The organism is Rhizobium sp. LjRoot254, from assembly GCF_964254105.1.
Lineage (GTDB): Bacteria > Pseudomonadota > Alphaproteobacteria > Rhizobiales > Rhizobiaceae > Rhizobium_E.
In genome coordinates this window covers 2,309,116-2,537,862 of sequence record NZ_CAXUSM020000001.1, presented here as the reverse complement: position 1 = coordinate 2,537,862, position 228,747 = coordinate 2,309,116, and the positions used below count along the sequence as shown (strand labels likewise).

Sequence of the window (228,747 nt, the reverse complement as noted above, 5' to 3'; positions counted from 1 at the left end):
CAATTCCATCGCCTCGATCTTCGCGTGGACGCGTGGCCTCGCGCATCGCGCCAAGCTGGACGACAATGCGGAACTCGCCAAGTTCTGCGACACGCTGGAGAAGATCTGCGTCTCGACCGTCGAAAGCGGCTTCATGACCAAGGACCTCGCGCTGCTGATCGGCCCCGACCAGCCCTGGCTCTCGACCACCGGATTCCTTGACAAGATCGATGAGAACCTCAAGAAGGCGATGACTGCCTGAGGGCCGTCCAAGCATCATGAAATTTCAAACCCGGCTTCGAAAGAGGCCGGGTCTTCTTTTAGGTCACCCCAACAGTGACAGCAGGTTCCGCGGCGCCGCATTGGCGATCGAAAGCGCACTGTTGGCAAGGCTCTGCTGGACATCGACGGCGCGTAGCCGCGAGGCTGCCGAATTCATATCGGCGTCCACAAGACGGCCAACACCCTTGTCCAACGTCTGCTGCAATTCGGCGACGAAACCCTGCTGCATCTCAATGCGTGAAACCAGCGAACCCAAATCGGCGGATGCATCGGTCATTGCGATCAGCATCCGGTCGGTGACCGAGAGCATCTCGCTGACCTGGGCTCGCGTAGTGCTCGCATCAAGCTTGATCTCGGTGTGGAGCGTCTGGTTGCGGCCATTGATCAGCACCCAATTGGTGGTGGCTCCAACATCGGTGGCATAGGCCGCATTGGTCAGGATGCCGGCATTGGAATCCTCGTCGATGAGATGATTGGTGCCGTTTCCGTTCCACATCGAATAGACCATTGTCTGGACCGAGACATTGCCCTGCGAGTCGCGTCCGAACGACCCGACGATCTGGCGGCCGGCGTCATCCGCGGCGGTTCTGCGAACCAGCCAGTTCTCGCCGTTGAAGGAGGCACCTTCGGCGATCGTCCTGAGCTCGCTCTTCAGTTCGGTGATTTCGCTGTCGAGTTTGGGGAAATTGGTGCCCGCTTCATGCGCGGTGACCAGCTTCCTCTTGATCTCCTCGACCACGTCGATCGCCATGGTCATGCCGGTATAGGCGGTATCGACGGCAGCAGCCCCGATGCCCAATCCGTCCTCGGCGGCGGCAAGCGCGCGGTTGTCCGAGCGCATCATCGTGGCGATGGACCAGTAGGCGCTGTTGTCGGCGGCGGTCTGCACACGAAGACCCGTGGCGATTTCCTGCTGCCTGTCGGTGCGCGCACTGGTGATCGAACGCAATTGGTCGACGGTGAACGTCGCACCGGCGTTGGTGAGAATACTGGTCACGGCTACTTCCGAACTAAATACGTGGACTTTACAACTTGCCTGACTGATACCGGAACCGATCCGTCGAGCATCATGCAACGACGGCGGAGAACACCCGGTATGGTTAATGTAGAATGCAGGTCTATGCTTAACGCGGGGTAAAACGGCACTGGAAGAGACAAAAAATTTCTTCGGTTGCCATGCTTTTTTGAATTTGGATGACAGTTTCGGAAAGGGCGTGCGTGGACGATACCGGGCGACTCGAAATCCTCATCATCGGCGGCTACGGCACATTCGGCAGCAGGCTGGTGGAGTTGCTGGTCGATGAAGCCAGACTGCATGTGATCGTCGCCGGACGATCACTCGGAAAGGCCCAGGCACTGTGCGATGAACTGGCTGCGGCTGCTACACTCATGCCCTACGCCCTCGATCGCGACGGCGACATGGGAAAGGCTCTTGCCGAACTGAGACCCGATATCCTCGTCGATGCGACGGGGCCGTTCCAGGCCTATGGCAGTGATCCCTATCGGTTGGTCCGGCAGTGTATCGCACATGGCGTGAACTACCTCGATTTCTCGGATGGCAGCGCCTTTGCCCGTGATATCCGCGTATTCGACGCGGAGGCGAGGGCGGCCCGGGTTTTCGTGCTCTCAGCCGCAAGTTCTTCGCCGGCGCTGAGCGCGGCGGTCGTCCGCGAACTCGCGCGTGGTATGGCCTCGGTCGAGCATGTCGAGAGTGGCATAGCGCCATCGCCATTCGCGGGCATCGGGCTTAACGTCATCCGCGCGATCGCAAGCTATGCCGGCAAGCCGGTAAGACGGATGCTGGGCGGGCAGCTCGAAAGCGGGTACGGCCTCACGGAATCACGGCGCATGACGATCTGCCCGCCTTGCCATCTACCGCTTGGCTCCCGCCGGTTCGTGCTGGTTGACGTGCCCGATCTGGAACTGCTTCCAGAAGTCATTCCGGGCCTGAAATCGGCGTGGTTCGGTGCGGGCACCGCGCCGCAAATCTATCTCGGGCTTCTCATGGCAATGGCCTGGCTCACGCGGCTGAAATTGCTGCCCGGCCTTTCCGCGTTCGCCGGCCTGTTTCATTCCGTGGCCAATCGCCTGACATGGGGCGAGCGTCGCGGCGGGATGTTCGTGAAGGTCTCGGGCCGCGATACGGAGGGCGGGGCCGTCATCCGCTCATGGCATCTCATCGCGGAAGGCGACACGGGGCCTTCGGTGCCAGCCATGGCAATCGATGCGATCATTCGCAAATGCCTGACCGGTCACCGCCCGGAGACCGGCGCGCGGGCTGCCACCGAGGCGTTGTCGCTTGCCGATTTCGAGCGCGGTTTTGCCATCAAGAACATCATCACCGGTATCCGTGAACACTCGGAAAAGAGCGATCCTCTATACAGGCGCATTCTGGGCACGGCCTGGGATCAGCTCCCCGGGCAAATCCAGGATCTTCATACCGTCGAGACCAGCCGGACTTTCTCTGGCGCCGCGCAGGTCAATCGCGGGCGCAGTCTCATCTCCCGCATCGTCGGCGCCCTCTATCGTTTCCCCGGGGAAGGGTCGGAAGTCCCGGTTCATGTCCTTCTCGAACGGCGTGAAGATGGCGAACTCTGGCAACGAAACTTCGCCGGCCGTGTCTTCCGCAGTTGGCAACGCGAAGGTCGCGGGCGTAGCGAATACCTGATCGACGAACGTTTCGGCCCGGTCTCCGTGGGACTGGCGCTTGTCACCAAGGAGGGACGGCTGGAATATATCGTCCGCCGATGGCGTTTCCTTGGGCTTCCCATGCCCATGTTCATGGCGCCGGGCGGCCGGACATTCGAGTTTGTGCAAGACGGCCGCTTTCGTTTCCACGTCGAGATCAGTCACCCCTGGTTCGGGCTGATCGTCCGCTATCACGGCTGGCTGGAACACGCCTGACAAAACCCTGTGGGTTGCCGCATTTCTTCATACGCGTGTCCCGAATCCTTGCTAGAAAGACCGTTGCGGCGACGAGGAATGGAATGACGGCAGGCATCGACATGGGCACGGGCGCGAGCGGCGAAAGCTCGGAGCTCGATCTGGAGGAATTGCTGGCGACGCGCCTTCTGGTGCAGGGCAATTCCGGCTCGGGAAAATCGCATCTGCTGCGCCGCCTGCTCGAACAATCCGCCGGCTGGGTGCAGCAGGTGATCGTGGATCCCGAGGGCGATTTCGTCACGCTGGCCGACCGCTACGGCCATGTGGTGATCGAGGGCGAACGCAGCGAGGCCGAGCTTCTCGGCATTGCCGCGCGGGTGCGCCAGCACCGGGTCTCCTGCGTGCTCTCGCTCGAAGGCCTCGATGTCGAGGACCAGATGCGGGCTGCCGGGATCTTCCTCAACGGCCTCTTTGATGCCGAGCGCGATTACTGGTATCCGGTCCTCGTCGTGGTCGACGAAGCGCAGATGTTCGCCCCCGCTGTCGCCGGCGAGGTGACGGACGAGGTGCGCAAGCTGTCGCTCGGGGCCATGACCAACCTGATGTGCCGTGGCCGTAAACGCGGTCTTGCCGGTGTGATCGCCACCCAGCGGCTGGCGAAGCTCGCCAAGAACGTCGCGGCCGAAGCCTCGAACTTCCTGATGGGCCGCACCTTTCTCGATATCGACATGGCGCGCGCCGCAGACCTTCTCGGCCTCGACCGTCGCCAGGCGGAAATGTTCCGCGACCTGCCGCGCGGCGCCTTCGTGGCGCTCGGCCCGGCGCTGACGAAGCGGCCCGTCAAGGTGCAGATCGGCAAGGTGGAAACCTCTGCGCGCTCGTCGAGCCCCAAGCTGATGCCGCTGCCCGAGGCGATGGAGGACGCGGCCGACTTCATCCTGACGCCCGACCCCGCCGAATTCGCCCGCCCGATCGCCCGCTACATCCAGCCCGCGCCACGGCCGGCCACCGACATCCTCGCTGAACTCTCGAAGCCGCGTTCGGAAGAGCCTGTCGCCACCGAATCCCGTCCGAAGCGCGCCGAACTGACGCCCGAGGAACGCGAGGCGCAGGTCTCCTCCGCGCTTGCCGATGTCATGGAAGGCGCCAATGCCTTCCGCACGGATGCGGAACTCTACCAGGATTTCCTCGTCCGCTGCCGCATCCGCCGCCTCGTCGGCACGCAACTGTCGCTTGCCGATTTCCGTGGGCGGCTTGCCGTCATCCGCTCCGGCGCCGACGCGGAAACCATGGCGTCGGACGCCTGGGCCAAGACCCTTACCCTGAGTCATGCCGTAACGGATGACCTCAAGGCCGTCTTCCTGATGCTCGCCAACGCCGCGCTCAACGGCCAGCCATGCCCCCCGGACGCAGCGATCGCCCGCAGCTATGGCACCCACTCGGTCCGCCGCGCCCGCCGCCTTCTCGGTTATTTCGAGGAACAAGGGCTGGTCGTCGTCCATCAGGACCGGCTCGGCGGCCGGATTGTGGCGTTTCCGGATTTGGGGGTGGAGACGCTGCCGGGAAATCCGGATGCGCCGGAGCAAGAGGCCCGCGACGCGGCGGAATAAGAACGCTTCGTTTTGTCACGTGAAATTGGTATCGTTCTTGTTCACGCGATGGCCCCATGGACCACCGCGTGACGGGGGGACAGATGAACGGAATCAACCATCTCGTTCTGGCGGGCCACGATCTCGGTGCGATGCGCCGAACCTACGAAGCCATGGGCTTCAAGATTTCGCCGCGGGGACAGCATCCCTTCGGCACCGGCAATACGATCATCCAGTTGCACGGCAACTATCTAGAGCTTCTCGCCGTCACTGTTCCAGAGGCGATTGTCGAACATAGACCGGGTGTGTTTTCGTTCTCCGCCTTCAATCGGGATTACCTAAGCCGCCATGAGGGTTTTTCGATGGTTGTCCTAGACTCCAGGAATGCTGGGGCCGATCGGAAAAACTGGGTCGCGCGGGGCTTGCCGCAATATGAAGCCTTCGAGTTCTCGCGCCCAGCCAAGCTTGCAAGCGGGGAAGACGTCACAATCGGATTTTCGCTTGCTTTTACTTCGAACCCTGCTGCGCCATGGCTGGGTCTTTTTGCTTGCCAGCACTACAATGCCTCATTCTACCAGCAGCCGGAGAACCAGAAGCACAGCAACGGCGCGCAGACCGTCAGCGAGGTCTGGGTCTCGGGCGAGGGCGCATTGGGGTTGAAAGATTATTTCGAGATTGTCACCGGCGCCCACGGCACCCATCCAGGCGACGGCCGCGTCGTGTTCTCAACGGCAACGGGCGACATCGTCCTATCGTCCGCCGAGGCCTTCCGCGCCGCGTTCGGCCACCCCCCGTTCAACATGCAAGATGGCCCGCATCTCGCGGGCTATACCATCGCGATCCGCGACTTCGGTGCGCTCAGGGACATCGCTGGCATGCGGATTGGCGAAAGGCTGGTCGTTGAGCCATCGAGCACCTTCGGCACATGTCTGGCTTTCACCGAGCAAAGGTGATGAGACGACCCGGTGGCCTGATCACTCGACCTCGATGTCGAGTTCCGTCCGCAATTTCTTCGTCAGCGACTTAGCGATAATCTTGTAGGACCGCAGCATATAGGTCTTGAGATCGCCCTCCGGCAGATCGGCGTTTTGCCCGACGGACACCCATTGCCGCTTGGCGAAATAGGGCGCCTGGATGATGCCGTCCATCGCAGTGAGAATTTCAAACGACTCCTCCGGCACCTTGAAGACGATATTGGCATCGTCATTCCCCGGGCTATGCAACAGCGTGAAGACCTTGCCTCCGACTTTCGCGACGCGCGATCCCCATTGATCGACGAAAGTGACGCCGGCTTGCTTGCCCGCGAATTTGTCGAACTGGTCTTGCTTGAAGAGCGACATCGGGACCTCCTGCGACTCGGGATCGAGTGCGGACTGTCCCTGAAATCGCGGGCGTCATCAACAGGCAGGCGTGCTTGATGCTGATCTCTTTCGAGTCCTTGTCGAGGGCACGGGGTTCGTGCCACAGACCGGGGGGCGCAAAGTCCAAGATTTCAAGCGGCTGCAGTTGACTTTCCCGAGACGAACCCATAGAAGCCGCTCAACTCCGGGCAGCGATGTCCGGTGTTGCGTTTCTGCTGGCATGTGTCACGCAGAAGCAGAGCATGTCCCGTGGCGTTTCGGTTCTCGCGAACCTGAGACACCTGTCAGAAAGGCCGAAAGGCTTTTTCAGAGGAGGGCGTGTTTCCTTATAACAAGGCGAAAGGCTTCGGCCACGCCACAAAAAGAAAGGAAATGCGATGAGCAAGCGCGCATCGTCTAAGTACAAAATCGACCGCCGCATGGGCGAGAACATCTGGGGCCGTCCGAAGTCGCCGGTCAACCGCCGCGAATACGGCCCGGGCCAGCACGGCCAGCGCCGCAAGGGCAAGCTTTCCGACTTCGGCGTGCAGCTGCGCGCCAAGCAGAAGCTCAAGGGCTACTACGGCGACATCTCCGAGAAGCAGTTCCGCTCCACCTTCGACGAAGCTGAACGCCGCAAGGGTGACACGCCCGAGAACCTGATCGGCCTGCTCGAGTCGCGTCTCGATGCTGTCGTCTACCGTTCCAAGTTCGTGGCGACGATTTTCGCGGCCCGCCAGTTCGTCAACCATGGCCATGTCACGGTCAACGGCGTCCGGGTCAACATTCCGTCTTATCGCTGCAAGGCTGGCGACCTGATTGAGGTCAAGGAGAAATCCAAGCAGCTTGCGATCGTCCTCGAAGCCGCCTCGCTCGCCGAGCGCGACGTTCCGGATTATATCGAAGTCGACCACCACAAGATGAAGGCCACCTTCAACCGCATGCCTGGTCTTGCCGACGTTCCCTACCCGGTCGTCATGGAACCAAACCTGGTCATCGAATTCTATTCGCGCTGATTTCTGTCAGCCGAAACAAGATTGGAAAAGCCGCCTCGCAAGGGCGGCTTTTTTGTGGGGCGATTGAAAAGTAACGCCAGGTGTTATATATATGCCCTCTAGGTTATGGAGAGGCATTTGCGGGTCTTCAAGAACGCGTGGTTCGAAAAGTTTGCCCGCAAGGAGAGACTTGCCGATTCGGTGCTTTGCGAAGCGGTATCACGCGCCGAAAGGGGCTTGATTGATGCCGATCTTGGTGGAAGCGTCATCAAGCAGCGCGTGGCACGGGCTGGCGCTGGAAAATCCGGCGGATACAGGACGATCGTCTTCTTCCGCTCCGGCGAGCGCGCAGTGTTCGCATTTGGATTTGCCAAGAGTGATAGGGCGAATCTGAATGCCGAGGAGCAGGCGGTGTTTCGAAAGGCCGCAAAACTCGTGCTTCAATTCTCGAATGAACAAATGGATACCGAAGTGCAAACAGGGCGTCTGATGGAGGTAAATTGCGATGGCCAAGACATACAAAAGTGACGCGATGGCCGCCATGCACGAGATGATGGAAGGATTCCATCAGAGTGGTGCGATCGATAAGCAGACGATGCGGGAGTTCGACGAAGCCTGCCTTACGACCATTGAGGCGCTGGGGCCTGAGGAAATTCGGGCAATTCGAGAGCGAGAACATTTGTCTCAGCCAGTATTCGCTCGCTATTTGAACGTCAGCAAGGGCTTGGTCTCGGATTGGGAACGGGGCGTGAAGAAGCCGGGCGGGCCAGCGTTGAGGCTTTTGACGGTGGTGGATAAGAAGGGCATTCAGGCGATCGCCTGAGGCCCTTGCATGAATATCCGCAACACCGATACATCCTGGGGCCTCGTCTCGATCCTGTTCCACTGGATCATGGCCGTGCTCTTTCTTGGCCAGTTCTGGCTTGGCTGGTACATGCAGGGCGTCAAGAACCTGCTCGACCAGTATTATCTCTATCAATGGCACAAGTCGTTCGGGTTTCTGATCTTCGGTCTCGCCGTGCTACGTGCCCTCTGGGCCATCACCTCGCGCCGGCCGCGACTGCCCGACGAGATGCCTGCCGGTGAAAAGACGCTCGCGCGCGGCACTCACGCAGTGCTCTATCTCCTCCTCGTCATCCTGCCGCTCACTGGCTGGTCTATCGTCTCGACCTCGCCGCTGCCGATCGCCACGCGCTTCTTCGGCCTGTTCGTCATTCCCTCGCTGCCGCTTGGCATCTCCATGCACAGCGAGCAGGTCTGGTCGAGCCTGCACGGTTTCCTCGCCTATGCCGCGATCTTTCTCGTCGGCGTGCATGTGCTTGCCGCATTGCGGCACCATTTCAAGACGAAGGATGATATTCTGATCCGGATGATCTGGCCTCGCCGTCGCTGACGGCGGCCGGAAATGGAGGCTCCCATGCTGCGTCTCGTTATCCTCTTGTGCCTGCTTGCCGCCACACCGTTTTCACTCCACGCCGAGTCGCTCGGCGCACTCGAGGGGCGCTACAAGGTGGCGCCATCCTCCGTAATCCATTTCTCCGTCGCCCAGATGGGCGGCCAGGCGATCGAGGGCCGGTTCAAGAGTTTCTCCGGCCAGTTCGTTCTCGGCGGCGAGGATGCGAGCCGTTCGAGCGTCCAGTTCAGCCTGTCACCGGGCAGTGTCGAGGCCGTCGATCCACGCGTCGAGGAATTCATCAAATCCGAGGCCGTCTTCGATGTGGCGACCTATCCGAAGGTGTCGTTTCGCTCGACGGCCGTGAAACGCACTGGCGACGACACCGCCGTCATCACCGGTCGACTGACAGCCAAGGGCCTCACCCGTGATACGAAGTTCAGCATCCGCTACGAGGGCAAATCCGGCGGCGGGCTGAAATTCCATGTGACCGGCAAGATGTCGCGCGCGCTGTTCAACATGGATGTCGGCACGCCGGTCTACTCCAACATGGTGGTGCTCGATATGGAACTGATCGGCAAGCGGGATTAGGCACTCTAAGCTTGACCCCGGCGACCATTGCGCTATTGCCTCAGGCACGACCAACCCAGCGGCGACTTCCATGCTGACCACCAACCCGGATTTCGAGCCTGAGGACGAGAACCTCGCCTTCTCGGGCGATGCGACCATGCAGGCGCTCTTCCGGCATGCGCCGCAATCGACCGGCTTCAACAAGCTGCGCAAGAAGCTGATCCGCCAGGCGCGGCAGGCCTTCGAGGATTTCGGCATGCTCAACGGCCAGCGCCGCTGGCTGGTCTGCCTCTCGGGTGGCAAGGACTCCTATGGCTTGCTGGCGTTGCTGCTTGAACTCAAATGGCGCGGCCTGCTGCCGGTTGAGTTGGTTGCCTGCAATCTCGACCAGGGCCAGCCGAATTTCCCCAAGCATATCCTGCCGGATTATCTCAAGGCACTCGGCGTCACCCATCGCATCGAATATCGCGACACCTATTCGATCGTGAAGGAGAAGGTGCCGGAGGGTGCCACCTATTGCGCGCTCTGTTCACGGCTGCGGCGCGGCAATCTCTACCGGATCGCGCGCGAAGAGGGCTGCGATGCCGTCGTGCTCGGCCATCACCGCGAGGATATCCTTGAGACCTTCTTGATGAATTTCTTCCACGGCGGGCGGCTGGCAGCCATGCCACCGAAGCTCCTGAACGATGAAGGCGACCTGATGCTGCTCAGGCCGCTGGGCTATTGCGCCGAGGAGGATCTGGCGCGCTTCTCCACCGCCATGCAGTTCCCGATCATCCCCTGCGACCTCTGCGGTTCGCAGGACGGCCTCCAGCGCAATGCGATGAAGGCGATGCTGGCCGATATCGAGGCGCGCATGCCCGGCCGCAAGGATGCCATGCTGCGCGCGCTCGGCCACACCAACCCCTCGCATCTGCTCGACCCCAAACTGTTCGATTTCGCGGGGCTGATGGCCCGGCCCTCCGAAGGAAAAGCCGAATGATCAAATTTGACGTGGAAGCACTCGCGGCACTCATGAGAGAGGCGGCGGCGGCCGAGATCATGCCGCGTTTCCGCAAGCTCGGCGAGGCGGACATTCGGATCAAGACCGAGGCTTCGGATCTCGTGACGGAGGGCGATGAGGCTGCCGAGCGATTCATCAAGGCGCGATTCGAGGCGATTCTTCCCGGCGCACTCTTCGTGGGCGAGGAATCGGTCGCCAAGGATCCCGATTTACTCCCCATGCTCGCCAATGCCGACCTGGCGCTGACCGTCGATCCCATCGATGGCACCTTCAATTTCGCCTCGGGCCTGCCGCTGTTCGCGGTCATGGCGGCGGTTGTCTCGAAGGGCGAGACCATTGCCGGCCTGATCTACGATCCGATGGGCGATGATTTCGTGCTGGCCGAGAAGGGCTCGGGCGCCTGGCAGGTGACGCCGGATGGCAACCGCAAGCGCCTGAAGGTCATCGAGCCCGCACCGCTCGACCAGATGTTCGGCATGGCCTCGACCGGCTATCTCTATGGCGGCGACCGCGCCACGGTGCTCGGCAACATGGCCAAGGTCCGGTTCCTGATGAACTATCGTTGCGCCGGCCACGAATACCGTACCTTCGCGGCAGGCCATGTGCATTTCCTGATGTACAACAAGCTGATGCCCTGGGACCATTTGCCGGGTACGCTGATCTCGCAGGAAGCAGGCGCCTATGCCGCCCGTATCGATGGCTCGGCCTATGCGCCGCGCCATACGGCGGGCGGGCTGATCCTCGCGCCCAACAAAGATATGTGGGACGAACTGCGCCGCGAGGTCTTTACTGTGTAGCTTCGGGTTTCCGATATTGAGCGCTGACGCCGAAGAGCTTGCCCTTTTCGGCGATCAGCACGCAGCCGATGCCGATCAGTGCGGGCAGGAAATACCCCGCCGCTGTCGGCACCACGGTGCCATCATATTGCGAGCCGATGAACGCGCCGATCAGAGCGCCCCCGACCGTCTGCATGAAGCCGAACACCGAGGAGGCTGTGCCCGCCACCTCGCCGAGCGGTTCCATCGCCAGCGCCTGCGTGTTGGACCCGACCATGCCGAAGGAGAACATGGTCAGTGCGAAGACCAGCATGAAGAGGGGAAAGGGCAGGGCGTCGTTGATCGCCAAGAGCAGCCAGATTCCACTCATCGCGATGAACCAGATCAGCGCCGCGTGCGTCACCCGCCGTATGCCGAAGCGGCCGACGATCCTCGAATTGAGGAACGACGAGATGGCCATGAAGCCCGCGACGCCCGCAAAGGCAATCGGGAACCAGGCGCCCAGTCCATAGATGTCGACATAGATCTGCTGCGCGGTGCCGATGAAGCCGAACAGTCCGCCCATCACGAAGATCGACGATATGCCGTAAAACAGTGCGCTGCGGTTGGAAAACACCAGGCCGAAGCCCTCGGCGATCACCTTCGGATGCAGCGGCCGCCGGCGCTCGACGGGCAGCGATTCCGCAAGCCTGAAATAGGCCCAGACCGCGACAAGCGTCGCGAGCCCCGCCATGAACAGGAAGATCATCTGCCAGTGGCCGGAGAAAAGCAGCAACTGGCCGATGCTCGGGGCCATGACCGGAACCGCCATGAAAACCATGAAGACCAGGCTCATGACCTCGGCCATAGCGCGGCCTTCGAACCGGTCGCGCACGGCCGATGTGCCGATGACACGCGTCGAGGCAGCACCCATGCCCTGGATGAAGCGGAGCGCAAGCAGGGTGAAGAAGCTCGGGGCAATGGCAGCGAGTGCGGCGGCGATGACATAGATCGCCATGCCGGCCATCAGCGGCATGCGCCGGCCGAACCGGTCGGAAATCGGGCCGAACGCCAGTTGTGCAAGCCCGAAGCCGACAAGATAAGACGTCAGCACATATTGCCGCTCGTTTTCGTGGGCGACATTCAGCGCGTGGCCCATGGCCGGCAGCGCCGGGAGCATCACGTCGATGGCAAGCGCGTTGAGCGCCATCAATGCGGCAATCAGCGCGATGAATTCAGCGCGTGGAATCGGACGGGCGGGGCCGGACATAGGAAAACTCGATCAATTGGATGGAGGCGCAGGCGCCTGTTGGGAGCGGGCATCTCGCGGCAAAGGTTGTATGCAAAATGATTGGACACATGTCCAGTCAAGATTAATGAAACGATGATGCCGGAGCTTGACCGGTCGGCGACGCACTGTTCCTGAACATGCGCCCGCGTTCGGTCCAGAGCACCGCAAGCGTCGCGAACAAACCGCCGAAGCCGAAAGCAAAGGCAAGCGGTACAACTGTGCCGTCATAGGCTTGGCCCACCACGCCTGCGAGCACCGTCGCGATGGTCGTCGTCACCACGCCGAACAGCGAGGAGGCAGTGCCTGCGATATGGCCGAGCGGCTCGAGCGCAATGGCGCTGATATTGCCCTGCAGCACCCCGAAGGCCATCATGCAGATCGAAAGCAGGCCGAAGGTCACCCAGAAGGGCGGGTTGCCGCCCAGCGCCAGCAGGAAGAGAAAGAGCCCCGAAACGGTGAAGATCGCCAGCGCCCCATGCGCGACCGGCCGCATGCCCATCAGCCGAACCAGCCGCGCACTGAACAGCGCCGCGAGTGCCACGCCGATGGAGGATCCACCAAAAGCATAAGGAAACAGCGTGCCGAGCCCGTAGAGTTCGCCATAGACCTGCTGGACGGAGACGATGTAGGAGAACAGCCCGATCAGTGTCAGCATGCTGGCCAGCGCATAGCCCGCTGTCACGCGATTGGTGCAGATTTCGACGAGTGCGTCGATCAGGCTGCCGAATGCCAGCGAGCGGCGATCCCCGACATCGAGCGTTTCGCGCAATCGCGTGCTCATCCAGATCAGGATCACCACGGCCGCGATGGCATTGAATGCGAAGATGCCCTTCCAAGTCGCGACGAATTCGATCTGCTGGCCGATCGTCGGCGCGATGATCGGGATGATCATGAATGTGGTGAACACGAAGGTCAGCACCCGGCCCATGGCAGGCCCGGCGAAGCAATCGCGGATGACGGCGAGCGTCACGACCTGCAACGCCGCCGAGCCGACGCCCTGAACCATCCGCATGCCGAGCAGCCAATTGAAGTCCGTGACGAACATCGCCGAGACAGAGCCGGTGATATAGAGGCATAGACCGGCGGCGATCAGCGGCTTGCGCCCGAACCTGTCGCTGAGCGGGCCGTAGAAAAGCTGGCTGACGGCAAAGGTCAGGACGAAGATCAGGATCACCAGCTGGCGGCTGTTCTCGTCGCCCACGCCAAAGGCGCGGCCGATCGCGGGCAGTGCCGGCAGGATGATGTCGATCGACATGGCGGCCACGGCGGCCAGGCTCCCGCACATCGCGACGAACTCGGTCATGCCGAGATTGGCCTTGCGCTTGAGGTTCGCCGCATTGTCGGCAAGGTTCACGTCGTGCATCGGAAAGATCCGCAAGGGCGAGGAAATATTGAAATCAATGCAAAAAATTCGGGCCGGTAAACCGGCCCGGGAGAGATCAGAAAACCTGAAACCTGATAATCAGGCAGCCTGGCCCTTGAGCGCGATGCCCTTTTCGGACAGCGCCTGCTGCAGTTCGCCGGACTGGAACATCTCGGTGACGATATCGCAGCCGCCGATGAACTCGCCCTTCACATAGAACTGCGGAACGGTCGGCCAGTTGGAATAGTCCTTGATCCCTTGGCGGAGATCGGCGTCGGCCAGCACGTTGTGGGTTTTGTAGTCCACGCCGATATAGTCGAGAATCTGCACGACCTTGCCGGAGAACCCACATTGCGGGAAATCCGGGGTGCCCTTCATGAACAGCACCACGTCGTTGGTCTTCACTTCATTGTCGATGAATTGTTCGATCGCGCTCATTTTTGTTTCCTTGGGACAAGCGGGTTCAAGGCCCGGATGGCTGCTTCGCAACAAGTATAGTGAAGGCGAGGCACGAATTCCAGAACCGAAAGCGAAATAATCTTGGGCTTCAGCGCCGGGTCTTGGATCGTGCCGCAACGGTGCGGCGCTTGCTCACCTGCTTCTTGGCCGCGCCTGTCGCCTTGGCGACGCGGCCGCTGGCACCCGATGTGGGGCCGGCCTTCCTCGTCGATCGGCTGCGGCTCGAGGTGGTGGTGGAAGGCTTGGCTGTCGTGCGGGTCTTACGCTTGGTGCGCTTCGTGGCGGTGGATTTTCCGGTCGTCCTCTTGAGTATCTCACTCATCGCGCTTTTGACGATGCCCGAGATGAAAGTATCCATCACGCCTGCCATGCCGCTTCCCGTCCGGTCTCGTGGAACCCGGGCGATGGCTTCGCCCTTCGTCGATCACAATAAGACGTGCGTGCCGGTCGTCCACTACAAAATGAAGTCGCCCGCCGCCAGGGTCACGGTGGAGTCCAGCTTTATCGCAAAGTCGGCCTTGCGATCGCCATTCGTGTCGCCGTAAACGAAGGTATCGCTGACGACGATCTTGAAGCGCAGTTCGCCGGCATTGCTGGAAAATGCGTCGTCGCCGATGAAGTCGAACTTCTGATCACCGCCCGCTCGCGAGTCTGCGTCGATGGTCTTGAGCACAATCCTGTCGTTCTGGGCTTGCGTGAAGTCGAAGATCGTATCCTGCCCGGCCGGCTTTGCGCTGCTGTCTCTGGTCGAGACATAGATGAACTGGTCGGCATCCAGTCCGCCGGTGAGCAGGTCGGCACCCCGGCCGCCAGTCAGCTTGTCGAGGCCCGCTTCGCCCCAGAATATATTGGCTTCCTTGCCGCCCATGAGACGGTCGTTGCCGTCGCCGGCAAGTATCTCTCCGTCCAGGCTGCCCTTGCGGCCGTCATACGAGTCGTCGCCACCGAGCGTTCTGATATTGCCGACGATCCGCCCGGTGTTGGTGATCAGATCGCGGCCCGTATGCCCTGAGTCGAAAAAGCCATAGGCATCGCCTTCGGACTGCAGCAATCCGCTATTCTTGAATACAATGGTTTCGGTCGTATTGGCGCCATCCCGAAAAACCCCGAGGAATCCGGCTATGATCGTGCCCGTGTTGATCACTGTGGAATGCGTGTCGGTGGCCGTGCTGGCCAGGGCGATGCCATAGGCCGCGGCTTCGACGTAGCCATGGTTGATCACCGTTGCGTCTGCGCCGTAGCAAGCGATGCCGCCGGCCGAGCCCCCGAGGGCGATAATACGACCGGACTGGCCGACGGTGGCCGAGTTGCCGAAATCAAATATGTCACCCAAGGTTATGCCAAACGCGGAGGCCACGAGGGTGCCATCGATGATCGCCGCATGCTCGGAGCCCGTTCCAGTAATGACATGTCCCGACGTCGAGACGAGCGCCACGTTCTTGCCGACGGTAACGGAGTCGGTGGTTCCCAGATTGACCACCGGGCCGGCACCAACAGTCGAGGGAGGTGTGAGCATGACCATCGCAACCACTCCATTGTTCAGGGCAGGGGTTGCGGAGTATGATCGCTCAGTCGCCGGATTCCAATCCGTGGAAAGCAAGAAATTCGCGGCTTGCGCGCAAGATCGAATGCAGCGCCCTGGGCGTCAGGGTGCCGCCGCATTCCACCCGGAGACGCTCAATCCGGCGCTGACGTCTGCAGCGCCAGAGCATGCAGCACGCCGCCCATGTTGCCCTTGAGCGCCTGATAGACCATCTGGTGCTGCTGCACGCGGCTCTTGCCGCGGAATTGTTCGGCTACGACTTCCGCAGCGTAATGATCGCCATCGCCGGCGAGATCGCGGATCGTCACCTTGGCGCCGGGAATGCCTTCCTTGATCATGTCTTCGATGTCGCCCGGATTCATCGGCATCCGCAGTCTCCTTACTCGGTCGGCGGAAGTTCGCCGCTCATGAAGTCAGGGAACCACGATTCATGGGCCTTTTGCAATTGTTCAATTGCGGTCGGGCGGGCATTGCCGAGCTTGACGGTCACGCCGCCGGTCGTGCCGATCAGCGGCGCGAAGATGCCGCGCGTCTCCGCGATCTCCTGCACCTCGTCGAGATCGTCGCGCCGGACTGTGAGGACATAGCGGCCCTGGTCCTCGCCGTAGAAGACGGGGATAGGGTCGGCACCCTCGACCTGATTGATATCGGCGCCGATGCCGGATGCCATGGCCATCTCGGCGATCGCCAGTGCCAGCCCGCCCGAGGAGCAATCATGCACAGCCGTTGCCAGGCCATCGCGGATCAATTCGCGGACCAGATCGCCGACGCGCTTCTCGTGCTGCAGATCGACATAGGGCGGCGGGCCGTCGGTACGTCCGTGGATGTCGCGCATATAGACGGACTGAGCGAGATGCGTACCCCATGAAGCCGGCGCGCCGATCAGCAGGATTGGCTGCTCTTCCTCGGCAAAGCGGGCACGGCCCATGCGCAGCCAGTTGTCGATCAGGCCGACGCCACCGATGGTTGGGGTCGGCAGGATGCCCTTGCCGTGGGTCTCGTTGTAGAGCGACACATTGCCCGAGACGATCGGAAATTCGAGCACAGTGCAGGCCTCGCCGATGCCCTTGATGGCATGCACGAGCTGGCTCATGATCTCGGGCTTCTCGGGGTTGCCGAAATTGAGATTATCGGTGGCGGCCAGCGGCAGGGCGCCGGTGGCGGTCAGGTTGCGCCAGCATTCGGCGACCGCCTGCTTGCCACCCTCGAACGGATCGGCCTCGACATAGCGTGGCGTCACGTCCGAGGAGAAGGCCAGCGCCTTGTGTTCATGGCCTTCGACCCGCACGACGCCAGCGTCTCCACCCGGAAGCTGCAGCGAATTGCCCTGGATCAGCGTGTCGTATTGCTCGTAGACCCAGCGGCGCGAGGAATTGTTGGCCGAGCCGACCAGCGTGATCAGCGCATCGGCGACATCGGCCTGCGGCACGTCGTTGGCAGCCAGCGGCGCCGGCTTGACCAGCGGCGTCCAGGGACGATCATATTCCGGTGCCTGATCGCCGAGATCCTTGATCGGAAGGTTGGCGACTTCCGTCCCTTGGTGGATGACGCGGAAGCGGAGATCGTCGGTCGTCTTGCCAACGATGGCGAAGTCCAGCCCCCATTTGACGAAGATCGCCTTGGCGACCTCTTCCTTGGAAGGTTCGAGCACCATGAGCATGCGCTCCTGGCTCTCCGACAGCATCATCTCATAGGCCGTCATCTGGTCTTCGCGCACCGGCACCGTGTCGAGATCGAGCTCGATGCCGAGATCGCCCTTGGCGCCCATTTCGACAGCCGAGCAGGTGAGGCCGGCCGCCCCCATGTCCTGGATCGCGATCACCGCGCCGGTCTTCATCAGTTCGAGGCAGGCTTCCAGCAGGCACTTTTCGGTGAAGGGGTCGCCGACCTGCACGGTCGGGCGCTTCTCCTCGATCGACTCATCAAATTCAGCCGAGGCCATGGTCGCACCGCCGACGCCGTCGCGGCCGGTCTTGGCGCCGAGATAGACGACAGGCAGGCCGACGCCCTTGGCTTCGGAGAGGAAGATCGCATCGGACTTGGCAAGGCCCGCCGCGAAGGCGTTGACCAGGATATTGCCGTTATAGCGCGCGTCGAACTCGACCTCGCCACCAACCGTCGGCACGCCGAAGGAATTGCCGTAGCCGCCGACACCGGCGACGACGCCCGCGACCAGATGCCGGGTCTTTGGATGGTCAGGCGCGCCGAAACGCAGCGCGTTCATCGCCGCCACCGGCCGCGCGCCCATGGTGAAGACATCGCGCAGGATGCCGCCAACGCCGGTCGCCGCGCCCTGGTAGGGCTCGATATAGGAGGGATGGTTGTGGCTCTCCATCTTGAAGACCACGCAGTCGCCGTCATCGATATCGACGACGCCAGCATTTTCGCCCGGTCCCTGGATGACCCGCGGTCCTTTGGTCGGCAGTGTCTTCAGCCATTTCTTCGAGGATTTGTACGAACAATGCTCGTTCCACATCGCCGAGAATATGCCGAGTTCGGTGAAAGTCGGCTCACGGCCGATCAGCGAGAGGATGCGCTCATATTCATCCGGCTTCAGGCCGTGGCTGGCAATGAGGTCTGGCGTAATCGGGCGGTCGTTGGAAACGGTCATCGGGCTCTCAAGGGGAGGGGTTGAGGACTTCGCGCCCCCTATAACCCAAGCTGTTCGCAAGCGCGACAGGAAAATGGTTGAATCAACAGCGTTGGGAGGGCTTGGGCGTCGCGGATACACCGCACACCGCTCAGCTCACACCGATATAGGCCGACGGTCCATCATCCAGCAGGCGGCGGAGAGTGGACATACCCTCTTCGATCGCCGGGCGATTGGTGCCCTCGCTGAAGCTGATGCGGACCCGGTGATAGACCCGGTCCGAGCGCCCGGCCTTGAACTCGTCCTCGTCGTCGATGAGGACGCCTTCGTTAAAGGCTGCTTGCTTGAACGTGCCCGACAGCCAGGGTTCCGGCAGTTTGAGCCAGATAAAGGGCATATTCGGATGGGAGCGGAAGTCGTGGCCCGCGAAGATACGCCGGGCAATCGCCTCTCGCGCCTGGATTTCCGCGATGACCTTGCCGCGAATTTCATGGGCCACGCCCGAAAGCACAAGCCGCGACGCAAGTTCTGCCAGGACGAAGGGCAGGCCGCCGGTGACCAGCTTCTGCGTGACGCGAACCCGCTGCGCGAAGTGGACCGGGCAGGCGACCCAGGCGCCGCGCACGCCGGCCGCGACGGACTTCGACAGGCCATTGGCGAGGAACGTGCGATCCGGTGCGATCTGCGCCAGGAGCGGAATATCGTCGTCGATCATGCCGCCATAGATATAATCCTCGATCAGCCAGACATTGTACCTGCGGGCAATGTCGGCGATCTCCCGCCTGCGGCTCTCGGGCAGCACCGCAAGCGTCGGGTTCTGCCCGGATGAGATGATGAACGCCGCCTTGGGATGCTCGCGCACGCAAACGCGTTCGAAATCCTCGGGCAGTATGCCGTTCTCGTCGGAATCCACCAGCGCGATCTGGCGGCCGGTCAGCATGGCGCTGCGCGCGACCTGCGAATAGGTCAGATGTTCGCTGACAATCCTGTCGCCGGGACCCGAAACGGCGGCAATGATGGCGGTGATCGCGGCGTGCACACCCAGTTGCGGGATGATAGATGAGGCCTCTGGTGCCCAATCGCCTTTGGCGAGCCATCGGCGGCCCGCTTCTTGCCAGTCCGGCGAGAGGACGCGGGTATAGCTGGCGATCTCGCGGGGATTGTTTGTGGCGATTTCCATCATCAACTGCCCGATCGCTGCGGACTGGCCGACATCGGCCGCGGCGGTGGTGTCGAAGCGCAGCTTGCCGGGCGGCGGCGACATGGAGCGCGTGCCGCCGAAATTGGCCGTGATCGGATCCTTCAAATTCTGGTTGGAGGCGAGGCCAGGCTGAACATAGGTGCCGCGACCTACCTCTCCGTTGACCAGCCCGCGTTCGCGCAGTAGCGCGTAGGCGCGGGTGATTGTCCCGATTGTCACCCCGAGGTCATAGGCAAGGTCACGCTGGGGCGGCAGCTTGGTGTCCGCCACCAGCTTGCCGACCTTGATATCGGCTTCCGCACTATCCGCTATGCGCACATAGAGCGGACCTTTGCGGTTTTCGATCTCAGGAATCCAACTTGTCACCATGACAATTCTCTACATTGTATTCTTTTTTAGGTCAAGGCATAAGAAATTCAGGTACAATATTCCTCCCAAGGATACCGCAATGACGACAATAGAGACAATTGCTACAGGATTTGCAGGCCGGCATCCGCCGGTCTCAACGGGGTTCACATTGCTGAGCGCGCTCTGGGCGGGCTTTCTCAGGCACAGGGAGCTCCGGCATACCCGCATCGATCTGATCGAACTGACCGACGATCAATTGCGCGACATCGGCATCACGCGTGAGGCCGCCGACCGCGAAGCCGCGCGTTCTGCGATCGCATACTACATGCACAATGGGCGTTGAACTCGTTGTCGGCTAGCAGTCCTTGCCGCCCCGTGCCCAGCGGTTGACGTCCTTGCTGACGCGGGCATGGATGGCGGTATCGGACATCAGAGGCCCGAAGGCGTCGAGTTTTGCAGGATGCCCTTGCGCCTGGATGACAAGAAGCGGCCGCGATTCCGGTGAATGCTTCTTGACGATCAATATGCGCGGCGTGCCGGTGAAGGAGTTCAGCTCCGGTGCCAGCCGGTAGGCGGTGAAAGCCGGATCCTTGGACTTGAACCAGCAACGATTGGCGCCGAGCGCCACGCGTTCCATGACCGGCAGCGCGCCCACATTCAGCGCCGAAACCGGTTCCTTGGCCGTCGAACAGGCAGCGAGCAGCGCAAGCATGGATAGGGCGGCGAAAAGGGCGAACTGGCGCATGGAGCTACTCCGGCAACGGGCTGTTTCGCTCCTCTTAGCGTCCAAAGCTTAAGCAGCCATGACTTCGAGCGCCGAGGCGAAAATGCCGCGGCCATCGGTGCCGCCATGCGCCGCTTCGATCAGGTTTTCCGGGTGCGGCATCATGCCGAGCACATTGCCCTCGGCGTTGATCACGCCGGCAATGTCCTTGATCGAGCCGTTCGGATTGGTGCCGGCGGCATAGCGGAACACGACCTGGCCTTCACCTTCGAGCTTCGCAAGCGTCTCCTCGTCGGCAAAGTAATTGCCGTCGTGATGGGCGACCGGGGAGCGAATTATCTGGCCCTTGTCATAGGCGCGGGTAAAGGCCGTTTCGTTGTTGACGACTTCGAGCTTCACTTCGCGGCAGACGAATTTCAGGGAGGAATTCCGCATCAGCGCACCCGGCAACATGCCAGCCTCGACGAGGATCTGGAAACCGTTGCAGACGCCGAGAACCTTGACGCCCTTGTCCGCCTTGTCGCGGATCGCCTGCATCACCGGCATACGGGCTGCGATGGCGCCGCAGCGCAGATAATCGCCGTAGGAAAAACCGCCGGGAATGAGGATCAGGTCGACATCCGGAATCTCGGTCTCGGTCTGCCAGATCGTCACCGGCGCATGGCCGGAAATCTTGGTGAGCGCCGCGATCATGTCGCGGTCGCGATTGAGGCCCGGAAGCTGGACGACGGCTGATTTCATTGGTTTGTCTCCGTGACGGCGGACAGATAGTCCGGAGGAACTTCGTGGGTGAGCCATACGCCATTGTCTGCGGCGAAGAAAGCATAACCTGCGGCCTGCATGGCGCGGGAATCGACTTTCAACAGGACATGCGGCCCCTTGCGGCGGATCGCGACGGTGCGGGCGGTTTCGATATCCGGCGATAAATGCACATGGGTTCGGTTCATAGGCTTCAATCCCGAGGTGCCGATTGCCTGCCACGCCTTGCCGGACGTGCCATGGTAGAGGATATCAGGCGGGGACCGCGGCTTGAGCCCGAGATCGACTTCAACGGAATGCCCCTGCGCGGCACGAATCCGGTCGCCCGCAAGAGTGAAACGCTTCTTGGGATTCTCGGCGATCACGCGCTGGATATCCGCATCAACTATGCCGAATTTTTCACAGAGCTTGCCGCTCAGTTCGGAATAATCCGTCCAGCCCTCGGCATCGAGCGCAAGGCCGAGTTCCTGCGGCGCGTGGCGCAGCACGTAGCTCAGGAACTTGGAGATTTCGGTGTCGCTGGCGGGCATGGTCAGTTATGCGGATCGAACGGCGATTGCGGCATTTCCTGGAAGTCTCGGAGTTCCAGACGCTTCTCGATCTGGTCGAGACGATCTTCGATCCTGTGAACCAGTTCATACAAATTGTTGAGATCGCTCTGATGCGTGGTCACCATTCGCCGCAGCGAATGGCACTCCGATCGCAAATCTCTGATCGCCAAGTCCGATTTGTCATTACGCTGATGAAGCCGCCGAAGTACCTCATGAAGGAGTTCCTGACTTACCTCAGTCATTCGGCAGCATCCATGCGCTTGAAGCGATCACCAAACAGTTTTCGTTTCAAAGCCTCGGTCTTCGCTTGGCCCTCCGCAAGCTCGCGATTTGTTTCCCGCATGAACGCAACAGTCTCTTCGAGAGAGAGGGCCAGACCTGCAACCTCCGACTCAAGCTTAAGAAGCTCTTCGTATATCTCTTGCGTAACCTTGGCCACGTGAGCCTCCAACCTCTACCCGAGGTTGATAGTATAATTCTCGATCACCGTGTTGGCGAGGAGTTTCTCGCACATCGCCTTGAGGTCGCTCTCGGCCTTCGCCCTGTCGTCGTGCTCGATGGCGAGATCGAAGACCTTGCCCTGGCGGACGTGATCGACGCCCGAAAAACCGAGCGAGCCGAGCGCGCCCTCGATTGCCTTGCCCTGCGGATCCAGAACGCCGTTCTTCAGCGTCACGACGACACGTGCCTTGATCATTTTCCCCTCAAACTCAAATCTTGATTACTTTACAAGGACCGGGCCGCTGGCGCGGATCGGTTCGTTCTCATTGATGATGCCGAGACGGCGCGCGACTTCCTGATAGGCGTCGAGCAACCCGCCGAGATCCTTGCGGAAACGGTCCTTGTCGAGCCGTTCCTTGGTCTCGATGTCCCACAGGCGGCAGGAATCCGGCGAGATCTCGTCGGCCAGGATGATGCGCATCATGTCGCCCTCATAGAGCCGGCCGCATTCGATCTTGAAATCGACCAGCTGGATGCCGACGCCGAGAAAGAGACCGGTGAGGAAATCGTTGATGCGGATGGCGAGCGCCATCACGTCGTCAAGTTCCTGCGGGCTTGCCCAGCCGAAAGCCGTGATATGCTCTTCGGACACCATCGGGTCTTCGAGCGCATCGGACTTGAAATAGAATTCGATGATCGAACGCGGCAGGACCAGGCCTTCCTCGATGCCGAGGCGGGTCGAAAGTTCGCCGGCGGCGACATTGCGCACCACCACTTCGAGCGGGATCATCTCGACTTCGCGGATCAACTGCTCGCGCATGTTGAGGCGGCGGATAAAATGCGTCGGAATGCCGATGCGGTTCAGATGCGTGAAGACGAATTCGGAGATCCGGTTGTTGATGACGCCCTTGCCATCGATGATTTCATGCTTCTTCTTGTTGAATGCGGTCGTGTCATCTTTGAAGAACTGCACCAGCGTGCCCGGCTCTGGACCTTCGTAAAGGATTTTTCCTTTACCCTCGTAAATCCGGCGGCGGCGGTTGTTCATCTTCTTCTCTTTTTTGTTGGCGGCCAGACTCAGGCGAGAGCGACCGCGGGACTTGTTTTACGCGTCCATAAACGAAAAGCATGCATTTCACAATCATGCTTCAGGCCGATCTCCTGATTTCAGCCTTGTTCGACGAGGTCGTCTGAATCTCGTATTGCACTTTGCGCCCCTTTCGATTTATGTGCGACCACTCTATATTCAAGGCTCAGAGATCAGGGAGATGAACATGGTCACCATGCAGGATCGCGAAAAGGCGTTCGAGAACAAATACGCCCACGACCAGGAAACCAAGTTCCGGGTGATTGCCCGCCGCAACAGGCTTCTCGGCCTGTGGGCCGCCGGACTGCTCGGCAAGGCGGATGCTGATGCGGCTGCCTATGCGGTGGAAGTTGTCGCCTCCGATTTCGAGGAAGCCGGCGATGAGGACGTGGTCCGCAAGGTAGCCGGCGATCTCAAGGCCGGTGGCTTGTCGCAGTCCGAGGACGACATTCGCGCCAAGCTTCTCGAGCTTTTGCCCGTCGCCGTCGCACAGATCGAAGCCAGCTGATACCGGCTCGATACCCGCAAGACATTGAAGCCGTCCTTCGGGGCGGCTTTTTTATGTCGAGATATCAGGCCTTCAGGCGCGACAGGAACTGCGCGAAGACCATGGTGCCTTCGGGCCACGGACCGTGCCCCGACTCGGGATTGATGTGACCGGATTCGCCGGCATCCACCAACAGCGATCCCCAGGCATTGGCGATATCGCCGGCATGTTCATACGATCCATGCGGATCGTTGCGGCTCGCAACGAGCAGCGACGGAAAGGTGAGCGGCTCGCGCGGATAGGCGCCGAATTTCCTCAGTTCGTGAGACTTGGCGCCGGGCCGCGCCATATCTGGCGGCGAAACGAGGAAAGCGCCCGCGACCTTGTCGCCGCAGAGCGGCAGCGCCTGGATCGCGGCCGCGATGCCGAGCGAATGCGCGACCAGCACGACGGGCCTCTCGGCCGCCTGGATGGTCTCGGCAATCGTTCCCACCCAGTCGTCCCGCACAGGGTTCTCCCAGTCGGATTGCGAGACGCGCCGCGCCGACGAGAGCTTCGCCTGCCAGCGGCTTTGCCAGTGGTCGTCGCCCGAATTGCGGTGGCCGGGAATGAAGAGGATATCGGCTTCTGAGGCTTTCATGCGCCGACAGATGTGTTCGAACCCCACCAAAGTCAAGACTTTCGCTTCGCAACCGCAGCATCATCATTGCTTGCGCCCGACGGGAACGACGCTAAGGTTCATTTAAGAACAATGGCATGAACGGGAGGAACATCATGCTGGGAACCATGCAGGAATGGCCGCTGCTCTGTCACAAGATCATCGATCACGCCGGCACCTGTCACGGCGATCGCGAAGTTGTCTCCCGTTCGGTGGAGGGACCGATTCACCGCACCAACTATCGCGAGGTGCGTAAGCGTTCGCTTCAGTTCGCCAAGCGGCTGACGATGGAAGGCGTCCGTTCGGGCGAGCGGATTGCCACCATGGCCTGGAATACCTGGCGTCACCTGGAGGCCTGGTATGGCATAACAGGCATCGGCGCCGTCTATCACACGCTCAATCCCCGGCTTTTTCCCCAGCAGATCATCTGGATCATGAACGATGCCGAAGACCGCATGCTGTTCGTCGATCTAACCTTCCTGCCGCTGATCGAAAAGATCGCGGCCGAGGTTCCCTCTCTCCGCAAAATCGTCGTGCTGACGGACGCGGCGCACATGCCGGCGACCACGCTCGCCGATGTGATTTGTTACGAGGAATGGCTGGCCGAGGCCGATGACGACTTCGACTGGAAAAGCTTCGACGAACGGACCGCCGCTGGCATGTGCTACACATCCGGCACGACGGGCGACCCCAAGGGCGTGGTCTACTCGCACCGTTCGAATGTCATCCACGCGATGACGTCGGTATTTCCCGATGTGATCGGCATGTCGTCGGGCGATTCGATGATGCCGGTCGTGCCCTTCTTCCACGCCAATGCCTGGGGCACGGTGTTTGCGGCACCCATGTCCGGTGCCCGTTTTGTCTTGCCCGGTCCTGGAATGGATGGCAAATCGATCTATGAGTTGCTGACCAAGGAGAAGGTCACGGTGACGGCGGCGGTGCCGACCATCTGGCTCATGCTGCTGCAATATCTCGAAAAAGAGAGCGGCAAGCTCCCCGATCTTGACCGCGTCTTCATCGGCGGATCGGCCTGTCCGCGTTCGGTAATTGACGCCTTCCAGACGAAATACGACGTCAAGGTGCGCCACGGCTGGGGCATGACCGAGCTCTCGCCGATCGGATCGGTCTGCGTGCTCAACGCCGATCACGACGAACTGACGCCTGCCGAGCGTCTCGACGTGCAGTGCAAGCAGGGCCAGCCCTTCTTCACGGTGGAGATGAAGATCACCGACGATGACGACAAGGAGCGACCCAAGGATGGCAAAACCTTCGGCAGGCTGAAGGTGAGGGGGCCGGCAGTGGTCGATCATTATTTCAAGCGCCGCAGCCCCGAACAGTTCGGCGAGGACCACTGGTTCGATACCGGCGATGTCGCCCATATCGATGAGCATGGCTATATGCAGATCACCGACCGGTCGAAGGACGTGATCAAATCAGGCGGCGAATGGATTTCCTCGATCGAGCTCGAAAACCTCGCGGTCGGCCACCCCCAGGTGGCGGAGGCCGCGGTCATCGGCGTGCCGCATCCGAAATGGGACGAGCGACCGCTGCTGATCGTCATCCGCAAGCCCGACCAGATGCCGTCACGCGAAGATATCCTCGGCTTCATGCAGGGCAAGGTCGCGAAGTGGTGGATGCCCGACGATGTCGTCTTCGTCGATTCGATCCCGCACACCGCGACCGGCAAGATTCTCAAGACCGAGCTGCGCGAGCAGATGAAGGATTACCGACTGCCGGACGCCTAGCGGTCCCATTCCACCGCCATGCCGACGGACGCAGGCGATCACATCCTTTTGAGATCGTTCAAGATATCGACGACATCTGCGACAATCCGTGCTAATTTAGCTTTGCGTGGTCGCGCGGTTGACCGCGCTCATGCAGGCCAACTTCCGTCGATGGAGGAATTGCCATGACTGCGCTTCACATTGTTTCCGATGCGGAAGGCGAAGTACCCCGCCCGAATATCCGAAAGATCGGCATGCTCGAAGTTTTCGATGCGCTCCACCGGGGCTGGATCGATTTCCGCGAGAAGCCTTCGCACTACGTGTTCCTCTGCCTTCTCTATCCCGTCGCTGGCTTAGTCCTCATGGCCTGGAGTGCCGGCGCCAACCTGCTGCCGCTGATGTTCCCGCTGGCATCCGGTTTCGCATTGGTGGGCCCCATCGCCGCGCTCGGTCTCTATGAAATCAGCCGCAAGCGCGAACTTGGCCTGGACCCGTCATGGCGCGAGGCGCTTGAAGTGCGCAAGTCGCCCGCCTTGTTTTCGATCGCCGCTGTCGCGGCCGTTATGTTCGCGATCTTCGTCGGCTGGCTCGTCATTGCACAGCTGATTTACGAGGCCTATTTCGGCGTCGATTACAATCTGACGACATCTGAATTCTTCCAGAATGTGCTGGGCACATCGTCCGGCTGGGCGATGATGTTCTGGGGCGATCTCATCGGTCTGGTTTTCGCGATCGTGGTGCTTGCCATATCAGTGGTGACCTTCCCGCTGCTTCTCGAGCGTGATGTCGGTGCGGTTTCGGCGATCTGGACCTCGATCAGGGCGACCGCCGCCAATCCTTTACCAGTCTTTCTCTGGGGGTTGATCGTGGCGGTGCTGTTGTTCATTGGCAGCATTCCGATCTTCGCCGGCCTTGCCGTCGTGCTTCCGGTTCTCGGCCATGCGACGTGGCACCTTTACCGCAAGCTTGTCGAGCCGCCCGCGCTGGACAACCGCGTCAACCCCTGACGCGCCTGACAAGGGGAGCGCAGCCCGCGCTCCCCTATTTGTTTCTTCTCAGCCGAACACGCGCTTGAAGATCGTGTCGACATGCTTGGTGTGATAGCCGAGGTCGAATTTTTCGCGGAGATCGGCCTCGGAGAGCGCTGCGACCACCTCCGCATCGGCGAGAAGTTCTTCCAGGAAATCCTTGCCCTGTTCCCAGACTTTCATCGCGTTGCGCTGCACCAGCCGATAGGCATCCTCGCGGGAGACGCCGGCTTGCGTAAGGGCAAGCAGCACGCGCTGAGAATGAACAAGCCCGCGGAACTTGTTCATATTCTTCATCATGTTATCAGGATAGACAAGCAGCTTGTCGATGACGCCGGTCAGCCGCGCCAGCGCGAAATCCAGCGTGATCGTCGCATCCGGCCCGATCATCCGCTCGACGGAGGAGTGCGAAATGTCACGCTCATGCCAGAGCGCTACATTCTCCATCGCCGGCATGGCGAACGAGCGCACCATGCGGGCAAGGCCGGTGAGGTTTTCGGTGAGCACCGGATTGCGCTTGTGCGGCATGGCCGACGAGCCCTTCTGGCCGGGTGAGAAATATTCCTCGGCTTCCAGCACTTCCGTGCGCTGCAGATGGCGGATCTCGGTAGCGAGTCGCTCGACCGACGAAGCGACAACACCGAGGGTCGCGAAGAACATTGCATGGCGATCGCGCGGAATGACCTGGGTCGAAACCGGCTCCGGCTTGAGGCCGAGCGCCTTGGCGACATATTCCTCGACGCGCGGATCGATATTGGCGAAGGTGCCGACGGCGCCGGAAATCGCGCAGGTGGCGATCTCCTCGCGCGCCGCAACCAGTCGCGCCCTGCAACGCTCGAACTCGGCATAGGCGAGCGCCAGCTTGACGCCGAATGTGGTCGGCTCGGCATGAATGCCATGGCTGCGGCCGATCGTGACCGTATCCTTGTGCTCGAAGGCGCGGCGCTTGAGGGCTTCCAAGAGCTTGTCGACATCGGCGAGCAGGATGTCGCTGGCGCGGACGAGCTGCACGGAAAAGCAGGTGTCGAGCACATCCGACGACGTCATGCCCTGGTGCACGAAGCGGCTGTCCGGTCCGATGAATTCGGCGAGATGGGTGAGGAACGCGATCACGTCATGCTTGGTGACAGCCTCGATCTCGTCGATGCGCGCCACGTCGAAGACCGCCGCATTGCCCTTTTCCCAGATGTTCTTCGCGGCCTCCTTCGGGATCACGCCGATCTCGGCCAGCGCCGTGCAGGCATGCGCCTCGATCTCGAACCAGATGCGGAAGCGGGTTTCCGGCGACCAGATGGCGACCATGTCGGGGCGGGAATAGCGGGGGATCATCGGCGGAAGTCCTTGAATGGAGGCGAGGTTGCCGCCCCTTTAACAAATGGTGGCGCCAAGCTCAATGCGACTTGTGATCTTGGCTACGCGCAAACCATAGGCCGAAGCCCAGGAAACAGAGCAGCGAGAAGGGCCAGTAGTAATAGATGCTGTCGACGGAATACTGATAGATCGCGCCGGCGGAGGTGAAGGCGAACTGGAAAAACCAGATGATATTGGGGAAGCTCGCATGCCAATGGGAGTAGAACACGCGGTATTGCAGGGCGAAAATCCCGGCCGTCGCCGTGTGGGTGGCGAGTAGGATAATCAGCGTCCCGCCGATGAACCGCGCCATCCAGCCTTTGCAGCCAAACAGAAATCTCGCAAGCATCAGGCCGGGCGCGAAGCCCAGCGACCCGCCGTAGAAATAGAGCGCGACTACGGCGAGCGGCGAGGCGGTCAACAGACCATTATGAGTCCAGATCGAAGCCACCGCCGAGATCGCCATCAGCACACCCCAGGCGGCGGAACCAAACAGCACGACGTTGGCATCCGGCACCGCATCGTGGAGTCGCGTGCCGAGCCTGCGGAAAAAGCCTTGCTGGACCTGTCGTTGACCCGCCTCGATATCCGTCATCCCTAAGGCCCGTAGGGATTGACGGGCACGGCGATCCACCGGCGATCATTGCCCTCGAAGCCGGAACTGCCGACCAGGATCATTGCTATCATCGTCTCCTCCCGGATTTCGGAGGAGATTACCGCGCCGATGCTGTATTCGTTGGCGCAGGAGCGGCTCGCCGGCACTGCCGTATCTTCATGCAATTCCTTGTCTACGGCCGCGCCCTGATACTCCGTCAGCTTCAGGGTGAAGCCTGTATATTCGCCCGTCATGTTGAGGCAGGATTCCGTCGGCGGGAACTTGTGCTCCGTCAGCACCAGCGTGTTGGTGTAGCTGTGGGGCGGCGCCGAGACATAGGAATGGAAGCGGACCTTGTGGCCGTCGCTGTCAAGTTCCGAAGGCGGATTATAGACGACGATGACGCCGGGATTTTCCGCGACCTTGTATTTTTCGATCAGCGCCGCGGCCTTGGTGCGCGACATGCTGCGAATCCTGGGCAGCGGCAGTTCCTCATCGACCCGCGTCCGGATCGGCGTTCCCGGTAGGAAGACGTCCTTCTCGATATCGATGAAATAGACCGTGGAATAGGGAAGGCCCGAGCCGTCGAAAAAGCCGTATTCCTCGAAGGCGAAGACCCTGCCGTCGGGCGAATAGCCGAGAACGTTGAGCGAGGCAGTGTCGCCGGCGATGGCGGGTGTTGAAAAACCTATGACAAATGAAAGTAGAAGTCCGCGAAACACCCCCCTCTGCCCTGCCGGGCATCTCCCCCTCAAGGGGGGAGATTGGATGGAGTGCGCTCCTCGCCTTCGAAACTGCCGTTGTATGTGGGGCCGTAGATAGGAGATGATGCCGCTTATGCGTCCTTCTCTTCGGAGTGCGGTGGCGACCGCAAGCCGATCTCCCCCCTTGAGGGGGAGATGCCCGGCAGGGCAGAGGGGGGTTAACCACGCAATGAGGCGCTTCATGCCTTAGCTTTCTCCGCCTCCTGCCGCAGCCGAGCGATGTTTGCGCGATAGTCCGCGAGTCCCGCGCCCTTGTAAATGGCCGAGCCCGCGACGAACACATTGGCGCCGGCGCCTGAGGGAATGCCGATCGTCTCGGCCATGATGCCGCCATCGACTTCGAGCTCGATCGGCCGGTCGCCGATCATCTTGTGGACGCGCCGTATCTTCTCCGTTGTCGCATCGATATATTTCTGGCCACCAAAGCCCGGGTTCACCGTCATGACGAGAATGAGATCGATCTGGTCGAGCAGATATTCGACGGCACTTTCCGGTGTTGCCGGATTGATCGCCACGCCCGCCTTCTTGCCGAGCGCCCGGATGGCCTGCAGCGACCGGTTGAGGTGTGGTCCGGCTTCGGCGTGCACGGTGATGATATCTGCACCGGCCTTGGCGAAGGCTTCGAGATAGGGATCGGCCGGCGTGATCATCAGGTGGCAGTCGAACACCGCCTTGGTCAGCGGCCGGAGCGATTTCACCACATCGGGACCGAAGGTGATGTTGGGCACGAAATGCCCGTCCATGACGTCGAGATGCACCCAGTCGGCGCCCGCTTCGATGACGTCGGTCACTTCCTGGCCGAGCTTCGAAAAGTTCGAGGCGAGGATTGAGGGCGCGATGCGCACGGGTCTGGACATGGTTTCGGACTCCCTTGGATGGAGGCCGCATATCATCCGTTGATGGCAACGGCAATTGCGTCGCGCGCCGAATGGTTCAGGCCATCAGGCTTTCCACCGCTTTGACCGGCGCTTCATTGGCGGCCGGCCCGAAAACGCGTTCGAAATTCTGCCTGATCAGGATATCGACATCGCTCATCATCACCAGCAGGCCGAGATCGATGAGGCTGGTCACGCCATAGCCCGATATGCCGCAGGGCACGATGCCCGAGAAATGCTCGAGCTCCGGATCGACGTTGAGCGAAAAACCATGAAAGCTGACCCAGCGGCGTAGACGAATGCCGATCGCCGCGATCTTGTCCTCAGCGGTCAAGCCGCCGGGCAGGGGTGGCCGCTCCGGCCGCTGGACCCAGACGCCGACGCGATCCTCGCGCCGCTCGCCCTTCACATTCATGTCGGCGAGCGTGCCGATCACGACATCTTCGAGTGCCGAGACGAAGGCGCGCACATCCTGCCGCCGCCGCTTGAGGTCGAGCAGCACATAGACGACCCGCTGGCCCGGCCCGTGATAGGTATACTCGCCGCCTCGGCCCGTCTGATGCACGGGAAATTTTTGCGGTGCGAGTAGGTCCTCGGGGTCGGCGCTCGTGCCGGCCGTATAGAGCGGCGGATGCTCGACGAGCCAGACGAGCTCGTCCGACTTGCCATCGGCGATCAGCGCCGCCTCGCGTTCCATCTCAGTGACCGCGTCCTCATAGCCAACTGGCTCTTCGGAAATACGCCAGCGCACCGGCGGCGAGCCGGGCGCGGGCAGCATGGATGTGGTGATATCGGAGCGGTGCATGGCTTGGCCTTCGAATGACGATCCTGCCTATGTGGCGTCATTTGCCGCCAAGCGCAAGATTTTCGAAGTGGTCGGGCGGTGGCGATGCGGTCGCAGATGTGGGGCAGAAATAGGCATGTTCCCAATGTAACAGCCCTGGCGACCATGCTGTGCTAACCCATACCTCACACAAGCAAAGGGATTTGCGCCATGACCAAGTATTTGGCTCTCATCATCGCCGGCGGCTGCGCCGCCATCTCGTTCTCTATGTCGTTTCCGCTTCCGCTGTAGTCGCGACCCCTCAGGGAATGGCAAAAACGGTGATCTCATTAGTGACGCCGCGCAGCGCGACATTGCGCGAGAGGGGGCTCAGGCCGCGATCGGTGAGCAGGCTCGACGCCTGCGGATCATCCAGGACCGAACTCGTGGCGAATATTTCCTGCGAGGTCGCGAGATGCTGGACGCGCGAGGCGATGTTGACCGTCTGGCCGAAATAGTCCTGCCGCTCGTTAAGGCTGACCGCGATGCACGGCCCTTCATGAATGCCGATCTTGAGCAGCAGGTCTTCCTTGTCATTTCCCGCATTGAGCCTGCCCATGGCGTCGCGCATATGGATGGCCGCCGAGAGCGCCTTGTCGGGCGTGGGGAACGTCGCCATCACCGCATCGCCAATCGTCTTGACCACGGCGCCGGCTTCCGCCGCCACAATATCCTGCAGTATGCTGAAATGCGTTTTCACGAGATCGAAGGCAGCAAGGTCGCCGACGCGGTCATAGAGTTCGGTGGAACCGCGCAGGTCCGTGAACAGGAAAGTCAGGCTTGTGATCTTGAGCCGTTGATCGACCCCGATCGTATCAGTCCGATAGATGTCACGAAAGGTCTGGTGCGTGAGCAGCCGGTTCGCGGTCAGGAAGGGGCGTCGCTTACCCAGCATATCGTGAAGCGCATCATTCGCCAGGCAGACCGAGGGCAGGGTGCGGACATCGGCATGATTTTCCACTTGAATGCGCACCGGGCCAGGCTGCAGCTTGATCACTTCGCTATGGGCCTGGGCCCTGTCGTAAACGATTGACAAGGTCCTGCGATCCTTGGTCGCCTCGCCCGAGACATCGAGGAATTGGACCGCATGTGTCACCGGTTCGAAGACGATGACATAACCGGCCGGTAACTGAAGCGAAATGACGCCTTTCTCACTGGGCGGTAGTTCCAGAGCGTCCACAACGAACTCAGAGACTTTTTCGTAGTAGTCGTCCTCGGGTAGATCGACGCCGGAGCCCCAATATTGCTGCCGGAAATATTCCTCCGGCGACAGCTGGTGAGGATCGTGTCCCTCGATATGGCGGATGCGCGGGCTCACTGTGAAGGTCACGTCCACCATCTCGTCGAGTGTCGGTTCATAACCGGCGGCACATAGCGTGCATGTATAGGTCGAGCTCTGCACCGTTTTCAGTGAGGCATTGGCATCGAGCACGCCGCCGCAGCCCGGACACAGGATATTCCACGACATGTCGAAAATTCCGAGCCGCGACGCATGCAGGAAACATGCGATCGTCGGCTCTTCGTCGAAGCCATTGCTGGCGGCAAAAGCCAGTGCATTGACGCGATTGAGCTTGCGATCGGGTGCCTCCCGCACCAGCCGCTCAAGTCCGTCAACAATGTGCGGTTGCGCGGATTGGCGCAACACTTCAAACAATGACTGCGTCTCGCTCATGGTGAGAGCTTATACTTAATTTGCGGCAGTATAAGCGATTTTTTTGAATTGTCGGTGGACGGTGCCCCATCCGCGCTGATAGCCGCCCAAATCGTTGCCACCGCTTTTGGTGTGATGATCAACACGATCAAGGTGGCACTGTGAGGACAGTGATTTCAGAGCCAGGTCTACCTCATGCGGGGTAAACGTGCCGGTGCCTTCGCGGCCCTGACGATTTTAGAAAGGGTGGTGTCCGCTACTTCTTTCTGCCGATCACATCATCCGTGTTGGCAAGCAGTTTCCTCACCGCAAGCCTGGCGGCATTCGGTTGCTTCAGGCGGATCTTCTGCTCGATCGCTTCATGCATCTTCTGGGCATGTCGCAAGCTGTTCACCTCACGCGTCACGTGGACGAAGAGATTGTTGAGGGCGGATTCGATCATCGCGCCCAGCGGCACGAGAAGGTCGTTTCCGGATGCCTTGAGGATTGCCATGTGGAACCGGGTGTCGGCGCGCGTGCGTTCGGAAAGCGTGGAGGCTTCGCCCATCTCCTTCAGCGCCTTGCTGATCTCGTCCATCTGATCGTCATTGCGCCGGATGGCAGCGAAGGCTGCGGCCTCGGGTTCGATAATGTATCTGAACTCTTGCACCGTGGCGAGAAATGCCTGCCGGTCCGGCGCACTGGAATACCAGCTCAGCACATCGCGATCGAGCAGGTTCCAGCGTTCCTTCGGCTCGACCCAGCTGCCGACCTTGGGGCGTGACGCGAGCAGGCCCTTGGCCATCAGCATCTTGATCGCCTCGCGCACCGCCGACCGGCTGACGCCGAATATTTCCGACCACTTCGCCTCGTTGGGCAGGATGCTGCCCGGCGGATACTCACCCTGCACGATGAGCAAGCCGATCTCCTGGGCGATTGACGTATGGACGCTCGAGCCGGCGATACGGCTGCCTTCCAGGCCGCGTGGAATGCTTGCGTTTTCGACCCTGCCGGTTTTCCTGGTTGTCGTGTCGGCTCCGTTGTCTGGCATATCAGTTCCGAAATCACACCTTATCCATCGGTTTCGCGACCTGCGCGAATCCGGTCAAAAGCTACCGCCAAGACAATGAAGCTGCCCACGAATGCTCCCTGCCAGAATGTACTTATCCCAAGCAGTGTCAAGCTATTGCGGATGATCTCGATGAGTGCCGCGCCCACCACCGAACCGAACACGGTGCCGGCGCCGCCCATCAGATTTGCGCCGCCGATGACTGCTGCCGCGATGACGCTGAGCTCCATCGACTGGCCGAGATTTGTCGTCACGCCGCCAAGCCATCCTGCCTCCAGGACGCCCGCGATGCCCGCCAGTAGTGCGGAGAACATATAGACTGTGATCTTCAGCCGCCGCACGGCGATACCGGTCAGCACCGCTGCCTTCTCGTTGCTGCCGATGGCAAAGACGTGGCAGCCCCAACGCGTCCATTTCAAAATGAGGCCGGTGGTGACGGCGAGAAGAAAGAGCGCGATCACCGGATTGGCGATGCCGAAGGTGGAGCCGCCGCCGAGCCAGAACAGCCGCGCTTCATCGGGGCCGAACTGGTAGATCATCTTGTTTTGTGACAGCACCATCGCGGCACTTCGCGCGACGGAAAGCATGCCCAGCGTGACGACAAAGGGCGGTATTCTGAGATAGGCGATCAGCATGCCGTTGATGGCGCCGACGAAGAGCGCGACGATAAGTGCCGCGCCGGCACTTGCCCAGAGCGGATAACCCGCATTCATGCAGATCGCCAGCACCATCGCCGACAGGCAGAGGATCGAGCCGACGGAAAGGTCTATGCCGCCGGATATGATGACAACCGTCATGCCGAGTGCGACGATCGCCACGAAGGCGAAATTGCGCGTCACGTTGAACAGGTTCTGCGGTGTCGCGAATGTGTCGGTTATCACGCTGAGCGCCAGGCAGGCCAGAAGCGAAGCGACGAACACCCAGAATTCCGGCTTCGAAAAGATCAGCGACAGCCGCGTGTGGGTCTGCCGGTCGATCGCCTTGTCGATTTCCATGGTCATATCGGTGTCACCCTTCCATCATGCCAGTTCGATCGCGCCGGTTATCAGGCCGGTGATCTCCTGGGGTGACGAATCCGCCGCACGCTTGTCGGCAACCTTGGTACCGCGACGGAGCACAACGATACGGTCGGCCACGGCAAACACGTCGGGCATGCGGTGGCTGATCAGGATGACCGCGACGCCCTGCCGCTTCAATTCGCGGATCAGGTTGAGCACTTCCTCGACCTGGCGGACGGAAATGGCGGCGGTGGGCTCGTCCATCAGCACGATATCGGCCGACGAGAGGCGCGTTCTGGCAATCGCCACCGCCTGTCGCTGGCCGCCGGACATCTGCCGTACGAGATCCCTCGGCCGGGTTTCCGACTTGAGTTCCTTGAAAAGCTTTCCCGCGGCCTCGTTCATGCCGCGATAGTCGAGGATCTTGAACGGGCCGATATTGCGCGTCAGTTCGCGGCCGAGGAAGACGTTGACCGCCGCCGTCAGGTTGTCGCAGAGCGCCAGATCCTGATAGACGATTTCGATGCCGTTCTCGCGCGCCTCGACGGGTTTGTGAAACGACACCTCGCGGTCCTTGATGAAAATCTGGCCATGCGACGGCCGGAAGTTCCCCGCGATAATCTTGACCAGCGTCGATTTCCCCGCGCCGTTGTCCCCCATCAGCCCGATCACTTCACCTTGCTCCACCGTCATCGAGACGTTGTTGAGCGCGTGAATTGCCCCGAAATGCTTGGAGACCTGCTCAAGTCTCAGTACCGCCATACACTCCTCCTCTGCCTGGCTCGGGGATTAGGCCGGAATCCGGCGTCCGCGTCAATAGCTGGACAAAGCATATAAAATGATTTATCAGACAAATAGGCATTATAAGCCAGAATAGATATAGCAGTGCATGGGGAGGTGGAATGCATATTCTGGTGACGGGAGCAGCCGGCAAGGTAGGGCAGGCATTCATTGCCGCGACCTTGGCTGACCCGGCGCATGCCGATACCAGGCTGCGCGCTCTCTGCCACAATCGCCTTTTGCCGGAGACCGACAGGCTCTCGGTCGTGCGCGGTTCCATCGCCGAGCGCGAGGTTTGCCGGGCGGCGCTTGACGGGATCACCCATGTGGTTCACCTCGCGACCTGCAAGGAGGTGCCCGAGACGGTGATGGATGTCACGGTCAAGGGGCTGTTCTGGCTGCTGGAGGAATTCAGGCTCAGCCCGCACGCGAAGCGTTTCCTGCTGGTTGGCGGTGATGCGGCCGTCGGCCATTTCTTCCACAAGCATCCGGCGCCGATCACCGAGGATGCGCCCTACATGGCCTATCCCGGCTGTTACGCGCTGTCGAAAGTGCTCGAAGAGGTGATGGTCCAGCAGTTCGGAATCCAATACGATATGGACTGGACCTGCGTCCGGGCGCCCTGGATCATGGAGAAGGATGATTTCAAGGCCAGCCTCTCCTTTGGAGACGATCTGTTCGGCGGGCCGGACTGGAAGACGACGGTGAGCGAGGCGGAAGCCGACGAGTGCCGCAGGGCCGGCGCCGTCCCACTGCTCCGCGATGCATCGGGCCGGCCCATCGACAGGAATTTTGTCCATGTCGATGACCTGGTCGCGGCGATCTCGCTGGCGCTCGTGGCGCCCGCGGCGCGCCAGCGCCTCTACAACATCTGCATGGACGAGCCGGTCAATTACGCGCGTGTGGCGGATTATCTCGCCGGAACCCGTGGCCTGCCGTCGAAGGACATCAAGAGCAATTACGTCAGCAACTGGATGGACAACAGCCGTGCCAAATCCGAACTCGGATGGCGTCCGCGCTATGACCTCGCAAAGCTGATCGAAGCTTCCTGGCAATACCAGCGTTCCCCGAATGATGAGAGGAGGGTCTGGTATCCAGGTTGAGTACCGAAGCGGGGGAGATCCGCGCCGGTATCTAGTGCCGATAAGTCACGTTAATCAGAATTTTGGGAGGAATTCATGCGACGACTGTTGACGACTTCTCTTGCCATGGCGGCTCTCGCCTGGCTTTCCGCGACCGCCTACGGCGCGGACAAGACCCTCGCTATCGTGGTCAAGGGCCTCGATAATCCTTTCTTCGAACAGATCAATCTCGGATGCCAGAAATGGAATGCCGAGAATGCCAGTTCCGGCTACAAGTGCCTTTATACGGGCCCCGCATCGAGCGCCGATGAAGCCGGCGAGATACAGATCGTCGAGGACCTTCTGAACCGCCCCGATATCGTGGCGATTGCGATCTCACCCTCCAATGCGCCGCTGATGGCGAACCTGCTGAAGAAGGTCCAACCGAAGATACCGGTTATGACCATCGACGCCGACCTCTCCGCAGCTGATGCGGCACTGCGCAAGACCTATCTCGGCACCGACAACTACCTGATGGGCGTGAAGTTCGCCGAGCACCTCAAGAAGCTGAAGCCGGAAGGCGGCACGGTGTGCCTGCAGCTCGGCAACGTGGCGGCCGACAACATAAACCAGCGCGCCGCCGGCACGCGTGATACGCTGTCGGGCAAAAAAGGCATCGAGCGGCTTGCCGGCGAAGGCGGCTGGACCGAGATCGACGGTTGCCCGGTCTTCACCAATGACCAGATCGACCTCGCCAACCAGCAGATGGCGGATACGTTCACCGCCAACCCTGATCTGACGGCCTTCATGCTGATCGGCGGCTGGGCGCAGTTTGCCCCGCAGGCCTATGCCGGAGTTACGGACCAGGTGATGGACAAGCTCAAGTCCAAGACGCTCGCCATCGTCGCTGGCGACACGCTGCCGCCGCAGATGGATGCTTTGAAGGCCGGACGCAGCCATGTCCAGGTCGGCCAGCGGCCGTTCGAAATGGGCTATCGCGCACCGACGGTCATGATCGAACTGATCGAGGGCAAGGCCGTAGAGCCGATCATCTATACCGGCCTCGACGAATGCACGCAGGAAACTGCCGAGACCTGCATCGCCAAGTAGGCCTTGCGCCGGGTCCCGGCACTGACTTCCGGGACCCGTTTTCATCGCCGCCAACGTCTCACCGGCCCTTCTGGACTGCCGGAGGGAGGCGCTTTGTCAAAAATTCGAGCATGACGCTCGACAGAGGAGGAAATCATGAAACTGAGATATGCAATCGCAGCCCTGCTCGTGGCGACCACTTTCACCGTGCCGGGCGCCCAGGCGCAGGAAAAGAAGCAGTTGGCCTTCGTCGTCAACGGCGCATCCGACTTCTGGAAGCTCGCCGAAGCCGGCGTCCGAAAGGCGCAGGAGGAACTGCCGAACTACGAACTGAGCTTGAAATATCCCGAGCAGGCGGCCGCCGCCGTGCAGCAGCGGCTGATGGACGACCTCGTGGCCGCAGGCGTCTCGGCCATCATGGTCAGCGCGGTCGATCCCAAGTCCTCGACCGACGCCCTCAACCGCGTCGGCGGACAGGTGCCGCTCTTCACCACGGACAGCGATGCGCCCGATACCAACCGCATCGCCTATATCGGCTCGTCCAACACCGATGCCGGCAAGCAGGCGGGCGAGATCGCACTCAAGGCATTGCCCGATGGCGGCAAGTGCATCGGCTTCGTCGGTCTGCCGGGCGCGGACAATGCCCGCGAGCGCATCGACGGCATGAAGTCGGTGATCGCGGGCTCCAAGGTCGAGCTGATCGACGTGCGCGGCGACGACATCGACATGACGCGGGCCAAGCGCAATGTCGAGGACGCCCTGGCTGCCAACCCCGACATCAATTGCATGGTCGGCTTCTATTCCTACAATCCGCCCCGCATCTACGAAGTGCTCAAGGAGGCCGGCAAGCTCGGCCAGATCACCGTCATCGCTTTCGATGAGGACCCGATCACGCTCGGCGGCGTGCGCGAGGGCACGATCGCCGGCACCGTCGTGCAACAGCCTTACGAATGGGGCTACCAGGGCATGAAGCTGATGGCCAAGTATCTCGAGGGCGACAAGTCCGTCGTTCCCGCCAACAAGCTGATCATCGTGCCGACAGCGATCATCGACAAGGCAAATGTCGATGCATTCGAGGCCGAACTGAAGTCGCGCATTGGCGGCTGACACCTCGGAGGATACGGGCCGGCAGCATCCTCATGCCTCCCGCCGGCCTGTATTTCCTGTATAGCTAGCTTTTCGCCACCAGACATTGATGCAATGCCCGACCCGTTCATTCAGATCTCGAATGTCAGCAAGCAATATCCCGGCGTCCTGGCGCTCGATGGCGTGAGCCTGTCGGTTGCACCGGGCGAGGTGCTCGGCATCGTCGGTGAGAACGGTGCGGGCAAATCCACGCTGATGAAGATTCTTGGTGGCGTGGTGGAGCCGACATCGGGCAGCATCACCGTGGATGGCATCGAGTCCAACCGCCTGACGGTTGCCGGTTCCATGGCCGCCGGCATTGCATTCGTGCATCAGGAACTCAATCTTTTCGAGAACCTGACGGCCGCCGCCAATATCTTCATCGGCCGCGAGCCGCTCAAGGGCGGAGCCTTGCGCCTGATCGACGACAAGCGCATGACCGAACTTGCGGCCCCGCTTCTCAAGCAGCTGGGCGCCGAATTCAGCCCGGATACGCTTGTCGGATCGCTTTCGCTTGCCGAGATGCAATTGGTCGAGATTGCCAAGTCGCTGTCGCGCAAATCGCGGCTGATCATCATGGATGAGCCGACGTCCAGCCTGACGGCAACCGAGACCGAACGCCTGATCGCCGTCATCGGCGCGCTGAAGGCCGGCGGCGTCAGCATCGTATTCATTTCGCACCGGCTGATGGAGGTCGAGCGATGCGCCGACCGGGTCGTGGTGCTCCGTGACGGCAAGCAGGTCGCGGCGCTCGATCGATCGCAAATCAACGCGGATACGATGATCCGGCAGATGATCGGGCGCGACCTCAAGACGCTTTATCGTACGCCCAAGGCGCCGCCGGGCACGCCCGTACTGGAGTTGGACAAGATCAGGACATCGCACTGGCCTGATCGCGCAGTCGACCTGACCGTAAGGCATGGCGAGATCGTTGGCCTCGCCGGCCTGGTCGGATCGGGGCGCACCGAGCTTGCCTGCACCATCTTCGGCCTCGATCCGCCGAGGGGCGGCGCGATCCGCATCGATGGCAGATCGACGCGCATCGACACGCCACGCGATGCGATCGAGCGCGGCATCCACCTGATCCCCGAGGATCGCAAGCGGTCGGGTCTGGTGCTCGATTTCTCCATCCGTGACAATGTCACGCTCGCCAGTCTGTCTGGATATGCACGCGGCGGACTCGTCGATGTTGGAGCCGAAAACAGCATTGCCGAGACGCAACGATCGAAGCTCGATATCAGGGCCAGGGATGTCGCGCTCGGCGTCGGGTCGCTTTCGGGCGGCAACCAGCAGAAGGTGGTGCTGGCGAAATGGCTGTCCATGGCGCCCAGGCTGCTGATCTTCGACGAGCCGACCCGCGGCATCGATATCGGCGCCAAGAACGAGATCTACCAGCTCATGCGCGACCTTGCGGACCAGGGCGTCGGCATCCTGATGATCTCGAGCGACATGGAAGAAATCATCGGCGTCAGCGATCGTGTCGCGGTGATGCATGAGGGGGCGATTGCCGGTTTCCTCGAGCGGGCGGATTTGAGCGAGCCAGCGATCATGTCGCTGGCCGTGGGGAGACACTGATATGGCATTCAACGGAAAGCCGGAGCCTCAGGCATGATCAACCGCAAGGACCTGTGGCTTCTGATCCTTATCCTGGTCGTGGGCACGATCGTGGCATTGATCAATCCGAGATTTCTCTCGCCTATCAACCTCTCCAACACCGCCAACCTGATCGGACTGTTCGGCATTTTCGCGATCGCCCAGGCCTTCGTCATCATATCGGGCGGCATCGAGCTCTCCGTCGGCTCGATCATAGCGCTGCTCGGCGTGATATTCGTCGATCTCGTGGCTCTCGGTACGTTGCACTGGAGCCTGGCCTTCATTGCCGTCATCGTGCTGGGTTGCCTGATCGGTCTCGTGCACGGCTTTCTCGTCGCCAAGGTCGGGCTCCAGCCCTTTGTCGTGACACTATGCGGCCTGCTGATCTATCGTGGTGCGGCGCGTTACTATACCGATGACGCGACGGCGGGGTTTCCCTTCGGCGCGAGCTTTCCGATGCTCGAATGGCTCGCCACGGGCAGGTTCTACGGCATACCGCACAGCCTGATCGCGTTCCTGATCATTACCGTGATCATGGGAATCGTGCTCCATCGCTCCGTCTTCGGCCGCTACCTGCTGGCCGTTGGCAAGAACGAGGAGGCCGCACGCTATAGCGGCATCGCCACGTCGAAGATCACCATCGCGGCCTATGTCATCTGCTGCGGGCTGACCGCGCTCGCGGCCATCTTCATCGCCATGTACACGCGCTCTATCTCGCCGTCGTCACATGGGAATTTCTACGAACTCTACGCCATCGCAGCGGCGGTACTTGGCGGTTGTTCTTTAAGGGGCGGGGAGGGATCGATTGTCGGCGTGGTGCTCGGAACCGTGCTGCTGCAGGTGCTGCAAAATCTCGTCAACCTGCTCGGAATTCCGAGTTCGCTCAACTTCGCCGTCATGGGCTCGGTCATTCTGCTCGGTGTTCTGGCCGACCAGCAGTTTTCACGACGCAAGCCGATGGGCCGCCGGTAAGCAAGTCAATAGCGCAGGTGAGCCGGGGCTTGCGATCGGCGCCGGTGATCAACGGTCTCGGCGTCACACTCGGAAAGATGCGTCACATCACCGCTCCTATCTGCCAAGGCACGAATTCGACGCCGCCGAACCCCAGCGCCTCGGATTTCGTCGCTTCCCCTGACGCGACACGGACAAAAGCGTCGAAGATTTCCTGGCCTTTTTGTGCGAGCGAAACGCCTTGGAGAATGTCGCCTGTGTTGACGTCCATGTCTTCCTTCAGGCGCTCGTACATCTCGGAGTTCGTGGCGACCTTGATGCAGGGAACGGGCTTGTATCCCGAAACCGAGCCTCGGCCGGTGGTAAACACGATCAGGTTCGCTCCGGAGGCGACTTGCCCGGTGACGGAGCAGGGGTCGTAGCCGGGGCTGTCCATGAACACGAACCCCTTCTTGTCGATGGCCTCGCCGTACAGATAGACTTCTTCCAAGGGAGCGGAACCGCCCTTCGCGACCGCTCCCAGGCTTTTTTCCAGGATGGTCGTCAGGCCGCCCTTCTTGTTGCCTGGGCTGGGATTGTTGTTCATCTCCCCGCCGTTGCGAGCGGCATAGTCCTCCCACCATCGAATGCGATCCAGCAGTTTCTCGGCAACCGCCGGGCTGACCGCCCTGCGGGTCAGGAGATGCTCGGCACCATAGATTTCGGACGTCTCGGACAGAATGGTCGTTCCGCCGTGCGAGACCAGAATGTCAGACGCGACGCCGAGCGCCGGGTTGGCGGTGATGCCGGAATAGCCGTCCGAACCGCCGCACTGCATGCCGATGACGAGTTCCGACACGGGAGCGGGCTCGCGTATATAGGCGTCCGCAATTTCGGCCATCTCGCGCAACGCATCGACGCCACGCTCGACAGTGATGCGGGTGCCACCGTTCTCCTGAATTGTGAGATGTCTGAAATTGTTGTCCGGGCGCATGCGACCTTTGCCGACGAGACCCGGGATTTGCATGACCTCGCAACCGAGCCCGACGAGAAGTATGCCGCCGAAATTCGGATGCCGGGCATATCCCCGCAATGTCCTGGACAAGGTCTGGTATCCCTCGTCCGAACCGCTCATCCCACACCCGCTCCCGTGCGAGATCGGAACAATCCCATCGACGTTCCTGAGGGCTTTGAACCAGTCGGTCTTTTCGGCTTCTTCCGCGATGAAGCGGGCGACCGATCCCGAACAGTTGACCGACGTCAGGACCCCTAGATAGTTCCGCGTGCCAACACGACCGTCGGCCCGCCTGTAGCCCATAAAGGTTCTCAGGTCTTTATTTCGCTCGACATTCGCAACAATCGAAGACCCTGCTTCGGCCGGCGAGTGTGTCGCCATCCCAAGATTCTGGACGTGCACGTGAGCGCCCGCCGGGATGTCAGCCGTCGCCTGGCCGATGATCTGACCGTAACGCAGCACGAGTTCGCCTTGGGCGATCGCTCTGAGCGCGATCTTGTGCGCCCGCGGTATGTGCTCCAACAGTGTCACGCCAGCCACGCTCGCGCCCGCGGGGAGATCGGCAAGCGCTATCGCGACGTCGTCGGTCTCGGCGAGCACAATATGGTTCAGCGACATTATTTTACTCCAGCGAGCGCCCGGTCGAGATGCGTGTAGCCGCCGTCCACGAAGAGCCACTGTCCGGTCAGGTGCAGCGCGCCGCCGATCCCGGCCGCGCCGCCCGTCACGATGACGACTTTGTCTTCAAGTCCGAGATTCATGGTATTTCCGTCGTTGTGCGAAGCGGCTGGCCCGCCGTGGCAGGCCAGCCTGGATTCGATCAGTCGTAGAGCACGGCTGCGATTTCAGGGTTGTCCATGGTGGTTTTGTCGTACCAGTAGAAGCCCGTGTCGATCGTCTTGGGGAGCGTCTCGCCCTTGAGGGCCATGACAGCCGCCTTGACGGTCTCGTAGCCGATGCCGACCGGGTTCTGCGTAATGGCCCCGGCCATGATGCCATCCTTGATGGCCTGCTTCTGCTGCGTGCCGGAGTCGTAACCGATAACGATCACGCCCTTGGTGCCTGTTTCCTTGATGGCGTTGACGACGCCGATCGCGGAACCTTCATTCGCGCCGAAGAAGCCCTTGAGGTCCGAGTTCGCCGCAAGGATCGTCTTGGCGATTTCGGTCGACATGAGCTGGTCGCCGCCACCGTACTGGATGTCGACGATCTCGACATTGGGATGCTTCTCCTTCATGCGGTTCACGAAGCCGTCACGACGGTCGATGCCCGTCCGGGACGTCTGGTCGTGGACCACGAGCGCCACCTTGCCCTGATCGCCGATCAACTCGGCCATCTTGTCGGCCGCCAGCGCCGCGGCGGCGACGTTGTCGGTCGTCGCGGTGGTCATGGGAATGTCGCTGTCGACTCCCGAGTCGAACGCGATGACGGGAATTTTGGCATCGTGCGCCTGCTTGAGAAGCGGGATGGCGGCCTGTGTGTCGAGCGCGGCAAAGCCGATCGCCTGCGGGCCCTTGGCGAGGGCGGCCGAGAGCATGTCGATCTGCTTGTCGACCTGCGTCTCGTTGTCCGGACCCTCGAAAGTGACCTCGACGTTGAACTCGGCCGCAGCCTTGTCCGCGCCGGCCTTCACCGCCTGCCAGAACTGATGCTGGAAGCCCTTCGAGATCAGCGGGATGTAGATCTTGTCCTGGGCGTGCGCTACTCCTCCGGCGCTCAGGATGGCGACAGCGCTCATTGCTGCCAGCAGGTTTCTTCTCGTAATCATTCCTCACTCCTCCTATGTTCGGCGACATGCCGAGTTACGATTCAGATTTCCTTGGGGGCATCGGCCGCTCCCATGCGGCTCCGCCCGGTCAGGTGCGTTGGCGGCGGACCATGTCGGCGTAGACCGCCAGGATGATGATCAGCCCCGTCACGATCGTCTGCCATTCCTGTGCCACCGACAGGATGCGAAGACCGTTCAACAGAACCGACATGATGAAAGCGCCGATGATTGTGCCGAGGATCGAGCCGCGGCCTCCCGCGAGCGAGGTGCCTCCAATGACCACGGCTGCGATGGCATCCAGCTCATAGCCAAGGCCGAGCGCGGGTTGCGCGGAGTTGAGCCGCGAAGCGATGATAAGACCTGCGATCCCGCATATGCCGCCCGACAGGCTGTAGACGCAAATTTTCCAGAAGTCGGTGTCCACGCCGGAGAGACGCGCGGCTTCCTCGTTTGAGCCCAATGCGAACGTGTAGCGTCCAAGGGCTGTGCGGTTGAGAACAAACGCGACGAACACAGCCAGGACAAAGAGAACGAGCACGCCATTCGGGATGGGAAGGAACGGGAAGACCGTGCCGATCAACGAACCTGTCGAAATTTGCGAGAAGCCGGGAGTGCCATTGAAGTAGATGGGCTTCGTTCCGGAGATGACGAGAGACGCGCCCTTCAGGATAAGCATCATGCCGAGGGTGGCGATGAAGGGCGGGACCTTCATTCTGGCGATGAGCGTGCCCGAGATGAACCCACAGAGAGCGCCCATGCCGATCGCCGCCACGATGCCGAACGGCAGCGGCATCCCCAGATAGGTCAGGACCACGCCGGCGATCACCGCCGTGAAGGTCATCAGCGTTCCTACCGAAAGGTCGATGCCGCCTGTTATGATGACCATGGTGACCGCAACCGCCAGAACCCCGTTCACGGACGTGGCCTGGAGGATGCCGATGATGTTGGACGTCTGCAGGAACTTGCCGGATGCCAGGCTGAAGAAGATCAGCATTGCGATCAGGCTGGCGAACGCGAGAAGCTTCTGATGAACACCGGACGACGTCCGCTTCTTCACCTCGGTCTGTATGGTCATCGTCATGCGGCTTCTCCCCCGATCTCCACCCGGCGCTGGGTGGCCAGATGCATGATTTCTTCTTGTGTCGTTTGCTTTCCCCCGGGGAGGATGCCTGTCAGGCGGCCCTCGCACATCACCGCGATGCGGTGAGACAATCTGAGCACTTCGGGGAGTTCCGACGAGATGACGATGATCGCCTTGCCTTCCTGGGCGAGGGACTGCATCAGCCGGTAGATTTCGGACTTCGCGCCGACATCGATGCCCCGGGTGGGTTCGTCGAAAATCAGGATGTCGCAGTTGCGCAGCAGCCATTTTGCCAGCACGACCTTCTGCTGGTTTCCGCCGGACAGCAGCCGGACCTCCTGGCGTTCCGATGGGGTGCGGATGCTCAACTGCTTGATGTAGTCACGGGCGATCTGTGCAAGCTTGCCGTCGTCGATGACGCCGATCCCGTTTGCGAAGCGCGCGAGATTGGGCAGACCGACATTCGCGGCCAGATCGAGGCCGAGTGCCAGGCCCAGATGCTTGCGGTCCTCCGAAAGATATCCGATCCCCGCGGAAACCGCGTCCTTGGGACTTTTGATGGCGGCCGTTTTCCCGTGGACGATGATGTCGCCGGCTTCTCTGCGATCCGCACCGAAGATCAGTCGCGCGACCTCGGTTCTGCCGGCGCCCATCAAACCGGCGAATCCCAGGATTTCGCCTGCCTTGAGGCTGAAACTGACGTCTTGAACAGCCCTGCCTCGACGAAGCCCGCGCACCTCCAGTGCTGTCGGCGCGCCGGAGAGGTCTGGGATGGCGGCTTCGGTATTGTCGAGCTCGCGGCCGACCATCATGGAGATGATCTTCGAAATCGGCGTCTCGGATGCCTTGACGGTGCCGACATACGCGCCGTCCCGCATGATCGTGACACGGTCGGAAATCTTTTTGATCTCGTCCATCTTGTGACTGATGTAGACGATGCCGACGCCTTCGGATTTCAAGCGCTCGATGATCGTGAAAAGCTCGCTCACCTCAGTGTCGTTGAGGGCGGCCGTCGGCTCATCCATGACAAGGACGCGGGATTTGTGCGACAGGCTCTTGGCGATCTCGACCATCTGTTGCTGCGCCACGGACAGGGTGCGCACTTCCGCGCGCGGGTCGATGGCGACGTTCATGGCCGAGAATATCTCTCGCGCCGCCTGGTTGAGGGCGTCTTCATCCAGTCGCCAGAAACGCTTGCGAGGTTCGCGGCCAATGAAGATATTCTGGGCGACGGTGAGATCGTTCATCAGGGCGAGCTCCTGATGGATCATGCCGATTCCGAGGGCTTGCGCCGCGTGCGGACTGGGGATCGTCACTTCGTTGCCCGCGACCCGGATCGTGCCGCCATCCGGTTGCCAGATACCGGACAGGGTCTTCATCAACGTCGATTTTCCGGCCCCGTTCTCTCCCATCAGCGCGTGAACCTCGCCTGCCTGCAGATCAAAGCTCACGCTTTTGAGCGCATGCACGCCGGGAAAGTGCTTGTCGATCGACTCGAGCCTTATGAGTTCAACCATGACCTAATTTCCATGCGGGCAAAGCGACGAGGACCTTGATCAAGCTCGACCGATCCGCCGCCAGCGCAGGCAGCTTTTCCGGCAGTTCCTCGAGCGCGAGGACGGTGGAGACAAGTTTGCCGCCATCGATATCGCCCGAGGAGAGAGCGTCCATCACATGCAGGAAGTCGGGCGTCTGGGCGTTCCGGCTCCCGACAAGCTTCATTTCACGCTTGTGGAATTCGGCGTCGGAGAACGTCAAGTCACCCTTGACGACCGAGACGAAAACGTAGGTCCCGCCGTGCGCCACATGGCCGAACCCGGCCTCCATCGCCTTGGGGCTTCCGGTCGCGTCGAAAACAACGTCGAAGCCGTCCGCCAGTTCGCCTTCCAGCAGAGGCCGATCCGGCATGTGCAGGCGGGAGAAGCCGAATGCCTTCGCGGCTTCGAGCCGCTCCGCGCTCATATCCATCAGATGGACTTCGGCACCCGCCAACCGGGCGAACAGCGCTGTCCCCAGACCTATCGGACCTGCTCCGGTGACGAGCACCCGGTCGCCCGAGGTCGCTTCGGAGCGCCGTACGGCGTGCGCGCCGATTGCGAGAAACTCGACCAGAGCGGCATCCCGCACCGACAATGCGGATGCGTCATAGAGATTGCCGGCGGGGACGGCGATCCTCTCGCACATCCCCCCGTCACGGTGGACGCCGAGAACACCGATCGCCATGCAGCAGTTCGGCTTGCCGCGCAGACACGCTCGGCATTTTCCGCATGCGATATAGGGGTTGATCACGACCAGCTGGCCCTTGATCCATCCATCGGCGTCCACCGCCACGTATCCCGACAGTTCGTGTCCGATGACGCGGGGGTATTCGAGATAGGGATGCTTGCCCTCGAAAATGTGGTAGTCGGTGCCGCAGATGCCTGCGGCCGCGAGGTCGACGAGCACCCATCCCGGAGGGGCGGTGACAGGCAGATCGCGCTCGATCAGGCTGAACCGGCCCGGCTCCACGCATACTCCGCTCAACATCCGACGTGTCAAGGTCGACTGACTGTTCATCTGGCCTCCCAAAATTCAGTTTTTTATTATTATGAACATATGACGATGGCAAATGTTTTTAATCGTTTAAGAACAAAACATGTCGGATCGGTCACACTGCCGGGTTCAGCGCTGAAGGAGACGGGGTTGCGCCAAGTCCACCTCCAACGCCTTTCCCCAATCGACAAATGCGCGAAGCCGCCGCTCCAGCTTCAGTTCGTGGTTCTGGGCGATATCGGACAGCTTGTGGGCGAGGAACGGGTTGGAAAACCGATCCAGCGTCGTCGAGACGTAGGGAACGGCGTCACTATCACAGCCCGCTAGGAAGACCGGAAGTACCTCCTCGCGATATAGGTCCTCGAGATCGCCCCGGATCACCGGATCGGACAACATGTCCTTCACGAATTCCTGATGTCGACCGCTACGGAGCCATTGGGCCACGAGATAGGTATGCCCCAGATTGAGGATATAGAGCTTGCGCCGTTCCGTGGGACCGAGGTCTTCGACAATCTGAACACATGTATGGGAGCAGGGTACTCGCAGGCCGGGTACGTTCTCGATCGCCCACAAGGCGTAAGGTTCGGCGACCGCTCCGGCAGGCTCGATCGGTTCCGACACGATCCGGTCAACGAGAGAGTTGACGAACAGGACCTGAGTAGAGACCCAGTCCGCGAACTCGCTTGAATAGCGCCGCGCCGCCCGAAGCACATGTTCCCGAAGCACGCTGCCGTTCTCCGCTATGAGTTCGGTGGGCATGACTTGTAGACCGCCTCGGCGAGCGGCGAACCGTGCGTGCAGCAGCAGGGCCAGCTTGGCTGGAAACGACATGTTCTGATCGTAGCTCAGCGCCTGATCCGCCGGAGACGCAAGATAGCCTTGGTCGCCGGTGTTCGACAGGACGACCTCGACCTCTTCCACGAAAATCCGCTTGATCTCCTCCCAATCCTTTTCGGTGCTCAGGGCCCGCTTGACCGAGGTCACACGGCTTTCCTGCCGGACGGCAACCCCATCCACCAATCCTTCGATCCTCACGGTGTAGCCCTGCGGATCGGCCAACGCCGCCAATCGGCGGGCGCGTTCCGCGTTGCCGCTCGATTGCACGACGGTGATCGGCCCCATCGCGGAACCTGAAGCCAGGGCCTCTGAAATGAACAGGTCCGCGTGGGCTTGCAGAAAGCGGCTCGTGCCGAACTGGAGGATCGGAGTGATTGACATATTTCGCGTCTCATGATGAATGGTATTTTATGATAAAATACACTTCGGGTGATCGCAAGGGATATCGGCCTTGAAAATTGTGTGCAACGGGGAGGTGATGGCAAACACTTTCGACTCGGCCATCTACCGTCGCCGACGGCTCGCGCCAGACCATAGACAGGATTTCAATGGCTAGGACAGACGAACGTTTCCGCGAGGCATTCAACGCCACGCTCGAGCTCTGCCAGGCGATGGTTCCCGGCGACCAATTGCCCTCCGAGAATGACTTGGCAACTCGGCTTGACGTCAGCCGGACGGTCGTGCGCGCGATTTTGGAAAAGCTCCAGGGCGAGAAGATCATTGCCTGGGTGGGCCGGGAAAAGCGCCTGCTGAAAACACCTGAGGATACAGACAGGCTTGAGGTCCAGGAAGGGATGCTCGATGAGCAGCAGCTGGAGCGTCAATTCCTGGACTGGATCTTGCGCTTCGACGTACCACCGGGGACCGCCCTGAACGTCTCCGAACTCGCGCGTCGGTTTCCCGTCACTCCCCATATGCTTCACGAATTCCTAGCATCGCTCAGCAGGTTCGGGCTTGTGCGGCGTCGACCGAAAGGCGGATGGGAATTGATGGGATTCACGCGCGAATTCGCGATCGAGCTATCCGAATTCCGGATGGTCCTCGAGCTGAATGCAGTATCCCATTTCGTTCAGCTTCCTCCCGAGGACCCGATCTGGGAACACCTTGACGAAATCGAGCGAAAGCACGCGCGGCTTGCCGCCGAAATCGACGAACGCTTTCATGACTTTTCATTGCTCGACGAGGAATTCCACACTTTGATCGGCGGTGCTGTCCGCAACCGTTTCGCCGCCGAGTTCCAGAAGCTTATTTCACTGATCTTCCACTATCACTTCCAGTGGGACAAAACCGACGAGCGCCAGAGAAACGAAGCCGCCATCGACGAACATCTGCGGCTGATCTCGGCGCTGAGAGCGCGGGACGGCGCGGCAGCCGTAGCGGCGGCGGCGGAGCACCTCAAGACCTCGAAGCAGACTTTACTCTCCTCGCTTCGTGTACACTCTCTCGCCTGATGCGCTTCTTTGAAAGACGGTCGGTGAGAAGTCTTGCCAGTGGGGCTTTATGCTGGTCCTGACGGGCCGATGGATCTCCAAAATCGCGCTCCGATGAAGGGCAATCTGCCGCGCGTTTGTTTCCGAGCGCTACAATCAATGGCAGTGAGAAGAGCTAATCTCTCGATAATTATGATCCGACATCCGAATTGGGCGGGATAATGCTATTGACGCCAGAGAACGTCAGTGATTGGATAAGTGGATACAAAAATACTTTCGGTGATGCATGCGGGCTGGATTCTCCACAGAAACGGTAGTTGCCACGACAGCTGAAGAAGAGGCGTACCGCCATATTCAACGGGCTCTTCGTGTCGGCAGGTACAAGCCGGGCGAACGGCTCATTCCGGAAGATATTGCTGCGGAGATCGGCATGAGCCGCATGCCCGTGCGTGAGGCCTTTCGCCGCTTGGCGTCGGACGGCCTTGTCATCTTGCGTCCCAATCGCGGCTGCATCGTCGCAGGCCTCACCCTGGACGAGCTTTACGAGATTTTCGAGATGCGTTCAGTACTTGAAGGCCTCGCCGTCAGGCTGGCGATCCCTCGTATCGGTGAAGACGAAATCGACGAGCTGGAGCGCCTGCTCGTTCGCATGGAACGTGCCGGCCAGAGTGGCAGCAGTGACTGGGTGGTCCGTCATCAGGAATTTCATCGCTTCATCTGCGAGCTCAGTCAAAGACCCAAGCTCATTCACCAGATTTCGGCGCTGCATGTGGTGATCGAGCCCTACATGCGCATCTGGTTCGACGATGTCGATAAGCCGCTCTCGGCACGTGAGGAGCATGAAGCGGTGATCGCGGCATTGCGCTCCGGCGACGCGCGCCATGCGGAGCAGACCATGCAGGATCATATTCTCGGCACAGCACCGATGCTGGCCGAGTTCGTTGCTCCGAGCAAGCGATAAACGCCGGCCGGACGGGAATGGCTCCAAACCGGCGGCAGGCCGGGCGCGGCCGCGGGAACAGCTAGATCAGCCTACCAAAAGGGAAAGCACATGAAAGTTCATCGACTAGCCGCAGTAGCGGCTCTATTCAGCATGCTGGGTTTCGGCCAAACGACACTTGCACAGGATGCGCCTAAGAGCATCACAATCGCCACCGAGGGTGCCTATGCGCCCTGGAACTTCATCACGGCCGACGGCAAACTCGATGGTCTCGAAGTCGACCTCGCCAATGATCTTTGCGCCAGGATGAAGATCCAGTGCACGATCGTCGCCCAGGATTGGGAAGGGCTAATCCCGTCGCTGCAGGTCGGCAAGTTCGACGTGATCATGGCGAGCATGTTCATCACGCCGACACGCCTTGAGACCATCGATTTCACGCAACCCTACGCCGTCGATCCGTCTGGATTTGCGGTCGCAAAAGATAGCGATCTCGGAAAGCTCGGCATTACGGCCGAGAAGTTCAAACTCGAAGACGAGGCAGGCTCCGCAGCCGCGATCGAGAAATTGAAGCCGCTCCTCAAAGGCAAGATCGTCGGCGTCCAGGCCGCCACTGCAAACCTTGAATTCCTCAAGAAGTACTTCGCCGATACCGTCGAAATCCGCGAATACAAGACCACCGAACAGCACGATCTCGATCTCGCAGCCGGCCGGGTCGATGCGCTCTTCGCGCAGCAGACGGCGCTGACTGCGACGCTCGCGAAGCCGGACTTCTCCGGATTCACGCTTGCCGGTCCGGGCTTCGTCGGCGGCGTCTTTGGTCTGGGAACCGGCGCCGGTATGCGCAAGGAAGATGCCAAGCTCAAGGTGATGCTGAACGCCGCGATCGATGGAGCGATCGCTGATGGCACCATCAAGCGCATTTCGGAAAAGTGGGTGAAAACAGATGTGACCCCGGTCAAGTAAGCGCAGGCGGACCCGTCCGGCGGGATCGGCATTGGCCGTTTCCGCCGGACGGCGCGCTGCTAGGCTGCGGTTCAGATGATGGATATTTTGCATATTCTAGCGTTCGGAAATGGCGGATGGGGCGCTGTGCTGCTGGCCGCGTCGGGTGTCACGCTTTCGCTGTCAGTGCTTGGCTTCCTTCTCGGCGCCGTGTTCGGCGCGCTGGCCGCAAGCGGCAGACTTTCCTCGCGTCGTGTCCCCGCATGGATCGCCCATGGCTATGGCACGGCGTTTCGGGGCGTGCCCGATCTCCTGACGATCTATCTTCTCTACTACGGCGGCAGCATTGCACTGACCCAACTCGGAAAATTCTTTGGAGCGACCGGTTTCATAGGGCTGCCGGCATTTTCAACCGGCGTTCTGGCGATAGGCATCATTTCCGGTGCCTATCAGGCCGAAGTCTATCGCGGCGCATACCACGCCGTCGACCCCGGACAGTTCGACGCGAGCAAGGCGCTCGGTTTCTCAGGCTGGCAATCCCTGCGGCTCGTCATCGTACCGCAATTGATGCGTCACGCTCTGCCCGGGCTCGGTAATGTGTGGCAGCTGGTGCTCAAGGATTCCGCGCTGATCTCTGTGATCGGTCTTGTCGAACTGATGCGCCAGGCCCAGATCGGCGCGGGTTCGACGCGGGAGCCCTTCATCTTCTACATTGCGGCAGGGGTACTCTATTTCGTCATCGCCGCCGTTACCGCACAGGTCTTCCGCTACAGTGAGATGCGCGCTTGGCGGGGCATGGCTCGCACATGATCGACTTCGCCTTCTTTCTCGAGATAATTCCCACCTTGCTGGCCGGCTTGCCGCTGACATTGCAGCTCGCAGCTCTGTCGATCACGATCGGCTTCATCCTCGCCCTGCTGCTTGCCCTTGCCCAACAGGGCAATCATCGCATTGCGGTCTGGTCCATTCGCTTCTTCGTCTCGATCTTTCGGGGCACGCCGCTGCTGGTGCAGATTTTCCTGATCTACTATGGCCTCGGTCAGTTTCGACCGTCGCTGCAGGCGATGGGGCTCTGGTGGCTGTTCCGAGAGCCTTATTGGTGCGCCATCATCGCGCTCAGTCTCAACACGGCCGCCTATGGCAGTGAAATTCTGCGCGGTGCGATACAGGGCGTCCCACGCGGCCTGATCGAAGCCGCAACTGCCTTTGGCATGTCGAGGTTCCTCACACTGCGCCGCATCATCCTGCCCCTGGCCTTGCGGCAGGCGATCCCGAGCTACAGCAATGAGATCATCCTCATGATCAAGGGCACATCGCTTGCCTCGATCATCACGCTGATGGAGGTCACCGGCATTGCCCAGGGGCTCATTTCGCAAACCTATCGTGCCGTCGAGGTCTTCATCGCCGCCGGCGCTATCTATCTCACCCTGAATTTCATGATCATTTCGGCGCTGAACGCGCTGGAAACGTGGCTCACCCCCTACCGGGTGCGTGCCTAAGGCACGCCTTGCCGCAAATGACGAGGAGAACGAATAACATGCGCAATTTCGAGAAGCCGACGCGCTCCGTCGCCGTGTCGCGACATGCGATGGCGGCAACGTCACACCCTTCCGCAACCCTTACGGCGTTGCAGATCATGGCAGCGGGCGGCAACGCCATGGATGCGGCAATCGCCGCCTGCGCCGTACAATGCGTCGTCGAACCGGGCTCGACAGGCATCGGCGGTGATTGTTTCGCCCTCTATGCTCCAAAAGGATCGGATCAGGTCCTCGCCTATAATGGTTCGGGCCGAACACCTGCCGCCCTCACAGCCAACTGGTTCGAGGAACGCGGATTGACGGACGTGCCCCGCCAGTCGCCCTCTGCGGTGACTATTCCCGGGGCGATCGACGCCTGGACACGCCTCCATGCTGACCATGGTCAGCTTCCTTTTGCCGATGTGCTGGCGCCGGCGATCCGCTTTGCCGAGGAGGGGTATGCGATCACGCCACGCGTTCATCGCGACTGGTCCCTGGAGGAAAAGATGCTCGCGGCGGATGCGACGGCAGCGAGGATCTTCCTGCCGAACGGGAGAGCACCGAAGATCGGGGAGGTTCACCGGCAGCCGGAACTGGCGGAAACGCTGAAACGCATCGCCACCGATGGACGCAGCGCCTTCTACGAAGGGCCGGTCGCCGAGGACATGGTGTCATATCTGCGCGCGCTCGGCGGACTTCACACGATGGAAGATTTCGCCGACGCGCATGGCGAATACGTGACCCCGGTCACGACAGAGTTCCGTGGCTACACGATCCACGAATGCCCGCCGAATGGCCAGGGCATCATCGCGCTGCTGATCCTCAACATCCTCAGCCGCTTCGACCCCAAGGGCGACCCGCAATCGCCCGACAGGCTGCATATCGAGATCGAGGCGACCCGGCTTGCCTATGCCGCGCGCGATGCGTGGATCGCCGATCCCGACAAGGCGAATGTGCCGGTCGATGAACTGCTGTCCGACGCATTCGCTGACAGGCTTGCATCGATGATCGATCTCAGCCGCGCCCTGACCAACCTGCCTGCTTTCGAGATGCCGCTTCACCGCGATACCGTCTACATTTCGGTGGTCGACCGCGACCGCAACGCCGTGAGCTTCATCAACTCGATTTTCGACAGCTTCGGCACAGGGCTCGTTGCCCCTCGATCCGGCGTCATCCTTCACAATCGCGGCCAGAGCTTCTCGCTCGAGCCGGGCCATCCCAACCGGGTCGGACCGTCAAAGCGGCCGCTTCACACCATCATTCCCGGCATGATGACGAAAAACGGCAGGGTGGAAATGCCGTTCGGCGTCATGGGAGGATACTACCAGGCGCTCGGCCATGCCCACCTGATCTCCAAGGTCGTCGATTACGGGATGGACTTGCAGGAAGCGATCGATCTTCCCCGCTTCATACCGACATCCGATGGAACCAGGGTTGAGGCGGAGCATACGCTCGCAGGCTCGACCCGAGCCGAACTTGAGCGGCGGGGCTTCGTTCTGGCACCAGCGGAGGATCCGATAGGCGGCGCTCAGGCGATCCGCATCGATTGGGAGAACGGAACTCTGATCGGCGCTTCGGAACCGAGGAAAGACGGCGTCGCGTTGGGGCTTTAGGTCACGGAGGCTCAGTCGAAGAAGCCCGCATCCTCTTCGCTGAGATACCTCCTGGCCGCTTCGGCGTCGATATCGAGGCCCAGCCCGGGCGCTTCCAGTAGGTCCACCATGCTGTCCTTGACGATCTGCGGCGGCAAGCCGATTACCAGATCCTCCCACCAGGGGTCGGAGGCGCTCGGATATTCGAACGCGATGTAATTTGCAGGCAAGGTGGCGCAGACATTGATCAACGCGCCGAGGCCTAGCAGGCCGTTGGCGGTTCCGTGCGGTGCCATCAGGATCGAGTGCATGTAGGCGTGCTCGGCAACCCATTTGAGTTCGGCAATGCCGCCAATATCGGCTGGATCGGGGCCGATGACGCGGACCGCCTGCGTCTCGATCAGTTCCTTGAAATTGTGCCGCAGATAGATCTGCTCGCCAGTGTGGATCGGCGTCGAGGTGGAGGTGGTCAGTTCCCGATAGGCCTGCGGATTGACCCATGGCACATAGTCGCCCGTCAGCATGTCCTCGAGCCACATCAAATTGTACTTCTCTACCGCGCGAGCGAACTTAATCGCATCGGGCAGCATCCAGCCCGGGCCGCAGTCGAGCGCCAGGCTGACTTTGTCGCCCAGCACTTCCCTCATCGCGATCACGCAGTCGAGCATGTGATTGAAACCGCGCTCGCTGATCACGCCCTGATCCATGGCGCCGTGATAGCCGGCCTTCTTCTGCGTCACGCCGTAGTGGAAGCCCTCAATGGTGTCCTTCATGTTGGAGTGGAACGAGATTCCTTGCTTGACCATGAAGAAGTTCTGCGGCTGCTCCATCATCCATTTGACGTCAGCGGCGTAATCCTCCGGCCGGTCGCCCGTGCGTTTCCGGCGGATCGAGCCATTGTAGACGCGCACCTTGTCGCGCACCTTGCCGCCGAGCAGTTTATAAACGGGTACGCCCGCGGCCTTGCCGGCAATATCCCACAGTGCATGCTCGATAGCGCTTACCGCCGCGCCGTACGGCTTGAACGAGCCCCGTTGGCGGATCTTCAGCATCACTCTCTCGACGTCGGTCGGGTCCTCGCCGATCAGCGCCTCGCGGAAATGCAGCACCCAGGGCTTGAGGTAGGACTTGGTGAACTCGACTTCGCCCAAGCCATAGAGGCCCTCGTCCGTAACGATGCGGACGATCGGGTGTTGGCCGATAACGGCACAGCGGAGGTCGGTGATCTTCATCTTTTTCTTCTCAGCTCCAGGTGCGATCCCAGGAATATTCATCGTCCCAGTGATCCGTAGGCCGCCAGATACCGGTGACACCCGGCTGCAGATGCTGCGAGATGACCTCGTCGACGACGTCGTCAATCCCCAGGCCCGGCTTGTCCGGAACAGTGATAAAGCCGTCCTTCACGAGTGGCTTGGGGAGGCCGGTGACGATATCGTCCCACCAGTCGACATCGGCAGAGTGGTATTCGAGCGCCATGAAGTTCTCGGTCGCGGTCGCAACATGTGCCGCGGCCATTGCGGCGATTGGACTTTCTGCCATGTGGATGGCCATGGCGACACCATGGTCCTGCGCCATGTCGCCGATCTTTTTGGTCTCGAGAATGCCCCCACTGGTGAGCAGATCCGGGTGGATAACGGAGACGCCGCGGCTCTTGAGCAGAGGCTCGAAGCCCTCCTTGAGATATATGTCCTCGCCGGTGCAGATCGGCACAGTGGTGGCGTCCTGAAGTTGTCTGTACTGCTCGGTGTACTGCCATGGGATCACATCCTCGAGCCAGGCTGGGACGTATTTTTCAATTCGCCTGGCAAGGCGAATACCGTTCTGCACCGAGATGTGGCCGATGTGGTCGATGGCGAGCGGAATATCCATGCCGATGACCTCACGAACCTCGGCAATGTATTGCTCGAGGAAGTCGAGGCCCTTGTCGGAAAAGTGGAGGCCGGTAAACGGGTGAGGGACGTTATGCAAATCGTACGCAGCGTTGCGGTTGCGCCGCTCTTCATTGGTCTTCATCGGGCCACGGCCGGGTTGCTCGCGGTACCCTTCAAGTGACCCGGCAGGAGACACGACCGCGCCGGGCACATCCGCGATCTGCATCAGCCCCAGATCCATCTTGAGGAAGGTGAAGCCGCGCTCCATGCGCTCCTTGAGACGCTTGCCGGTCTCGGTGCCGCTCGGCACGGTGGCGTCGGTGTCGCAGTAAACGCGCACCTTCTCCCGAAACCGGCCGCCGAGCATCTGGTAGACGGGGACGCCATAGGCCTTGCCGGCAAGATCCCATAACGCGATTTCGACGGCCGATACGCCGCCGCCTTGCCGGCCATGCCCGCCGAACTGCTTGATCCGGCGAAACAGGCGGTCGATGTTGCACGGGTTCTCGCCCAGCAACCGGCTCTTCAGCATCAGAGCGTAGGTGGCGCTGGCGCCGTCGCGCACCTCGCCAAGCCCGACGATGCCCTGGTTGGTGTAAATCTTAAGCAGCACTGATGTGAACGGCGCGCCGACGATTTCGGCGACCCGCATGTCGATGATGCGAAGGTCGGACGGCTTGGAATGCGTGTTCACCCGATTGAGCGCCTCGTCGGCTCCACCTGCGTTTGGCATGATTGATTTATCCTCGTCTTGGTCGGCGAGGCTTGTCGCCACGCACGCTGGGGCGGCATAGAGCGTTGCTAGTCCAGCTCTATCTCGTGGTCCTGAAGGTAGTCGCGGTTCATCTCAACACCGAGGCCAGGCTTCGACGTGAGCTTGAGGCTGCCGTTCGAAACATCGAGCGGAGTATCGATGAGGTGATCGTATTTGCCCAGGTTCCACTCCGACGTTTCGAGTTTGTAGAAGTTAGGAACGGTCATCATCACCTGCGCTCCCGCAACCACGTTGATCGGCCCTGCGGCGTCATGCGGCGAGACGGGGATGTAGTAGGCTTCGCATAGGGCGGAAATCTTCTTGAGTTCGGTAATGCCGCCGGTCCAGGTGACATCGGGCATGATGTAGTCGGCGAGCCTCTGCTCGAGCACCGGCACGAAATCCCACTTCGTGTGGCCGCGCTCGCCCCACGAAATAGCGGCACTGACCTTCTCGCGGACCTGCTTGAGAGCGCTGAGGCTCTCGGGCGGGCAGGGCTCCTCGAACCAGTCGATCTGACCGGCTTCCTCGAGGCTGCGGCAGAGGCGGATGGCGGTGGGAACGTCGAAGCGGCCATGCGCATCGATGAGGATATCGACATCGGAGCCCGCCGTTTCGCGGATCAGAGCCGTGAGTTCGGCGGCTTCTCGCTCATCCTTGCGGGTCATGCTGCCATCGAGGTAGCCGTCCCGCTGTTCGCGGGACTGTCCATCGGCGGTGCGGCCCTGCTGGGGGAAAGGATCGAACTTGAGCGCCGTGTGGCCGGATTCGACGATGTCCCGAATTTCGCGGACCACAGCCTCCTTGCTGGTAAATTTGGCCTGGTTGGGATGCGTGTAGAGCGCGATTTCATCGCGTACCGGTCCGCCCAACAACTCGTAAGTCGGCCTGCCGAGGACTTTACCTCGGATGTCCCAGAGGGCTATGTCGATGGCGCTCACGCATTCGACCGCGGCGCCGCGACTGCCCATATAGGTGAAGCTGCGGAATACCTTGTGCCACAGATACTCGATGCGCGCCGGGTCCTCGCCTGTCACAGCGGCGCCGATCTGCCGCAGGATCGTGCAGAGGGCGCGGTTGGCGAGCCTTGTCGTGGTGGTGATCTCTCCCCAGCCGCTCACCCCCTCGTCGGTCGTCACTTCGACGAACAGGAATTCTCCCCAATAAGAAGCATCGGACTTGACCAGCCACGGCCGAACGCTCGTGATTTTCATCTCAACTGCCTTTATCTGACGCGGTCGGGATAACGATGTTCCAGACCAGATATCTATCCTGCCCGAGCGGCGCTACGCGCGCGCATGTGTTCGAGGACATGCCGGCCGGAGCCCTCGACATGGCGTGCGATAAGTTCGGCTGCCTCGTCCGCATTTCCCGCTTTTACATGTGCGATGAGTTCACGGTGCTCGCGAAGGATCGCGGCACGCCGGGCAAGCGTGAAATTGAAACGCCGGCTCACGGCGCGCAGCACTTCGCGATGCTTCCACCAAAGCTCGGCGGCATGGTGGTTGTAGTGTCGCTGGTACATCACGGTGTGAAAGGCAGTGTCCAGTTCGCTGTGCCTGTGCGTGTCGGCGAAGTTGTTCTCTTCGATCAAGCCTTGGATACGTTCGAGTTCAGCAATGTCTTCGACGGTGGCCATATTCACGAACCATCGTGTCAGGGCCGGCTCGATCAAGACTCCAATCTCGTAGATGTCCCGAACAAAATCCTGGTCTATGGGCCGGACGCGTGCTCCGCGGTTGGCAACAAAGGTGACAAAGCCTTCTCCGCGCAGCAGTTGCAGTGCCTCGCGCACGGGGTTGGTCGAGGTGCCGTGGCGCCGGGCGAGATCGGTGACGACAAGCCGTTCGTTGGCGGCGAGCCTCCCTTCGATGATGTCTTCCCTGATCAGCTGATAAAGCGAGGCACCCTCGCTGGAGGCCCCGATGGCGTCGATCCCTGCGGGTGGCTGTGCTTTAAAATCGCTTTCTTCGGCCAAGGCGGTCCCCAAATCAATACAGATATTGCTCGGATATCACGCAGAGTTTCCATAAACAATGTACGATCTGTCATGTTGACAGGCAATCCTTGATCTGAAAAAGTATGAAGTGCTCGAAGGGATACATTGGCCGGAAACGTCCGCGGCCCGCGAGCAAGGACCGCTCGCCTCGAAGCAGAGCGGCATGGGAGAAACCTGGAGGATACCCTATGACGAGGATTTCACTCGGCAGTGCCGTCCTGCGCGGCGCTGTCTCCACTGCTTTGATGATGTCTTTGATGTCCGCGTCAGCGTTGGGTGCGCCGCCGGTCGACTTGAGCAAGTGGTCGCCGGAATATGTGCGCTCCATTGCCGGCACTCAGGATTTCGACACGGCCGGCGATTGCGGCAAGGTCACCTCGCTCGACTACAAGGGGCGGCTGACTTTCTGGTATCAGGGTGTGTTTGAGGGCGATCCCGATCTCCTGCGTCAGTATTACAAGGAGTTCTTCGAGGCGTTCCGCAAGACCTATCCAAACATCCAGCTTGAGGAACAGGCGCTCACCTATAACGACCTTCTGGACAAGTTCCGGACCGCTCTCCTGGGCAATGCGGCGCCCATGGCGGTCCGCCTGCAAATCCTTGGTGGCACCGAGTTTGCCGCAAAGGGCTATCTGGAGCCGCTCAAGCCCGAGGATGTAGGGTATTCGACCGAGGACTTCTGGCCCGGCGCAATGAAGGCCGTGACCTGGGAGGGCGTGACCTACGGCATCCCAACCAACAACGAGACGATGGCGTTCATCTGGAACGCGGACATCTTCAAGCGTGCGGGCCTCGATCCGGACAAGGCTCCGGCAACCTGGGACGACGTCGTCAAGTATTCCAAGCAGATCCACGACAAGCTCGGCATCGCCGGTTACGGCCTCGTGGCTCGCAAGAATGCCGGCAATACGCCGTACCGCTTCATGCCGCAGCTATGGGCCTATGGCGGCGGCGTCTTCGACGAAGCCACCGCGAGCCCGACCTATAAGCAGGTCAAGCTCAACAGCCCGGAAAGCAAGGCGGCGCTGCAAGCCTCGTACGATATGTATGTCCGCGACAAGTCGGTTCCGGTTTCGGCACTTACCAACCAGCAGGCAGATAACCAGCCCCTCTTCCTCGCTGGCCAGCTCGGCATGATGGTCTCGCATCCGTCCGACTACAATGTCATGCTCGACCTGCAGAAGAAGGCGACAGGTACCGACAAGGACAAGGCGCAGACCGTCATCGACAACATGCGCTACGGTCTGATTCCGACCGGGCCTGACGGCAAGCGTGCCGTCGTGTTTGGCGGCTCGAACATTCATATCCTGAAGCCCGAATATGTCGAGGGCGGCAAGGTGGACGAGCCGGCTGCAAAGGCTATCATCTGCATGTGGACGAGCCCGGAATGGTCGCTGAAGATGGCGTATGCCGGCTCGAACCCGGGCAACCTCAACGGCTTCAAGACCAAATGGATGAAGGAACGTCTCGACAACATCAAGTTCCTTGATGTCACGACCTCGATGCTGCCATACGGCATCCCGTTCCCGGCGCTGCCGGAGACCCCCGAGATCATGAATATCATCATCCCGGACATGCTGCAGAATGCCCTGACCGGAGCCATGACCGTCGACCAGGCAGCCGACGACGCGGCCAAGAAGGTGGAAGGCCTGATCGACGGCGGACTCTAGTCCAAGCCTGATCACGATCTGACCGGCTGCGCCGAGGCGCAGCCGGTTTGTTCCGAAGAATAGGGGCACGCCATAGTGACGATCCTGATCGGCAAGGCCGAGGCTCACGGAAGACTGCAACCCGGTAGGTCCGGCATACTGCGAAAGATTTGGGAGCATCGCGCCGACTACGCGTACGTGCTCCCTGCGATCGCCGTGATGCTCGTCGTGATAGCCTATCCGATCTATTACACGATCGAGCTGTCGTTCTTCAATACACCGCCGGCTCTGCAGCTCCGGGACAAGGTTTTCATCGGCCTCAACAACTACACCGCCATCCTCACAAGTCCGGTGTTCTGGAAGGTCACGTCGAACACGCTTATCTGGACACTGGGATCCACTCTCATCTCATTTGTCCTCGGGTTTGCCAGCGCGTTGGCGCTCCATCGCGACTTTGTCGGACGTGGCCTCCTGCGCGCCATCCTGATCATTCCCTGGGTCATCAGCGCGGTTGCTGCGTCCTATATCTGGAAGTGGATCTACCATTCGGACTTTGGCATCATCGGCGCGGTGCTGGTAGGCCTCGGATTGGCCGACCGGCCGCCGAATTTCATCGACAGCGTCAGCACCGTGCTGCCCTCGCTGATCGTCGTCAATATCTGGCGGGAGTTTCCGTTTGCCATGATCATGATGATGGCCGGCCTGCAGACCGTCCCCGACCAGTTGCTGCGCGCCGCAAAAGTCGATGGAGCCAATGCATGGCAACGGTTCTGGCACGTTACCTTCCCGCACGTGAGAAACGTCTCGACGGTGACGATCCTTCTGTTGGCAGTGGCCAACTTCAATTCCTTTATCATCCCCTGGATCATGACCGCCGGCGGGCCGTCGAACGCATCGCATATCTGGATCACTCACATTTATGAGCTCGCCTTCGGTCGCCAGCGCTGGGGGGTGGCATCGGCCTATTCGGTGCTGCTGTTCATGATCGTGATGTCGCTCGGCTACTTCTACGTCCGTGCGCTAAGCGGCAACGAGCGAAAGGATGGGAGCGCATGAGCACGATTGCCGAGAGCGCTCCTCGAAGCCAGACCCGTCGTCGGCGCATCGACGGATGGCGGTGGAGCGGACGTATCTTCCTCGTGTTCATACTGCTTTACACCGCGTTGCCGATGATCTGGATGCTGATCACCTCGATCAAATCCGGCTTCGCGGCCATGCAATTCCCTCCGCAATGGTGGCCTGACCAACCCACCCTTGCCAGCTACGAGAAGCTGCTCGATCCGCAAAACAGCGTCGGCCAGGATTTCCTCCGCTTCTTCTGGAACAGCCTTTTCGTCTCCACTGCCACGACCATTCTTTCGGTGATCGTGGCAGTTCCCGCGGCCTACGCGTTTTCGCGCTTCACCTTCCCGGGCCGGAACTTTCTGTTCTTCGCCGTCTTGCTCCGCAACATGTTCCCGGCGGTGATCTTTCTCGTGCCGCTCTTCATCCTGATGCGTGCGGTCGGGCTGGTGAACACACATGGGTCGCTCATTCTCACCTACCTCACATTCGGCCTGCCGCTGGCAATCTGGCTCCTCAAGGGCTTCTACGACAACATCCCGGTGCAGCTCGAGCAGGCCGCGCGCATCGACGGAGCGACGCGGTTCCAGGCCTTCATCCTGATCGTGATGCCGCTCTCGGTGCCGGGAATCATCGCCACGGCGATCTATTCCTTCATCGGCGCGTGGAACGAGTACATCTACGCCTACACCTTCCTCACCAAGAACGACCAGTTGACGCTGCCGGTCGGCATCCAGCGTTTCTTCTCGGAAAATACGACGGACTTCCCGGGGTTGATGGCGGCCAGCTTCATGATGAGCGTGCCCGTCGTGGTCCTGTTCCTCGTCCTGCAACGATATTTCGTACGCGCCCTTACAGAAGGCGCAGTCAAGCACTAGGGAGTTGCCCGTGGCCCACGTGGTCCTTAAAGATCTCGTCAAGACCTATGGCAGCTTCAAAGCTGTCAACAATGTTTCGCTGACGGTCAATGACGGCGAATTCGTCGCACTCGTCGGCCCTTCAGGCTGCGGCAAGACAACCACGCTCAATCTCGTAGCGGGGCTGATCCCCATCACATCGGGTGACATCGTCATCGGGGACAGGGTGGTCAACGACCTCGACCCCAAGGACCGGGACATCGCAATGGTGTTCCAGAACTACGCGCTCTATCCGCAAAAATCGGTCTATAAAAATCTGGCGTTCCCGCTGCAGATGCGCAAACTGCCAAAGGACGAGATCGACAAGAAGGTCAGGGACGCAGCGCGAGTGCTCGACATGACGCAGCTGCTCGAACGCAAGCCGCGCGAACTTTCGGGCGGGCAACAACAGCGCGTGGCCCTGGGTCGCGCCCTCGTTCGAGATCCGGCGGTATTCCTGATGGACGAACCGCTCTCCAATCTCGATGCAAAGCTGCGCGTGCAGATGCGGTCGGAGATCAAGCGCTTCCACCAGGACCTCAAGGCGACGATCATCTATGTGACGCATGACCAGCTCGAAGCCGTAACCATGGCCGATAGGATGGCGGTGATGAATGGCGGCTACCTGCAGCAATACGATTCACCGGCGCAGGTCTTTGCCCATCCGGTGAACATGTTCGTCGCCAGCTTCGTTGGCAGCCCGGCGATGAGCCTTGTTCCTCTTGAGGTATCAACGGCAAGCGGCACCACCGTGTTGACCAGCGCGGAGGGCTGGCGCCTCGAGCTCTCGCCACACAACGCCCGGAAGGTCGCAAATGCAACCACCCGGAAAGTCGTGCTTGGCGCACGTCACTCGACGATCAAGCTGCACAAGAGTGCGGTGCCAGGAAGCATCCCCGCCAAGGCCTACACGGTGGAGCCGACCGGAGACGTCACCTTCGTACAGGCGTTCCTGTCTGGTGCCATCGTCAACGTCAGCGTGCCGCCGACCATTGCTGTCGCGCCCGACGAGCAGATTTGGCTCGAGTTCGACCAGGAGCGGATGCATCTGTTCGACGGCGAAACAGAAATGGCCCTCAAGGCCAACTGAGACAGAGCGGATGCGTGTGGAACGAGGGCGTGGATGACGACGAAGCTTAAAATCACCGCTATCAAGCCCTATCCGGTATGGGTGGGAACGCGCAACCAGATGCTCGTCAAGGTCGAGACCGACAGCGGCATCTTCGGCTGGGGCGAGAGCGGCTTGAGCGGTCGCGAGAAGGCCGTGGCCGGCGCGATCGAGCACTATCGCGAATTTCTCATCGGCCGCGACCCGATGCAGATTGGCCGGATCTGGCAAGAAGTCTATCGCAGCCAATACTTCGAAGGCGGGCGCGTGCTCCAGGCGGCGATATCAGCCATCGACATTGCCCTTCACGACATCAAGGGCAAGGCGCTGGGAGTGCCGGTCTTCGAACTGCTGGGCGGCAAGCAGCGCGACCGCATTCCCACCTTCGCCTCGACCGGTGACGAGGCCGAGGGCGAAGTTGCCATCGAACGAGCCCGCGAACTACGCGCACAGGGGTGGCAGGCGATCCGCTTCTTCCCCATCGGGCAAAACAGCAAGGACATCTTTGAGCCGCGCGAATCGATCGGCGCTACCGCAACGATGCTGAACAAGGCGCGCGAGGCGCTGGGCGACGACGTCGTCCTCGGCATCGACTATCATCATCGGTTGTCGGTGGCAGAGGCGGCGAGCTTCTGCAACAGGCTCGGCCGTGGCGTGCTTGATTTCCTCGAGGAGCCGATACGGGACGAGACACCGGAGGCCTACGAATCCCTCCGCACGATGACCGACATCCCGTTCGCCATCGGCGAGGAATTTGCCAGCAAGTGGCAATTCCTGCCCTACATCGAGCGCGGCATCCATCAGTTCAACCGGCTCGATGTCTGCAATGTCGGCGGGCTCACTGAAGCGATGAAGGTCGCTGGCTGGAGCGAGGCGCATTATGTGGACCTGATGCCGCACAATCCTCTCGGCCCAGTCTGCACGGCCGCGACCATCCATCTCGCCGCCGCCGTGCCGAATTTCGCCTGGCTCGAGACAAGGGCACCCGAAACAAGGCTGGGCTTCGACAATTCCGACTTCTTCCCCGTGCAACCCCGGCTCGACGGCCCCGACTATCCGGTCAGCGATCTGCCGGGGCTCGGCGTCGAGGTCAACGAGGAGGCGGTCAAGGCGGAGAGCTTTCGTTTCTGGGAAGCGCCTCACCTGAAGCGCCGCGACGGTTCTGTTACCAACTGGTAGTTTCATCCATCGGAGTCTAAAATGACGCATACTCCTAACATCATTCGACCGCCCAAAGACCTGATCGACGCACTGAAGGAAATCGGCGCCGCGACGGTTGCCGGCACGCTTGGCCATATGGGCTTCCGCAATCCGCACATGGTCGGTCCCGTGCCGCAGAACCGCGGGAAGTCGATCGTCGGGCCGGCGCTGACGCTCCAGTTCATGCCGCAGCGGCCGGACCTCTTCACCGAAGGAGAATATGCCGATCCGGAGACGCAGTTGCACCGGCATGTGCTCTATCACGCGCAGGAGGGCGATGTGGTCGTGGTCGACGCGCGCGGCGACATGAGTTCGGGCGTCTTCGGCGATATGATGTCGACTTATTTCAAAGGCAGGGGCGGCGCTGGCATCGTAATCGATGGATGCATGCGCGATCGGCCCAATGTCGAGAAGCTGGACCTTCCCCTATGGCTACGCGGCTGGACGCCCAACTACCATGTCCAGACCAGCATCTATCCCAATGCCGTCAACGTTCCGATTGCCTGCGGCGGTGTCACGGTAATCCCCGGCGATATCATCATCGCCGACGACGACGGGGTGGTGGTGCTTCCAGTCGTAATGGCCGAGAAGGTAATCAAGGAGTCGCAAAAGCATCACGATTGGGAGGAGTTCTCCCGAATGAAGCTCATGGAGGGCGGGTCGTTGCAGCGCTACTATCCACTGCATGACGATGCCCAGGGAGAGTACGAAGAGTGGCGCAAAGCAAACCGCTAGGAGAACCGGAGTTAGCCTTCGATTACCTTAGGCTGGCGGCGAACCGTCTGGAGATCGCCAGTGATCGCCTTTGCAAAACGCCTCGGATCAACTGCCCAACCCCTGTGGCCTGGGAATGTCGGCAGGGCTCAACGCAATTCAAATTCTCCGGTCAACCTCCGCGTCTGCGCGCTTGATTGACGTGAAGAAAACATCCAAATGAAGTGCGTACCTCATGTTGGGTGCGTTTCATCCGTCTCACTGTTGGGAGGCGCGTCGAATCGCGCCCCCATTCAGGCATCGAGAAAGGCCATGTCGCGTGCGACGCGGCCAACTGCTGCGCCTATCGGTATCGTATCTGATTCCAGCGGTGGCCCAGCAGTGACAGAATGATGATCAGGCCATAGAAGAACTGGACGTAAAAGCCGGAAAGACCCACGCCGACCACTCCCGTTTGGATGAACGAGACGGTGACCGCGCCGATCGCGCTACCGATGACGGTCCCTATGCCGCCCCAGGGTGCGGTGCCGCCGACAAAGACCGACGCCAGGCCGGGCAAAAGATAACTGTCTCCCGAGGTCGGCCACCAAGTGTAATTGATGAACACTGCAAACACGCCGGCAAGGGCAGCGCCGAACCCGACGAAAGCGAATGTCTGGAGCCGCACCTTCTTGACGTCGATTCCCATCTGCTGGGCTGCATCGGGATTGTCTCCGACGACATGAGTGCGCAAGCCGAACCGATGCCGGTTATACAGCAGCGAGCAGACCACGACGAAGATCACTACCCAGAAGAGGCTGGCAGGAATTCCAAAATACTGCGCCGCAAAGATCTTGAAAGCGAGACTGTTCTGAAGCCCGGTCACGGCAATCGACTTTCCCTCATTGACGATTTGAATCAGGCCTCGAAGCATGAAGTTCATGCCGAGAGTGGCGATGAGCGATGACAGATTGGCATAAACGACGAGCCAGCCCACGCAAAGACCAAGGAAAAGTCCCGTCACGATGGCCGAAAGCATGCCAAGAAACGGGTCGTAACCCGCCTGGACCACCAGGGCGAAAACCCAACCGGACATGCCGATCGTTGCTGGAAAAGAGAGATCGATCTCCCCGACGGTGACGACGAACACCAATGGCACGACAACAAACATCACCACCGGCAGACCGATCAGGACAGCGCGGTAAATGTTCCAGCTCGAGAAAACCATCGGATTTCCCGCCACGAAGGTCAACAACATCACGACCAGAACCAAAAAAGAGCCGATCGCAGGGCGGTGGGAACCCAGGAAGCGGCGCAGCTTCGACCGATCCGCGTGACTGCCTTCGGCAAATCGACGCACGGCGTTGGCGTCGAGCACCCTGATCTGCGGCTCATCCACCTGGTTGGCGATATCGCTACTCATGCCGCCGTTCCCTTTCTCTCGATTTTCTGACCACTTTCCTTCGGGTGGGCCAGTTCTTCCATGAACTTGATCAATGCGTCCGCCGACCCAAGTTCGGCCTTGGCGATCTGTGTCGCAACGCGGCCGCGGTCGAGCACGACGAAGCGGTCGGAGATGTCATAGACGTGATGGATGTTGTGACCGATGAACAAGATTGAACGACCGGCCGCGCGCACCTGTTCGACGAAATGAAAGACCTTGGCGGTCTCGGTCAAGGAGAGGGCGGTGGTCGGTTCGTCGAGAATGATCAATTCGCTCTGGTTGTAGATCGCACGCGCGATCGCCACGCCCTGGCGTTCGCCACCCGACAGTTGACCAACAATAGCATTCGGCCCGAAAACCTTGGAAGTGAAGCCGATTTCGCGCATCAGGCGCGAGGCTTCTTCCTGCTGCTTCCTGACGCGAAGAAAACCCAGCGGGCCGGTGATCTCCCGCCCCATGAATATGTTCCAGGTGATCGTCTGCTGGACCGCCAGAGCACGATCCTGAAAAACGGTCTCGATGCCCGCTGCGCGCGACATCGCCGCGTTCCAACTCCCCATTCGCTCGCCGCGCACCAGAATGTCACCGCTTGATGGGCGCACTGCGCCCGCGAGAATCTTGATCAGGGTCGACTTTCCCGCGCCATTGTCGCCGACCAGCCCGACAACCTCTCCCTTGTCGACATGCAGGTCGACGCCGCCCAGGGCATAGACCTGCCCGTAGGATTTCTTGATGTCTTTCAATTCGATAATGCGATCGTTCATGACGTCCCCCCGATTGGCAAGAGCCCGGCAGACGATGCTGCCGGGCTGATCTGAAGCGTCAGCGCAGGCCGTCCTTGGCAAGATCGGCAACGGCTTGATAATTGTCGGGCGTCACGAACCCCGCGCCGGTATCGACATTGACCGCGCCAAGGCCGTAGACGACCTGCTGGCAAAGGCTCAACACCGGCATATAGCCTTGCAGAAAAGGTTGCTGGTCCGATGTCAGGTGAACCCAGCCGCCCTTGAATGCGTCGATGATTTGCGGGCTGGTATCAAAACCGATGTTGATGATATCGCCTGGCTTCTTGCCCGCAGCTTCCATGTATGTCTGTGCGTTGCCCAAGGGCTGGCCGCCGGGATAGGCGATCAGCTTGACGTCCGGGTTTGCGGTGATCGCAGCGGTAATAACAGGAATACCCGAGTTCGGGTCGGTTCCAAGTTCCTGCGGCGCCTGAAGTTTTACAACCTTCAGACCATGTACCTCGAATGCCTGGATCGTGCCGAGTTCGCGTTGCGCCCGCTCCTCCTGCGACCAGTCGCTCAGGACGATGGCAACGTCACCTTCCTTGAGTCCAAAACGGCGCACGGCCTCCTCGCCGAGTGCGCGGCCCTGTGCATTCTGCTGGGCGCCGACATAGCCGCCGCCGAACTTTGCGACCGCTTCGTCGACCGGCACGTTCTGATACATCATCTTTATGCCGGCTTTGCTGGCGTCCTCGGCCAAGGGCAAGATCGCTGCATTGCCCGGATGACCCATCATGGCAATCCCCTGCGGGGCGGCGGCTACGGCCTCGCGAAGCTGCTGCACCATCTTCTCCGAACTCCAGCCGGAGAACACATAATCGACCTGCGCACCGGTATCCTTGGCAGCCTGGACCGCGCCGTTGTAAACGATTGAAGCGAAGGAATCGCCTTCCGCGCCACCAGCGAAGAAGCGAATCTTCACGCCGCTGCACCAATTATCCCGAAGTGCCTCGGCACTTGCCGTCGAGTGTGCGGCCATAATCCCGGAGGCCGCCAAGGCGACAACCGTCATCCATTTTCCAAGCGCAATAGACCTCATTTCTCTTCCTCCCGTTGTGTGCTTTGCACGGTCTTGAACCGAGACCTCCCGTCTCGGCCAATTTTGAATGTGTCAGGGGACCTCGCTGTCCCTCGCTGTCTGTCCGTTGCTCACCAAGCGATCGGCCTCATGAGCGGCTCACCAGCGACGGCGTCCCGTAAGCGCTTACGGTCGCGGCCAGGAAAATTCGGAAATTCTCACAAATTCTTCCCTGAGCCGCTGAAAAGTCCGAAAATAGCGTCCGTAAGCGCTTACGATGCTAGTCTTGCGAGGCAATCCATGTCAAGTGCACACAGGGAACAGGAGAGAATTCACATGCGAGGTATCGCCCATCTGGCCAAAGTGCTGGGTATTTCCACGGGGACGGTCTCGCGCGCGTTAAACGGTAGGCCCGATGTAAGTCCCGAGACGAGAAGTCGAGTCCTCGAGGCCGCTCGCCATATGGGATATGCGCCCAACCAGGCGGCTCGTACGCTGGCGCAAGGCGAGACGCGGTCGGTCGGTTTCATGATCGACCTCCACCAGGAGACGGCCGCCAGCAGCGACTATTTCTTCATGGGTGTCTTCGACGGCGTACAAAGCGTCATCGCCCCACACGGGCTTGACCTCCTGGTTCTCCCATGCCCTTCGGATCAGGATCGTTTTGCCTACCTCGAACGCTTCGTCACGCGAGGCGTCGTCGACGCGATGATTCTTGCGGCCGTGCAATATGTCGATCCCCGCATCGATCTGCTGCATGAAGCAGGTATTCCCTTCGCGACCCTGGGGCGCAGTTCTTCAAGCATGCAGCATGCCTGGATCGATCTCGACTTCGAAGGAGCGGTGGAGACTGCACTGGAACGATTGATCTCGCGGGGACACCGGCGGATCGCAGTGACCATTCCATATGGCGAGGTAAACTTCGGCTATGTTTTCCTCGCGGCTTATAAGGATGTGATGGCGCGGCACGGTGTGGCCTTCGATCCAGAACTCGTCTTCGTCACACGCCGAAACGAGGCTGCGGGTTACAAGGCAATGGAGCAGATGCTCGATCTTGACGAGCCGCCGACCGCAGTCCTGCTGATTTATGAAGTGACCGCGATCGGCATCTATCGCAAGCTGCGTGACAGCGGGCTCGAGCCAGGCCGCGATATTGCGGTCGTGGGCTTCAGGGACGAGCCGACGACAAGGTTTCTTATGCCGACCCTCACCTGTTTCAAGTTATCCCTGACCGAACTCGGCGTTGCCGTTGGACGCGCGCTCATGGCACAGATACCGCGCTTTCAGGATGAGTTTCCGGGGGGTCTCGTGCAGGCAAGGCACCCGCTTATGCTGCAAGCCGGAGAGAGTGATTCCTGTTCTCCGCCGCCCGATCGCCGCACGAGGAGTTCCGACAAACGCTTCGGATGACCTGACCGCTCATCTGGGCGCGCGAGCCCGTGCCGGTATTTCGTTCACTTCCTTGGTATTCCAGGTGTGAGCCGGCTATCGTCATCAGCGGTTGATCGGAGGAGCGTGGCGCGCGCTGATCCCAGATGAAGGCGGCACGCCTTCTCGATTGCCTTCTTGTCACGGCACAACAGCGCATCGATGTATGCCAGATGCTCTCTGACCGCGACTTCGTTTCTTTGCCGCTCGTCATGCTTCTTCCATTGATAATGGTAGTGAAACACCAGCGTGATAATGTCGTAAAAGCTGTCAATGAACCGATTTGGCGAAGCCGATGTTATCAGCCGGTGAAATCGGCTGTCCAATTCCGAAAAGTCCTGGTAGCGCAGATCTATGTCTTCCAGAAGCTGAACATGTGCGTCCCTGATCGACGATAGCTCGTGCCATGCGTTGGATGTCGTCGGCAGTTCGGCGAAAGACTTCGCCGCACGCAATTCGTAAAGTTCGCGGATTTCGAACAGCTCCAGCGCAAAGCTGGTCGTGAAACCGTTGAACACCCAGCCGGCGTTTCGCCTTTTCTCGATCAATCCAAATCTTTGAAACCGGTTCAAAAACTCCCGGATGATCGTCGTGGCGATGCCAAATTTTCGCGCCAGTTCAAGTTCGTTTATCAAAGTTCCGGGACGCGGGTCGTCTTTCGATATCCATAGCATGAAGCTTTTTTCGACCTGTGCTGAGATGGAAACCGTCTCCGCGTCCGGATACCGGTCCTTGCGGCCTGCGGAAGCGCGAAGTTTGATCCGCGGCAGGCTGGGCGAGATCAGGCCCTTGTCCTTGAAGGCAGCCAGGACTTTTCGCACCGTCGTCCGGCTGATTTCCAATCGCAGAGCAAGCTCGTTCTCGGTCGGCAGCTCCCTGCCGACATCGATCCCGGCAAGCAGATCGAGAGCATCATTGAAGGCGCGTTTAAATATAGTGTCCGGCTTCATCTGTCTGGAATCCATGAGGTATTTTAATACATAAAAAACAACTTGTCGGAAAAAAGCAAGCGTGTTTCTTATACATATAAAACCGGGGAGGGGATGTTGTTGTCAATGCATGATCGTCATGACGGTCCGGAACGCACGATAGATGGAGCCCGGGGTCAACATCTGGGTGAAGGCCTAAGCGGTGTAAAGCTCGGTCTCTCACTGCTCAGCTTTGGCCCGGTGCTGATACTGTTCTTGCTTGTGACCTTGATCAGCCTGGTCACACCGAACTTTCTCAAGCCGGCTAATCTCGGAAATATCCTTGCGCAGACTGCGGTCATCGCGATCGTGGCGATGGGGCAGCAACTGGTTATCCTGACGCGCGGCATCGATCTTTCCGTAGGGTCAAACCTGGCGCTTTCGACCGTCATCGGCGGACTGATTTTCCATCAAGTGGATTCGGGTCCACTTGTCATGCTTGCAATGCTGGCGACAGGGGCGCTGGTGGGCGCGGTCAACGGCTTCGTGTTCGTCTACGGCCGCCTTCCACATCCCTTCATCATCACGCTGGCGACGCTGAGCATATGTCGCGGCCTGGCGCTCGAATTCGCACCCGGCCACACCACAATGCGGGGCATGCCGGATGTCATCGCTTCGCTCGGCAACAGTTGGAGCTTCGGATTGCCGAACTCCTTCTTCATCGTCGCTGCTGTCGCGTTGGTCCTGCTTGTGCTGGCCAAGTTCATGGTTGCGGGGCGCTGGATCTATGCGGTCGGCGGTTCTCCGGACGCCGCCAAGAGCACGGGCATTCCCGTCAAGGGGGTTCTGCTTGCCACCTATACCGTCTCGGGTCTTTGCGCAGGCGTCGGGGCCATCGTGCTGTCGGGCCGAACCGATGCCGCGTCGCCGCTCTACGGCAACCTGCTCGAGCTTGATACGATTGCGGCCGTCATCATCGGGGGTGCGAGCTTTCTCGGTGGCCGGGGCCATCTCGGTCATGCACTGATCGGAGCAATCCTGATCGGCGTAATACGCAACGCGCTGAACCTGCTCGGAGTCGATGTTTTCTGGCAGATGATCGCAATCGGCCTGGTTATCGTCGTGGCGGTGGAGGCCGATGTTCTGCGCAACTATCTCGAGGCACGTGTTCGCGTCCTGCAGGCGGGGAGGGCGCAATGAGCAATTCAGTGGTGCCCGCGCTCTCGGTTCGCAACGCCCAGAAACGCTTCGGCGCCGTTCATGCGCTCAAGGGGGTGAGCCTCGATGCCTATCGCGGGGAGGTACTCGCACTTCTGGGCGACAACGGGGCAGGGAAATCGACGCTGATCAAATGCATCAGCGGCTTACACGCGCTCGATGAGGGCGACATACTGCTCGATGGTGTGCGTGCTCCGCTCCATTCACCAGCCGCCGCGCGCCGGGCGGGGATCGAAACCGTCTATCAGGATCTGGCGCTGTTCGACAATCTGACGCCCGCGCAGAACTTTTATTGCGGCCGGGAACTGGATTTTCCGGCCTGGCTGCCGAAGCCGCTCAGGTTTCTCAACAGCCGCGCCATGAATCGCGAGGCTGCGACGGTGATCGACCGGTTGAAGGTGAAGTTGCCGAAGTTCGATGCGCCTGTCGCACTGATGTCGGGCGGGCAGCGCCAGGCGATCGCCGTCGCCAGGGCGACGGTCTTTGCCCGCAATCTCGTCATCCTCGACGAACCGACGGCCGCACTCGGTCTGCGAGAGTCCCGCAAGGTGCTCGATCTGATCCAGCAACTTCGTGCGGAAGGCAACGCGGTCATTCTGATCACCCATAACATGGAGCACGTGGTTGAGCTTGCCAATCGCGCCGTGGTGCTGCGGCAGGGCCGGAAGGTCGGCGAACTGGCGCCGAGCGAGGCCAACAAGCACGAACTCGTCTCAATGATTGTCGGGGCGGAGAGTTAAGGGAGTCGCCGCCTGGAGGGGCGGTGGATGGGGTATCGCCTCCGAACGAGGCGATCAAACTGGGAGAAGGAAAATGAAACTCAAGACAATGCTGGGCGCCGTCGCGTTCCTAGCGGTGACTGCAGCGCCAGGCTTGGCGCAAGACAAAGTCAAACTCGGCTTCATCACGAAGTTTCCGGTGCCGTTCTTCGCCACGATGGAGAACGCGGCCAAGGCCTATGCCGAGGCGAATCCCGGTGTCGAGATCACTTACGGGCAGGGCACGTCGGCCACCGACATCGAGGGCCAGATCGCGCTCATCGAATCCATGGTGACGAACGGTGTCCAGGGCATCGCGCTGACGCCGGTCGATCCAACCGTTGCCCCTGCGCTCGACAAAGCGGTGGCAGCCGGTGTCAAGATCGTGCTGATGGACAACAATATTCCTGACTGGAACAACAAGACCGCGCTTGCCACGACCGACAACTACAATGCCGGAAAGCTGGCGGGCGAGTATCTCAAGACTGTTCTCAAGGACGGCGACACCCTCGGCATCCTCGAAGGCGTGCCTGGCGTGCCGGCGCTCGACGATCGCGTCAATGGCATGCTCGAGGGCCTCAAGGGCGTCAATGTAACGATTGTCGGCAAGGGCGGCACCAATTGCACCGAGGAACTTGGGATCAGCGTCGCGGAAGATCTCCTGACCAAGAATCCTGACCTCAAGGCGATCTATGCTGCCTGCGGTCCGCCTGCAGCAGGCGCGGCACGCGCGATCAAGAATGCCGGCATTTCTCCCGACAAGATCGTGCTGGTTGGCTTCGATTTTTGCTGCGGCGAAGAAGAGGCGCTGAAGGATGGCATCGAAGACGCGACTGTGGCGCAGTTCCCGACGAAGATGGCCGAGCTCGGAGTTGATGCATTGGTCAAATCGATACGGGGCGAGAAGGTAGAGTCGCTGATCGACTCCGGCGCCGCCCTGGTAACCAAGGACAATATGGACAAGTTCAAGTAGTCCAAATGGGGAGCCGGAGACCCGGCTCCCCGCTCCACCACATGCCTCAAGTTTCGCCAGCGGACGGACCAAGCCCGCGCCTCCGTTGGTCAAGTGAGATCCGGTACTACCAATGTCTCAAATCCTCAAAACAGTGGAAGCGGAGCCCGCGACATGCGCGCACTTGTGATCGACGATATCCGCCAATCCCGTTTGCGGGAGGTATCCGAACCCGAGTTGAGAACTGGCGAAGTGCTGATCGCGGTGAAGCATGTCGGCCTCTGCGGCTCGGATCTGGCGACGTTTACCGGCATGAATCCGCTGGTCGAATTGCCGCGAATTCCCGGTCATGAAATCGGGGGCGAAATTGTCTCCGCAGGACCCGGCGTGCCCGACGCTTTCTATCCGGGACGCCGCGTCACCGTGCTGCCCTATACATCATGCGGGCAGTGCTCGTCGTGCAGGAAAGGCCGCGTAAACGCCTGCAGGTACAACAAGACACTGGGAGTCCAGCAGGATGGCGGGCTCGCTGAGTTGATTGCGTTGCCGGCAGCGAAACTGATCTTGAACGACACCCTGCCGCCGCATCATCTTCCGCTTGTCGAGCCACTTTCGGTTGGTTTCCATGCCGTCAGGCGTGGCCGCGTCAACGCAGAAGATCACGTTGCCGTCATTGGCTGCGGCATGATCGGGATGGGCGTCATTTTGGCGGCCGCAGCGATCGGCGCCACGGTAACCGCGATCGACATCAGCGGCCAAAAGCTGGAAGTCGCACGCCGCTTCGGCGCATCTCATACCATCCATTCCGGCCGAGAGGACGTCGCCGCCCGCCTGGGCGAACTCACCAAGGGCGACGGCGCAGACGTCGTGCTTGAGGCCGTCGGCTCACCGGCAACCTTCGTCCAGGCTGTAGAACTGGCATGCTTCGCCGGCCGGGTTGTCTACATCGGCTACAGCAAGGCGCCGGTCTCGTACGACACCACGTATTTCAATCTCAAGGAACTCGACATCTTCGGTTCCCGCAATTCGACACTGGAAGATTTCCAGAACGTCATCGAATGCCTCGAGGGGCTCGGGGATCGGGCCGACGGACTTATCTCGAGGATATTTGCGTTCGAAGACGCGGCGCAAGCGTTGCCTTATTGGTCGGAGACGCGCTCCGAAACCCTCAAGATACTAATCGAAAGACGGAGTTAGCTCGTGCTTCACAAGTCGCCGAAGCAGCTCGATGCTTCGTTTTCACCCCAACTTGTCCGACCAACGCCGCGCATTCTTCAGTTCGGTGGCGGCAATTTTATGCGTGCCTTCTTCGATATGAAGGTGGATTTGATGAACGAAGCCATCGGCGGCGATTGGGGCATCCTGATCGTACGTGCGATAGCTGATGGCCTCGAAGAAACGCTCAACGATCAAAACGGGCTCTACACTGTCATAGAGCGCGGTCTGGACGACACTGGCAGCGAAATTTCAAAACCGCGCATTATAAGTTCTGTCAGAGCCGAATTCTTCGCGCAACGCGATTGGGATGTAATACGCGGCCTGGCACGAGATCCCCGCATTTGTGTTGTCACGTCGAATACGACGGATGCAGAAATTGCATTGAACGCGTGGGATATATACGATGATCGCCCACCGAAATCATTCCCGGCAAAGCTGACACGGCTGCTTCATGAACGATGGAAGTATCTCGGCCATACCAGGAATTCTGGTTGGCAGATCATACCTTGCGAATTGATCGAGGACAACGGTACGGTCCTCGGGCACCTCGTCGAACGGCAAGCCCGGGTCTGGGGGCTCGAGCGGGGCTTCCTGGATTGGCTGAAATCCAGGAATACGTTCTACAACACGTTTGCGGACCGCATCGTCCCCGGCTTCCCGCACGGCGAAGAGAGAGAGCTGGCAGACGAGCTCGGCTACATCGACAGGTTCATGGTCGTCGCGGAGACCTTTCACTTTCTGGCCATCGAGAAGCGCAAGGACCAACCCGGCCTGATTATTCCGCTTGCGAAACACGATCCTCACACGGTGATAACAGATGATATCTCGAACTACCGAGCGGCCAAGGTCTCGATACTCAATGGCGCACATACGGCGCTATGCCCATTTGCCTTGCAATCGAGAGTAGAGGAGAGGCGCGACCGAACCTCCCATGATCAGTCCCGGTGCCTGTCGAGCCAGAATCGAAGCTCCTGATCTTCCTTTTCGAGCGATGAGGCATTCAGGAGCTTGCGCAGGATTGCGACGGCCACCGCGCGGGCACGAAGGTTGAAGAGGCCTTCGTCGCCATCGGCTCCATACGGGCGATAGACCTCGAGCTTGGCATAAAGCTGCTGCAGCCGGTTCTGCACGCTTCTGAGCGATAGGCCGCGCCGACGTGCGATGACGTTGTCGGTCAGTCCGAGCGAAATATCCAGCAGGATTTCGTACTCGCTTTCGGTCAGCCCGCCGGCGCGGTTTTGGCTTCGCTGCTGCAGCCCGCGCACCTCGCGGTCGATAACGCATTGGCTTTCGATGAAGATCGATCTCAGCGCCAGCCGCAGCCTGTCGTCGGATGCGGACTTGAGCACATAGCCATATGCGGCACCCTCCGGAACGATCCGTGAAACACCCCTGACATAGGCTTCGTCGGCATAGTTGGACCAAAACAGGATGCGCGTGTCGGGCCGCTCCTTCCAGATCGTGCGCGCCGCTTCGATGCCGTTGCGCACGCTCATTTGGAGGTCCATGATGATATGCGCCGCCTTGTACTCGCGGGCAAGCCTCTCTCCGGTGGTGCCGCTTTCGGCCTCGATAACCTGGTCGCATTCAGGCAATGCCGCGCGCACGGCCTCGTTGAGATAGGAGCGATGGAGCGGATCGTCCTCGACAATGAGTACCTGCACTTTACTCACCCACGCTTTCAATGGGCAGGCTCACTTCAATGAATGTCCCCGGGCCATCCTTGTTCTTTGCGGCTTCGAAGCGGGCCGAAATCAGCCGGGCACGTGTCCGCATATTATCTATGCCGCTGCCTGTGCGCTTTTGCGTCGAGGCCATCCCGATACCATTGTCGCGGATAGTGATCTTCAAATGCGTCTGCGAGGCGATGATTTCGACGGCCATCTCCGTAGCGCTGGCGTGGCGTATCGCGTTGTTGACGGCTTCCTGGGTAATCCGGAAAAGTGCCGTCGCGACGTTTTTTGGGAGGCTATCGACGAGGCCTTCGGTTCGGTCGTCTATCACCCATTTGATCGCCGAGCCGCTGTCGCGTATCGAGCGTTCGAGATGGTTCTCAACCGCTTGTGCGAACCCGAACAACTGAAGGACAGCGGGCCGCGCCTCCTCGATGATTTGCCTGAGATCGTGCATGCAATGCTGCAGGCTGCGGAAAAGTGGCTCGATCATGTCGCTTGAAACATCGGAGCTATGCGTTAGTCGCTCCAACCGTCGAGAAAGCCTCGTGAGGTCGGCGAGCGTCTGGTCGTGCAAATCCATTCCGATGCGCTGGCGCTCGACTTCGAGTGCCTCCGTGAGCTTGAGTGCGCCCAGACGCAGACCTTCTTCCCGTGCCCGGGCTTCGGTTTCCACGATCGCGGAGCGTTTTGCCTGTTCGGCCGCGCGTAGAGCGAAGAAGTATGGCGCCAGCAGGTCCGCAATTGATCTGGCCCTGTCGAGATCGTCTTCGCCGTAGACATTAATCTGGTGGCTCGAACAGGTCAGCGCCCCGATCACATCGCCCTGTGCCTTGAGCGCAACATGCAGACGGCTGCGGAGATCGCCCTCGAAGATCGGGGCCGAATAGGCTCCTTCGTAGTGGAAACGGATGTCGTTGCAGGCGTCGCCGGTGATCATCGTATCGACTTCGCCATAGAGAAGCGAGCGGATGGGACTGCTGGAGATTGGCGCGGGTGGATTGCGCCCCCAGCCGGTCTCGAATGGGCTTTCATGGGCGGTATGGTATTTGCCATCCAGCATGATAATGCAGACATCCATGTGATCATGGGGAATGATCTGGCTAACTTCGGCCGCGACCGCGCGGATGACGGAATGGAAATCGAGCTGGCCGGCAAGGAGCCTGGAGATCGTGAGATACTGGCCGAGCAAAGGGGTAGGGCCGTGGTCCAGCATGCTTGAACTCCTCCCTGGGTGACGCTCTCCTGCCATCCATCCCATGTGAATAATGCCGCACCGCAGACCATCCCGTCTTGCGGAAGTCCGCATATTTGGTGCGGGAACCCGCAAGGCGGATGCCTTCACTCGCCTATACATCCAAATCGATCTAGGACATCATGTTTTTACTGGGGACAAGCGCCCCGGTGCAACAATATTTTCGGTCTCGTGGAGGCGAGAGCGAAATCCGACCAGTTGAAGGTCGACCACCAGGGAGAGAGACATGAAGATCAGGATGATACTCCTGGCGTCAGCAGCAGTGCTGGCTGCCTCTATGCCGATGTCCGCGACCGCTGACACTTCGAGCAAGAAAATTGCACTTTCCAACAACTATGCGGGCAATTCCTGGCGTCAGGCGATGTTGACGAGCTGGGACAAGGTCACGAAGGAAGCCGTCAAGGCCGGTGTTGTTGCGGCGGCCGATCCGTTTACCACCGCTGAGAACCAGGCCACCGAACAGGCGGCCCAGATCCAGAACATGATCCTCGAGGGCTATGATGCCATCGTGATCAATGCAGCTTCGCCGACCGCGCTCAACGGCGCCGTCAAGGAAGCCTGCGATGCCGGCATCGTCGTAGTGTCCTTCGACGGCATCGTCACCGAGCCTTGCGCCTATCGCATCGCCGTCGACTTCAAGGCGATGGGTCTCAGCGAAGTCGAATATCTCGCCAAGAAGATGCCCAACGGTGGCAATCTTCTCGAGATCCGCGGCCTCGCCGGGGTGTTCGTCGATGATGAGATCTCCAAGGGCATCCATGAAGGCGTGACGAAATATCCGCAGTTCAAGATCGCCGGCTCGGTTCATGGCGACTGGGCGCAGGACGTTGCCCAGAAGAATGTCGCCGGCATCCTCCCAAGCCTGCCCGAAATCGCCGCTGTCGTGACGCAGGGCGGTGACGGCTACGGCGCCGCTCAGGCATTTGCGGCAGCCAAGCGCCCCACACCGCTCATCATCATGGGCAACCGCGAGGACGAACTGCAGTGGTGGAAGCAGCAGAAGGATGCGAATGGTTATGAGACCATGTCTGTCTCGATCGCGCCGGGTGTTTCGACGCTCGCCTTCTGGGTCGCCCAGCAGGTGCTCGATGGACAGAAAGTACCGCAGGATCTCGTCGTGCCGTTCCTGCGCATCGACCAGGAGAACCTCGAGCAGAACCTCGCCAACACCCAGAAGGGCGGCGTGGCGAATGTCGAGTACTCGCTCGACGATGCAAAGAAGGTGATCGCCGACACGGCCAAGTAGGGACGTGCATCGCCGCTCTCGGCGCGATAGAAAGACAATGCCGGCGCGGGTTCCGCCGCGCCGGCCCCCTTCGTTTTCATTTCAATATCGAGCGTAATCCGGGTTCATGACTGATGCTGCCGAGCATATGGCCGTCGTGGCCGCCGAAGGGGTCAAGGTCCATTTCGGCGCGGTCAAGGCGCTCGATGGCGTTGATCTCGCGATCGCGCCGGGCGAATGCGTCGGGCTCGTCGGCCACAACGGCGCCGGCAAATCCACCATCGTCAATGTCATCAATGGCGGGCTGTCACCGCATGAAGGTGCTGTGCGCTATGCCGGCCGGGATGCAGGGGCAGGCATATCGGTCGCGAGGGCCAATGGCGTTCGATGCGTCTTCCAGGAACTTTCGCTCTGCCCCAACCTGACCGTCGTCGAAAACACCCGCGTCATGCATCCCGAACTCAAGGGCTTCGGCTGGCGCGGCAGGGCGCTGACGATCATCCGCGCCAAGCTCGACGAGATTTTCCGGGGTCATCATATCGATTGCACCGCGGCCGTCGGCGACCTCTCGATCGCCGAACGCCAGATGGTGGAGATCTCGATCACCTTCGCGACTGTCCATGATGCGCCGCGCCTCGTCATTCTCGATGAACCGACCTCCTCGCTCGACGCCGGTCTTGCCAAGCAGTTGATGGATTATGTCCGCAAGTTTGTGGCCAGCGGCGGCTCTGTGCTCCTCATCTCGCACATCCTGGGCGAAGTCCTCTCCACCACCAACCGCATCGTCGTCATGAAGGACGGCAAGGTCGTTGCGAGCCGCCCTGCGTCCGGCTTCGATATTCCGAGCCTCGTCCAGGCGATGGGCAATGTTGTCAAGGAACAGGCGCGCCAGGCCGGCGCGGTCCAGACCAGTGGCAAGCCGCTCGTCGATCTTCCAGCGATCCGTGGCCGCGGCCTGCCGTTCCGCGCCTACAAGGGCGAGGTGATCGGGCTTGCCGGTCTCGCCGGCCATGGCCAGACTGACATGCTGCTGTCGCTCTATCGTACGCTCAGCAGCGACTGGTTCCCGGGCCGCGGCCGCGACGTTGCCTTCGTCGCCGGCGATCGCAGCCTCAACGGCACCTTTCCGCTCTGGAGCATCCTGCGTAATCTCTCGATTTCGGCGCTCGGCAGTTCGTCGTCCAATGGCTTCGTCACGGAGGATCGCGAGACGGTGCTCGGCGAAGATTGGAAACGAAAAATCGAGATCCGCACGCCCGACATGACCAACGGCATCCTGTCGCTATCGGGTGGCAATCAGCAGAAGGTTCTCTTCGCCCGCGCGCTCGCCACCCGCGCTGCGATGGTGCTGATGGACGACCCGATGCGCGGCGTCGATGTCGGCACCAAGCAGGAGGTCTATGCGATGCTGCGCAGCGAGGCTGCGGCCGGCCGCACCTTCATCTGGTACTCGACGGAAATGGACGAGATCCGCCTCTGTGACCGTGTCTATGTCTTCCGCAACGGCGCCATCGCGGCCGAACTCGCGGGCGACGACATCACCGAGGACAAGGTGCTGGAAGCCTCCTTCGAGGGAGAGGCGGCATGATGGGCCTTTCCGCCTCGACCATCCGCCAGATCGTGCCGGCGCTATCGCTCGCCGTGCTGCTCGCGGCAGTCTTCTATATCCAGCCGCGGGCGATGAGCTATGTCGGGCTCAATCTGCTGTTCAATCTCGCAGTGCCGATCGCGCTCGCCACCGTGGCGCAGATGATGATCATGGCGGTCAACGACCTCGATCTCTCGATGGGTACCTTCGTCAGCTTTGCGGCTTGCGTGACCGCGACCTTCCTGCAGTCCGATCCGTTTCTCGGCATCCTGATCCTCGCCGGCGCGATCGCGGTTTACGCAGTGCTCGGCGTCGTGATCCACATCAGGGAATTGCCGTCGATCGTCGTCACGCTTGGCATGAGCTTCGTCTGGGGCGGGCTGGCGGTGCTCGTCCTGCCCGCACCGGGCGGCACGGCGCCGGAGTGGGCGCGTTGGCTCATGACGTCCAAGCCACCCTTCGTTCCGATGGCGATCGTCGCCTCGGTCATCATCGCCGGCATCGCCCATTTCGTCGTCATGCGGTCGACCTTTGGCGTCCTTGTCCGCGGCGTCGGAGGCAACGCACGTTCGGTCGAACGCTCCGGCTGGTCGGTGCTTGCGATCCGTGCCGGCGCCTATGCCGCCGCCGGCTTCCTCGCCGTCCTCTCAGGCATCCTGCTCGTCGGCCTGACGACCTCGGCCGACGCCAATATCGCGCTGCGCTACACGCTGCTTTCGATTGCCGGCGTCATCCTCGGCGGCGGCGAGTTCGTCGGCGGTCGCGTGTCGCCCATCGGTGCCGTGATTGGCGCGCTGACGCTGGCGCTGGCCGGCTCGTTCCTGTCCTTCCTGCGCATCTCGCCCGACTGGCAGATCGGCGCACAGGGTGCGATCCTTATTATCGTGCTGGGGCTGCGCCTTCTGCTCAACCGCTCGGAAAAGCGGGAGAAGCGCGCATGAGTTTCGTCGCCCGCAAGCCATGGATCTGGTCCTATGCGGCGACACTGATCGTCTGGATCATCACGATCCTGTTCACGGGCGGCACCAGCGCCGGTGGCCTCAGCCAGGCGGCCTTCACCTTCGCTGCTTTTTCGGTGCTGGTCGGCATCGGCCAGATGTTCGTCATCACACTCGGCCCCGGCAATGTCGATCTCTCGGTGCCTGCGACGATGACGCTCGCCGGCACGCTGTCGCTCAAATACATGGATGGCGGCGAGGGTCTGGTTCTCGCCGGCCTCGGCATTGCGATCCTTGTCGGCCTGGCCATCGGCGCGTTGAACTACGCCCTGATCAAATTGCTGCGCATCCCGCCGATCATCGCCACGCTGTCGATGAGCTTCATCGTGCAATCGACGGCGATCTGGTCGAACCGCGGCCTGCGCATCAAGCCGCCGGAAAGCATTGCCACCTTCACGACATCTGATCTGTTCGGCGTGCCCAATATCGCTATCCTCTCGATCGTTCTCGCCGCGGCCGCCTGGTTTCTCCTGGAGAAGAGCATCTATGGCCGCTGGATCTCGGCCATCGGCCAGTCCCAATTCGCCGCCCGCATGGCCGGCATCCCGGTCGATGGTACGCGCTTCGTCACCTACGTGCTCTGCGCCGTGCTCGCCGCCATCTGCGGCTTCCTGTTCGCGAGCTTCTCCGGTGGCGCCGCGCTCAACATGGGTGCCGAGTATCTGCTGACCTCGATCGCCGTTGTCGTCATCGGCGGTTCGGCGGTGGCCGGCGGCAATTCCAATGTGCCAGGCATCTGGGGCGCATCGCTTTTCATGTTCCTGGTCGTGTCGATGCTCAACACCTATGGCTTTGGCGCAGGTGTTCGACTCATCCTGACCGGGCTGATCATCATCGCTGTCATCCTGGTAGCGAGCGGCAAGTTCCGGACGGGACGCTGAGCGCGCCAGGAATGAAAGGATTGAAAATGAGCAATTCGTCGATCTATGAAATACATGATCCGCGCTTCCGTCATCTCGTCGTGGGAAGTGCGGCGCTCGATGAACTCTATTCGGATTGCCGATGGGCGGAAGGGCCGGTTTGGTTCGCCGATCTCAATTGCCTGATCTTCAGTGATATCCCCAACGAGCGCATGCTACGCTATTCGCAGGATGGCGACGTCTCGGTATTCCGGCCGCGATCGGACTTTACCAACGGCAATACGCGTGACAACCAGGGACGGCTCATCTCCTGCCAGCACGGCGCGCGTCGCCTGGTCCGTACCGAGATCGACGGCACGATAACGGTGCTCGCCGACAGTTACCAGGGCAAGCGGCTCAACTCCCCAAATGACGTCGTAGTGAAGTCGGACGATACGATCTGGTTTACCGATCCGAGCTACGGCATCATGTCGAACTACGAGGGCTACAAGGCCGAACCTGAGCAGGCGACACGCAATGTCTATCGCCTCGATGCTGCGAGCGGAATACTCACCGTTGTCGCCAGCGATTTCGGGCAGCCCAACGGCCTTGCTTTCTCGCCTGACGAATCCAAGCTCTACATCGCCGACTCCGCTCACAGCCACGACTCGAACTGGCCCGCCCATATCCGATCCTTCGATGTCCGGGCCGATGGCACGCTCGTCGGTGGCGACGAACTTTGCGTGATCGACAAGGGCCTGCCGGACGGTTTCCGCATTGATATAGCCGGCAATATCTGGTCGAGCGCCGGCGATGGCGTTCACTGCTTCTCCTCGGAGGGTGAACTGCTCGGCAAGATCCTGGTGCCGCAGACAGTCTCCAACGTCACTTTCGGTGGACCGCGCCGCAACCGCCTGTTCATCACCGCAACAAAGTCGCTTTACGCCGTTTACACGGCGACGTCCGGGGTGCGGTTTTGTTAGAGCCTCCGGTCCCCATGGAACCATTTCGATCCCGGCAGTCTTGGAAACCGCGTCGGATAAGGTCTTGGCTGGGACAACAAGGACCTCTTGGTCATCGCCCCTTCCCACATCGCGAGTAGTATTCGCGGTTGGAAAATCATCAAGATGTCAAAGCTACTTTCCCTGCTCGCCAGGAAAGTATCGTCACTTCAGCGTTGAAGCTTGAAGAGAGTTGGTGCGGTCGAGAAGACTCGAACTTCCACGGGTTGCCCCACAGCGACCTCAACGCTGCGCGTCTACCAATTCCGCCACGACCGCATCGTGGTAGTACCGAACGTGTCCGGCGGCGCAGCATGTAGCAAAAGGATTCTGGGCACACAAGGGCGCAAACGAATATTTTTCCCAACTCAGTGGATAGAGGTCGGAAAGTGAGTGAATGGCGGGGAAAATAGGCGAATCCCAGGCGCCGGAATCAAAAAGCCCGGCATGAGCCGGGCCGGAAAACCTGAATGGAACGAGCGCTTTACGTCGCGTTCCGGAATCAGTTTACGAAATGGCGGCCAATGCCGTCGCGCCGAACAGTGTCGCGCCCACCGATGCGGTGATCAGCGATACGAGCGCAAAAGCAATCAACTCCGTCATGACCTCAGTCCTGGTAGATACACACTTGTATATGAGACGCCCGATGCGCCCCGGTTATTCGATGGTCCGACTATAATCCGAGTGGCTGATCCCAAGCTGAACCTGGTGTTCAGAAAGCGTTCACATCGACAGGGTCCACAATAGAAGCAGAATCTTAATATTTTAGCGAAGTCAGAGGGTTAATTCTTAATGACGAAGTCTTAGGGTCGCCTCCTGATCCGCTTTGTCGATCCGATGAGCTCCGGGACTTTCCATGACGCTTTCAATGCCCGCCCTGATCCTCCTGATTGCCAATCTCGGCCTGATCTGGCTGCTGATGGCTGCACCGATCGGGGTGAGGACGATCCGCATGCGCAGGGTCCTGCATGACCGCCCGGATCGCATCTGGCAGGCTGTGCATCCACTGGGTCGCGATGCGCTCTGGTATCCGCAAGTCATATCAAGCGAACCCGATCCGGCGACCGGTAGAGTGGTGCAGCGCTTCGCCCATTCGGATCGTCGCGGCAACCCGATCAGCCGTACGCTGGAAGTGGCCGAAGTCAGCGGGCCGTGGAGCCACGCGTATGATGCCCGGGTGGTGGAGGATTCCGCACTCGACGCATCCTTCTGGCGGAACTATTCCGAGCGGCGCATCGTCGGCGAAGCACCCGGCGGCACCGAACTGGTGATCGAGCAGACCGACCGCTATCGCGGCCTTGCCTTCTACGTCTTCCGTTTCTTCGCGCTACGCCGCGAGGTCAATGCACTCGAAGGGTGGCTCGCGACCGGCAAGGTCGAGCAGACGGGCCTGTTTGAAAACCCCGGCACGCAGATCCTGATGGCCGTGATTTCGACGCTGGTGCTCTGGCCATTCTTCGGCCTGTCGGCCGACGGACTGGTATTCTCCTCGATGCTCACGGGGGTGATCGCGCTGCATGAACTCGGCCATCTAGCCGCCTATCGCAGCTTCGGCCACCAGACGGTGCGGATGATCTTCATTCCGTTGCTTGGCGGCCTTGCGATCGGCAGCCGACCCTATAATTCCCGCTTTGAGGTCGCCGCCTGCGCGCTGATGGGGGCGGGACTTTCGGCATTCCTGGTACCGGTTCTGGCGGCGGCGCATTCCATGGCACTCGTCCAGTTCGCACATCAGCCGATCGCCGGCTATATCCTGATTTTCTTGCTCATCCTGTCGGCTTTCAATCTGCTCAACCTGTTGCCGATGTCGCGGTTCGATGGCGGGCAGGTGCTGCGGCAGGTGTTTCCGACGCAGGATGGCCTTCTCGGCGGCACCTTCCTAGTGACGGCCGCCATCCTGTGGGCCGGCTGGCGCATCGGCATACCGTCGCAGGCCCTGTTCGGCGGGCTGGCCGTGATGGCGCTGCTCAGCCTTTCCAACCGCGTATCGGTCAAGATGCGCGAGGAACTGGATGACATGACGGGTGGTGAGCGGCTGTTCGCGGGCTTCGGCTATTACGCCGCGCTGGCGATCCATGCCTATGGGCTTATCTTCGCCTGCGACCTGCTGTTCCTGCGCTGATCAGGCGAATTCGAGATTGAAGTAGCCGGCGACCGGCACGTGGTCGGACGGCTTTTCCCACGACCGCACGTGCTTCTCGATGCCGGTGGAGACAAGCTTGTCCGCCGCCTCGGGCGACAGCATCAGGTGATCGATGCGGATGCCGAAATTCTTCTGCCAGGCGCCTGCCTGGTAGTCCCAGAACGTATAGGCCGGCGCGTCGTCGGTACTGGCGCGCACCGCATCGGTGAGGCCGAGATTCTCGATCCGGCGGAAGGCGTTGCGGGTCGTCGGCAGGAACAGCGCGTCCGTCTCCCAGACCTTGGGATCCCAGCAGTCATGCGGCTCGGGAATGACATTGTAGTCGCCGGCGAGAACCAGCGGTTCTTCCAGAGCGAGCCGTTCGCGGGCGAAGGCTTCGAGCCGCGCCATCCATTTGAGCTTGTAGGGATATTTGACAGGATCGCCCGCCGGATTGCCGTTCGGCAGGTAGATCGTGCAGACGCGGATCACGCCTTTTTCCGTGGAGAACACAGCCTCCATGAAGCGTGCGTGCTCGTCCAGCTCATCGTCGCCGCCGATGTTGGGCAGGCCGCGATTGACCTCATCAGGCTTCTTCTTCGACAGGATCGCGACGCCGTTGAAGCCCTTTTGGCCATGCGTCTCGACATGGTAGCCGGCGGCCTCCACGTCGGCGCGGGGAAATGCCTCGTCCTGGCATTTGATTTCCTGCAGGCAGACGATATCCGGATCGGATTCCTTCAGCCATGCGACAAGATTTTCGATGCGGGCCCTGACCCCGTTGATGTTCCAGGTGACGATCTTCATCGGGGTCAGCAGTCCTGATTGTTAGATGGCAAAACTCGTGCCGCAGCCGCAGCTTGCGACGGCGTTCGGATTCTTGATCTGAAAGGATTGGCCCATCAGGTTATCGACAAAGTCGATTTCCGAGCCTTCCATGTAGACCAGCGACATGGAGTCGATCAGCACCCGTGCCTTGTCTTTTTCAAGGACAAGATCGTCGTCCAGACCTTCGCCGACAAGGTCGAACTTGTAGGAGAAGCCCGAACAGCCACCACCCTCCACAGAAACGCGAAGCGCGATTTTCGCAGCGTCCTTCGACAGGATGGTGGCGATTCGCCGTGCCGCGGCGTCGGTAAGCGTGATATTTTCCGTCATATTTTCCTCTCCAGGCGGGTTCAAGGTCCGTCGAGCGGTGGTTTGCGCCGGTCTGGCGTGCGAATCTGATGATCTCACGCTTTCATTGACGCAATCCTATAGGTATGAAGGCGCGCGTTTGCCGTCAATGGGTGGGAATATCAAGGATATGACAATCGACAGCCAGGCACTGGGTTTCGGCGTGGGAGAGCGGGCGAATTATGCCGCCGATCCATGGGCGACGCGCGGCCGGCTCTATCTCGAGCCCTCAAGCCCGACACGTTCCGATTTCCAGCGCGACCGCGACCGCATCGTCCACACGACGGCCTTCCGGCGCCTCAAGCACAAGACGCAGGTCTTTATCGCAGCCGACGGCGATCATTACCGCACGCGCCTCACGCACACCGTCGAGGTCGCCCAGATCGCCCGCGCGCTGGCCCGGGCGCTGAAGCTCGACGAAGATCTGGCGGAAGGCGTGGCGCTGGTCCACGATTTCGGCCACACGCCCTTCGGCCATACCGGCGAGGATGCGCTTCATGCCGTGCTCGAACCCTATGGCGGTTTCGACCATAACGCCCAGTCGCTCCGCATCGTCACCAAGCTCGAACGCCGCTATGCAGAGTTCGACGGGCTCAATCTCACCTGGGAAAGCCTCGAAGGCCTCGTCAAGCACAACGGCCCGCTGCTCGACGCCGAGGGCGAGGGGACACGCGGAGAGGTTCCGCTGCCGATCCTCGAATATAATGACCGGCACGATCTGGAACTCTCCAGCCATGCGAGCCTGGAGGCGCAGGTCGCGGCGATCGCCGACGACATCGCCTATAACACCCATGACATCGACGACGGCCTGCGCTCGGGCTACCTGACATTCGAAATGCTGGAGGATGTGCCTTTCCTCGCCGGCCTGATGCGCGAAGTCCACGGCAAGTATCCGGGATTGGAGACGAGCCGATTCACCCATGAGATGATGCGGCGGCAGATCACCCGCATGGTCGAGGACGTGATCGGCGTGTCACAGGGACATTTGAGAGATGTCCGTCCGGAGAGTGCCGCCGAGGTGCGCGCCGCCGGCCTGACTTTTGCGCATTTCTCCGATGAAATGGCCGTCACCGACCGGCAGATCAAGCAATTGCTGTTCACTCGCATCTACCGCAATCCGGATATCATGCGCATCCGGGCAGGCGCGGCGCAGATCGTGACGGATCTCTATCAGGCCTTCATGGCCGATCCGCTCGAAATGCGCAGCCACTACTGGTACGATCATATCCAGCGCATGCCGGAAGCCGCCAAGGCACGTCATGTCGGAGACTATATTGCCGGCATGACCGATACGTTCGCCATATCGGCTCACAACCGGCTGTTTGACCAGACTCCGGATTTGCGCTAGGCAGCCGCGAAATCAGTCATCATTGACGAGAATGGCGCCGGCGCAGTAGCCGGCAAAAGGACTTCGACATGAATTTGTTTGCGGACTTCGAGACCCGGATCAAGGCCATCCTTTCGGACAAGGTCATTCCCGAGGACAAGCGCGATATCGCCGATCTCGGCCGTGTCGTGGTCGAGCCGCCGCGTGATGCGTCCCACGGCGATCTCGCAACCAATGCCGCGATGGTGCTCTCCAAGGCGATGGGCATGAACCCGCGTGCGCTCGCCGAACAGATCATTCCCCATCTCGAGGCTGATGCCGATGTGGAGGCGGTTTCGGTTGCGGGGCCGGGATTCATCAACATCAAGCTGGCAAGCGCCTACTGGCAACAGCTGCTCGGGTCCGTGATCCGCAATGCGGAGGATTTCGGCAAGTCCTCGACGGGCGCCGGACGCAGAGCCAATGTCGAATATGTCTCGGCCAATCCGACAGGCCCCATGCATGTCGGACATTGCCGGGGTGCGGTGGTCGGTGATGCGCTCGCCAACCTGATGCAGTTCGCGGGCTTCGACGTCACCAAGGAATATTACGTCAACGATGCCGGCTCGCAGATCGACGTGCTGGCGCGCTCCGCGTTCCTGCGTTATCGCGAGGCACTTGGCGAAAAGATCGGCGAGATCCCGGAAGGGCTCTATCCCGGCGACTATCTCGTGCCAGTCGGCGAGGCGCTGAAAGCCGAATTCGGTTCCAAGCTGCGCGGCATGACCGAGGCCGAATGGATGCCCATCATCAAGGATCGCACGATCGACGCGATGATGGCGATGATCCGCGACGATCTTGCGGCGCTCAACATCCATCATGACGTGTTCTTCTCCGAGCGGACGCTGCATGCCGGCAATGGCGGGCCGATTCTCCAGGCGATCAACGACCTGACCTACAAGGGACACGTCTATCGCGGCACGCTGCCGCCGCCCAAGGGCCAGCTTCCCGAGGACTGGGAGGACCGTGAGCAGACGCTGTTCCGCTCCACCGAGGTCGGCGACGATATCGACCGGCCGCTGGTGAAGTCCGACGGCACGTACACCTATTTCGCCGCCGACGTCGCTTACTTCAAGGACAAGTACGATCGCGGCTTCACCGATATGATCTATGTGCTTGGCGCCGATCACGGTGGTTACGTCAAGCGCCTGGAGGCCGTCGCCAAGGCGGTTTCCGAGGGCAGGGCGAAGCTGACAGTATTGCTATGCCAGCTTGTAAAACTCTACAAGAACGGCGAGCCGTTCAAGATGTCCAAGCGGTCGGGCAACTTCGTGACGCTGCGTGACGTGGTCGATGAAGTCGGCTCCGACGCGGTGCGTTTCATGATGATCTACCGGAAGAATTCGGAGCCTCTGGATTTCGACTTCGCCAAGGTGACGGATACTTCGAAGGACAATCCGGTATTCTATGTGCAGTACGCCCACGCACGCTGCCGGACGGTGTTCAGACGCGCGCTGGAAGCATTTCCGGACCTCGATTTGCGTGATGAAGTACTCGCAGCGAAGGCCCAAGAACTGATCAATGATCCTACCGAGTTGCAACTTGTCGCAAAACTGGCAGAATTCCCGAGATTGATCGAGTCGGCGGCGGCTTCCATGGAGCCGCACAGGGTCGCGTATTATCTCTACGATCTGGCAAATGCATTGCATTCGCACTATGACAAGGGCAATAAAAACGCCGACTTACGTTTTGTTAAGGATAATGACCGAGAACTGACTATAGCCAGGCTTGGGCTGGTGCGCGCAGTCGCTGCGGTGTTGAAATCCGGTTTGTCAATAACCGGAACGTCTGCTCCGGAAGAAATGCGATAGGCGTCACCTTTTCCCCACAATGCTCTGGTAACTCCGGCCTCCGGGCGTACTTATGAGTGGTGGGTAATGGCAGACAATAAGCTGTTGTTAAGGCGGGACACGGGCGAAGACTTCTTGAACGAAGACGATCCGTTGGCGGAGCTCGCGCGCATTGTCGGTTTCGATCCGGTGCCAGAAATAAAGCCGCACGCCATAGTACAACGCCGCGAGCCGGAGTTCGATCTCGAAGACGAACTGCTCAAGGAATTCGAGCAATACGAAGCACCCGAGCCGGTCGCGGTCCACGCGCCGGTCGAGGAGCCGGTGTTTGCCGCCGCGCTGCCGGCGGAGCCAATGTTCGCTGCCCCGCCTGCCGCCGAGCCCGAATTTGAACCGGAGCCCGAACTCGAATACGTGCCGGATGTCGAGCCGGACCTGGTTCCCGATCTGGCGCCGTTCGTGCTGCACGAAGTTGAAAAGCCGGCGGAACTCGCCGTCGATCAGGAGGCTGTGCGCCCGGAATCTCACCCCGTCTTCGATCTCGAAGATGAGATTCTGCGCGAGTTCGCAGCCTTCGATGCACGCCATGTTTCCTCGGTTGAGGCATCAGTTGCGCCCATTACCGCCGAAGTCATCCGCCAGGAACCGTCATTCGAAGAACCGGTCGCCGTCGAGCCCGAACCCGTAGCGGCCGCAGCCGATCCGTTCCTGCTCTACGACGTGCCGGAAGTGGCGATCGAGCCGTCTCATGACGATCGCGACGTCCAGAACGAGCAGGCATATGCCGCCGCTCCAGAGCAAGCCGAAGACTTCGAGGCGCAAAACGTAGTCGAGGGTGAGACCTCGGCCGTGTCGTATGTTGCGGCATCCGAAGACGTCGAACCCGAAGACGATGCATTTGCACCGGTTTACGAAGAGCCGGAAGCCCAAGCCGATTTCGCCGTCGATGACGCCAGCTACTGGGCCGATGTCGAACAGGAATCCAGCACCCGCCATGAAGCTGTGACCGCCGATATCGTGCTCGACAGCGACGACATGAGCGATGCCGCATCCGGCCAACATTTCTCTGATACGGAATTCGATACTGTTCCGATGCAGCAGTCTGCCGAGATTGAAGACATTACGCCATCCTCTTTCCATGGCGGATATGACGACGATGCGCCGCCGGTCTCTGCCGTGGAGCCGGCCGTCGCGCATTCGGCGCCGCCGGCCGCGGACGAGAGCCAGACATACCGTTCCCCGGACGCCTCGCAATCCCCGGAACACGATTACGGCCTCGATGCCCTGTTGGCCGAGGTGGAGAGATATCCGGTCGGTGACACCACCGGTCGCTGGGGCGTCCAGGCGAAGGCCGCAACGCCCGATGACCTGATCCAGCCGCCGGTCTCCGATGTTGAGAATGTCCTCGATGGACTTTCCCAGGCCGACGAGCCCAAATTCGATGTTGTCGAGCAGGCGCCGCTCGCCTATGCGCCGCACCAGGCAGCGCCTGAAGAGACGGCCGCCGAAGAGATTGCCTTCGACGAAAACAGCTTCGAACTCGACTTCGGCGACATCGAACTCGATCTTGCGGAACTGCATGACGCGGAACTGCATGACGATGTGACGGCCAGCCCCGAAGCGCTTTCCGAGGTCGCCGACGCCGACGTCGATCCCGCGGATATCGCCAGCGCCGATATCGGACGCGCGCAGGCTTACGCGACGCGCGTATCCGAACCGTCGCCGCAGGAGGATTACTCCTCGCTTCCATTCGATCCCTCACAGATTGTTCTGGAAGAGGATGCGGTCGAGGCACTTGCGGAAATGGACGTGCCGGAAATTCCCGTCGTCCATGACGAGGAAAAGCCAGCCCAGCATGCCGAATACGATCTCGATATCGATGCGGACATGGCCAATCTTTTTGGCGCCGCCGTGAGCCAGGCGCCGAACCAGCCGGTGCGGCAGGCAAGCCAGGGCGATACACAGTTCGCTTCGGCGCAGGCGCCGGCAGCGCAAACGTCAGCGATGGAACTCGACGAGTTCGAGCGCGCTTTGGAAGAAGATTTCCGCCGGTCGTTCACCGAGAACCGCAATATCGGCGCGCCGGACCGCGTCGCTCTGACGCCCACATACCGGCGCCGGACGAGGGCTGTTCGTGGACGCCGGACCTGGGCCTTGCTCGCGGGCTCGGCTATCGCCATCGTATTGTTCGGCGGCGCGGGCGTGTGGGCCTTCATGTCGGGCGAGACCAAGATGCTGGCATCGTCCGAGCCGAAAATCATTCTGGCCGACAAGGATCCTGTGAAGGTCGTGCCTGATGACAAGGGCGGCAGGCAGGTGCCGAACCAGAACAAGGCCGTCTATGACCGCGTGTCGGGTGAGACGACGGAGGTTGCCAAGCAGGAGAGCCTCCTTTCCTCCACCGAGGAACCGGTCGATGTCGTCCAGCGCACGCTGATGCCCGAAAATCTGCCGATGGACGACGATGCCATGGCGGCGACGGCGACGAACGATACGGTCGACCCCCGGTTGCTGCCTGAGGAAGAGCGCGAACGGGTTACCACGACCTCACGGGTGACCAGCGGCGTCTCGCCCCGCAAGGTCAAGACCATGGTCGTCAAGTCGGACGGATCGCTGATGGCGCGTGAGGAGACCGCCGAGGATATTCAGCAGCAGGCCACGAACGACGCCGAGCTGATGAAGATTGCCAAGAAGGCCGCACAGGATGCCGCAACGCCGGTCGATACGTCTGGCGATGATATCGCCAAGGCGATCGAGAGCGTGCCGGAACGGCTCGCGCCCGCCGATGAGAACGCAGCAGTTGCCGAGGTACCGGTAAAGGCGGTCGAGACGACCAAGGTCGCGCCTGTCCAGGAAGACGTTGCGAAATCCGTCACGCCGCCCGTTGTAGCTGAGACCGAAGTCGCGAAGGCTGACACGATTGATGCGACGAAAGTGGAAAAACAGCCCCTCGCGGAGGTGAATTCCGCCGAGGTGCCTGTTGTGGCCGAGGAAAAGCCAACGGATACGTCTGAAGTCAAGACACCGGCTGAACGCTCAATTCCGGCGACGGACACCCAGACTGCCGATGCGAAGCCGGTTGATAGCCAGGCCGCCGACGACAGCGCCGTTAACGCCGCCGCCAATGCCGAGGTCGCAGACGCCCCCGTCCGCAAGGTCAAGACATCGAAGATCATGCCGGTGCCTGAAGTCAGGCCGGTGGACCAACCGGTCACCGTCGTGGGCACTGTCACCGACCAGGGCAGCGTGCAGAAAAAGGCCGTCGAGCAGCAGGAAGTCGCCTCCATCGATCCCGTGCAGAAGCCGGCTGAAACAGCCGCTCTGCCAGCCGGCAGCTACGTGATCCAGATCGCCTCGCTGCCCTCGGAAGCGGATGCCCAGAATTCCTATTCGAAGCTTTCGGCCAAATTCGCCAATGTGATCGGTGGTCGCGGCGTCGATATCAAGCGCGCCGAAATCAAGAACAAGGGCACCTACTACCGCGTCCGCATCCCGGCCGGCAGCAAGCAGGAGGCCCAGCAACTCTGCTCGCAGTACAAGCAGGCTGGCGGAAGCTGCCTGGTTTCCAAATAACATTGGTGCATTTTCAGGATCAGGCGGGCGGAATGCCCGCCTTTTCTGTTGGTATTTTTCCGGCGTCATCGCCTTTTCCACTTCAGAACCTATGATCGGTCCATGAGCGAATCAAAAGCAGTCATTCTCGGCGTCGGCGGCATCGAACTCACGGCGGATGAAAAAGCCCTCTATCGGGATGTACAGCCCTGGGGCTTCATCCTGTTCGGCCGCAATATCGGCGAGGCCAACCAGATCAGCGATCTTGTCGCCAGCCTGCGCGACACAGTGCATGGCGGGCGTCACGCCCCTGTCCTGATCGACCAGGAAGGCGGACGCGTCCAGCGCATCCGCGAACCGATCTGCCCCCGCTATCCCTCTGGCGCCGATCTCGGTGCGATCTACAAGGCCGATCGTGAGAAGGGCATCCGCGCCGCCTGGCTGATGTCGCGCCTGCATGCCTTCGATCTGCTTCGGCTCGGCATCGACGTCGATTGCCTGCCGGTGCTCGACGTGCCGATCGAGGGCGCCAGTGACGTCATCGGCAATCGCGCCTACGGCAAGAACCCCGCCATTGTAACGGATATGGGTCGTTCGGCCGCTGCGGGCCTCAAGGCGGGCGGTGTGCTGCCTGTGATGAAGCACATTCCGGGACACGGGCGCGGCATGGCCGACTCCCATCATAGTCTGCCGGTGGTCGACACGCCGCTCGATGAGCTCAAGGCGCATGATTTCGCACCCTTCGTCGCGCTGAAGGACGAGTTGATGGCGATGAGCGCGCATGTGGTTTACTCGGCGATCGATCCCGAAAATCCGGCGACCACCTCCGCCAACGTGATCGAGGAGATCATCCGCGGCTATATCGGCTTCGATGGCTTGCTGATGTCCGACGATTCCTCGATGAACGCGCTGAAGGGCATGCTCGGTGAACGGGCGCGTGACATAGCCAACAATGGCTGCGATATCGTTCTCCATTGTAACGGCAACATGAACGAAATGCTCGAAGTGGTCGCCCAGGTGAAACCGCTGGAAGGCAAGTCGCGTGAACGCGCGGCCCGCGTGCTCGCGGCATTCGGTAAGGTTGATGGCGCGGACGAAGCAGCGGTGCGGGCGGAATTCGCCTCACTGCTGCCGATGGTCTAGGGTCAGGACCCATTAAATTCATGCAATTCTGTTTGAAGCCATTGGATTGCATGGAAGGAGCCAAGCGCAGCGCAAGACTTAAAGGTCTTGCCGAGCATTGGCTTCGACAGGCGGCCAATGGCTTCAAACCCTCCGGGCGAGGCATATTTCGTCCCTGACTACGTCGGAAAGGTTTGAAAATGTTGAGCATTGTCTGCACCTTTCCTCCTGTTCAGAGACGAAATCTGCCACGCAGAATGGATGAATTTAATGGGTCCTGACCCTAAGGAGAAGCGAGTGGCGGAGCAAGGCGCAGGCCCACCGGATGCCACACCGCTCGAAAAGCTCTGGGGCGATCCCGAGCGCAGCACCCCCGACAGGGATGAGGCGGCACTGGTCATCGACGTCGCCGGTTTCGAAGGCCCGCTCGACCTGCTTCTGTACCTCGCCCGCAACCAGAAGGTCGACCTGACCCGCATTTCCGTGCTGGCGCTGGCCGAGCAATATCTCGAATTCGTCGAAAGCGCCCGTCGTGTCCGGCTTGAACTGGCGGCCGACTACCTTGTGATGGCAGCCTGGCTCGCCTACCTGAAATCGCGGCTGCTCATTCCGCAGCCCGCCAAGGATGACGGCCCCTCTGGCGAGGAACTGGCCGCAACCCTGGCATTTCGGCTGAGACGGCTCGAAGCGATACGCGAAGCCGCTGGCCGGCTGGTGAACCGCGACCGGCTGGGCCGCGATTTCTTCGCGCGTGGCGCGCCGGAGATCATCGCCGAGGAACGCAACTCGGAATATGCTGCCAATCTCTACGATCTGCTGTCGGCCTATGCGTCGCTCCGGCAGCGCAATGCGGTGACCAACGTCACCATCGCCCGCAGGCGCGTCTGGTCGCTCGCGGAGGCGCGCCTGATGCTGGCGCGGCTGGTCGGAGAGCTCAACGAGTGGACTGCGCTCGACCGCTTCCTGCTGCGCTATCTCGCCGATCCCGAGGAGCGCGCGACGGTTGTCGCCAGTTCGTTCGCCGCAACGCTGGAGCTTGTCAGGGAAGGGCGGATCGAGGTCCGGCAGAATGGCGCATTCGGCGCGATCTACATGCGCACCGGCGCCAAGCCGTTGACCGATGCCGATATCGTCGCCATGGAGTCCGGCCATGACTGAGCCGGATCCGGATAACGACAACAATTCGGGTCCGGTGCTCGCCGAACTGTTGGCGAGCGATGCGGCCCGCACCGTCGAAGCGCTGATCTTCGCCTCCGCCGGCCCGGTCTCGACCAATTACCTCATCGAGCGGCTGCCCCAGGGCACCGATATAGACGCCATTCTCAGGGCACTGCGTACGCTCTACGTCGCCCGCGGCGTCAATCTCGTATCGATCGACGGTCACTGGGCGTTTCGGACCGCCACCGACCTGTCCTTCGCCCTGAGACGCGACGAGCATGAGGTCAAGAAGCTGTCGCGCGCGGCCCTCGAAGTGCTGGCGATCATCGCTTATCACCAGCCGGTGACCCGTGCCGAGATCGAGGATATCCGCGGCGTCCAGACCTCCAAGGGCACGCTCGACGTGCTGCTCGAAGCCGGCTGGGTCAAGTTCCGTGGCCGCCGCCGCACGCCGGGACGGCCGGTGACATTCGGTACGACGCGCGACTTCCTCGATCATTTCGGCCTGGAGGAAATCCGCGACCTGCCCGGCGTCGACGAACTCAAGGCGGCCGGCATGCTGTCGGGCCGCATTCCCGCCAATCTCTCCATGCCGGTTCCCAGGGATGAGGAGTTCGACGCCGACGAGGATCCGATCACCCAACTCGACCTCGAAGAACTCGGTCTATTGACACCGGGCGGTAAAGAAGAGGAATAAACTCGTCTTTGGCGCGTTCTGCCAAAAGACCGAGAAGACATTTTGCCGAAAGACAAGACCATACCAGCACCGAGGGAAAACCGGACGACCGCGGGCGTGACATTCGCCGCGCGGCTCACATTCGAGAATATCGTCCATCGCTATCACGGCAAGGATACGATCTCCGATCTGTCGCTGACAGCAGAGCCGGGCGAGGTCCTGTGTCTGCTCGGCCCCTCCGGTTCAGGCAAGACCACGCTTCTGAGGATCGCCGCAGGCATCGAGGCGCAGGCTTCCGGCCGGGTACTGCTCAACAATCAGGTTATCGCCGGCCCGGAGACCTTCCTGCCGCCCGAGAAGCGCGGCATCGGCCTGATGTTCCAGGATTTCGCGCTCTTCCCCCATATGTCGATCCTGGACAATGTCTGCTTCGGCCTGACCGCGATGCGCAGGGACGAGGCGCGCGCGGAGGCGCTGCACGCGCTGGGGCGTGTGGGCTTGACGCATTACGCCGACAAATATCCGCATATCCTGTCCGGCGGTGAGCAGCAGCGTGTTGCGCTGGCGCGGGCGCTCGCACCTCGTCCCGCGGTCTTGCTGATGGACGAACCGTTTTCCGGATTGGACTCCCGGCTGAAGGACTCCATCCGTGCCGATACGCTCGCCATCCTGCGCGAGGCACGGGCGACGGCGATTGTCGTCACCCATGACGCGGAAGAGGCGATGCGGATGGCCGACCGTATCGCGCTGATCCAGCACGGGCGGCTGGTCCAGGTCGGCACGTCGGACGATCTCTATCGCCGGCCGGCGAATATATTCGTGGCATCATTCTTTTCCGAGGTGAATTCTTTTGACGCCGTGGTTCGCAATGGCCGCGCTGAGACGCCGCTTGGCACCTTCGCCGCCGGTGCCATTGGCGAGGGCAGGGCCGTCGATGTCGCCATCCGCCTACAGGGGATCAGGCTGGAGGCCGAAGGCGGTGCAGTGCCTGCGCGCGTCGTTTCCAGGCGGTTCCTGGGTGTCGTCGATCACTTCACGCTCGCCGTCCAGGGATGTGACGAGCCTGTGCGGGCGCGAATACGCGCCGATATCATTCCGCAGGGATTGCGCGACGTGACCCTGTCGGTTAACGAACGTGACACTTTGGTGTTTGAAAAAGCCGCAATAAGTGACTAAATCAGGTCAATCACCTTTTACTGGGAGTAGAGCATATGGGTTCTTTTAGCGTATGGCATTGGCTTATCGTTCTGGCGGTCGTGCTGATCTTCTTTGGTCGCGGCAAGATTCCGGAACTGATGGGCGACGTTGCCAAGGGCATCAAGAACTTCAAGAAGGGCATGGCGGAAGAAGAAAACGCGCCCGTTGACGCCTCGAAGTCCGTTGATCACAAAGCCGACGAAGTTAAGTAACCGTTTTTGAGACCGGGCGGACCTGGAGTCCGTCCGCTGTTTCCGGGAAGTTCGATATGCTGGAAGTCGGCTGGAGCGAGATTCTTGTCATCGCGCTCATTCTGATCATTGTCGTCGGTCCGAAGGACCTGCCGGGAATGTTGCGCAATTTTGGCAAGATGGCGACGCGTGTCCGCTCGATGGCCAATGATTTCAAGGGTCAGTTCGACCAGGCCATGCGCGAAGCCGAACTTGAGGATGTCACCAAGGGCATCAACGAGGTCCGCAAGCTCAACCCCACCAATTCCTTGCGGGATGCGATCAACCCCCTCCGCCAGCTTGGGGAGGGTATCAAGTCCGATCTGCAAAAGGCCAGTGACTTCACGCCCAAGGCGTCGCCCGATGCGGGCGCAAAGGCGGGCGACCTGGCCTCGGATCCGGTTATCAACCCTGAGCCTGTGATGAGCCCGATACCGCCCGCCGCTGCCATGCCTGTGATCGGCGCGGCGACATCGGAGGCCAAGCCCAAGAAGAGCCGCAAGAAGCCCGATGCCGCATTGCAGGCGAAAGCCGATGCGGTTGCAGCGGAGCCGGTGGCCCTCGAGCCGGCGCCTGTCGTGAAGAGAGCCCCGGCGCGTAAGAAGGCCGAGCCCGCAAAGATGGAAGCCGATCCTTTCCCGCCTCCGGCCAAGAAAACCGTGACGCGCAAGCCGGTGGAAAAGCATACCGAACATAATGTCCACGTCGTGCCGTCGGATACGGCCGCGGCTGCGCCGGCCAAGAAGCCCGCGCCAAGAAAAAAGGCCGCGAAAGCGGGTGATGCATGACCGAGATCGAAGATAAGCCGCAGCCGCTCATCGAGCATCTCATCGAACTCCGCCGACGCCTGATCTGGGCCGTGGTGGCTTTCTTCGCGGCATTTCTCGTCTGCTTCTATTTCGCGCAACCGCTGTTCAATATGCTGGTCATTCCCTATAGAACCGCCGTCATCTGGGCCGGGCTGGATGTGAAGAATGCCGAGCTGATTTACACTGCGCCGCAGGAATTCTTCTTCACCCAGATCAAGGTCGCCATGTTCGGCGCCATGGTCATCGCCTTTCCTGTCATCGCGACCCAGATCTACAAGTTCGTGGCGCCCGGTCTCTACAAGAACGAGCGCGCCGCCTTCCTGCCTTTCCTGGTGGCGTCGCCGGTGCTGTTCCTCCTCGGTGCGGGGCTGGTCTATTTCTTCTTCACGCCGATGGTGATGTGGTTCTTCCTGAACATGCAGCAATTGCCCGCTGAAGGTCAGGTCTCGATCCAGCTCCTGCCGAAGGTATCGGAATATCTCAGCCTGATCATGACGCTGATCCTGTCCTTCGGCCTGGTGTTTCAGTTGCCCGTCGTCACGTCGCTGCTCGTGCGTGCGCAGCTTCTGCGCTCGACCACGCTGGCGGAGAAGCGGAAATATGCCTGGGTCATCGCATTCATCGTCGCAGCCGTGCTGACGCCGCCCGATCCGATCTCGCAGATCGGCCTCGCCATTCCGACCATCATGCTCTACGAAGTGGCGATCATCGCCGCCCGGATGATCGAAAAGACCCGATCTCGAACCAAGGCCGAAGAAGAAGCCGCCTCGACCTAAGGCGGCACGAACACCCGTATTCTTTCCCTTGTAATTCTTGGTTCTTCGCGCCAAAACCCATGACGAAAAGGGAATCGTCAGGGTTTCCGCGCCCTACCATCACAATGGTGTCTCCATGCTCGATATCAAATGGATTCGTGACAATCCGGCCGCCCTCGATGCGGCGCTCGCCCGCCGCGGCGCCGAGCCGCTTGCCAACACCCTCATTTCGCTCGACGAACGCCGCCGGGCCATCGTCCAGAAGGCGCAAGAAATGCAATCGCGCCGCAATGCCGCCTCCAAGGAGATCGGCATCGCGATGGCCCAAAAGAATTCCGAGCTCGCCGAAAGGCTGAAAGCGGAGGTCGCCGAGATCAAGACCCTGCTGCCTGCTGCCGAAGACGAGGAGCGCAAGCTCTCAGCCGAACTCACCGACGCGCTCTCGCGCATCCCCAACATCCCGGCTGCCGACGTTCCCGATGGCAAGGATGAGCATGGCAATGTCGAGAAGCACAAGTGGGGTCAAAAGCCTGGCTGGAACCACAAGCCGCTTGAGCACTACGAGATCGGCGAAGCGCTCGGCTGGATGGATTTCGAGGGTGCGGCCAAGATCGCCGGTTCGCGCTTCACCATCCTCAAGGGCCAGCTGGCGCGCCTCGAGCGCGCACTCGGCCAGTTCATGCTCGACACGCATACCCAGGAACACGGCTACCTCGAAGTCCAGCCGCCGCTTTTGGTGAAGGACGATGCGATGTTCGGCACGGGTCAGCTGCCGAAATTCGCCGAGGATCTGTTCAGGACCACCGATGGCCGCTGGCTGATCCCGACTGCAGAAGTGTCGCTGACCAATCTCGTGCGCGAGGAAATCCTCGAGCATGATGTGCTGCCGCTCCGCTTCACCGCCTTGACGCCCTGCTTCCGCTCGGAAGCCGGTTCCGCCGGCCGCGATACACGCGGCATGCTGCGCCAGCACCAGTTCAACAAGGTCGAACTCGTCTCGATCACCGATGCGGATAGCTCGAAGGCCGAGCACGAGCGGATGACCGAATGCGCCGAGAACGTTCTCAAGAAGCTGGGCCTGCACTTCCGCACCATGACGCTCTGCACCGGCGACATGGGCTTCGGCTCGCAAAAGACCTATGACATCGAAGTCTGGCTGCCGGGGCAGGATACCTATCGCGAAATCTCGTCCTGCTCGGTCTGCGGGGATTTCCAGGGCCGCCGCATGAATGCCCGCTACCGCGACCCGAACGACCGCTCGATCAAGTTCGTCCATACGCTCAACGGTTCGGGCGTCGCCGTCGGCCGCGCGCTGATCGCGGTTGTGGAAAACTATCTCAACGAGGATGGCTCGGTCACAATTCCGGATGTGCTTCTGCCATATATGGGTGGCCTGAAGAAAATCGAGAAGGCGAGCTGACCGTTGCGCATCCTCCTGACCAATGACGATGGCGTCCATGCCGAGGGGCTCGCGGTCCTCGAACGGATCGCGCGCACGCTTTCCGACGATGTCTGGATCGTGGCACCGGAGACCGACCAGAGCGGGCTCGCCCACTCGCTGACGCTCTCCGAGCCGCTCAGGCTTCGGCAGGTCTCCGAAAAGCATTTCGCGCTGCGCGGCACGCCGACCGATTGCGTCATCATGGGCGTCAAGGAAGTGCTCGGCGGCAAGAAGCCGGATCTCGTCCTCTCCGGCGTCAACAACGGCGCCAACATGGCCGACGACGTCACCTATTCCGGCACCATCGCCGGCGCGATCGAGGGCACGCTGCAGGGCATCAAGTCCTTCGCCATCTCGCAGGCCGCGAACTATGTCGATGGCGAGCGGATGATCCCCTGGGAGATCGTCGAGACGTTCGCGCCCGAACTGCTCGAGAAGCTGATCAAGGTCGAAATGCCCGACTGGTCTTTCATGAATCTCAACTTTCCGAACTGCAAGCCGGAAGAGCTGCAGGGCATATCAGTCACAGCACAGGGCAAGCTCGATTTCGGCATCAATGTCGAAAAACGCTCCGATGGCCGCGGACTGCCGTATTATTGGCTGAAGTTCGATTCGCGTAAGGGAGATTTCCGTGATGGGACCGACATCCACGCGCTGAAGGAAAACAAGATTTCCGTCACGCCACTGAAGCTCGATCTCACGGATTATGATCTGCTCGACCGGATCCAGAAGGCGGTTGTCGCATAGCAGGAAGGCTCGGCATGTCTCAGGCAACTGGCAAGGAAGGTTTCGCGGCGCTCTGCCTGCGCCTGCGTGCCAAGGGGATCACCGCAACCGATCTGCTCAACGCCATCGAGCAGACCCCGCGCCATCTGTTCACGCCGCCCGAGCACGCAGCTTTCGCCTGGTCGTCGCGGACGATCCCGATCGAATGCGGTTCCTTCATGGAGGGCGTCGATCTCGCCGCCCAGCTTATCGACTCCCTCAAGCTCAAGCCGAGCCACCGTGTGCTCGAAATCGGCACCGGCAGCGGCTTTACAGCGGCCGTGATGGGCCGAATGTCCGAACGCGTGCTGACCATCGATCGTTACCGCACGTTGGTCACGTCGGCGCAGGAGCGCATGGACAAGCTAGCGCTCAGGAACATCATCGTCCGCCAAGCCGACGGCGCATCGGGCCTGCAGGGCGAGGGGACCTTCGACCGGATCGTCGTCACCGCGGCCTTTTCGACCCTGCCGCGCATCTACGCCGAGCAACTGGTGTCGGGCGGCATGATGGTCGCGCCAGTCCTGCAGGAGAACGGCAGTTGCCGCATGATCGGGCTGACCAAGACCGGCAGCCGCTTCGAGCGGGTGGAGCTTTTTGAGGCACCGTACCAGCCCATCGTCCATCAGATGGCCCTGGCACTCTGACGTCCGGCCAAAGGTAAATTACCGTTAAGGTTATCATTTTTCAGAATTTTTTGAGCAAAGGCCGGCTTGTTAACCCGCCAGTAAGACTAACGCGCTTTAATCATTACAAGTAAATGCGTAGCGTGGGTTCAAGTCATGCGTGCCTTAAAAATGATGAATGCAAATGCCTCTCCTCTCCGCCTGGCGGCCGCCCTGCTTCTCGCAGGCATAGCGTCGGGTTGTTCTTCGGATGTGAGCCGTTTCGATGGTCTCTTCTCATCGAAGACGGATAACCTCACCACCAGTTCGGTGCCGCACAAGGTCAACGCCGTCAATGGCAAGCTGCCGAAGCCGGACCAGGATGTGGCCTCCGTCAACGCGGCCGACGCCGATGTGACGGGCGACCAGGCGCTGAACCAGCCCTATCCCAATCAGGACGTCTCCTACGATCCGATCAGCACATCGACGATCGAAACGAGGACCACCGTCCAACGCACCGAGCTCAAGACGCCCGGCGTCAAGGTTCAGCAGAACGTAGCGATCAACCAGCCGTTCCCGGCCAAGGTGAAGGTCAATGTCGACGCCGATCCGATCAAGACAGGCACGGTCAAGTCGGTCTGGAAGATCGCCGACTCCTCGCCGCGCATCCTGATCAAGAGCGGCGACACGCTTTCGGGCATCTCGGCGCGCTACAAGGTTCCGCAATCCGAGATCCTCAAGGCCAACAAGCTGGCATCCGGCGCCGACCTGAAATACGGCAAGTCGATCATCATTCCTGTCTCGGTGAAATCTTCGAAGAGCATGGCGGCAGAACTCGCCGTCAACACCAAGAAGATACCGCCTGCCAAGGCGAAGGACCAGGACAAGGCGATCCTTCCGAACACCGCCTCGCGCGACAAGCAGGCGGGCGACAAGCTCGCCGCGAAGAACAGCAGTGCCGACGGAACCGCCTATGTCGTGGCCCAGGGCGACTCACTCGCCAAGATCGCCAGGCAGCACAAGGTCTCGGTGGACGCCATCAAGGCAGCCAACGGCATGACTACGGCTTCGATCAGGATCGGCCAGAAGATCGTCATCCCGGCTCCTGGCACCGATCCGGTCAAGACTGCTTCGATCCCGGCCGACAGCAAGGTCAAGGAAGTCTCGGAATCCAAGCCGAAGACCTACACGCCTCCGGTCGCCGACAAAAGCGTCGAGGAAGTCCAGAAAACCGCCGACAACGGCGAGGATGCACCCGACGAAACCGGCATCGGCAAGTTCCGCTGGCCCGTTCGCGGCGCTGTTATAGCCGGCTACGGCCAGAATGTCGAAGGCGTCCGCAATCCGGGCATCGACATCTCGGTTCCCGAAGGTACGCCGATCAAGGCCGCCGAAAACGGTGTGGTCATCTATTCCGGCGCAGGCTTGAAGGATCTCGGCAACACGGTCCTGATCCGCCACGACAACGGCACGGTCACAGTTTACGGCAACGCCTCGGCCCTCAAGGTCAAGCGCGGCGACAAGGTCACCCGCGGCGCGGTGATCGCCAATTCCGGCATGACCGGCGGCGCCAAGCGGCCCAAGGTTCATTTCGAGGTCCGCCAGAACGCGGCGGCCGTCAACCCGATGACCTTCCTGCAGTAATTTCTTTCCTTCAGGTGTATTGCGTATGGAAAGACGTGGAAAAGCCCGGGGAAGCCCGGGCTTTTCTGCTTTTCCGAGGGCGCAGCGTACGCGATAGAGACTCCGTTAACCGCGCTAACAACATGAAATTGAAGACTTTATTCAATTGTGAAATAAATCGGGCTCAGCTTCCCCGAAGCATTTTACCTTGCGAAGGAATTGATCATGGAATCGCAGCCCCAGCCCTTCCGTCGAAGCTACATGAGCAGGGAAGAGTCTTTCATGTACGACCGCGAAGGCAATTTCCCGCTGGTCGATACCATGAATGCGGCGCGCATCGAATATACGGAAAAGGCGGTGATGCACCTGGCCAGCCGCCGCTGCGACCTCATCAAGATATCGAAGACATCTGCCGTCCTGGTCATAAACACGATGTTTGCCGTGCCGCAAACCTTCTACCTAGATGTTCCCGACGCCCGTATCAACCGGATCGGCTGCGTTCTCATGAAAGTGCATGCGGACAACAAGATCGAGGCTCGCTTCCTCAGCAGGGTATCGGACCGGGATATGAACCGCATCTTTGCATTCAGTACGCATCCCTCACATCGCGATGTCGTACTGGATATCCGAGCCTAAGCCAGCGGCTTCAAGCGAGGCGCTTGCCCATTTTTCCCGCAATATCCTGGATGAATTGCCAGGCGACGCGGCCCGATCGCGAGCCGCGGGTCGTTGCCCATTCCAGCGCCGCGTGGTGCATCTCGTCCTTCGCCGCGTCGAGGCTGAAGTAGTCGGCATAGCCGTCGATCATCGCGAGATAATCGTCCTGCGAACATTTGTGGAAACCAAGCCACAGGCCGAAGCGGTCGGACAGTGACACCTTCTCCTCGACGGCCTCGGATGGGTTGATCGCCGTCGATTGCTCGTTCTCGATCATGTTGCGCGGCAGCAGGTGCCGGCGGTTGGAGGTCGCGTAGAAGACGACGTTTTCCGGCCGGCCCTCGACGCCGCCGTCCAGCGCGGCCTTCAGCGACTTGTAGGATGTGTCGTCGTTGTCGAAGGAAAGGTCGTCGCAGAACAGGATCACCTGATGGTCGGCCTTCTTCAACAGTTCCATGAGGTCGGGCAGGGTGGAGATGTCCTCGCGATGGACCTCCACCAGCTTCATCGGCGTCGCGCGACCGTCATTGATGGCGGCATGGATCGCCTTGACCAGCGAGGATTTTCCCATGCCCCGCGCGCCCCACAGCAGCACATTGTTGGCCGGCAGGCCGTTCGCGAAACGGGTCGTGTTTTCGCTGAGGATCTGCTTGACGTGATCGACGCCGCGGATAAGCGACAGGTCCACGCGGTTGACCTTTGGAACGGGCACGAGCGCGATCTGGGCCGGGTTCCAGACGAAACAATCGGCGGCGTCCCACATTGGCGGGCTTGCTACGGGTCCGGCGCTTCGTTCCGTGGCATCGGCCAGCCGCTTCAGTTCCGCGAGGATCGATTTCAAGAGTTCGTCGTTCATGTCGGGCACTCCGCATGCATGGTCTCCTCGACGCGCTAACATGGACGCCCCGGCACGGAAAGGTCGGAGCGGTGGCAAATCGGGGGTTTTGCCTGTCAAACTATCAATGCGCTGTTGCATTGGAGGGGCATATTCCTATATTCCCGCCACCAGCCTGCGGCCTGATCCAAGCGCCGCACCTCTTATCATGTCCGGGAGTAAATGATGATCTTCACCGAAGCCTTCGCCCAAACGGCCCCCGCAGCCTCGTCGCCGCTTGGAGGAGGTCTCGATATCGTCCTTCTCTTCGTTCCCATGCTCGTGGTGTTCTATTTCCTCATCTTCCGGCCGCAGCGCCAGCAGGTGAAGAAGCGCGAGGAAATCCTAAAGAACATCCGCCGCGGCGACCAGATCGTGCTCGGCGGCGGCATTGTCGGCAAGGTGACCAAGGTCGTCGACGACAATGAACTCGAGGCCGAGATCGCCGATGGCGTCCGTGTCCGCGTCGTGCGCGCCAACATTTCCGAAGTGCGCGTGAAGAGCGAGCCGGTGAAAGAACCGCAGGCCGCCAACAAGCCCTGATAGACCGACAAGCGGGCGAAAGCCCGCTTTTCCGCGTATTGTATGAACTGCATCGAGAGCCCTAATGTTTTATTTTTCCCGCTGGAAATCGGTCCTGATCTGGCTCAGCGTCATTCTGAGTTTCTGGCTGGCCACGCCCAACTTCCTGTCACAGGCGGCTCTCGATTATGTCCCGTCCTGGGTGCCCAAGCAGGCGATGACCCTCGGTCTCGACCTTCAAGGCGGCTCCCACATCATGCTCAAGCTCGAGCGTGGCGATATCGTCACCGAACGCCGCGAGACGCTGCTCGACGAAGTCCGCAGCAATCTGCGCCGCGCTGGCATCGGCTATACCGGCCTCGCCGGAAACGGCCAGAAGATCACCTTCAAGCTGCGTGACGCGAGCCAGATCGACGCGACGAAGACGGCGCTCAAGGATCTGACCGCCACTGTCAGCGGCGGACTGACCGGCACCTCGGTCACCGAAGTGACCGAGAGCAATACCGCGGACGGCGCATTCGAATATGACCTGACCGACGGCGGCATCGACTATCGCGTCAGCTCCGCGGTTTCGCAGTCGATCGAAGTCGTTCGCCGCCGCGTCGATGAGCTCGGTACGACCGAACCACTGATCCAGCGCCAGGGCGCCGACCGCATTATCGTTCAGGTGCCGGGCCTCCAGGACCCGCAGCGCCTCAAGGCGATCCTCAACCAGACCGCCAAGCTGACCTTCCACCTTGTCGATACGTCGATGTCGGCGCAGGATGCCCTCAACACGCGGCCGCCGGCGAATTCCCAAGTCCTCTACACCAACGACGACCCGCCGGTCCCGATGCTGCTGGTGAAACGCGCCATCCTGTCAGGCGAAAACCTCGTCGATGCGCAGCCGGGCTTCGACTCGCAATCAGGCAACGAACCGATCGTATCCTTCCGCTTCGATTCCTACGGCTCGCAGACGTTCGGGCGCGTCACTCAGGAGCATGTCGGCGAGCCGTTCGCGATCGTGCTTGATAACAAGATCATCACCGCACCGAATATCCGCGAACCGATTCTCGGCGGTTCCGGACAGATCTCGGGAAGCTTCACCGTCCAGTCGGCCAATGACCTCGCCGTCCTGTTGCGCGCCGGCGCTCTTCCGGCGACCCTGACAGTTATCGAGGAGCGTACCGTCGGTCCCGGCCTTGGCGCCGATTCCATTCGTGCCGGCATCACTGCTGTGATCATTTCCTTCATCGCCGTCTGCGCCTTCATGACCTTCTTCTATGGCACGCTGGGCGTCATCGCGAACATTTCCATGATCGTCAACATCGTGATGATCATCGCCATCCTCTCGGCATTGGGCGCGACGCTCACTTTGCCCGGCATCGCCGGTATCGTGCTCACCATCGGGCAGGCGGTCGACTCCAACGTGCTGTTCTACGAGCGCTTCCGCGAGGAGGTGAAACAGGGGCGGCCCATTGTGTCCGCGATGGAGTCGGGCTTCGAGAAGGCGTTTGGCACCATTATCGACGCGAACCTGACGACGCTGATCGCCGCGATCATCCTGTTCTACATGGGTTCGGGTCCGGTGCGCGGCTTTGCCGTGACGCTCTCGATCGGTATCGTGACGACCGTCTTCACCGCTTACACGGTTTCGCGCCTGATGATCGCGATCTGGCTGCGTCGAACCCGTCCGAAGACGGTGCCGAAGGGTGTTCGCACCGCGTTCTTCGATTTCGCGCGGATCGGCTTCATGCGCATCCGAAACTGGAGTTTCAGCATCACCGCTGTGTTGACGTTGGCATCCATTATCGGTTTCGCGACGATAGGATTGAACCTCGGCATCGACTTCACCGGCGGTTCTATGATCGAAATGAAGGCCAGGGAGGGTGCGGCAGACCCCGGAGATATCCGCAACCGGCTTGAAGAGCTAGGCATCTCAAGCGCGCAGGTCCAGGGATTCGGTGATCCGAGCAACGTCATGGTCCGCGTGCAGAGCCAGGCCGAGGAAACGGCCGAGCAGAATGTCGTGGCCCGTATTCGCGGGGCTCTCGAAAAGGATTACGAATTCCGCCGCGTCGAAGTGGTCGGCCCGTCCGTCTCAGGCGAGCTTGCCGTGACCGGCGCGATAGGCCTCGGGCTTTCGCTTCTCGCGATCATGGTCTATATCTGGTTCCGGTTCGAATGGCAGTTCGCCATCGGTGCCGTCACCGCAACGCTGCATGATGCGATCATGACGATCGGGCTCTACGTCTATACGCGAATGGAATTCGACATCACGGCGATCGCGGCGCTCTTGACGATCATCGGCTTCTCGCTCAACGACACGGTCGTCATCTACGACCGAATGCGCGAGAACTTGCGACGATATAAGTCCATGCCGCTCGAGGAACTGATCGATCTGTCGCTGAACTCGACGCTGTCGCGCACCATCCTCACGGCTGGAACGACGTTCATCGCGATCCTCGGCCTCGTCCTCTTCGGCGGCGACGTGATCCGGTCGTTCACCATTTCCATGCTGTTCGGCGTGTTCGTCGGCACCTATTCGTCGATCTATGTCGCGGCGCCGATGCTGATCTACTTCAAGCTTCGCCCAGACGCGATGTTCAACAAGGATAACGAGGAAGCCAAGCAAGGCGGCGCAAAGTCGGCCAAGCCGGTCGTCTGATGGCGAGGGGTATCGTCATCCGCGAACAGCATTTCCCCGGACGTGCGCCGCTGGATGCCTATGGCAATGGCGGCTTCCGTTTCGCCGATATGAGCCATCGCGGATCGATCATGTGCCTGCCGTCCGGCATCCATGGCTGGGCGGCGACAGAGGCCGATCCGCTGACGGTGGATCTGTTCGAACGCGCCATTGCCGAGGCAGCAGATATCGAGGTTCTGCTGGTGGGTACGGGCACGACCTTGCGGCCACTACCGAGGGAATTGCGGGAACGGCTGAAGGCCGCCGGCATTTCAGCCGACCCCATGTCGACGGGTGCGGCTGTGCGCACCTTCAACATCCTGCTCGCCGAAGAGCGCGCCGTCGCTGCGGCACTGATCGCGGTGGACGGCTGACGATGGCATCGACCCGGGAGGAAGCCTACGCGGCCTGCCTCGCCACGCTCAGGACCACCGACCTCGACCGTTATCTCGCCTGTCTGCTTGTGCCGGAGGAGAAGCGCGGCGCGCTTGCCGCGCTCTATGCGTTCAGCGCCGAACTCGCCCGCATCCGCGACCTGATCCGCGAGCCGCTTCCCGGCGAGGTGCGGCTGCAATACTGGCGGGATCTCATCGAAGGCCGGCCGCATGGCGACAGCCAGTCCAATCCCATCGCGGCCGGCATCATCCGCGCGATCACCGATCATCGCCTGCCACGCGCGGCACTCGCCGCGATGACGGAAGCGCGGATATTCGACCTCTATGACGACCCGATGCCTGATCGGAATGCCTTCGAAGGCTATGCCGGGGAAACCTCGGCGGCTCTCATCCAGCTTGGCGCGATGATCCTCGACCCGGAAAATGCGACAGGAGTCTCCGAACCTGCGGGTCATGCGGGCATCGCACAGTTGGTGGCAGGCTGCCTGCTCCTTCTGCCGATCCACATGCGCCGAGGGCAGGTCTTCATACCGGGCGATATCCTGTCGGCAGTCGGGCTGGATGCGGCGGGCTTCCTGAAGGGCGAGGATAGGCAACGCATCGGGGCGGCATTGGCCGCCTTCATAGGCTATGGCCGCGATCATCTCGCCAAGGCGAGGGCGCAGAGACCTGCCATCACCGGCGGCACGAAGCTGGCCTTCCTCACGGCCGCGTTAGCCGAACCGGTGTTCAATCGTGCCGAAAAAGCCGGATTCACTTTGTTAGAAAAATCCATTCAACCGTCCCAGCTTTCCCGGCAATGGAGGCTCTGGCGGGCGTCCGGCAAGCGCGTCTTTTAATACACATTTATCAATTCACGTTTTGCTAACCAACGCATGACTAGAGTGGCACCAAGTTCCGGAATGTCCGGTGGAATGTGCCAATGAGTATTGCGTTTTTAAGACATTCACGGCGGACATTTCTGCCGGTTTTCCTCAGCGTCGCGCTTGCTGCCTGTTCGGGGCCGATGACGCCGCCCGGCAGCATCGATGACGAGACAACGGTGTCGTCGATCGATCCCGTCGATACCAATGACAACACTCCCAGCACCTATGCCGCGCCGGACAACGCGATACAGGAGACGACCGACTCCACCGACTATCTCGACACGCCGAACCTTGCCAATCGAGAAAGCCAGTCGCTTCCCAAAATCGACGAAGAACCACTTCCGAAGATCGATGAAGAACCGCTTCAGCAGTCCTCGATCCCCGAAGACGGCGTCAATATGGACACCGCGCTCGGCGTCGAGCAGCCGACGAGCCTCGCCGAGGAACAGTCCGTCGATATCGCCGAAGGCAATGCCACCCAGCCGGTTGTCGATGGTATCGGCACGGATAATCTGACCGAGCGGCCGCCAACGCGCGTCGCCAGGGACCAGAGTCTGGATTTCAATGACGCCAGTTCGGCCGACCAGATCACCATGCCCTCGAAGCGGCGTAATGTCGACGAGGAGACCCAGGTCGCCTTCATGCCGCGCACCAGTGATCCCACTGAAGAGGCCGACGGCTTCACCGAGATGAACTCGGCCGACCGCGCCTGCCGGTCTGAACTCGAGCGAATGGGCGTGAAATTCCAGGAGCTGCCGCCGATCTCCAATGGTCGCTCATGCGGCATTCCCCATCCGATCAAGGTGACCGGGTTCCGGGGCGGCATCCAGCTCAAGCCGGCGGCGACGCTCAACTGCTCGATGACGAAGCTGTTTGCCAAATGGGTGAAGAACGAATTGGTGCCGTCGTCGCGCTATCGCTACTTCTCGGGCATCAAGACCATTCACCAGATGTCGTCCTATTCCTGCCGCAAGATGAATTCCCGCTCCAACAATCCATGGTCGGAACATGCCAAGGGCAATGCCATGGATATCGGCGGCTTCACGCTGAAGAACGGCAAGCATATCGATGTCCGCAAGAAGAGCTTCTTCGCCTTTCGCGAGAAGGGCCTCCTGAAGACGGTGCGTGAGGATTCCTGCAAGTATTTCACCACGGTCCTCGGGCCGGGTGACGCCTATCACGGCGACCATTTCCATTTCGATCTCAGGGCCCGCAAGCGCAACTATCGCCACTGCAGCCTGTGAGAGATGATGAAAATGAAACGGCGGACGACCACTGGGTCGCCCGCCGTTGATTTCTGGCAATGATTGCCGCTGATCAGTCGAACAGCTCTTCCAGGAACGATTTCTTCCGCTTCGGATAGCCATGTCCGTAGGACTGCTCATAGCGCGGATCGTAGCCCTGTTGCTGCGGCTGCTGATAGGAGGGTTGCTGCGGATAGCCTTGCTGTTGCGGCGGCGCCGCCACGGGAGCTGCAACTGCGGTCTCACGGGCGCTTTTCTCGATGATCTTGTCGAGTTCGCCACGGTCGAGCCAGATTCCACGGCATTGCGGGCAGTAGTCGATCTCGATGCCCGCGCGTTCGCTCATGACGAGCGAAACACGGCAAGCGGGGCATACAAGACCGGCGTGAGGGGAATTCATGAGAAATCTCCAAATGTCTACAAGGTTAAAGCCCGCGAAGTTCATTCGAAAACGGGCCCTGTCATGCGGTCCGACATCGCCATCACGTAAGGTGAAGGCCAGAGGGGCCCGGTCCGCACGGCATCATTTACGTGTTGGTCGTGCCATTTTCAAGGCAGTTCGGTGCGTGTTGCGCGTTGCAAGGCGAGATCAAGGCGTTTGAAATTAACCCAATTTGGCCCTTCTGTTAGAAGAAGGAAGTCCATACACCGGTAATCTTATGGGTCGATAAGACATGGCTCAACGTATGCAAGCTTTGGTACCAACTCACTGGAAAGGCCCCAACAATTGTCTCCTTTCGATCCGATTCAGACTGATGACGGCACAGTCAAATTTGCGGGTGCCGTCCGAAACGATATCCCGGACCACACGCCTAATACTTTTTCCGTGGATCTAGATAATCGCGGGCCCTTTTTCGGAGAGTTCTTTCGGCTCCCAACTGAAGGTAGCGCGAACAGCGTCGGGCACTCGTTCGATATTGGAATTGCGTCTTTTGGCTATGGCTCCATCTACAACATTGGTAATCCATCGCCCTCAGCGCGCGCGACCTTCGCCGAAATTAATGCATCCAAGGTGGCGTCTCTCATCGAGCTTCTATTTCGCAGCGGTCGCCCTAAGCCCTTTCCAATCAAGGACATAGAAAATTGGACTGGTAGATTAATTTTCGATCCGACTTGGATTAAGTCATAAGTCAGAAAATCATCGACAGTACCGGATGGGTGCGTGCCGAGCTTGTCCCAGCCGATGCCGGGCCTTACCACGGCGCGGTCACAAACGAGTTGCGCCATGCCCCCACTGTCCGAAATCCTGATGTTCTCTGCCGCCCTGATCGCCGCCGGCGCCGTGTCGGGGTTGCTGGCGGGCCTTTTCGGTGTCGGTGGCGGCGCGATCCTCGTACCGGTTTTCTACCAGGTCTATGGCCTGCTCGATGTGCCCGAAACGGTGCGGACCCACGTCGCCGTCGGAACGTCGCTCGCGATCATCGTCCCGACCTCTATCCGTTCATTCCAGGCGCATCGCGCGCGGGGGGCGGTCGATATGCAGGCGCTCAAGGGGTGGGTCATCTGGATACCGCTGGGCACGATCTTGGCCTCGGTGGTCGCGGCCTATGTTTCGGGCGAGTTCCTGCGCGTGGTCTTCATGATGCTGATGCTGCTCATCGCGCTCAAGATGTTCTTCAACCAGGAACACTGGCGTTTCGGTACCGAAATGCCGGGAGGTATGCTCAATGGCTTGGCAGGTGGCACGATCGGCCTGCTGTCCGGCCTGATGGGCGTCGGCGGCGGCACTCTGACGAACCTCTGGATGACGCTCTGGAACCGCACGGTGCACCAGTCGGTCGCCACCTCGTCCGGCGTTGGCGTCCTGATCTCCATACCTGGCCTGCTCGGCTATATCTGGGCCGGATGGGGCGATCCGGATTTGCCGCCGTTCTCGACAGGCTTCATCAACTGGATCACCGTCATTCTGGTCATCCCGCTCAGCCTGTTTTTCGCGCCATACGGTGCGCGGCTGGCGCATACGCTGAGCCGCCGGCAGTTGGAGGTCTGCTTCGCTATCTTCCTGTTGGTGACCTCAGTGCGCTTCGCCGTCAGCCTGTTCTGATGATCAGTCCTGCAGCTTCATCTCGTCGCCGGCGATCGTGAACGAACTGAGCGACGACAGGAAATTCATGCCGAGCAGGCTCTCATTGAGTTTGGCGCGTTCGGCGATGCCGGCGCGGACATTGGTGCGTTTGATGCCGGCGACCTCGATTTCCGGCAGCGTCACATACGCCGTGCGGGCAGGGCCGTTGGCCGTCAGCACCGTATAGGTAAAGTCCATGCCGTTGGGGTTCAGCCCAAGCCGCTCCGCATCCTCGAAGCTCAGCGCGATCGTCGTCGCACCGGTGTCGACCATCATCGGGATGGTCACGCCATTGACGGTGCCCTCGGCCTGGTAATGTCCGTTCTGCCCCATATAGAGTACGGCGGTCTTGAAGCCGTTCTGGTCGGTGATCATCGCCGCCCGGCCCGGGATCAGCCCTGCCGTGAGGCGGGAGGCGAAATTCTGCGCGTCGGTCCGGAAGACATAGACGGCCGACAGCACCACGCCGATCAGCAGCCAGATGCCGAGATTGCGCGCAGCCTCACCCCAATTGCGTTGGCTTGCCAGGATGCCGCCGCCGACAAGCGCTCCCCACATGGCGTAGTAAAGCATGTACATGGCATCGTCGCCATCGAGCCGGCTGCTATTGGAAAATCCTGCCGTTATCAGCAACAGGCCGACGAGGATGACGATGGCGGCGATAAGAAAGCGTGACATCAGATCTGGTTCTCCCTTGCCATGCGAGACCGGCGCGTTTCACGCCTTGGCCGGCGTTCGACGCCTTCGAGGCGCTTGGGCAGCACGGCCATGATCTCGCGCCGTTCAGTGCTGGTATAGCTCGTCCACGCCCCGATCTCCTCGCGGGTGCGGCCACAGCCGAAACAGTAGCCGGTCTTGTCATCGATCGAACAGACGAGAATGCAGGGCGATTCCATATTTCACCAGTCAAACGTGCTTTTAAGCGAATATCGGGTGCCTAGAGCAAAACGGCAAGTATGGAAAGCGACACCATCTCGGTCAATTGTTGTGATGCACCGATTGTGTCGCCGGTATGACCGCCGATTTTCGCATCGATATATTGCGTCGCCGCCCAGCAGGCGAGGCCGGCGGCCGCGATCACCACGAGGCCTTCGACGAAGGACGTAGCGCCACCGGTCAGCACGAGGCAGATAAGCGTGCCGGTGAAGAGGGCCAACGATGTAGCGGTCTCCTCGGGCATGCCGGCGGATGCCGCGACGCCGTCGCTTCGCGCCGAGGGTAGCAGCGACCAGTGCCACACCATCGCCGCCCGGCTGAGGGCCGCAATGCCGATCAGCGCGAGGCCCGCCTGCGTCGGAGCCAACACCGCGCCGAGCACCGCCAGCGCCGAGCCCCTGATCGCAAAGGACAGGATGAGGGCCACCCCACCATAGGAGCCGATGCGGCTGTCCTTCATGATCACAAGTGCGCTTTCCCTGTCGCGTCCGCCGCCGATACCGTCCGCGGTGTCGGAGAGGCCGTCCTCATGCAGCGCCCCGGTCAGGATCACCTGAAGCCCGAGCGCCAGAAATGCCGCAAGCAACGGATCGGCATGCAGCGCCAGCAGGACCGCGAACAGCGCCGCCGATGGCAGCGCGATCAGCAGGCCGGCGACGGGAAAGGCGCCCACGGCCCTGCTCAACGTACCGTCATGGCCGATGAAGTGCCGCGACGGCACGGAAATGCGGCTCAGGAAGCCGATGCTTCTGGCCACGTCGTCTACGAAATCACTGATCTTCATGCGCCCCCGCACTTCTCCGCGCCGTTTTGCGGCGTAACTGTAGTTGCCGCGCCCCGACTCTGCCGATAATAGAGGCGGCAACACATCTTTGGAATAGAATTCGGAGCAAAGCGATGAGCACCAGCGGACTTCCATTCGACGATTTTCGCGAACTTATCGCCAACTTGCCGGGGCCGGTCACCCAGGCACTCGTCGACGCCCGTCAGCGCGACAGCCAGTTGACCAAGCCACCCGGCGCATTGGGACGGCTCGAGGAGATCGCCTTCTGGCTCGCGGCCTGGAGTGGACGCAAGCCGTCCGTCACGCGCCCGCTGGTCGCCATCTTCGCCGGCAACCACGGCGTCACGCGCCAGAGGATCACGCCCTATCCGCCCGAAGTGACCAAGCAGATGGTCGCCAATTTCTCGAATGGCGGCGCGGCGATCAACCAGATTTGCGCGGCCTATGATCTTGGCCTGAAGGTTTTCGACCTGGCGCTCGATTATCCCACCGGCGACATTACCGAGGAAGCAGCGCTTTCCGAGCGCGACTGCGCCGCCACCATGGCCTTCGGCATGGAGGCGATCGCCGGCGGCACGGATCTGCTCTGCATCGGCGAGATGGGCATCGGCAACACGACCATCGCCGCTGCCATCAACTACGCGCTCTATGGCGGCACGGCGCAGGAATGGGTCGGGCCGGGCACCGGCTCGGAAGGCGAAGTGCTCCAGCGCAAGATCCAGGCGGTGGAGAAGGCCGTCGAGCTTCACCGTGATCATCTGTCCGATCCGCTGGAGCTTCTGCGGCGCCTCGGTGGCCGCGAGATTGCTGCAATGGCGGGTGCAATCCTCGCCGCGCGCATGGAACGTATCCCCGTCATCATCGACGGCTATGTTGCGACCGCTGCAGCAGCCGTGCTCAAGGCCGCCAATCCCTCGGCCTTGGACCATTGCCTGATCGGCCATGTTTCGGGCGAGCCGGGTCATATGCGCGCGATCGACAAGCTCGGCAAGACGCCGCTACTGGCGCTTGGCATGCGGCTGGGCGAGGGGACGGGCGCAGCACTCGCCGCCGGCATCGTCAAGGCTGCCGCTGCCTGCCATACCGGCATGGCGACCTTTGAATCCGCTGGCGTTTCCAACAAGGATTGAGCGCTCTTACGCGCCAGCCCTGGAACAGTTTGGGCCGGTAGGAAATACCCGATCAAGGAACCAGCGACGCATGGAAGAACCGGAAGCGAAAAAACACGGCCTGGCGCATCTCGTCGCCGCTGGCGGCTATTCGATGGCCGGCTTCAAGCGCGCGCTCGGCGAGTCCGCCTTCCGGCACGAGATCATCTTCTTCGCAGGCGCGATCATACTGTTCGCCGCGATCGGCGCGACATTGGGTGAATATGTCGGCCTGGCGATCATCTTTCTGTTGATGCTTGGAGTCGAGGCACTGAACACGGCGGTCGAGGAGTTGGTTGATCGCGTATCGCCCGAGGTTTCCCGCACCGGAAAACATGCCAAGGATCTCGGATCCTTCGCGGTTTTCTGCACAATCGCTGCCGCTACAATATACATACTTTGGGTTGTGCTCACCTAGTAGACGGCACTTCATGCGCCATGGATGATCGGGCTTTCCGGGGGGAGAGCTCGATGACTAACAATCAAAAGGTTGATGATAGCGCTCGCAGTGCGAATGATTTCTCCGCAATGGCGAAGATCTTTCGGTGGCTCTGCATAGTCGTCGCTATCGCGATACCATTCGCATCTTTCAGTAGTCATGGGGCGGTTTGGATCAATGCTATCGGGCTGAGCTTTTCAGTCTTCCTGGCTGCAGCGCTATCGGGAGGATTGATAGGTTTTATCTTTTCAGTTCCCTATGTAAACAAGGTCACCAAGGTGGTCGAGTCCGACGGCGACAAGGCGGCGGCGGACGGAGCGACGACCACCGCTGTTCTGGAACAACGACAACCGCTGTTGCGAAGCAACTCCAATCTTGAAAAGATTTCCGAATGGCTCACGACCATGCTTGTGGGTGTTGGGCTGAGCCAGATAAATTATATCTTTGAGGGTCTGAAAAAGTTCGGAGAATTCTTTGCTCCGATGGACACCATGAAGATCGATGGCGTCGACGTTGTCGTGGCGCACATGAAATATGCCGGACCAGTGGTGCTGGTGGCCGGCCTGACCATAGGGTTCCTTGGCGTTTATCTGTATACGAGATTGAGGATATCTTATCTCTTTCATCATGTTGAGCGGGAGTTCAACAGCGACAATGGCGCGAACGCGACCCTGACAGTCGAAGAATCCAAGACCTTGACCTCGATCGCGGAAAAGTCTGCGCTCAAGGAAAGTCCGGGCTTGAAAGTGATGGCGTCAACCAACCGTACGTCTGTTCGCGATGCGCTCTCCGTCATGACTCAGTTGCTTTATGACGTGAAAGGCAAGGGTTTCCTCCAGGCCATCGAAATGGGCAACGAACTGATATCGACCCCGGCGGTGTCGGTCCCGAGATTCTGGTTTCTCATGGCCGCTGCTCATGGACAGAACTATACGAATCAGAAGGCCGCAGGCGCGCCGGACGACGTTCTGAAGAAGATCAGGGAAGATGTTTTGTATTCCATCGATAAGACGCTGGAGCTGAATCCTAAATATAAACCCACGTTTCTCAACATGCTCAATAAAAAGAGCGTCGATAATGATCTCAAGTCGTTTGCAGATGATCCGGACTTCAGCTCCCGGCTAAGGTAGCCGGCTTACGCGAAACTCTTCCTCTTCCTGTCGATTGCCTGCATATCCTCGACCGCCGGCACCGATTGCAGCACACGCTTGGCCGGCAGGATGGCGATGGCTTCGGTGCCTTCGCGCAGGCGAGATTTCAGCAGGAACGAGCCGTCGTGCTTGTGCAGCAGCGCCTGCACGATCGGCAGGCCGAGGCCGGTGCCCTGTTCGGCACTCTTGATGGCGATCGAGCCCTGGCCGAAGGCCGAGAGCACGACAGGGATTTCGTCCTCGGGAATACCCGGGCCGTTATCCTTGATCGAGACATATTGGCCGCCGGACGCCGTCCAGCCCACCTTGACGACCACTTCGCCGCCCTGCGGGGTGAACTTCACTGCGTTTGAAAGCAGATTGAGGATGACCTGCCGGATCGCCTTCTCATCGGCCCAGAGCGACGGCATGTCCGGTTCGAACTGGTCGGCGATCTGGATATTCTTGGCGCGGGCGCGAAGCTGCACCATGCCGATGCAGTCCTCGGTGATATCGACAAGCTGGATCGATTCCTCGTTGAGCTGGTAGCGTCCCGCTTCGATGCGCGAAAGGTCGAGGATCTCGTTGATCAAGTCGAGCAGATGCTGGCCGGAAGCATGAATGTCTTGAACATATTCCTTGTAGGTCGGGTTGTTGAGCGGCCCCATGACCTCCGTCGCCATCACCTCCGAAAAGCCCAGGATGGCGTTGAGCGGCGTCCGGAGCTCATGCGACATCGAGGCGAGAAAACGGGACTTGGCGAGGTTGGCCTCCTCCGCGCGGCGGCGGGCTTCGTCGGACATCGAATTTGCCACTTCAAGCTCGGCGATCAGGTCATCCTTTTCCGACTGGAAGGAGAGCAGCTTGACGTTGGAACTGTAGAGCCGGTCGGTCATGAAGGTGAAGAAGGCGAGCGTGGCGGTGAACACCGCCGTCAGTGCGACATCGAGCGGATCGCGGTCGATGAGGGATGCCACCGCCAGCGCCAGCACCACGGGCGCAAAGGTGAACAACGTTGCGCCGCGCAGCATGAACATCGCGAACGACGTGGCCGACAACGCGACGAGCAGCGTGGCGCCCTTGAAGAAGAAGAAATAGCTCGCGCCGCACTGGGTGCAACCCTTATAGGCGAACCAGGCCCAGCAGACGCCGGCGATCAATTGGCCGGCAATCAGCCGCCGACGCCATTTCGCGGCATCTTCGGCGGAATTGTTGCCCTTCCGCGCCTGTCTGGCCAGCAGAAGGTTGGCGGAATGCACGCAAAGCGAAGCCAGCATCCAGGGAAAGAGGTTGAGATCGCCGTTGAAATAGTTTGCCGTGAGGCCGACGATCATGATGAGGAACGGCATGATCGCGGCGCTCTGCTGCACGGCCGCGAGATGGAGATCCATCATTTCGCGTTCATAAGTGCTGATCGCCTGGCCCGACGTCTGCAGGCGTTCGCGCGTATCCCTGACCGCCTTGGCCGTGTCGCGGTTCTTCGAGGCGCGCGAGCGGTAGACGATGATCTTGTCTGGCGAGGAACTGGCGCTCTTACTCATGATACGATACTGAAATCCGCACAACACGCTTGCGCCGAAGAATAGCGGCCAATGATTAAGAAGATGCTTCCGTGATAAGGCTTTGTTTGCCATGACGGCGAAATGCTTCCCGCCGACACCGGATAAAATAACCTTTGGAATCAACGGTGTGCGGTGGAAACTTCAGGTAGACGACTTTTGACTGTGCGAGAATGACATGCAGTCCGACGGCAAGATACGTTTACCAATCGGCCAATCCGGTCCTGCTGAAATCGACAGGCTTTCTGCCGAAATCGCCACCTGTCGCATCTGCCGAGATGCTGCCACCAGGCCGCTTCCGCACGAGCCTCGTCCCGTTGCCGTATTGTCCGCCACCGCCCGCATATTGATCGCCGGCCAGGCGCCGGGTTTGCGGGTGCAGGAAACCGGCATTCCGTTTAACGACGCCTCGGGCGATCGGCTGCGCCAATGGCTGGCCGTGGACCGCGACCAGTTCTACGATCCCTCGAAATTCGCGATACTGCCGATGGGCTTCTGTTTTCCCGGCTATGACGCGCATGGCTCCGATCTTCCGCCGCGCAAGGAATGCGCACCGCTTTGGCGGTCGCGGGCTATCTCGTCGATGCCGCAAGTCAGGCTTATCCTTGCGGTGGGCGGCTATGCGCAGGCCTGGCATCTGGGTGGCAATGCGGCGAAATCGATGACCGACACTGTGAGGAACTGGCGCTCCCATCTCGAAGCCGGCCTGCTGCCGCTGCCGCATCCCAGCTGGCGCAATACCGGTTGGTTGAAGAAAAATCCGTGGTTCGAGGCGGAGTTGCTGCCGGAACTCCGCGCGCAAGTTTTGCGGTGGATTTCCTGAAACGGCTTTCCCTTTTTTCTAAAGATTCATATATGAGAGAGAAAATTATTTTACCGGAGGCATGAAATGGACCGGCTCGACAGAAAAATCCTCAGACTTCTACAGGAGGACTCGACGCTCGCCGTGGCCGACCTCGCCAAGAAGGTGGGGCTTTCCACCACGCCCTGCTGGCGGCGCATCCAGAAGATGGAAGAGGATGGCGTGATCAAGCGTCGCGTGGCACTCCTCGATCCGATCAAGGTCAACACCAAGGTCACGGTGTTCGTCTCGATCCGCACCAATGCCCACTCCATCGAATGGCTGAAGCGCTTCTCCGAGGTCATCGCCGAATTCCCTGAAGTGGTCGAGTTCTACCGCATGTCGGGCGATGTCGATTATCTCCTGCGTGTCGCCGTGCCAGATATCGCGGCTTATGACGCCTTCTACAAACGCATGATCGCCAAGATCGAGATCCGCGACGTCTCCTCCGCCTTCGCGATGGAGCAGATCAAGTACACGACCGAACTGCCCCTCGACTACATGATGCTCGAGCAGGCCAAGAGCATGGAAGACTAGGACAAAGTGGGGCGCTTCTGGCGCCCCCTGCCGCCCGCGCTCAGCGGCCATATATCAGCGTCCGATCTTCGCCAGCACCTTCTCGCCGGACAGTTCCTTCACAGCATCCTTGCCGATCCAGCGCGCGGCCTTGTCGGTGCTCGCCGCCAGCTTCTCCGCCAGAGCAAGGGCAGGGGCGTGGCAGGCGGAATTGCGCTTGCCGATCTGCCGTAGCGCCCAATTGACGGCCTTCTTGACGAAGTTGCGCGGGTCGGTCGCGTGTCTCTCGATCAGCGGTAGCCAAGCGATAAAGGTGGCGTCCGGCTCCTTCTTCATATGCACGGCACTCCACGCTATCATCGTAAAGGCGGTGCGGCGCACGAATTCGCGCTCGTCGGCCGCGAATTCGGCCAGAAGGTCACCTTGAAGTTCGGCATCGCAGAAGAGGTCCGAGACACCGTCGACGATTTCCCAGGAGTTGAAGTCCGACGCCCAGGCGCGGGCAATGTCGGTCGTCATCTTCTTCGGCTCGGCAGTAAAGGCGGCAAGCAGCCGCGCCTCGCGGATGCCACTTGCCCAGAGCGCCAGTGCGCGGCCGTGGTCGCGCTTTATTTGTCGCGCGACCGACCGCAGCACCGCGTTGGAAATCCCGAGCGCAGTCCCGGTGTTGATGCCGAAACGGCCCATGCCCTCGATATTGGCCTCATCGTGCATGCCCTTGAGATGCGCGATGATCTCTTCCGAGGACGAGGCCGGGCCGAGCGTCATTTCTTTTCGAGGCGCGCCAGCAGCGAGGACGTATCCCAGCGCTTTCCGCCCATCTGCTGCACATCGCCGTAAAACTGATCGACCAGCGCGGTGACCGGCAGCTTGGCGCCGTTGCGTCGCGCCTCGTCCAGGCATATGGCAAGATCCTTGCGCATCCAGTCCACGGCGAAGCCGAAATCGAACTTGCTCGCATTCATCGTCTTGTGGCGATTGTCCATCTGCCATGAGCCGGCGGCACCCTTGCCGAGCACGGCCATCAATTCCTCGACATCAAGACCCGCGCGCTTGGCGAAGTGCACGCCTTCGGCAAGCCCCTGAACCAGGCCAGCAATGCAGATCTGGTTGACCATCTTGGCAAGCTGGCCGGATCCGGCCGGACCCATCAACCCGACCATCCGCGCGTAAGCGTCGATCACCGGCCGTGCGCGCTCGAAGACATCGGGCTTGGCGCCGCACATCACCGTCAGCACGCCGTTCTCAGCCCCCGCCTGGCCGCCGGAAACCGGCGCATCGACGAAGTGGCAGCCCTTGGCGGCGCAAGCGGCTTCGAGTTCGCGCGCCACATCTGCGCTTGCGGTCGTATTGTCGATCAGCGTCGCGCCCGGCTTCATGCCTGCTATGCAACCTTCGTCCCCGATCGTGACCGACCGCAGATCGTCATCGTTGCCGACGCAGGTAAAGACGAAATCGACGTCTTCGGCGGCGTGTGCTGGCGTGGTAGCGACCAGCCCGCCATATTCGGCGGCCCAGTTGGCGGCTTTGATGGCCGTCCGGTTGTAGACGGTGACATCGTGCCCGCCCTTGACCTTGAGATGACCCGCCATCGGGTAACCCATCACGCCCAGACCGATAAAGGCAACTTTTGCCATGCGATATGCTCCTCTAAACCTGTGACCGCAGGCTTAGCGGAAAGTCCCATCAGGCGAAAGCCTGCCAGCGGTTAGTTCGCGACTTTCCGCGCCACCACCAGATGTCCCGGTATCGGCTCTCCGTCCTCCAGCCGCACTGTGATGCCGCCAAGTTCGGCCACCTCGAAGCCTGCCGAGGCAAGCACCTTCCTGACATAAGACTCCGCATGCGCGAAACGCTGATGCGGGCCGACCATGAAGTCGCGGCCGTTGAGCACAGCGTCGGGAAGCGTTTCGGACGAGAAGAAGAACAGGCCGTCTTTTTCAAGGTTGTCGGCGACGCCGAAGAACAATTCTTCGAGGAAGCCGACATAGGGCAGCACATCGGTAGCGGTGACGATATCGAACGGGCCGTCCTCGTTGTCCTCGAGGAAGTCGGCGGCCTCGGCGACGTAAAGCGTCTCGTAGAGGTCCTTCTCGTGGGCCATCTCGACCATGTTCTCCGAGAGATCGAGACCGACCATCTCGCCGCAGATGTCGCGCAACGCTCCACCCGTCAGCCCGGTGCCGCACCCGAGGTCGAGCAGCTTCTTGAAGGGACCAAGTTTCAGCGTATCGATACGTTCGCGCACCATCAACGGCACGCAGTATTCGAGCTGGTCGACGAGAATGTCTTCGAAGGCTGCCGCATGCTGGTCGAACAGCGTCTTGACATAGGCGTCCGGCGCCTTGGGCGGCACGTCGCCGAGACCCATCGAGGCGAGGCGCACAGCCGCGCCACCGTGGTCTTCGGGGTCGAGCGCCAGCACCTTCTGATAGGCCTTGGCGGCCTTATCGAAATCGCCCGCTTTTTCGAGCGCAAGCGCTTCGTTATAGGCGGCGGCCAGCGCCGCCTCGTCGATCTTCTTCTTCTTCTTCTTCGCCATGGCCCAGCCTTCGTCACCCGTTTGCGCGGGTCATAGAGGCGGGGGCGGCCAAATGCAACGGTCAGTGAAGGATGAAGTCGCCCTTCAGCGCCCGCCACTCGGTCGGCGAGATCAGTTTCCAATGCACGTAGCGCACGGAGTGCAGCGGCCCCTCGATCTTCTCCTTCCAGAACGTCAGGAAGGATTTCATCTCGGGAAATTCCGGCGCCAGATCGTAATGCTGCCAGATGAATTTCTGCAGCAGCGACTGGTGGTCCGGCATGCGATAGAGGATTTCGGCGGTGGTCAGTCCATAGCCCTTGAGCCGCATTTCCATATCGTTTGTCATGGCAACCTCGTCTTGGTTGATTGCGTGAACATGACAATGAAACGACAACAACCTTAACCGAGCATTAACTATAGGCCCGATATATGGCATGCTCGCGGCAGTCTACCTTTTCAGATGGCGCGTCAGCCGCTTTTCCAGCGCGTTCCAGACGTTGCGGAGCAGTTCGACGACCGCGAGGTAGAGGATCGCGGCCCACAGATAGATCTGAAAATCGAACGTGCGGGAATATGCATATTTGGTTTCGCCCATCAGGTCGAAGACGGTGACGACCGCGACGATCGCCGAGCCCTTCACCATCAGTATGATCTCGTTGCCATAGGGGCGAAGCGCCACCATCAGGGCCTGCGGAAGAATGACCTTCAAGAATGTCGGGATTGCATGGATGCCGAGAGCCTTGGCGGCTTCACTCTGGCCGCGCGGCACACTCAGGATAGCGCCCCTCAGGATTTCAGCCTGATAGGCGGCGGTATTGAGTACGAAGGCGAGCAGCGCGCAGTAATAGGCATCCTTGAAGAACCACCACAGTCCGACGGTTTCGAAAGCATGCTTGAAACTGCCGAGCCCGTAATAGATCAGATAGACCTGCGCGATCAGCGGCGTGCCACGAAACAGATAGACATAGCCATAGGCAATCGAGGACACCGCCGCCGATGTGCTCATGCGCGCAAACGCAATCGGCAGGGACAGGATGGCGCCAAGGACAAGCGAGGTTCCGACCAGTTTCAGCGTCAGCCCGAGGCCCCAGAGCATGCGGGGACCATATTTGGCGAATTTGTCGCCACTGAAATCCGTGACCATCCAGAAGGCAAGACCGGCGAACAGGGCAAGCCAGATCCCCATGAAGATGATACCGGCAAGGCGGCTCGCTGTGAACGCCTTGAGGCCAAGTGGGGGCGGCGCCTGTGGTGGGATGATTGTCTCGGCGATACTCAATGCCGTACCTCCGCGCGCCGGGCCTTGGTCTCGATCCAGGAGAAGATGAAGGACGACAGGATCGCCAGCACCAGGAAGAGAATGCAGGCGAGGCCATAGAAGAAGAACGCCTGCTTGGTGACTTTGGCAGCGATGCCGCTCTGGCGGAGAATGTCGGGCAGGCCGATCGCCGAGACCAATGCGGTGTCCTTGAGCAGCGTCATCCAGAGATTGCCGAGCCCTGGCAGCGCAATGCGGATGAGCTGCGGAATGATCACCAGCCGCATTGTTTGCCCACGGTGTAGCCCAAGTGCGGCTCCGCCTTCGTATTGGCCGTGCGGGATTGCCTTGAAGGCGGACTGCAGCACTTCCGAGCAATAGGCCGAGAACACCAGGCCGATCGCGACCATGCCGGCGACGAAAGGATTGATGGCCAACGGCTCGGTGCGTCCGAATGGCATCAACGCCTTCTCGAGAAGCAGCGGCAATCCGAAATAGATGATGAAAAGCGTCAGAAGTTCGGGCAGGCCGCGGAAGATCGTTGTGTAGATGTCGCCGGCGGAACGAAGAAAGGGTTCGTCGCTCTGCTTGGCCAGCGCAATGAAGAAGCCGATCACCAATCCCAGAGGAAGCGTGCAGATTGCGAGGCTGGCAGTGACATAGAAGCCGCTCGCCACATCATCGCCCCAGCCCGTGTCGCCACACGCTAGGACACCGTTCGAAAAGAACAGCTTGAAAATGCCAATGGGGCCGCAAAGAGGGTCGATCGTGCTCAGGATGGGGTGAAGGATCGCCCATATCGCGCCGGCAATCGAATCGAGGACGCCCCATAGCGGCGCCAGAAACGATGCATCAGTCTCCGTCGTAACGGTGACTTCACTCTCCATGCTTTCCCCCGTCCTGTTCCCGGACTTGTATCTTTTATCTCAAACAAAAACGGCGGAAGGGCAACCCTTCCGCCGAGCATTTATGACGATATGCGCGGATTATCCGCCATAGACATCGAAGTTGAAATACTTGGCGTTGATTTCCTTGTATTTGCCGTTGTCGCGGATCGCCTTGATCGCGGCATTGAACTTTTCGCGCAGCGCGTCGTCGCCCTTGCGGACGGCGATGCCGGCGCCTTCGCCGTTGATCACGGGATCGATCGGCAGCGTGCCGAGGAGCTTGCAGCAGGCACCGTCCTCGCTCTTCAGCCATTCCGAGAGCACCACGACGTCGTCGATCACCGCATCGACGCGGCCGTTGACGAGGTCGAGCTTGTACTCCTCGGCGGTCGGATAGAGCTTGAGCTCGGCCTTCTTCATATGCGCTTCGCCGTAGTTCGAATGCGTGGTCGAGGCCTGGGCGCCGAGAATCTTGCCGTCGAGGCCGGCTTCGGTCGCTTCTGTGATAGCAGAATCCTTCGGCACGGCAATCGCCGGCGGCGTGTTGTAATATTTGTTGGTGAAGTCGACCTTCTCCTTGCGTTCCGCCGTGATCGACATGGAAGCAATGATCGCATCGAATTTCTTGGCCTGGAGCGCGGGGATGATGCCATCCCAATCCTGCGTCACGAAGGTGCATTCGACCTTCATTTCATCGCAGAGCGCCTTGGCGATATCGACGTCGAAGCCGGTAAGCGTGCCGTCGGCCTGCAGGTTGTTGAAGGGCGGATAGGCGCCTTCCGTGCCGATCACGAGCTTGTCGGCGGCAAGCGTTGCACCAGCAAACGCGCTCAATACGGATACGGTGGCTGCAAGGGCGAGACGTTTTGTCAGTCGCATTTTTCTTCCCCTAAGGTTGTTCCGGCCCACTCTTGTTTTAGCTGGTGCCGGTCGGCTCGCGGGCGAATTCGCGCCCGCAGGCTGAATATTCCTACGCTTCTCGTCACAAATGCAACAGGAAAGGCGCGGTCGTTACAAAATCTTTGCGGAAGCTTGTCAATGAGTCTGAACGCCAAGTGAACCGCCGATTCAGGCGCGGTAAATACGGAACCAAATAAAAACGGCACCGTTCCCAACGGCTGGGACCACAAAATAGCCCTCAAATTGGGCAGGGTCTGCCCGGGATTCGAAACATAAAGAGAGGACAACCCCATGGCTTTCAAGACAAGGCTTCTTGCCACGGCCGCGATACCCTTCATGGCGCTTGCGGGCTACAGCCTGCCGGTGTCGGCCTCGATGATCAAGCCGGCTGCCGAAATCCAGACTCAGAGCCCGATTGTCGCTGTCCAGAGCGAAGAAGAGGTGATTCCGAAGAAGCGCCGCAAGCAGCAGGAACAGCAGGATGGCGCTCAGGAGCAGATGACCGATCCGGCGAATGCCGAGGCTGTCGAAGAGCCGGTTCGCAAGAATCGCAAGCAGCGTCAGCAGGCTGAAGAACAGCAGACGCAGGAAATGCAGCCGGCTGACAACGCCGAGGCCGTAGAAGAGCCCGTCCGCAAGAATCGCAAGCAGCGCAAGCAGGCCGAAGAGCAGCAGATGCAGGAAACGCAACCTGCCGACAACGCCGAGGCCGTGGAAGAGCCTGTTCGCAAGAATCGCAAGCAGCGTCAGCAGGCCGAAGAACAGCAGACGCAGGAAATGCAGCCGGCTGATAATGCCGACGCCGTGGAAGAGCCGGTTCGCAAAAACCGCAAGAAGCAGAAACAAGCCGAAGAACAGCAGATGCAAGAAGCGCAGCCGGCTGGTAATGCCGAGGCTGTGGAAGAACCCGTTCGCAAGAATCGCAAGAAGCAGCAGCAGGCCGACCAGGGTGTGTCCGACGAGGACATCGTCAATCAGAGCAAGCGCAAGAAGCAGGCCCAGCAGGATGGCCAGGCCGAAGAGCAGAACGCTGCCGACACCGAGGAACCGGTGCGCAAGAACCGCAAGAAGCAGCAGCAGGCTGACGACGCCCAGCAGGCCGAGGATGGGCAGCAGGATGCCAAGCCTGCCGGCGAAGTGACTGACGAAGACATCGTCAACATGAGCAGGGATCGCAAAAAGAAGAAGCGCGACCAGGCCGAGGCCGATACGCCCGAAGCGATCGAAAAGCGCGAGGAAGTCGCCAAGGATCCGTCCAAGACCACCGACACCGTGGTCCTGCCGGTCGAGAACGGTGCTGCCGTGCTCGACAGCGACAAGGACGCCGACAACAGCGGTGCCAACCGTGAGCGCCGCAAGCGCCAGCGCGAAGAGGTCCAGGAAGTCCGCGTGCCGAAGTCCGACAAGGACGCCCAGAACACTGACGTCAAGATCGTCATTAAGAACGACATCGACGTCAAAGGCGAGCGGATCGACGACTTCCGCGGCTATCGCCGGCCGGAGGGCAAGGTCATCGGCAAGGGCGACGACATCCGCGTGGTCTTCGACCTCGACGGCAAGATCGTCATTCGCAGCGACGACCGCATTCGCCTCGGCCGCGACGGCGACATCCGCTACGAGCGTCTGCGGGACGACCGCATCAAGGAAGTGGTCATCCGTCCGAACGGCGACCGGATCGTCACCATCCGCAATCGTTGGGGTGAGATCATTCGCCGCTCGCGCATCGACAACCGCGACGTCGAGATCGTGATCTTCTATTCCCCCGATCTCGAACGTGGCCGCGACCGGCTTTACCTGCGCGATCCCGGCGACGAACTGCCGCCGATGCGTCTCGGCATTCCGGTCGAGGACTACATCATCGACGTGTCCAGCGATCCGGACCGCGACTATGACGAGTTCCTCTCCGAGCCGCCGGTCGAGCAGGTCGAGCGTGTTTATTCGGTCGATGAGGTGAAGAACTCCGCGCGTATCCGCGACAAGGTGCGCCGTATCGACCTCGATACGATCACCTTCGACACTGGCAGCGCCGAGATTTCTCGCGATCAGGCATCTTCGTTGAGGAAGGTGGCCGAGGCGATCAACGGAATTCTTGACCGCAATCCGGGTGAGACCTTCCTGATCGAAGGCCACACCGACGCGGTGGGCTCCGACGAATCCAACCTCGTCCTCTCCGACGAGCGCGCCGAATCGGTGGCGAGCGTGCTCTCGGAACTCTTCGAGATACCGGCCGAGAACCTTGTGACCCAGGGTTATGGCGAGCGCTACCTCAAGATCGACACCGATGAAGACGAGCGTGAGAATCGCCGCGTCACCATCCGCCGCATCACCCCGCTGGTGCGTCCGGCGGAAGTGTCCGAGAACTGATCGGCACAACGATTGGTTAGCGAGAACGCCGGGACTGATGTTCCGGCGTTTTTGTTCGCGCACTGTCGAATGCAAAGTTTCTGCAGTGCGCTGCCGGACATGGCATGCTTTGGGCGAATGGGAGGACCGGCGTTGAGGCGGCGGTAACCACGTTCGCGCTTCCTGGCGGGTTTCCACAACATTATGGTATGCTGAGACGTTCAAATTTCGCGCAAGCTTCGAGCCTTAAGAAGATGCGGAAATCTTGAGAGTCGGACATGACCCTGCTGTTCTGGTTCATCGTGTTGTCTGTGTTTCTCGGCTTCTTCTTCTGGGCAACCAATTTGCTCAGGACGGAAGCCGACGGAGAGCGATTCGACGCTGGCCTGGCGATACTTGAATTCGGCCGCGCCTATTCCGACGAGGCGATCCGCCATGTCCTGATGTCCGCCGATGGAGAAATGGTGTTCCTGCGCCTGTGGACCGGCCGCACCGGCGTCATGCGCCGCAATGGCAAACGAGACCTTTGCCACCTGATCGATCCCTCCGAGTTGCGGCTATCCGCATCCCAGGACGGTAAAGAGTTGACGATCGAGTTCCCTGGCATGAAGGCCCTGAGCGGCACGTTCGAATTCCGCTCGCAGAAGGAGGCCGCCGAAGTGTCGCTCTGGATCCTCGGCAGCGTCAGCGCTGCTATTCAGCCGGAATTCCAGCTTCCAAGTCACGCCTGACCTGGGCTGGCGGCAGGCCGAGCCATGCGCGGCAATCCTCCAGCGCCCGTTCAGCCACCAGCTGTTTTTTCGCAGCCGATTTTTCCTTGCCCCTGAAACGCTTGCCATTGTCGGGACGCGTGATCGCGCCGGGCGGCAGCTCCGGAAAAAGCCCGAAATTGATGTTCATCGGCTGGAACGAGCGCTTGCCCGGCTCGTCATCCGAAACGAGATGCCCGCCGGTGATGTGGTTGAGCAAGGCGCCGAACGCGCTGGTGACCGGCGGAAGAGCCAACGGCTCGCCCAGGCGTTCGGCAGCGGAGAAACGGCCCGCGAGCAATCCGATGCTCGAACTCTCGACGTAGCCTTCGCAGCCGGTGATCTGGCCGGCAAACCGCAGCCCCGGCCGTGACTTGAGCTGCAGGCTCATGTCGAGCAGCACGGGCGAATTGATATAGGTGTTGCGGTGCAGGCCGCCGAGGCGGGCGAACTCGGCATTCTCCAGCCCCGGAATCATCCTGAAGATCTCGGTCTGCGCGCCGTATTTCAGCTTCGTCTGGAAACCGACCATGTTGTAGAGCGTACCGAGTGCATTGTCCTGCCGGAGTTGCACGACGGCGTATGCCTTGACACCAGGGTTATGCGCATTGGTCAGGCCCATCGGCTTCATCGGGCCGTGGCGTAGCGTCTCGGGACCGCGTTCGGCCATAACCTCGATCGGCAGGCAGCCGTCGAAATAGGGCACATGCTCCCAGTCCTTGAAGACGGTCTTGTCGCCGGCCATCAACGCATTGACGAAGGCCTCGTACTGCTCGCGGTCCATCGGGCAGTTGATGTAGTCCTTGCCCGTACCGCCCGGCCCGACCTTGTCGTAGCGCGACTGGTACCAGGCGACATCCATATTGATCGAATCGCGGTGGACGATCGGTGCAATCGCATCGAAGAAGGAGAGGGAATCGGCGCCGTTTTCGCGGGCGATCGCTTCGCCCAGTGCGGGCGCGGTGAGGGGGCCCGTGGCTATGATCACATTGTTCCATTCCGCGGGCGGCAGGCCGGTGATTTCCTCGCGCACAACGGTGATCAGTGGATGCGCCATCACCCTGGCGGTCACTGCTTCAGCAAACCCTTCACGATCGACGGCAAGTGCGCCGCCCGCAGGCACCTGGTTGGCGTCGGCCGCGGCCATGATCAGCGATCCGGCAAGGCGAAGCTCGGCATGCAGCACGCCAACGGCATTGGAGGTCGCATCATCGGAGCGGAAGGAATTGGAGCAGACGAGTTCGGCCAGGTTGTCGGTCTTGTGGGCGTCCGTCATGCGAAGGCCGCGCATTTCGTGGATGATAACCGGAATGCCGCGGCTTGCGATCTGCCAAGCGGCTTCAGAGCCGGCCAGGCCGCCGCCGATGATATGGATAGGAGAGGGTGCTTTCGTCATGCGCGGGCTATTAGCACCAAAAGGCGGCAAGACCAATCCCGGTGGCAAGGCCCGGAATCGAAAACGCCGCCTGGGAGGGGCGGCGCTTTAAAACGTTCTCACGCAAATCCCTTAACGGAAAGAGCGGGCCGCAATGTTGCGGATCTGGTAGCGGTTGACGCCGATGTCGTTGAGCGTGTCGTTCGACAGGTTGGAGAGCTCGGACAGAGTGCGGCGATACTGGACCCAGTTAAGGGCGATACGAAGCGGGTTCATCGGTGTTTCCTCTTTAGACTTAATTTGCTCCGGCTTTTTGCCGTGCCTCAAACTTGACCTCGTTATACGCGCATATAATTAGATTGTGCAGTGCAAATAATATGCACCTGCTATGCGTTTAAGCATGCGTCGCACAGAAAACAGGCTGGGATGAAAATCGCGCCATAGGTTAACGCCGCAAAGAACTGGAAAACTGGGGTTTTTTAAAATCTGGTCAAGGGTAGCGGGCGGGGCGCAGATCGGCCGTGGAGCGGTCTCTGTTGTGTTCGCGCATGCAGCATTTCCCACTGACACGCAGACAACAAAAAACCGCCGGATTGCGCCGGCGGCTTTTCTGTCTTGGGGAGGACTTTTTAGTTCGAGGATTACTCCTCAGATCGATCCCTTGCGGGGATCGTTCAGTCAGTCATTAGCGAACGGCCTGGCGGGCAACGTTGCGGATATCCTGGCGAGCGATGCCGAGGTCGGCAAGTTCGCGGTTCGTCATGCGGCCGAGTTCGGTAACGGTCTGGCGATACTTGACCCAGTTGTTGTAAGCGCGAGAGATGTTCATGTGCATTTTCCTTTCGATCTGGCTTCCGGTCCGGATGACCATCGCCTCTTGAATTCGATGATTGGAAGATAGTATTGCGCTGCAGCATTAACCAGCGCATTGACGGCAGTGCACCTATGCATTCCGTGCAAATCACTGCCTTAAGTACCTATAATATTTAACAAAAAGTTCACAGTTCGGCCGCTTTCGCGGCAGCATTGCAGCGAATTTGCGGCAATTGCCCAACAGTTAGGCATATAAGCGACGCCGCATGTTGAGCGGGAAAATCTTCGGCTGGATGGCGGCGTTTGATTTGGACGTTTCAAGGTTCGGCCCAGACTCAAAACGCCCACCGGGGGAGGAGATCCGGTGGGCGTCGTTGAGTATGACTGACAACTGGGAGGAGGAGTGTTGTCAGTCAAATCGAAGAAGCGCTGGGAGGAGGAGTGCGCGTTCTCCGAATATCTTACACTCTTTCGAGCGGGCTCTTCTTCGGGTCTCCCCGGCAGCGGCTCGCCAAGGCCGCTTCTTCTGTCGATCAGCTTCCGCCTTTCGATGAGACCAATCTAGTACGACTTTTCCGATTTGTGCAGTGCAATATAGGCATGGTCTCCATGCATCTGCCGCATGGCTCGGACAGGGCGTCTGCGATCAGTTCATATATTCACTTTGACGCAAATAAGTTAATGAAATATTAACATCCAGCGGCTAGCGCGAGGCTTTCGCCGATTCCGGTCGCGTAATCCGACAAGATTTTCCTTTGCATACAACAGGGGCGGTGCTAATGACGGCCCGCTTCGACCGGCTCGCCGGTCGATTGCATGGATGCGGGTGTGGCGGAATTGGTAGACGCACCAGATTTAGGTTCTGGCGCCGAGAGGCGTGGGGGTTCGAGTCCCTTCACCCGCACCAATCATGTTTGCGCGATGCCGCCGACGAACCCGTCGCGCGGGTTCGACTTTGCTCCGCTTCACCGCACCAGACCCTCCAATGGTGTGAATCGGGCAAAAATAAGCCTGAATGATGGGCCAGACTCCCATTTCGCTTGCAAAACTTTTGTGAATTTGCATAAAGCCGTCCCCACGAATGGGCGGTTGCGGCTCATTTAAACGACGGGCTGGCCGGACTTCGCCGCCCGCGAAGAGATAAAGGTAGGAACATGCAGGTTATCGAAACGCTCGCTGAAGGGCTGAAGCGCGAACTGAAGGTCGTCATTCCCGCGAGTGACATGGAAGCTCGGATGAACGAGCGCCTCCAGGAGGTCAAGGATCGCGTCCGCATCAATGGTTTCCGTCCGGGCAAGGTGCCGCCTGCGCATCTCAAGAAAATGTACGGCAAATCGGTCATGGCCGAACTCGTCAACGAGATCATCCAGAAGCAGCCGACCGAAATCCTCTCCGGCCGTGGCGAGAAGTCCGCGACCCAGCCCGAAATCGCGATGACCGAGGACGAGAAGGAAGCCGACAAGATCCTCAACGCCCAGGCCGATTTCGAATTCACGCTCTCCTATGAAGTGATCCCGGCGATCGAACTCAAGGATGTGAGCGGCATCAAGGTGACGCGCGAAGTCGTCGAAATTCCGGAATCGGAAGTCGATGAGCAGATCGCCAAGATCGCCGAGAGCACCCGTTCTTACGAAGAGAAGAAGGGCAAGGCCGCTGATGGCGACCGCGTCACCATGGATTACGAAGGCAAGGTCGATGGCGTTCCCTTCGAAGGCGGCAAGGATTCCAACGCCGAACTCGTGATCGGCTCCGGCCGTTTCATTCCGGGCTTCGAAGACCAGCTGGTCGGCCTCAAGGCCGGCGACGAAAAGACCATCACCGTGACTTTCCCGGCCGATTACCCGGCTGCGAACCTCGCCGGCAACGACGCCACCTTCGACGTCTCCGTCAAGGCGGTTGCCGCTCCTGACAAGCTCGAAATCAACGATGAACTCGCTTCCAAGCTCGGCCTCGAATCCGAAGCCAAGCTGCGCGAGATCGTTCGTGGCCAGATCGAGAACCAGTTCGGCACGATGACCCGCCAGAAGCTGAAGCGCCAGCTGCTCGACCAGATGGACCAGCTCTACGCTTTCGACACGCCGCAGAAGCTCGTCGACGCCGAGTTCGAACAGATCTGGCGCCAGATCAACACCGATCTCAGCCAGTCCGGCAAGACCTTCGAGGATGAAGACACGACCGAGGAAAAGGCGCGCGACGAATATCGCAAGCTCGCCGAACGTCGCGTCAAGCTCGGCCTGGTTCTCTCCGAAATCGGCGAAAAGGCCGGCGTCGAGGTCTCCGAGGACGAGATGAACAAGGCGCTCTATGCGCAGATCTCGCAGTTCCCGGGTCAGGAAAAGGAAATCATCGAATATTTCCGCAACACGCCGGGCGCCATCGCTGGCCTGCGCGCGCCGATCTTCGAAGAAAAGGTTGTCGATCAGCTCCTGACCGAGATCCAGGTCACCGACAAGACCGTGACCAAGGAAGAGCTGCTGGCTGACGAGGAAGGCGACGGAAAGCCTGCCAAGGAAGCCAAGGCTGCGCCGAAGAAGAAGGCTGCCGCCAAGACCGAGGCAAAGGCTGATGCGGCTGAAGAAGCTGCGGACGATGCCGCCCCGAAGAAGAAGGCCGCTCCGAAGAAGAAGGCTGCCGACAAGGCCGAGTGATCGGCCGCTGGGTAGCATTCCCGGTACCAGATATTGCAAACATGGCCGCCTCTTGGGGCGGCCATTGTTTTTCATAGGTTGCTTTAAAAGAACAATCTAACCATTTGTCAGAGCATAAAATCTCCGGCATCGAGCGTCGCAACTGTTTCGCCCTCGATCAGTAGCAGATCGCCTTTTCCGAAATTGATCTCGACCCCTCCCAGACCATCCGACATCTTGCCGACAAGCTTCGTGAAGTTCTGGATATCGAAGCTCCGGAGATTGATCACATCGGCCCCGATCCCGAAGTCGGTGATCGCATCGTGGTTCGAATTCTTGCGGAAAACGAATATGTCGTCGCCGCCATTGCCGGTCAGCTCGTTGTTGGCCGCATTGCCGGAGAGGGTGTCGCCGCCGCTACCGCCCACGGCATTCTCGATCAGCGATTCCATCTTACTCCGATAGAGCAGCGTATTATAGATATTGCCACTCGCCATGTGCTTGCTTGGGCCATCATAGTTGCCGAGGTCGGCGCGCTGTGACTGGCTGAAGAGTGACGATTTGCCGGGGCGCAGATCGACCACCACCCTGTCGTCATAGTCGCTGAGATCGTAGGTGTCCTCGCCGCCGCCGTCCCAGATGGTCGCGAAGATGCGATTGATCGCGCTGCCATTGACGTTGGGCTCGATACCAATGACCCCGTTCACCAGCGTATTGCCGCTGTCGGGCGCCCATTTGTAGACGGTGGTACCGTTGTTGGTCGTGAAATCGGCGCCATACATGTGCTGTAGTGCGGCGATATCGAGCATCATGAAGGTCTGGGGATAGCTGGAACTCTCGTTGGTCAGGAACGGGTGATGGACACCCGCATAGCTGTGATAGGTCATCACCGTATATTCGTGCGAGTCGTACCGGCCGTGGAGTTCGGTCTTGATCTTGTCGTAGCTTTCGGCCTTGTGAGGATGCTTGAGACCCAGGGCGTGGCCTGTTTCATGCATCATGACGGCGAACTCATAGCTGCCGATATCCGCGTCGGGATAGAAGCTGTCGGTCTTGGAGCGGCCGAGCCAGACATCTCCGCCGACAGAAGCGTTCCCGGGATAGTTGGCATAGGCGGTTGGGTTGGCCGCGCTCGATTCCGCATAGCGCAGCACCGCCGTCCTGTCGTCGGCGCCTTCCGAGATGTTCAGGCTCGTAAGGCCTTCAACCGAAAACCCATCATTGGCAATGATGCCATCGCTTTCCGCATCCAGAATGCGCCGCACGGCAGTCTCGATCTCGCTCGAGACGACGTGGAAATTCTTGTTCTTTTCCGGTCCGTAGCTGTAATCGTTCGCAGCATCCGGAAAGGCATAGGTGATATCGGCGGTTTTCCATTCGAAACCCGAGAGCACGCCGTCGGTGAGCGCGTTGCCGGATTTTGAAACCTGCCCTGCGGCCGTGCGCGCCGCCGCGTGAGACTGATGCTCGACGGTATGCCTGTCCGTTCCGGTCATGGGATTTTCCTCGTTGCGAAATACGCGTCAGGCCTGGATGTCGGGTGCAGCCGTAAGGGCAGCGTCCCGGCACGGTCTTCGCGCGGCACTCCTATTCTTGTGATGCAGGTTTCGCACGGCATGCTGGCGCGAATCTTTTTGCGCCGAGCCAGAATATCGGTGATCCGCGAACCGTTTCTGATAGAAATAGGGCAATTTCTACGCCCTGCTCTCTTACAGCGCCAAATCCCGGGGGACATTCATGCCGATCTGCCTGCGTTTTCTGATGCTTGGCCTGATTCTCGCCGTGCCCGGTCTGGCTCAGGCGGCCAATTCCTTCGCTCTCGTGATCGGCATCAACGAGTACAAGGCCGTGCCGAGCCTTGATGGCGCGCGCAATGATGCCGAGGATATTGCCACGGCGCTCAGCCGCAAGGGCACGACACGAATCATATCCCTCATGGATCGGGAGGCGACCAAGCAGAATATCGTCAACGCCTGGACGACGCTTCTCAATGATGCGCGCGAGGGCGACACGATCTTCGTGACCTATGCCGGCCACGGTGCGCAGATCAAGCAGATCGTCCAGGGCGACGAGAACGACGGGCTGGACGAGTTCTGGGTACTGCCGGGCTTCGACCCCAAGAACCTCAAGGAGACGTGGAAGGAATCGGTGTTCGACAACGAATTGCATCAATGGTTCACCGAGGCGGGCACGCGCGGCATCAAGGTCGTCTTTGTCTCCGATTCGTGCCACGCGGGCGGCATGAACCGGGCGGTGAGGGGCAAGCTCCGCTATGTCGAGTTCGGCGACAGCCGCGTGCTCGGCGAATTGCTGGCCATGGTCAGCGGCAGCGCCGGTAGTAGTGCCGTAGCCGAGCCCGAGTCGCGCACCCCGGCAAACGTCACCATGCTGGCTGCAACCTCGGAAGCGCTTCCGGTGCCGGAAGTGGTGATCGAGGGTCGCTCGCGCGGCGCGCTCTCCTGGGCTTTCGCACGGGCGGTGGAAGGCAAGGCCGACCGCAATGCCGACGGCACCGTCACTCGAATCGAGCTCGAGGACTATGTGCTGGCAACGGTGAGGATGCGCTCCGAATCACTGCAGACGCCCGTATTTACCCCGGTGGCCGCCCGTGACGCGAACGAGGCGCTGTTCGGCGTCACGCAGATGCCGGAAATGGCGTCTTCGTCGGTCCGTCCGGCCGAAAAGACCGGTCGCCGGCCGATGGTCCGGGCACGCGAACTGGGATTCGACCCGTTGCTGCCGCTCACTGTCAAGGGAACGGACGTGATGCCTGAAGACATAGAGAAAGGCGCACATACCTATGAATGGGATGCCACGACCGGCCTGTTCCGCTCGCCGAATGGGGACGTCGTCGCCGAGAAAGTCAGCGCGTTCACGGTCAACGACATCGTCTCGAAGTTCATTCTGCTCGATTTCCTGAAAGCCATCGCCTCGCAGAATCCGGGCAAGATCATCGTGTCTCCCGAGAAACAGATATATCTGGCCAGTGAGCATATAAAATTTGAGGCGATCCGCGGCGACTACAAGAATATGCTGGTCTTCAATCTCGCCAACACCGGCGAAATCCAGTTTCTTGACATGGTGCTCAATGGAGAGCCGCAGTTTAAGACACCACTGAAGGAAGTGCAAGTTGTCGAGCCGTTCGGTTCGGATCACCTTGTCGTCATTTCATCTGATGAATCACTCGAAGCAATCGGAGCAATACTTCAACGCGGTGTGACGCCGAAAGAATTGCTGGCCGCGCTTTCACAACGGATAGATGGTACTGATTCGTCAATTGCCATACTTCCACTTTACACAAGAGTATATTAGCTGTTTCAATTATAGAAATATTTAAAAGTGTAACTTTTGCGGTAACCATAAGTAAGGTTTAAGTAAGGTTTGCCGCATAGGATCGCCCCGAAGTTGGAAAATAAGGGGCCAATTTAATGTCTAAATCTCGTGCAGCTGCGGCCAGTACAACGATAACGGTCAATGACCTGTCTACCGTTGTGGGTACTAATAAAACAGATCTTATTATCTTGAAAAAATCTGACGCCGATCAGCTCGATCTCGGCGGGGGCTACGACAAGCTGGAACTCCAGGGTGATGGCAATACCATCACCATCACGTCCGTTGAATCGGTAAAGGGCTCGACGGGCTCCGATCTGATCCTTCTCGACGGTGCTATCACCAACGGCTCCATCAATCTTGGTGGTGACGATGACAGACTCACCTTCTCGGATGACGGCGGCACGGTGACTGTGTCGAACATCGAGACGATCGTCGGCGGTGACGTGACCGAATACGTCATCTTCAGCCAGGCAGCCAAGAATGTCGACATCAACCTCGGTGCCGGCGAAGACAAGGTGCTTCTCGGCAAGTTCAACAACGAGTTCACCATCGGCAATGTCGAAATCCTGACGGGCAACATTCTGTCCGACATCATCACGCTCGACACCGAATTTACCGGCACCAAAATCGACCTCCTGGCCGGTAACGACCAGCTGTCGCTCGCCGATGCCGGCGCCACGATCACCGTTGCCAATATCGAAACGGTCATCGGTGCCGACGGCAACGATGTGGTGACGGTCTCCACGGCCTTCGCAAAGGGTGTCATCGACCTCGGCGACAGCGTCGATGAACTGCGTCTTGGCGATTTTGCCAACAGCGTCGCGGTTGCCGAAATCGAATCGATCGTTGGTGGCTCGCTCGTCGACCAGGTCACCTTCACCGATGCAACGGCAACCACCAAGGTCGACCTCGGCCTCGGCAAGGATATCGTCCGCCTCGGCAACTTCGTCAACGTCATCACCGTTCTCAACGTCGAAAGCGTGCTCGGCAACGCCGGTGCGGACCAGGTGTTCATCGACGGCACGGTTGCCGGCGCTGCCTACGATCTCGGCGCTGGCGCCGACGCCCTGACGCTTGATGACACCGGCACCACGATCTCGGTCGCCAATGTCGAAACGCTGACCGGCGACGCCGGCGACGACTTCGTCACTTTCTTCAGCGCGGCCAATCTTCTGGTCGACCTGAAGGGCGGCACTGGCGACAGGCTGCAACTCGGCAAGTTCGCCAACAACGTCACTGTCATGGGCGTGGAAACCATCACGGGCAACGCAGGCGTTGACCAGGTCACAACCGATGGCGCCTTTGTCGGCAAGATCGATCTCGGCCTCGGCGACGACAAGCTGACGCTCGACGACAACGTCAATATCGTCACCATCTCCGGCATCGAAACCGTTATCGGCGGTACGGATGTCGATACGTTCGTTGCGGTTGGCGCGCTGACCCGCACCAGCATCAACGGCGGCGACGGTGCCGACGTTCTCACGCTTGCTGATGCCGTCAACTCGCTCACCGTCAAGGATGTCGAAGCGATTACCGGAGGCATTTCTTCCGATTACGTTATCCTCGACACGGCAACCACCGCAGGCGGCGCCTATGTTGTCGATCTCGGCGCGGGCCTCGGCAAGGACACGCTCGTCCTGGCCAACCAGGACAACACGATCTCCGTTTCCGGCGCTGAATCGATCCTCGGCAAGGCTTCCGCCGACACGATCGTCATCACCGACAATCCGGCTGGCGCACTGATCGATCTGGCCGGCGGAGCGGACGTCCTCGACATCAGCGACTCGGGCGGCACTTTCACGATCTTCAACGTTGAGAGCGTCACCTCCGGTTCTGGCAACAATACCGACGTCGTCACGGTCAGTACGCTGCTCACGGGCGGCTACATCGATCTCGGCGACGGCCTCGACAAGGTCACGCTCGGTTCCTTCGCAAACGATGTGACGTTCAAGGGCGTTGAAGAAATCGTTGGCGGCAAGGTCGTCGATATCGTCCATATAGATGATCAGTCGACGGGTTCGGTCATCAACCTCGGCACCGGCTTCGACCATCTCGACCTTTCGACCGCCGATGCAACCAACACCGCCAGCATCGCGAATGTCGAAACCCTGACCGGTTCGGGCTTCGATGATCTGATCACCGTGACCGCCGACCAGACCAAGATGGAAGTCGATCTCGGCATCGGTGGCGATACGCTCAACCTCAACGCCAGCGTGACCGTAACCGTTTCCAACACTGAAACGATCACCGGCAACCTTGGTGCCCAGAAGATCGTCTTCCTGGATGACTTCCAGGGTGACATCGATCTCGGCCTCGGCAAGGACGAAGTCAAGCTCGCCGCAGGCGGCACCAACGACGTTACCCTCACGGGCGTCGAGAGCATCACCGGCTCGGCCGATGCGGATGTGGTCGCGCTTGTCACCGGTGCGGCCGGCGACCCGTCGCTGCTCGGCATCAGCATCGACGGCGGCCTCGGCAACGACGATCTGACGCTGGCTGCTGGCGGTGGTATCGTCTCGGTCAAGGCCGTTGAAACCATCACCGGTGATATCGGCAACGACACGGTGATCTTCACGGGCGCTGCATTGACGGAAGTTGATCTCGATGCCGGCACCGACAAGGTGCAACTCGGCAACTTCGTCAACGCCGTCACGCTGACGGGTGTTGAATCGGTTCTCGGCGGCAACTCGGCCGACACTGTCACGTTGGGTGGCGAATACCAGGGCGGCGAAATCGATCTCGGCAAGGGTATCGACCAGCTGATCTTCGATGACGAGAATACCACTATCACTGCCTGGAATGTTGAAACCATCACCTCTGGAACCGGCGACAACACCGTGACCTTCGGTGCGGCAACGGCTGGTGCCACGGTCGTCTTCGGTGCAGGCACTGACGAACTGATCACAGCTGCCGGCGGTGGTACCGTCACAGTCAGCGATGCCGAAACCATCACCGGTAAGGCTGGCGTCGATGTGATCTCGCTCGGCACGACTGCAGCGGTCGAAATCGACCTCGGTGGCGGCACTGCTGACGTTCTTAACCTGAACGCAGCCGGCAACACCGTCTCCGTGGTTGGCGTCGAAGTCATCAACGGCAGCGGCGTCGCCGATCTCGTCGTCCTCAATGACAGCGCCGGTTATGCCGGCGGCGTCATCAAGCTCGGCGCTGGTGCGGACGTTCTCGACACGGGTGCCAGCGGTGCAACGGTTACGCTCTACGGCACCGAAAGCATCATCGGTGGCGTTGGCAACGAAAGCATCACTTTCGGTGAAGCCTTCGACGGCACGATGGATCTCAAGGCAGGCGACGACACGATCAAGTTCGGCAACTACAACAACAACGCAACGCTTGTTGGTGTGGAAACCGTGACTGGTGGTACGCTGGCCGACACGATCGTGCTGACCGGCGCCTGGACGGGCGGCGTGATCGATCTCGGGGCCGGTAACTCCGACTCGCTGACTTTCGCAACCGGCGCGACGCTGACGGTGACGGGTGCCGAAACCATCTCCGGTTCGGCCGCCGTCGATGAAATCACGCTGACTGGCGCGAGCATCATCAAGCTGCTCGATCTCGATGGCGGCACGGACATCGTTACCTGGTCCACGGACTCGGTGACGGCAACCATGCTGGATGTCGAATCGATCGTCGGCGGTGCGACCTCCGATGCGATCACCTTCGCCGGTGGCATCGTCGGTGGCAACATCGACCTTGGCGGTGGCGATGACAGGCTGGTCCTGTTCAACGCGACCAACGACCTGACGGTCGCCAATATCGAAACGATCATCGGCGGCACTGGCGCTGATAAGATCGAAGTGGCCGGAACCAGCTATGCCGGTACCATCCTGCTCGATACCGGCAGCGACGAACTGATCCTGGGCGCCGCCGGTAACACGGTGACGGTCAGCGGTATCGAAACCATCACCGGCGGTGGCGGCGACGATCGCATCACCTTCATCGGTGTGGCGAACGGCGTCGAGATCGACCTCGATGCTGGTACCGACAAGGTCACGCTCGACAACTACCTGAACGTCCTGACGATCAGCAACGTCGAGTCGATCGTCGGTGGCACGTCCAACGACACTGTCACCGTCGACACGGCCACCACGGCGGGCAGCTTCAACCTCGGCGCCGGCAATGACAGCCTGGAGTTCGATCTTGCAGTCACTGCGACCTTCACCTCGATCGAAACCATCACCGGTAGCGCTGCTGATGACTCGATCACGCTGACGGCGAACTACTCCGGCACGACGATCGACGCTGATGCGGGCACCGACTATGTGTTCTTTGCGGCAGCCGGCACGGCAACGATCTCCAACGCGGAAGTCGTTATCGGCGGTGCGGGTTCGAACGTCATCATCCTGACCGGCACGCAGAACGCGAGCATCGACCTCGGCACCGGTGATGACAAGATCACCTTCAGCCAGGGCCTGCAGGATGTCAGCGGTGGTACGGGTTCGGATCTGTTCATCTTCACGGCTGCAAACCAGTCCGCGACGGGTGCCGCAGATACGATCTATGACTTCACTGCCAACACCGACAAGCTGGTCTTCTCCGGTCTGCAGACCGGCGGCACCTTCACCTACCTCGAAGGCGCGGCGTTTGCCTCCAGCGGCCATACCGAAATTCGTTTCGACAATGGCACCCATACGCTGCAGGTTGACCTTGATGGCGACGGTTCGGCCGACATGGAAGTCAAGCTGAACCTGGTCAATGCAAACGACCTGTCCACCAACGACTTCTCCTTCTAAGAAGAAGTTTCCAAATCGAACGAAAGGGCGCGGCGCAAGTCGCGCCCTTTTTGCGTTTCACATCCCGTGGCTGTTTCGGATAAAGTCGGGAAAGCTTGATTCTTACGACTTTGGGGAAGATACACGATGATAGAAGTGCCTGTTTCATGGGGCGAACTGGTCGATAAGATCACCATATTACAGATCAAGTCCGACCGGATGAAGGATGAAACCAAGCTGCGGAATGTCCGCAAGGAACTGACGCTGCTGACAGACCGGCTTGGCGCCAATGCCGGCAATGCGGAAGTGTCCCGCCTGACCAAGGCGCTCTATGATGTCAACGCGGCACTATGGGATATCGAGGACGACATCCGCGATTGCGAGAATGCCGGCGATTTCAGCGATAAATTCGTGTCTCTCGCACGTTCCGTCTATATTACCAACGACAAGCGGGCTGAACTGAAACGTGAAGTCAACCTGGCTTTGGGCTCGGGACTTGTCGAGGAGAAGTCCTATCAGGCATACAAGATCCAGTGAGGCGATGTGAACCCACGTTCCGGCAAGCGCGGGACAAGGGACGGTCAATAGCGTCCAGCCATAATTTGTCGGGCATGTGATCTGGGAGACGGCTTGTTGAAAGCGCAAATGCAGGCGGAAGCAGTGCAAATGACGGTGGACGACTGCCGCAAGCTGCTCAGCGAGGGGCGTCTTGGCGAAAGTCTCGATGCACTGGAGATGCTCAGAGCCAATGGCCTCGAAAGCGCGCCGCTCTATCACTATCTCGCCGTCACCCTGCATCTTCTCGGCCGCTCGGGCGAGGCGCTGCAGCATTTCGAAAGATCGCTTGAACTCGATCCGGGCCAGGCGAGCGTCTACCAGAACCAGGCCATAGCCCTGCTGGCGACAGGCGATGTCGAGCGCGCAATCGAATCCGCCAAGCGGGCAATTGCCATCCGTGGCGACAATGTCGGTGCCTATGTCAATCTCGCGCTCGCCCAGAGCCGGCTGAAACTCTACGCCGATGCCTGGGAAACCATTTCGCGCGGCTTGGAACTGGCGCCCGATCACCCGGGCCTGCTCAGCCAGGCCGGGCATATTGCCATCGAGGCGCGCAACTATCCGCTGGCTGAGAGCTACATCGCACGCGCGCTGACCCAGGCGCCTGACAATGCCGAGATCAATTACAACGCCGGTGTTCTCTATCAGGCACAATCTCGCGATGCCGATGCGCTTGCCGCTTATGACAAGGCGCTGAGACAGCAGGCCTGGCACGAAGGCGCTTTCGCCAACAAGGGCGTCGTGCTGCGCAATCTCGGGCGCATCGGGGAGTCGATCCGGCATTTCCGCAAGGGATTGACGCATTGGCCGGAATGGGCGGTGCTCAAATACAATCTGGCGATCACCGACATGCTGGCCGGCAACTGGTCGCAGGCATGGGCCGATTTCGAGCTCCGCGCCGACGTCGCAGGTTCGCGTGACAAGTCGCCGAAAGTCGAAAGCCCGGTCTGGAATGGCGAAGAGATCAAGGACAAGGTCCTGCTCGTTGTTCATGAGCAGGGCTTTGGCGACACGTTCCAGTTCATCCGCTTCCTGCCGCAGGCGATTGAGCGCGCGGGGCAGGTGACCTTCGTCTGCCAGAATCGGCTGTATTCCATTCTGTCGCGGCTCGATATGTTCAAGGCCGGAGGCATTACGCTCGTTTCCGACGACGCTCCGCTGCCCGCGCACGATGTTCATGTTCCCCTGATGTCGCTCGCGCGTCTTTTCGGCGCGATACCGGACGGCGTGCCGAGGCCCGCGGTCAAGATCGCGCTCGAGGAGCAGCGGGTCCGCCAGTGGGCAGCGCTGGGTGCTTCGACGGGCAAGAAATGGCGCATCGGCCTTTCCTGGCAAGGCAACCCCAATGCGTCGATCGACAAGGATCGTTCGGTGCCGCTGTCGGCCTTCGCGCCACTGGCCGGACTGTCTGATAAGGCTGATTTCATTTCACTGCAGCAGCATTTCGGCCATGACCAACCATCGCCCGAAGGCCTTGATATCGTGGTGCCGCCGCTTGAGTTCGATTCCGGCCGCGACGCTTTCGTCGACAGCGCGGCGCTGATGATGTCGCTGGATCTCGTGATTACCTCGGATACCGCCATCGCTCATCTCGCCGGTCTGCTCGGTCGGCCTGTCTGGCTACTTCTCAAGGCAGTTCCGGATTGGCGCTGGGGCGTCGAAGGTGTCCTGACGCCCTGGTATCCCACCATGCGTCTCATCCGGCAGCGGGCTTTCGGCGATTGGTCCGGGCTGATAGATGAGGCTGCGAAGGATCTCGACCGACTGATCGGGGATGTCTCCGTTCAACCCTCGATAGCATCTGAAAATGGCGCCAGGGCCGTGGAGTTCCACACGCAGGGCAAATTCCGGGAGGCGAGGGAGCTTTACGAATCCGCCGCCGGCGGGCGCAAGGGCGACGCGCCGTTCCTGAATTTCTACGCCATGGCGGTACTGGAAGAAGGCCGTCGCAGCCGCAATCATGCGCGGCTGGCGCTGCCGCTGGCGGCACATTCTGTAGCCTTAAGCCCGAGAAATGGTGATCTCTGGAGCAATTACGCCGTCCTGCTCGATGGCCTGGGTAGCCCCAACGACAGCAAGCGCGCCGTCCGTTTCGCGCTCGACGTCCAGCCGGATCACACGCCATCCTTGATTTCGCTGGCAAAAAAGGAGTCCGCAGGCGGCAATACGGAAGCGGCCCTTGAAATGCTCGACAAGGTCGTCGCAGCCGAGCCCAATTCGGCTTCGGCGCATTCGGCGCGCGCGGCCGTGCTGACCGACATGGAGCAGCTTGGGGATGCCGAGACCGCCATGCGCCGGGCGCTCGATCTCGACCCCAACAATGCGCGGCTCTGGGTGCAACTGGGTGCGATCCAGTCTGCTGCGAAGCGTCACAGGAATTCGGCCGACAGCTGGGAGCGCGCACTTGCCTGCGACCCTGGGAATGCCGACGCCTTCAGCAATCTTGGCGTGTACGAACGGAATCACGGCGAGTTGGAGATCGCCTGCTGGTTCTCGCGCCGCGCCGTCGAATGCGATCCGAACCACGCCGAGGCCTGGAACAATCTCGGCATATCCGAACTCGAGGCCGGCCGCGACGATTTCGCGCTCGCGGCCTTCCGCCGGGCGATCGCCGTGCGGCCGGATTACGCCGACGCGCATCTGGCGCTCGGCATGGCGCTGCTCAACGGCGGCGATTTCACCAATGGCTTCAAGCATTACGAGGGCCGGCTCCGATCCGATAAGCTTGGCATCGCCGTGGGGCGGCCGAACGTGCCTTACTGGCGCGGCGGCGATCCGAAGGGCCTGTCGATCCTGCTGATGGCGGAGCAGGGTTTTGGCGACGCGTTCCAGTTCTCGCGCTATGCCCGCTTGCTGAAGGATCGCGGCGCTGCCAAAGTCCTCATCGGCTGCCGCAGCAAGATCGCCCATCTTCTCGGCACCATCCCCGGCGTCGATGGCGTGATCGGCGACGGCGACAAGGTGCCGCCCGTCGATGCCATGGCCTATATGATGAGCCTGCCGTTCCTGACCGGCATGCAACTCGATACGATCCCCGCCTACGAGACCTATCTGACCGCCGACCCGGCGCGGGTGACGCACTGGGCGGAATGGCTTGCGAAGAAACCCGGCTACCGCGTCGGCGTGGTCTGGCAGGGCAATCCCGATCCCAAGGTCGACAAAGGCCGTTCCTATCCTCTGGAGCGGCTGGAACCTTTGGCAGAAATTCCCGGCGTCCGGCTGATCGCCCTGCAGAAGGGTGCCGGTGAGGAGCAGATCGCGGCTCTCGACGGCCGCTTTGAAATCGAGCAGCCCGGCGCGGACTTCGATTCCGGCCCGAATGCCTTCGCCGACACGGCGGCTATGATGATGAACCTGGATCTGATCGTCACCTCGGACACGGCGGTCGCCCATCTCGCCGGCGCGCTCGGCAAGCCGTGCTGGGTGATCTTGAAATCGCATCCGGAATGGCGCTGGCTGACCGGGCGGTCCGATAGCCCATGGTATCCGCAGACCCGTGTCTTCCGCCGCGTTCGCAATGAGGTCGAGGACGCACCCTTCGCCGGAGTCGTCGGGCGCCTCGCGGATGCGCTCGCGAAGCTCGTCTCGGGCGATCTGGCGCAGCGTCATGTGAAGGAAATGCCTGATGGCATCGAGGTCAAGCCGTTCGATCCTGCCGCCAGTTTCAACAGTGCGCTCGCGGCCCAGCGCAAGGACGACTACGAGACGGCGACGCATCTCTACGGCGAGGTGCTCGGCATTAGGAAGCTTTTGCCCGGAGCGCTCAACATGCTGGGCGCCATGGCGCTGCAGAAGGATCGCAACCACCGCGCCGTCGTCTTTTTCGACGGAGCAGAGCGGGCCGGGCTGAAGTCGGCCGACCTGATGACCAATTACGCGATCGGCCTGAGGCGCGTCGGCGACATCGGCAAGGCGATCGAGAAGCTGGAATCGGTGATATCGACGACGCCGACGGCTGAATCCCATCTGTCGCTTGCCAACATCCATCGTGATGAATGCAATTTCGAGCAATCGCTCGCCAATTACCGGGCGGCACTAGCGCTCAGGCCGGATTTCGCCAAGGCCCATCGCGGCATCGGCAACCTGATGCGCGACATGCACCGCCCCGCGGAATCGCTTGCGGCATTCGAAAAGGCGAGGGCGCTCGACCCCGGGGATCCCGACCTCGTCCTCGACCACGCGCATGCGAAGCTCTTCGACGGTGATTTCATCGGTGGCTTCAGGGATTATGAGGCGCGCTGGCAGAGCAAGGAAATGCGGCCGCGCACCTTCAGGGAGCCGCGCTGGAACGGCGAGCACGCGCCAGGCAAGGTGCTGATGATCCACGGTGAGCAGGGTTTTGGCGACAATATCCAGTTTGCCCGCTTCGTCAGCGAAGCGACCCGTCGCGTTGGTCGTGTGGTGCTTGAAGTCCGTGGTCCGCTCGTGGAACTGATGAAGCATCTGCAGACCGAGCGCCCGATCACCATCGTCGAGCAAGGCGCGCCAATCGGCAAGTTCGATTTCCAGATACCCATGCTGAGCCTGCCGGTGGCCTTCGGAACCACGGTCGATACCGTGCCGCCGCCGGCGCGTTTCGATCTCGACCCGGAGCGGATACAGCATTGGAAATCGCAGCTTCCGTCCGGTGGTCTCAAGATCGGCCTGATCTGGCAGGGCAATCCCAAGGCACGCGCCGATGCCGGCCGATCGCCACCGCTGGCGGCACTGGCGCCGCTCTTTTCGCTGCCCGGCAGCCATTTCATCAGCCTGCAGAAGTCTGACGGACTGGATCAGCTCCGCAACGCGGATTTCGCTGACAAGCTCATCTCACCCGGCGCGGCGCTCGGCGATTTCTACGAGACCGCCCATGCCATCGCGGCACTCGACTATGTCGTGTCGTCCTGCACCGCGACGCTGCATCTGGCCGCGACGCTGGGCGTGCCGGTGTTCGGCATGCTGAAATACCACGCCGACTGGCGCTGGCTGAACGAGACCGACAGGAGCCCTTGGTATCCGTCGCTCAAGCTGTTCCGCCAGCAGAACGTCCATGAGTGGGACGCCGTCGTGAACGCCATCCGCGCCAACCTGGCCGAGCAGATGGTCGGTGCATGACGCCGGAGGCCGGCCAGGCGCTTTTCCGCGAGGCGACCGACTTTCACAAGGCGCAGGATTTCGAAGCGGCCATCACGCTCTACCGCCAGCTGCTGGATACAGGCGCTGAAACCGCCGAGACCTTGACCTATCTCGCTTCCGCCCTGCGCTCCGCCGGGCGGCAACCGGAGGCAGTCGAGGTCTATAGGCGGCTCGAACCTCTGGCCGCCGATCGGGCGGACGTCTGGTTCAATCGCGGCAATGCGCTCAATGACATCGGCCGCCATGCCGAAGCGTCGGATTGCTATTCGCGCGCGCTCGACATCGAGCCCGACAACGCCAGCGTCATCTCGAACCTGGCGATTGCACTGGCAGAGCTCGGGCGCGAGGAAGAAGCCGCGGCTCTCTACCGGCGTGCCTTGGAACTCGATCCCGGCCAGAAACTCGCGGCGCACAATCTCGCCAATCTGTTGTCCGACTGGGGAGAGCTCGACGAGGCCGCGGCGCTGCTGCGCCAGATCGTGGCGAAATGGCCGGAGCTGGCAGAGGGTCACTACAATCTCGGCCATGTCCTGCTCAAGCTCGGCGACTACGCCAATGGCTTTGCGGAATATGAATGGCGCTGGGATACACCGGGTTTCTTCAAGAAGCCTGACTACAAGGGCATTCCTGTCTGGCGTGGCGAGCCCCTTGCAGGGCGCAAGCTGATCGTCCATTCGGAGCAGGGGCTTGGCGATACGATCCAGTTCGCCAAGCTGCTCGGGCTTGCCAAGTCGCTGGGCGGAGATATCGTTTTTCACGTGCCGGAAAAGCTCGAGGCGCTGCTCAAATCCCTGCCTTTCGACATCGAAGTGACCAGCCAGCACAGCGCCTCCGGCGGCGATTTCCAGATTCCACTGATGAGCCTGATGAACCGGCTGAAACTCACACCCGGCTCGATTCCGGTCATGCAGTCGCATCTGGCGGCAGACACTGAGAAAGTCGCCCAGTGGCGCCAAAGGCTGCATCTCGGCGGCTCGGAAAAGGCGATCGGCTTCGTCTGGCAGGGCAATCCCAATTCGCCAGCCGAACGCGGACGCAGCTTGAAGTCGCCGGAGGAACTGGCGCCATTCTCGGCGCTTTCCGGCACAAGGCTGATAGCACTCCAGAAACTCGGACCCGATGACCTCGAGCCAGCCGATACGCCATCCGGATGGCGCGTCAAAGGCCTGTCCTTCAGCATGGAGCATCCCGGAGCGGATATGGATGACGGCGCGGACGCGTTCCTCGATACGGCAGCAATCATGAGCGGACTCGACCTCGTCGTATCGGTCTGTACCGCGCCGCTGCATCTCTCGGGTGCGCTCGGCCGCCCGGCGATCGCGCTACTCAGGTCGGCACCCGACTGGCGCTGGATGATGCGAGGGGAAGACACGCCCTGGTATCCCACCGTGACGCTTTGCCGGCGGAAGCCAGGTGAAGCCTATGCGCCAGCGATCGCGCGGGCTGTCGAGAAGGCCCGCGACCTACTCACGCAGTGATCTGCTTGACCACGCGCTTCATCTGATCCGCCGTCCGCGACCAGCTGAAGCCCGCGAGCTTCGCCGCACCACGCTCGCCACGGCGTCGTGCGTCGGTGCGGTCGCGATAGGCCTGTTCGAGCTTGTCGTCGATCTCGTCGACGCTTGAATCGCCCCAGCCGGCGACGGAGCCCACGGCTCCACCTTCGCCAGCCACGGTCGCTTGCTGTTCCAGCGCGTAGCAATTGTTGCCGTCGATCAGGTCCATATGACCGGTATTGGCCGAAATGATCGTCGGCACGCCGCAGGCCATCGCCTCCATCGCCACCAGATTGGTGCCGCCTTCGGAGCGGTTGGGGAAGAGCGCCACATCCATCTCGCGCAGGATCGGCGGCATCAGGGCATTGGGCACCGAACCGAGGTCGAGGAACTGGTTGTCGACGAGGCCGTTGTCCCGCGCCCATTGCGTAAGGTCCGGCTTGCCATTCTCGCCGAAGGTCAGCTTGGCGGCACGGCTCGAATGGTCGAGCGTCGCCGCCAGCTTCGGCCAAGGGCTATGCCATGCGGTGACCAGCAGCGCCTCGGGGTGGCGCTTGGCGAAGCGCGCAAACCCAGCCATCACCAGGTCCTGCCCCTTGCGCAGTTCCAGCTTGCCGCCCGAGAACACCATGAACCTGCCAGAAAGAACGCCCTGACGCTGCGCGGGATGGAACAGCGCCGGATCGACGCCCTGGATCACGGTCGTCACATTGGTCAGGCCATGGGCGCGAAGGATCTGTTCGTTCCATGTCGAACCGCATACGACGAGCGGAAAAGCCCGCGCGCGATCCAGCACCGCTTCCGAGAGATGCGGCACCTCGAAGAAGACCACGCCAATCGAGGGCTTGCCCACCAGTTCGGTATTGGCCGGTCCCTTTGACGTTCCGAAATCATTGCCAAGCGCCACGAGCACAGGCGCCTCGACGCTGACTTTTTGCTCTGCCCGCGCCTTGAGCTGTTCGATGAACTGCCGGCTCTGGACCTCGAAGGCCCTCAGTGAAAGCCGCCGCAGCGGATCGACCACGATCTGGTCCGGGGGCATGGGAAAGGACGTGCGCGGCTCGATATCGGGATCGCCCGCCCAGTTGAGCGCGAGGTTCAGTCCGTAGACGCCCCAGCCGAAAAAACTTGAAATTCCCCAATGGAGGACGACCGGCTGGCGCATTGTTCCCTCAGACCACGATTCTCGTGATCCGACATTAGAGACTTGCCGCCTCGAATGCGAGGGCAGGAAATCAGTTCTGAAGCGTCATTTCGGGATTGCGGAGATCCAGCGTTTCATTATCCGGCAGGAATTTCGGACCGATCTGGCGGATATGGCCGTCAGGCTTGTAGTCACGCAGCTTGGCTTCCTTGACCGGCGGCGTGACGGCGACGTCTGTCGTAAGCTGGCCGCGCAGCTCCGGCTTGATCCACACGATCGAGCTCTGTTTTTTCTCAGGCACCTTTTCCGGATTGTTGATGAAGGCTTCGCGCTTCATCATCTCCTTGTAGTAGAGCGAGAAATCGCAGCCGCAGGCCTTGTCCTTGGCTCGCGTCTGCGTCCGGTAACGATAGGCGTTGTCGAGCTCGTCATAGGGCCGGCCGGTGAAGGCCGAGCGCATCGCGTCGCTCTCCTGGCGGATAGAGTGGTAGAAAAGTTCGGTCTCGGTGCCGGGGCACATCATCGAACAGACCTGTGCATCGCGCTGGAAGCTCATCGGCGACGCCTGGGATGAGACCGGGAAATAGGCGCCGTCACAGGTGCGTACGCACATGGTACGATATGAGCCATTCACCGCACTGCCGCCGAGATCGATGAATTGCTGGTTGTCATAATCGGCTTCGGAAGGCACGCGGATCGTTTCGACCCCGTCAGGCGTCTCACTCACGAAGGAATCCTCCGGCGACACGCCAGGCGAGGTGCTGGCAAGAAATGTCTCGTCGCTGCAGCTGTTTTCGTCGATCGCCGCCAGTACCTCCTGACGGCGGGCGTCCTCGGTCTCGCCGGTCATCAGGCTGATGCGCTTTTCATGGAGAATGGCGAGATTGGTCTCCATCCGCGCCATCTTGTCTTCGAGCTCCTGGCACTCCTCCGGATTGTCGCCGCCCATGACGAACAGGCTGCCCTCGGTGCAGCCAGTGTCGCGCAATTGCGAGCGCAGTTCGCGGATGCTCAGCTTCTGCTCGGCGACGGCGCGGGCATATTTCCGCACCTGGGCGGACGCGCTGTATGTCTCGGACAGCACGGTCAGCTCGCTGTTCAGCCGATCGCAGACGGGCGATGCGTCAGCACCTCCGGCCAAAGCCAGAGCGAGCGCAAACGGCAGTGCGGCGGTCATCATTGTCTTGAGCATGGGGCAATCGGGGTGATCGGTACGGATCCAATGTAACCTATGATGCAAAAAGCTGAAAACGCCTTTAACTTTCAGAGTTAATCGGCCCTCACGCGCCCTTTGTCATAAAGGTGATACGTGACTCTGCTTTCCCGTTGATGACAAAACGAGGATCGCCATGCTTGACGAACTTGACAATCGCGACGCCGTAAAGGTCCGGACCTTGTTCATCTCCGACATCCATCTGGGCTCCAAGGCCTCGAAGGCGGATTTCCTCCTGGATTTTCTCCGGGTCCATGAAGCGGAGACAATCTTCCTGGTCGGCGACATCGTCGACGGCTGGCGGCTGAAGCGCTCCTGGTACTGGCCGCAGAACTGCAATGACGTGGTCCAGAAGCTGCTGCGCAAGGGGCGCAAGGGCGCGCGGATCGTCTACGTGCCCGGCAATCACGACGACTTCATGCGCGAGTTTCCCGGCATCCATTTCGGCGGCATAGAGGTCGCCCGCAACATGATCCACGTCGCCGCCGACGGCAAACGGTACCTTGTGCTGCATGGCGACGAATTCGACGTCGTGGTCCGCAATGCCCGTTTCATCGCCCATCTCGGCGACTGGGCTTACGATACGGCAATTGCGCTGAATATCTGGATCGCCCGGGCGCGCCGGCTGCTCGGCCTGCCTTACTGGTCGTTCTCGGCCTGGGCCAAGCTGCAGGTCAAGCGCGCGGTGAATTTCATCGGCGAGTTCCAGCGTGTCGTCGCCGACGAGGCGCGTCGCAACGATGTCGATGGCGTCATTTGCGGCCATATCCACCATGCCGTGATCGAGGATATCGACGGCATCACCTATATCAATACCGGTGACTGGGTGGAAAGCTGCACCGCGGTGGTCGAGCATTTTGATGGCCGCATGGAACTGATCCGCTGGCAGAATGTCGAACTACCCAAAACACTTGCCGGACCGATGGTTCCGATCATGATCCCGCAAGCTCGCGAAACCGAGATACAGGCGGCCTGAAACATATCCAGCCCGCCCGTGATATGATCAGGGGAACAGGCCGCGCGTCGCCTTGGCCTTGGCCACCTTATCGACGCCGATCGCCATCGCTGCCGTCCGGTGCGAGATATCGTCCTTCTCGACCCGTTCCATGACACGGCTGAACGCGTCGTCGAGCAGGCCCCGGAGGCGGGTGAGCACCTCAGACTTGCCCCAGAACAGCTGCTGCAGATCCTGCACCCACTCGAAATAGGACACGATCACGCCGCCGGAATTGCACAGGATGTCGGGGATCACGAAGATCTCCTGGCGTCGCTGGTCGAGCACCGAGTCCGCATCTGGCGTCGTCGGGCCGTTGGCGGCCTCGGCGAGAATGCGGCATTTGAGCTTCGCCGCCACATCGGCATCGATCACCCTCTCGATGGCAGCCGGCACGAGGATGTCACAGGGCTGCACGAGAAGCTGGGCCGGGTCGAAGGCAAGCTCGGTCGAGAAACCTTTCAGCGAGCCGTTTCTGGCCGCGTATTCCACCATCGCGTTCACATCGAGACCGCGCTTGTCGAAATAGCACGACGTGTGGTCCGAGGCGCCGATGATCTTGACGCCCTGTCGCGCAAGCTCAATGGCCGCGAACGAGCCGACATTGCCGAAGCCCTGGATGACGGCCGTCGAATCCGAGAGCTTGAGCTGCAAGCGCTCCATCGACCGGAAGATGAGATGTGCGACGCCCAGGCCCGTCGCCTCGCGCCGGCCTTCGGTGCCGCCCGAAGAGACGGGCTTGCCGGTGACGATCTCGTTGACGGTGCGTCCCTGATACATGGAATAGGTGTCCATGAACCACGCCATGACCTGTTCGTTGGTGCCCATATCAGGCGCCATGACGTCGATATGCGGACCGACGAAGGGGATCATTTCCTGCATGTAGCGGCGCGAGAGCGCCTCGAGTTCGCGGCGCGACAGGCTGTTGACGTCGACCGTGATGCCGCCCTTGGCGCCGCCATAAAGCAGGCCGGCCAGCGCGCATTTCCAGCTCATCCAGATCGCCAGCGCCGAGACTTCGCCGATATCGACATTCGGAGCAAATCGTGTGCCGCCTTTGGTCGGCCCGAGCGTCAGGTGATGCTGTACCCGGTAGCCCTGGAACACGGCCATCTCGCCATTGTCCATGTTGATCGGCACGGAGATGGTGATGGCGCGTTTTGGATAGAGCAGGCGGTCGCGCTGGCGTCTGGAATCTGCAGATAATCGGCGACGCTGTTGAACTGGCTCCGGGCCATTTCGAAGACCGGACCGGTATAAATATTATTCACATATGCCTCCCACGGCGAGGAATTTTGCCTATCCACTGGTTGTATATGCGTGAATGAAGCCGGAAGAAATCAAGGCGGGACCGTGATCGATCCCGGGGCGAACAAAGTGCAAGATTTGGATGAAAATCAATATGGAATGCGCAGGTCCAGAAAAATCTAATCGATAAAATTCAAATAATATGATTTTCTACGACAGAAATCGTTGAATTTTTGTATTTTTCTTAGAGAAGGAAAACTGAATATTGGTGATGTCGAGTACAATTTTAGCGCGATGCATTCGATGTCGCTTCAATAAACTCGGCAATCCTTTCGACCATGTCGGGAGAGAACAGTCCGTCGTTATGACCGGCGCCCGCGATCACCTCGAAACGGACATCGGTCTTGGCGACGGCCGCTAGGTCCTTCGCCGATGCGATCGGCACCAGCGTGTCGCGATCACCATGGAACACGATGATCGGCACTGTCACCGCGCCGATATCCAGATCGGTCCGGAAGGGCGATTTGAGCAGCAGCGAGATCGGCAGATAGGGCATCTTTTCCTGCACCAGCGACAGCATGGACTTGAATGGCGAAACCAGCACCGCGCCGGCCACCTTGCGACGTGCAGCGATCCGGATCGCCGGCGAGGTACCAAGTGATTGTCCGAAGACGATGACGTTATGGCCCGGATAGGCATTTACCGCCCAGTCATGGACCGCCAATGCGTCCTGCTGCATCATTTCGCCGTCGGCGGTGCCCGATGATCGCGGATAACCACGTGCCGCCGGCGCAACGACGCCGTAGCCCGATGCGATCCAGCCGGCATAGAGAAAGCTGTAACTCTCGGGATAGCTGCCATTGCCGTGGAAGGTGATGACGATGGGTTTTCCCGGCTGCGGAGCGTGCAGGAGCAGGAAAAGCTCGGCGCCGTCGCTGGCCGTGATTTTCCGCGTTTCCAGGCCGGCCGCCGAGGCGAAGCCATCGAGTTCAGTCGGAAAGGGCATATAGGCGCCGGGAAACAGGAACCGCGCCTGATTGACATAGAGAAGCAGGCCGATGGCCAGATAGGCCACCACCGCGAGCCCGGCTGTGATTTTCACCAGCAGGTAGATTACCGACATGCACACACTTTCATCGAGACCCTGATGTTGCATGATTGCATGGCCCGGACACTATCCGCAAATGCGTGTAGCGATGTCCTTGGCGTACGTGCCTCCAAGTGGTAGCGGTGATTCACCGGGCGGGTGAAGCCATTCGCCGAGTCTCTCATCCCGATGCGACGTGCATGGGGACAGTCCGGGAAGTTCCAGGCACTGAAATGCTGCAATCGACGAATGCCCTCTCGCGTGCTGACGCACCGCGCCTTTTTGCGTGGCGGGCGGCACTGCTGTTCTGTGCGCCGATGATGGTCAACGGCATTGGGCTGTTGTATTTCCCGGTCTATCTCGAAGACCTCAAGATGTCGGATATCGAGATCGGCATCATCGTCTCGATCCCCTTTCTCGTCCGCATGATCGGCATGCCCCTGGGTGCCTTCCTTGCCGATCGCGTCAGCGACCGGGCGGTCATCCTCATCTGGTCGGCGGTCGTGTCCTTCATCACCACGGTGATGATGTTCTTCACCCATTCCTTCTGGCCGGTCGTGTTCTTCTATGGCATCCAGAGTCTGTTTTATTCGCCCTATGTGCCGATCGCCGAGGCGATCCTGGTCACCGGCGTGCGGCGCTGGGCTTTCGACTACGGCTATCTCCGCATGTGGGGCTCGATCGCATTTGTGTTCTCGACACTGGCCGGCGGCTGGCTGCTGGATCTCTATGGCGGTTCCATGGTCCTGCCCTCGATGGCATTCTTCTTTGTCCTCACCATCCTGGTCGCAGCGTCCGCGCCGCGCCTCGGCCGGCCGATGCCCGTCGCCGCCGACCAGACGGCGAGCACCCTGGGCAACAAAAGCCCGTTCTGGCGTCTCGATTTCCTGCTCGTCATCATCGGCGCTGGGCTGGTACAGGGCAGTCACGGCATGCTGTTCGGCTTCGCCACCAACTACTGGACTACGCAGGGCATATCGGGGATGCAGATCAGCTTTCTCTGGACGGCCGGCGTGGTGGCGGAAATCCTGCTGTTCTTCATATCGGGGCGTTATCTCGCGCGCTTCAGCATCTGGTCGCTGATCCTGTTCGGTTCGGTGGCCGCCGTCGCTCGCTGGAGCCTGTTTCCGATGATCCACGGCTTCTGGCCGCATTTGGCACTACAGAGCATGCATGCCTTTACCTTCGCCATCATCCATGTCGGCATCCAGCGCTTCATGATGGCAAGGGTGGGCGACGAGCGCGGCGCATCGGCGCAAGGTTTCTATCAATTCTTCGTCTGTCTCTTCAACGTCCTGACGGCCTGGTCGTCGGGCTTCATCTTCCAGGCCTACGGTGTCGAGGGTTTTCATGCCATGACGATTGTGGCCGTCGCCGGAGTCGGCTTCGTCGTCGCGGCCATGGTGCTTCAGCCCCAGAGCGCGCGCTCGGGCGGATAGACGAGCGAAGCCTCATACTTCAGCGGCGGCTCGCAATCCCTGGCGAGCAGCAGCGGACCATCGAGATCGACAAAGGCCGCATCCTGCGCCAGCAGCACCGCCGGTGCCATGGCGAGCGACGACCCGACCATGCAGCCGATCATGATCGAGAAGCCGAGTCGCTCGGCCTCGCGCTTCATCACCACAGCTTCGGTCAGTCCACCTGACTTGTCGAGCTTGATATTGACCGCGTCATACTTGCCCCGGAGATGTTCGAGATCAGCGGTCTCATGAGCGCTTTCGTCGGCGCAGAGCGGAACATGGTGGCGGATGCGACCGAGGATCGCATCGTTACCTGCGGGCAAGGGCTGTTCAATCAGGTCTACGCCGCAATCGGCCGACACTTTGAGATAGTGCTCGATATTCTCGGATGTCCAACCTTCATTGGCATCGAGAATGAGCCTGCAATTCGGCGCCGCCGCGCGGACTGCCTTGATCCGGCTCTCGTCGTCAGTCGTTCCGAGCTTGATCTTGAGCAGCGCCCGGTTCGCGTGCTTGGCGGCGCTCTCGGCCATGACCTCGGGCTCGCCGAGCGAAATCGTATAAGCGGTCGTCAGTGCCTTGGGTGCGTCCAGTCCAAGCGCGCGCGCCACCGGCACACCAGCGAGCTTGGATTCAAGATCCCAGAAGGCACAGTCGATGGCGTTGCGCGCCGCGCCCGGCTTCATGCGCTTGACCAGTTCATGGCGACTGCCGCCATCGGAGATAAAATCGCGCTGCGCCAGGATTTCCTCTTCCACGCTGGCGAGCGTTTCTCCGTAGCGCCTGTAGGGCACACACTCGCCCCGGCCGGTCACGCCCCGGTCCGAGATCGTACAGACGATGACCTGCGCCTCGGTCCGCGATCCCCTTGAAATGGTGAAGACACCTGATATCGGGTAGGTCAGGATTGTTGTTTCGAGGTGACGCGTCACGGCCAATGCTCCCAGATCGATGCTTCTTCCACTGCTTTATCTTGAACCCTCGGCCGGAATGATGCCAGATGCCATCCAGCCAGTCGAATCGTCTTGTTTTAGCACAGTAAAACAGTTTGATCGCCGGCGCTGAATGTGAACGCGTAGAGGATGCTAATGGCTGAGACGGCGCTCAGGGCCGGACTCGAGGTCGATTATCCGGCGGAGGGCGCGAACCTGCGGCTCTACGGCGCGTGGCTGAACGCGACCATCGCTGCGGTCGACAGTCAACTCAAGGACATTGAGAAGCGCGGATTTTCCGGTCCCGTCCGTCTTGATCTGACCGGGATCGAAAGCCTCGATACCGGTGGCGCCTGGTTGATCCGGCGGCTTGCCACGGCACTCGGACGCAGTTCCAGGGACGTAAAGGTCGCGGGCGGCCATCAGGAGATGATGGACCTGATTTCTGCGCTGCCCGAGGAACTGCCGGTGGCTGCGGACGAGGACGGCAAGCGGACGCTGTTCGACCGGACTTTCTCTCCAGTCGGCGAGCAAGTCATGAACCTCGCCGACGACGCCGTCCAGGCCTTTAACATCATCGGCTCGGCCGTTCGTGGTGCGCAGCTCAAGCTCGGCCGGGGCAGCGGCCTGTCGCCGGCGGCGGTCTTCACACAGCTCGAGCAAATGGCGGTCAATGCCGTGCCGATCATCGCGCTGATGTCGTTCCTTATCGGCGCGATCATCGCCCAGCAGGGCGCCTTTCAGCTTCGCTATTTCGGCGCGGAAGTCTTCGTCGTCGATCTTGTCGGCATCCTCCAACTGCGCGAAATTGGCGTGCTGCTGACGGCGATCATGGTTGCCGGCCGCTCCGGCAGCGCGATTACCGCCGAAATCGGCTCGATGAAGATGCGCGAGGAGATCGACGCGCTGCAAGTCATGGGCCTCAATCCGGTGGGCGTGCTGATCTTCCCGCGCCTGCTCGCACTCGCAATCGCACTGCCGCTGTTGACGGTCATCGCTAATTTTGCGGCCCTGAGCGGCGCCGCGGTCGTCGCGAATTTCTATTCCGGCGTGACCTATCCGGTGTTTCTCTCTCGCCTCCAGGGCGCCATCGACCTGTCGACGGTGATTTCAGGCATCCTGAAGGCGCCCTTCATGGCAGTGATCATCGGCGTCGTGGCATCCGTGGAAGGATTGAAAGTCGGCGGCAGCGCCGAGTCGCTCGGCCAGCATGTCACTGCATCGGTGGTCAAGGCCATCTTCGTCGTCATCCTCGTGGACGGGCTGTTTGCCATGTTCTACGCGGCGATCGATTTTTGAGGCGGACCGCTTGATCCTGGAGACCAAACAAACGGCGGACACAAAAGAGCGCGAGGTGGTCCTCTCGGTGCGCGGCATCACGGTCGGCTTCGGCAGCCATGTCGTGCTCGACAATCTCGATCTCGACATCTACCGCGGCGAGATCCTCGGCTTCGTCGGTGCCTCGGGCGTAGGCAAGTCCGTGCTGATGCGATCGATCCTCAGGCTGATACCGAGGCGAGCCGGTGAGATCCGCGTCCTCGGCGCCGACTATGGTAGCCTGCCCGACAACGAGCGCTTCGAACTCGACATGAAGATGGGCGTGCTTTTCCAGCACGGCGCGCTGTTTTCGGCGCTCACCGTGAAGGAGAACATCCAGTTCCCGATGCGGGAATACCTCGATATGCCCCAGTCGCTGATGGACGAGCTTGCCAAGCTGAAGATCGAACTGGTGGGCCTGGCGCCGGAAGCGGCCGACAAATACCCGTCGGAACTCTCGGGCGGCATGATCAAGCGCGCTGCGCTCGCGCGCGCGCTGGCACTCGATCCGGCGCTGGTCTTCCTCGACGAGCCGACATCGGGCCTCGACCCCATCGGTGCCGCCGAATTCGACGAACTCATCGCCAAGCTACGCGACACGCTGGGGCTGACCGTCTACATGGTCACCCACGATCTCGACAGCCTGTTTTCCGTGTGTGACCGGATTGCCGTTCTCGGACAAAAACGTGTATTGGTCGCCGGAACAATAGAGGACATGCTTGATTGCCAGGATGAATGGGTACAGTCCTATTTTCAAGGCAAGCGCGCCCGTTCAATACCGAAGCACGACACGACGAAGCCAACCAGAGTATAGGCCGGACAAGAGACACATTAATCCATGGAAACAAGGGCCAATTACGCGATCGTCGGCTTCTTTACAGTGCTCGTCGTACTGGCTGCATTCGGCTTTGTTTACTGGATGCAGGCCTATGGCCGTGAAGGCAGGATGGAGCCGCTGAAGATCGTGATCGAGGGCTCGGCAAACGGCCTCAGCATCGGCTCGCCCGTGCGCTTCAACGGTATTCCGATCGGCTCGATCCGCCAGCTGACTTTCGATGACAAGGATCCCCGATATTCGGTGGCCGTCACCGAAGTGCTGCCGACCGCACCAATTTACCCCGGCACCCGTGCGGTGGTCGAACTCCAGGGTCTGACCGGCGCGGCCTACATCGAGCTTTCCGGCGGCGATACATCCAAGGAAAAGCTGCTCGTCACCCAGGCGGAGGGCGGCGCCGAAGCAACGATCTTTGCCGCGCAGTCAGGGCTGACCAATCTCGTCTCCTCCGCCAGCGAAATCATGAAGAAAACGGAAGACGCGATCGATGAGATCACTGGTTTCGTCAGGCAAAACCGCGCGCCGCTCTCCAAGACGATCGCCAATGCAGAGACCTTTTCCAGCGCGCTACGCGATAATGCGCCTGGCATCGACAAATTTCTCAAGAGCGTGAGCGAACTATCCGGCACGATCAAGAACCTCTCGGGGCGGCTCGATTCGACACTGGCCTCGGTGGACAATCTCGTCAAGGCGATCGATCCGAAGAAGGTCGACAACATCCTGAAGAACGCCGAAAAGGTCAGCGGCGACCTGGCTCTCGCCTCCGGCGACATGGCGTCTACCGTCAAGAGCTTCAAGGAAACGGCCGATACTTACCGGGTTGTCGGCCAGAAGGCCTCGAAGACGCTCGACAATGTCGACAAACTGATGGCGGAGATCGACCCGAAGGAGGTCGGCGCTTCGCTGGACGACATCCGCGTCGCGGTGGCCGACGCGCGCATTGCGATCGCCAACTTCAAGGGCATTTCCGGGGACATCGACAAGCGACGGGAGGACATCGACAAGACGATCACCAACGTCACCCAGACCGCCGAGAAGATAAACAAGGCGTCCAGCCGGGTTGACGGCATCCTGGTCAAGCTCGACGGCTTCCTGGGCGAGGGTGATTCCAAATCGCTGTTCGCCGAAGCGCGCGAAACGCTGAAGTCCTTCAAGCAGGTCGCCGACACGCTGAATTCCAGGATCGGACCCATTGCGGACAACCTGCAGAAATTCACCGGTTCCGGCCTCAAGAATGTAGAGGCGCTGGTCGATGATACAAGGCGGACGATGCAAACCCTGAACAACGCTGTATCGCGGCTCGATCAGGACCCGCAGCGCTTGATTTTCGGTGGCGAGGAAGTCAAGGAATATAAGGGTCGGGTGCGGCGTTGAGGGGGCTTGCCTTGGGTATTTCGATGAGCGGCATGCAACGCCTGGCGACGGCCCTGGTGCTGGCCACGTCTGCCATGTCGCTGTCCGGCTGCCTTGGCGGCAGCGCCGACAAGGATACGTTCTCGCTTTCCGCGGTGCCCGAAGTCACGGGGCCTTCCGCCAAGAACCGCCAGATCCTGATCCCCGAGCCGACGGCGCTCAAGGCACTCGATTCCGAACAGGTCGTCATCCGCATCTCGGGCGTCGAGATCCAGTATCTCGCCAAGGCCCGCTGGAGCGACCGCCTGCCGAAGATGGTGCAGGCCAAGCTGGTCGAGGCTTTCGAGAATACGGGCCGCCTCCGCGGCGTCGGCAAGCCGGGCGAGGGGCTGGCGATCGACTTCCAGATCGTCACCGATATCCGTGCCTTCCAGGTCGAAACCAATGGTGCCACTCAGGCCAACATCGAAATCTCCGCAAAGCTGCTCAATGACCGCAACGGCACGGTGAGGTCGCAAAAGGTGTTCAGTGCAACGGTGCCTGTCAGCGGATCGGATAATCGCTCTTATGTCGCGGCGCTGGATGCTGCCTTCGCGCAGGTCACTAGCGAGATCGTTATCTGGACTTTGAAGCAGATTTGAAGGCGGCGCACCTCCGCAATTCTACGCCATCTTATCAGTTTACGCCGTCGGCCTGTTGACCTTGCCCCTGGGACCGATCCCATAAGCGGGACGGTCAACAAGACAAGAGGTGAGTCGTGAACCGTTCCGCCCAATTCCTGAATGCATCCGAAGCGGCCGCGCGCCTCGGAGTCTCCGCCAAGGCGCTGCGTCTTTATGAGCAGCGCGGCATGCTCGCGCCCAAGCGCACGGAAGCGGGCTGGCGGGTCTACGGTCCCGAGGAGATGGCACGTGCCGCCGCGATTGTCGCGCTCCGGGGTCTTGGCCTGAGCCTTGCCCAGGTGGCGCGCGTCCTGAGAGGCGACCACGATTGCCTAGAATCAGCATTGGCTGCGCATCAGGAAAGGCTCGAAGGGCAGATCAGGCAAGCAGCTGATACCGTCGAAAGAGTGCGCGCCATCCGGATGGATATCGCTGCCGGCCGCCTTCCCTCCGTCGCAGACCTCACGCGGCTTATCCGTCCAGAGGCCGAAATCGTCGCTGCGTTCGATCTTCCGTGGCCGTGGGGCGGCGAAAGGTTTGAACTCTCCGACATCCGCCCGCTCAATTACATTATCGGCCCCTTGGGCAGTGGCAAGACCCGGCTGGCGCAGGCGATTGCAGCCGCATTGCCCGATGCAGCGTTCATTGGCTTGGACAGGCTGGATAACGGCGGCCGCGAGGCCGTGCGTCTGCTTGAGGCCGACCCGGGGTTGAACACGCGCGTCAGCCGGATCGTAGCTTGGCTCATCGAAGACGGCGCGACGGTTTCGCCTGCGCTAACGGCACTTCTCGTCTCAATGGAGACCCAGGCAGAGTCTGTTCTCGTCATCGACATGGTGGAGCAGGGGCTCGATCTTGCCACGCAGGAAGCGCTTTCTGCCTATCTTAAGCGTCGAGGTGCCGAGGCAAAGCCGTTGTTCCTGATGACCCGTTCCAGCGCGATCCTCGATCTTGCCTCAGTGACCGCTGGCGAAGCCATTATCCTCTGCCCTGCAAACCATAGCCCGCCTGTCTGCGTGGCACCCTATCCCGGCGCGCCGGGCTATGAAGCCGTCGCCACCTGCCTCGCCACGCCCGAAGTGCGTGCCCGGACTGAAGGCGTCATTGCCTGGCGGCCGGCCGTCGCGTGAAATAGGCGGGATAGCTGCATAAACGCACGAGCCCCGGACACTGTAATGTCCGGGGCTCATTGATTTACAGCTTTGCCTGCCCGATTACCTTACGAGAAGCGCCCGGCTGCGTGGGCGAGCATCGTATAGACCTTGCCCGTATCCGAGGTGAGATAGGACTGGGTCAGCACCCGGTCGCGATCGTTGCGGGCGACATCGGCGAGCAGTTTCTCGAAATCGCTGATGTAGCGATCGACGGCGACGCGGAATTCCGCTTCGTTGTCATATTTGCGCTTGATGTCGTCGAAGGTCTGCTGGCCCTTGAGCGTATAGAGACGACGAGTGAACACGTCGCGCTCGCCGCGCTGGTAGCGGCGCCAGAGGTCGACCGAGGCGTCGTGATCGATCGCGCGGGCGATATCGACCGAAAGCGAGTTGAGCGATTCCACGACGTGACGCGGATTGCGGGCCTCGGGCTGCTGGACCGTGGCCTGGCTCGTGGTTGCGCGACGCGGTTGCGGTTCTTCCTCACCGTCGTCATCGCCCATCGAGGCGTTGCGAAGTAGGTCGGTGATCCAGCCCTGTCCCTCGGAAAGGCGCGGGGCTTCCTGGCGAGAGGCGCGCTCGACCGGCTGGGCGCGCTCGGTGCCCCGCACCGGCTGCGTTGTTGTAGGTGGCGTGGCTACGGGCTGGCGTTCGATGCCGAGGCTGCCGCGCAGTCCGGTCGGCTCGGCGCGGCTCTGGTCCGCCTCTGGCTGGCGGCCCATCGTCTGTTCCGGCTCTACCTGGCGGGCACGCTGCTCGGGCTCCGGCCGACGGACCGGCTCCTGGACAGGTGCTCGATAGGTTTCGACCGGCTCAGGCTGGGGGGCGACCGCGGTCTGCACCGGCTGCTGAACCGCGGCAGCCTGGCGGCGAACGACGGGTTCCGGCTCACGCAGTGCGGTCGGTCCGAAATTGTCGTCGCGAACCTGTTCGGACCGGCCGCGCGGGGTTTCGAGATGGGCCGACGACACGCCGATAATGCCGGAGAGTTCCTGCAGCGCCTTGACCTGTTCGGCGACGGCGCGTCGCATCTGGGCAGCGCTCTCCTTGGCTTCCTCGGGAAGGTCGAAGGCGCCGCGCTTGAGTTCGGCGCGCGTGTCGTTCAGTTCCTTGCGGATTTCGCCGGCGGTGCGGCGGATTTCCTCGGTGGCGCCGGTGAAGCGGTTGACCGCATCTTCCACGGCTTCCTTCAGCGCATCGCGCATCTGGCTGGCGGTGGAGATCGAGCGCTTGCCGGTTTCGCCGAGCAGACGATCGACGTCCGAGAGCGAGTTCGAAACGCTGGCCCGGAGCCGCGAGGCGACGTCCTCGGCGCGTTCATTGGCCCGGCCGAGCGTGCTTTCGACGGCAGCGGAAGCCTCTTCCGCGGCACCCGTCACGGCGGCCTTCATGTTGTCGGCAATGTCGGATGCGCGCTTCTCTGTGTCGGCAAGGATCTTGCCGATGTCGACGAACGAGGCCTGCACCGAACCCTTGAGGTTGGAGGATACCTGGCCCGAACGGCTCTCAGCTCGGTCGAATGCAGCCTCCACCAGTCCGGCGAGCGACCGCATCGTGTTCTCGATCTCCTCGGAACGATGCACGAGCCCGACGGCCAGCGACTGCAGCGCGTCCTCGCGCTCTTCGAGCGTTGTGACGAGGTTCGACTGTGCGGCACCGAGCAGGTCGGATGCCTGGCCCAGAACCTTGGAATGGTCGTCGAACCGGCCGACAATGTTGGCGATCTGCTGCAGCGTATCGCCCGATACCGACGACAGCCGGTCGGCCTTGCCCTCAAGAAGGCGGGTCGAGGCATGGATCGAATCCGACACCTTGTTGGTGGATTCCGCGAAGCGGTCGGCAACCGCGCTCAGGCTCTGGTCGACGGCGCCGAGGTTCGACGTGGCGTCCTCCACCAGCTTCTGGATGCCCGTGTTGCTCTGGTCGAGTGCGCCGATCAGTCCTGTGACGGTTTCCTTGAGCGTCTGTTCGGTCGAGTTGAGCGCACGCGCGCTTTCCTCTGTACGCGCGGTAATCGCCGCGACAAGGTTGGAGTTTTCCGACCGGAGTTGTGCGGCGCCCTGGAGTGCGGCAGCACCGATTTTTTCGGCGGCTTCGCGGCCGAGATCGGCGAAGCTGTCGATCGCCGGCTGCGCCTTCTCATCAATGAGGCGTGCGAGTTCCGTGGAGCGTGCCGCCAGCATCGAGTTGAGTTCGCGGGTACGGTCGTCGAGCGTGGCACGGATCGTCTCGTGGCGGGCGCCGAGCGCCTTTTCGGTCGCGTCAAGGCTCTGCTGGACTGCGGCGGCTTCTGTGGTGACCTTGGCGCTGGTTTCGGCCAGCATCGAGGCAAATGCGTCGGCATCGCCGGTGAGACGTCCCGAAAGTGTTTCGGCGCGGTCGGCCATTGCGCGGGCGAACTCTTCCGAGCGGCTCGTCGCGGTGCTTGCAAAACCTTCGGAATGGCTGTTGAGCTTGCCTGCGAATTCCTCGGCCCGCTCGGCCAGCGTCCGAGCGAATTCTTCGGAATGGCTCGCGAGACTGTTGGAGAAGCCGGCGCTGCGGGCGGCCATCTCGTCGGTATATTCGAGGCCCTTGCTGGCGACGTTCTCGATCGCGCGCTGCGCCGTCTCGTCCATGTTGGTGGTCGCGTCGATCACCGCGCTGCGCAGCGCGGTGGCGAGACCCGAAGCCTTGCCGTCGATCATCTTCGACACGTTGTCGAGGCCGATGCCGAGCGCCTTGTCCATGGTCGAGAGCCGCTCGTCGATCTTCGCCGTGCGCGTGTCGAACGTCTCGGCGATAAGGGTCGCGGCGGTTTCGGTGGCGCTGTCGAAGCCCTGGATGCGCTGGTCGATGAGGCTGGAGAGTTCGCGGCCTGCCAGGTCGATCTTGTCGGCGAAACGGCCGGCGTCGTCGCGCAGACCGGTGTCGAGGAGGGTAATGCTCGACTCGATCCTGCCGCCGGTGGCGTCGAAGCGTTCGGCCATCTGGGCGAGCGTGCTGTCGAGCCGGGTGCCGAAGGAGTCGGCCGCGCGGGCGATCTCACCGACACTGTCGCCGAAGCGTCCGGCAATCGCCGCAGTCGTCGTCTGCATGATCTGGTCGAGATTGGTCGCACTTTCGGCGACGGCTTCCTTGAGGGCGATTTCGCGCTCCTCGAGCTTCATATCAAGCGTCATGATATTGCTGAGCATGTTGCCGGCACCGGACTGCAGGCGCTCGTCGAGCGATTCAGCACTCGCCTCGATCGTCTGGCGGATCGCCTCGCGATTGGCAACGATCTGTGCGATGAGCGTCTCGGCCTGCCGGTTCAGCGCGATGGTGCTCTGTTCGATGCCTGTCTTAGCAACACTGCCGCCGGTCTCGATCACGTCGCGCAGCGCCTCGCGGCTGGCGTCGAGTTGCGAGATCAGGCTTCCCGTCTGTTCCGATAGCGTCAGCGCCGAGTGATCGAGCGCAATCCGCAATGCTTCGTGGTCGTTCTCCAGCCGCGACTGCACCGCGCCGGATGTCGCCATCAGCTTCTCTTCGAGCAGGACGGCGGCTTTTTCGATTGCTTCGCCCAGCGCCATTTCGCGCTCGGTCAGCGTGGTTTCGAGCTTCCTGGTGTTGCTCGCCAGTGCCAGTGCGCTAGCCTGCATCCGGCCATCTACCGTGTCGGCGGTGGCATCCAGCACCTGGCGCAGACTTTTCTCGCGGGCTTCGATCTTCTCGGCAAAGCTCATCGCGCTCTCGCCGAGGCCTTCGGCGCTCTTGGCCATGGCATCGGAGAGGGCGTTGGTGTGTTCGACGATGACGCCGGTCATGCCGACGGCGGCGTTCTGGACCGAGTCATTGATTGATTTCGCGCTGCGCTCGACATGCTCACGCAGCTTCTGCTCGCCTTCCTCGAAGGACATTTCGAGCATATTGGCGCCCATCGCGATCGAGGTGCCGATATTCGTCGCCTGGTCGGCGAGCGTCTCGTCGATCTGCTTGCGGCCTTCGTCGAGCGCGATGGTGATCGCGTTGGTGCGGTCTTCCAGCGTTGAACGGATCAGTTCGTGCGTGTTGGCGAGCTGGAAGGAGAGGTCGGAACTGCCGTTCTCCAAGACGCTGCCGATTTCCTGTGTCGTCGTCGACAGGGCATGGGCGATCTCGCCGCTGGTGGCGGCAAGCGCTGTCGAAAGCTGGCCCGTGACCGTCGCGACGGTGGCGGCGATCTGGTCGGTCGCGGACGACGCCCGTCCGGTGATTTCCTCCGCGGCAAGGCCGATCGAAGCAGCGAGCCCGGTCGTCGCGGAGAGAACGGAATTGTCGATCACGCTGCTTGCCGTGGCGGCCTTCTCAGTGATTTCGTTGGCGACCTGATGAAGGGAAGACGAAATGCCTGACGTGGCGGCCAATACGGATTCACTGATCCTGCCACTGGCTTCCGCCGACCGCGCGGTGATTTCGTTGGTAACCTGATCCAGCGAAGCCGAAATGCCGGATGTGGCGGACAAAACGGATTCGCCGATACTGCCACTTGCCTCCGTTGCCCGCACTTTGATCTCATTGGCGACCTGCTCCACGGATGTCGAGAGTCCTGACGCCGCCAGAAGAACGGACTCGGAAAGTCCTGATGTCGCCGAGAGTACGGATTGATCAATCCTTCTGCTGGCTTCCGCGGCCTTTTCGCCGATCTCGCTGGCCACGAGATCAAGCGAGGCCGAAATGCCTGATGTCGCGGACAATACGGATTCGGTGATACTTTCGCCGGCCGCCGCTGCCCTGTCGGTGATCTCGTTGGCGACCTGATCGACGGAGATGGAAAAACCCGATGTCGCCAAGGCCACTGATTCATTGATCCGGTTGGTGGCTTCCGTCGCCTTTTCGAGGATCTCGGTGCCGGCCATATCGACGGAAATCGAGACGCCCGATGTCGCCGACATGACGGATTCGCTGATCCGGTCGCTGGCCGAAGCCGCCCGGCTGGCGATCTCGTCGGCGGCAAGCTCGACAGAGGCGGAAAGCCCCGACGTGGCCGTCAGCAGGGCTTCGCTGATGTCGTTGCTGGCGCCCGTCGCACGGCTGCCGATCTCGCCGGCGGCGGCCTGCACGGTCGATGTGATCCGATCCGCGGCGGCGGTCACCGCGCCGCTCATATTGCTGTCGGTGGTGGCGAGCACGTCGGCGATGCGGCGCGTCGACTCGTCGGTCACCTGCTTCAGATTGGTGGCACCGCTGTTGATGAGCTCGGATACCGCTGCGGCGCGCGCCTGCAGGCTCTCGTCCAGCTTTTCCTGATGTTCGGTAAAGGTAGCCGCGATGGTGATCGCATTTTCGCCAAGCGTGCGGGCAAGCCGCGTGCGGGCATCCTCGACATTGCCGGTGATGAGTTCGGTGCCGCGCGCGACCGCCGTTTCCAGCCGCTGATGATTGTCGCTGAAAGCCGCCTCGATCCGGGCCGATTTGTCGTCGAGCACGCTTGCGATCTTTTCGTGGCCGGAATTGACGGCCGTAGTGATCGCCTCGGCGCTGTCGGTGATCTTGGCGATCATATCGTCGGCCTTGCCGCCGAAGCCCACTTCGATCTGCTGGTGCGCCTTGCCGAGGACGTCCGATATCGCCACAAACCGGCTTTCGAGTGCCGTCTCGATAATATCCTGGCCCGTGCTGAGAGCGGTCTCCAGCGCGATCGACTGACCGGCGAAGGACGACGTCATGCGATCGACCGAGGAGGCGAGGATACTGTCGAGCGCATCGCGCGCGCCGCCCACCGTGTCGTTGATCCGTGCCAGGCTCTCGGAAAGCTTCGCGTCGAGCGTGCCCGAGCGCTGGTCGAAGGCCGCGGCAAATTCGTTGAGGCGGCCGTCGAAAGCCGAGGACACCACCTCGACGGAGGACCGCAGCTTCTCTTCAAAGAAGCTCGAACGGACATCAAGATCCATCACCGCGTCGTCGGCAGCCGACTGCATCGACTGACGGAAGGTCGAACCCTTCTCGTCAAGCGCGGAATTCAGCGAGTTCAGGACATCATCGAGGCCCGAAGTGATCGCCTGACCGCCCGATGTGAGGGACTCGCTGATCTGCTTCGTGCGCGCGATCAGCGTCTCGTTGAGTTGCTTGGTGCGCTCCTGCAGCGCATTGTTCAGCTTGTCGGTGTTGGCGTCGAGCAGCGAGGCGCGGGTCTCGAAATCGGACAGAAGTGCCTTGCCGCGCTCACGCAGAGTCGAGGACAATGCGTCGATGCGATTGTCGAAGTCGTTCGACAGGGCGACGCCGCTGGCGCTCAATGCCGACAGCAGGTTCTCGGTCTTGACCGAAAGCAGGCTTTCGATCGAGTTCGACGCCATGCCCGAGCGCTCCATGAAGATCGCGGCTTGGGTGTCGATCATCTTCGCGACGGCTTCGCCTGATGTGGCGATATTGCGCGAGATGTTGAGGCTCGCGGACGCGAGCTCTTCCTTCAACTGTTCATGAGCGCCGGAAATCGACGAGCGCACCCGCTCGGCATGCCCGACGATTGCCTCGCGCTCGGAGCCGAGCTCCTGCACGAGGTTGCGGACCCGCATTTCATTGTCCGTATAACTGCGCTCCAGCGCGTTGACCTCGGAATGAACCAGCGTCTCGAGTTCGGAGGCACGCGCAATGGTGCGCTCGATGCCTTCGTTCATGGCGGTCACCTGGCGGCGCACCGCCTGGCCGACGCTCATGATGCGATCGGTCGCGGCACTCTCGGGCTCGGCGAGCCTGAGTGCGACCTCGGCCATCGAACGGGCGGCCTGGCGCAATTCCCGTGCACGGGCGATCATATTGGCAAAGGCGAAGAAGATCGCGATCGGAAAGAGTGTCGCAACCAGCACGCCGAATGCGCCGGGCAGGGCGGCTAGCTGCTGAAACGAACGGATTTCCCAAATAGCCGGCGCATAGAACAGGTGCGCGGCACCAATGCCGAGCAGAACCCAGATTACGGAAGCGATGGCCGCCATGCGCATCGGGGATTTGGAGGAGGCGTCCATTCCACCCAGCAATTGCGGTTGGAGATTGGAACGCTGGTCGTTGGCGGCGCGGAGCTGCGGCGACTTCGGCGCCTGTTCGGGTGCCAGTGACCGGGCGTTTTCTTCCTGGGAAGTCCGCGCCTCGTCGGGGCTGCGGCCGGACTGGGCCTCGCCCTTGCGTCCGTCGTCCTGGAAGTCGATGGCAAGGGCATCCTCAAGCGCCTTGTAGGCGTTTTCCTCTACCGCTTCGTTGTCGCGCTTCGTCGCCATTCCCGTTCGCCTCATTCATTCTGTGAGCCGCGAAGGGAACCGGTTGAACCGGCGCCTGCTCCCCCGGGGCGGCTTATCCGTCGCGACGGGGGCTTATCCATCAATAGATCCATTCGATGAAACGCCGTACTGTCGCATGGAAAGAAGTGCTCTGCCTCAAGGCAAGCCACTCCAGACCTCGTAACTTAGTGGCACAGAAGCCGTTTTGATACAATCACTTGGGTTTTCAAAGGTAGGATGGTTAACAGAAAATTAACGCTGGTGCCATGAAGTGAAGTCTGAAAACTCAATGAAAATAGCGATTTAAAACGTATTAACCACGTGTGCAGTTTCCCGCCCGTGAAATTGCCGCAATTAAGCATTTTTCCGTTAGCGGATGTGATGATCAGTCTATTCGAAAAGTGGCTGTCCCACAAACAAACATAACCAGGGAAAACCCAGACAATGGCAGCGTTGAGTATCGCATTCGAAGCCCCCGACAACTACCGGGGCTACACTCCTTCCCAGCATCGCCCGATCGACCTCGTTCATCTTGCCAAGCAGACATCCGGTGACAAGGCCCTCGAACTCGAGGTTCTCCACACCTTCGCCCGCCAGGCGCGCAGTTGCATGAATGAACTGGCCTGTGGCAAGGCAGACATCGTCACCCAGGCCGCCCATAAGCTCAAGGGTGCGGCGCTGGCCATCGGAGCCTTCAACGTCTCCTCGGCCGCCGAGAAGGTGGAGAACAGGGCGGGTGATGCGGCCGGCATCATCCAGCTCGGCAATGCAATCACGGAAGCCGAGAACTTCATCAACACGCTTTCGCGCTCCTGAGGATGGCCGGCAGCGGGGCGAATTCGCCCCGCATCACGCGTCCGCGACGTGACATTCTGCGTCGCTTCAAGGCGATACTTGCCTTCGGTTGACGCGCTATGGATTTTGTTGGAAAAGGCTGTTGCGCGACATGCGCCAGCCTCCCCCAACGGAAATTCAGGTCATAATGCCCAAGCTCATCATCATTGAAAATGACGGAACGCGCCACGAATTGGACGCCGCCCCCGGCTCCACGGTCATGGAAAACGCCATCCGCAATTCGATCAACGGCATTCTGGCGGAATGTGGCGGCGCCTGCGCCTGCGCGACCTGTCATGTCTATGTGGACGAGGCTTTCGCTGACACGGCCGGCAAGCCCGACCCGATGGAAGAGGACATGCTGGATTTCGCTTATGACGTGCGGCCGACCTCGCGGCTGAGCTGTCAGATCAGAATGACGGATGCCCTTGAGGGACTGACCGTTCATATTCCTGAAAAGCAGGGCTGATAGGGAGAGATTCCATTTAGCCCTGAAGCGTTCTTGCGGTCAAAAAAAGCCTCGCTCTGTTCTTGAGCGAGGCTAATGAGACGCATCGTCAACAGGCGAGGGAGGAGACACCTGCAGCCACTCACATGCGCCTTGGGAAACCACAGCAAACCAAACAACCAAGAAACACTCGAACTGCTACTCGCGATTGATATGAGAACGCTAATTCAGCGACACCGCAAGTGCAATGAGCGAATATAAAGGGTCAATTCACAGGATTGGTCGCAGGTTTGGCACAAGGTTGGCGGCCCGTTGCGCTAAAAACACGCAAATCATCCGGAAATACCGGGTCGCCGGATCAATTCACCGGCCGAGTCGCTACTCGGTAGCGCAGCAGTCGAATCATCCGATTCTCGAAATTGGCTGCCTCGATGCGGTCAAAGCGCTGCTGATCCCTGTCGTGGGCGAGCAAGGCTTCCTGTGAGACGCGATTGACCCTGGCCTTCAGCGTCGGGCAGTCGCGCGTCATGGGCAAGCCAAGTATGGTCTTTTCCAGCTGCCTTGCATGGGTGCGCGCAATCTCCGCATGCCGTTCCTCGTGGCGCTTGATATCGGATGCCAAAGTGTCCCAGAGAAGCGCCATTTCCTTGGTCGCCTTGCGGCGGTTGGACCAGCGCGGCAGCACGAGCTTGGTCGACAGCGAGACCTTGGCGCCGCCGATATGGCAGCGGCCGTCCTTGCCGATGAAAGTCGCCGAGCCGTTGAACTTGATCTGCGTGGCGCCGGGATGCCTGCGGCCGCTCGTCTGCGACAGAGGTCCACGACGGCTCATCTCCCGGTCGAGATCGGACGCGGTGCGGCCGCCGATCGAGAAATAGGTGATCGATTTGCGGATGATGGTCTCGCTGGCCGCCGGCAGGGCGATCGCCGAAAGCGCCAGCGCCACAATGACTGTCTTGAGATGGTCCTGATACCACTTCATGTTTCGCTCCGGCTTACTTTCATATCCTTGTGACATTGTTTCCCCGGGCGCAATATGCAATCAGCACGAAAATTCTCTCGCACCGAGAAAGGCGCAAAATTGCCCACGCCCTTCGATCCGGTGGCCTGGAAGCTTGCGCATGGCCGGCAGATCACGCTCGGTCCCCGAGGCCTCATCATGGCCATCATCAACGTCACGCCGGACTCGTTTTCCGATGGCGGGCTCAATGCGTCGTCATCGGATGCCGTCCGGAATGCCTTGCAGGCTGTCGACGACGGCGCCGATATCATCGATATCGGCGGCGAATCCACCCGGCCGGGTGCGGCTGAAGTCTCTACTGCAGAGGAGCAGGATCGCGTTCTGCCGGTGATAGAGGCGGTGGCGGCCAGATCCGATGTGCTGATTTCGATCGATACCTACCGGGCGTCCACGGCCGAGCTCGCCGTCACTGCCGGCGCCCATATCGTCAACGATGTCCATGGTTTGCAGCGTGACCCGGACCTTGCTGGCGTGGTGGCGCGTACGCCCGCCGGCGTTTGCATCATGCATACAGGCCGGGGCCGCGAAAAACTCCCCGATGTGATCGAAGACCAGTTCGCGTTCCTGCGCCATTCACTCGAGATCGCCAGGGGCGCCGGCATCGCCGACGAAGCGATCGTGCTGGATCCGGGCTTCGGCTTCAACAAGGAAACGCCGCGCGAAAATATCGAGCTGGCGGCCCGCTTCGGCGAACTTCACGCGCTTGGTTTCCCGCTTCTGGCCGGCACGTCGCGCAAGCGTTTCCTTGGTGCGCTGACAGGCCGCGAGGCGCCTGATCGTGATATCGCCACGGCCGCGACCAGCGCGCTGTTACGTTACGCGGGCGCGGCGATATTCCGCGTCCACAATGTCGCAATCAACAGGGATGCGTTGATCGTAGCGGATGCTATGCTGCGCGCCAGAAACGACCGGCAAATAAGTCGCCGGCAGGGAGACTGACATGACTGGGACCTACACAATCCTGCTCGCCAACTGTGCCTTCTTCGCCCGCCACGGGCTGATGCGCGAGGAAGAGGTGCTCGGCCAGCGTTTCTTTGTCGATGCCGAACTCGAAGTGCAGCCCGCCGGGCCGCTGGAAGACGATTCGATCGAGTCGACCGTGGATTACGGTGTGGCCTTCAAGGTGATCGAGGAGATCGTCATCGGGCGCCGCTATTTCCTGATCGAGGCCTTGGCGATGGAAATTGCCCGCTCGCTCGAAAAGCGCTTCCCCGAGATCCGCCGCGCCAAGATCACGCTGCGCAAGCCGAACGCGCCGGTCGCCGGCGTGCTTGATTACGTTCAGGTCACCATCGAACATCATGCAGGACAATAGTCGGATATCCACGGCGCTGCTGGGATTGGGTGGCAATATCGGCGACCCGGTCGCCGCCATGTCGTCGGCGCTTCAGATGCTGGAACAGCATCCGGACTGCCGGGTGACGCAGGTTTCGCGCCTTTATAAGACGCCGCCATGGGGCAAAACCGACCAGGATTGGTTTTTCAACGCTGCCGCCGAGGTTGAGACCACGCTTTCCCCGGTACCCCTGCTGGGGCTGGCGCTCGGCATCGAACAGGTGAACCGGCGCGTGCGCGCTGAGCGCTGGGGGCCAAGGACGCTCGACATCGATATCCTCGATTTCGGCGGCTTGGTAATCAAGTCCGACCAACTGACCATCCCGCATCCCCGCATGACCGAGCGTGCATTCGTTTTGATGCCACTCGCCGACTTCGCCCCGGATTTCATGGTCAATGGAAAGACGGTGCGGGAATGGCTTGGCGAGGTCGATGCGTCAGGCATTGAAGTCGCTGACGAAAGTCGCGATTGGTGGCGAAATCCTGATAAAGATATGAAGGGCGGTTGATAATGTCGATCGCTCTCGCCTTGCAGCTACTCAATAAGATGGTGGAGGATCGCGTCATCTCGACCTATGCGATCGCTGGTGCTGTAGCGGCTCTCAACTACATTGAGCCGACCGTTACGGAGGACCTCGATATCCTCGTCTCGTTCGACGCTGAGAGAAAATCCGGCTTGGTCACTTTGGGACCTATGGTGAGCTACTTGGCGAACGCAGGTTACCAAGAGTGGAAGAACGAGGGCGTCCTTGTCGGGGGGTGGCCGGTACAATTCCTACCGGTCTCCGATGCGCTGGACATGGAAGCCTTGGCTGAGGCGGAGGTGATCGATGATGAGTTCGAGATCGGAACGTCAATTGCGACGCGGATATTGAGCGCGGAGCATCTGGCCGCAATCGCGCTTAGAACGGGCCGGGGAAAAGACTACCTCAGGATCGACTCTTTCATCGATCAGGACGTATTGGACCTCGTGAGGTTCAAAGCGATTATTCTGCGCCACGATTTGAAGCAGAAGTGGCTGGAATTTTGCCGGAAAACTGGACGTTCTGACCCAATCGGGCTAGAAGTAAATTCATGAAGCAACTCGAAGACATGAATATCCTCGATATTCTCGCCCGCAAGGAGCAGGCGCGAAAAGAACGGGCGCAGCTGTCATTCGGTCAGAAAGTCCTGATCGTCGAGGCGATGCGGAAACGTTTGGCACCGTTCAAGAAAATACGCGAACAAAAAATAAAGACCGCTCAATAAGAAGCGGTCTATCTCTTCTTCGTCGTGTCTGCTTGTGGCGTCAGTCGACCGAGCCGACTGCGATCTCGTCGGTATCGCGGTTCAGGTTCATGCCGATGACCGGTACCATCGTATTGTCGACCTTGACCGAAATCGTGACTGTCATCGTGTTCTTGCCCTGGAGCCGGGCGATCATTGCGCCGTTCAGCTTGGCGCGGGTGATGCCGACGACGATCTTCTGGCCGGTCACGTTGCCAGAGACGATATCGAGGCCCTTGCCCTCAGCACCGTCGAGGAACTTGCCCTTGTAGGTACGGCCGGCGCTCCGGATCGTGGCCTTCATCGGCTGCTTGAAGATGCCGACGCGGCAGGAGCCGTCGAGCGTCATCCCGCTGCCGTTATTGTCGGATGAACCCGCCAGCGTGCAGGTGAATTTGGTGCCCTTGTACTTGCCCGCGACGATCTCGCCCGGCCCGGTCCACTGGCCCTGGACGCCATCGAAGAAGGCCTTGTCACGATTGGCTGCCTCGGCAGGTCCGATAACGGCCAGGGTTGTGATGGCAACTGCCGCGAAGCCTGTGGCAATCATCTTGAGACGCGAGAACATAGAACTTCCCCTGGGCCAGCGATCAACTTGATGGCAAGTCTTCGCCGAGAATGGTTAATGCGTGGTTTCCATTAGACATGAAGTACACTGCTTCGCAATCCTGAGAACCTGTAGTCGGTTCGGGATTGAATCCGCTATGGCAAAATAGCTACACTTTTTCGGCTGCAATTTCCAGAGTTGAATCAACCACAAGCTATTTGCCGCCGGATGTATTCGTCAGGTCGCCAATGAAATCCGACACGCCCGGACGCCTGAGAGCCTTGAAGGGCAGGGGCCGCAGCAGGTCCATCGCGGCTATGCCGATTCGCGCCGTCATCAGCCCGTTGATCACGCCTTCGCCTAATCGCGCCGACACTTTCGACGCCAGCCCATGGCCGAGAACCTGCTGGACGATGCCGTCGCCAACGGCGATCGAGCCGGTCACGGCGAGATGGGCGATGACATCTCGGAACAGCCGGAACATGCCGAGCCGCCCCGGCCGCGTGCCGTAGGTCTCCGCGATGGCACGGATCAGCCGCGCCGATTCGAAGATCACATAGCCGAGATCGACCAGTGCGCGGGGGCTGACGGCGGTGACCACCGAGACCCGCTTGGCGGCGTTGAGCACCAGCTGCCGCGCCTTGCGGTCGGCGGGTGCCAGTAGTTCCAGCTCGGCGAGGCTCATCAGGCCCTGTGAATCGATGATTTCGTCGGCCGTCCTGGCGAGCGCTGCGCGTCCCGCCGCCGTTTCCGGAATGCTCTCCGATAGCTTGACCAGCTTGGCCACAACCGCGCGGGCATGCGCCGGCTTGCGGTCGAGACCTGCTTTTTCCGCCTCGTCCTTCAACGCCTGCACGGATGCGAGCCTGCGGATGGCGATGAGTTCGCGCGCAGCCATGCCGAGCACCGCCAGGACACCGGCCGCCGTCACACCGATCGCCGTATAGCCCAGCCAATCCGCCCGGGTAAACAGGTCGCGGATCAGTTGATCGAGCCAAAGCCCGAATGCGACAGACAGGATGAGCCCGAGCGCTCCGGCAAAGATGCTGAAGAACGGAAAGCTGCGCCTCGACCGGGCGATTGGTGCCAGCGCGGGATCATCTTCGGGGTTCTTGAGAAACGGATCGTCCTCCTCGGGCGTGAGCACTATACCGTCGTCAAAGGCTTCCGGCCTCCGGCGCGGCGTCACCGAGGATGGCCCCGTGGGCTCGTCGAAGGAAAAACTCTGCGGCTTGCGGGGTTCCTTGCTCATGCCAGCCGGTCTCCGATCAGGAACTGCAACGCACGGTCGAGCCTGATATGCGGCAGCGACAACTTGATGCCGCCGCTGGTCTCCTCGATCTCGGGCGGCCGGAAACGGACGATGTTGATATGCGGCAACTCCTGCGCACCGCGTTCGGGGTCGTCCGCGCGGAAATAGATATCCGTCTTTTCAGGCAAGTCGCCGGGAAAGATCGCCGTCTTTCTCTTGCCGTCAAAGATTTCGCCGTTGATCTCCTCGCCAAGCATCGGCGTGCCGACGATGACGGGCAGCGTTTCGCCGTCGCGACTGACGACGGCCTCGCGGGTCGCCCGGATCGAGGCCAGCGCGATCACGTCGATCGCGGCGCCCGAACGGCCGATCTTGTCGGTCGCCCGCTCGACGATCCGCCGCGTCAGCGCCTCCAGCCTATCGTGGCTTTCGTGGTGCAGATGATCGGCCTTGGTTGCCGCGACCAGCACCTTGTCGATACGCCGGGTGAAAAAGGTGGAGAGCCAGGAATTCGTGCCCGGCCGGAACGAGCCCAGCACATCGGCCAGGGCATTTTCGAGATCCGCCAGCGCCTCCGGTCCCCGGTTGAGAGCCTGCAAAGTGTCGGCGAGCACGATCTGCCGGTCCAGCCGCGCGAAATGCTCCTTGAAGAAGGGTTTCACGACATGCGTCTTGTAGGCCTCGAAGCGCCGCTCCATCATCGCCACCAGGCTGCCGCGCGCCTGCTTGCCATCGGGGAAATTGACCAATGGCGCGAAGGTGAGCGCCGGCGATCCCTCGAGATCGCCGGGCATCAGGAAGCGGCCCGGTGCGAGCGCCGAGAAGGAATGCTTGTCCTCCTTGCAGGCCTTGAGATAGGCGGTGAATTCGACGGCCAAGTCGCGCGCCAGCATTTCATCGGCCTGCGCGTCCGCTGCAATGCCATCTGCGAGCGTCAACCATTTCTTCCCCAGAGGAGCACGTCGCCCCGTGCGGGCCAGTGTCACGGCGTGTTCGGAGAATGTCCTGAAATCCTGGTCCAGCAACGGCAGGTCCATCAACCACTCGCCGGGATAATCGACGATATCGATCGACAGCTTGCCTGCCGAGAGCAGACGGGTCCAGGCCGAGGCGCTCTCATATTCGATCGTCAGCCGGAGTTCGGATATCGCGCGCGTCGAATCCGGCCATAGCCGTTTCTCAACCAGCGCCCGGATGTGATCTTCATATTGGAAGCGCGGCACCGCATCGTCCGGCTGTTCCTCGAGCCGGACGGACTTGATGCGGCCAGACCGCTGCGCTTCGAGAAGCGGCAGGCGCCCACCATTCAACAGGTTGTGAATCAGGGCGGAGATGAACACGGTCTTGCCGGCGCGGGAGAGCCCCGTCACGCCCAGCCGCAAGGTGGGATTGATCAAACCCGTTGCCCGGTCGGCGAGGTTTTCAAGCGCGATCAGCGCTTCGTCGGCGATATTGATGGGCGAGGGCGGCAATCGCGATGTCCGTCGAGAGAAATCAGAGCCCGCAATATAGGCACGAAACGGCTCAGGTCAAAGCAGGTGTGAAGAAGTGCAAGGCCTCGCCCGCATGCAGCATCTTGTGCGGCAATGGCTTGGGAAAGGAGAGCGCCAGCAGCCCCGCCGTCGGATAGCCCATGGCGATCGGAGCGATGATGGCGCTCGGCCGCGCAAGATGATGGGCGAGCGCCTCGATCATCGGATTGTGCCCGATGATCATCAGCGATCCGACGTCACGATGCGCCACGATATGGCCGAGATAGGCGTCCGAACCACCGGAGTAAAGCTGTTCGTCCTCCTGCGATCTCAGGTCGCGAAACACATCGAGAAAGGCGGCCGTGGTCTCGCGACACCGTCGCGCAGGGGAGGAAACCAGCACATCCGGTCTCATTCCCGCCATCAGCGCCTGCTCGGCGACATCGCGTGCCTCGAACCGTCCCTGCTCGTCGAGTGGCCGTTCGAAATCGCTTGTATTGGGCGTGGCCCAACCGGCATGGGCGTGCCGCATGAGATAGAGGCGGATTGTTTCGGCGCTATCAGACGGCATGGATCAAATCCGGCGAGGGAAGGACAGAACTGTCTCGTTTTGCGTAAACGGGGCCTCTCGAAACGTCAATCGCGCCGCGCCTTCGAGCGTACGCTAGCGGACGGATCTTACCTGCAAGAAGTCAGGGTCGATTCTGAATACTGATAAAAAAATAATCACTTAGCGCAAGTTTGTAACAGTTTTAAAAATAACCTTACCTGCGCTTTCGGCTTGAATTAACACATTTGTAGGGCTATAGGGCAGCGCGTGCGGGATGTTCTTCAGGAGAATCGCGTTGAGTGAGAATATCGATCTTGCCGACTATGTCCCCTCGGAAAACGAGGAGTTCATGAACACCAGACAGCGGGCCTATTTCAGGTCCAAGCTGGTCGCATGGAAGAATGAGATCTTGCGCGAGGCACGCGAGACCCTCGATCACCTTGCGGAAGAAAGCGCCAACCACCCCGATCTCGCCGACCGGGCGTCCTCCGAAACCGACAGGGCCATCGAGCTTCGCGCTCGTGACCGCCAACGCAAGCTGATCTCCAAGATCGACGCCGCGATGCAGCGGATTGATGATGGTACATACGGTTACTGTGAGGAAACCGGCGAGCCGATCAGCCTCAAGCGGCTGGATGCGCGGCCGATAGCGACATTGTCGATCGAGGCGCAGGAGCGTCACGAGCGCCGTGAAAAAGTCTATCGCGACGAGTGACTTGGTGATGTAATGGGCCGCCCTCGAAAGAGGGTGTTTTTGTTTGCTTCTATTTGCGCTGATTGGCGCACAACATTTCGGGTATCGCACCGAAATCTGCAAAATAGATCGATATTGTATAAAAGCGCGGATTCTTCCGCGCTTTTTCGTTTTCAGGGCAAATTATTTCTCCGGCAGCGAGTTCTCCGGGTTGCCGTGTCGATCCAGCGCGCCTCGATGTGGCTAATCTGTCAATGCCGTTCCAAGACTGGACGGATAAATTTGCCGCGCCGGGCTGTCCTCTGGGGACGAAACCGCTATCATCCCGGCAACCATGAGGGAGGATACTATGAGCAAGGACAATCCAGGTTTCGCGACGCTCGCGATCCATGCAGGCGCCCAGCCGGATCCAACCACCAAGGCGCGGATCACGCCGATCTATCAGACCACGGCGTATGTCTTTGACAATTCCGACCATGCCGCAGCGCTCTTCGGCCTGCAGCAGTTCGGCAATATCTATACTCGCATCATGAATCCCACGAGTGCCGTGCTCGAAGAGCGCGTGGCCGCACTCGAAGGCGGCACGGCGGCACTCGCAACGGCATCCGGGCATGGCGCCCAGCTTCTCGTTTTCCACAATCTCATGCGTCCGGGTGACAATTTCATTTCCGCGCGCAGGCTCTATGGCGGCTCGATCAACCAGTTCGGCAACGCGTTCAAGAATTTCGACTGGAATGTCCGCTGGTTCGACACAGCTGATCCCTCGACCATGGAAGCGCTGATCGATGACAAGACCAAGGCGGTGTTCATCGAGAGCCTCGCCAATCCCGGCGGAACGTTCGTTGATATCGCCGCCATCGCCGAGATCGCCCATCGGCACGGCTTGCCGTTGATCGTCGACAACACCATGGCCTCACCCTATCTCATCCGGCCCCTGGAGCATGGCGCTGACATCATCGTTCATTCGCTGACCAAATTCATCGGCGGCCATGGCAATTCCATGGGCGGCGCCATCGTTGATGGCGGCACCTTCGATTGGTCCAAGTCGGGCAAGTATCCGATGCTCTCCGAACCGCGCGCGGAATATGGTGGCGTCGTGCTGCACCAGGCTTTCGGCAATTTTGCCTTCGCGATCGCAGCCCGCGTACTGGGCCTTCGCGATTTCGGACCATCGCTGGCGCCTATGAACGCTTTCCTCATTCTCACCGGCGTCGAGACGCTTCCGCTCCGGATGCAGCGCCACTGCGACAACGCGCTGGGCGTCGCCAAATGGCTCAAGACGCATCCGAAGGTCGCCTGGGTCAACTATTCCGGCCTGGAGGATGACCCAAATCACGCGCTGCAGGTAAAATATTCGCCAAAAGGCGCCGGATCGGTCTTCACCTTCGGCCTCAAGGACGGCTACGAGGCGGGCAAGAATTTCGTCGAGAACCTTAAACTCTTCTCGCATCTCGCCAATATCGGCGACACACGTTCGCTGGTCATCCACCCGGCCTCGACCACCCACCGTCAGCTCTCGCCGGAACAGCAGATCGCCGCCGGCGCGGGGCCCGATGTGGTGCGGCTTTCGGTTGGCATCGAGGACCTCTCCGACATCATCGCCGATCTCGAACAGGCCCTGGAGCACGCATGAGCGACAAATCAATCGGCTTCGACACGTCCGATATCACTCCGGAAACCGGCGCACCCGCGCCGGACCGGCTGATCTCCGGCAATCCGCAATTCACCACCTGGAATATCGAGGAGGCCGAAGGCGGCATCTATTCCGGCATCTGGCAGGCCACGCCGGGCAAGTGGAAGATCGTCTATGACGAATGGGAATATTTCCACGTCCTCGAAGGCCATTCCGTGGTGACCGAGGATGGCGGCGAGGAAATTCACCTGAGGGCAGGCGACCGGCTGATAGTTCGCCCGGGCTTCAAGGGGACGTGGGAAGTAATTGAAACCACACGGAAAGATTATGTGATCAGGGTGTGAGAACTACCAGGAGACACTCACGCCGAGTTCATGCATCTTCTCATCCGTCGAAAGAAGGATCAGGTCTTCGATGAGGCCTTGAGCCGCGAGTATTCGGTCAAACGGATCGCGATGGTCCCCGGGCAGGAAGGCACTTCGGATCATGTGGTCAATCGTAATCGGAAGATGAAGAAAGCCTTCCTCGGCGACAATCTGAGTAAGGTTCGGGATGATTGCTTCGGCCGAAGGTAGCTTGCCCTTGGCGAATTTGGTGGCGATTTCCCAAGCCGACGCCGCGCTCACAAAGATCGTATTCTCCGACTCAGCTATCGTTTGCCGCGCGACGGCAGACAGACCGGGGTCGTCAGCCAACCACCAAAGCAGCGCATGCGTGTCCAGAAGCACTCTCATGCACCATTGAGTTCCTTGAGTTCCTTCTCGGAAAGCGGCTCGAAAAACTCGGGCCCTATCGACAACACACCCTTGAAGCGGCCAGGACGACGATCAGACACTACTTTGCTTTTGGCAGCGAGACGTTCAAGAACGACAGCCGCTTGTGAGCCCTTTGCGCTCTTTATCTCGACGAAGCGCCCGGACCTTGCGTCGCGTGCAATCCATGTCTGCGAACCGGTCGATTTCGATTCTTGGCGCCCGGATTTAGCCATGCTCGTTTCTCCATGAGCGAACGAAATTAAGGGTCGCACAGCTGGATCACACTGGCAAGACGCCTTTTACAGGCCATCCTTTCTGAACGCCTTGGCAAACTCGGGCGATGAGATCAATGCTAGCGCCTCGCGTATCTCTTCCGATCTCTCCTTCCCGAACACCCGGTCGAAACGCGATTGCGCATCGCGCCAATTGGCCAGCAGCGTCTGCTGCGTCTTCTGGCCGAATTCCGTCAGTCGCGCGCGTTTGACACGCCGGTCGTCCGGATCCGGCAGCAGTTCCACATAGCCGTCGCGGATCAGCGGCTTCAGCGTGTGGCCGAGCGCCGAGAGATCCATGACCATGGCCTCGGCGAGCTGCTTCAGCGCCGGTTCGCCGGTCGATGCGATCTGCGAGAGCAGGGCGAACTGGGTGCCCTTCAGGCCGGTGCCTTCCATGCAGTCGTCATAGAGTTGGCCGAGTTGCCGCGCCGCGCGGCGTATCGCCGTGTTCGAGCAGTGCATCCAGATACTGTCGTCCGTTTTATCCACCATCACATGTGCCCATAGCAGCGCCAGGGAAAATTACTGGCATATGCAATTAAATTATTCGTCCCTCTTGCAAAGCGCAAGCGTGTCATCAATATAGTGGCATATGCCAGTAAATGCCAGAAGGAGAACAGACATGGCTAGAACTGCAAACCTGGGAACAGCACTCGTGACCGGCGCCTCAGCGGGCATCGGGGCGACATATGCGGAGCGGCTCGCGGCCAGGGGCTACGACCTGCTGCTCGTTGCGCGCGACGTAACCCGCCTCAACAAGCTCGCCGACACGCTGAGCGCCAAACACGGCGTCAAGGTCGAAGTGCTGGGCGCCGACCTCTCGAACCAATCCGACGTGAAGCGGGTTGAGGCGAAACTGCGCGCCGACGAAGCGATCACGCTGCTGGTCAACAATGCCGGCATCGGCCCCAAGGGCCCGATCCTCAATGACGACATCGACTATCTCGACCAGATGATCGCGATCAATGTCACGGCAGCGAACCGGCTTGCGGTTGCAGCCGCCCAGACTTTCGCCACGCGCGGCAAGGGCGGAATTATCAACATCGCCTCGGCCGTTGCCATCGTGCCTGATATCTTCAACGCTGCCTATAGTGGCACCAAATCCTATATTTACGCGTTGACGGCATCTCTTGCCACGGAACTCAAGGACAAGGGTGTCCGTGTACAAGCGGTGCTGCCGGGCTTTACCCGAACTGAAATCTTCGATCGCGCCGGCGGTTCATTCGATAATCTGCCGCAGGACCGCGTGATGGACGTCAACGATCTCGTGGACGCCGCTCTCGCTGGCTTCGACCAGGGTGAAGAATTCACCGTACCCTCGGCGGAAGACGAGAACCTCGTCAAGGCCTTTCACGAAGCGCGCTTCGCGCTCGGCGGTCAGGCCTCCCGCGACCGTCCCGCCAGCCGCTACGGCGTGCCATCCAAGGCCGCCGCCTGATCCTTGTTCAGGGTGCCATGTGGCTTGGCGGCGGCGCCCTCAGGCCCGCGGCTCCGCTTTGTGCGTGGACCGCGGGCCTCGTTCGTCACCACTCCAGGTCCAATCTTTCCAGCCCATGGAAATGATAGACATCCTTGACAACGGGCTCGCTCGCCATCCGCATATCAGGCAACCGTTCGAACAGGATCGGCAAGGCGATCTGCATTTCGAGCCGCGCCAGCGGCGCCCCGATGCAGAAGTGGATGCCGGCGCCGAAGGACAGGCTGATTCCCTCGTTGCGATCGGGCCGGAAGGCGACGGAGTCCGAAAACTTCTTCGGATCGAGATTGGCAGCTGCGAGGATCAATCCCACTTCGTCGCCCTTGCGGAATTTCATCCCGTCGAATTCGAGATCCTCCAGCACCCAACGCTTGAAAATGTGCACGGGTGCCGAAATGCGGAAACTTTCCTCCGCCGTCAGGACGGTCGATGCCGCGTCGGCGAACAGGGCCTTGGGATCGCAGCCGTTCTTCAGGATCACGTTCACCGCGTTGCCGATCTGGTGCACCGTGGCCTCGTGCCCGGCATTGAGCAGTACGATCGCCGTGGAGACCAACTCCACTTCGGTCAGGTACTGCCCGTCACGTGCCGGCGACAGCATCAGCGTTAGTAGATCGTCGCGCGGGTCCTTGCGGCGCTCCTCGGCGAGCCGGACGATATAATCGCCGAATTCCCGGGCAGCCTTGTTGGCGCGGTGCTCATCCTCGTCCGTCTTGCCGAACATGTACATGCGCACATAGTCGTGGCTCCAGTCGAGCAACTGCCGGCACATGTCGTCGGGAACGCCGATCATCCGTGCGATCACGGTGACGGGAATGATCTCGGCAAAGCTCGCCAGAAGCTCCGTGCCACCGTCCTTCTCGAAACCGTCGATCAGCCGGTGCGAAAGCGCCTCGATTTCCGGGCGCAGCCGCTCGATATTGCGGGAGACAAAGGCACGGTTGACCAGCGTCCTCAGCCGGGTGTGCTCCGGCGGCTCGATCGACAGCAGCGACTTGGATTCGGCCCGGTCGAAGTCTGCCAGATGCGGTGAGGGCTCGGGCAGGCCAAGTTCCTCCCGGCTTGCCAGATGGGTGATCTGCCGCCCGAACCGTCGATCGCGCAGGATCGCGTTCACATGGTCGTAGCCGGTGAAATACCAAAGTTTCTCCTCCTCCCAGAAGAAGGTGGGAGAGGTGGCGTGCATGGCTGCGTAAGCGCGGTTCGGATCGTGATAGAAGGCGGGATCACGGGCGTCTAGCGAGAGATGACGGGTGGCGGGATCGAATTTGAAATAGGCGGGGGTGTGGGTCATGGCAAAGCGGTAGCGCAAATCCACCGACACCGGCAAGATTGCTTATGCCTGGTCCGCTCGCAAATCCCGCGCCATCAGCGACGGGTCGCCCCAGGTCGATAGCCAGATCATCAACCCCGTCAACACCGAGATCACCGCATAGACCATGCGGTCGAGCGAGCCCCGGCCTTCCTGCATCTCGATCGCATGGTCGCGATGTTCGAGTTCTTCGTCCTTGATCGCATCGATTGCCGCGAAAAGCGCCGGGTCGCGGTCCCTGAGGAAATGCAGCTGCTCGATCAGATGCTTATGCACAGTCGTCTCGACGGCCTCGGTGCAGATCCAGATCATGTTGCGACCGAGAAGCGCTGTCGCAAAGCCGATGACGAAGCCGCCGAGGCTCCAGAGTCTCATGACCCGGCAGGGCCGAGTATCCCGCTCGGTCATTGCCGCGCGAAAAATCGCGCAATGACGGATTTCGTCCCGCCGCATCTTTTCGAGTGCAGGCACCATATCGGGATAGGGGCGCCGGGCGCGCCAGAGCTGGGCGGCGTAAATCCGTATCGCCCCGGTCTCGCCCGCGTGGTTGACGCGGATGATGCGGGCGATGGTCGTGCGTTCGCGGTCGGTGAGTCCGGGCATGCACGTTCAGGTAAAGGCTTGACCGCATAATGACAAGTGGTTGCAAGTGCGGCCACTTGCTTCACCCTTTCTTCATCCTGTCCGACAATTTCCCTGTCCATACTTTCCGCCCTAACCCCGCATTAAGCGCGAATCTGAAAGTACCAGCGGGCAAATTCCCTGCACGGCTTGAAGTTTCGGGTATGGACACTCTATGTAGGGGTAAGAATTTTGTGATGATTCCCGGGAAACGTGGGCTTTCCGGAGATGCTTGTGAAGGATGGACATGAAAGATCCGATTGAAACCATGATGGCCATCGTGCCGACGGTCATTGAGCAGACCAACCGCGGCGAACGCGGCTGGGATATCTTCTCGCGTCTGCTCAAGGAACGGATCATTTTCGTGATCGGTCCGGTTGAAGACACGATGGCAGCACTCGTCTGCGCTCAGCTTCTCTTCCTCGAATCCGAGAACCCGAAGAAAGAGATCGCGCTCTACATCAATTCGCCCGGCGGCATCGTGACCTCAGGCATGGCGATCTACGATACGATGCAGTTCATTCGTCCGCCGGTCTCGACGCTCTGCGTCGGCCAGGCCGCGTCGATGGGTTCGCTTCTGCTCGCCGCCGGCGCCAAGGGCGCGCGCTTTGCGACACCGAATGCCCGCATCATGGTGCATCAGCCCTCGGGTGGCTTCCAGGGCCAGGCTTCGGATATCGAACGCCATGCCCGCGACATCCTCAAGATGAAGCGCCGCCTGAACGAGATCTATGAGAAGCACACCGGTCGTACCTACGACGAAGTCGAGCGCGCGCTTGACCGCGACAATTTCATGACCTCGGAAGAAGCCAGGGATTGGGGCCTGATCGATCAGGTCATCACGTCGCGCGTCGATGCCGAGGGCGAGACGGAGGCTTAACGGCTGCATAATCCACTGTTCTGCCCTTTTCATGACAAGAATGTCATGGAAAGGGACTATGCGGTGGGGTTTGGTCTCGTTAATAATGGACATTAAGCCTATGTTGAAGAAATATGACATAGGCTCCCTCGAATGAGGGGGATTCGTTGCCGCCTGTTGGCAGATGTGTTTGTCTGTCCTGGCTAGCGTCCCCAAGGCCCCGTTGTAACAGCGGCAAGTTCCGCTCAATGCCGGGGTGTCAGGATTTGACCCCGTGTACCGGTATTCGTGTCGCGGGCGTTCTGGAAGGAAAGAATTATGAGCAAAGTCAGCGGAAGCAACGGCGGTGACTCCAAAAACACCTTGTATTGCTCTTTCTGCGGCAAGAGCCAGCATGAAGTCCGCAAGCTGATCGCGGGTCCGACCGTCTTCATCTGCGACGAATGCGTCGAACTCTGCATGGATATCATCCGCGAGGAGAACAAGTCCTCGATGGTGAAGTCCCGCGAGGGCGTCCCGACCCCGCAGGACATCATGAAGGTGCTCGACGAATATGTGATCGGCCAGAAGCAGGCCAAGCGCATCCTTTCGGTCGCGGTGCACAATCATTACAAGCGCCTGGCGCACGCCACCAAGAACCAGGACGTGGAACTCGCAAAGTCCAACATCCTGCTCGTCGGCCCGACCGGCTGCGGCAAGACCTATCTCGCCCAGACCCTGGCGCGGATCATCGACGTGCCGTTCACCATGGCCGATGCGACGACGCTCACGGAAGCCGGCTATGTCGGCGAGGATGTCGAAAACATCATCCTGAAGCTGCTCCAGTCCGCTGACTACAATGTCGAGCGCGCCCAGCGCGGTATCGTCTATATCGACGAAGTCGACAAGATCAGCCGCAAGTCGGACAATCCCTCGATCACCCGCGATGTGTCGGGCGAGGGCGTCCAGCAGGCGCTTCTCAAGATCATGGAAGGCACCGTTGCCTCGGTCCCGCCGCAGGGCGGCCGCAAGCATCCGCAGCAGGAATTCCTGCAGGTGGATACGACCAACATCCTGTTCATCTGCGGTGGCGCCTTTGCCGGCCTGGAAAAGGTGATTCTGGCGCGCTCGGAAAAGACCTCGATCGGCTTCGGCGCCAAGGTCGCCGCTCCCGACGAACGCCGCGTCGGCCATGTGCTGCGCGACCTTGAGCCGGAAGATCTGGTCCGTTTCGGCCTGATCCCCGAATTCATCGGCCGTCTGCCTGTCATCGCGACGCTTGAGGACCTTGATGAGGATGCGCTGATCCAGATCCTGTCCGAGCCGAAGAACGCGCTTGTCAAGCAGTACCAGCGCCTGTTCGAGATGGAGGACATCGAGCTCAATTTCCACGAGACCGCTCTCCGCGAAATCGCCAAGCGCGCGATCGTCCGCAAGACCGGCGCTCGCGGCCTGCGCTCGATCATGGAAAAGATCCTGCTCGACACGATGTTCGAACTGCCGACGCTCGATGGCGTCCAGGAAGTCGTGATCTCCGATGAAGTGGTCAAGGGCAATGCCCGCCCGCTCTACATCTATGCCGACCGGCGTGAGGACAAGGCTCCCGCCTCGGCTTGAGGCCAGTCCAACTTCGAAATCGAAGGCCCGGTTTTCCGGGCCTTTTTCGTTTGGTGGTCCGATATGGCTCTTGGCGCTGGCTCGATGCGATTACTCGCGATCTGACTTAAGTTTGATTTAAGCAATAGGCCCCATCGTTCCATGCAATAGCTGATAAAATCAGCGCATGGAGTCCGGCACTCTCGGGCAGTGCGGCACTCAAACAGGAATGGTCGGAATTCTGATGTTCTCATCTCAATCCAGCAATGCCGGCGCGGCAAGCCAGATTCTCGAAATCATTGCCTTCCGCCTTCACAATCAGGATTTTTGCGTGCGCACCACCGCGATCCGCGAAATCCGCGGTTGGGCCCCGGCGACGCCGCTACCCCATACGCCGCCGGATGTTCTCGGCGTAATGAACCTCCGGGGAACCGTCATCCCGATCATCGATCTCGCCCGCAAGCTCGGCATGATCAAGGCCGAACCCAATGAGCGCAGCGCCATCGTCGTGGCCGAGGTTCACGGCATGGCGATCGGACTGCTGGTCGATGGGGTCTCGGACATCCTGACGATCGGCCAGGAGCTGCTTCAGCCGGTGCCCGACATCAGCGCGGCTGTGTCTTACGCCGATGGCATCATTACCTACCAGGACAGCATGATCTGCTTCCTCAACCTAGAGCGCATGTTCGGTGAGGACGAGGCAAGGATGCTGTCCGCAGCCTAAAGCGCCCCACACAGTCCAGACGTCCAAGGCTCGGTAAATCCGGCCCTTTTTCATTGTATGCGATGCAATATTCCCGCGTTATCGGCATGTTTTTCGTTGCGTGTCCCGCCCAACAGGCGCAAAAAAGAGTGTGAAAGCGTTGCTTTCCCGACGATTCTGCCGGCCCAGGCTTGTGCGCAAGGTTCGCAACATCCGCCTTGGCTAATTTGATCTCGGGATTGTGACAGGCATTTGACATCAGGTGTTTCGAGTGGCCTGATTCAGGCTTGAATTGTCCGCCCGGCATAGCCACCTGTTAGCGTGGCCGGAAACGGCTATTACAGGTCGGCATCGCCTAGTGAGGGATTGCCGCCCTGGCCTTGTCTAAGGCTTGGACTTGAAAGGGAAAGAAATGACCAAAAAGACATTCCCGACTGAAGGAAGTCAGGAGAATTACCCCGTTCTGCCGCTGCGCGACATCGTGGTATTCCCCCACATGATCGTTCCGCTCTTCGTGGGCCGCGAGAAATCCATCCGCGCACTCGAAGAGGTGATTGGAACCGACCGGCAAATCCTTCTTGTCACCCAGAAAAACGCAACCGACGATGATCCGCCGCCGTCGGCGATCTTCGAAGTCGGTACCGCGGCCAATGTGCTGCAACTGCTGAAGCTGCCCGATGGCACCGTCAAGGTGCTGGTCGAGGGCCGGGCGCGTGCCCGGATCGAACATTACACCGCCCGCGAGGACTTCTACGAAGCCACCGCGTCGATCCTTGCCGAGCCAGAAGAGGACGCGGTCGAGATCGAGGCAATGTCGCGCTCGGTGGTTTCCGAATTCGAAAATTACGTCAAGCTCAACAAGAAGATCTCTCCCGAGGTCGTCAGCGCCGCCGGCCAGATCGACGATTATTCGAAGCTTGCCGACACTGTCGCTTCGCATCTGTCGATCAAGCTGACCGACAAGCAGGAAATGCTCGAAACCGTCTCCGTCAAGGGTCGGCTCGAAAAGGCGCTCGGCTTCATGGAAGGCGAGATCTCCGTCCTGCAGGTCGAGAAGCGCATCCGCTCGCGCGTCAAGCGCCAGATGGAGAAGACCCAGCGCGAATACTACCTCAATGAGCAGATGAAGGCGATCCAGAAGGAACTGGGCGACGAGGACGGCCGCGACGAAATGGCCGAGCTGGAAGCCCGTATCGGCAAGACCAAGCTCTCGAAGGAAGCGCGCGAAAAGGCCGATGCCGAATTCCGCAAGCTCAAGCAGATGAGCCCGATGTCGGCCGAATCGACCGTTGTGCGCAACTATCTCGATTGGCTGTTGAGCCTGCCTTGGGGCAAGTTCAGCCGCGTCAAGACCGATCTGATCAATGCCGAGAAGATCCTCGACGAGGATCATTTCGGGCTCGACAAGGTCAAGGAACGCATCGTCGAATATCTCGCCGTCCAGGCGCGCTCGACCAAGATCAAGGGCCCCATCCTGTGCCTCGTCGGACCTCCCGGCGTCGGCAAGACCTCGCTCGCCAAGTCGATCGCCAAGGCGACCGGCCGCGAATATGTCCGCATGGCGCTCGGCGGCGTGCGCGACGAGGCCGAAATCCGCGGTCACCGCCGGACCTATATCGGTTCGATGCCCGGCAAGATCGTGCAGTCGATGAAGAAGGCAAAGAAGGCCAATCCGCTCTTCCTGCTCGATGAGATCGACAAGATGGGCCAGGATTTCCGCGGCGATCCGTCGTCGGCGCTGCTCGAGGTGCTCGATCCGGAACAGAACTCCACCTTCATGGATCACTACCTGGAAGTGGAATACGATCTGTCGAACGTGATGTTCGTGACGACGGCCAATACGCTGAACATCCCGCCTCCGCTGATGGACCGCATGGAGATCATCCGTATTGCCGGCTACACCGAAGACGAGAAGCTGGAAATCGCCAAGCGGCACCTGCTCTCCAAGGCGATGCGCGACCACGCGCTGCAGCCGAAGGAGTTCTCGATATCAGATGAAGCGCTGATGGAAGTCATCCGCGCCTATACCAGGGAAGCCGGCGTCCGCAACTACGAACGCGAGCTCAACAAGCTTGCCCGTAAGGCGGTCACCGAAATCCTGCGCAACAAGGTGCTGAAGGTCGATGTGACCACGGAGAACCTGCACCAGTATCTCGGCGTGCCGCGCTTCCGTCATGACGAAGCTGAACGCGAGGATATGGTCGGCGTGGTCAGTGGCTTGGCCTGGACTGAAGTTGGCGGCGAATTGCTCACCGTCGAAGCGCTGATGATGCCGGGCAAGGGCCGCATGACGGTCACCGGCAACCTCAAGGACGTGATGAAGGAATCGATCTCGGCGGCGGCATCTTATGTCCGCTCTCGGGCGCTCGATTTCGGCATCGAGCCGCCGCTTTTCGAAAAGCGCGACATCCACGTACACGTACCGGATGGCGCAACCCCGAAGGACGGCCCGTCGGCGGGTATCGGCATGGTCACGGCCATCGTCTCGGTGATGACCGGCATTCCGGTCCGGCACGACGTCGCGATGACAGGTGAAATCACCCTCCGTGGCCGGGTGTCGCCGATCGGTGGCCTGAAGGAAAAACTGCTCGCGGCACTGCGCGGCGGCATCAAGAAGGTTCTGATCCCGCAGGATAACGCCAAGGATCTGGCGGATATTCCTGACAATGTGAAGAACAATATGGAGATTATTCCGGTCTCCCGCGTGGGCGAGGTTCTCGAGCATGCGCTTGCGCGCCAGCCCGTGGCCATCGAGTGGAACGAGTCGTTCGACCCCGCACCGGTAAAGCCCGGCGCCGTCGATGATGCGGGACTTTCGATCGCTCACTGAGCGGAAAGATTGTCAGGTTCTGGCCGGCGAGTGTATCTCCGGGTGCCAACTGACCCAAAATTGCGGATGGCCGGTCTCCAGACCGGCCATTTCTTTATGAAAAATCGTCTAAACAGGCTGGATTTCTCGGGAAACTTCTGTATCAGGGTTGCGGTCGGGCAGTCGAAGTCTTTAACTGCCCCAAGAACAACGTGAGTCGTTTCAAACCAGCTAGGAAAGGGGTGGAAACATGAACAAGAGTGAACTCGTGGCAGCAGTCGCAGAGAAGTCCAGTCTGAGCAAGACGGACGCGGCCTCCGCAGTGGACGCAGTGTTCGACGCCGTTCAGGAAGAACTCAAGAAAGGCGGCGACGTCCGTCTCGTCGGTTTCGGCAATTTCTCCGTGAGCCGCCGCGAAGCCTCTGTCGGTCGCAACGTGTCGACCGGTGAAAAGGTCAACATCCCGGCCCGCAACGTTCCGAAGTTCTCCGCAGGCAAGGGCCTGAAGGACGCCGTCAACGGCAATTGATCGCTTCCGCCAGCAATGGCAGAAAAACCCGGATGCGCAAGCATCCGGGTTTTTTCGTTTTACGCCGCAGCCTTGAGCGCGCCGGCTTCCTCGACGATCGCCAGGCAAGCGGCAGCCACCTCACGGCCCTTGACGCGGAAATGCTCGGCAAAGAAGGTCTGGTGTTCGGTACTGCCGTGGAAATGATGCGGCGTCAGCACCGCCGAGAGCACCGGCACATCGGTTTCCAGCCCGACCTGCATCAGGCCATTGATGACGGCCTGCGCCACGAATTCGTGCCGGTAGATGCCGCCATCCACAACGAGTGCCGCGCCGATCACGGCGTCATAGCGGGCACCACGCGCGAGCCGCTTGGCGCGAAGCGGGATCTCGAAGGCGCCCGGCACCTCGAAATAGTCGATCTCATACCGCCCGCCCGTGAGGGCAGCAATCTCCGCCGCGAAGGCATCGCGGCAATTGTCGACGATATCCCGGTGCCAGCGCGCGGAGATGAACGCAATGCGGCGCGAGGGCGTGATTCTGGATTGTTCGATATTGGATAGTTCAAGATTCATGGTCGTGTCCTTTCTTTCCCAACGCATGAATCAGGGCAAGCGGACGCCGACGACCACCCATGTGCGCACGGGTGCTGAAGGCAAACCGATCTCTTCCATCCGGACTCGAGCATGTTGCAACATGCTCTCACCGTCGGCTTCGGAATCACACCGAATCTGCTGACCTCTCCGGCGGGGGCCGGAAAGCGCTCGCGGGCTTGTGGGGTGCCCCACTTACCGCCGGTGGGGAATCGCACCCCGCCCTGAGATCATCGCCCGCATGATTGCGGGCAGGGCAAGACGTAAACGACATTCCGTGATCCTGCAAGTCCGACGCAGGCCCGAACTTGATTGCGCCGCGGCCTGCCTCTATACCCCAATAGCCACATCAAATTCTTCGAGCACAGGGTGTTTCCTTGAACCTTCCGGCCACTGCCAATCCCGACATCCACGTTCTCGAACAGCTTTTCGCCGTCGCTCGTCGTCGGTGGAAGATCGTGGCGCTTCTCACTATCATTGGCGCGGTTCTCGGCTTCATCTATGCCCAGAGCCAGGTGCCGGTCTATTCCTCGGCCGCGACCATCATGGTGCGCTCCGGCCCGGCTGCCGATCCGGTTCGCCAGGGCATCGAGACCACGACGCCGGAAGAGGAAGGCCAGTTTCTGTCGCAGCTCGAGCTGGCAAGGTCAACTTCGGTCGCGACCATCGTCGCCAACCGGTTGGATTTGGTCGAGGATGCCGACTTCGCCAAGCCGGCGTCCTCCGGCCTCAGGCAGTTGGTCGCACGGATCGGAGCCCGCCTGGGAATGAAAATCCCACCGACGGACGAAGCCGCCGGGAAACTTGACCTCGATCAGGTCGTTTCCGCCTTGCAGGCCAATGTGAAGGCATCACGCGTCGGCCGCACCTATGTCGCCGCGATCTCCTACACACATCCCAATCCGGCAGTCGCCCGGAAAGTCGCGCAGGCCTTTGCCGAGGCGTTCAAGCAGAAGATCGCCCAGGACAACGACATGGCCAATTCGCGCATGCGCGCGGCGTTGCAGAGCGAGATCGACCGCGCGGCCGGCCCGGCAAAGGACGCTCTCCAGGCGAAGCTCCAGGACCTGATGATCGCACGCGCCTTGCCCGGCATGGATGTCGTGGTCATGAGCGACGCGCGGCTACCCGGCGCGCCGATTGCACCACGCGTATCCTTCCTTGTGGCGGTAGGCGCCATCCTGGGTGCCGTCATCGGCTGCGCCATCGCGGGCTTCCGCGAACTGACCGACCGCGGCGTACGCGACGGGGATGTCCTGGCACGCGCCCTCGGCATCCGCTTCCTGGGCTACCTGCCACGTGGCGGCGCGCGAAATCTCGGCAGCATGACCATGGGCAAAGGCGCGCCGCTGCCGGAGCCTGCCCGCCGCTCGGTGCTCGAATCCTATTCGGTCTTCGGCGAGACGATCCGCTCGGCCGCCGTGGCGCTGATCGGCCGCCAGAATGACGGGCAGGGCACGGTGACCGGCGTCACCTCGGCACTTGCCGGCGACGGCGCGACCATCATTGCCGCCAACCTCGCCACCCATCTCGCCAATCAGGGCCGCAGCGTGCTGCTGATCGATGGCAATGCCCGCGATCCGCGCCTCAGCGACTGGCTCGCCGCCGAGGCGGAGCAGGGCCTCGTCGATTCTGTGCTCCAGAACAAGAGCACCGACGAGACCCTGCTTTATGATTCCAGGAGCAACATCTCGCTGCTGCCCATGGTGCTCAAGGATCGCACCGTCGAGCCGGCCAGTCTCTTCAATTCCGATCGCGCCAAGACCTTCATGTCGGAGCTTCGCGGCCAGTACCAGCACATCATCATCGATCTTGCTCCGCTCTCGACCGCCTCCGATGCCCGTGCTGCGGAACCCGTGATCGACAATTTCGTGCTTGCCGCCCAATGGGGCAGGGCGACGCCGCAGCTCATCGCCGATCTGCTCGACGGCGAGCCGGAAGTGCGGGCGAAGCTCGCCGGCCTTATCCTGACCCGCGCCGACCTCAAGAAGCTCCCGCTTTATGCCGCCGCCGGCTCGCGGGCGTCGTTCAATAAACGTATCGCAAAGGGCTGAGTTCTGGATATGCAGGCGATGCCGCGTTCTGCTGCAGCCCAATGCTACCATCTGGATGCGTCATATCGAGCGGCCGCGACTGTTGTAGCGATCGGCCACCCGCGGCGTTCCTCGGAGTCAGCCAGGTTCGGCCCAATGTTCAGGGCTATCTCCGTTACCAGCTTCCGACGCAGCGCCTTTGTGTAGTCGCTTGTCGACCGTGGAACCATCACGAAGGCTTGGAAACCGCCTATGACGTCTTCCGCGAAATAGGATGCCAGTGGACGGCCCAGCGCAGCTTCGTCTTTCGATGGGATGGCAATCGCGTTGATCGTGTAACCCTTGTCGACCGCCTTCTTCCTGGCCTGCAAAACGGGCAGACCGTCATTGTTCTCTCCATTGCCGGAGATATCGATGACCTTTCGATCGGCATTTCCGGGAAACCGGTCGAGAAGCAGACTTGCAACGCCTATGGCCGCGGAAATGGATGTCCCGCCTCTCACTCCGCGGCTGAAGCCGGTGGCGCCTTTCCTACTGATCACCCGGGCCGCCGCTTCCGCGTCCTGACGTCCGCAGATCCTCGTCCAGGGCAGCACAGTTTTTATCTGTTGCGGGCTTGCCCATTCAAAGTAGGTTATGCCGACGCAGCCGAGATGATTGCTGGAAAGGGCCTTGATGAACTCGGGCGAAGTCAGTGCGGCAACGTGCCCGTTCCGCTGGAGGTCGGCAGTGCCCCTATCGATCGAGGATGAGGAATCGACCGCGAAGACAATGGCGACATCGACGTCAAAGGTAGGTGTCTGATCGATGCCGGAGGCGCGTGCTTGCAATCCCAAAATCAGCGTGACAGCAATCGTACCTGTCAGTTTCACGAAAGAATGCATGGTCATCATCCACCCTGTCTGGCGCGCGGCATCTGTCTCGGCGTGCCCATCGATCCGGGAAGCATCAACCAGCGGAACCTTCGATGAGACCCCCTTTTGGGGGTTGATGAAGGACAGCCGGCTGCAAACCGGATACCCGTCGCGCGAACGGTGGTGTATATGGTTCTATGAGAGGTGGAGTGCTGGTTGCCGTGCACCTTCGTGCTTGGCACACATGCCGGGGTGGGATGGTGGCGATTGACATCAAGCGCTTGCAATATGCGTCCATGCATTTGTCTGATGTCGTTGCCGATCCGGCGCGTTGGGCAGAGGTTTTGGAGGAAATCACACAGGCCGTGGGCGCCATCGGAGTGGGGTTGATTCCTCAGACCGGATCGGAAGGAGCTGTGGCGACTGCCAACCTCAGGGACTGCCTGGAGACCTATGTACGCGAGAGTTGGACCGAACAGGACAGAGTTAGCCATCTGCGTTCCAGGGCTCTGCTTATGCGAGGCGAAATTGCCCTCGACCGGGACCTGGCCAACGCCGACGACCGTGCACCGTTTTTCGAAGAATTCTTGCCGCGCTTTGACGGCAAGTGGTGGGCGGGCATCGGGATTCGCAGTGGTTCCGATATCTGGTCCCTGACGATGCATCGATCTCTACGCCAAGGACCATACGAACAGAGTGAAAGAGCCATTCTCCAACAATTTTCCTTGCGGCTGAACGAAGTTGGCAGTCTTGCGGAGCTTGCGGGCCGCGTCACCTTGTCCACTGTCGCCAATTCATTCGATCAAATGGGCAAAGCCGTGGTGGCGATCGATGAGACCGGCAGGTTCATCCATGCCAACGCTGCAGCAACGCGACTCTTGGGCGCTGCCATCCAGGTGGTCGGCGGGCGTCTGATGTTCCGCGATCGTCACGCGGCGGCGGAATACAGCAAAGTCATCGAGCGGCTGCGGGGGCTTCGCGAGGGCAAAATCTTGCGTGCACCCCCGATCATCGTACGACGGGAGAACGCCACTCCACTCGTGATCAAGATCCTGCCCGTCGATGGTGCGGCGAAATCCCCGTTTCTTTCCGCGCGAGCGCTCCTGCTTCTCAATGAGATCGTGGGGCCAGCCAAGTCCGACTGGCAGGCTTTCAGCCGGGCTTTCGGGCTTACGCCGGCGGAGGCACGTCTCGCGGCACTTTTGGCCCTCGGCGACTCCCTCGAAAACGCTGCCACAGCACTTGGCATCACCAGGGAAACCGCCCGCAGCAGGCTCAAATCCATTTTTCAAAAGACCGACACGCATCGCCAGGGGCAACTCGTAGCCTTGCTGGCCTCTCTGGCGTGATCGCTTCAAGGCCCCGCGTCGCGCCGTCGCCTATTAGAACCGCTTGCGCTCGCGCAGCTTCTTCGCGGGGTTGCCGGCATAGATGCACCACGGCTCCAAGTCCTTGGCGGCAACGCCGCGTGCGCCAAGCACCGCGCCTTCACCAACCGTGACGCCCGGGCCGACAAAGGCCTCGGCCGCGACCCATGCCTTCGATCCGATCGTGATCGGCATCGGCTTGAGCTGGAAATTTGCATCATCGACATCGTGCGTGCCGCCGCAGAGATGGGCACGTTGCGAGATGATCGCATAGGCGCCGATCTTCATCGGCCCCATGTTGTAGAGAATCACGCCCGGACCGACCACGGCATGGTCCTCCATCTCGAGGTTCGGCGGATACCAGATCGTCGTCTTCGGGTAGATTCGAGCCTTGGGCGCCAGCTTCGCGCCAAACGCATTCAGCAGCATCCGCCGCCACGCATGGAGCGGCACCGGCGTCCAGTTGCCGGCCAGCGCCCAGGTAAGGTTCCAGAGCGCGCGGAACATCCGATGCTTCAGCGAAAAGCTCGGGCCGCCCTCGCGGACATTGGATTTCTCGGCGTCGAGTACGCTCATCCTCTCACCTTCCATTCTACGGCTTCGTTGTAGAGCGAAAGCAATCCGTCGCGCACGCTCTGTTCGGAAAATTCGGCGGCCACCAGCGCCTTGGCATTTTCCGAGGCACGCGACCAATCCTCCGCGTTCAACTTATGCGCCGCGACCAGCGACGGATAGATCGTATCGGCTGTGTAGCCCGTGCGGAACGCCGCGCCGCGTTCGAAGCCGATATCGAGATTGCATTCGGGCGACATGATGGCCGGCTTGCCGGCGGCCCAGGCCTCGAGGATAGCCATCGGCAGGCCCTCGCTCTTCGAGGGCAGCAGGAAGAACTTTGCTGTTCCCATCGAGCGGTTTTTGTCCGGCCCATATTGCGGCCCGGCAAACAGCACATTGCCGAATTGATGACCGAGTGCGGACGCCTTGGCCTCGAACCCTTCGATGCCATCGTTCCAGCCGCAAAACACTAGCGCCGAGCCGTTGCGAAACTGCTCGTTTTCGCTTGATAGCCGAGCCCAGGCGTTCATCAGCTCCATGATGCCCTTCTTCTCGTGGATGCGCCCGAGGAAGAGATAGATGTCGCGGCCGTCGAATTCCGGCTTCCACCAGCTTGGCCTCTGGCCATCGCTCGAAAACGGCTCGGCAAAATTGTGGATGATCCTTGCCGGTTGGCCGGTCAGGAATTCGGCGACATCGCCGCGCTCCTTCTCCGTCAGCAGATGATAGCCGCCGGCCTTTCTCAGGAACCGGTTCTGGTAGAGGCTCGAAACCGCGCCCTTGAGCATTGAGGATCGAGCCCGAATCCAGGGCTCCAGCATGCCATGCGGCGAGACGATATAAGGTTTTCCCGTCAGCATGGACCAGAGATGCACCGCTGCGACATGAAACTGCCAGACGCCATGGACGTGCACGAGATCAGGCTTGGCCCGCATCAACGAAGCCAACATGGCGGGCGCGAAACTGTAGCTGATCGGCCCCGTGAAGCGATTCTGGTAGAGCTTGGCCGCCTCCCACTGCTTCGGATCGACCTTTTCCATCCGGTCATCCAGCGTGTGGACCGATATCTGCTCGAAGCCTGCCGATGACAGCGCCTTCACATGCAGCCGCGCCGCTTCAGCCACGCCGCCGCCGAGCGGCGAGATCGTCGGCAGCGCCAGCGCCACCCGCCGGATCATCGCTTGGCTCCGATCAGGCCGAGGATATCCTGCAGCCGTGTGAACTCGGTCTGGTAGACCTTCACGGCATTCCGGATCTCAGCTTCGGCTTGACTCAAATTCTCATAATCCAGAGATATCGTCTTGATAAGATAGTCATAATTGATCGCGTCGATCGGCGTGTGCCGGTGCGACAGCTTGAGATCGTTCATGATGTATTCGGTCTTCGGCAAGTAGGCGATTGCGAAGGTTGGGCGGCCCGCCATCATCGAGAATATGCAGGAATGGAAGCGCGTTCCCAGGAACACTTTGGAGCGGGCGATCATGGCGCGCAGCACGTCGGGCTCGCGGCTGGTCTGATCGACGATCACCTTGCATTTGGCCTTGCGCTGCACCTCCAGCGAGGCTGGCAGATCTTCCGAGACCTGGTTGAAAATGACAGGCGTCAATCCGTATATTTCGGCCATATGGTCGGCCGCGCGCGCCACGGCATCGGTGTAGCGGCCCAGCATGACCGCCGGTTCCTTCGACTTCGGGAACGACCATTTAACGACAGTCATCCCGAAGATCGGCGCATCCCTCGCCACGCCGAGGCTTTCATACACACCGTCGATCAGAGCGGGGTTGTCCTCGACATGGCTGTTCCAGAAAGCGCTGTCGCCGGTGCGATAGACGTTTTTCTCCGGCAGCTTCAGGCCATGTGCGAGGAAATCCCAGCTATAGCTCTCGCGGGCGCACAGGAAGGGTACCTTGCCCAGCACATAACGCGCCACCGCCCGCGATACCGGCCGCTCAATCGGTCCCACGCTCTGCGGCGCCAGGATCACTGTTTTGCCCATGATCGTGCCGAGATGGATGTGGAGCAGCGCAATGAAATAGGCGAAGTTGGTGTCATGGATATAGCCGCCCGGCGCGGAGATCACCACGTCGCTCGCGCGGATCGCATCGAGCGTCTGGCGCTGTTTCTCGGGCAGCAGCGCGCCGAGGAAGGGCAGCCATGCGCTGAACCATGAAGCGAAGAGATAGATGAGGGATTTGAGCCTGCCGACCGCGCCGCCACCGGCATTGCCGATCCGTTCGGACCAGGCGACAGTGGGATGCACGGCGCGTGCGGCATCGATCCCCTCGAACACGGCGCCCGCGATCTGGGCATCCGGGAACTTGGCGCGGATTTCGGCAATGCATTCGTCAAGCAGCACCGAGTCACCCCGGTTGGAGCGGCCAAACGCGTTGACGATCATGAATTTCATCAGGCTTTCCCTCTGGAAGTCTCGGTTTCACAGGGCTTAGAGCCCGGAATTATGCGCGAAATAAGGTTTGATCCGCATGCCAGACAAACCGCCTCAAGTCAAAGCGCGGCTTGGGCTCTCGGCTAACCGGCCGCCGCTTCTCAGCCAGCACAGCATGCCGAGAAAGGCGGGCCAGAGCGGATTGGCGATCAGGAAGTTCGACGCCGGCATGGCGAACATCAGGCCGTAAAAAAGGTAGAAGTAGAAAAACATACTGACATCGTCGAGCCGCCGCGTCGCGAGATCGACGAAGAACATCCAGAGCAGCCCGCCGACGATCACGGCCAACAGTCCCAGCCCAACCAGCCCGAACTTGTGGAATACGGCGAAATGCAGGAAGTGGATGTTGTGGACTTCTAGCGCGCCGAGCAGTGCATGCTGGCCCGGTGTCGGATCGGAGGCGCCCGACATATCCACCGTCCGGCCGAGCCCCTTGCCGAACAGCCATTCCGCATCATTGGCGCTCTGGTAATCCTCCATTACCTTTTCGCCCTCGAACACCCGCTGGTAGGACGAGACGTGATTGTAGATGTCGTCTCCCTTCATCAGCAGGATCGCCTCCTTGATGTTGCGCGGCAGCGTATCGACGGTCTGGTCGTCGAGCGACAGCGCATAAGTCAGCGCACCAATCACCGCGAAGACCAGGAAGAAGATCGTGATGAGATATTTGCGGTAGAGCAGCCAGATCAGCCCGACCACGCCGATCGCGAGGATCGAGGCGCGGTTGATTTCCACCTGTACGAAGCCGTCATTCGAACCGAGATGGATGAAGAGATAGACCAGCGCGCCGATCGCCTTCTCGATCATGCTCTTCCGGATCAGAATCGCATAGAGCGCGATCACCTCGAACAGGACATACTGGTAGTGATTGTCCTTGTAGGGGATCGAGGCGACGGCGAAGGCCAGCACCAGAGCCAGGAAGGGCAGGGCATAGAGCGTTGAAATCGCCCGCGCCGCCGACCCCGCATCGCCCGTCCGGTGGCGGAAGGTCTGGAACATCAGCACACCAGTGATGAAATAGAGCGACCAGCCGACAATATATTGCCGCGCATTGCCATTGGCGACGCCTGATATCGCTGACACCAGCAGCGCGAGAAGCAGGAGGATCGCCAGCGGATGCGGAATCGCCGCCCTCGATGTCGTCCGGTTGAGAATGAGCGTCAGCGCGGCAAAGCCAAGCGCATAGGCATAGGTCCCCGCATTCAGATATGGTGTCTTGGCAAAGCCTACCATGCCCGCACCATGCTCCAGTACCAGCGACACCAAGCCGTAGAGCAGGATGAAGCCCGCCAGGAACAGCCCGAACTGGTCGATCCGGGCGAGCCTGTCGAACAGAGACGGCGCGGAGGGTTCAAGCGTGGCGGTCGGCATCGGCGCGGGTTACTTTCATGAGCCACCAGAGCGACAGGCTGATCACCGTCGCATGAGACAGGAAATCCGAGAGCACGAAGACATAAGCCCCGAAGATCGAGACCGAGAGATAGCCGAAAATCACCGCGAGCGCGACAGCCAGGATTCGCGCCATGGCAGCCACATGGTAGCGGTTATGTGCAAACAATCCCTGCACCAGTGCCTGTCCCACCGACTCCGTCAGGATCGTCAGGCAGAACACGGCGAGGAACGCCCAGGCGTCATGGGTAAAGCCCGTGAAGCGGGACACCACGATCAAGGCTACGACGATGATTCCGATTGTGAAAACGCCGGCAATGCCGAAGCTGGTCCGCTGGATGCGCAGCATCCGTCCGATGCCTGTCGCCGGGTTCGCCGCCACGGCCTGCACCAGCCTCGGAAATTCGATACGCCGCGCAAAGCCCGCGATCTGGCTCGCCGCGCCGACGATCTGCTTGGCATAGACCAGCATCGCGGTCGCCGATGTGCCGAGAAAGAGCCCGGCGATCGCCAGTTGCGCCCGGAAATAGAGCTGGCCCGGCAGCAGCCCGGCCAGCATCGCGCTCTCCTCGACGAAAGCCTTCCGCGTGCCAGACTTGGTCGGCGCCGCCCAATGCGGCCGCCAGCCGGCGAGCGCCAGCGCCACAAACTGCGCGACCACGGTCAGCGCGTAGCCGCAGCTCAGCGCCAGCCCCGTCCACATGCCGACCTCGCGATCCGGAAGGTTTGCCGCGAGAAACAGCGCTGCTGCCGAAGCCAGATAGGCGATCGAACCCGTGATGCCGCTGACGCCGCTCTTCTGCAGCCCGTCGAGAAAACCCGCCGCATTGAAAGCCCAGATCACCAGCGCCGGCAGCGAGAACAGGAGATAGGTCCGCGAAAAGTCAGGCAGCGACTCGGACGCACCGACACCGAGTCCCACCAGCAACAGCGCCACGGCGATCGTCAGCCGGAACACCGTCGTCTCCCAATAACTGCGCCACACGGATGCCCTGTCGCCTTCGGCATGCAAAATCCGCGCGATCTGTGCCGACAGTACCGTCAGCGATCCCGATTCGACCGCGATGATTCCCAGCATGGCAAAGGAGAAATGCGTGCCGAACAGCGCGAGCAGCTCGGTCTTGCCAGTCGCGACGAGCCATGTCTGCGCGAGGAAGATCGAGCCCTGGCCGATGCCGAAGCCGCCGATCAGCATGCCCAAATTGACAAGGCGCCGAAAGGCGCCTTGCTGGGATGCTTGTTGTGGAGTGTCTGCCGTCATCCGGTGACGGCGTTGATGAAGGAGATGCAGCCGTCCTGCTTGGAGAGCTTGCGCGACAGGTCGGCGCGCCGGTCCTTCCACTCCTCGCGGTCGCCCTTGGAGGCGTTGACAATCGCCTTGGACAGCGCGTCGGCATCGCCCGGCGGCGTGATGATCGCGCTGTCGCCGAGGAAGTTGGCAAGCTCCGTGCCTTCGTCGGCCGTCACCACAACGGGCGCGCCGGAGGCCAGCATGCCGCCAAGCTTGGAGGGCAGCACGAGGTCGGCCGCGCCGCGATCCTGCGGCAGGGCATGCAGGTTTGCGAGGTTCATGAATTCGTTGAACTTCTCATAGGGCTGGAACGGCAGGAAGCTGACATTCGTCATCGTGCCGTACTTCTCGACCAAAGCACGCTTGGCGGGGCCTTCGCCGGCGATAACGAACTTGATCTTCTTCTGGCTTTCGATCCGGACGGCTGCCTCGAGCAGCGTATCGAGACCTTGCTTGGCGCCGATATTGCCTGAATAGAGCACGATGAAATCGTCGTCGGCATAACCGAGTTCGCGGCGGTACGCCGAGGAGCGGCCGAGCGGATAAATGTGCTCGAGATCGACCCAGTTGCGGACGATGGCCACCTGCGAGGGCTTGCCGGTCTTCTGTGCCAGCTTCTCAGCCATGCGTTCGGAAATGGTGATGATGCGGTCGAAGCCTTTGAGCGTATATTTCTCGAACGCGTAGGCCGCCTGCTTGAGGAAATTCAGCGACTTGATGTGGCCGACGGCAAAAGCGGCATCGACTTCAAGGTCCTGGACATGCAACACGGTACGCGCGCCCACGGCCTTTGCCGCGAGGATGGCAAGCGGTGCGGCAAACAGCGTCGGCTCGACGCAGATGACGATCTGCGGCCGGTGGCGCAGGATATTATAAAGCACGACGGGCGCGGACGTCGCGGCAAAGCTCACCGGCGCGATCAGCCGCCAGATGCCGCCCATGTTTTCCTTGAGGAACAGCGGAACGCGAAAGATCTTCACGCCACCTTTCCGCTCGGTGGAATAATTGTTCTTGTAGCCGTCGCGCACGCTCCAGCCCGGATAGTGCGGCGGCGTGGTGACAACGGTGACATTGGCCTTCTGGCCGGTCAGGTAGTCGGCGATCTCGCCGGTATATTTGCCGACGCCGGTGATCTCGGGCGCGAAATTCATGCCGTAAAGGAGAACCTTTTTCCCCGCGATACTGCGATCGTCGGTGTCGGCTTTTTCGGCGGTCCACGGTTGCGAAGTCATGCTCATGTTCTGGATTCCGTTATGCGGTGCAGAAAGTTTCAATCTGAAAAGACCATTAGCCGGGCTAGTCTGTACCTGGCATGAACGCGCTCCCTAACGCATCATCGTTGCGCGCGGTTCCCGAGTGGCCGGATTTTTTTGCGATGCCGCGCAAATCCATGACTCAATTGCCTGCGTATGACTCAAGGCCTTCATTCCCAATCTCTGCATGCGGCTTGCCGCGCGTGTGCGTCGCAGCAATAGTTCTGTCACAAACCGGCCCAAAGTGAGACCGGATGTGCTGGATTATGCGTGTGGAGGGCCGTTCCGGCGCGATTTTTGGTCGCACTGGGCGGGCATGAACATTCACACTGGAACACCAATTTTAATCGCGTGACAATATCCGTGATGGCCAAAAGTGGAAGAAATTAAGGCAAAGTTATGCACCGCAACACATTTTCGTGAAGTGATGAAATTGCGCAACAATTAGGCACTTCTACTATTTGCCTGATATTACGCCCAGAGCCTGGGCATTTGTCACAAAAGCTTTAAGAATCAGATGCTTGAAAAAGATTTTTTCGCTGGCCGGCAGGCTCGCCATTGAAATGCCTGCTTTGCATACCATATGCAAGCTGCTCTTGGCCGCAAGCGTCGGCAGGGAGTCATTTTGAAAGAAAAACGATCGACGGAGGGAGTTACATGCGTTCTCGATATCGCCTTGTTTCCCAAAGAACGACGGCCCGCCCAATGTTCAGCGGTCCGCGAAATATGATGTGTCTTTCCGTGCGCGTGTGATCGCACAACAAGTCATCTGAAAATCAATCTGATTGGCGCCGGCCCTTGAAGCTGGCGGCAGGAAAGTCGTCATGAGCAAACAGGTTATAGAATATGCCGGTGAACCGGTGGGAATCGCCGTTCCCGAAAACGGCAAGCTGAAATTCATCGCGGTCAAGTTCCATGTCATGGATCTCGACGAGCAGGTGTTTCCCTCGGCAGAGGCGGTCAATGCCGCCATCCGCAGGCTGGTCGTGCATCAGCCTCAGCAACACGCCTGAGCAAGGCACGTTTTCCAGAGTTTCCAGGCGCCGCCGGTGATCTTGCCGGCGGCGCCTTTGTTTTTGCTGCCTGCTGCCGGCACCACCATGGCTTTGCCATAAAGAGCCATGACAACTTGGCGTGGGACGAGAGAAATCGCCAGCATCGGCTGGCACGGGAGGATCGACCATGGCCAATGTGATGGGCACCAACAAATCCGAAACGCTCGACGGCCTGACTGACGATGGCGACATTATCACCGGCCTTGGCGGCAGCGACATCATCAATGCACACGGCGGCGCCGATGTGATCTCGGCCGGCGATGGCGCCGACACGGTGTTCGGCGGCGCGGGCGACGACCTGATCTACGGCCACAGCCAGGCTGATCTTTCGCAGAATTCCGGTTTCATTCAGGCAAAGAAAATCGCCGACATCGGCTCGGGCGCGGTGCAGACCGCCGTGACGGATGCGGATCCCGGCTTTATCTATGCGCTCGCCAAGGACGACGGGGTCATCTACCGAATCAACGAGGAGACCGGAAAGAAGAAGGAATTCCTCGATATCCCTGATAACCGGTTCTCCGCCGGCGGCGAGCGCGGCGTGCTCGGCATGGCCTTCCATCCGGACTACGAGGACAACGGTCGGCTGTTCGTCTATCTGACCAAATCGAATGGAGATATCGAGGTCCGGGAATACGGACCGAAGAACGGCAATCCCGACAAGATCGTGTTCAAGGAAACCGTCATCACCATTCCCCATCCCGGCGAGTCGAATCACAATGGTGGCTCGATCGTCTTCGGACCGGACGGTATGCTCTATCTCGGCATCGGCGATGGCGGGGGCGGGGGTGATCCCCATGGTAATGCCCAGAATCTCGAAAATCTGCTCGGCAAGATCCTGCGCATCGATGTCGATGGCATGGACCTTCCCGGCAAGAACTATCGGATTCCCGACGATAACCCTTATGTCGGAACCGATGGCCTCGATGAAATCTGGGCGTCCGGCGTACGCAATCCCTGGCGCATGTCATTCGACTCGGGCGATCTCTATATCGGCGATGTCGGACAGAATGAGTGGGAAGAGATCAACTTTGTCGCCGCGGGCGCGCCGGGCGGCCTGAACTTCGGCTGGAATTATTTCGAGGGCGATGAACCTTACCAGGGCACGCCGCCGGGCGGCGTAACCTTCACCGATCCGGTCTTCGTCTATTCGCACAACGGCGGCGGCGGTTCAGTGACCGGCGGGGTGGTCTATCACGGTCCCGCGCCGGGCCTGGAGGGCGTCTATGTCTTCTCCGACTTTGTCACCGGCAAGTTCTACACGCTGCGCATGGTCGATGGCGAGGCGGAAGACGCCGTCGAGCGCACGGACCAGATCAAGGGTGCGAGTCTCTCCAACATCTCCTCATTCGGGACCGACAGCGACGGCAACCTGCTCGCGGTCAGCCTGAGCGGCAAGATCTACCGCCTCACACCGGGTGCCGCCGCCGGCGATGGCGACGACGAACTGCATGGCGGCACGGGCGATGACAGCCTCTATGGCGGCATCGGTAACGACAGCCTGTTCGGTGACGAGGACGACGACCGGCTCGCGGGCGGCATCGGCAACGATACGCTTGAAGGCGGAGCGGGTACCGATCTCTTCGTCTTCAGGACCGGTTCCGGCCACGATGTCATCAGCGATTTTGACGTCGCCGGCGACGATCACGACGTGCTCGGTCTCGCGGGACTCAAGGGCATCGAGAGTTTTCGCGATCTGAGGCGCAACCACATGTCCACGGATGGCGACGATGTGGTGATCAGGGTGGGCTCCGACCGCATCGTGCTCGAAAATATCGACGTTTCGGACTTGAAAGCCGTGCATTTCGACCTAGCGTGACCTTTTCGCCCCACTTCGTAAATTTTTGTTAAGAGACTTGTGTTCCCGCACCGCATTATGTCTATGGTGAGGCGCGGGCAGGGGATATGACGTTCGATGAAACGGCAGGTTCCTCTTTATTGCGTGCAGCCTGCGCAAAGCTAGCCCTGACGGCTTTACGGCCGCCGGCCACATTTTATTCATCGAGTATGCCACATATGAGAAACGTTGTTGTCCTCCTCGCCGCCGGTTCCGTTCTGGCGGCCTGCTCGACCGAAAAGTTCGTCGCTGGCCCCGAGGTCACGTTGACGGAGAACTATAAATATCGCGCCGGCCTACGCGGCGAAACGATTCATCCCGACACCAAGTGGTGGGCGAATTTCGGCGACAGGAACCTTAATGCCCTGATCGACGAAGCGCTTGCCGACAACCTCACCATCGAAGCCGCACGCGAGCGCGTCAAGGCGGCCATGTCCACGGCGAAGATCGCCAACAACGCCTATCTGCCACAGGTCGATGCCGTGGCGTCCGCCGCGCTTTCAGGGCAGCGCAACAAGCAGCCTGTTGTGGTAGGAACGGAAATAGTCGCGATCCCCGGTGGTGTGGACGCACAGCCAGTCACGAAACACAAATGGGTTACCACTAACACATCGAGTGCCACGAAAGGTCTGGCGGGTTCCTGGTACATCAATCCGTTGGGCTGGAAAAGCACCAAGGAGCGCGAAGAAGAGCGCATCGAGGCCGAACGCGAGGCGCTGAACGCGGCGCGTCTCGATATCATCGCCTCCGTTGCCGACGCCTATGTCAATGTCCAGGGCCTCGGCCGCCAGATCGAGATCGCGAAGCGCTCCCTCCAGGTTCAGAACGAGACCGCCGACATCACCATTGCGAAGGTGGAAGCTGGTTCGGCGTCGACGCTCGATTCGACGCGCGCCAAGGCCAATGCAGCGCTGACATCGTCGGACATTCCGGCGCTCGAGCAACTGCGCCTGCAATACATCAACCTGATCGCGACGCTGCTGGGCAAGACGCCGGCCGAACTCGATTCGCTCTACACGAAGTACAACTCGGTCAAGCGCCCACGCGTCCGGTTCTCCGAGGGCATCCCGGCGGATCTGCTCCGCAACCGGCCCGATATCCGCCAGCAGGAACGCCTGCTGGCCGCTGCGGTGGCCGATATCGGCGTCGCCGAATCCGATCTCTGGCCGCAGCTTGTCCTCAACGGCAACATCACTGCATCGCGGACGGCGAATGCAGGAAAGGTCGCGAACTGGAATCTCGGCCCCTCGATTACTCTGCCGATCTTCAACCGCGGCGCTCTACATGCGGCGGTCGATCTGTCGAAATCCGGTGCGCGTCTGCAATATCTCGCTTATCGGCAGACCGTCATACAAGCAGCGCGTGAGGTTGAGGACGCCGTTGTTGCACTCCGGCAGGAGCAGATGCGCGCTTCGCGGCTCTCCACTGCGGTTGCCGAGTTCACCAAGGCCGAACAGCTCGCCCGCGAGCTGAACGACGCCGGCACCACCGAGTTCAGCGATGTTCTCGATGCGCAGGAATCGCTCTACGGCGCCCAGCTTCAGCTGGCCGAGGTCTCCAAAAACCTCAACATCAATTATGTCGCGCTCTGCCAGGCACTCGGCGGCGGCTGGGCCGGCGAAGATGCCGAAACCTTCGAGCTCGTCGTGAAGAAGTAACGGCTTGCTTCCGGACAACTAGGCCGGAATGTTGAACGGTGTGATGATGACCAGCGCGGACAGCGCTGGTCTTTTCATTTTCGGCAGAGCCTTGCGCCCTTCGAGGAACGTCGTGAACACCGATGCCGCATCGGCATTCAGGTTGTGGTGCAGCACATAGGACAGTTTCTCCGCCTTCAGCAGCGCCAGATTATCCTCATCGAGATCGTGCGCGACATGGACGGGAAGGGGGCGTCCCGCCGTCTCGAATGCCTCGATGATCGCGCGGTTGCCGCCGCCGATCGAATAGACCGCATCGATCGTCCGGCTGGTCTCCAGCGCCTTGCGCACCTGCGCGCCGGTCGCCGAATCCTTGCCGTAACCCTCGCTGATTTCCACGATCGCAAGATTGGGATAGCGCTCGCCCGCGATGCGGCGGAAGGCGCTTTCCCGCTCTTCCTCGCCCCGGAAGCGGCTCGATGAGAGCGTCAGCAGCACCGTGCCGCCCGCCGACCCGATCCGTGAGCCGATAAGATACGCGGCGGTCTCGCCCGCCACCCGGTTGTCCGATCCGGCATAGGCCATGCGGCCCGAATCGGGGAGATCCGTCACCAGCGTGATGACCGGGATTGCTGCCCGAACCATGGCGGCGACTTCCTCGCGGATGACCTCGGTATCCGGTGCCTTCAGCACAACCCCATGGCTGCCGCGCCGCCGGATGCGCGCCATAAGCCGCGACAGGTCCGCATCGCGCATCTGCTCGGTGAAATGGAAGCGCGAACGCACGACTGTCGGCAGGAACGCGGCAGCCTCGGTCTCGAACGCCCGCCGCACCGCATTGGTGAATCGGTCGGGCGCTTCCATCACGATGTCGAACACGTAAGTGCGGCCCGACATTGCAGCGGCATTTTCCTGCTGCCTGAGTTCGTTGATCGCAGCTTCGATGCGCGCGACCGTCTGCCGCCGCACGCCGCCGCGCCCGTTGATCACGCGGTCCACCGTCGCCGTGCTCAAGCCGGCTTGAAAGGCGATATCCTTGACGAGAAACGCGTGGGCCATGTTGCAGTGCCGTCCGGATTTGATGGATTTTTGATGGATAGCACATCTTCGCCCGGCCGCAATCACCCCTATAATCCGGGCAAATCGAACCCGAGGGAGGAAATCATGAAGACCGACAATCCCGTCACCGCCCGCACCAGCCGCGTCTGGTACACCGAATCCGCCTGCGACATCGACGATTTCGCCCAGACCATCGCGCTCACGGCCAAGCTCTCCGACTACCCGCACGCCAAGGCGATCGAAAAGAACGTCGTCATCTACGACGCGACTTCCGTCCGCGAAGCGACTAAGACGCCGGATGGCCGCAAGGCTGTTCTCGCCGAAATCTGCGACATCTTCGCCTGCGGACCCGGCGTCGCGGTGTTCAAGGGCGCCTACACCGACACCTCTGTTATCGACAACGCGACCGGCGTCTTCGACGCTGTGATCACCGACGAAAAGCAGGGCAAAGTCGGCGGCGGCGACCATTTCGCCAAGCCCGGCGCCAATGACCGCATCTGGAACTCGCTGGAAAAGCACTGCCTCGCTGATCCCGAGAATTTCGCGCAATACTACGCCAACCCGATCATCGCCCTCGCTTCCGAAGCCTGGCTCGGCCCGCACTACCAGATGACCGCCCAGGTCAATCGCGTCAATCCGGGCGGTTCTGCCCAGAAGGCCCATCGCGACTATCACCTCGGCTTCCAGTCCGTCGCCGAGATGGAGCGTTTTCCTGCCCACGTCCACCACCTCTCGCCGGTGCTGACGCTGCAGGGTGCCGTGGCCCATTGCGACATGCCGCTCGAAAGCGGCCCGACCCTCTTCCTGCCTTTCAGCCAGCTCTATCCGCTGGGCTACCTCGTTCCCAACCGGCAGGAATTCCAGGATTATTTCGACGCGCATCACGTCCAGTTGCCGCTCGAAAAGGGCGATCTCGTTTTCTTCAATCCCTCGCTGATTCACGCCGCCGGCACCAATCGCTCGAAGGACATTTTCCGCATGGCGAACCTGCTCCAGGTCTCGTCCGCCTTCGGCCGCGCCATGGAATCGGTCGGCCGCGAGAAGATGAGCGCGACGTTGTTCCCGGCGCTGAAGGCCATGCTGGCGGACGGCCGCATCGACCGCGCGAGCGCCGACAACGCCATCGCAGCGACCGCCGAGGGCTATTCCTTCCCCACCAACCTCGACCGCGACCCGCCCAAGGGCGGCCTGGCCCCCAAGACCCAGGCCGCGCTTTTCGGCAAAGCGCTCGACGGCGGCTGGTCGTCGGAGGAATTCACGAAACAGCTTGCGCTGCAGTCCGAAAAGAAGCTGACCTGAGCCCAGCAAATAGTTTGAGAATCGACCCCTTTCTCCGCCTGGCGGGGAGAGGGGTTTCCGCGTCATAAATGGAGGAGAAGCACATGTCCGAGAATGCAGCCCGTCTTGAAGGCAAGATCGCCGTCGTCACCGGAGGAACGCAAGGGTTGGGCGCCACGATTGCCCGCACATTCGCCGAGCGCGGCGCCAAGGGCATCGTCATTTGCGGCCGCACCGCCGCCAAGGGCGAGGCCAAGGCGAAGGAGATTTCCGAAGCCACCGGCGCCAAGGTCGTCTACCAGCAGGCCGACCTTGAGAATGTCGATGACGTCAGGGCTGTCATCGTCCGCGCCGACAAGGAATTCGGCCGCGTCGATGCGCTGGTCAACGCCGCCGCCATCACCGACCGCGGCACGATCCTCGATACCAGCCCCGAACTCTTCGACCGCATGTTCGCCGCCAATGTCCGTGCGCCGTTCTTCCTGATGCAGGAAGCCATCAAGATCATGCGCCGCGAGAAGATCGAAGGGACCATCGTCAATATCGGCTCGATGTCGGCGAAGGCCGGCCAGCCCTTCATCGCAGCCTACTGCGCTTCAAAAGGCGCGCTCGAAACGCTGACCAAGAACACGGCCTACGCGCTGCTCCGCAACCGCATCCGCGTCAACGGCCTTAATATCGGCTGGATGGCATCGGAAGGCGAGGACCGCATCCAGCGCGAATTTCACAACGCCCCGGCCGATTGGCTGGAAAAGGCAGCAGCCAGCCAGCCCTTCGGCCGCCTCGTCGACCCCGCCGAAGTGGCTCGTGCCTGCGTCTACCTCTCATCCCAAGAGTCGGGCCTGATGACCGGCTCCGTCATCTGCTTCGATCAGTCGATCTGGGGCGCCTATGACGGCTCGCCGCATCCCGTGGCGGCGATGTAAATATCAGGCCAGTTCGATTTTCAGCGTGCGGCCTACTGCGGTTGCCGCACGCCTCAGCGTGCTCAGCGTCACTGATCCATTGTCCGGGTCGAGCAGACGATCGAGTTGGCGCCGGTCCGTATGCATCAGGGCAGCCATGGCGGTCTTGGTCAGGCCCTTTTCCTTCATCGCTTCAGCAATCTGCCATGCCAGTACACGCTTGATCGCGACTTCTTCCGCTTCCTCCAGCATGCCTTGCTCGGCGAGAAAGTCGTCGAATGTCTCGTCGCTTGCGCGAGCCTTCTGTTCGTCTTCCATCACATAAGTTCCTTGCGCCGCTTCTTGGCCAGTTCGATGTCCTATGGCGGCGTTTTCTGAGTCTTCTTTACAAAGCCGTGCAGCAGAACCATTTCGCCAGCAATAATACAGAAAATTACCCTGCCGATGGTGCCATTGGTGAGGTCACTCCGAACTTCCCACAATCCGTCGCCAAGGGGACGACATACGGGCATTCCTATCGGCCAGCCGAATTCAACGGTCTGCACATCATGACCGACCGTGCGCCGGTCTTCCTGATCAATCTCCAACAGCCATTCTCGCACAGGCTTTCGCCCGGACGCTGTTTCATAAAACCTCGCCCGTAGCTTCTTGCTGCGATCGATCATATGTAGGTTGTGTCAAAAATGACGCAATTTGTCAAGCCGCCACACCTTGCCTTTCCCCGCCCGCCCTGCATAACTACCGCCGCACTCTGGGAGACCTCAATGAACTCGCTCACCATTCTCGCTTTTGCAGCCGTCGCCTTCATCGGCATCGCAACCCCTGGCCCCACCGTGCTGCTTGCGCTGACCAATGGCTCCCGCCACGGCATTAGCCGCTCCGTTTACGGAATGCTCGGCGCCGTACTCTCCGATTTCGTCCTGATCGGCGCTGTCGCACTCGGCCTCGGCGCGCTGCTGGCGGCTTCCGAATTCTGGTTCTCGGTGGTCAAATGGGTCGGCGTTGGCTATCTCGCCTTTCTCGGCATCATGCTGCTGCGCTCGAAGGGGTCGCTCGGCCAGTCGTTGAATGCCACGGATAACGGCACCGGTTCGCGCCTGTCGCTTTTCCTCAAGAGCTTCCTGGTTGCCGTGACCAATCCCAAGGGCTACCTGTTCTTCTCGGCTTTCCTGCCGCAATTCGTCGTGCCCTCGGCACCGCAGGTCGAGCAATACGCCGTGCTCGCCGTTGTCTTCGCCTCCATCGACTTCCTGATCATGCTGGGTTACGCCGTGCTCGGCTCGCAAGCCGTGCGGCTGCTCAAGCAGAATGGCGCTCTCTGGCTTGACCGCATCTGCGGTGGCGCGTTGCTGACCCTTGCGGGCTCGCTCGCCTTCTACCGCCGCGCCGCCAGTTAATCGTGGGGATTGTCGCGGCCGACCGCCGCGACATTCTCGCGATGCACGGTCTCATAGGGCGCGAAATAGATGACCGCGCCCGTTGAGATATCGCGCTCGAGAAATTCCGCCAGCGACAATGTATGCGCCCGGCTCGATTCCTCAGGGTCGATCAGCCGTTCGAGATACTCGCGGTTCGCGTCGATCAGCGTCTTGTGATAGCCGCCGGCTTTGATCCGGTCGGGGTCGCCGTGATTGGGCAGGATGCGCTCGATCGGCCAGGTCATCATCCGTTCGAGTTCGGCGATATGCGTTTCGATATGCTCCGGTTCTGAGATATAGGTCACCGTATCCTCAAGCGTGTCACCGGCAAGCAGGATGCGCTCCTCCGGTAGCCACATCACGCAGCCATCGGCGCTGTGGATGTTGAAATGGTGAAGCTCGACCCGCCGTCCGCCAATTTCCAGCGCCATCGACTCCTCGAAGGTCCGCGTCGGCATCACCAGGGGCAGGATTGGTGGCGTGCCCGTTTCCAGCTTCGCACGGTTTGCTTCCATCGTGTCGGCTGTCAATTTCAGAGCAATGATCTCGCAATCGGCGAAAACCACGTTGCCGGCGATATGGTCGGTATGCCAATGGCTGAGCACGACCTGGATTGCCGTAACGCCCAATCCTTCGAGATGCCGGCGGATCGCACGCGCATGCTCGATCGTCATATGCGTATCGTAGACGATCGCCTTTCCGTCGCCGACAAGGGCGTAGGATGCGATGCCGAGGCTGTAAGCCCCGTCATCCACCCAGTTCGGGCCTTCGGAATGTAGCCGCTTGCCCTCGATCCGCCCGTCGTAATAGGCATAGATGCCGGGATAGGGCTCAAGGATGCGCATCGTCGCCGTCATCGCATCCATGGCTCACCCATTCCGAACTCTCTCGATATCAATGTGCGATCATAACATGCCGCACCACCGTATAGTCTTCAAGCGCGTACATCGACATGTCCTTGCCGTAGCCGGATTGCTTGACGCCGCCATGCGGCATTTCGTTGGTGAGCATGAAATGCGTGTTCACCCAGGTGCAGCCGTACTGCAGCTTGGCCGCTGCCTTCATCGCGCGAGACACGTCCTTGGTCCAGACCGACGAGGCCAGCCCGTAGTCGCTGTCGTTGGCCCAGCCGATGACATCGTCGTCATCGCCGAACTTGGTCACCGACACGACTGGACCGAACACTTCACGGCGCACGATCTCGTCGTCCTGTTTCGCACCGGCCACGACGGTCGGCTGGAAGAAGAAGCCCTTGTCGGAACCGTTCTTGCCGCCGGTGGCGATCTGCATGTGGCCGAGCTCGGCGGCGCGTTCGACGAAGCTCGACACGCGGTCGCGCTGGCGCTTGGAAATCAGCGGCCCGATCTCGTTTTCCGTGTCGTCGGCCTGGTTGAACTTGATCGTGGAGACGGCAGCTGCGAGGTCGGCGACGAACTTCTCGTAGATCTTGCCATGCGCATAGATGCGGCACGCGGCCGTGCAATCCTGCCCGGCATTATAATAGCCGAAGGTGCGGATCGCCGAGACGGCTTCGTCGATCTCGGCATCGTCGAAAATGATCACCGGCGCCTTGCCGCCGAGTTCCAGATGCGTGCGCTTGACGGTCTTGGAGGCCGCCGCCAGCACCTTCTTGCCGGTGGCGATATCGCCGGTGATCGACACCATGTTGATCTTGGGGTGATTGATCAGGTAGTTGCCGGTCGTCTCGCCACGGCCGAGGACGATATTGACGACGCCCTCGGGCAGGATGTCGGCGAACACCTTGGCGAGCTTCAGCGTCGTCAACGGCGTTTGTTCCGAGGGCTTGATGACGATCGTGTTGCCGCCGGCCAGCGCCGGCGCCAGCTTCCAGGCCGCCATCATCAGCGGGTAGTTCCACGGCGCGATCGAGCCGATGATACCGACCGGATCGCGGCGGACCATCGAGGTGAAGCCCGGCAGGTATTCCGCCGCCACCGGCCCATGCATCGAGCGGATGGCGCCCGCGAAGAAGCGGTAACAATCGACGATCGCCGGGATTTCGTCGTTCAGCACCGCATTGATCGGCTTGCCGCAATTGAGCGATTCGAGCGCCGCGAAACCTTCGGCATCCTTCTCGATCGCGTCGGCGATCTTGAGCAGGTAGTTCGAGCGCTGCGCCGGCGTGGTCTCCGACCAGGTGGTGAAGGCCTTCTCGGCGGCATCCACGGCGGCATCGATCTGCGATGTCGAGGCCTCGGGCAGCGCGAGCACGGTCTCGCCGGTCTTGGGGTTGAGGATCTGCTCCTCCATCTCGGTCCCGGCTTCGAATTTCTCACCGATCAGCATCTGCGTATCCATGGTCTTACTCCTCGCTCATTTTCCGGATCCGGCGGTCTCCGCGCCGTCTCGGGTCAGATAATAGGCGCCCAGAATGGGCAGGAAGGTCACCAGCACCACCAGCATGGCTACGACATTGGTCACGGGGCGCTCGCGTGGTCGGATCAGTTCCTCCAGCATCCAGATCGGCAGCGTCGTCTGCTGGCCGGCGGTGAATGTCGTGACGATCACCTCGTCGAACGAGAGCGCGAAGGCGAGCATGCCGCCTGCCAACAGCGCCGTGCCGATATTCGGGAGGATCACGTAGCGGAAAGTCTGGAACCCATTGGCACCGAGATCATAGCTCGCTTCGATCAACGATCCGGACATGCGCCGGAACCGCGCCACCGCATTGTTATAGACGACCACCACGCAGAAGGTCGCGTGACCCAGCACGATCGTCCAGAACGAGAAGGGGATCTCCATGATCCCGAAGGCCGAGCGCAATGCGATGCCGGTGACGATGCCGGGGAGCGCGATCGGCAGGATGACGAGCAGCGAAATCGCCTCCTTGCCGAAGAAATTCGATCGGGCGACGGCCGCCGCACACAATGTGCCGAGCACCAGGGCGACCGCCGTGGCGATCGCCGCGACCTGAACCGACAGCGACAGCGCCGCCCACACATCCGGCCTATCCCAGGCACGGCCGAACCATTGCAGCGTGAAGCCCGGCGGCGGCCATTTGAAGCTCTTTTCCTCGGTCGTGAACGCGTAGACGAAGATCAGCAGGATCGGCAGCGACAGGAACAGCAGGCCTGCACCAGCGGCGAGCTTCAAGGCGAGGGGGGCGGAATTCATCTTGTCAGATCGCATCGAAAGCCCCCTGGCGTTTCGCCATCCACAGATAGAAGGCCATGATGATGATGGGCACCACCGAGAAGGCGGCGGCGAGGGGAATGTTTCCGGCGGTGCCCTGCTGCGTATAGACCGCCTGGCCGATGAAAAGCCGCGACGAGCCGATGATGCCGGGAATGATGTAATCGCCCAGCGTCAGCGAGAAGGTGAAGATCGAGCCGGCGATGATGCCCGGCAACGCGAGCGGAAGCAGAACATGGCGGAAGGTCTGCTTGGGCGCCCCCCCGAGATCGTAGCTCGCCTCGATCAGGTTGCCCGGCACCCGTTCCAGTGCTGCCTGCACCGGCAGGATCATATAGGGCAGCCAGACATAGACGAAGACAAGCAGCGTGCCGGTATAACTAATCGACAGCGAGTTGCCGCCGACGATGGGCAGCGCCAGATAGGCTTCCAGCAACCATGTCAGCGACAGTTTCGCGAACACCCAGCTTATGATGCCTTCCTTGGCGAGGATCATCTTCCAGGCATAGATCTTCACCAGATAGCTCGACCACAGCGGCAGCGTCACGCCGAGATAGAACAGCGCCTTCCACCGGCCCTTGGCATAGCGCGCGGCGTAATAGGCGATCGGAAAGGCGATGATCGCCGAGACCATCGTCACCAGCGCCGCCATCACAACAGTACGCACGATGATGTCGAAATTGGATTGGCGGAAGAGCTGCGCATAGGTCGACAATGTCAGCTCATATTTCACCTGTCCGGTGAAGTCGTCGAGCGAAAAGAAACTCTGCGCCAGAAGCGCGAACAGCGAGCCGATATAGATCACGCCGAGCCACAGCAGCGGCGGCGCCAGCATCAGAGCCAGCAGCAGCTTCGGCCGGCGCCAGAAGGTCGCCGACAACCGTCCAACGGCGCCATCCTCCCTGGCTAACACGGCGGGTGAGGTGACCGTGCTCATGCCGCATCACCCAACGTATGCAGCGCGGCGCGTGAAAAGTTGAGCGCGATGGTTTCGCCCTCGGCCGGCAGTGTCGCCGCTGCCGGCAGGTTGGCATGCAGCCGCATTCCCTCGACATCGACGCCCACGCGGGTCACCGAACCCAGGAAGCTGCGCGCCGCGAGCGTGCCGGATATGCCCAGCGTATCGCCGCTCGCGGCACCGAGATTGATGGTCTCTGGCCGTACGCTCGACCATGCGCGCGTGCCCGTCAGTCTCTGGGTAAAATCCGGCGGCAAGATGTTGGACGACCCTACGAAATCCGCGACGAATTTCGACGCCGGCCGCTGGTAGATGTCCTCGGGCGTGCCCGCCTGAACGATGCCGCCATTGTTGAACACCGCGACCCGGTCGGCCATCGAGAGCGCTTCGCCCTGGTCATGGGTGACGAAGACGAAGGTGATGCCGAGCGCCTTCTGCAGCGTCTTGAGTTCCTCCTGCATCTGCTCGCGCAGTTTCAGGTCCAGCGCGCCGAGCGGTTCGTCGAGCAACAGCACCTTGGGCTTGTTGACCAGCGCGCGCGCCAGCGCCACCCGCTGCCGCTGGCCGCCTGAGAGCTGGCCGGCTTTCCGCTCGCCATAGCCGGGGAGCGCAACCATGGCCAATGCCTCTTCGGCCGCCTTCAGCCGCGCCGCCTTGTCCACGCCCTTGACCATCAGCCCGTAGGCGACATTGTCGAGGATGCTCATATGCGGAAACAGCGCGTAATCCTGGAAGACGGTGTTGACGTTGCGCTTCCACGGCGGCACGCCATTGGCATTCTCGCCGAAGATCGCGATCTCGCCGCTGGTCGGCTGCTCGAAGCCGGCGATCAGCCGCAGGCACGTCGTCTTGCCAGAGCCGGACGGACCCAGCATGGCAAAGAACTCACCCTCGGCGATCTCGAGATTGACCTGGTCGACCGCCTTCACTTGGCCGAAATGGCGCGACACGGCGCGGAATGTGACTGCCGGGGTCATGGGGGTCTCCGTGAAGTTGTGATGCGCGAGGGGCACCCCTCACCAAGCGCGTCCATGCGTTCGCTTATGCTCACGCGGACTTCCTATCCTCTCCCGCAAGGGGAGAGGTAGAATGCTGCGGCTCTACCTCTCCCCTTGCGGGAGAGGATACGCAGGCCGGGTGAACGCAGTGAACCCTTGGCCGTAGTTGGTGAGGGGTGAAGTTCTTCGGTCTCGCCCCTCGTGACAAGCCTTACTGCCCGCCCATCACCGCGATATAATCATTCGTCCAGCGATGATACGGCACGCATTCGCCCTGGCTGGCGCATTTCGCGACCGGCGTCTTCCAGAAGCTGATCTTGTCGAAGTTCTCGAAACCGTTATGCGCGCAGCCCGTGTCGGTCAGCAGTGCATTTCCCTTGCACGCAGCGGGAACGGCCGGCACCGAGCCGAACCAGGCGGCGAGGTCGCCCTGGACCTTCGGCGAGATCGAGTGCTCCATCCACATATAAGCGCAATTGGGGTGCGCGGCATCCGCATGCATCATGGTCGTGTCGGCCCAACCCGTCGCGCCCTCTTTCGGGAACACGGACTTCACCGGCTGCTTGTCGGCTTCGAGCAGGTTGACCTGGAACGGCCAGGAACTGGATGCCACCACGCCTTCGTTCTTGAAGTCGTCGATCTGCACCATCGCATCATGCCAGTAACGGCCGACCAGCGAGCGCTGGCCTTTGAGCAGTTCGAGCACGGCCGTATACTGCGCTTCGTTCAGTTCATAGGGGTCCTTGATGCCGAGTTCCGGCTTGGTCGCTTTCAGGTAAAGCGCGCCGTCGGCAATGTAGATCGGTCCGTCGAAGGCCTGCACGCGGCCTTTGTTGGTCTTGCCGTCGGGCAGGTTCTGCTCGGTGAACACCACGCCCCAGCTATCCGGCGCCTTGTCGCCGAAAACCTTGGTATTGTACATCAGCACATTGGGGCCCCACTGGTAGGGCACGCCGTAATGCACGCCGTCGACCGTGTGCCAGGGTGCATCCTTGAGGCGGTCGTCCACCGTGCTCCAGCTCTTGATCAGCGCGGTATTGACCGGCGCCACCTTGCCACCGGCGATGAGGCGGAGCGACGCGTCACCCGAAGCGGTGACGAGGTCAAAGCCGCCCTGATTCATCAGCGTCACCATTTCATCAGATGTCGCGGCGGTCTTGACGGTCACCTTGCAGCCGGTGGATTTTTCGAAATCGGTGACCCAGTCATAGCCCTTGTCGGTTTCGCCGCGCTCGATATAGCCGGCCCAGGCGACGATCGAAACCTCGCCTTCACCCGGCCCGATTTCCTTGAGCATTTCGGCGGCAACGACATTGGTCGTGAAGCTTGCGGCGATGGCGAGGGCCGTTGTGGCTTTCAGAAAAGTCTTCATGCTCGTCTCCCGTTTTTGGATTTGTTCCCACGGATGACATGAAGCCCCTTTTTCGCCGCTTTCGCAAATTCTTTATTCAGAATTGCGGTATCGGATTTTCCGATATCATCAAGGCCTTGCCTTCCCTGCGTAAGGCGGTATTTTTCATGTCGAGGAGACGGCATGAAATTTAGGCCAACGGAACCGATAACCAAATCACAGTTTCAGTCGATACTGAACAATGGCGATAGCGTCGCGATTGCTCATGCGATCATCGACGCGGCAAATCATATACATGATTATCAATGGCTCATGGATCAGGTACGGTATCTGTTGGAGACCGGAGACGACGTGGTTGTGAATTGTAGCCTGCTGGCGCTTGCCGATATCGCGAGGCTGGAGAAGCAAGCCACAAGAGATGACCTGCTCAGATTGTTGAAGATCGTCGAAGAAGATGCTCGTTACTGCGAGTATGTCGAGAACGTTCGCGACGATATCGACATGTTCCTACCTGAGCATGTCGAGCACTGATCCTTATCGATCCCTGACCGCCCGCGCCGTCTCCGCCACCCGCAGAAACTCCTTCGCCGCCGCCGGCAGGCTAGAACCCCGCCGCCACACCAGCCCCACCTGCACGACCGGCAGCGCGCCCGAGACATCCCGGCTCTCGATCCGGTCACCTTCCAGCGACCACGGCCGGTAGACGAGGTCCGGCAGCAGCGCCACGCCCGCCCCCGTCGCCACAAGGCTGCGCACCGCCTCCACCGATCGCGTGCGGAAGGCGACATGCGGCTTGGCGCCGAGTGCGGTGAGCAATTTGCCGGTATTCTCCTCGATCTCGTCCACCGTCAGCATGATCAGCGGCTCCTGCGCGATGTCCTTGACCGAGATGATATCCGCGCCGCCCAGTTTGTGGCCTAGAGGCAGCCAGAGCCTGTAGGGCGAGGTTTCGATGATCTCGGCCTGCAGCGCCATGCGGTCGCGCAGGTTCGAGATGGTCATCACCGCGATATCCAGTTCGCCGCCGATCAGCAGGTGTTCGAGATAGCTGCCATTGTCCTCGATCGCGGTGACATCGACACCGGGATAGGCGCGGCGATAGCGCCGGAGCAGGTCCGACAACACATAGCCCGCAACCAGCGAGGTCACGCCGAGATTGAGCGACCCGCTCATCTCGTCGTTCTTGCCGGAAAAGCTGCGCCGCGCGTCCGACACCTGGGTCAGGATATTTTGCGCATGCCGGAGAAACTGATGCCCGTCATGGGTGATCGTCAGCCCGCGCGAATGCCGCTCGAACAGCGCCACCCCGAGATCCGACTCCAGCTCCTTGACCGCCTCTGTGACTGAAGACTGCGAGATCGATAGCGCCTGCGCCGCCCCGCTGACGGTACCATTCTCGGCGACGGCGATGAAATACTGAAGTTGACGGAGCGTGAAGGCCATGGGGAAGTGATATGACACGGCGCAACAATTCAAGGCAATACGAGCCGGCGTTGCCGCCGGACCCGATATTTCGATTTACCGCTCTCTAAAAATAATGATCCCGGAGCGACCCATCATAATCCCCTGATTTCAGGCAGCAGTTCTTGAAACCGCCTCCGTGTACCGCAGGGGCAGGGGTCGTTGCGGCCGAGTTTTTCGATCAGCTCGACATCGCCGCGGATCACCCGGATCCCGGTTTTCACCCGTGTCTCGGATGGGAACGACTTGCGTCGCTTGGACGTGACCTCAAAAGCTCACGTCGTGGAGGGGAATGCGCTTGCGTGACATGGTAGCCTCCTGTGTCCGGTTGCTGAGTAGAGACGGGATGAGTTCCCGCAATATTCGCTATCGCAGTTGGTGCGAGAATGCAAAACCCGTCATCTTTCCCGCAGGCTAGGGATGTGCGTTTGTTGAAGACCCATGAGGCGCGGCGCAGAGGCTCACGACACCCACGACGTCGTCCTCGGGCTTGTCCCGAGGATCTGGTGCGTTGAACATTCGCGCGAGCTAAATATTTGTTTTAAATCATTTAATTTGATGGGATACGAGATCCTCGGCACAAGCCCGAGGATGACGTCGTGGGAGATGCGCCGGCTTCATCGCAACATATGCAGACGGTGCTTCGGTCGGGACGAACGCCACGGATTGGCCCCTCCCCCTTTGTGGGGCGGGGTGCGGGGCGGCTTCTTTCTTCGACGTAAAATCAATATGTTGGTATATAAAATAGGAAAAAATTCCTCACTCTTCTTCCCAAACCCCTCCTTCCATGCCATACTCCCTGCCGTTCCGTATCGGCTACACCCTGAGGCGTCAGGGCGAGGCGGGACCGGTGACCGGCATGGGGAAGCGACGCAAGGCTCCATGCGGGGCGTCCGCGAGAAGGGCCAGTCCTCTGGGGACGGCAGCCGAAAGGCTGAGTTTCGCCCCGGACGTGCGCTGTAGCGCACACATGATCGTTCCCCACAGCTCCTCAAAGGCTGCGGGACAACGGGGGCAGTGCTGGCGAGTTCGTGGGTGGAGACACCGTTTGACGGGGCACGGCGACGGTCTTAACGGCCGCGAAAGCGGTCATATAATCCGGCACGGAGACGTGCCCCGGCCGATCCTTCATATCAAGCCAAGAGGATCGGGAACGTGCATGGTCAAGACACGGGGCAGAACGGCTCGCGTGAATGCGGAGGTGTGTGTTGGAGATGAAGATACTCAATTACGTTGGAGCAAGCTCGCCCCCCTCTGCCCTGCCGGGCATCTCCCCCACAGGTGGGGAGAATGGCAAGTGGCATGCTCATCGCCTCGATTGACCGTCCGTTGCTCAGCACTCGACATTCAATTTTGGGCGAGGTTCGCGCTACCAGCCAATCTCCCCACCTGTGGGGGAGATGCCCGGCAGGGCAGAGGGGGGTGCGCCACGACCACGCCGGGCGAGAGCGGGGCAAAAGGTGGTACGCGCCCGCCACCGCATTCCCCTTGATCCCATCGCCCCAATCATGCGAAAGGGCGGCGACGAAATCCTGGAGGACTCGCATGCCCGTCCGCCCGCTCGATCATCTGGTTCTTCCAGTCACCGACATCGCGACCGCGCGAGCGCGGCTGGCCCGGCTCGGCTTCACGGTCGCGGCCGATGCGCGCCATCCCTTCGGCACCGAAAATGCCTGCGTCTTCTTCGCCGACAAGACCTATCTCGAGCCGCTCGGCGTCGCCAGCGAAGAGGAATGCGCAGCGTCGGCTAAATCAGGCAACCAGTTCACCGCCCGCGACCGGGCCTTCCGTTTCCGCAACGGGCCCGAGGGTCTGTCGGCGATCGTCATGGGCACGGATGATGCCGATGCGGACCACGCAACATTCAAGGCCGAGGGGATTTCGGCGGGTGATCAGCTGGCCTTCTCGCGCATCATGAAATTTCCCGATGGCTCGGAGATCACGGCGAGCTTCAGGCTCTCCTTCGCCGCCGACCTCAGGGCACCGGATTTCTTCGCCTTCACCTGCGAACGCGTGAACATGCCGCCATCCGATCGCTCCGCGCTGGAAAAGCACGCCAATGGCGTGATCGGCGTCCGCACCGTGGTATTATCCGAGCAGGAACCGCTTGATTTCTCCGGCTATCTCCAGGCGGTGACCGGCCAGGACAATGTGGCCGATGACGTCGATGTGCTGGTGGTCAAGGCTGCCAACACCGACATCATGGTGTTCGATCCGCTTGAACTGAGGCTGCTGTTCGGCCTTTCGATGTCGGCGGATCGCGGCCTGCGTGGTGAAGCGGTCGTCTTCAAGGTCTCGGATATTCGTGTCACCGAGCGGGTGCTTGTCGAGGCCGGCATCCTGCATTTGAAATCCCGCAGCATGATCGTCGTGCTGCACGAGCCCGGCCAGGGCGTCCTTTTCGCATTTTCGGAGTGAGAGATATGTCGAAAACCAATGCAGTCGTCACCGCCGGCGAGGGCGCCAAGGCGGTCTCCTTCTCCAATACAGGACGCTTCACGCTGATCGCCGGTCCCTGCCAGATGGAGACCCGTGACCACGCCTTCATGATGGCTGGCAAACTGGTGGAAATCTGCGGCAAGCTCGGCCTCGGACTGGTCTACAAGTCCTCCTTCGACAAGGCCAACCGCACCTCGTTGACTGGCAAGCGCGGCATCGGGCTGGAAAAATCGCTCGAAGTCTTCGCGGACCTGAAGAAGGAATACGGCTTTCCAGTGCTGACCGACATCCACACCGAAGAGCAATGCGCCGAGGTGGCACCAGTCGTCGATATCCTGCAAATCCCCGCCTTCCTATCGCGCCAGACCGATCTTCTGGTCGCCGCCGCCAAGACCGGCCGCGTCGTCAACGTCAAGAAGGGCCAGTTCCTGGCTCCCTGGGACATGAAGAACGTGCTGGCCAAGCTGAACGACAGCGGCAACCCCAACATCCTGCTCTGCGAGCGCGGCGCCTCCTTCGGCTACAACACGCTTGTGTCCGACATGCGCTCGCTGCCGATCATGGCGGCCATGGGCGCACCCGTCATCTTCGACGCCACCCATTCCGTGCAGCAGCCGGGCGGGCAGGGCGGTTCGTCAGGCGGCGACCGCGCCATGGTGCCGGTGCTCGCCCGTGCGGCGATTGCCGTCGGCGTCGCCGGCGTCTTCATGGAAACCCATCAGGACCCAGACAACGCCCCCTCCGACGGCCCCAACATGGTGCGCCTCGAAGACATGCCGGCATTGCTGGAAAAGCTCATCGCTATCGATGACATTGCCAAGGCTGCCTGACGGTAAAAGGCCGGCGCATGGGCCGGCCTTTGTTCTTTGAAATAGTGGATATCAGGCCGCGCGCGAAATTCGGCGTCCGGCCGGGGCATTCGCAACGCGGAACCGCTCGATGATCCGCTCCAGCGCCTGGGCCTGCTCGTTCAGTCCCTGGCAGGCGGAATTGGTCTCTTCCGCCATCGCGGCATTCTGCTGCGTCACCGCGTCCATCGTGCTGACCGAGGCATTGATCTCGCCGATCGCGATCGACTGTTCCTGGGCGGCGGTGACGATGGCGCCGATCAGTCCGGTGACCCTCGCCACCTGTCCCTCGATTTCCGAGAGCGCCGTGCCGGTGCGGTTGACCAGCGCCACGCCGGTCGAGACCTGATCGGACGAGGCCGAGATCAGCGCCTTGATTTCCTTCGCCGCATTGGCCGAGCGGGAGGCGAGCTCGCGTACTTCCTGCGCCACCACGGCAAAACCCTTGCCGGCTTCCCCGGCACGCGCCGCTTCGACACCCGCATTAAGAGCCAGAAGATTGGTCTGGAAAGCGATCTCGTCGATCACGTTGATGATCTGGCCGATCTGACCCGAGGAACCGGCGATCTTCTGCATCGCGGTGATCGCCTCGCGCATGATCCCGGCGGAATGTTCGGCACCCTGGCTGGTCTCGGCCATCATCCGGCTGGCCTCGATTGCCCGCGAGGACGAGCTCTGCACATTTGCCGTGATTTCTTCCAACGCCGCTGCGGTCTCTTCGATGGTCGAAGCCTGCTTTTCGCTGCGCTTCGAGAGATCGTCGGTCGCATTGGCGATTTCGGCCGACGAACTGCGCAACTGGCCGGTCGCGTCGGTAATCTCCCGCATCGACGCAGAAAGCGTGTCCAGGCTCGCATTGAATTCGTTGCGCAGCATTTCATAAGCCGTCGAGAAACGCTGCCCGATGCGGTATTCGAGATTGCCGCGCGACAGTTCGCCGAGCGCCTCCGTCAGATGCCGAATGACGTCGTCGCGCTCGGCTTGGTCGGCGGCCTTTTCCGCGGCCATTTGCCGTTCGCGTTCGATCTCGGCTTCCCTGGCCTCGGCGGCGCGCTGGTGGATCTCCCTGCGCTCGAGCGAATTGTGGCGGAAAACCACGACTGCCTGCGCCATTTTCCCGATCTCGTCCTTGCGCTCCGCGTAGGGCACTTCGGCGGAATAATCGCCATCCGCAATCTTGCCCATATAGGCCTCCATGCCTGATATCGGCAGGATCGCCTTGCGGCGCAGAAGATAAAGCCCCGAAATCAGAAGCAGGAGTGCGCCCAGGGCGGCGGCACCGGCTGCCAGCGTCCAGGTCTCGACCTCCGCCGCCGCATTGCGCTCTTCGCCCTTCAGGAACGTATCGGAATTGGTGACCAGCTTCTCCACCGCATCCTGGTGCGTATGAAAGACCGTCCTGAGATTGCCGGTGGCAGTAGCGACCTTGGCGCTGTCCTTGGCCTTGAGAGAAGGAATGATCTCGTTGTCCATCACCGCCCAGAATGCGTCGCCCTTGGCGATCACTTCATTGTTCAATTCATCCTTGAGGGATTGGGGCAGGCGCGTGGTCTTCCAATAGGCGCGGCGGTCGTCATAGGCCGATTTCAGCTTGGCGATCTTGGCGAGATTGGCCTCCGCCAGTTCGGGAAATTCGCCCGCCTCGAAGGACAGCATGTAGGATTCGACGACGAATAGCGGCGGCGGCAATATATCGGCGATCAGGTCCTTGCCGTAGATCACCTGTTCATAAACCGGCCCATTGACCTTCAGGCGCTGTAATGCGGTCTGCTGCAAGCCGAATGAAGCAAACATGGCGATCGACACCGCAATGCCGCCGATCACAAGGTTTTTCGCGATGGTGAACGCCATTTTGTTGACCCCCAATGGCGCCGTTTCCGCGCGCCGATGTTTTCTTGTTCCTCCGGACCCGTGCATGCGAATCCATACTCTGATAGTACAGTAATACTTTATGGTTAATACTTGGTTGTAGGGCTGAGAAACCTCGCCCATGCGTCAATGGCTGCCAGGCGCTGCCAGAGCAATCGGCCTCATTCCCGTCAGGGCGAATTTCCGCGCTGCCATTGTAATTTTGCAAATCTCGTCTAATGAAATCCGCGACTCCGCAATCACCCACAAGGATAAGCACATGACAGCCATCATCGATATTCTGGCCAGGGAAATTCTCGACAGCCGCGGCAACCCCACGGTTGAGGTCGATGTGCTTCTGGAAGACGGCAGCCTGGGCCGCGCCGCGGTTCCCTCGGGCGCATCCACCGGCGCCCATGAAGCCGTCGAACTGCGCGATGGCGGCAAGCGTTATCTCGGCAAGGGTGTCGAAAAGGCTGTAGAGGCGGTCAACACCGAGATCTTCGAAGCGATTTCCGGCATGGAAGCCGAAAACCAGCGCGATATCGACGCCGCGATGATCGAGCTCGACGGAACGCCGAACAAGGGCCGCCTCGGTGCCAACGCCATCCTCGGCGTTTCGCTCGCCGTCGCCAAGGCCTCCGCGCTCGCCTCTGGCCTGCAGCTTTACCGCTATGTCGGCGGCGTCAATGCGCACACGCTCCCCGTTCCGATGATGAACATCATCAATGGCGGCGCGCATGCGGATAACCCGATCGACTTCCAGGAATTCATGATCCTACCGGTCGGCGCCGAAACACTGCGCGATGCGGTTCGCATGGGTTCTGAAATCTTTCATACCCTGAAGAAGGAACTGCATGCCGGGGGCCACAACACCAATGTCGGCGACGAAGGCGGCTTCGCGCCCAATCTCGCCAGCGCGCCGGATGCGCTCGATTTCATCATGAAGTCGATCGAGAAGGCCGGCTACCGCCCCGGCGAAGACGTCTTCCTCGGCCTTGACTGCGCCTCCACGGAATTCTTCAAGGACGGCAAGTACAATATGGAAGGCGAGGGCAAGGTCCGGCGCCCGGGCGAAATGGCCCAGTATCTCGCCGATCTCGCAGCCCGCTACCCGATCGCTTCGATCGAGGACGGCATGGCCGAGGACGATTGGGACGGCTGGAAGACGCTGACCGAACTCTGCGGCAAGACGGTCCAGCTCGTCGGCGACGACCTGTTCGTCACCCAGACCAAGCGCCTCACCGATGGCATCAAGATGGGCGTCGCCAATTCGATCCTTGTCAAGGTCAACCAGATCGGCTCGCTGACCGAAACGTTGGAAGCCGTCGAGACGGCGCACAAGGCCGGCTACACCGCCGTCATGTCGCACCGCTCGGGCGAAACCGAGGATTCGACGATCGCCGACCTCGCCGTCGCCACCAATTGCGGACAGATCAAGACGGGTTCGCTGGCGCGTTCCGACCGCACCGCGAAGTACAACCAGCTGATCCGCATCGAGCAGGAACTG

Annotated in this window: 211 protein-coding genes, 2 tRNA genes, 1 pseudogene and 1 riboswitch (2 of these 215 cut by a window edge); of the genes and pseudogenes, 114 read left to right on the top strand and 100 right to left on the bottom strand. The window is 60.6% G+C overall.

The genetic code is table 11. The features are described from left to right. Window positions 1-241, top strand: the end of a protein-coding gene (locus ACSQ26_RS12455) for an NADP-dependent isocitrate dehydrogenase (protein ID WP_436009176.1). It extends 974 nt beyond the left edge of the window; only the last 241 of its 1,215 coding nucleotides appear in the window; the start codon falls outside the window, past its left edge; it ends in the stop codon at window positions 239-241. Between the two features lie 63 nt (window positions 242-304). On the opposite strand, the gene ACSQ26_RS12450 is transcribed toward ACSQ26_RS12455, so the two are convergent. Beyond that, window positions 305-1,258, bottom strand: a complete 954-nt coding sequence (locus ACSQ26_RS12450; protein ID WP_436009174.1) for a flagellin — start codon at window positions 1,256-1,258, stop codon at window positions 305-307. Between the two features lie 221 nt (window positions 1,259-1,479). Between ACSQ26_RS12450 and ACSQ26_RS12445 the strand changes: the two genes are divergently transcribed. The 3 genes from ACSQ26_RS12445 (at window position 1,480) to ACSQ26_RS12435 (ending at window position 5,686) form a co-directional block, all read left to right on the top strand. Beyond that, complete coding sequence (locus tag ACSQ26_RS12445) at window positions 1,480-3,165, top strand: DUF4166 domain-containing protein (protein ID WP_436009172.1); 1,686 nt, start codon at window positions 1,480-1,482, stop codon at window positions 3,163-3,165. A gap of 83 nt (window positions 3,166-3,248) precedes the next feature. After that, window positions 3,249-4,754 carry a helicase HerA domain-containing protein gene (locus ACSQ26_RS12440; protein WP_436009170.1) on the top strand — a complete coding sequence of 502 codons (1,506 nt, stop codon included), beginning with the start codon at window positions 3,249-3,251 and terminating at the stop codon, window positions 4,752-4,754. A gap of 83 nt (window positions 4,755-4,837) precedes the next feature. Continuing rightward, window positions 4,838-5,686 carry a VOC family protein gene (locus ACSQ26_RS12435; RefSeq protein ID WP_436009168.1) on the top strand — a complete coding sequence of 283 codons (849 nt, stop codon included), beginning with the start codon at window positions 4,838-4,840 and terminating at the stop codon, window positions 5,684-5,686. 21 nt (window positions 5,687-5,707) lie between these two features. Here the strand turns inward: ACSQ26_RS12435 and ACSQ26_RS12430 are convergent, their stop codons facing one another. Then, window positions 5,708-6,073 carry an MmcQ/YjbR family DNA-binding protein gene (locus ACSQ26_RS12430; protein WP_436009166.1) on the bottom strand — a complete coding sequence of 122 codons (366 nt, stop codon included), beginning with the start codon at window positions 6,071-6,073 and terminating at the stop codon, window positions 5,708-5,710. Window positions 6,074-6,471: 398 nt separating this feature from the next. Between ACSQ26_RS12430 and rpsD the strand changes: the two genes are divergently transcribed. From rpsD to ACSQ26_RS12395, 7 genes are all read left to right on the top strand, one after another. Beyond that, window positions 6,472-7,089, top strand: coding sequence for a 30S ribosomal protein S4 (rpsD, locus tag ACSQ26_RS12425; protein ID WP_258161730.1), 618 nt, complete (start codon window positions 6,472-6,474; stop codon window positions 7,087-7,089). A gap of 117 nt (window positions 7,090-7,206) precedes the next feature. Further along, window positions 7,207-7,596, top strand: coding sequence for a type II toxin-antitoxin system RelE/ParE family toxin (locus ACSQ26_RS12420; protein ID WP_436009163.1), 390 nt, complete (start codon window positions 7,207-7,209; stop codon window positions 7,594-7,596). Further along, window positions 7,574-7,891: a helix-turn-helix domain-containing protein gene (locus ACSQ26_RS12415; protein WP_436009161.1), complete on the top strand. Its 318-nt coding sequence runs from the start codon at window positions 7,574-7,576 to the stop codon at window positions 7,889-7,891. Before ACSQ26_RS12420 ends, ACSQ26_RS12415 begins: the two co-directional genes overlap by 23 nt. Before the next feature lie 9 nt (window positions 7,892-7,900). After that, complete coding sequence (locus tag ACSQ26_RS12410; protein WP_436009159.1) at window positions 7,901-8,461, top strand: cytochrome b; 561 nt, start codon at window positions 7,901-7,903, stop codon at window positions 8,459-8,461. Window positions 8,462-8,485: 24 nt separating this feature from the next. Beyond that, window positions 8,486-9,052 carry a YceI family protein gene (locus ACSQ26_RS12405; protein WP_436009157.1) on the top strand — a complete coding sequence of 189 codons (567 nt, stop codon included), beginning with the start codon at window positions 8,486-8,488 and terminating at the stop codon, window positions 9,050-9,052. Between the two features lie 136 nt (window positions 9,053-9,188). After that, complete coding sequence (ttcA, locus tag ACSQ26_RS12400) at window positions 9,189-10,013, top strand: tRNA 2-thiocytidine(32) synthetase TtcA (RefSeq protein ID WP_436015238.1); 825 nt, start codon at window positions 9,189-9,191, stop codon at window positions 10,011-10,013. Next, window positions 10,010-10,831 (top strand): inositol monophosphatase family protein, encoded by an 822-nt coding sequence (locus tag ACSQ26_RS12395; protein ID WP_436009155.1) that lies wholly within the window; start codon window positions 10,010-10,012, stop codon window positions 10,829-10,831. Before ttcA ends, ACSQ26_RS12395 begins: the two co-directional genes overlap by 4 nt. On the opposite strand, the gene ACSQ26_RS12390 is transcribed toward ACSQ26_RS12395, so the two are convergent. The 8 genes from ACSQ26_RS12390 to ACSQ26_RS12355 form a co-directional block, all read right to left on the bottom strand. Beyond that, entirely contained in the window at window positions 10,821-12,059 is a 1,239-nt protein-coding gene (locus tag ACSQ26_RS12390; RefSeq protein ID WP_436009153.1) for a multidrug effflux MFS transporter, read from the bottom strand. The genes ACSQ26_RS12395 and ACSQ26_RS12390 overlap by 11 nt on opposite strands. Before the next feature lie 103 nt (window positions 12,060-12,162). Beyond that, entirely contained in the window at window positions 12,163-13,443 is a 1,281-nt protein-coding gene (locus ACSQ26_RS12385) for a multidrug effflux MFS transporter (protein WP_436009151.1), read from the bottom strand. 99 nt (window positions 13,444-13,542) lie between these two features. Beyond that, the gene (gene grxD / locus ACSQ26_RS12380; protein WP_436009149.1) at window positions 13,543-13,881 is read right to left on the bottom strand and encodes a Grx4 family monothiol glutaredoxin; all 339 of its coding nucleotides are present in this window, start codon (window positions 13,879-13,881) and stop codon (window positions 13,543-13,545) included. Window positions 13,882-13,990: 109 nt separating this feature from the next. Beyond that, window positions 13,991-14,272 carry a hypothetical protein gene (locus tag ACSQ26_RS12375; protein ID WP_436009147.1) on the bottom strand — a complete coding sequence of 94 codons (282 nt, stop codon included), beginning with the start codon at window positions 14,270-14,272 and terminating at the stop codon, window positions 13,991-13,993. Window positions 14,273-14,356: 84 nt separating this feature from the next. Then, the gene (locus tag ACSQ26_RS12370) at window positions 14,357-15,424 is read right to left on the bottom strand and encodes a calcium-binding protein (RefSeq protein WP_436009145.1); all 1,068 of its coding nucleotides are present in this window, start codon (window positions 15,422-15,424) and stop codon (window positions 14,357-14,359) included. A gap of 155 nt (window positions 15,425-15,579) precedes the next feature. After that, on the bottom strand, window positions 15,580-15,813 hold the full coding sequence (locus ACSQ26_RS12365; RefSeq protein ID WP_436009143.1) for a BolA/IbaG family iron-sulfur metabolism protein: 234 nt from the start codon (window positions 15,811-15,813) through the stop codon (window positions 15,580-15,582). Between the two features lie 11 nt (window positions 15,814-15,824). After that, window positions 15,825-18,056 carry a phosphoribosylformylglycinamidine synthase subunit PurL gene (gene purL / locus ACSQ26_RS12360; RefSeq protein ID WP_436009141.1) on the bottom strand — a complete coding sequence of 744 codons (2,232 nt, stop codon included), beginning with the start codon at window positions 18,054-18,056 and terminating at the stop codon, window positions 15,825-15,827. Between the two features lie 130 nt (window positions 18,057-18,186). After that, window positions 18,187-19,602, bottom strand: coding sequence for a PLP-dependent aminotransferase family protein (locus ACSQ26_RS12355; RefSeq protein WP_436015236.1), 1,416 nt, complete (start codon window positions 19,600-19,602; stop codon window positions 18,187-18,189). 82 nt (window positions 19,603-19,684) lie between these two features. Between ACSQ26_RS12355 and ACSQ26_RS12350 the strand changes: the two genes are divergently transcribed. Beyond that, window positions 19,685-19,927 carry a DUF1127 domain-containing protein gene (locus ACSQ26_RS12350; RefSeq protein WP_436009139.1) on the top strand — a complete coding sequence of 81 codons (243 nt, stop codon included), beginning with the start codon at window positions 19,685-19,687 and terminating at the stop codon, window positions 19,925-19,927. A gap of 12 nt (window positions 19,928-19,939) precedes the next feature. Here the strand turns inward: ACSQ26_RS12350 and ACSQ26_RS12345 are convergent, their stop codons facing one another. The 7 genes from ACSQ26_RS12345 to purC all read right to left on the bottom strand — a co-directional run bounded on the left by ACSQ26_RS12345 (window position 19,940) and on the right by purC (window position 23,107). Further along, a complete protein-coding gene (locus ACSQ26_RS12345; RefSeq protein WP_436009137.1) occupies window positions 19,940-20,329 on the bottom strand; it encodes a hypothetical protein in 390 nt (129 codons plus the stop codon). Between the two features lie 48 nt (window positions 20,330-20,377). Beyond that, window positions 20,378-21,049 (bottom strand): phosphoribosylformylglycinamidine synthase subunit PurQ, encoded by a 672-nt coding sequence (purQ, locus tag ACSQ26_RS12340; RefSeq protein WP_436009135.1) that lies wholly within the window; start codon window positions 21,047-21,049, stop codon window positions 20,378-20,380. Continuing rightward, window positions 21,046-21,603 (bottom strand): RNA 2'-phosphotransferase, encoded by a 558-nt coding sequence (locus ACSQ26_RS12335; RefSeq protein ID WP_436015234.1) that lies wholly within the window; start codon window positions 21,601-21,603, stop codon window positions 21,046-21,048. Before ACSQ26_RS12335 ends, purQ begins: the two co-directional genes overlap by 4 nt. Further along, the gene (locus ACSQ26_RS12330; RefSeq protein WP_436009133.1) at window positions 21,600-21,743 is read right to left on the bottom strand and encodes a hypothetical protein; all 144 of its coding nucleotides are present in this window, start codon (window positions 21,741-21,743) and stop codon (window positions 21,600-21,602) included. Before ACSQ26_RS12330 ends, ACSQ26_RS12335 begins: the two co-directional genes overlap by 4 nt. 113 nt (window positions 21,744-21,856) lie before the next feature. Continuing rightward, a complete protein-coding gene (locus tag ACSQ26_RS12325) occupies window positions 21,857-22,057 on the bottom strand; it encodes a hypothetical protein (protein WP_436009131.1) in 201 nt (66 codons plus the stop codon). A gap of 15 nt (window positions 22,058-22,072) precedes the next feature. Beyond that, the gene (gene purS / locus ACSQ26_RS12320) at window positions 22,073-22,315 is read right to left on the bottom strand and encodes a phosphoribosylformylglycinamidine synthase subunit PurS (protein WP_436009130.1); all 243 of its coding nucleotides are present in this window, start codon (window positions 22,313-22,315) and stop codon (window positions 22,073-22,075) included. Between the two features lie 24 nt (window positions 22,316-22,339). Next, a complete protein-coding gene (purC, locus tag ACSQ26_RS12315; protein WP_436009128.1) occupies window positions 22,340-23,107 on the bottom strand; it encodes a phosphoribosylaminoimidazolesuccinocarboxamide synthase in 768 nt (255 codons plus the stop codon). 226 nt (window positions 23,108-23,333) lie between these two features. Between purC and ACSQ26_RS12310 the strand changes: the two genes are divergently transcribed. After that, the gene (locus ACSQ26_RS12310) at window positions 23,334-23,654 is read left to right on the top strand and encodes a DUF1476 domain-containing protein (protein ID WP_436009126.1); all 321 of its coding nucleotides are present in this window, start codon (window positions 23,334-23,336) and stop codon (window positions 23,652-23,654) included. A 64-nt stretch (window positions 23,655-23,718) separates the two neighbouring features. Here the strand turns inward: ACSQ26_RS12310 and ACSQ26_RS12305 are convergent, their stop codons facing one another. Continuing rightward, window positions 23,719-24,273 (bottom strand): RBBP9/YdeN family alpha/beta hydrolase, encoded by a 555-nt coding sequence (locus ACSQ26_RS12305; protein WP_436009124.1) that lies wholly within the window; start codon window positions 24,271-24,273, stop codon window positions 23,719-23,721. Between the two features lie 134 nt (window positions 24,274-24,407). On the opposite strand from ACSQ26_RS12305, the gene ACSQ26_RS12300 reads away from it, so the two are divergent. Both ACSQ26_RS12300 and ACSQ26_RS12295 read left to right on the top strand, forming a co-directional pair. Beyond that, window positions 24,408-26,036, top strand: a complete 1,629-nt coding sequence (locus ACSQ26_RS12300; protein WP_436009122.1) for a long-chain-fatty-acid--CoA ligase — start codon at window positions 24,408-24,410, stop codon at window positions 26,034-26,036. Window positions 26,037-26,200: 164 nt separating this feature from the next. Next, window positions 26,201-27,022, top strand: coding sequence for a DUF2189 domain-containing protein (locus ACSQ26_RS12295; protein ID WP_436009120.1), 822 nt, complete (start codon window positions 26,201-26,203; stop codon window positions 27,020-27,022). A 48-nt stretch (window positions 27,023-27,070) separates the two neighbouring features. Here ACSQ26_RS12295 and purB read toward each other — a convergent pair whose 3' ends face one another. The 9 genes from purB to ACSQ26_RS12250 form a co-directional block, all read right to left on the bottom strand. Beyond that, window positions 27,071-28,372, bottom strand: a complete 1,302-nt coding sequence (purB, locus tag ACSQ26_RS12290; protein WP_436009118.1) for an adenylosuccinate lyase — start codon at window positions 28,370-28,372, stop codon at window positions 27,071-27,073. A gap of 61 nt (window positions 28,373-28,433) precedes the next feature. Continuing rightward, the gene (locus tag ACSQ26_RS12285) at window positions 28,434-28,988 is read right to left on the bottom strand and encodes a hypothetical protein (RefSeq protein ID WP_436009116.1); all 555 of its coding nucleotides are present in this window, start codon (window positions 28,986-28,988) and stop codon (window positions 28,434-28,436) included. A 2-nt stretch (window positions 28,989-28,990) separates the two neighbouring features. Continuing rightward, window positions 28,991-29,710, bottom strand: coding sequence for a DUF2259 domain-containing protein (locus tag ACSQ26_RS12280; RefSeq protein WP_436009114.1), 720 nt, complete (start codon window positions 29,708-29,710; stop codon window positions 28,991-28,993). A 221-nt stretch (window positions 29,711-29,931) separates the two neighbouring features. Further along, window positions 29,932-30,609, bottom strand: a complete 678-nt coding sequence (gene rpe, locus ACSQ26_RS12275; RefSeq protein WP_436009112.1) for a ribulose-phosphate 3-epimerase — start codon at window positions 30,607-30,609, stop codon at window positions 29,932-29,934. Window positions 30,610-30,685: 76 nt separating this feature from the next. Then, window positions 30,686-31,432, bottom strand: a complete 747-nt coding sequence (gene lipB / locus ACSQ26_RS12270) for a lipoyl(octanoyl) transferase LipB (RefSeq protein WP_436009110.1) — start codon at window positions 31,430-31,432, stop codon at window positions 30,686-30,688. Window positions 31,433-31,712: 280 nt separating this feature from the next. Further along, on the bottom strand, window positions 31,713-33,122 hold the full coding sequence (locus ACSQ26_RS12265; RefSeq protein ID WP_436009108.1) for an adenylate/guanylate cyclase domain-containing protein: 1,410 nt from the start codon (window positions 33,120-33,122) through the stop codon (window positions 31,713-31,715). 235 nt (window positions 33,123-33,357) lie between these two features. Then, window positions 33,358-34,131: a FadR/GntR family transcriptional regulator gene (locus tag ACSQ26_RS12260; RefSeq protein WP_436009106.1), complete on the bottom strand. Its 774-nt coding sequence runs from the start codon at window positions 34,129-34,131 to the stop codon at window positions 33,358-33,360. A 20-nt stretch (window positions 34,132-34,151) separates the two neighbouring features. Continuing rightward, window positions 34,152-35,150: an ABC transporter permease gene (locus ACSQ26_RS12255; RefSeq protein WP_436009104.1), complete on the bottom strand. Its 999-nt coding sequence runs from the start codon at window positions 35,148-35,150 to the stop codon at window positions 34,152-34,154. A gap of 18 nt (window positions 35,151-35,168) precedes the next feature. Then, a complete protein-coding gene (locus ACSQ26_RS12250; RefSeq protein WP_436009102.1) occupies window positions 35,169-35,909 on the bottom strand; it encodes an ATP-binding cassette domain-containing protein in 741 nt (246 codons plus the stop codon). Between the two features lie 140 nt (window positions 35,910-36,049). Between ACSQ26_RS12250 and ACSQ26_RS12245 the strand changes: the two genes are divergently transcribed. The 5 genes from ACSQ26_RS12245 (at window position 36,050) to ACSQ26_RS12225 (ending at window position 41,767) form a co-directional block, all read left to right on the top strand. Beyond that, entirely contained in the window at window positions 36,050-37,030 is a 981-nt protein-coding gene (locus ACSQ26_RS12245; protein WP_436009100.1) for an NAD-dependent epimerase/dehydratase family protein, read from the top strand. Window positions 37,031-37,105: 75 nt separating this feature from the next. Then, window positions 37,106-38,098, top strand: a complete 993-nt coding sequence (locus ACSQ26_RS12240) for a substrate-binding domain-containing protein (RefSeq protein WP_436009098.1) — start codon at window positions 37,106-37,108, stop codon at window positions 38,096-38,098. A gap of 135 nt (window positions 38,099-38,233) precedes the next feature. Beyond that, window positions 38,234-39,184, top strand: a complete 951-nt coding sequence (locus ACSQ26_RS12235; RefSeq protein WP_436009096.1) for a sugar-binding protein — start codon at window positions 38,234-38,236, stop codon at window positions 39,182-39,184. Window positions 39,185-39,277: 93 nt separating this feature from the next. After that, complete coding sequence (locus ACSQ26_RS12230; protein WP_436009094.1) at window positions 39,278-40,777, top strand: sugar ABC transporter ATP-binding protein; 1,500 nt, start codon at window positions 39,278-39,280, stop codon at window positions 40,775-40,777. A 36-nt stretch (window positions 40,778-40,813) separates the two neighbouring features. Beyond that, window positions 40,814-41,767 carry an ABC transporter permease gene (locus ACSQ26_RS12225; RefSeq protein WP_436015232.1) on the top strand — a complete coding sequence of 318 codons (954 nt, stop codon included), beginning with the start codon at window positions 40,814-40,816 and terminating at the stop codon, window positions 41,765-41,767. An 82-nt stretch (window positions 41,768-41,849) separates the two neighbouring features. On the opposite strand, the gene ACSQ26_RS12220 is transcribed toward ACSQ26_RS12225, so the two are convergent. From ACSQ26_RS12220 to ACSQ26_RS12190, 7 genes are all read right to left on the bottom strand, one after another. Further along, window positions 41,850-43,358 carry a UxaA family hydrolase gene (locus ACSQ26_RS12220; RefSeq protein WP_436009092.1) on the bottom strand — a complete coding sequence of 503 codons (1,509 nt, stop codon included), beginning with the start codon at window positions 43,356-43,358 and terminating at the stop codon, window positions 41,850-41,852. Next, entirely contained in the window at window positions 43,358-43,501 is a 144-nt protein-coding gene (locus ACSQ26_RS12215) for a hypothetical protein (protein WP_436009090.1), read from the bottom strand. The genes ACSQ26_RS12220 and ACSQ26_RS12215 overlap by 1 nt, the downstream gene beginning before the upstream one ends. Before the next feature lie 59 nt (window positions 43,502-43,560). Further along, window positions 43,561-44,508 (bottom strand): ABC transporter substrate-binding protein, encoded by a 948-nt coding sequence (locus ACSQ26_RS12210; RefSeq protein ID WP_436009088.1) that lies wholly within the window; start codon window positions 44,506-44,508, stop codon window positions 43,561-43,563. A gap of 88 nt (window positions 44,509-44,596) precedes the next feature. Next, window positions 44,597-45,589, bottom strand: a complete 993-nt coding sequence (locus ACSQ26_RS12205) for an ABC transporter permease (RefSeq protein WP_436009086.1) — start codon at window positions 45,587-45,589, stop codon at window positions 44,597-44,599. Further along, complete coding sequence (locus ACSQ26_RS12200) at window positions 45,586-47,106, bottom strand: sugar ABC transporter ATP-binding protein (RefSeq protein WP_436009084.1); 1,521 nt, start codon at window positions 47,104-47,106, stop codon at window positions 45,586-45,588. Before ACSQ26_RS12200 ends, ACSQ26_RS12205 begins: the two co-directional genes overlap by 4 nt. Then, window positions 47,099-48,115: a zinc-binding alcohol dehydrogenase family protein gene (locus tag ACSQ26_RS12195; RefSeq protein ID WP_436015230.1), complete on the bottom strand. Its 1,017-nt coding sequence runs from the start codon at window positions 48,113-48,115 to the stop codon at window positions 47,099-47,101. Before ACSQ26_RS12195 ends, ACSQ26_RS12200 begins: the two co-directional genes overlap by 8 nt. Window positions 48,116-48,250: 135 nt before the next feature. Further along, the gene (locus tag ACSQ26_RS12190) at window positions 48,251-49,339 is read right to left on the bottom strand and encodes a mannitol dehydrogenase family protein (RefSeq protein WP_436009082.1); all 1,089 of its coding nucleotides are present in this window, start codon (window positions 49,337-49,339) and stop codon (window positions 48,251-48,253) included. A 230-nt stretch (window positions 49,340-49,569) separates the two neighbouring features. On the opposite strand from ACSQ26_RS12190, the gene ACSQ26_RS12185 reads away from it, so the two are divergent. The 6 genes from ACSQ26_RS12185 (at window position 49,570) to ggt (ending at window position 55,400) form a co-directional block, all read left to right on the top strand. After that, the gene (locus tag ACSQ26_RS12185) at window positions 49,570-50,409 is read left to right on the top strand and encodes an FCD domain-containing protein (protein WP_436009080.1); all 840 of its coding nucleotides are present in this window, start codon (window positions 49,570-49,572) and stop codon (window positions 50,407-50,409) included. Between the two features lie 265 nt (window positions 50,410-50,674). Further along, on the top strand, window positions 50,675-51,349 hold the full coding sequence (locus ACSQ26_RS12180; RefSeq protein ID WP_436009078.1) for a GntR family transcriptional regulator: 675 nt from the start codon (window positions 50,675-50,677) through the stop codon (window positions 51,347-51,349). 90 nt (window positions 51,350-51,439) lie between these two features. Beyond that, window positions 51,440-52,291 carry a transporter substrate-binding domain-containing protein gene (locus ACSQ26_RS12175; RefSeq protein WP_436009076.1) on the top strand — a complete coding sequence of 284 codons (852 nt, stop codon included), beginning with the start codon at window positions 51,440-51,442 and terminating at the stop codon, window positions 52,289-52,291. A gap of 75 nt (window positions 52,292-52,366) precedes the next feature. Then, on the top strand, window positions 52,367-53,080 hold the full coding sequence (locus ACSQ26_RS12170) for an ABC transporter permease (protein ID WP_436009074.1): 714 nt from the start codon (window positions 52,367-52,369) through the stop codon (window positions 53,078-53,080). Then, window positions 53,077-53,769, top strand: a complete 693-nt coding sequence (locus ACSQ26_RS12165) for an ABC transporter permease (protein ID WP_436009072.1) — start codon at window positions 53,077-53,079, stop codon at window positions 53,767-53,769. Before ACSQ26_RS12170 ends, ACSQ26_RS12165 begins: the two co-directional genes overlap by 4 nt. Window positions 53,770-53,807: 38 nt before the next feature. Continuing rightward, window positions 53,808-55,400, top strand: coding sequence for a gamma-glutamyltransferase (gene ggt / locus ACSQ26_RS12160; protein ID WP_436009070.1), 1,593 nt, complete (start codon window positions 53,808-53,810; stop codon window positions 55,398-55,400). An 11-nt stretch (window positions 55,401-55,411) separates the two neighbouring features. Here the strand turns inward: ggt and ACSQ26_RS12155 are convergent, their stop codons facing one another. From ACSQ26_RS12155 to ACSQ26_RS12140, 4 genes are all read right to left on the bottom strand, one after another. Then, complete coding sequence (locus ACSQ26_RS12155; RefSeq protein WP_436009068.1) at window positions 55,412-56,611, bottom strand: mandelate racemase/muconate lactonizing enzyme family protein; 1,200 nt, start codon at window positions 56,609-56,611, stop codon at window positions 55,412-55,414. Between the two features lie 10 nt (window positions 56,612-56,621). After that, window positions 56,622-57,983 carry a mandelate racemase/muconate lactonizing enzyme family protein gene (locus tag ACSQ26_RS12150; protein ID WP_436009066.1) on the bottom strand — a complete coding sequence of 454 codons (1,362 nt, stop codon included), beginning with the start codon at window positions 57,981-57,983 and terminating at the stop codon, window positions 56,622-56,624. A 68-nt stretch (window positions 57,984-58,051) separates the two neighbouring features. Continuing rightward, on the bottom strand, window positions 58,052-59,218 hold the full coding sequence (locus ACSQ26_RS12145; RefSeq protein WP_436009064.1) for a mandelate racemase/muconate lactonizing enzyme family protein: 1,167 nt from the start codon (window positions 59,216-59,218) through the stop codon (window positions 58,052-58,054). Between the two features lie 53 nt (window positions 59,219-59,271). Beyond that, window positions 59,272-59,982 carry a GntR family transcriptional regulator gene (locus tag ACSQ26_RS12140; protein WP_436009062.1) on the bottom strand — a complete coding sequence of 237 codons (711 nt, stop codon included), beginning with the start codon at window positions 59,980-59,982 and terminating at the stop codon, window positions 59,272-59,274. A gap of 209 nt (window positions 59,983-60,191) precedes the next feature. Here ACSQ26_RS12140 and ACSQ26_RS12135 point away from each other — a divergent pair, with 209 nt between their 5' ends. The 6 genes from ACSQ26_RS12135 to ACSQ26_RS12110 all read left to right on the top strand — a co-directional run bounded on the left by ACSQ26_RS12135 (window position 60,192) and on the right by ACSQ26_RS12110 (window position 66,653). Continuing rightward, a complete protein-coding gene (locus ACSQ26_RS12135) occupies window positions 60,192-61,673 on the top strand; it encodes an ABC transporter substrate-binding protein (protein WP_436009060.1) in 1,482 nt (493 codons plus the stop codon). 75 nt (window positions 61,674-61,748) lie between these two features. Then, window positions 61,749-62,708 carry a carbohydrate ABC transporter permease gene (locus tag ACSQ26_RS12130; protein WP_436009058.1) on the top strand — a complete coding sequence of 320 codons (960 nt, stop codon included), beginning with the start codon at window positions 61,749-61,751 and terminating at the stop codon, window positions 62,706-62,708. Next, on the top strand, window positions 62,705-63,592 hold the full coding sequence (locus ACSQ26_RS12125; protein WP_436009056.1) for a carbohydrate ABC transporter permease: 888 nt from the start codon (window positions 62,705-62,707) through the stop codon (window positions 63,590-63,592). The genes ACSQ26_RS12130 and ACSQ26_RS12125 overlap by 4 nt, the downstream gene beginning before the upstream one ends. Before the next feature lie 10 nt (window positions 63,593-63,602). Further along, a complete protein-coding gene (locus tag ACSQ26_RS12120) occupies window positions 63,603-64,700 on the top strand; it encodes an ABC transporter ATP-binding protein (RefSeq protein ID WP_436009054.1) in 1,098 nt (365 codons plus the stop codon). 33 nt (window positions 64,701-64,733) lie between these two features. Continuing rightward, window positions 64,734-65,897, top strand: coding sequence for a mandelate racemase/muconate lactonizing enzyme family protein (locus ACSQ26_RS12115; RefSeq protein WP_436009052.1), 1,164 nt, complete (start codon window positions 64,734-64,736; stop codon window positions 65,895-65,897). A gap of 21 nt (window positions 65,898-65,918) precedes the next feature. Then, the gene (locus ACSQ26_RS12110) at window positions 65,919-66,653 is read left to right on the top strand and encodes a ribonuclease activity regulator RraA (protein WP_436009050.1); all 735 of its coding nucleotides are present in this window, start codon (window positions 65,919-65,921) and stop codon (window positions 66,651-66,653) included. Between the two features lie 322 nt (window positions 66,654-66,975). Here ACSQ26_RS12110 and ACSQ26_RS12105 read toward each other — a convergent pair whose 3' ends face one another. The 3 genes from ACSQ26_RS12105 to ACSQ26_RS12095 are packed head-to-tail and all read right to left on the bottom strand — an operon-like array spanning window position 66,976 to window position 69,882. After that, window positions 66,976-68,034 (bottom strand): ABC transporter permease, encoded by a 1,059-nt coding sequence (locus ACSQ26_RS12105; RefSeq protein WP_436009048.1) that lies wholly within the window; start codon window positions 68,032-68,034, stop codon window positions 66,976-66,978. Continuing rightward, the gene (locus ACSQ26_RS12100; protein WP_436009046.1) at window positions 68,031-68,819 is read right to left on the bottom strand and encodes an ATP-binding cassette domain-containing protein; all 789 of its coding nucleotides are present in this window, start codon (window positions 68,817-68,819) and stop codon (window positions 68,031-68,033) included. The genes ACSQ26_RS12105 and ACSQ26_RS12100 overlap by 4 nt, the downstream gene beginning before the upstream one ends. A 58-nt stretch (window positions 68,820-68,877) precedes the next feature. Continuing rightward, a complete protein-coding gene (locus ACSQ26_RS12095; protein WP_436009044.1) occupies window positions 68,878-69,882 on the bottom strand; it encodes a substrate-binding domain-containing protein in 1,005 nt (334 codons plus the stop codon). A 315-nt stretch (window positions 69,883-70,197) separates the two neighbouring features. Here ACSQ26_RS12095 and ACSQ26_RS12090 point away from each other — a divergent pair, with 315 nt between their 5' ends. After that, a complete protein-coding gene (locus ACSQ26_RS12090) occupies window positions 70,198-71,271 on the top strand; it encodes a substrate-binding domain-containing protein (RefSeq protein WP_436009042.1) in 1,074 nt (357 codons plus the stop codon). 44 nt (window positions 71,272-71,315) lie between these two features. Here ACSQ26_RS12090 and ACSQ26_RS12085 read toward each other — a convergent pair whose 3' ends face one another. Beyond that, complete coding sequence (locus ACSQ26_RS12085) at window positions 71,316-72,239, bottom strand: FCD domain-containing protein (RefSeq protein ID WP_436009040.1); 924 nt, start codon at window positions 72,237-72,239, stop codon at window positions 71,316-71,318. A 222-nt stretch (window positions 72,240-72,461) separates the two neighbouring features. Between ACSQ26_RS12085 and ACSQ26_RS12080 the strand changes: the two genes are divergently transcribed. The 5 genes from ACSQ26_RS12080 to ACSQ26_RS12060 all read left to right on the top strand — a co-directional run bounded on the left by ACSQ26_RS12080 (window position 72,462) and on the right by ACSQ26_RS12060 (window position 77,318). Then, window positions 72,462-73,397, top strand: a complete 936-nt coding sequence (locus ACSQ26_RS12080; RefSeq protein WP_436015228.1) for an ABC transporter permease — start codon at window positions 72,462-72,464, stop codon at window positions 73,395-73,397. Further along, window positions 73,394-74,155: an ATP-binding cassette domain-containing protein gene (locus ACSQ26_RS12075; RefSeq protein ID WP_436009038.1), complete on the top strand. Its 762-nt coding sequence runs from the start codon at window positions 73,394-73,396 to the stop codon at window positions 74,153-74,155. The genes ACSQ26_RS12080 and ACSQ26_RS12075 overlap by 4 nt, the downstream gene beginning before the upstream one ends. A gap of 73 nt (window positions 74,156-74,228) precedes the next feature. After that, on the top strand, window positions 74,229-75,146 hold the full coding sequence (locus ACSQ26_RS12070; protein WP_436009036.1) for a sugar ABC transporter substrate-binding protein: 918 nt from the start codon (window positions 74,229-74,231) through the stop codon (window positions 75,144-75,146). A 153-nt stretch (window positions 75,147-75,299) separates the two neighbouring features. Beyond that, window positions 75,300-76,322: a zinc-binding alcohol dehydrogenase family protein gene (locus ACSQ26_RS12065; RefSeq protein WP_436009034.1), complete on the top strand. Its 1,023-nt coding sequence runs from the start codon at window positions 75,300-75,302 to the stop codon at window positions 76,320-76,322. Window positions 76,323-76,325: 3 nt separating this feature from the next. Next, window positions 76,326-77,318 (top strand): hypothetical protein, encoded by a 993-nt coding sequence (locus ACSQ26_RS12060; protein ID WP_436009032.1) that lies wholly within the window; start codon window positions 76,326-76,328, stop codon window positions 77,316-77,318. Here ACSQ26_RS12060 and ACSQ26_RS12055 read toward each other — a convergent pair. Together ACSQ26_RS12055 and ACSQ26_RS12050 are read right to left on the bottom strand one after the other, a co-directional pair. Then, window positions 77,279-78,007: a response regulator transcription factor gene (locus ACSQ26_RS12055; RefSeq protein WP_436009030.1), complete on the bottom strand. Its 729-nt coding sequence runs from the start codon at window positions 78,005-78,007 to the stop codon at window positions 77,279-77,281. The genes ACSQ26_RS12060 and ACSQ26_RS12055 overlap by 40 nt on opposite strands. A gap of 1 nt (window position 78,008) precedes the next feature. Continuing rightward, on the bottom strand, window positions 78,009-79,232 hold the full coding sequence (locus ACSQ26_RS12050) for a GAF domain-containing sensor histidine kinase (RefSeq protein ID WP_436009027.1): 1,224 nt from the start codon (window positions 79,230-79,232) through the stop codon (window positions 78,009-78,011). 265 nt (window positions 79,233-79,497) lie between these two features. Between ACSQ26_RS12050 and ACSQ26_RS12045 the strand changes: the two genes are divergently transcribed. The 5 genes from ACSQ26_RS12045 to ACSQ26_RS12025 all read left to right on the top strand — a co-directional run bounded on the left by ACSQ26_RS12045 (window position 79,498) and on the right by ACSQ26_RS12025 (window position 84,904). After that, window positions 79,498-80,517, top strand: coding sequence for an ABC transporter substrate-binding protein (locus ACSQ26_RS12045; protein WP_436009025.1), 1,020 nt, complete (start codon window positions 79,498-79,500; stop codon window positions 80,515-80,517). Window positions 80,518-80,623: 106 nt separating this feature from the next. Beyond that, entirely contained in the window at window positions 80,624-82,084 is a 1,461-nt protein-coding gene (locus ACSQ26_RS12040) for an ATP-binding cassette domain-containing protein (RefSeq protein WP_436009023.1), read from the top strand. Then, window positions 82,084-83,025, top strand: a complete 942-nt coding sequence (locus ACSQ26_RS12035; RefSeq protein WP_436015226.1) for an ABC transporter permease — start codon at window positions 82,084-82,086, stop codon at window positions 83,023-83,025. The genes ACSQ26_RS12040 and ACSQ26_RS12035 overlap by 1 nt, the downstream gene beginning before the upstream one ends. Beyond that, a complete protein-coding gene (locus tag ACSQ26_RS12030) occupies window positions 83,022-83,963 on the top strand; it encodes an ABC transporter permease (protein ID WP_436009021.1) in 942 nt (313 codons plus the stop codon). The genes ACSQ26_RS12035 and ACSQ26_RS12030 overlap by 4 nt, the downstream gene beginning before the upstream one ends. 26 nt (window positions 83,964-83,989) lie before the next feature. Further along, window positions 83,990-84,904 (top strand): SMP-30/gluconolactonase/LRE family protein, encoded by a 915-nt coding sequence (locus tag ACSQ26_RS12025; protein WP_436009019.1) that lies wholly within the window; start codon window positions 83,990-83,992, stop codon window positions 84,902-84,904. A 212-nt stretch (window positions 84,905-85,116) separates the two neighbouring features. On the opposite strand, the gene ACSQ26_RS12020 is transcribed toward ACSQ26_RS12025, so the two are convergent. Continuing rightward, window positions 85,117-85,201 (bottom strand) — tRNA-Leu (locus ACSQ26_RS12020). A 577-nt stretch (window positions 85,202-85,778) separates the two neighbouring features. Here ACSQ26_RS12020 and ACSQ26_RS12015 point away from each other — a divergent pair. Next, the gene (locus ACSQ26_RS12015) at window positions 85,779-87,044 is read left to right on the top strand and encodes a hypothetical protein (protein ID WP_436009017.1); all 1,266 of its coding nucleotides are present in this window, start codon (window positions 85,779-85,781) and stop codon (window positions 87,042-87,044) included. Here ACSQ26_RS12015 and xth read toward each other — a convergent pair whose 3' ends face one another. Together xth and erpA are read right to left on the bottom strand one after the other, a co-directional pair. Continuing rightward, on the bottom strand, window positions 87,045-87,851 hold the full coding sequence (gene xth, locus ACSQ26_RS12010; protein ID WP_436009016.1) for an exodeoxyribonuclease III: 807 nt from the start codon (window positions 87,849-87,851) through the stop codon (window positions 87,045-87,047). A gap of 21 nt (window positions 87,852-87,872) precedes the next feature. Continuing rightward, entirely contained in the window at window positions 87,873-88,202 is a 330-nt protein-coding gene (gene erpA, locus ACSQ26_RS12005) for an iron-sulfur cluster insertion protein ErpA (protein ID WP_436009014.1), read from the bottom strand. 148 nt (window positions 88,203-88,350) lie between these two features. Between erpA and ACSQ26_RS12000 the strand changes: the two genes are divergently transcribed. The 15 genes from ACSQ26_RS12000 to ACSQ26_RS11930 all read left to right on the top strand — a co-directional run bounded on the left by ACSQ26_RS12000 (window position 88,351) and on the right by ACSQ26_RS11930 (window position 105,945). Next, window positions 88,351-89,568 (top strand): deoxyguanosinetriphosphate triphosphohydrolase, encoded by a 1,218-nt coding sequence (locus ACSQ26_RS12000; RefSeq protein WP_436009012.1) that lies wholly within the window; start codon window positions 88,351-88,353, stop codon window positions 89,566-89,568. Window positions 89,569-89,636: 68 nt separating this feature from the next. Further along, window positions 89,637-91,397 carry an arginine--tRNA ligase gene (argS, locus tag ACSQ26_RS11995; RefSeq protein ID WP_436009010.1) on the top strand — a complete coding sequence of 587 codons (1,761 nt, stop codon included), beginning with the start codon at window positions 89,637-89,639 and terminating at the stop codon, window positions 91,395-91,397. Window positions 91,398-91,463: 66 nt separating this feature from the next. After that, entirely contained in the window at window positions 91,464-94,949 is a 3,486-nt protein-coding gene (locus ACSQ26_RS11990) for an SPOR domain-containing protein (protein ID WP_436009008.1), read from the top strand. 102 nt (window positions 94,950-95,051) lie between these two features. After that, window positions 95,052-96,071, top strand: a complete 1,020-nt coding sequence (gene nagZ / locus ACSQ26_RS11985; protein WP_436009006.1) for a beta-N-acetylhexosaminidase — start codon at window positions 95,052-95,054, stop codon at window positions 96,069-96,071. Window positions 96,072-96,347: 276 nt separating this feature from the next. Continuing rightward, window positions 96,348-97,208 carry a segregation and condensation protein A gene (locus tag ACSQ26_RS11980; RefSeq protein ID WP_436009004.1) on the top strand — a complete coding sequence of 287 codons (861 nt, stop codon included), beginning with the start codon at window positions 96,348-96,350 and terminating at the stop codon, window positions 97,206-97,208. Continuing rightward, complete coding sequence (gene scpB, locus ACSQ26_RS11975) at window positions 97,201-97,905, top strand: SMC-Scp complex subunit ScpB (protein WP_436009002.1); 705 nt, start codon at window positions 97,201-97,203, stop codon at window positions 97,903-97,905. Before ACSQ26_RS11980 ends, scpB begins: the two co-directional genes overlap by 8 nt. A 42-nt stretch (window positions 97,906-97,947) precedes the next feature. Next, on the top strand, window positions 97,948-99,060 hold the full coding sequence (locus tag ACSQ26_RS11970; protein ID WP_436009000.1) for an ABC transporter ATP-binding protein: 1,113 nt from the start codon (window positions 97,948-97,950) through the stop codon (window positions 99,058-99,060). A gap of 35 nt (window positions 99,061-99,095) precedes the next feature. Beyond that, window positions 99,096-99,293, top strand: a complete 198-nt coding sequence (locus ACSQ26_RS11965; RefSeq protein WP_258161795.1) for a twin-arginine translocase TatA/TatE family subunit — start codon at window positions 99,096-99,098, stop codon at window positions 99,291-99,293. A 56-nt stretch (window positions 99,294-99,349) separates the two neighbouring features. After that, complete coding sequence (tatB, locus tag ACSQ26_RS11960) at window positions 99,350-100,099, top strand: Sec-independent protein translocase protein TatB (RefSeq protein WP_436008997.1); 750 nt, start codon at window positions 99,350-99,352, stop codon at window positions 100,097-100,099. Next, complete coding sequence (tatC, locus tag ACSQ26_RS11955) at window positions 100,096-100,896, top strand: twin-arginine translocase subunit TatC (RefSeq protein WP_436008995.1); 801 nt, start codon at window positions 100,096-100,098, stop codon at window positions 100,894-100,896. Before tatB ends, tatC begins: the two co-directional genes overlap by 4 nt. 115 nt (window positions 100,897-101,011) lie before the next feature. After that, entirely contained in the window at window positions 101,012-102,295 is a 1,284-nt protein-coding gene (serS, locus tag ACSQ26_RS11950; RefSeq protein ID WP_436008993.1) for a serine--tRNA ligase, read from the top strand. Window positions 102,296-102,298: 3 nt separating this feature from the next. Then, complete coding sequence (surE, locus tag ACSQ26_RS11945) at window positions 102,299-103,063, top strand: 5'/3'-nucleotidase SurE (protein ID WP_436008991.1); 765 nt, start codon at window positions 102,299-102,301, stop codon at window positions 103,061-103,063. Between the two features lie 14 nt (window positions 103,064-103,077). Continuing rightward, window positions 103,078-103,728 (top strand): protein-L-isoaspartate(D-aspartate) O-methyltransferase, encoded by a 651-nt coding sequence (locus ACSQ26_RS11940; protein WP_436008989.1) that lies wholly within the window; start codon window positions 103,078-103,080, stop codon window positions 103,726-103,728. Window positions 103,729-103,863: 135 nt separating this feature from the next. Further along, on the top strand, window positions 103,864-105,330 hold the full coding sequence (locus ACSQ26_RS11935) for a peptidoglycan DD-metalloendopeptidase family protein (RefSeq protein ID WP_436008987.1): 1,467 nt from the start codon (window positions 103,864-103,866) through the stop codon (window positions 105,328-105,330). Window positions 105,331-105,534: 204 nt separating this feature from the next. Further along, window positions 105,535-105,945 carry a hypothetical protein gene (locus tag ACSQ26_RS11930; RefSeq protein WP_436008985.1) on the top strand — a complete coding sequence of 137 codons (411 nt, stop codon included), beginning with the start codon at window positions 105,535-105,537 and terminating at the stop codon, window positions 105,943-105,945. Between the two features lie 10 nt (window positions 105,946-105,955). On the opposite strand, the gene ACSQ26_RS11925 is transcribed toward ACSQ26_RS11930, so the two are convergent. Next, entirely contained in the window at window positions 105,956-106,822 is an 867-nt protein-coding gene (locus tag ACSQ26_RS11925; protein ID WP_436008983.1) for an ATP-binding protein, read from the bottom strand. Between the two features lie 204 nt (window positions 106,823-107,026). Here ACSQ26_RS11925 and yajC point away from each other — a divergent pair, with 204 nt between their 5' ends. The 5 genes from yajC (at window position 107,027) to ACSQ26_RS11900 (ending at window position 112,532) form a co-directional block, all read left to right on the top strand. Beyond that, on the top strand, window positions 107,027-107,383 hold the full coding sequence (gene yajC, locus ACSQ26_RS11920; RefSeq protein WP_436008981.1) for a preprotein translocase subunit YajC: 357 nt from the start codon (window positions 107,027-107,029) through the stop codon (window positions 107,381-107,383). Window positions 107,384-107,447: 64 nt separating this feature from the next. Next, window positions 107,448-110,009, top strand: coding sequence for a protein translocase subunit SecDF (gene secDF / locus ACSQ26_RS11915; protein ID WP_436008979.1), 2,562 nt, complete (start codon window positions 107,448-107,450; stop codon window positions 110,007-110,009). Then, window positions 110,009-110,401 (top strand): Mth938-like domain-containing protein, encoded by a 393-nt coding sequence (locus ACSQ26_RS11910; protein WP_436008977.1) that lies wholly within the window; start codon window positions 110,009-110,011, stop codon window positions 110,399-110,401. The genes secDF and ACSQ26_RS11910 overlap by 1 nt, the downstream gene beginning before the upstream one ends. Before the next feature lie 2 nt (window positions 110,402-110,403). Next, window positions 110,404-111,261 (top strand): phytoene/squalene synthase family protein, encoded by an 858-nt coding sequence (locus ACSQ26_RS11905; protein ID WP_436008975.1) that lies wholly within the window; start codon window positions 110,404-110,406, stop codon window positions 111,259-111,261. Window positions 111,262-111,344: 83 nt separating this feature from the next. After that, window positions 111,345-112,532: an extensin-like domain-containing protein gene (locus ACSQ26_RS11900; RefSeq protein ID WP_436008973.1), complete on the top strand. Its 1,188-nt coding sequence runs from the start codon at window positions 111,345-111,347 to the stop codon at window positions 112,530-112,532. Window positions 112,533-112,605: 73 nt separating this feature from the next. On the opposite strand, the gene ACSQ26_RS11895 is transcribed toward ACSQ26_RS11900, so the two are convergent. Next, window positions 112,606-112,932 carry a zf-TFIIB domain-containing protein gene (locus ACSQ26_RS11895; protein WP_258161807.1) on the bottom strand — a complete coding sequence of 109 codons (327 nt, stop codon included), beginning with the start codon at window positions 112,930-112,932 and terminating at the stop codon, window positions 112,606-112,608. 825 nt (window positions 112,933-113,757) lie between these two features. Between ACSQ26_RS11895 and ACSQ26_RS11890 the strand changes: the two genes are divergently transcribed. Beyond that, complete coding sequence (locus ACSQ26_RS11890; protein ID WP_436008970.1) at window positions 113,758-114,576, top strand: sulfite exporter TauE/SafE family protein; 819 nt, start codon at window positions 113,758-113,760, stop codon at window positions 114,574-114,576. 3 nt (window positions 114,577-114,579) lie between these two features. Here ACSQ26_RS11890 and ACSQ26_RS11885 read toward each other — a convergent pair whose 3' ends face one another. The 3 genes from ACSQ26_RS11885 to ACSQ26_RS11875 are packed head-to-tail and all read right to left on the bottom strand — an operon-like array spanning window position 114,580 to window position 116,317. Further along, entirely contained in the window at window positions 114,580-115,275 is a 696-nt protein-coding gene (locus ACSQ26_RS11885; RefSeq protein ID WP_436008968.1) for a retropepsin-like aspartic protease family protein, read from the bottom strand. Beyond that, window positions 115,275-115,493, bottom strand: coding sequence for a DUF1289 domain-containing protein (locus ACSQ26_RS11880; protein WP_436008966.1), 219 nt, complete (start codon window positions 115,491-115,493; stop codon window positions 115,275-115,277). The genes ACSQ26_RS11885 and ACSQ26_RS11880 overlap by 1 nt, the downstream gene beginning before the upstream one ends. A 41-nt stretch (window positions 115,494-115,534) precedes the next feature. Then, entirely contained in the window at window positions 115,535-116,317 is a 783-nt protein-coding gene (locus ACSQ26_RS11875; protein ID WP_436008964.1) for an adenosylcobinamide-GDP ribazoletransferase, read from the bottom strand. A gap of 113 nt (window positions 116,318-116,430) precedes the next feature. On the opposite strand from ACSQ26_RS11875, the gene cobT reads away from it, so the two are divergent. From cobT to ACSQ26_RS11860, 3 genes are all read left to right on the top strand, one after another. Beyond that, entirely contained in the window at window positions 116,431-117,447 is a 1,017-nt protein-coding gene (gene cobT, locus ACSQ26_RS11870) for a nicotinate-nucleotide--dimethylbenzimidazole phosphoribosyltransferase (RefSeq protein ID WP_436008962.1), read from the top strand. Between the two features lie 70 nt (window positions 117,448-117,517). Further along, the gene (locus ACSQ26_RS11865; RefSeq protein ID WP_436008960.1) at window positions 117,518-117,883 is read left to right on the top strand and encodes a diacylglycerol kinase; all 366 of its coding nucleotides are present in this window, start codon (window positions 117,518-117,520) and stop codon (window positions 117,881-117,883) included. A gap of 53 nt (window positions 117,884-117,936) precedes the next feature. Next, complete coding sequence (locus ACSQ26_RS11860; RefSeq protein WP_436008958.1) at window positions 117,937-119,034, top strand: hypothetical protein; 1,098 nt, start codon at window positions 117,937-117,939, stop codon at window positions 119,032-119,034. A gap of 5 nt (window positions 119,035-119,039) precedes the next feature. Here ACSQ26_RS11860 and ACSQ26_RS11855 read toward each other — a convergent pair whose 3' ends face one another. Further along, window positions 119,040-120,575 carry a sensor histidine kinase gene (locus tag ACSQ26_RS11855; RefSeq protein ID WP_436008956.1) on the bottom strand — a complete coding sequence of 512 codons (1,536 nt, stop codon included), beginning with the start codon at window positions 120,573-120,575 and terminating at the stop codon, window positions 119,040-119,042. A gap of 196 nt (window positions 120,576-120,771) precedes the next feature. On the opposite strand from ACSQ26_RS11855, the gene ACSQ26_RS11850 reads away from it, so the two are divergent. Further along, the gene (locus ACSQ26_RS11850) at window positions 120,772-121,416 is read left to right on the top strand and encodes a uracil-DNA glycosylase family protein (RefSeq protein WP_436008954.1); all 645 of its coding nucleotides are present in this window, start codon (window positions 120,772-120,774) and stop codon (window positions 121,414-121,416) included. A 66-nt stretch (window positions 121,417-121,482) separates the two neighbouring features. Further along, window positions 121,483-121,971, top strand: a complete 489-nt coding sequence (locus ACSQ26_RS11845) for an Lrp/AsnC family transcriptional regulator (RefSeq protein WP_436008952.1) — start codon at window positions 121,483-121,485, stop codon at window positions 121,969-121,971. 54 nt (window positions 121,972-122,025) lie between these two features. On the opposite strand, the gene ACSQ26_RS11840 is transcribed toward ACSQ26_RS11845, so the two are convergent. The 7 genes from ACSQ26_RS11840 to ACSQ26_RS11810 form a co-directional block, all read right to left on the bottom strand. After that, on the bottom strand, window positions 122,026-122,718 hold the full coding sequence (locus tag ACSQ26_RS11840) for a DNA alkylation repair protein (protein ID WP_436008950.1): 693 nt from the start codon (window positions 122,716-122,718) through the stop codon (window positions 122,026-122,028). Then, the gene (locus ACSQ26_RS11835; RefSeq protein WP_436008948.1) at window positions 122,715-123,587 is read right to left on the bottom strand and encodes an NAD(P)-dependent oxidoreductase; all 873 of its coding nucleotides are present in this window, start codon (window positions 123,585-123,587) and stop codon (window positions 122,715-122,717) included. Before ACSQ26_RS11835 ends, ACSQ26_RS11840 begins: the two co-directional genes overlap by 4 nt. A 71-nt stretch (window positions 123,588-123,658) precedes the next feature. Then, window positions 123,659-124,492 (bottom strand): methyltransferase domain-containing protein, encoded by an 834-nt coding sequence (locus tag ACSQ26_RS11830; RefSeq protein WP_436008946.1) that lies wholly within the window; start codon window positions 124,490-124,492, stop codon window positions 123,659-123,661. A 61-nt stretch (window positions 124,493-124,553) separates the two neighbouring features. Further along, complete coding sequence (locus ACSQ26_RS11825; RefSeq protein ID WP_436008944.1) at window positions 124,554-124,820, bottom strand: usg protein; 267 nt, start codon at window positions 124,818-124,820, stop codon at window positions 124,554-124,556. 102 nt (window positions 124,821-124,922) lie between these two features. Then, window positions 124,923-125,753 (bottom strand): ABC transporter permease, encoded by an 831-nt coding sequence (locus ACSQ26_RS11820; protein ID WP_436008942.1) that lies wholly within the window; start codon window positions 125,751-125,753, stop codon window positions 124,923-124,925. Beyond that, the gene (locus ACSQ26_RS11815; RefSeq protein ID WP_436008940.1) at window positions 125,750-126,619 is read right to left on the bottom strand and encodes an ABC transporter permease; all 870 of its coding nucleotides are present in this window, start codon (window positions 126,617-126,619) and stop codon (window positions 125,750-125,752) included. Before ACSQ26_RS11815 ends, ACSQ26_RS11820 begins: the two co-directional genes overlap by 4 nt. A gap of 99 nt (window positions 126,620-126,718) precedes the next feature. Further along, the gene (locus tag ACSQ26_RS11810) at window positions 126,719-127,498 is read right to left on the bottom strand and encodes an ABC transporter substrate-binding protein (protein WP_436008938.1); all 780 of its coding nucleotides are present in this window, start codon (window positions 127,496-127,498) and stop codon (window positions 126,719-126,721) included. A 312-nt stretch (window positions 127,499-127,810) separates the two neighbouring features. On the opposite strand from ACSQ26_RS11810, the gene ACSQ26_RS11805 reads away from it, so the two are divergent. Continuing rightward, the gene (locus tag ACSQ26_RS11805) at window positions 127,811-129,883 is read left to right on the top strand and encodes an OmpA family protein (RefSeq protein WP_436008936.1); all 2,073 of its coding nucleotides are present in this window, start codon (window positions 127,811-127,813) and stop codon (window positions 129,881-129,883) included. Between the two features lie 257 nt (window positions 129,884-130,140). Next, window positions 130,141-130,593, top strand: coding sequence for a hypothetical protein (locus ACSQ26_RS11800; protein WP_436008934.1), 453 nt, complete (start codon window positions 130,141-130,143; stop codon window positions 130,591-130,593). Here ACSQ26_RS11800 and trmFO read toward each other — a convergent pair. The 3 genes from trmFO to ACSQ26_RS11785 all read right to left on the bottom strand — a co-directional run bounded on the left by trmFO (window position 130,556) and on the right by ACSQ26_RS11785 (window position 132,815). After that, on the bottom strand, window positions 130,556-132,007 hold the full coding sequence (trmFO, locus tag ACSQ26_RS11795) for a methylenetetrahydrofolate--tRNA-(uracil(54)-C(5))-methyltransferase (FADH(2)-oxidizing) TrmFO (protein ID WP_436008932.1): 1,452 nt from the start codon (window positions 132,005-132,007) through the stop codon (window positions 130,556-130,558). The genes ACSQ26_RS11800 and trmFO overlap by 38 nt on opposite strands. 111 nt (window positions 132,008-132,118) lie before the next feature. Further along, window positions 132,119-132,262, bottom strand: a complete 144-nt coding sequence (locus ACSQ26_RS11790; RefSeq protein WP_258161829.1) for a DUF1127 domain-containing protein — start codon at window positions 132,260-132,262, stop codon at window positions 132,119-132,121. A gap of 409 nt (window positions 132,263-132,671) precedes the next feature. Continuing rightward, window positions 132,672-132,815 carry a DUF1127 domain-containing protein gene (locus ACSQ26_RS11785; protein ID WP_258161830.1) on the bottom strand — a complete coding sequence of 48 codons (144 nt, stop codon included), beginning with the start codon at window positions 132,813-132,815 and terminating at the stop codon, window positions 132,672-132,674. A gap of 806 nt (window positions 132,816-133,621) precedes the next feature. Here ACSQ26_RS11785 and ACSQ26_RS11780 point away from each other — a divergent pair. Then, window positions 133,622-133,706, top strand: a tRNA-Leu gene (locus ACSQ26_RS11780). Between the two features lie 247 nt (window positions 133,707-133,953). Continuing rightward, the gene (gene tig / locus ACSQ26_RS11775; RefSeq protein WP_436008929.1) at window positions 133,954-135,447 is read left to right on the top strand and encodes a trigger factor; all 1,494 of its coding nucleotides are present in this window, start codon (window positions 133,954-133,956) and stop codon (window positions 135,445-135,447) included. 107 nt (window positions 135,448-135,554) lie between these two features. Here tig and ACSQ26_RS11770 read toward each other — a convergent pair whose 3' ends face one another. Next, window positions 135,555-136,922 carry a M10 family metallopeptidase gene (locus tag ACSQ26_RS11770; RefSeq protein WP_436008927.1) on the bottom strand — a complete coding sequence of 456 codons (1,368 nt, stop codon included), beginning with the start codon at window positions 136,920-136,922 and terminating at the stop codon, window positions 135,555-135,557. Between the two features lie 241 nt (window positions 136,923-137,163). Here ACSQ26_RS11770 and ACSQ26_RS11765 point away from each other — a divergent pair, with 241 nt between their 5' ends. The 5 genes from ACSQ26_RS11765 (at window position 137,164) to ACSQ26_RS11745 (ending at window position 150,637) form a co-directional block, all read left to right on the top strand. After that, complete coding sequence (locus ACSQ26_RS11765) at window positions 137,164-138,738, top strand: caspase family protein (protein ID WP_436008925.1); 1,575 nt, start codon at window positions 137,164-137,166, stop codon at window positions 138,736-138,738. Between the two features lie 209 nt (window positions 138,739-138,947). After that, window positions 138,948-143,507, top strand: coding sequence for a beta strand repeat-containing protein (locus ACSQ26_RS11760; protein ID WP_436008923.1), 4,560 nt, complete (start codon window positions 138,948-138,950; stop codon window positions 143,505-143,507). A 126-nt stretch (window positions 143,508-143,633) separates the two neighbouring features. After that, on the top strand, window positions 143,634-144,023 hold the full coding sequence (locus ACSQ26_RS11755; protein ID WP_436008921.1) for a DUF6165 family protein: 390 nt from the start codon (window positions 143,634-143,636) through the stop codon (window positions 144,021-144,023). Between the two features lie 129 nt (window positions 144,024-144,152). Beyond that, on the top strand, window positions 144,153-149,138 hold the full coding sequence (locus ACSQ26_RS11750) for a tetratricopeptide repeat protein (protein ID WP_436008919.1): 4,986 nt from the start codon (window positions 144,153-144,155) through the stop codon (window positions 149,136-149,138). Next, the gene (locus ACSQ26_RS11745; protein WP_436008917.1) at window positions 149,135-150,637 is read left to right on the top strand and encodes a tetratricopeptide repeat protein; all 1,503 of its coding nucleotides are present in this window, start codon (window positions 149,135-149,137) and stop codon (window positions 150,635-150,637) included. The genes ACSQ26_RS11750 and ACSQ26_RS11745 overlap by 4 nt, the downstream gene beginning before the upstream one ends. Here ACSQ26_RS11745 and ACSQ26_RS11740 read toward each other — a convergent pair. Then, complete coding sequence (locus tag ACSQ26_RS11740) at window positions 150,627-151,820, bottom strand: glycosyltransferase family 4 protein (RefSeq protein ID WP_436008915.1); 1,194 nt, start codon at window positions 151,818-151,820, stop codon at window positions 150,627-150,629. The two genes, ACSQ26_RS11745 and ACSQ26_RS11740, sit on opposite strands and share 11 nt — an antisense overlap. Window positions 151,821-151,890: 70 nt before the next feature. Then, a complete protein-coding gene (locus ACSQ26_RS11735; RefSeq protein ID WP_436008913.1) occupies window positions 151,891-152,991 on the bottom strand; it encodes a DUF2865 domain-containing protein in 1,101 nt (366 codons plus the stop codon). A 157-nt stretch (window positions 152,992-153,148) separates the two neighbouring features. Here ACSQ26_RS11735 and ACSQ26_RS11730 point away from each other — a divergent pair, with 157 nt between their 5' ends. Continuing rightward, window positions 153,149-153,988: a UDP-2,3-diacylglucosamine diphosphatase gene (locus ACSQ26_RS11730; RefSeq protein ID WP_436008911.1), complete on the top strand. Its 840-nt coding sequence runs from the start codon at window positions 153,149-153,151 to the stop codon at window positions 153,986-153,988. Between the two features lie 27 nt (window positions 153,989-154,015). Here the strand turns inward: ACSQ26_RS11730 and ACSQ26_RS11725 are convergent. Beyond that, a pseudogene (locus tag ACSQ26_RS11725) lies at window positions 154,016-155,244 on the bottom strand (Glu/Leu/Phe/Val family dehydrogenase). A 296-nt stretch (window positions 155,245-155,540) separates the two neighbouring features. Then, window positions 155,541-156,377 (bottom strand): alpha/beta hydrolase, encoded by an 837-nt coding sequence (locus tag ACSQ26_RS11720; RefSeq protein WP_436008909.1) that lies wholly within the window; start codon window positions 156,375-156,377, stop codon window positions 155,541-155,543. 197 nt (window positions 156,378-156,574) lie between these two features. On the opposite strand from ACSQ26_RS11720, the gene ACSQ26_RS11715 reads away from it, so the two are divergent. Then, on the top strand, window positions 156,575-157,780 hold the full coding sequence (locus ACSQ26_RS11715; protein WP_436008907.1) for an MFS transporter: 1,206 nt from the start codon (window positions 156,575-156,577) through the stop codon (window positions 157,778-157,780). On the opposite strand, the gene dgcA is transcribed toward ACSQ26_RS11715, so the two are convergent. Then, window positions 157,750-158,733, bottom strand: a complete 984-nt coding sequence (gene dgcA / locus ACSQ26_RS11710) for an N-acetyl-D-Glu racemase DgcA (protein WP_436008905.1) — start codon at window positions 158,731-158,733, stop codon at window positions 157,750-157,752. The genes ACSQ26_RS11715 and dgcA overlap by 31 nt on opposite strands. Before the next feature lie 156 nt (window positions 158,734-158,889). Between dgcA and ACSQ26_RS11705 the strand changes: the two genes are divergently transcribed. The 5 genes from ACSQ26_RS11705 to ACSQ26_RS11685 all read left to right on the top strand — a co-directional run bounded on the left by ACSQ26_RS11705 (window position 158,890) and on the right by ACSQ26_RS11685 (window position 164,030). Next, window positions 158,890-160,032 (top strand): ABC transporter permease, encoded by a 1,143-nt coding sequence (locus tag ACSQ26_RS11705; protein ID WP_436008903.1) that lies wholly within the window; start codon window positions 158,890-158,892, stop codon window positions 160,030-160,032. A gap of 16 nt (window positions 160,033-160,048) precedes the next feature. After that, complete coding sequence (locus tag ACSQ26_RS11700; RefSeq protein WP_436015224.1) at window positions 160,049-160,864, top strand: ABC transporter ATP-binding protein; 816 nt, start codon at window positions 160,049-160,051, stop codon at window positions 160,862-160,864. 24 nt (window positions 160,865-160,888) lie between these two features. Further along, window positions 160,889-162,259, top strand: coding sequence for an MlaD family protein (locus ACSQ26_RS11695; RefSeq protein WP_436008901.1), 1,371 nt, complete (start codon window positions 160,889-160,891; stop codon window positions 162,257-162,259). A gap of 23 nt (window positions 162,260-162,282) precedes the next feature. After that, window positions 162,283-162,879: an ABC-type transport auxiliary lipoprotein family protein gene (locus ACSQ26_RS11690; protein WP_436008899.1), complete on the top strand. Its 597-nt coding sequence runs from the start codon at window positions 162,283-162,285 to the stop codon at window positions 162,877-162,879. A 116-nt stretch (window positions 162,880-162,995) separates the two neighbouring features. Further along, window positions 162,996-164,030, top strand: a complete 1,035-nt coding sequence (locus ACSQ26_RS11685; RefSeq protein ID WP_436008897.1) for a MerR family transcriptional regulator — start codon at window positions 162,996-162,998, stop codon at window positions 164,028-164,030. An 89-nt stretch (window positions 164,031-164,119) separates the two neighbouring features. On the opposite strand, the gene ACSQ26_RS11680 is transcribed toward ACSQ26_RS11685, so the two are convergent. Further along, entirely contained in the window at window positions 164,120-171,268 is a 7,149-nt protein-coding gene (locus ACSQ26_RS11680) for a hypothetical protein (RefSeq protein ID WP_436008895.1), read from the bottom strand. A gap of 444 nt (window positions 171,269-171,712) precedes the next feature. Between ACSQ26_RS11680 and ACSQ26_RS11675 the strand changes: the two genes are divergently transcribed. Together ACSQ26_RS11675 and ACSQ26_RS11670 are read left to right on the top strand one after the other, a co-directional pair. Continuing rightward, window positions 171,713-172,084 carry an Hpt domain-containing protein gene (locus tag ACSQ26_RS11675; RefSeq protein WP_436008893.1) on the top strand — a complete coding sequence of 124 codons (372 nt, stop codon included), beginning with the start codon at window positions 171,713-171,715 and terminating at the stop codon, window positions 172,082-172,084. Window positions 172,085-172,250: 166 nt separating this feature from the next. Further along, a complete protein-coding gene (locus tag ACSQ26_RS11670) occupies window positions 172,251-172,571 on the top strand; it encodes a 2Fe-2S iron-sulfur cluster-binding protein (protein WP_436015222.1) in 321 nt (106 codons plus the stop codon). Window positions 172,572-172,908: 337 nt separating this feature from the next. On the opposite strand, the gene ACSQ26_RS11665 is transcribed toward ACSQ26_RS11670, so the two are convergent. Then, a complete protein-coding gene (locus ACSQ26_RS11665) occupies window positions 172,909-173,532 on the bottom strand; it encodes a DUF922 domain-containing Zn-dependent protease (protein ID WP_436008891.1) in 624 nt (207 codons plus the stop codon). A gap of 99 nt (window positions 173,533-173,631) precedes the next feature. Here ACSQ26_RS11665 and folP point away from each other — a divergent pair, with 99 nt between their 5' ends. Genes folP through ACSQ26_RS11640 form a run of 5 tightly spaced genes read left to right on the top strand, consistent with a single transcriptional unit; the run spans window position 173,632 to window position 176,154 of the window. Next, window positions 173,632-174,510, top strand: a complete 879-nt coding sequence (gene folP, locus ACSQ26_RS11660; protein ID WP_436008889.1) for a dihydropteroate synthase — start codon at window positions 173,632-173,634, stop codon at window positions 174,508-174,510. Window position 174,511: 1 nt separating this feature from the next. After that, a complete protein-coding gene (gene folB, locus ACSQ26_RS11655; RefSeq protein ID WP_258161852.1) occupies window positions 174,512-174,886 on the top strand; it encodes a dihydroneopterin aldolase in 375 nt (124 codons plus the stop codon). Further along, the gene (gene folK, locus ACSQ26_RS11650) at window positions 174,873-175,415 is read left to right on the top strand and encodes a 2-amino-4-hydroxy-6-hydroxymethyldihydropteridine diphosphokinase (protein ID WP_436008887.1); all 543 of its coding nucleotides are present in this window, start codon (window positions 174,873-174,875) and stop codon (window positions 175,413-175,415) included. Before folB ends, folK begins: the two co-directional genes overlap by 14 nt. Before the next feature lie 2 nt (window positions 175,416-175,417). Continuing rightward, on the top strand, window positions 175,418-175,984 hold the full coding sequence (locus ACSQ26_RS11645) for a hypothetical protein (RefSeq protein ID WP_436008885.1): 567 nt from the start codon (window positions 175,418-175,420) through the stop codon (window positions 175,982-175,984). After that, window positions 175,981-176,154 carry a hypothetical protein gene (locus ACSQ26_RS11640; RefSeq protein WP_436008883.1) on the top strand — a complete coding sequence of 58 codons (174 nt, stop codon included), beginning with the start codon at window positions 175,981-175,983 and terminating at the stop codon, window positions 176,152-176,154. The genes ACSQ26_RS11645 and ACSQ26_RS11640 overlap by 4 nt, the downstream gene beginning before the upstream one ends. Before the next feature lie 40 nt (window positions 176,155-176,194). On the opposite strand, the gene ACSQ26_RS11635 is transcribed toward ACSQ26_RS11640, so the two are convergent. The 4 genes from ACSQ26_RS11635 to ACSQ26_RS11620 all read right to left on the bottom strand — a co-directional run bounded on the left by ACSQ26_RS11635 (window position 176,195) and on the right by ACSQ26_RS11620 (window position 180,014). Further along, entirely contained in the window at window positions 176,195-176,740 is a 546-nt protein-coding gene (locus ACSQ26_RS11635; protein ID WP_436008881.1) for a hypothetical protein, read from the bottom strand. Window positions 176,741-176,933: 193 nt separating this feature from the next. Then, window positions 176,934-177,971: a YcjF family protein gene (locus ACSQ26_RS11630; RefSeq protein WP_436008879.1), complete on the bottom strand. Its 1,038-nt coding sequence runs from the start codon at window positions 177,969-177,971 to the stop codon at window positions 176,934-176,936. Further along, on the bottom strand, window positions 177,968-179,443 hold the full coding sequence (locus ACSQ26_RS11625; protein WP_436008877.1) for a YcjX family protein: 1,476 nt from the start codon (window positions 179,441-179,443) through the stop codon (window positions 177,968-177,970). The genes ACSQ26_RS11630 and ACSQ26_RS11625 overlap by 4 nt, the downstream gene beginning before the upstream one ends. 52 nt (window positions 179,444-179,495) lie before the next feature. Further along, window positions 179,496-180,014 (bottom strand): SixA phosphatase family protein, encoded by a 519-nt coding sequence (locus tag ACSQ26_RS11620; RefSeq protein ID WP_436008875.1) that lies wholly within the window; start codon window positions 180,012-180,014, stop codon window positions 179,496-179,498. A 274-nt stretch (window positions 180,015-180,288) separates the two neighbouring features. Here ACSQ26_RS11620 and dksA point away from each other — a divergent pair, with 274 nt between their 5' ends. The 3 genes from dksA (at window position 180,289) to ACSQ26_RS11605 (ending at window position 182,664) form a co-directional block, all read left to right on the top strand. Then, window positions 180,289-180,708: an RNA polymerase-binding protein DksA gene (gene dksA, locus ACSQ26_RS11615; protein ID WP_258161858.1), complete on the top strand. Its 420-nt coding sequence runs from the start codon at window positions 180,289-180,291 to the stop codon at window positions 180,706-180,708. Between the two features lie 328 nt (window positions 180,709-181,036). Continuing rightward, window positions 181,037-182,320: an O-acetylhomoserine aminocarboxypropyltransferase gene (locus ACSQ26_RS11610; RefSeq protein WP_436008873.1), complete on the top strand. Its 1,284-nt coding sequence runs from the start codon at window positions 181,037-181,039 to the stop codon at window positions 182,318-182,320. Next, window positions 182,317-182,664 carry a cupin domain-containing protein gene (locus ACSQ26_RS11605; RefSeq protein ID WP_436008871.1) on the top strand — a complete coding sequence of 116 codons (348 nt, stop codon included), beginning with the start codon at window positions 182,317-182,319 and terminating at the stop codon, window positions 182,662-182,664. Before ACSQ26_RS11610 ends, ACSQ26_RS11605 begins: the two co-directional genes overlap by 4 nt. Before the next feature lie 3 nt (window positions 182,665-182,667). Here ACSQ26_RS11605 and ACSQ26_RS11600 read toward each other — a convergent pair whose 3' ends face one another. From ACSQ26_RS11600 to ACSQ26_RS11590, 3 genes are all read right to left on the bottom strand, one after another. Continuing rightward, the gene (locus ACSQ26_RS11600; RefSeq protein WP_436008869.1) at window positions 182,668-183,054 is read right to left on the bottom strand and encodes a type II toxin-antitoxin system VapC family toxin; all 387 of its coding nucleotides are present in this window, start codon (window positions 183,052-183,054) and stop codon (window positions 182,668-182,670) included. Then, window positions 183,051-183,308, bottom strand: coding sequence for a hypothetical protein (locus tag ACSQ26_RS11595; protein WP_436008867.1), 258 nt, complete (start codon window positions 183,306-183,308; stop codon window positions 183,051-183,053). The genes ACSQ26_RS11600 and ACSQ26_RS11595 overlap by 4 nt, the downstream gene beginning before the upstream one ends. Before the next feature lie 66 nt (window positions 183,309-183,374). Then, window positions 183,375-183,842, bottom strand: a complete 468-nt coding sequence (locus ACSQ26_RS11590) for a MarR family winged helix-turn-helix transcriptional regulator (RefSeq protein WP_436008865.1) — start codon at window positions 183,840-183,842, stop codon at window positions 183,375-183,377. 130 nt (window positions 183,843-183,972) lie between these two features. Here ACSQ26_RS11590 and ACSQ26_RS11585 point away from each other — a divergent pair, with 130 nt between their 5' ends. After that, complete coding sequence (locus ACSQ26_RS11585; protein ID WP_436008863.1) at window positions 183,973-184,788, top strand: SDR family NAD(P)-dependent oxidoreductase; 816 nt, start codon at window positions 183,973-183,975, stop codon at window positions 184,786-184,788. Window positions 184,789-184,873: 85 nt separating this feature from the next. On the opposite strand, the gene ACSQ26_RS11580 is transcribed toward ACSQ26_RS11585, so the two are convergent. Together ACSQ26_RS11580 and ACSQ26_RS11575 are read right to left on the bottom strand one after the other, a co-directional pair. Further along, window positions 184,874-186,121 carry a cytochrome P450 gene (locus tag ACSQ26_RS11580; protein WP_436015220.1) on the bottom strand — a complete coding sequence of 416 codons (1,248 nt, stop codon included), beginning with the start codon at window positions 186,119-186,121 and terminating at the stop codon, window positions 184,874-184,876. A 42-nt stretch (window positions 186,122-186,163) separates the two neighbouring features. Further along, a complete protein-coding gene (locus ACSQ26_RS11575; RefSeq protein WP_436008861.1) occupies window positions 186,164-186,742 on the bottom strand; it encodes a demethoxyubiquinone hydroxylase family protein in 579 nt (192 codons plus the stop codon). 265 nt (window positions 186,743-187,007) lie between these two features. Here ACSQ26_RS11575 and ACSQ26_RS11570 point away from each other — a divergent pair, with 265 nt between their 5' ends. The 5 genes from ACSQ26_RS11570 to hupB all read left to right on the top strand — a co-directional run bounded on the left by ACSQ26_RS11570 (window position 187,008) and on the right by hupB (window position 193,235). After that, window positions 187,008-187,640 (top strand): ATP-dependent Clp protease proteolytic subunit, encoded by a 633-nt coding sequence (locus ACSQ26_RS11570; protein ID WP_436008859.1) that lies wholly within the window; start codon window positions 187,008-187,010, stop codon window positions 187,638-187,640. Window positions 187,641-187,937: 297 nt separating this feature from the next. After that, window positions 187,938-189,215, top strand: a complete 1,278-nt coding sequence (gene clpX / locus ACSQ26_RS11565) for an ATP-dependent Clp protease ATP-binding subunit ClpX (protein WP_258161867.1) — start codon at window positions 187,938-187,940, stop codon at window positions 189,213-189,215. 223 nt (window positions 189,216-189,438) lie between these two features. Next, window positions 189,439-189,918: a chemotaxis protein CheW gene (locus ACSQ26_RS11560; protein WP_436008857.1), complete on the top strand. Its 480-nt coding sequence runs from the start codon at window positions 189,439-189,441 to the stop codon at window positions 189,916-189,918. A gap of 391 nt (window positions 189,919-190,309) precedes the next feature. Continuing rightward, window positions 190,310-192,727 (top strand): endopeptidase La, encoded by a 2,418-nt coding sequence (gene lon, locus ACSQ26_RS11555; RefSeq protein ID WP_436008855.1) that lies wholly within the window; start codon window positions 190,310-190,312, stop codon window positions 192,725-192,727. A gap of 229 nt (window positions 192,728-192,956) precedes the next feature. After that, a complete protein-coding gene (gene hupB / locus ACSQ26_RS11550) occupies window positions 192,957-193,235 on the top strand; it encodes a DNA-binding protein HupB (RefSeq protein WP_258161870.1) in 279 nt (92 codons plus the stop codon). 59 nt (window positions 193,236-193,294) lie between these two features. Here hupB and ACSQ26_RS11545 read toward each other — a convergent pair whose 3' ends face one another. Continuing rightward, window positions 193,295-193,789 (bottom strand): 6,7-dimethyl-8-ribityllumazine synthase, encoded by a 495-nt coding sequence (locus ACSQ26_RS11545; RefSeq protein ID WP_436008853.1) that lies wholly within the window; start codon window positions 193,787-193,789, stop codon window positions 193,295-193,297. A gap of 83 nt (window positions 193,790-193,872) precedes the next feature. Next, window positions 193,873-194,043, bottom strand: a riboswitch (FMN riboswitch). Between the two features lie 141 nt (window positions 194,044-194,184). Between ACSQ26_RS11545 and ACSQ26_RS11540 the strand changes: the two genes are divergently transcribed. Further along, window positions 194,185-195,861: a Wzz/FepE/Etk N-terminal domain-containing protein gene (locus tag ACSQ26_RS11540; protein WP_436008851.1), complete on the top strand. Its 1,677-nt coding sequence runs from the start codon at window positions 194,185-194,187 to the stop codon at window positions 195,859-195,861. A gap of 44 nt (window positions 195,862-195,905) precedes the next feature. On the opposite strand, the gene ACSQ26_RS11535 is transcribed toward ACSQ26_RS11540, so the two are convergent. After that, window positions 195,906-196,724 (bottom strand): DUF1194 domain-containing protein, encoded by an 819-nt coding sequence (locus ACSQ26_RS11535; protein WP_436008849.1) that lies wholly within the window; start codon window positions 196,722-196,724, stop codon window positions 195,906-195,908. 227 nt (window positions 196,725-196,951) lie between these two features. On the opposite strand from ACSQ26_RS11535, the gene ACSQ26_RS11530 reads away from it, so the two are divergent. After that, the gene (locus tag ACSQ26_RS11530) at window positions 196,952-198,043 is read left to right on the top strand and encodes a helix-turn-helix transcriptional regulator (protein WP_436008847.1); all 1,092 of its coding nucleotides are present in this window, start codon (window positions 196,952-196,954) and stop codon (window positions 198,041-198,043) included. A gap of 33 nt (window positions 198,044-198,076) precedes the next feature. Here the strand turns inward: ACSQ26_RS11530 and ACSQ26_RS11525 are convergent, their stop codons facing one another. From ACSQ26_RS11525 to ACSQ26_RS11500, 6 genes are all read right to left on the bottom strand, one after another. Next, complete coding sequence (locus ACSQ26_RS11525; RefSeq protein WP_436008845.1) at window positions 198,077-198,637, bottom strand: putative colanic acid biosynthesis acetyltransferase; 561 nt, start codon at window positions 198,635-198,637, stop codon at window positions 198,077-198,079. After that, complete coding sequence (locus ACSQ26_RS11520) at window positions 198,634-199,794, bottom strand: glycosyltransferase (protein WP_436008843.1); 1,161 nt, start codon at window positions 199,792-199,794, stop codon at window positions 198,634-198,636. The genes ACSQ26_RS11525 and ACSQ26_RS11520 overlap by 4 nt, the downstream gene beginning before the upstream one ends. Then, a complete protein-coding gene (locus ACSQ26_RS11515; protein ID WP_436008841.1) occupies window positions 199,791-201,023 on the bottom strand; it encodes a polysaccharide pyruvyl transferase family protein in 1,233 nt (410 codons plus the stop codon). The genes ACSQ26_RS11520 and ACSQ26_RS11515 overlap by 4 nt, the downstream gene beginning before the upstream one ends. Before the next feature lie 93 nt (window positions 201,024-201,116). Next, window positions 201,117-202,433, bottom strand: coding sequence for a hypothetical protein (locus ACSQ26_RS11510; RefSeq protein ID WP_436008839.1), 1,317 nt, complete (start codon window positions 202,431-202,433; stop codon window positions 201,117-201,119). After that, a complete protein-coding gene (locus tag ACSQ26_RS11505; protein WP_436008837.1) occupies window positions 202,414-203,646 on the bottom strand; it encodes an oligosaccharide flippase family protein in 1,233 nt (410 codons plus the stop codon). The genes ACSQ26_RS11510 and ACSQ26_RS11505 overlap by 20 nt, the downstream gene beginning before the upstream one ends. A gap of 62 nt (window positions 203,647-203,708) precedes the next feature. After that, on the bottom strand, window positions 203,709-204,974 hold the full coding sequence (locus ACSQ26_RS11500; protein WP_436008835.1) for a WcaI family glycosyltransferase: 1,266 nt from the start codon (window positions 204,972-204,974) through the stop codon (window positions 203,709-203,711). Between the two features lie 845 nt (window positions 204,975-205,819). Between ACSQ26_RS11500 and ACSQ26_RS11495 the strand changes: the two genes are divergently transcribed. The 3 genes from ACSQ26_RS11495 (at window position 205,820) to ACSQ26_RS11485 (ending at window position 209,542) form a co-directional block, all read left to right on the top strand. Further along, entirely contained in the window at window positions 205,820-206,008 is a 189-nt protein-coding gene (locus ACSQ26_RS11495) for a hypothetical protein (RefSeq protein WP_436008833.1), read from the top strand. 169 nt (window positions 206,009-206,177) lie between these two features. Next, on the top strand, window positions 206,178-207,866 hold the full coding sequence (locus ACSQ26_RS11490; RefSeq protein ID WP_436008831.1) for a PQQ-dependent sugar dehydrogenase: 1,689 nt from the start codon (window positions 206,178-206,180) through the stop codon (window positions 207,864-207,866). A 197-nt stretch (window positions 207,867-208,063) separates the two neighbouring features. After that, window positions 208,064-209,542, top strand: coding sequence for an efflux transporter outer membrane subunit (locus ACSQ26_RS11485; RefSeq protein ID WP_436008829.1), 1,479 nt, complete (start codon window positions 208,064-208,066; stop codon window positions 209,540-209,542). Between the two features lie 18 nt (window positions 209,543-209,560). On the opposite strand, the gene ACSQ26_RS11480 is transcribed toward ACSQ26_RS11485, so the two are convergent. Next, window positions 209,561-210,580 (bottom strand): LacI family DNA-binding transcriptional regulator, encoded by a 1,020-nt coding sequence (locus ACSQ26_RS11480; protein WP_436008827.1) that lies wholly within the window; start codon window positions 210,578-210,580, stop codon window positions 209,561-209,563. A gap of 105 nt (window positions 210,581-210,685) precedes the next feature. Here ACSQ26_RS11480 and ACSQ26_RS11475 point away from each other — a divergent pair, with 105 nt between their 5' ends. Together ACSQ26_RS11475 and ACSQ26_RS11470 are read left to right on the top strand one after the other, a co-directional pair. After that, entirely contained in the window at window positions 210,686-211,879 is a 1,194-nt protein-coding gene (locus ACSQ26_RS11475; protein WP_436015218.1) for a phytanoyl-CoA dioxygenase family protein, read from the top strand. An 83-nt stretch (window positions 211,880-211,962) separates the two neighbouring features. Beyond that, window positions 211,963-212,784, top strand: a complete 822-nt coding sequence (locus ACSQ26_RS11470) for an SDR family oxidoreductase (RefSeq protein ID WP_436008825.1) — start codon at window positions 211,963-211,965, stop codon at window positions 212,782-212,784. Window positions 212,785-212,787: 3 nt separating this feature from the next. On the opposite strand, the gene ACSQ26_RS11465 is transcribed toward ACSQ26_RS11470, so the two are convergent. Then, window positions 212,788-213,081: an XRE family transcriptional regulator gene (locus tag ACSQ26_RS11465; protein WP_436008823.1), complete on the bottom strand. Its 294-nt coding sequence runs from the start codon at window positions 213,079-213,081 to the stop codon at window positions 212,788-212,790. Between the two features lie 41 nt (window positions 213,082-213,122). Then, complete coding sequence (locus ACSQ26_RS11460) at window positions 213,123-213,428, bottom strand: type II toxin-antitoxin system RelE/ParE family toxin (RefSeq protein ID WP_436008821.1); 306 nt, start codon at window positions 213,426-213,428, stop codon at window positions 213,123-213,125. 99 nt (window positions 213,429-213,527) lie between these two features. Here ACSQ26_RS11460 and ACSQ26_RS11455 point away from each other — a divergent pair, with 99 nt between their 5' ends. Continuing rightward, window positions 213,528-214,160: a LysE family translocator gene (locus ACSQ26_RS11455; protein WP_436008819.1), complete on the top strand. Its 633-nt coding sequence runs from the start codon at window positions 213,528-213,530 to the stop codon at window positions 214,158-214,160. On the opposite strand, the gene ACSQ26_RS11450 is transcribed toward ACSQ26_RS11455, so the two are convergent. The 6 genes from ACSQ26_RS11450 to ACSQ26_RS11425 form a co-directional block, all read right to left on the bottom strand. Then, window positions 214,157-215,047 (bottom strand): MBL fold metallo-hydrolase, encoded by an 891-nt coding sequence (locus ACSQ26_RS11450; RefSeq protein WP_436008817.1) that lies wholly within the window; start codon window positions 215,045-215,047, stop codon window positions 214,157-214,159. The two genes, ACSQ26_RS11455 and ACSQ26_RS11450, sit on opposite strands and share 4 nt — an antisense overlap. A gap of 28 nt (window positions 215,048-215,075) precedes the next feature. Beyond that, window positions 215,076-216,500 carry a gamma-aminobutyraldehyde dehydrogenase gene (locus ACSQ26_RS11445; protein ID WP_436008815.1) on the bottom strand — a complete coding sequence of 475 codons (1,425 nt, stop codon included), beginning with the start codon at window positions 216,498-216,500 and terminating at the stop codon, window positions 215,076-215,078. A 15-nt stretch (window positions 216,501-216,515) separates the two neighbouring features. After that, window positions 216,516-217,331, bottom strand: coding sequence for an ABC transporter permease (locus ACSQ26_RS11440; protein ID WP_436008813.1), 816 nt, complete (start codon window positions 217,329-217,331; stop codon window positions 216,516-216,518). Continuing rightward, window positions 217,321-218,271, bottom strand: coding sequence for an ABC transporter permease (locus tag ACSQ26_RS11435; RefSeq protein WP_436008811.1), 951 nt, complete (start codon window positions 218,269-218,271; stop codon window positions 217,321-217,323). Before ACSQ26_RS11435 ends, ACSQ26_RS11440 begins: the two co-directional genes overlap by 11 nt. Then, window positions 218,268-219,269 (bottom strand): ABC transporter ATP-binding protein, encoded by a 1,002-nt coding sequence (locus ACSQ26_RS11430; protein WP_436008809.1) that lies wholly within the window; start codon window positions 219,267-219,269, stop codon window positions 218,268-218,270. Before ACSQ26_RS11430 ends, ACSQ26_RS11435 begins: the two co-directional genes overlap by 4 nt. 232 nt (window positions 219,270-219,501) lie before the next feature. Further along, window positions 219,502-220,662 (bottom strand): ABC transporter substrate-binding protein, encoded by a 1,161-nt coding sequence (locus ACSQ26_RS11425; protein ID WP_436008807.1) that lies wholly within the window; start codon window positions 220,660-220,662, stop codon window positions 219,502-219,504. A 162-nt stretch (window positions 220,663-220,824) separates the two neighbouring features. On the opposite strand from ACSQ26_RS11425, the gene ACSQ26_RS11420 reads away from it, so the two are divergent. Next, a complete protein-coding gene (locus tag ACSQ26_RS11420) occupies window positions 220,825-221,172 on the top strand; it encodes a hypothetical protein (protein WP_436008805.1) in 348 nt (115 codons plus the stop codon). Between the two features lie 3 nt (window positions 221,173-221,175). Here the strand turns inward: ACSQ26_RS11420 and ACSQ26_RS11415 are convergent, their stop codons facing one another. Next, window positions 221,176-222,084 (bottom strand): LysR substrate-binding domain-containing protein, encoded by a 909-nt coding sequence (locus ACSQ26_RS11415; RefSeq protein WP_436008803.1) that lies wholly within the window; start codon window positions 222,082-222,084, stop codon window positions 221,176-221,178. Between the two features lie 113 nt (window positions 222,085-222,197). Then, window positions 222,198-222,308, bottom strand: coding sequence for an SEC-C metal-binding domain-containing protein (locus ACSQ26_RS11410; RefSeq protein ID WP_436015216.1), 111 nt, complete (start codon window positions 222,306-222,308; stop codon window positions 222,198-222,200). A gap of 1,339 nt (window positions 222,309-223,647) precedes the next feature. On the opposite strand from ACSQ26_RS11410, the gene ACSQ26_RS11405 reads away from it, so the two are divergent. Beyond that, window positions 223,648-224,520, top strand: a complete 873-nt coding sequence (locus ACSQ26_RS11405; protein ID WP_436008801.1) for a VOC family protein — start codon at window positions 223,648-223,650, stop codon at window positions 224,518-224,520. Between the two features lie 5 nt (window positions 224,521-224,525). Continuing rightward, on the top strand, window positions 224,526-225,371 hold the full coding sequence (kdsA, locus tag ACSQ26_RS11400) for a 3-deoxy-8-phosphooctulonate synthase (RefSeq protein WP_436008799.1): 846 nt from the start codon (window positions 224,526-224,528) through the stop codon (window positions 225,369-225,371). Window positions 225,372-225,422: 51 nt separating this feature from the next. Here the strand turns inward: kdsA and ACSQ26_RS11395 are convergent, their stop codons facing one another. Then, window positions 225,423-227,240 carry a methyl-accepting chemotaxis protein gene (locus ACSQ26_RS11395; protein ID WP_436008797.1) on the bottom strand — a complete coding sequence of 606 codons (1,818 nt, stop codon included), beginning with the start codon at window positions 227,238-227,240 and terminating at the stop codon, window positions 225,423-225,425. A 277-nt stretch (window positions 227,241-227,517) separates the two neighbouring features. On the opposite strand from ACSQ26_RS11395, the gene eno reads away from it, so the two are divergent. Continuing rightward, on the top strand, window positions 227,518-228,747 hold the 5' portion of the coding sequence (gene eno / locus ACSQ26_RS11390; RefSeq protein ID WP_436008795.1) for a phosphopyruvate hydratase. Its footprint extends 45 nt past the window's final position; the window shows 1,230 of its 1,275 coding nt (coding positions 1-1,230); its start codon is at window positions 227,518-227,520; the stop codon falls past the right edge of the window.

Coding starts and splice junctions, on each gene's coding strand:
- ACSQ26_RS11460 (WP_436008821.1), bottom strand. CDS start 213,428: ATGATCGATCGCAGCAAGAAGCTACGGGCGAGGTTTTATGAAACAGCG.
- serS (WP_436008993.1), top strand. CDS start 101,012: ATGCTCGATATCAAATGGATTCGTGACAATCCGGCCGCCCTCGATGCG.
- xth (WP_436009016.1), bottom strand. CDS start 87,851: ATGAAGATCGTCACCTGGAACATCAACGGGGTCAGGGCCCGCATCGAA.
- ACSQ26_RS12205 (WP_436009086.1), bottom strand. CDS start 45,589: ATGACGATGACCATACAGACCGAGGTGAAGAAGCGGACGTCGTCCGGT.
- ACSQ26_RS11575 (WP_436008861.1), bottom strand. CDS start 186,742: ATGCCCGGACTCACCGACCGCGAACGCACGACCATCGCCCGCATCATC.
- ACSQ26_RS12350 (WP_436009139.1), top strand. CDS start 19,685: ATGACGACAATAGAGACAATTGCTACAGGATTTGCAGGCCGGCATCCG.
- ACSQ26_RS11800 (WP_436008934.1), top strand. CDS start 130,141: ATGACCCTGCTGTTCTGGTTCATCGTGTTGTCTGTGTTTCTCGGCTTC.
- purS (WP_436009130.1), bottom strand. CDS start 22,315: ATGATCAAGGCACGTGTCGTCGTGACGCTGAAGAACGGCGTTCTGGAT.
- ACSQ26_RS12170 (WP_436009074.1), top strand. CDS start 52,367: ATGATGGATATTTTGCATATTCTAGCGTTCGGAAATGGCGGATGGGGC.
- ACSQ26_RS11680 (WP_436008895.1), bottom strand. CDS start 171,268: ATGGCGACGAAGCGCGACAACGAAGCGGTAGAGGAAAACGCCTACAAG.
- ACSQ26_RS11545 (WP_436008853.1), bottom strand. CDS start 193,789: ATGAATCTTGAACTATCCAATATCGAACAATCCAGAATCACGCCCTCG.
- ACSQ26_RS11860 (WP_436008958.1), top strand. CDS start 117,937: ATGACTAACAATCAAAAGGTTGATGATAGCGCTCGCAGTGCGAATGAT.
- ACSQ26_RS11580 (WP_436015220.1), bottom strand. CDS start 186,121: ATGACCCACACCCCCGCCTATTTCAAATTCGATCCCGCCACCCGTCAT.
- ACSQ26_RS11855 (WP_436008956.1), bottom strand. CDS start 120,575: ATGAGTAAGAGCGCCAGTTCCTCGCCAGACAAGATCATCGTCTACCGC.
- ACSQ26_RS12180 (WP_436009078.1), top strand. CDS start 50,675: ATGCGGGCTGGATTCTCCACAGAAACGGTAGTTGCCACGACAGCTGAA.
- ACSQ26_RS12430 (WP_436009166.1), bottom strand. CDS start 6,073: ATGTCGCTCTTCAAGCAAGACCAGTTCGACAAATTCGCGGGCAAGCAA.
- scpB (WP_436009002.1), top strand. CDS start 97,201: ATGACTGAGCCGGATCCGGATAACGACAACAATTCGGGTCCGGTGCTC.
- ACSQ26_RS12255 (WP_436009104.1), bottom strand. CDS start 35,150: ATGACCATGGAAATCGACAAGGCGATCGACCGGCAGACCCACACGCGG.
- ACSQ26_RS12085 (WP_436009040.1), bottom strand. CDS start 72,239: ATGAAGCCGGACACTATATTTAAACGCGCCTTCAATGATGCTCTCGAT.
- ACSQ26_RS12220 (WP_436009092.1), bottom strand. CDS start 43,358: ATGTCGCTGAACCATATTGTGCTCGCCGAGACCGACGACGTCGCGATA.
- purQ (WP_436009135.1), bottom strand. CDS start 21,049: ATGAAATCAGCCGTCGTCCAGCTTCCGGGCCTCAATCGCGACCGCGAC.
- ACSQ26_RS11635 (WP_436008881.1), bottom strand. CDS start 176,740: ATGTTCTCGCGTCTCAAGATGATTGCCACAGGCTTCGCGGCAGTTGCC.
- ACSQ26_RS12090 (WP_436009042.1), top strand. CDS start 70,198: ATGCGAGGTATCGCCCATCTGGCCAAAGTGCTGGGTATTTCCACGGGG.
- ACSQ26_RS11745 (WP_436008917.1), top strand. CDS start 149,135: ATGACGCCGGAGGCCGGCCAGGCGCTTTTCCGCGAGGCGACCGACTTT.
- ACSQ26_RS11900 (WP_436008973.1), top strand. CDS start 111,345: ATGAGTATTGCGTTTTTAAGACATTCACGGCGGACATTTCTGCCGGTT.
- ACSQ26_RS12305 (WP_436009124.1), bottom strand. CDS start 24,273: ATGAAAGCCTCAGAAGCCGATATCCTCTTCATTCCCGGCCACCGCAAT.
- ACSQ26_RS11770 (WP_436008927.1), bottom strand. CDS start 136,922: ATGACCGGAACGGACAGGCATACCGTCGAGCATCAGTCTCACGCGGCG.
- ACSQ26_RS11965 (WP_258161795.1), top strand. CDS start 99,096: ATGGGTTCTTTTAGCGTATGGCATTGGCTTATCGTTCTGGCGGTCGTG.
- ACSQ26_RS12165 (WP_436009072.1), top strand. CDS start 53,077: ATGATCGACTTCGCCTTCTTTCTCGAGATAATTCCCACCTTGCTGGCC.
- ACSQ26_RS12345 (WP_436009137.1), bottom strand. CDS start 20,329: ATGCGCCAGTTCGCCCTTTTCGCCGCCCTATCCATGCTTGCGCTGCTC.
- ACSQ26_RS12250 (WP_436009102.1), bottom strand. CDS start 35,909: ATGGCGGTACTGAGACTTGAGCAGGTCTCCAAGCATTTCGGGGCAATT.
- ACSQ26_RS11750 (WP_436008919.1), top strand. CDS start 144,153: ATGACGGTGGACGACTGCCGCAAGCTGCTCAGCGAGGGGCGTCTTGGC.
- ACSQ26_RS12385 (WP_436009151.1), bottom strand. CDS start 13,443: ATGCACGACGTGAACCTTGCCGACAATGCGGCGAACCTCAAGCGCAAG.
- ACSQ26_RS11735 (WP_436008913.1), bottom strand. CDS start 152,991: ATGCTCAAGACAATGATGACCGCCGCACTGCCGTTTGCGCTCGCTCTG.
- ACSQ26_RS11415 (WP_436008803.1), bottom strand. CDS start 222,084: ATGGCCTTCACGCTCCGTCAACTTCAGTATTTCATCGCCGTCGCCGAG.
- ACSQ26_RS11670 (WP_436015222.1), top strand. CDS start 172,251: ATGCCCAAGCTCATCATCATTGAAAATGACGGAACGCGCCACGAATTG.
- ACSQ26_RS11525 (WP_436008845.1), bottom strand. CDS start 198,637: ATGAGCGTACTCGACGCCGAGAAATCCAATGTCCGCGAGGGCGGCCCG.
- ACSQ26_RS11455 (WP_436008819.1), top strand. CDS start 213,528: ATGAACTCGCTCACCATTCTCGCTTTTGCAGCCGTCGCCTTCATCGGC.
- argS (WP_436009010.1), top strand. CDS start 89,637: ATGAATTTGTTTGCGGACTTCGAGACCCGGATCAAGGCCATCCTTTCG.
- yajC (WP_436008981.1), top strand. CDS start 107,027: ATGATCTTCACCGAAGCCTTCGCCCAAACGGCCCCCGCAGCCTCGTCG.
- ACSQ26_RS12395 (WP_436009155.1), top strand. CDS start 10,010: ATGATCAAATTTGACGTGGAAGCACTCGCGGCACTCATGAGAGAGGCG.
- ACSQ26_RS12100 (WP_436009046.1), bottom strand. CDS start 68,819: ATGAACGATCGCATTATCGAATTGAAAGACATCAAGAAATCCTACGGG.
- ACSQ26_RS11495 (WP_436008833.1), top strand. CDS start 205,820: ATGAGCAAACAGGTTATAGAATATGCCGGTGAACCGGTGGGAATCGCC.
- ACSQ26_RS11595 (WP_436008867.1), bottom strand. CDS start 183,308: ATGGCTAAATCCGGGCGCCAAGAATCGAAATCGACCGGTTCGCAGACA.
- ACSQ26_RS11420 (WP_436008805.1), top strand. CDS start 220,825: ATGAAATTTAGGCCAACGGAACCGATAACCAAATCACAGTTTCAGTCG.
- ACSQ26_RS12310 (WP_436009126.1), top strand. CDS start 23,334: ATGGTCACCATGCAGGATCGCGAAAAGGCGTTCGAGAACAAATACGCC.
- ACSQ26_RS11785 (WP_258161830.1), bottom strand. CDS start 132,815: ATGAACATCTCTCGCGCTTACAACAACTGGGTCAAGTATCGCCAGACC.
- cobT (WP_436008962.1), top strand. CDS start 116,431: ATGAGCACCAGCGGACTTCCATTCGACGATTTTCGCGAACTTATCGCC.
- ACSQ26_RS11620 (WP_436008875.1), bottom strand. CDS start 180,014: ATGCCGTCTGATAGCGCCGAAACAATCCGCCTCTATCTCATGCGGCAC.
- ACSQ26_RS12365 (WP_436009143.1), bottom strand. CDS start 15,813: ATGCCGATGAATCCGGGCGACATCGAAGACATGATCAAGGAAGGCATT.
- folK (WP_436008887.1), top strand. CDS start 174,873: ATGCAGGACAATAGTCGGATATCCACGGCGCTGCTGGGATTGGGTGGC.
- ACSQ26_RS11910 (WP_436008977.1), top strand. CDS start 110,009: ATGGCGAGGGGTATCGTCATCCGCGAACAGCATTTCCCCGGACGTGCG.
- secDF (WP_436008979.1), top strand. CDS start 107,448: ATGTTTTATTTTTCCCGCTGGAAATCGGTCCTGATCTGGCTCAGCGTC.
- ACSQ26_RS11930 (WP_436008985.1), top strand. CDS start 105,535: ATGGAATCGCAGCCCCAGCCCTTCCGTCGAAGCTACATGAGCAGGGAA.
- ACSQ26_RS11500 (WP_436008835.1), bottom strand. CDS start 204,974: ATGACTTCGCAACCGTGGACCGCCGAAAAAGCCGACACCGACGATCGC.
- ACSQ26_RS12115 (WP_436009052.1), top strand. CDS start 64,734: ATGACGACGAAGCTTAAAATCACCGCTATCAAGCCCTATCCGGTATGG.
- ACSQ26_RS12285 (WP_436009116.1), bottom strand. CDS start 28,988: ATGACGGATATCGAGGCGGGTCAACGACAGGTCCAGCAAGGCTTTTTC.
- tatB (WP_436008997.1), top strand. CDS start 99,350: ATGCTGGAAGTCGGCTGGAGCGAGATTCTTGTCATCGCGCTCATTCTG.
- ACSQ26_RS12435 (WP_436009168.1), top strand. CDS start 4,838: ATGAACGGAATCAACCATCTCGTTCTGGCGGGCCACGATCTCGGTGCG.
- ACSQ26_RS11665 (WP_436008891.1), bottom strand. CDS start 173,532: ATGAAGTGGTATCAGGACCATCTCAAGACAGTCATTGTGGCGCTGGCG.
- ACSQ26_RS11695 (WP_436008901.1), top strand. CDS start 160,889: ATGGAAACAAGGGCCAATTACGCGATCGTCGGCTTCTTTACAGTGCTC.
- ACSQ26_RS11395 (WP_436008797.1), bottom strand. CDS start 227,240: ATGGCGTTCACCATCGCGAAAAACCTTGTGATCGGCGGCATTGCGGTG.
- ACSQ26_RS12245 (WP_436009100.1), top strand. CDS start 36,050: ATGCATATTCTGGTGACGGGAGCAGCCGGCAAGGTAGGGCAGGCATTC.
- ACSQ26_RS11755 (WP_436008921.1), top strand. CDS start 143,634: ATGATAGAAGTGCCTGTTTCATGGGGCGAACTGGTCGATAAGATCACC.
- ACSQ26_RS11740 (WP_436008915.1), bottom strand. CDS start 151,820: ATGCGCCAGCCGGTCGTCCTCCATTGGGGAATTTCAAGTTTTTTCGGC.
- ACSQ26_RS12370 (WP_436009145.1), bottom strand. CDS start 15,424: ATGGTCATGCTCACACCTCCCTCGACTGTTGGTGCCGGCCCGGTGGTC.
- ACSQ26_RS12405 (WP_436009157.1), top strand. CDS start 8,486: ATGCTGCGTCTCGTTATCCTCTTGTGCCTGCTTGCCGCCACACCGTTT.
- ACSQ26_RS11830 (WP_436008946.1), bottom strand. CDS start 124,492: ATGGCGAAGAAGAAGAAGAAGAAGATCGACGAGGCGGCGCTGGCCGCC.
- ggt (WP_436009070.1), top strand. CDS start 53,808: ATGCGCAATTTCGAGAAGCCGACGCGCTCCGTCGCCGTGTCGCGACAT.
- ACSQ26_RS12040 (WP_436009023.1), top strand. CDS start 80,624: ATGACTGATGCTGCCGAGCATATGGCCGTCGTGGCCGCCGAAGGGGTC.
- ACSQ26_RS12300 (WP_436009122.1), top strand. CDS start 24,408: ATGCTGGGAACCATGCAGGAATGGCCGCTGCTCTGTCACAAGATCATC.
- ACSQ26_RS11690 (WP_436008899.1), top strand. CDS start 162,283: ATGAGCGGCATGCAACGCCTGGCGACGGCCCTGGTGCTGGCCACGTCT.
- ACSQ26_RS12070 (WP_436009036.1), top strand. CDS start 74,229: ATGAAACTCAAGACAATGCTGGGCGCCGTCGCGTTCCTAGCGGTGACT.
- ACSQ26_RS12210 (WP_436009088.1), bottom strand. CDS start 44,508: ATGATTACGAGAAGAAACCTGCTGGCAGCAATGAGCGCTGTCGCCATC.
- ACSQ26_RS12175 (WP_436009076.1), top strand. CDS start 51,440: ATGAAAGTTCATCGACTAGCCGCAGTAGCGGCTCTATTCAGCATGCTG.
- ACSQ26_RS11940 (WP_436008989.1), top strand. CDS start 103,078: ATGTCTCAGGCAACTGGCAAGGAAGGTTTCGCGGCGCTCTGCCTGCGC.
- ACSQ26_RS12125 (WP_436009056.1), top strand. CDS start 62,705: ATGAGCACGATTGCCGAGAGCGCTCCTCGAAGCCAGACCCGTCGTCGG.
- ACSQ26_RS11570 (WP_436008859.1), top strand. CDS start 187,008: ATGAAAGATCCGATTGAAACCATGATGGCCATCGTGCCGACGGTCATT.
- ACSQ26_RS11765 (WP_436008925.1), top strand. CDS start 137,164: ATGCCGATCTGCCTGCGTTTTCTGATGCTTGGCCTGATTCTCGCCGTG.
- tig (WP_436008929.1), top strand. CDS start 133,954: ATGCAGGTTATCGAAACGCTCGCTGAAGGGCTGAAGCGCGAACTGAAG.
- ACSQ26_RS12260 (WP_436009106.1), bottom strand. CDS start 34,131: ATGCCAGACAACGGAGCCGACACGACAACCAGGAAAACCGGCAGGGTC.
- ACSQ26_RS12440 (WP_436009170.1), top strand. CDS start 3,249: ATGACGGCAGGCATCGACATGGGCACGGGCGCGAGCGGCGAAAGCTCG.
- ACSQ26_RS11590 (WP_436008865.1), bottom strand. CDS start 183,842: ATGGTGGATAAAACGGACGACAGTATCTGGATGCACTGCTCGAACACG.
- ACSQ26_RS12015 (WP_436009017.1), top strand. CDS start 85,779: ATGACGCTTTCAATGCCCGCCCTGATCCTCCTGATTGCCAATCTCGGC.
- rpe (WP_436009112.1), bottom strand. CDS start 30,609: ATGTCCAGACCCGTGCGCATCGCGCCCTCAATCCTCGCCTCGAACTTT.
- ACSQ26_RS11480 (WP_436008827.1), bottom strand. CDS start 210,580: ATGGCCCACGCGTTTCTCGTCAAGGATATCGCCTTTCAAGCCGGCTTG.
- ACSQ26_RS11705 (WP_436008903.1), top strand. CDS start 158,890: ATGGCTGAGACGGCGCTCAGGGCCGGACTCGAGGTCGATTATCCGGCG.
- nagZ (WP_436009006.1), top strand. CDS start 95,052: ATGAGCGAATCAAAAGCAGTCATTCTCGGCGTCGGCGGCATCGAACTC.
- ACSQ26_RS11905 (WP_436008975.1), top strand. CDS start 110,404: ATGGCATCGACCCGGGAGGAAGCCTACGCGGCCTGCCTCGCCACGCTC.
- ACSQ26_RS11515 (WP_436008841.1), bottom strand. CDS start 201,023: ATGAAATTCATGATCGTCAACGCGTTTGGCCGCTCCAACCGGGGTGAC.
- ACSQ26_RS11505 (WP_436008837.1), bottom strand. CDS start 203,646: ATGCTGATCGGCGGCTTCGGCATCGGCCAGGGCTCGATCTTCCTCGCG.
- lipB (WP_436009110.1), bottom strand. CDS start 31,432: ATGCACCGCTCCGATATCACCACATCCATGCTGCCCGCGCCCGGCTCG.
- ACSQ26_RS11730 (WP_436008911.1), top strand. CDS start 153,149: ATGCTTGACGAACTTGACAATCGCGACGCCGTAAAGGTCCGGACCTTG.
- ACSQ26_RS11835 (WP_436008948.1), bottom strand. CDS start 123,587: ATGGCAAAAGTTGCCTTTATCGGTCTGGGCGTGATGGGTTACCCGATG.
- folB (WP_258161852.1), top strand. CDS start 174,512: ATGACTGGGACCTACACAATCCTGCTCGCCAACTGTGCCTTCTTCGCC.
- ACSQ26_RS11895 (WP_258161807.1), bottom strand. CDS start 112,932: ATGAATTCCCCTCACGCCGGTCTTGTATGCCCCGCTTGCCGTGTTTCG.
- ACSQ26_RS12200 (WP_436009084.1), bottom strand. CDS start 47,106: ATGGTTGAACTCATAAGGCTCGAGTCGATCGACAAGCACTTTCCCGGC.
- ACSQ26_RS11885 (WP_436008968.1), bottom strand. CDS start 115,275: ATGTCACGCTTTCTTATCGCCGCCATCGTCATCCTCGTCGGCCTGTTG.
- ACSQ26_RS12145 (WP_436009064.1), bottom strand. CDS start 59,218: ATGAAAATCACGAGCGTTCGGCCGTGGCTGGTCAAGTCCGATGCTTCT.
- ACSQ26_RS11715 (WP_436008907.1), top strand. CDS start 156,575: ATGCTGCAATCGACGAATGCCCTCTCGCGTGCTGACGCACCGCGCCTT.
- ACSQ26_RS11485 (WP_436008829.1), top strand. CDS start 208,064: ATGAGAAACGTTGTTGTCCTCCTCGCCGCCGGTTCCGTTCTGGCGGCC.
- ACSQ26_RS11610 (WP_436008873.1), top strand. CDS start 181,037: ATGAGCAAGGACAATCCAGGTTTCGCGACGCTCGCGATCCATGCAGGC.
- purB (WP_436009118.1), bottom strand. CDS start 28,372: ATGATCCCCCGCTATTCCCGCCCCGACATGGTCGCCATCTGGTCGCCG.
- kdsA (WP_436008799.1), top strand. CDS start 224,526: ATGTCGAAAACCAATGCAGTCGTCACCGCCGGCGAGGGCGCCAAGGCG.
- lon (WP_436008855.1), top strand. CDS start 190,310: ATGACCAAAAAGACATTCCCGACTGAAGGAAGTCAGGAGAATTACCCC.
- ttcA (WP_436015238.1), top strand. CDS start 9,189: ATGCAGGCGCTCTTCCGGCATGCGCCGCAATCGACCGGCTTCAACAAG.
- clpX (WP_258161867.1), top strand. CDS start 187,938: ATGAGCAAAGTCAGCGGAAGCAACGGCGGTGACTCCAAAAACACCTTG.
- purC (WP_436009128.1), bottom strand. CDS start 23,107: ATGAACAACCGCCGCCGCCGGATTTACGAGGGTAAAGGAAAAATCCTT.
- ACSQ26_RS11520 (WP_436008843.1), bottom strand. CDS start 199,794: ATGATCCGGCGGGTGGCGCTGGCGCTGCCGACGATCTCGCCGCTCGGC.
- ACSQ26_RS11430 (WP_436008809.1), bottom strand. CDS start 219,269: ATGACCCCGGCAGTCACATTCCGCGCCGTGTCGCGCCATTTCGGCCAA.
- ACSQ26_RS11845 (WP_436008952.1), top strand. CDS start 121,483: ATGGACCGGCTCGACAGAAAAATCCTCAGACTTCTACAGGAGGACTCG.
- ACSQ26_RS12105 (WP_436009048.1), bottom strand. CDS start 68,034: ATGAGTAGCGATATCGCCAACCAGGTGGATGAGCCGCAGATCAGGGTG.
- ACSQ26_RS11475 (WP_436015218.1), top strand. CDS start 210,686: ATGAAGACCGACAATCCCGTCACCGCCCGCACCAGCCGCGTCTGGTAC.
- ACSQ26_RS12190 (WP_436009082.1), bottom strand. CDS start 49,339: ATGTCAATCACTCCGATCCTCCAGTTCGGCACGAGCCGCTTTCTGCAA.
- ACSQ26_RS11435 (WP_436008811.1), bottom strand. CDS start 218,271: ATGAGCACGGTCACCTCACCCGCCGTGTTAGCCAGGGAGGATGGCGCC.
- ACSQ26_RS12410 (WP_436009159.1), top strand. CDS start 7,901: ATGAATATCCGCAACACCGATACATCCTGGGGCCTCGTCTCGATCCTG.
- ACSQ26_RS12295 (WP_436009120.1), top strand. CDS start 26,201: ATGACTGCGCTTCACATTGTTTCCGATGCGGAAGGCGAAGTACCCCGC.
- ACSQ26_RS12330 (WP_436009133.1), bottom strand. CDS start 21,743: ATGGTGACCACGCATCAGAGCGATCTCAACAATTTGTATGAACTGGTT.
- ACSQ26_RS12215 (WP_436009090.1), bottom strand. CDS start 43,501: ATGAATCTCGGACTTGAAGACAAAGTCGTCATCGTGACGGGCGGCGCG.
- ACSQ26_RS12025 (WP_436009019.1), top strand. CDS start 83,990: ATGAGCAATTCGTCGATCTATGAAATACATGATCCGCGCTTCCGTCAT.
- ACSQ26_RS12075 (WP_436009038.1), top strand. CDS start 73,394: ATGAGCAATTCAGTGGTGCCCGCGCTCTCGGTTCGCAACGCCCAGAAA.
- ACSQ26_RS12240 (WP_436009098.1), top strand. CDS start 37,106: ATGCGACGACTGTTGACGACTTCTCTTGCCATGGCGGCTCTCGCCTGG.
- ACSQ26_RS11560 (WP_436008857.1), top strand. CDS start 189,439: ATGTTCTCATCTCAATCCAGCAATGCCGGCGCGGCAAGCCAGATTCTC.
- ACSQ26_RS12035 (WP_436015226.1), top strand. CDS start 82,084: ATGGGCCTTTCCGCCTCGACCATCCGCCAGATCGTGCCGGCGCTATCG.
- ACSQ26_RS11405 (WP_436008801.1), top strand. CDS start 223,648: ATGCCCGTCCGCCCGCTCGATCATCTGGTTCTTCCAGTCACCGACATC.
- ACSQ26_RS12265 (WP_436009108.1), bottom strand. CDS start 33,122: ATGAGCGAGACGCAGTCATTGTTTGAAGTGTTGCGCCAATCCGCGCAA.
- ACSQ26_RS11840 (WP_436008950.1), bottom strand. CDS start 122,718: ATGACGCTCGGCCCGGCCTCGTCCTCGGAAGAGATCATCGCGCATCTC.
- ACSQ26_RS11640 (WP_436008883.1), top strand. CDS start 175,981: ATGAAGCAACTCGAAGACATGAATATCCTCGATATTCTCGCCCGCAAG.
- ACSQ26_RS12000 (WP_436009012.1), top strand. CDS start 88,351: ATGACAATCGACAGCCAGGCACTGGGTTTCGGCGTGGGAGAGCGGGCG.
- ACSQ26_RS11600 (WP_436008869.1), bottom strand. CDS start 183,054: ATGAGAGTGCTTCTGGACACGCATGCGCTGCTTTGGTGGTTGGCTGAC.
- ACSQ26_RS11530 (WP_436008847.1), top strand. CDS start 196,952: ATGGTGGCGATTGACATCAAGCGCTTGCAATATGCGTCCATGCATTTG.
- ACSQ26_RS12195 (WP_436015230.1), bottom strand. CDS start 48,115: ATGTTGAGCGGAGTATGCGTGGAGCCGGGCCGGTTCAGCCTGATCGAG.
- ACSQ26_RS11585 (WP_436008863.1), top strand. CDS start 183,973: ATGGCTAGAACTGCAAACCTGGGAACAGCACTCGTGACCGGCGCCTCA.
- ACSQ26_RS11890 (WP_436008970.1), top strand. CDS start 113,758: ATGCCCCCACTGTCCGAAATCCTGATGTTCTCTGCCGCCCTGATCGCC.
- ACSQ26_RS11450 (WP_436008817.1), bottom strand. CDS start 215,047: ATGGATGCGATGACGGCGACGATGCGCATCCTTGAGCCCTATCCCGGC.
- ACSQ26_RS11865 (WP_436008960.1), top strand. CDS start 117,518: ATGGAAGAACCGGAAGCGAAAAAACACGGCCTGGCGCATCTCGTCGCC.
- ACSQ26_RS12150 (WP_436009066.1), bottom strand. CDS start 57,983: ATGCCAAACGCAGGTGGAGCCGACGAGGCGCTCAATCGGGTGAACACG.
- ACSQ26_RS11990 (WP_436009008.1), top strand. CDS start 91,464: ATGGCAGACAATAAGCTGTTGTTAAGGCGGGACACGGGCGAAGACTTC.
- ACSQ26_RS11425 (WP_436008807.1), bottom strand. CDS start 220,662: ATGAAGACTTTTCTGAAAGCCACAACGGCCCTCGCCATCGCCGCAAGC.
- ACSQ26_RS11605 (WP_436008871.1), top strand. CDS start 182,317: ATGAGCGACAAATCAATCGGCTTCGACACGTCCGATATCACTCCGGAA.
- ACSQ26_RS11440 (WP_436008813.1), bottom strand. CDS start 217,331: ATGCGATCTGACAAGATGAATTCCGCCCCCCTCGCCTTGAAGCTCGCC.
- ACSQ26_RS12375 (WP_436009147.1), bottom strand. CDS start 14,272: ATGGCAGGCGTGATGGATACTTTCATCTCGGGCATCGTCAAAAGCGCG.
- hupB (WP_258161870.1), top strand. CDS start 192,957: ATGAACAAGAGTGAACTCGTGGCAGCAGTCGCAGAGAAGTCCAGTCTG.
- ACSQ26_RS12095 (WP_436009044.1), bottom strand. CDS start 69,882: ATGAGGTCTATTGCGCTTGGAAAATGGATGACGGTTGTCGCCTTGGCG.
- ACSQ26_RS12030 (WP_436009021.1), top strand. CDS start 83,022: ATGAGTTTCGTCGCCCGCAAGCCATGGATCTGGTCCTATGCGGCGACA.
- ACSQ26_RS12415 (WP_436009161.1), top strand. CDS start 7,574: ATGGCCAAGACATACAAAAGTGACGCGATGGCCGCCATGCACGAGATG.
- ACSQ26_RS11470 (WP_436008825.1), top strand. CDS start 211,963: ATGTCCGAGAATGCAGCCCGTCTTGAAGGCAAGATCGCCGTCGTCACC.
- ACSQ26_RS11445 (WP_436008815.1), bottom strand. CDS start 216,500: ATGGATACGCAGATGCTGATCGGTGAGAAATTCGAAGCCGGGACCGAG.
- ACSQ26_RS11850 (WP_436008954.1), top strand. CDS start 120,772: ATGCAGTCCGACGGCAAGATACGTTTACCAATCGGCCAATCCGGTCCT.
- ACSQ26_RS12235 (WP_436009096.1), top strand. CDS start 38,234: ATGAAACTGAGATATGCAATCGCAGCCCTGCTCGTGGCGACCACTTTC.
- ACSQ26_RS11720 (WP_436008909.1), bottom strand. CDS start 156,377: ATGTCGGTAATCTACCTGCTGGTGAAAATCACAGCCGGGCTCGCGGTG.
- ACSQ26_RS11810 (WP_436008938.1), bottom strand. CDS start 127,498: ATGCGACTGACAAAACGTCTCGCCCTTGCAGCCACCGTATCCGTATTG.
- ACSQ26_RS12390 (WP_436009153.1), bottom strand. CDS start 12,059: ATGTCCGGCCCCGCCCGTCCGATTCCACGCGCTGAATTCATCGCGCTG.
- rpsD (WP_258161730.1), top strand. CDS start 6,472: ATGAGCAAGCGCGCATCGTCTAAGTACAAAATCGACCGCCGCATGGGC.
- tatC (WP_436008995.1), top strand. CDS start 100,096: ATGACCGAGATCGAAGATAAGCCGCAGCCGCTCATCGAGCATCTCATC.
- ACSQ26_RS11645 (WP_436008885.1), top strand. CDS start 175,418: ATGTCGATCGCTCTCGCCTTGCAGCTACTCAATAAGATGGTGGAGGAT.
- ACSQ26_RS11790 (WP_258161829.1), bottom strand. CDS start 132,262: ATGAACCCGCTTCGTATCGCCCTTAACTGGGTCCAGTATCGCCGCACT.
- grxD (WP_436009149.1), bottom strand. CDS start 13,881: ATGAGCGCGATCGAACAATTCATCGACAATGAAGTGAAGACCAACGAC.
- ACSQ26_RS11875 (WP_436008964.1), bottom strand. CDS start 116,317: ATGAAGATCAGTGATTTCGTAGACGACGTGGCCAGAAGCATCGGCTTC.
- ACSQ26_RS12135 (WP_436009060.1), top strand. CDS start 60,192: ATGACGAGGATTTCACTCGGCAGTGCCGTCCTGCGCGGCGCTGTCTCC.
- ACSQ26_RS12155 (WP_436009068.1), bottom strand. CDS start 56,611: ATGAAGATCACCGACCTCCGCTGTGCCGTTATCGGCCAACACCCGATC.
- trmFO (WP_436008932.1), bottom strand. CDS start 132,007: ATGACGAAAGCACCCTCTCCTATCCATATCATCGGCGGCGGCCTGGCC.
- ACSQ26_RS11675 (WP_436008893.1), top strand. CDS start 171,713: ATGGCAGCGTTGAGTATCGCATTCGAAGCCCCCGACAACTACCGGGGC.
- ACSQ26_RS11825 (WP_436008944.1), bottom strand. CDS start 124,820: ATGACAAACGATATGGAAATGCGGCTCAAGGGCTATGGACTGACCACC.
- ACSQ26_RS12230 (WP_436009094.1), top strand. CDS start 39,278: ATGCCCGACCCGTTCATTCAGATCTCGAATGTCAGCAAGCAATATCCC.
- ACSQ26_RS12045 (WP_436009025.1), top strand. CDS start 79,498: ATGAAGATCAGGATGATACTCCTGGCGTCAGCAGCAGTGCTGGCTGCC.
- erpA (WP_436009014.1), bottom strand. CDS start 88,202: ATGACGGAAAATATCACGCTTACCGACGCCGCGGCACGGCGAATCGCC.
- ACSQ26_RS11535 (WP_436008849.1), bottom strand. CDS start 196,724: ATGCATTCTTTCGTGAAACTGACAGGTACGATTGCTGTCACGCTGATT.
- ACSQ26_RS11925 (WP_436008983.1), bottom strand. CDS start 106,822: ATGAACGACGAACTCTTGAAATCGATCCTCGCGGAACTGAAGCGGCTG.
- ACSQ26_RS11815 (WP_436008940.1), bottom strand. CDS start 126,619: ATGGAGAGTGAAGTCACCGTTACGACGGAGACTGATGCATCGTTTCTG.
- ACSQ26_RS11630 (WP_436008879.1), bottom strand. CDS start 177,971: ATGAGCAAGGAACCCCGCAAGCCGCAGAGTTTTTCCTTCGACGAGCCC.
- ACSQ26_RS11465 (WP_436008823.1), bottom strand. CDS start 213,081: ATGGAAGACGAACAGAAGGCTCGCGCAAGCGACGAGACATTCGACGAC.
- ACSQ26_RS11490 (WP_436008831.1), top strand. CDS start 206,178: ATGGCCAATGTGATGGGCACCAACAAATCCGAAACGCTCGACGGCCTG.
- ACSQ26_RS11935 (WP_436008987.1), top strand. CDS start 103,864: ATGCGTGCCTTAAAAATGATGAATGCAAATGCCTCTCCTCTCCGCCTG.
- ACSQ26_RS12110 (WP_436009050.1), top strand. CDS start 65,919: ATGACGCATACTCCTAACATCATTCGACCGCCCAAAGACCTGATCGAC.
- purL (WP_436009141.1), bottom strand. CDS start 18,056: ATGACCGTTTCCAACGACCGCCCGATTACGCCAGACCTCATTGCCAGC.
- ACSQ26_RS12185 (WP_436009080.1), top strand. CDS start 49,570: ATGGTTCCCGGCGACCAATTGCCCTCCGAGAATGACTTGGCAACTCGG.
- ACSQ26_RS12050 (WP_436009027.1), bottom strand. CDS start 79,232: ATGCTGGACCACGGCCCTACCCCTTTGCTCGGCCAGTATCTCACGATC.
- ACSQ26_RS11880 (WP_436008966.1), bottom strand. CDS start 115,493: ATGGAATCGCCCTGCATTCTCGTCTGTTCGATCGATGACAAGACCGGC.
- ACSQ26_RS12065 (WP_436009034.1), top strand. CDS start 75,300: ATGCGCGCACTTGTGATCGACGATATCCGCCAATCCCGTTTGCGGGAG.
- ACSQ26_RS11510 (WP_436008839.1), bottom strand. CDS start 202,433: ATGCCGACCGCCACGCTTGAACCCTCCGCGCCGTCTCTGTTCGACAGG.
- ACSQ26_RS11805 (WP_436008936.1), top strand. CDS start 127,811: ATGGCTTTCAAGACAAGGCTTCTTGCCACGGCCGCGATACCCTTCATG.